This is a genomic window from Lysobacter sp. HA35 (assembly GCF_054061195.1).
Map to the genome: position 1 here is coordinate 2,927,163 of NZ_JBSSDY010000001.1, position 223,548 is coordinate 3,150,710.

Annotated in this window: 220 protein-coding genes, 1 tRNA gene, 8 pseudogenes and 1 riboswitch (1 of these 230 cut by a window edge); of the genes and pseudogenes, 109 read left to right on the forward strand and 120 right to left on the reverse strand. The window is 66.7% G+C overall.

The features are described 5' to 3' along the window. A protein-coding gene (locus tag ACVWZN_RS14240; protein ID WP_456954385.1) for an MFS transporter crosses the window boundary here: on the forward strand, nt 1–427 show its end. Its footprint begins 1,184 nt before the window's first position; only the last 427 of its 1,611 coding nucleotides appear in the window; the start codon falls outside the window, past its left edge; it ends in the stop codon at nt 425–427. Between the two features lie 9 nt (nt 428–436). On the opposite strand, the gene ACVWZN_RS14245 is transcribed toward ACVWZN_RS14240, so the two are convergent. Next, a complete protein-coding gene (locus tag ACVWZN_RS14245) occupies nt 437–979 on the reverse strand; it encodes a hypothetical protein (RefSeq protein WP_456954386.1) in 543 nt (180 codons plus the stop codon). A gap of 404 nt (nt 980–1,383) precedes the next feature. Here ACVWZN_RS14245 and ACVWZN_RS14250 point away from each other — a divergent pair, with 404 nt between their 5' ends. From ACVWZN_RS14250 to ACVWZN_RS14260, 3 genes are all read left to right on the forward strand, one after another. Next, on the forward strand, nt 1,384–1,710 hold the full coding sequence (locus ACVWZN_RS14250) for a YkgJ family cysteine cluster protein (protein ID WP_027084008.1): 327 nt from the start codon (nt 1,384–1,386) through the stop codon (nt 1,708–1,710). Beyond that, nucleotides 1,707–1,910, forward strand: a complete 204-nt coding sequence (locus tag ACVWZN_RS14255) for a hypothetical protein (protein ID WP_027084007.1) — start codon at nt 1,707–1,709, stop codon at nt 1,908–1,910. Before ACVWZN_RS14250 ends, ACVWZN_RS14255 begins: the two co-directional genes overlap by 4 nt. 61 nt (nt 1,911–1,971) lie before the next feature. Further along, entirely contained in the window at nt 1,972–2,130 is a 159-nt protein-coding gene (locus ACVWZN_RS14260; protein ID WP_196804430.1) for a hypothetical protein, read from the forward strand. A gap of 111 nt (nt 2,131–2,241) precedes the next feature. Here ACVWZN_RS14260 and ACVWZN_RS14265 read toward each other — a convergent pair whose 3' ends face one another. The 6 genes from ACVWZN_RS14265 to ACVWZN_RS14290 all read right to left on the reverse strand — a co-directional run bounded on the left by ACVWZN_RS14265 (nt 2,242) and on the right by ACVWZN_RS14290 (nt 6,367). Further along, nucleotides 2,242–2,784 carry a DUF6630 family protein gene (locus tag ACVWZN_RS14265; RefSeq protein ID WP_456954387.1) on the reverse strand — a complete coding sequence of 181 codons (543 nt, stop codon included), beginning with the start codon at nt 2,782–2,784 and terminating at the stop codon, nt 2,242–2,244. Between the two features lie 133 nt (nt 2,785–2,917). Then, complete coding sequence (locus tag ACVWZN_RS14270; protein ID WP_456954388.1) at nt 2,918–3,496, reverse strand: histone H1-like repetitive region-containing protein; 579 nt, start codon at nt 3,494–3,496, stop codon at nt 2,918–2,920. 213 nt (nt 3,497–3,709) lie between these two features. Next, nucleotides 3,710–4,861 carry a serine hydrolase domain-containing protein gene (locus tag ACVWZN_RS14275; RefSeq protein ID WP_456954389.1) on the reverse strand — a complete coding sequence of 384 codons (1,152 nt, stop codon included), beginning with the start codon at nt 4,859–4,861 and terminating at the stop codon, nt 3,710–3,712. A 71-nt stretch (nt 4,862–4,932) separates the two neighbouring features. Next, nucleotides 4,933–5,154, reverse strand: coding sequence for a hypothetical protein (locus ACVWZN_RS14280; RefSeq protein WP_027084004.1), 222 nt, complete (start codon nt 5,152–5,154; stop codon nt 4,933–4,935). 62 nt (nt 5,155–5,216) lie between these two features. After that, a complete protein-coding gene (locus tag ACVWZN_RS14285; RefSeq protein ID WP_456954780.1) occupies nt 5,217–5,657 on the reverse strand; it encodes a DMT family transporter in 441 nt (146 codons plus the stop codon). 125 nt (nt 5,658–5,782) lie between these two features. After that, the gene (locus ACVWZN_RS14290) at nt 5,783–6,367 is read right to left on the reverse strand and encodes a hypothetical protein (protein ID WP_456954390.1); all 585 of its coding nucleotides are present in this window, start codon (nt 6,365–6,367) and stop codon (nt 5,783–5,785) included. 431 nt (nt 6,368–6,798) lie between these two features. Between ACVWZN_RS14290 and ACVWZN_RS14295 the strand changes: the two genes are divergently transcribed. Both ACVWZN_RS14295 and ACVWZN_RS14300 read left to right on the forward strand, forming a co-directional pair. Continuing rightward, nucleotides 6,799–7,161, forward strand: coding sequence for a DUF1428 domain-containing protein (locus ACVWZN_RS14295; protein WP_456954391.1), 363 nt, complete (start codon nt 6,799–6,801; stop codon nt 7,159–7,161). 537 nt (nt 7,162–7,698) lie between these two features. After that, a complete protein-coding gene (locus ACVWZN_RS14300) occupies nt 7,699–9,036 on the forward strand; it encodes a dicarboxylate/amino acid:cation symporter (protein ID WP_456954781.1) in 1,338 nt (445 codons plus the stop codon). A gap of 6 nt (nt 9,037–9,042) precedes the next feature. Here ACVWZN_RS14300 and ACVWZN_RS14305 read toward each other — a convergent pair whose 3' ends face one another. After that, the gene (locus ACVWZN_RS14305) at nt 9,043–9,834 is read right to left on the reverse strand and encodes an SDR family NAD(P)-dependent oxidoreductase (RefSeq protein ID WP_456954392.1); all 792 of its coding nucleotides are present in this window, start codon (nt 9,832–9,834) and stop codon (nt 9,043–9,045) included. 197 nt (nt 9,835–10,031) lie between these two features. Here ACVWZN_RS14305 and ACVWZN_RS14310 point away from each other — a divergent pair, with 197 nt between their 5' ends. Continuing rightward, nucleotides 10,032–10,562: a type 1 glutamine amidotransferase domain-containing protein gene (locus tag ACVWZN_RS14310; protein WP_456954393.1), complete on the forward strand. Its 531-nt coding sequence runs from the start codon at nt 10,032–10,034 to the stop codon at nt 10,560–10,562. A 132-nt stretch (nt 10,563–10,694) separates the two neighbouring features. On the opposite strand, the gene ACVWZN_RS14315 is transcribed toward ACVWZN_RS14310, so the two are convergent. After that, nucleotides 10,695–11,612: a hypothetical protein gene (locus tag ACVWZN_RS14315; RefSeq protein ID WP_456954394.1), complete on the reverse strand. Its 918-nt coding sequence runs from the start codon at nt 11,610–11,612 to the stop codon at nt 10,695–10,697. A 135-nt stretch (nt 11,613–11,747) separates the two neighbouring features. Continuing rightward, nucleotides 11,748–12,140 (reverse strand): hypothetical protein, encoded by a 393-nt coding sequence (locus tag ACVWZN_RS14320; RefSeq protein WP_456954395.1) that lies wholly within the window; start codon nt 12,138–12,140, stop codon nt 11,748–11,750. A 288-nt stretch (nt 12,141–12,428) separates the two neighbouring features. Here ACVWZN_RS14320 and ACVWZN_RS14325 point away from each other — a divergent pair. Next, nucleotides 12,429–12,563, forward strand: a pseudogene (locus ACVWZN_RS14325) (DJ-1/PfpI family protein); the annotation flags it as partial. A 79-nt stretch (nt 12,564–12,642) separates the two neighbouring features. Here ACVWZN_RS14325 and ACVWZN_RS14330 read toward each other — a convergent pair. The 6 genes and pseudogenes from ACVWZN_RS14330 to ACVWZN_RS14355 form a co-directional block, all read right to left on the reverse strand. Then, the gene (locus ACVWZN_RS14330; RefSeq protein ID WP_456954396.1) at nt 12,643–13,053 is read right to left on the reverse strand and encodes a hypothetical protein; all 411 of its coding nucleotides are present in this window, start codon (nt 13,051–13,053) and stop codon (nt 12,643–12,645) included. Between the two features lie 107 nt (nt 13,054–13,160). Then, nucleotides 13,161–13,472 (reverse strand): hypothetical protein, encoded by a 312-nt coding sequence (locus ACVWZN_RS14335; RefSeq protein WP_027083994.1) that lies wholly within the window; start codon nt 13,470–13,472, stop codon nt 13,161–13,163. Between the two features lie 49 nt (nt 13,473–13,521). Continuing rightward, nucleotides 13,522–13,992 (reverse strand): DUF1456 family protein, encoded by a 471-nt coding sequence (locus ACVWZN_RS14340; RefSeq protein WP_456954397.1) that lies wholly within the window; start codon nt 13,990–13,992, stop codon nt 13,522–13,524. 105 nt (nt 13,993–14,097) lie between these two features. Further along, the gene (ppk2, locus tag ACVWZN_RS14345) at nt 14,098–14,880 is read right to left on the reverse strand and encodes a polyphosphate kinase 2 (RefSeq protein WP_456954398.1); all 783 of its coding nucleotides are present in this window, start codon (nt 14,878–14,880) and stop codon (nt 14,098–14,100) included. 472 nt (nt 14,881–15,352) lie between these two features. Continuing rightward, nucleotides 15,353–15,457: pseudogene (locus tag ACVWZN_RS14350) on the reverse strand (CPXCG motif-containing cysteine-rich protein); the annotation flags it as partial. A gap of 51 nt (nt 15,458–15,508) precedes the next feature. Continuing rightward, nucleotides 15,509–16,354, reverse strand: coding sequence for an N-acyl homoserine lactonase family protein (locus tag ACVWZN_RS14355; protein ID WP_456954399.1), 846 nt, complete (start codon nt 16,352–16,354; stop codon nt 15,509–15,511). Nucleotides 16,355–16,558: 204 nt separating this feature from the next. Between ACVWZN_RS14355 and ACVWZN_RS14360 the strand changes: the two genes are divergently transcribed. Continuing rightward, a complete protein-coding gene (locus ACVWZN_RS14360; RefSeq protein ID WP_456954400.1) occupies nt 16,559–16,831 on the forward strand; it encodes a hypothetical protein in 273 nt (90 codons plus the stop codon). Nucleotides 16,832–17,069: 238 nt separating this feature from the next. Here ACVWZN_RS14360 and ACVWZN_RS14365 read toward each other — a convergent pair whose 3' ends face one another. From ACVWZN_RS14365 to ACVWZN_RS14420, 12 genes and pseudogenes are all read right to left on the reverse strand, one after another. Further along, a complete protein-coding gene (locus ACVWZN_RS14365) occupies nt 17,070–17,837 on the reverse strand; it encodes a hypothetical protein (protein WP_456954401.1) in 768 nt (255 codons plus the stop codon). 155 nt (nt 17,838–17,992) lie between these two features. Then, entirely contained in the window at nt 17,993–18,523 is a 531-nt protein-coding gene (locus ACVWZN_RS14370) for an RDD family protein (protein ID WP_456954402.1), read from the reverse strand. Between the two features lie 118 nt (nt 18,524–18,641). Next, nucleotides 18,642–18,983, reverse strand: a complete 342-nt coding sequence (locus tag ACVWZN_RS14375; RefSeq protein ID WP_456954403.1) for a YciI family protein — start codon at nt 18,981–18,983, stop codon at nt 18,642–18,644. A gap of 297 nt (nt 18,984–19,280) precedes the next feature. After that, nucleotides 19,281–19,724: a DUF3833 family protein gene (locus tag ACVWZN_RS14380; protein WP_456954404.1), complete on the reverse strand. Its 444-nt coding sequence runs from the start codon at nt 19,722–19,724 to the stop codon at nt 19,281–19,283. 145 nt (nt 19,725–19,869) lie between these two features. Continuing rightward, nucleotides 19,870–20,592: a hypothetical protein gene (locus tag ACVWZN_RS14385; RefSeq protein ID WP_456954405.1), complete on the reverse strand. Its 723-nt coding sequence runs from the start codon at nt 20,590–20,592 to the stop codon at nt 19,870–19,872. Nucleotides 20,593–20,760: 168 nt separating this feature from the next. Then, nucleotides 20,761–21,114: an FKBP-type peptidyl-prolyl cis-trans isomerase gene (locus ACVWZN_RS14390; protein WP_456954406.1), complete on the reverse strand. Its 354-nt coding sequence runs from the start codon at nt 21,112–21,114 to the stop codon at nt 20,761–20,763. Nucleotides 21,115–21,485: 371 nt separating this feature from the next. Then, nucleotides 21,486–22,208 (reverse strand): ankyrin repeat domain-containing protein, encoded by a 723-nt coding sequence (locus ACVWZN_RS14395; protein WP_456954407.1) that lies wholly within the window; start codon nt 22,206–22,208, stop codon nt 21,486–21,488. A gap of 94 nt (nt 22,209–22,302) precedes the next feature. Beyond that, on the reverse strand, nt 22,303–23,436 hold the full coding sequence (locus ACVWZN_RS14400; RefSeq protein ID WP_456954408.1) for a DUF3800 domain-containing protein: 1,134 nt from the start codon (nt 23,434–23,436) through the stop codon (nt 22,303–22,305). A gap of 106 nt (nt 23,437–23,542) precedes the next feature. Next, nucleotides 23,543–24,268: a TSCPD domain-containing protein gene (locus ACVWZN_RS14405; protein ID WP_456954409.1), complete on the reverse strand. Its 726-nt coding sequence runs from the start codon at nt 24,266–24,268 to the stop codon at nt 23,543–23,545. A 114-nt stretch (nt 24,269–24,382) separates the two neighbouring features. Next, on the reverse strand, nt 24,383–24,691 hold the full coding sequence (locus ACVWZN_RS14410) for a hypothetical protein (protein ID WP_456954410.1): 309 nt from the start codon (nt 24,689–24,691) through the stop codon (nt 24,383–24,385). Nucleotides 24,692–24,884: 193 nt separating this feature from the next. Further along, a pseudogene (locus ACVWZN_RS14415) lies at nt 24,885–25,322 on the reverse strand (hypothetical protein); the annotation flags it as partial. A gap of 216 nt (nt 25,323–25,538) precedes the next feature. After that, nucleotides 25,539–27,702 (reverse strand): annotated as a pseudogene (locus tag ACVWZN_RS14420) (adenosylcobalamin-dependent ribonucleoside-diphosphate reductase). Between the two features lie 453 nt (nt 27,703–28,155). Between ACVWZN_RS14420 and ACVWZN_RS14425 the strand changes: the two are divergent. From ACVWZN_RS14425 to ACVWZN_RS14445, 5 genes are read left to right on the forward strand one after another with little or no spacing between them, the layout of a single operon-like run. Further along, on the forward strand, nt 28,156–29,577 hold the full coding sequence (locus tag ACVWZN_RS14425; RefSeq protein WP_456954411.1) for a trypsin-like peptidase domain-containing protein: 1,422 nt from the start codon (nt 28,156–28,158) through the stop codon (nt 29,575–29,577). Nucleotides 29,578–29,614: 37 nt separating this feature from the next. After that, the gene (locus tag ACVWZN_RS14430; RefSeq protein WP_051235578.1) at nt 29,615–30,010 is read left to right on the forward strand and encodes a hypothetical protein; all 396 of its coding nucleotides are present in this window, start codon (nt 29,615–29,617) and stop codon (nt 30,008–30,010) included. A gap of 8 nt (nt 30,011–30,018) precedes the next feature. Next, nucleotides 30,019–30,603, forward strand: a complete 585-nt coding sequence (locus tag ACVWZN_RS14435; protein WP_456954412.1) for a phage holin family protein — start codon at nt 30,019–30,021, stop codon at nt 30,601–30,603. Nucleotides 30,604–30,614: 11 nt separating this feature from the next. Beyond that, a complete protein-coding gene (locus tag ACVWZN_RS14440) occupies nt 30,615–30,980 on the forward strand; it encodes a hypothetical protein (RefSeq protein ID WP_456954413.1) in 366 nt (121 codons plus the stop codon). A 3-nt stretch (nt 30,981–30,983) separates the two neighbouring features. Continuing rightward, a complete protein-coding gene (locus tag ACVWZN_RS14445) occupies nt 30,984–32,117 on the forward strand; it encodes an AI-2E family transporter (protein WP_456954414.1) in 1,134 nt (377 codons plus the stop codon). Between the two features lie 3 nt (nt 32,118–32,120). Here ACVWZN_RS14445 and ACVWZN_RS14450 read toward each other — a convergent pair. Then, a pseudogene (locus ACVWZN_RS14450) lies at nt 32,121–32,919 on the reverse strand (M90 family metallopeptidase). A 369-nt stretch (nt 32,920–33,288) separates the two neighbouring features. Here ACVWZN_RS14450 and birA point away from each other — a divergent pair. The 4 genes from birA (at nt 33,289) to ACVWZN_RS14470 (ending at nt 35,781) form a co-directional block, all read left to right on the forward strand. Next, entirely contained in the window at nt 33,289–34,266 is a 978-nt protein-coding gene (gene birA, locus ACVWZN_RS14455; protein WP_456954415.1) for a bifunctional biotin--[acetyl-CoA-carboxylase] ligase/biotin operon repressor BirA, read from the forward strand. Beyond that, on the forward strand, nt 34,263–34,988 hold the full coding sequence (locus ACVWZN_RS14460; protein ID WP_456954416.1) for a type III pantothenate kinase: 726 nt from the start codon (nt 34,263–34,265) through the stop codon (nt 34,986–34,988). Before birA ends, ACVWZN_RS14460 begins: the two co-directional genes overlap by 4 nt. Nucleotides 34,989–35,043: 55 nt before the next feature. Beyond that, on the forward strand, nt 35,044–35,715 hold the full coding sequence (locus tag ACVWZN_RS14465; RefSeq protein WP_456954417.1) for a hypothetical protein: 672 nt from the start codon (nt 35,044–35,046) through the stop codon (nt 35,713–35,715). Next, nucleotides 35,706–35,781 (forward strand) — tRNA-Thr (locus ACVWZN_RS14470). Before ACVWZN_RS14465 ends, ACVWZN_RS14470 begins: the two co-directional genes overlap by 10 nt. Nucleotides 35,782–35,850: 69 nt before the next feature. Here the strand turns inward: ACVWZN_RS14470 and ACVWZN_RS14475 are convergent. Beyond that, nucleotides 35,851–36,282, reverse strand: a complete 432-nt coding sequence (locus ACVWZN_RS14475; protein ID WP_456954418.1) for a pilin — start codon at nt 36,280–36,282, stop codon at nt 35,851–35,853. 467 nt (nt 36,283–36,749) lie between these two features. Between ACVWZN_RS14475 and ACVWZN_RS14480 the strand changes: the two genes are divergently transcribed. The 4 genes from ACVWZN_RS14480 to ACVWZN_RS14495 all read left to right on the forward strand — a co-directional run bounded on the left by ACVWZN_RS14480 (nt 36,750) and on the right by ACVWZN_RS14495 (nt 41,642). Then, nucleotides 36,750–40,061 (forward strand): EAL domain-containing protein, encoded by a 3,312-nt coding sequence (locus tag ACVWZN_RS14480; protein WP_456954419.1) that lies wholly within the window; start codon nt 36,750–36,752, stop codon nt 40,059–40,061. A 13-nt stretch (nt 40,062–40,074) separates the two neighbouring features. Then, nucleotides 40,075–40,326, forward strand: coding sequence for a hypothetical protein (locus tag ACVWZN_RS14485; protein ID WP_456954420.1), 252 nt, complete (start codon nt 40,075–40,077; stop codon nt 40,324–40,326). Between the two features lie 94 nt (nt 40,327–40,420). After that, on the forward strand, nt 40,421–41,344 hold the full coding sequence (rocF, locus tag ACVWZN_RS14490) for an arginase (protein ID WP_027083974.1): 924 nt from the start codon (nt 40,421–40,423) through the stop codon (nt 41,342–41,344). 145 nt (nt 41,345–41,489) lie between these two features. Further along, nucleotides 41,490–41,642, forward strand: coding sequence for an entericidin A/B family lipoprotein (locus ACVWZN_RS14495; protein ID WP_027083973.1), 153 nt, complete (start codon nt 41,490–41,492; stop codon nt 41,640–41,642). Between the two features lie 83 nt (nt 41,643–41,725). On the opposite strand, the gene ACVWZN_RS14500 is transcribed toward ACVWZN_RS14495, so the two are convergent. Continuing rightward, on the reverse strand, nt 41,726–42,496 hold the full coding sequence (locus ACVWZN_RS14500) for a hypothetical protein (protein ID WP_456954421.1): 771 nt from the start codon (nt 42,494–42,496) through the stop codon (nt 41,726–41,728). A 145-nt stretch (nt 42,497–42,641) separates the two neighbouring features. On the opposite strand from ACVWZN_RS14500, the gene ACVWZN_RS14505 reads away from it, so the two are divergent. The 6 genes from ACVWZN_RS14505 (at nt 42,642) to pyrC (ending at nt 49,184) form a co-directional block, all read left to right on the forward strand. Further along, nucleotides 42,642–43,925 carry a tryptophan--tRNA ligase gene (locus tag ACVWZN_RS14505; protein ID WP_456954422.1) on the forward strand — a complete coding sequence of 428 codons (1,284 nt, stop codon included), beginning with the start codon at nt 42,642–42,644 and terminating at the stop codon, nt 43,923–43,925. After that, nucleotides 43,922–44,248 (forward strand): hypothetical protein, encoded by a 327-nt coding sequence (locus ACVWZN_RS14510; RefSeq protein WP_027083970.1) that lies wholly within the window; start codon nt 43,922–43,924, stop codon nt 44,246–44,248. Before ACVWZN_RS14505 ends, ACVWZN_RS14510 begins: the two co-directional genes overlap by 4 nt. Nucleotides 44,249–44,337: 89 nt before the next feature. Next, a complete protein-coding gene (locus ACVWZN_RS14515; protein ID WP_456954423.1) occupies nt 44,338–46,401 on the forward strand; it encodes a TonB-dependent receptor plug domain-containing protein in 2,064 nt (687 codons plus the stop codon). A 64-nt stretch (nt 46,402–46,465) separates the two neighbouring features. Next, nucleotides 46,466–47,152, forward strand: a complete 687-nt coding sequence (bioD, locus tag ACVWZN_RS14520; RefSeq protein ID WP_456954424.1) for a dethiobiotin synthase — start codon at nt 46,466–46,468, stop codon at nt 47,150–47,152. Next, nucleotides 47,149–48,150, forward strand: a complete 1,002-nt coding sequence (locus ACVWZN_RS14525; RefSeq protein WP_456954425.1) for an L-threonylcarbamoyladenylate synthase — start codon at nt 47,149–47,151, stop codon at nt 48,148–48,150. The genes bioD and ACVWZN_RS14525 overlap by 4 nt, the downstream gene beginning before the upstream one ends. Then, the gene (gene pyrC / locus ACVWZN_RS14530; RefSeq protein ID WP_456954426.1) at nt 48,147–49,184 is read left to right on the forward strand and encodes a dihydroorotase; all 1,038 of its coding nucleotides are present in this window, start codon (nt 48,147–48,149) and stop codon (nt 49,182–49,184) included. The genes ACVWZN_RS14525 and pyrC overlap by 4 nt, the downstream gene beginning before the upstream one ends. A gap of 3 nt (nt 49,185–49,187) precedes the next feature. On the opposite strand, the gene ACVWZN_RS14535 is transcribed toward pyrC, so the two are convergent. From ACVWZN_RS14535 to ACVWZN_RS14570, 8 genes are all read right to left on the reverse strand, one after another. Beyond that, nucleotides 49,188–49,862, reverse strand: coding sequence for a Dph6-related ATP pyrophosphatase (locus ACVWZN_RS14535; RefSeq protein ID WP_456954427.1), 675 nt, complete (start codon nt 49,860–49,862; stop codon nt 49,188–49,190). A gap of 20 nt (nt 49,863–49,882) precedes the next feature. Next, nucleotides 49,883–50,227 carry a hypothetical protein gene (locus tag ACVWZN_RS14540; RefSeq protein WP_456954428.1) on the reverse strand — a complete coding sequence of 115 codons (345 nt, stop codon included), beginning with the start codon at nt 50,225–50,227 and terminating at the stop codon, nt 49,883–49,885. Nucleotides 50,228–50,355: 128 nt separating this feature from the next. Beyond that, nucleotides 50,356–53,754: an amidohydrolase family protein gene (locus tag ACVWZN_RS14545; protein ID WP_456954429.1), complete on the reverse strand. Its 3,399-nt coding sequence runs from the start codon at nt 53,752–53,754 to the stop codon at nt 50,356–50,358. Nucleotides 53,755–53,846: 92 nt separating this feature from the next. Beyond that, nucleotides 53,847–54,791: a DegV family protein gene (locus ACVWZN_RS14550; protein ID WP_456954430.1), complete on the reverse strand. Its 945-nt coding sequence runs from the start codon at nt 54,789–54,791 to the stop codon at nt 53,847–53,849. Nucleotides 54,792–54,883: 92 nt separating this feature from the next. Then, a complete protein-coding gene (locus ACVWZN_RS14555; RefSeq protein ID WP_456954431.1) occupies nt 54,884–55,543 on the reverse strand; it encodes a hypothetical protein in 660 nt (219 codons plus the stop codon). After that, nucleotides 55,534–55,935 (reverse strand): DUF1761 domain-containing protein, encoded by a 402-nt coding sequence (locus ACVWZN_RS14560; protein WP_456954432.1) that lies wholly within the window; start codon nt 55,933–55,935, stop codon nt 55,534–55,536. The genes ACVWZN_RS14555 and ACVWZN_RS14560 overlap by 10 nt, the downstream gene beginning before the upstream one ends. Before the next feature lie 138 nt (nt 55,936–56,073). Next, nucleotides 56,074–57,369 (reverse strand): amidohydrolase family protein, encoded by a 1,296-nt coding sequence (locus ACVWZN_RS14565; RefSeq protein WP_456954433.1) that lies wholly within the window; start codon nt 57,367–57,369, stop codon nt 56,074–56,076. Further along, on the reverse strand, nt 57,366–58,790 hold the full coding sequence (locus tag ACVWZN_RS14570; RefSeq protein WP_456954434.1) for an amidohydrolase: 1,425 nt from the start codon (nt 58,788–58,790) through the stop codon (nt 57,366–57,368). Before ACVWZN_RS14570 ends, ACVWZN_RS14565 begins: the two co-directional genes overlap by 4 nt. 166 nt (nt 58,791–58,956) lie before the next feature. On the opposite strand from ACVWZN_RS14570, the gene ACVWZN_RS14575 reads away from it, so the two are divergent. From ACVWZN_RS14575 to ACVWZN_RS14585, 3 genes are all read left to right on the forward strand, one after another. Beyond that, nucleotides 58,957–59,733 carry an AMP nucleosidase gene (locus tag ACVWZN_RS14575; protein ID WP_027083959.1) on the forward strand — a complete coding sequence of 259 codons (777 nt, stop codon included), beginning with the start codon at nt 58,957–58,959 and terminating at the stop codon, nt 59,731–59,733. 85 nt (nt 59,734–59,818) lie between these two features. Beyond that, entirely contained in the window at nt 59,819–60,376 is a 558-nt protein-coding gene (locus tag ACVWZN_RS14580; protein WP_027083958.1) for a lysozyme inhibitor LprI family protein, read from the forward strand. After that, entirely contained in the window at nt 60,369–60,920 is a 552-nt protein-coding gene (locus ACVWZN_RS14585; RefSeq protein ID WP_456954435.1) for a DUF924 family protein, read from the forward strand. Before ACVWZN_RS14580 ends, ACVWZN_RS14585 begins: the two co-directional genes overlap by 8 nt. A 60-nt stretch (nt 60,921–60,980) precedes the next feature. Here ACVWZN_RS14585 and grxD read toward each other — a convergent pair whose 3' ends face one another. Then, nucleotides 60,981–61,907: a Grx4 family monothiol glutaredoxin gene (gene grxD, locus ACVWZN_RS14590; protein WP_456954436.1), complete on the reverse strand. Its 927-nt coding sequence runs from the start codon at nt 61,905–61,907 to the stop codon at nt 60,981–60,983. Nucleotides 61,908–62,079: 172 nt separating this feature from the next. On the opposite strand from grxD, the gene ACVWZN_RS14595 reads away from it, so the two are divergent. Then, on the forward strand, nt 62,080–65,088 hold the full coding sequence (locus ACVWZN_RS14595; protein WP_456954782.1) for a TonB-dependent receptor domain-containing protein: 3,009 nt from the start codon (nt 62,080–62,082) through the stop codon (nt 65,086–65,088). Between the two features lie 90 nt (nt 65,089–65,178). Next, the gene (locus ACVWZN_RS14600; protein ID WP_456954437.1) at nt 65,179–66,021 is read left to right on the forward strand and encodes a polysaccharide deacetylase family protein; all 843 of its coding nucleotides are present in this window, start codon (nt 65,179–65,181) and stop codon (nt 66,019–66,021) included. 12 nt (nt 66,022–66,033) lie between these two features. Here ACVWZN_RS14600 and ACVWZN_RS14605 read toward each other — a convergent pair whose 3' ends face one another. Genes ACVWZN_RS14605 through ACVWZN_RS14615 form a run of 3 tightly spaced genes read right to left on the reverse strand, consistent with a single transcriptional unit; the run spans nt 66,034 to nt 68,585 of the window. Next, the gene (locus ACVWZN_RS14605) at nt 66,034–66,732 is read right to left on the reverse strand and encodes a methyltransferase domain-containing protein (RefSeq protein ID WP_456954438.1); all 699 of its coding nucleotides are present in this window, start codon (nt 66,730–66,732) and stop codon (nt 66,034–66,036) included. Next, complete coding sequence (locus tag ACVWZN_RS14610; protein ID WP_456954439.1) at nt 66,729–67,340, reverse strand: SGNH/GDSL hydrolase family protein; 612 nt, start codon at nt 67,338–67,340, stop codon at nt 66,729–66,731. Before ACVWZN_RS14610 ends, ACVWZN_RS14605 begins: the two co-directional genes overlap by 4 nt. Then, nucleotides 67,341–68,585 (reverse strand): pyridoxal phosphate-dependent aminotransferase, encoded by a 1,245-nt coding sequence (locus ACVWZN_RS14615; protein ID WP_456954440.1) that lies wholly within the window; start codon nt 68,583–68,585, stop codon nt 67,341–67,343. 96 nt (nt 68,586–68,681) lie between these two features. Here ACVWZN_RS14615 and rsgA point away from each other — a divergent pair, with 96 nt between their 5' ends. The 4 genes from rsgA to ACVWZN_RS14635 all read left to right on the forward strand — a co-directional run bounded on the left by rsgA (nt 68,682) and on the right by ACVWZN_RS14635 (nt 74,472). Further along, nucleotides 68,682–69,827 carry a ribosome small subunit-dependent GTPase A gene (gene rsgA, locus ACVWZN_RS14620; RefSeq protein ID WP_456954441.1) on the forward strand — a complete coding sequence of 382 codons (1,146 nt, stop codon included), beginning with the start codon at nt 68,682–68,684 and terminating at the stop codon, nt 69,825–69,827. An 18-nt stretch (nt 69,828–69,845) separates the two neighbouring features. After that, nucleotides 69,846–71,102, forward strand: a complete 1,257-nt coding sequence (locus tag ACVWZN_RS14625) for a flavohemoglobin expression-modulating QEGLA motif protein (RefSeq protein ID WP_456954442.1) — start codon at nt 69,846–69,848, stop codon at nt 71,100–71,102. 84 nt (nt 71,103–71,186) lie between these two features. After that, nucleotides 71,187–73,484 (forward strand): NADP-dependent malic enzyme, encoded by a 2,298-nt coding sequence (locus ACVWZN_RS14630; RefSeq protein ID WP_456954443.1) that lies wholly within the window; start codon nt 71,187–71,189, stop codon nt 73,482–73,484. Nucleotides 73,485–73,488: 4 nt separating this feature from the next. Then, a complete protein-coding gene (locus ACVWZN_RS14635; protein WP_456954444.1) occupies nt 73,489–74,472 on the forward strand; it encodes a glycosyltransferase in 984 nt (327 codons plus the stop codon). Between the two features lie 3 nt (nt 74,473–74,475). Here the strand turns inward: ACVWZN_RS14635 and ACVWZN_RS14640 are convergent, their stop codons facing one another. Further along, complete coding sequence (locus ACVWZN_RS14640) at nt 74,476–75,309, reverse strand: glycosyltransferase family 2 protein (RefSeq protein ID WP_456954445.1); 834 nt, start codon at nt 75,307–75,309, stop codon at nt 74,476–74,478. Nucleotides 75,310–75,395: 86 nt separating this feature from the next. Between ACVWZN_RS14640 and ACVWZN_RS14645 the strand changes: the two genes are divergently transcribed. Then, nucleotides 75,396–76,160, forward strand: a complete 765-nt coding sequence (locus tag ACVWZN_RS14645; RefSeq protein WP_456954446.1) for a class I SAM-dependent methyltransferase — start codon at nt 75,396–75,398, stop codon at nt 76,158–76,160. 104 nt (nt 76,161–76,264) lie between these two features. On the opposite strand, the gene ACVWZN_RS14650 is transcribed toward ACVWZN_RS14645, so the two are convergent. The 3 genes from ACVWZN_RS14650 to ACVWZN_RS14660 all read right to left on the reverse strand — a co-directional run bounded on the left by ACVWZN_RS14650 (nt 76,265) and on the right by ACVWZN_RS14660 (nt 79,437). Next, the gene (locus ACVWZN_RS14650) at nt 76,265–77,359 is read right to left on the reverse strand and encodes a S41 family peptidase (RefSeq protein ID WP_456954447.1); all 1,095 of its coding nucleotides are present in this window, start codon (nt 77,357–77,359) and stop codon (nt 76,265–76,267) included. Between the two features lie 81 nt (nt 77,360–77,440). After that, nucleotides 77,441–79,051 (reverse strand): M56 family metallopeptidase, encoded by a 1,611-nt coding sequence (locus ACVWZN_RS14655; RefSeq protein ID WP_456954448.1) that lies wholly within the window; start codon nt 79,049–79,051, stop codon nt 77,441–77,443. Next, on the reverse strand, nt 79,051–79,437 hold the full coding sequence (locus ACVWZN_RS14660) for a BlaI/MecI/CopY family transcriptional regulator (RefSeq protein WP_027083945.1): 387 nt from the start codon (nt 79,435–79,437) through the stop codon (nt 79,051–79,053). The genes ACVWZN_RS14655 and ACVWZN_RS14660 overlap by 1 nt, the downstream gene beginning before the upstream one ends. Nucleotides 79,438–79,721: 284 nt before the next feature. On the opposite strand from ACVWZN_RS14660, the gene aceE reads away from it, so the two are divergent. Beyond that, nucleotides 79,722–82,391 (forward strand): pyruvate dehydrogenase (acetyl-transferring), homodimeric type, encoded by a 2,670-nt coding sequence (gene aceE, locus ACVWZN_RS14665; protein ID WP_456954783.1) that lies wholly within the window; start codon nt 79,722–79,724, stop codon nt 82,389–82,391. A 225-nt stretch (nt 82,392–82,616) separates the two neighbouring features. Next, a complete protein-coding gene (locus ACVWZN_RS14670; protein WP_456954449.1) occupies nt 82,617–83,837 on the forward strand; it encodes a phospholipase D family protein in 1,221 nt (406 codons plus the stop codon). On the opposite strand, the gene ACVWZN_RS14675 is transcribed toward ACVWZN_RS14670, so the two are convergent. After that, a complete protein-coding gene (locus ACVWZN_RS14675; RefSeq protein WP_456954450.1) occupies nt 83,834–85,483 on the reverse strand; it encodes an N-6 DNA methylase in 1,650 nt (549 codons plus the stop codon). The genes ACVWZN_RS14670 and ACVWZN_RS14675 overlap by 4 nt on opposite strands. Continuing rightward, entirely contained in the window at nt 85,480–85,677 is a 198-nt protein-coding gene (locus ACVWZN_RS14680) for a ribbon-helix-helix domain-containing protein (protein WP_456954451.1), read from the reverse strand. The genes ACVWZN_RS14675 and ACVWZN_RS14680 overlap by 4 nt, the downstream gene beginning before the upstream one ends. A gap of 302 nt (nt 85,678–85,979) precedes the next feature. On the opposite strand from ACVWZN_RS14680, the gene ACVWZN_RS14685 reads away from it, so the two are divergent. Further along, nucleotides 85,980–86,195, forward strand: coding sequence for a hypothetical protein (locus ACVWZN_RS14685; RefSeq protein ID WP_456954452.1), 216 nt, complete (start codon nt 85,980–85,982; stop codon nt 86,193–86,195). 124 nt (nt 86,196–86,319) lie between these two features. Beyond that, a complete protein-coding gene (locus ACVWZN_RS14690) occupies nt 86,320–87,114 on the forward strand; it encodes an ankyrin repeat domain-containing protein (RefSeq protein ID WP_456954453.1) in 795 nt (264 codons plus the stop codon). Nucleotides 87,115–87,269: 155 nt separating this feature from the next. Here ACVWZN_RS14690 and ACVWZN_RS14695 read toward each other — a convergent pair whose 3' ends face one another. Next, nucleotides 87,270–88,190 carry a hypothetical protein gene (locus ACVWZN_RS14695; protein ID WP_456954454.1) on the reverse strand — a complete coding sequence of 307 codons (921 nt, stop codon included), beginning with the start codon at nt 88,188–88,190 and terminating at the stop codon, nt 87,270–87,272. 308 nt (nt 88,191–88,498) lie between these two features. Between ACVWZN_RS14695 and ACVWZN_RS14700 the strand changes: the two genes are divergently transcribed. The 3 genes from ACVWZN_RS14700 (at nt 88,499) to ACVWZN_RS14710 (ending at nt 91,580) form a co-directional block, all read left to right on the forward strand. Next, nucleotides 88,499–89,500 (forward strand): LLM class flavin-dependent oxidoreductase, encoded by a 1,002-nt coding sequence (locus ACVWZN_RS14700; protein ID WP_456954455.1) that lies wholly within the window; start codon nt 88,499–88,501, stop codon nt 89,498–89,500. Nucleotides 89,501–89,682: 182 nt separating this feature from the next. Continuing rightward, nucleotides 89,683–90,144, forward strand: a complete 462-nt coding sequence (locus ACVWZN_RS14705) for a lysozyme inhibitor LprI family protein (protein ID WP_456954456.1) — start codon at nt 89,683–89,685, stop codon at nt 90,142–90,144. 29 nt (nt 90,145–90,173) lie between these two features. Next, a complete protein-coding gene (locus ACVWZN_RS14710; RefSeq protein ID WP_456954457.1) occupies nt 90,174–91,580 on the forward strand; it encodes a VgrG-related protein in 1,407 nt (468 codons plus the stop codon). A gap of 246 nt (nt 91,581–91,826) precedes the next feature. Here ACVWZN_RS14710 and ACVWZN_RS14715 read toward each other — a convergent pair whose 3' ends face one another. After that, the gene (locus ACVWZN_RS14715) at nt 91,827–93,740 is read right to left on the reverse strand and encodes a M14 family zinc carboxypeptidase (protein WP_456954458.1); all 1,914 of its coding nucleotides are present in this window, start codon (nt 93,738–93,740) and stop codon (nt 91,827–91,829) included. Between the two features lie 433 nt (nt 93,741–94,173). Next, on the reverse strand, nt 94,174–94,773 hold the full coding sequence (locus ACVWZN_RS14720; RefSeq protein WP_456954459.1) for a hypothetical protein: 600 nt from the start codon (nt 94,771–94,773) through the stop codon (nt 94,174–94,176). A gap of 332 nt (nt 94,774–95,105) precedes the next feature. Here ACVWZN_RS14720 and ACVWZN_RS14725 point away from each other — a divergent pair, with 332 nt between their 5' ends. The 5 genes from ACVWZN_RS14725 (at nt 95,106) to ACVWZN_RS14745 (ending at nt 99,433) form a co-directional block, all read left to right on the forward strand. Continuing rightward, entirely contained in the window at nt 95,106–95,891 is a 786-nt protein-coding gene (locus tag ACVWZN_RS14725; RefSeq protein WP_456954460.1) for a PhzF family phenazine biosynthesis protein, read from the forward strand. Beyond that, nucleotides 95,888–96,064, forward strand: coding sequence for a GFA family protein (locus tag ACVWZN_RS14730; RefSeq protein ID WP_456954461.1), 177 nt, complete (start codon nt 95,888–95,890; stop codon nt 96,062–96,064). The genes ACVWZN_RS14725 and ACVWZN_RS14730 overlap by 4 nt, the downstream gene beginning before the upstream one ends. A gap of 375 nt (nt 96,065–96,439) precedes the next feature. Continuing rightward, complete coding sequence (locus ACVWZN_RS14735; protein ID WP_456954462.1) at nt 96,440–97,099, forward strand: MAPEG family protein; 660 nt, start codon at nt 96,440–96,442, stop codon at nt 97,097–97,099. Nucleotides 97,100–97,219: 120 nt separating this feature from the next. After that, nucleotides 97,220–97,489, forward strand: coding sequence for a hypothetical protein (locus ACVWZN_RS14740; protein WP_456954463.1), 270 nt, complete (start codon nt 97,220–97,222; stop codon nt 97,487–97,489). Between the two features lie 255 nt (nt 97,490–97,744). Next, complete coding sequence (locus tag ACVWZN_RS14745; RefSeq protein ID WP_456954464.1) at nt 97,745–99,433, forward strand: diguanylate cyclase; 1,689 nt, start codon at nt 97,745–97,747, stop codon at nt 99,431–99,433. A 21-nt stretch (nt 99,434–99,454) separates the two neighbouring features. Here the strand turns inward: ACVWZN_RS14745 and ACVWZN_RS14750 are convergent, their stop codons facing one another. After that, nucleotides 99,455–100,699, reverse strand: a complete 1,245-nt coding sequence (locus tag ACVWZN_RS14750) for a hypothetical protein (RefSeq protein ID WP_456954465.1) — start codon at nt 100,697–100,699, stop codon at nt 99,455–99,457. A 168-nt stretch (nt 100,700–100,867) separates the two neighbouring features. Here ACVWZN_RS14750 and ACVWZN_RS14755 point away from each other — a divergent pair, with 168 nt between their 5' ends. The 6 genes from ACVWZN_RS14755 to ACVWZN_RS14780 all read left to right on the forward strand — a co-directional run bounded on the left by ACVWZN_RS14755 (nt 100,868) and on the right by ACVWZN_RS14780 (nt 107,364). Continuing rightward, a complete protein-coding gene (locus tag ACVWZN_RS14755; protein WP_456954466.1) occupies nt 100,868–101,158 on the forward strand; it encodes a hypothetical protein in 291 nt (96 codons plus the stop codon). A gap of 249 nt (nt 101,159–101,407) precedes the next feature. Further along, nucleotides 101,408–102,472 (forward strand): hypothetical protein, encoded by a 1,065-nt coding sequence (locus ACVWZN_RS14760; protein ID WP_456954467.1) that lies wholly within the window; start codon nt 101,408–101,410, stop codon nt 102,470–102,472. A 282-nt stretch (nt 102,473–102,754) separates the two neighbouring features. Continuing rightward, nucleotides 102,755–103,234: a prepilin-type N-terminal cleavage/methylation domain-containing protein gene (locus ACVWZN_RS14765; protein ID WP_456954468.1), complete on the forward strand. Its 480-nt coding sequence runs from the start codon at nt 102,755–102,757 to the stop codon at nt 103,232–103,234. A 7-nt stretch (nt 103,235–103,241) separates the two neighbouring features. Continuing rightward, entirely contained in the window at nt 103,242–105,872 is a 2,631-nt protein-coding gene (locus ACVWZN_RS14770) for a putative bifunctional diguanylate cyclase/phosphodiesterase (RefSeq protein WP_456954469.1), read from the forward strand. A 183-nt stretch (nt 105,873–106,055) separates the two neighbouring features. After that, nucleotides 106,056–106,730: a DsbA family oxidoreductase gene (locus ACVWZN_RS14775; RefSeq protein ID WP_456954470.1), complete on the forward strand. Its 675-nt coding sequence runs from the start codon at nt 106,056–106,058 to the stop codon at nt 106,728–106,730. Nucleotides 106,731–106,821: 91 nt separating this feature from the next. Then, complete coding sequence (locus ACVWZN_RS14780; protein WP_456954471.1) at nt 106,822–107,364, forward strand: DUF2058 domain-containing protein; 543 nt, start codon at nt 106,822–106,824, stop codon at nt 107,362–107,364. A 252-nt stretch (nt 107,365–107,616) separates the two neighbouring features. Here the strand turns inward: ACVWZN_RS14780 and ACVWZN_RS14785 are convergent, their stop codons facing one another. Beyond that, complete coding sequence (locus ACVWZN_RS14785) at nt 107,617–109,311, reverse strand: hypothetical protein (RefSeq protein WP_456954472.1); 1,695 nt, start codon at nt 109,309–109,311, stop codon at nt 107,617–107,619. A gap of 191 nt (nt 109,312–109,502) precedes the next feature. Here ACVWZN_RS14785 and ACVWZN_RS14790 point away from each other — a divergent pair, with 191 nt between their 5' ends. Next, nucleotides 109,503–110,060, forward strand: a complete 558-nt coding sequence (locus ACVWZN_RS14790; protein ID WP_456954473.1) for a YaeQ family protein — start codon at nt 109,503–109,505, stop codon at nt 110,058–110,060. Nucleotides 110,061–110,087: 27 nt separating this feature from the next. Here the strand turns inward: ACVWZN_RS14790 and ACVWZN_RS14795 are convergent, their stop codons facing one another. After that, on the reverse strand, nt 110,088–110,624 hold the full coding sequence (locus ACVWZN_RS14795; protein ID WP_456954474.1) for a DUF1579 family protein: 537 nt from the start codon (nt 110,622–110,624) through the stop codon (nt 110,088–110,090). Between the two features lie 168 nt (nt 110,625–110,792). Between ACVWZN_RS14795 and ACVWZN_RS14800 the strand changes: the two genes are divergently transcribed. Next, entirely contained in the window at nt 110,793–111,680 is an 888-nt protein-coding gene (locus ACVWZN_RS14800) for a helix-turn-helix domain-containing protein (protein WP_456954475.1), read from the forward strand. A gap of 104 nt (nt 111,681–111,784) precedes the next feature. Here the strand turns inward: ACVWZN_RS14800 and ACVWZN_RS14805 are convergent, their stop codons facing one another. After that, a complete protein-coding gene (locus ACVWZN_RS14805) occupies nt 111,785–113,047 on the reverse strand; it encodes an amidohydrolase family protein (protein ID WP_456954476.1) in 1,263 nt (420 codons plus the stop codon). Between the two features lie 149 nt (nt 113,048–113,196). After that, a complete protein-coding gene (locus tag ACVWZN_RS14810) occupies nt 113,197–114,126 on the reverse strand; it encodes a DUF72 domain-containing protein (protein ID WP_456954477.1) in 930 nt (309 codons plus the stop codon). Between the two features lie 201 nt (nt 114,127–114,327). On the opposite strand from ACVWZN_RS14810, the gene ACVWZN_RS14815 reads away from it, so the two are divergent. Continuing rightward, nucleotides 114,328–114,558, forward strand: a complete 231-nt coding sequence (locus tag ACVWZN_RS14815) for a hypothetical protein (protein WP_456954478.1) — start codon at nt 114,328–114,330, stop codon at nt 114,556–114,558. A gap of 142 nt (nt 114,559–114,700) precedes the next feature. On the opposite strand, the gene ACVWZN_RS14820 is transcribed toward ACVWZN_RS14815, so the two are convergent. Continuing rightward, a complete protein-coding gene (locus tag ACVWZN_RS14820) occupies nt 114,701–115,294 on the reverse strand; it encodes an acyl carrier protein phosphodiesterase (RefSeq protein ID WP_456954479.1) in 594 nt (197 codons plus the stop codon). A 139-nt stretch (nt 115,295–115,433) separates the two neighbouring features. Here ACVWZN_RS14820 and ACVWZN_RS14825 point away from each other — a divergent pair, with 139 nt between their 5' ends. Continuing rightward, complete coding sequence (locus ACVWZN_RS14825; protein ID WP_456954480.1) at nt 115,434–116,546, forward strand: alpha/beta fold hydrolase; 1,113 nt, start codon at nt 115,434–115,436, stop codon at nt 116,544–116,546. 120 nt (nt 116,547–116,666) lie between these two features. Beyond that, entirely contained in the window at nt 116,667–117,017 is a 351-nt protein-coding gene (locus ACVWZN_RS14830) for a J domain-containing protein (protein ID WP_456954481.1), read from the forward strand. A 15-nt stretch (nt 117,018–117,032) separates the two neighbouring features. On the opposite strand, the pseudogene prpF reads toward ACVWZN_RS14830, so the two are convergent. The 4 genes and pseudogenes from prpF to acnD form a co-directional block, all read right to left on the reverse strand. After that, nucleotides 117,033–118,227 (reverse strand): annotated as a pseudogene (prpF, locus tag ACVWZN_RS14835) (2-methylaconitate cis-trans isomerase PrpF). A 31-nt stretch (nt 118,228–118,258) separates the two neighbouring features. Beyond that, nucleotides 118,259–118,717 (reverse strand): SRPBCC family protein, encoded by a 459-nt coding sequence (locus ACVWZN_RS14840; protein WP_456954482.1) that lies wholly within the window; start codon nt 118,715–118,717, stop codon nt 118,259–118,261. A gap of 26 nt (nt 118,718–118,743) precedes the next feature. Next, nucleotides 118,744–119,283 (reverse strand): hypothetical protein, encoded by a 540-nt coding sequence (locus tag ACVWZN_RS14845; protein WP_456954483.1) that lies wholly within the window; start codon nt 119,281–119,283, stop codon nt 118,744–118,746. 3 nt (nt 119,284–119,286) lie between these two features. Next, nucleotides 119,287–121,900: pseudogene (gene acnD / locus ACVWZN_RS14850) on the reverse strand (Fe/S-dependent 2-methylisocitrate dehydratase AcnD). Between the two features lie 229 nt (nt 121,901–122,129). On the opposite strand from acnD, the gene ACVWZN_RS14855 reads away from it, so the two are divergent. Next, nucleotides 122,130–123,485, forward strand: a complete 1,356-nt coding sequence (locus ACVWZN_RS14855; protein ID WP_456954484.1) for a hypothetical protein — start codon at nt 122,130–122,132, stop codon at nt 123,483–123,485. Here ACVWZN_RS14855 and ACVWZN_RS14860 read toward each other — a convergent pair. Together ACVWZN_RS14860 and ACVWZN_RS14865 are read right to left on the reverse strand one after the other, a co-directional pair. Next, entirely contained in the window at nt 123,482–123,985 is a 504-nt protein-coding gene (locus ACVWZN_RS14860; protein WP_456954485.1) for a VOC family protein, read from the reverse strand. The two genes, ACVWZN_RS14855 and ACVWZN_RS14860, sit on opposite strands and share 4 nt — an antisense overlap. Before the next feature lie 159 nt (nt 123,986–124,144). Further along, on the reverse strand, nt 124,145–124,651 hold the full coding sequence (locus ACVWZN_RS14865) for a fasciclin domain-containing protein (protein WP_456954784.1): 507 nt from the start codon (nt 124,649–124,651) through the stop codon (nt 124,145–124,147). A 300-nt stretch (nt 124,652–124,951) separates the two neighbouring features. Here ACVWZN_RS14865 and ACVWZN_RS14870 point away from each other — a divergent pair, with 300 nt between their 5' ends. Continuing rightward, nucleotides 124,952–125,545, forward strand: coding sequence for a hypothetical protein (locus tag ACVWZN_RS14870; protein ID WP_456954486.1), 594 nt, complete (start codon nt 124,952–124,954; stop codon nt 125,543–125,545). Here the strand turns inward: ACVWZN_RS14870 and ACVWZN_RS14875 are convergent. The 3 genes from ACVWZN_RS14875 to ACVWZN_RS14885 are packed head-to-tail and all read right to left on the reverse strand — an operon-like array spanning nt 125,536 to nt 128,791. Continuing rightward, nucleotides 125,536–127,398: an ABC transporter ATP-binding protein gene (locus ACVWZN_RS14875; protein ID WP_456954487.1), complete on the reverse strand. Its 1,863-nt coding sequence runs from the start codon at nt 127,396–127,398 to the stop codon at nt 125,536–125,538. The two genes, ACVWZN_RS14870 and ACVWZN_RS14875, sit on opposite strands and share 10 nt — an antisense overlap. Nucleotides 127,399–127,438: 40 nt before the next feature. Further along, the gene (locus ACVWZN_RS14880; protein WP_456954488.1) at nt 127,439–127,951 is read right to left on the reverse strand and encodes a hypothetical protein; all 513 of its coding nucleotides are present in this window, start codon (nt 127,949–127,951) and stop codon (nt 127,439–127,441) included. A 42-nt stretch (nt 127,952–127,993) separates the two neighbouring features. Next, nucleotides 127,994–128,791, reverse strand: a complete 798-nt coding sequence (locus tag ACVWZN_RS14885) for a lytic transglycosylase domain-containing protein (protein WP_456954489.1) — start codon at nt 128,789–128,791, stop codon at nt 127,994–127,996. A 112-nt stretch (nt 128,792–128,903) separates the two neighbouring features. Between ACVWZN_RS14885 and ACVWZN_RS14890 the strand changes: the two genes are divergently transcribed. Continuing rightward, nucleotides 128,904–130,178 (forward strand): hypothetical protein, encoded by a 1,275-nt coding sequence (locus tag ACVWZN_RS14890; RefSeq protein WP_456954490.1) that lies wholly within the window; start codon nt 128,904–128,906, stop codon nt 130,176–130,178. A 66-nt stretch (nt 130,179–130,244) separates the two neighbouring features. Beyond that, the gene (locus tag ACVWZN_RS14895; protein ID WP_456954491.1) at nt 130,245–131,585 is read left to right on the forward strand and encodes an amidohydrolase family protein; all 1,341 of its coding nucleotides are present in this window, start codon (nt 130,245–130,247) and stop codon (nt 131,583–131,585) included. Between the two features lie 21 nt (nt 131,586–131,606). Here ACVWZN_RS14895 and ACVWZN_RS14900 read toward each other — a convergent pair whose 3' ends face one another. Then, the gene (locus ACVWZN_RS14900) at nt 131,607–131,855 is read right to left on the reverse strand and encodes a hypothetical protein (protein ID WP_456954492.1); all 249 of its coding nucleotides are present in this window, start codon (nt 131,853–131,855) and stop codon (nt 131,607–131,609) included. 208 nt (nt 131,856–132,063) lie between these two features. Between ACVWZN_RS14900 and ACVWZN_RS14905 the strand changes: the two genes are divergently transcribed. After that, on the forward strand, nt 132,064–132,459 hold the full coding sequence (locus tag ACVWZN_RS14905) for an RcnB family protein (RefSeq protein WP_456954493.1): 396 nt from the start codon (nt 132,064–132,066) through the stop codon (nt 132,457–132,459). A 72-nt stretch (nt 132,460–132,531) separates the two neighbouring features. Here ACVWZN_RS14905 and ACVWZN_RS14910 read toward each other — a convergent pair whose 3' ends face one another. From ACVWZN_RS14910 to ACVWZN_RS14935, 6 genes are all read right to left on the reverse strand, one after another. Continuing rightward, a complete protein-coding gene (locus tag ACVWZN_RS14910) occupies nt 132,532–132,888 on the reverse strand; it encodes a hypothetical protein (RefSeq protein ID WP_456954494.1) in 357 nt (118 codons plus the stop codon). A 14-nt stretch (nt 132,889–132,902) separates the two neighbouring features. Beyond that, a complete protein-coding gene (locus ACVWZN_RS14915) occupies nt 132,903–133,682 on the reverse strand; it encodes a LytR/AlgR family response regulator transcription factor (RefSeq protein WP_456954495.1) in 780 nt (259 codons plus the stop codon). After that, complete coding sequence (locus ACVWZN_RS14920) at nt 133,675–134,928, reverse strand: sensor histidine kinase (protein WP_456954496.1); 1,254 nt, start codon at nt 134,926–134,928, stop codon at nt 133,675–133,677. Before ACVWZN_RS14920 ends, ACVWZN_RS14915 begins: the two co-directional genes overlap by 8 nt. 131 nt (nt 134,929–135,059) lie before the next feature. After that, on the reverse strand, nt 135,060–135,596 hold the full coding sequence (locus tag ACVWZN_RS14925) for an N-acetyltransferase family protein (protein WP_456954497.1): 537 nt from the start codon (nt 135,594–135,596) through the stop codon (nt 135,060–135,062). A gap of 17 nt (nt 135,597–135,613) precedes the next feature. Next, nucleotides 135,614–135,916 (reverse strand): hypothetical protein, encoded by a 303-nt coding sequence (locus tag ACVWZN_RS14930; protein ID WP_456954498.1) that lies wholly within the window; start codon nt 135,914–135,916, stop codon nt 135,614–135,616. Nucleotides 135,917–136,131: 215 nt separating this feature from the next. Next, nucleotides 136,132–137,442 (reverse strand): PQQ-dependent sugar dehydrogenase, encoded by a 1,311-nt coding sequence (locus ACVWZN_RS14935; protein ID WP_456954499.1) that lies wholly within the window; start codon nt 137,440–137,442, stop codon nt 136,132–136,134. 129 nt (nt 137,443–137,571) lie between these two features. Between ACVWZN_RS14935 and ACVWZN_RS14940 the strand changes: the two genes are divergently transcribed. Further along, nucleotides 137,572–137,850 (forward strand): type II toxin-antitoxin system HicB family antitoxin, encoded by a 279-nt coding sequence (locus ACVWZN_RS14940; RefSeq protein ID WP_456954500.1) that lies wholly within the window; start codon nt 137,572–137,574, stop codon nt 137,848–137,850. Here ACVWZN_RS14940 and ACVWZN_RS14945 read toward each other — a convergent pair whose 3' ends face one another. The 5 genes from ACVWZN_RS14945 to ACVWZN_RS14965 all read right to left on the reverse strand — a co-directional run bounded on the left by ACVWZN_RS14945 (nt 137,851) and on the right by ACVWZN_RS14965 (nt 141,856). Next, the gene (locus tag ACVWZN_RS14945) at nt 137,851–138,594 is read right to left on the reverse strand and encodes a helix-turn-helix transcriptional regulator (RefSeq protein WP_456954501.1); all 744 of its coding nucleotides are present in this window, start codon (nt 138,592–138,594) and stop codon (nt 137,851–137,853) included. A 36-nt stretch (nt 138,595–138,630) separates the two neighbouring features. Beyond that, entirely contained in the window at nt 138,631–139,278 is a 648-nt protein-coding gene (locus tag ACVWZN_RS14950) for a glutathione S-transferase family protein (protein ID WP_456954502.1), read from the reverse strand. 101 nt (nt 139,279–139,379) lie between these two features. Continuing rightward, nucleotides 139,380–139,802 carry a response regulator gene (locus ACVWZN_RS14955; protein WP_456954503.1) on the reverse strand — a complete coding sequence of 141 codons (423 nt, stop codon included), beginning with the start codon at nt 139,800–139,802 and terminating at the stop codon, nt 139,380–139,382. Between the two features lie 69 nt (nt 139,803–139,871). Next, entirely contained in the window at nt 139,872–140,267 is a 396-nt protein-coding gene (locus ACVWZN_RS14960) for a GFA family protein (protein ID WP_456954504.1), read from the reverse strand. Beyond that, nucleotides 140,264–141,856 (reverse strand): sulfotransferase, encoded by a 1,593-nt coding sequence (locus ACVWZN_RS14965; RefSeq protein WP_456954505.1) that lies wholly within the window; start codon nt 141,854–141,856, stop codon nt 140,264–140,266. The genes ACVWZN_RS14960 and ACVWZN_RS14965 overlap by 4 nt, the downstream gene beginning before the upstream one ends. 128 nt (nt 141,857–141,984) lie before the next feature. Here ACVWZN_RS14965 and ACVWZN_RS14970 point away from each other — a divergent pair, with 128 nt between their 5' ends. From ACVWZN_RS14970 to ACVWZN_RS14980, 3 genes are all read left to right on the forward strand, one after another. Further along, a complete protein-coding gene (locus tag ACVWZN_RS14970; protein WP_456954506.1) occupies nt 141,985–142,386 on the forward strand; it encodes an ExbD/TolR family protein in 402 nt (133 codons plus the stop codon). Nucleotides 142,387–142,507: 121 nt separating this feature from the next. Continuing rightward, nucleotides 142,508–143,995, forward strand: a complete 1,488-nt coding sequence (locus ACVWZN_RS14975; RefSeq protein WP_456954507.1) for an ATPase domain-containing protein — start codon at nt 142,508–142,510, stop codon at nt 143,993–143,995. Next, a complete protein-coding gene (locus tag ACVWZN_RS14980; protein ID WP_456954508.1) occupies nt 143,992–145,620 on the forward strand; it encodes a hybrid sensor histidine kinase/response regulator in 1,629 nt (542 codons plus the stop codon). Before ACVWZN_RS14975 ends, ACVWZN_RS14980 begins: the two co-directional genes overlap by 4 nt. On the opposite strand, the gene ACVWZN_RS14985 is transcribed toward ACVWZN_RS14980, so the two are convergent. From ACVWZN_RS14985 to ACVWZN_RS15000, 4 genes are all read right to left on the reverse strand, one after another. Further along, a complete protein-coding gene (locus ACVWZN_RS14985; RefSeq protein ID WP_456954509.1) occupies nt 145,621–145,875 on the reverse strand; it encodes a hypothetical protein in 255 nt (84 codons plus the stop codon). Nucleotides 145,876–145,984: 109 nt separating this feature from the next. Continuing rightward, entirely contained in the window at nt 145,985–146,281 is a 297-nt protein-coding gene (locus ACVWZN_RS14990; RefSeq protein ID WP_456954510.1) for a hypothetical protein, read from the reverse strand. A gap of 178 nt (nt 146,282–146,459) precedes the next feature. After that, nucleotides 146,460–148,574: a M13 family metallopeptidase gene (locus tag ACVWZN_RS14995; RefSeq protein WP_456954511.1), complete on the reverse strand. Its 2,115-nt coding sequence runs from the start codon at nt 148,572–148,574 to the stop codon at nt 146,460–146,462. 74 nt (nt 148,575–148,648) lie between these two features. Beyond that, nucleotides 148,649–149,074, reverse strand: a complete 426-nt coding sequence (locus ACVWZN_RS15000; RefSeq protein ID WP_027083892.1) for a hypothetical protein — start codon at nt 149,072–149,074, stop codon at nt 148,649–148,651. A gap of 171 nt (nt 149,075–149,245) precedes the next feature. Between ACVWZN_RS15000 and ACVWZN_RS15005 the strand changes: the two genes are divergently transcribed. Further along, complete coding sequence (locus ACVWZN_RS15005; protein WP_456954512.1) at nt 149,246–151,168, forward strand: M61 family metallopeptidase; 1,923 nt, start codon at nt 149,246–149,248, stop codon at nt 151,166–151,168. 36 nt (nt 151,169–151,204) lie between these two features. Here the strand turns inward: ACVWZN_RS15005 and ACVWZN_RS15010 are convergent, their stop codons facing one another. Beyond that, the gene (locus ACVWZN_RS15010) at nt 151,205–151,549 is read right to left on the reverse strand and encodes a hypothetical protein (RefSeq protein WP_456954513.1); all 345 of its coding nucleotides are present in this window, start codon (nt 151,547–151,549) and stop codon (nt 151,205–151,207) included. A gap of 112 nt (nt 151,550–151,661) precedes the next feature. Between ACVWZN_RS15010 and ACVWZN_RS15015 the strand changes: the two genes are divergently transcribed. After that, complete coding sequence (locus tag ACVWZN_RS15015; RefSeq protein ID WP_456954514.1) at nt 151,662–152,528, forward strand: formate/nitrite transporter family protein; 867 nt, start codon at nt 151,662–151,664, stop codon at nt 152,526–152,528. A 38-nt stretch (nt 152,529–152,566) separates the two neighbouring features. Here the strand turns inward: ACVWZN_RS15015 and ACVWZN_RS15020 are convergent, their stop codons facing one another. Genes ACVWZN_RS15020 through ACVWZN_RS15030 form a run of 3 tightly spaced genes read right to left on the reverse strand, consistent with a single transcriptional unit; the run spans nt 152,567 to nt 154,393 of the window. Continuing rightward, complete coding sequence (locus ACVWZN_RS15020; RefSeq protein WP_456954515.1) at nt 152,567–153,001, reverse strand: VOC family protein; 435 nt, start codon at nt 152,999–153,001, stop codon at nt 152,567–152,569. Continuing rightward, nucleotides 152,998–153,405, reverse strand: a complete 408-nt coding sequence (locus ACVWZN_RS15025; RefSeq protein ID WP_456954516.1) for a hypothetical protein — start codon at nt 153,403–153,405, stop codon at nt 152,998–153,000. Before ACVWZN_RS15025 ends, ACVWZN_RS15020 begins: the two co-directional genes overlap by 4 nt. A 58-nt stretch (nt 153,406–153,463) precedes the next feature. Then, nucleotides 153,464–154,393 (reverse strand): GAF domain-containing protein, encoded by a 930-nt coding sequence (locus ACVWZN_RS15030; RefSeq protein ID WP_456954517.1) that lies wholly within the window; start codon nt 154,391–154,393, stop codon nt 153,464–153,466. Between the two features lie 162 nt (nt 154,394–154,555). On the opposite strand from ACVWZN_RS15030, the gene ACVWZN_RS15035 reads away from it, so the two are divergent. Continuing rightward, a complete protein-coding gene (locus tag ACVWZN_RS15035) occupies nt 154,556–155,833 on the forward strand; it encodes a L,D-transpeptidase family protein (RefSeq protein WP_456954518.1) in 1,278 nt (425 codons plus the stop codon). A 35-nt stretch (nt 155,834–155,868) separates the two neighbouring features. Here ACVWZN_RS15035 and ACVWZN_RS15040 read toward each other — a convergent pair whose 3' ends face one another. From ACVWZN_RS15040 to ACVWZN_RS15055, 4 genes are read right to left on the reverse strand one after another with little or no spacing between them, the layout of a single operon-like run. Next, complete coding sequence (locus ACVWZN_RS15040) at nt 155,869–156,165, reverse strand: hypothetical protein (RefSeq protein WP_456954519.1); 297 nt, start codon at nt 156,163–156,165, stop codon at nt 155,869–155,871. Beyond that, nucleotides 156,162–156,542, reverse strand: coding sequence for a hypothetical protein (locus ACVWZN_RS15045; RefSeq protein ID WP_456954520.1), 381 nt, complete (start codon nt 156,540–156,542; stop codon nt 156,162–156,164). The genes ACVWZN_RS15040 and ACVWZN_RS15045 overlap by 4 nt, the downstream gene beginning before the upstream one ends. After that, the gene (locus ACVWZN_RS15050) at nt 156,539–157,774 is read right to left on the reverse strand and encodes an NRAMP family divalent metal transporter (RefSeq protein WP_456954521.1); all 1,236 of its coding nucleotides are present in this window, start codon (nt 157,772–157,774) and stop codon (nt 156,539–156,541) included. The genes ACVWZN_RS15045 and ACVWZN_RS15050 overlap by 4 nt, the downstream gene beginning before the upstream one ends. Before the next feature lie 3 nt (nt 157,775–157,777). Then, nucleotides 157,778–158,233, reverse strand: coding sequence for a hypothetical protein (locus tag ACVWZN_RS15055; protein WP_456954522.1), 456 nt, complete (start codon nt 158,231–158,233; stop codon nt 157,778–157,780). 115 nt (nt 158,234–158,348) lie between these two features. On the opposite strand from ACVWZN_RS15055, the gene ACVWZN_RS15060 reads away from it, so the two are divergent. Beyond that, nucleotides 158,349–159,242 (forward strand): 5'-nucleotidase, lipoprotein e(P4) family, encoded by an 894-nt coding sequence (locus ACVWZN_RS15060; protein ID WP_456954523.1) that lies wholly within the window; start codon nt 158,349–158,351, stop codon nt 159,240–159,242. Nucleotides 159,243–159,356: 114 nt separating this feature from the next. Here the strand turns inward: ACVWZN_RS15060 and ACVWZN_RS15065 are convergent, their stop codons facing one another. Beyond that, entirely contained in the window at nt 159,357–159,626 is a 270-nt protein-coding gene (locus ACVWZN_RS15065) for a KGG domain-containing protein (RefSeq protein ID WP_456954524.1), read from the reverse strand. 207 nt (nt 159,627–159,833) lie between these two features. Here ACVWZN_RS15065 and ACVWZN_RS15070 point away from each other — a divergent pair, with 207 nt between their 5' ends. The 3 genes from ACVWZN_RS15070 to ACVWZN_RS15080 all read left to right on the forward strand — a co-directional run bounded on the left by ACVWZN_RS15070 (nt 159,834) and on the right by ACVWZN_RS15080 (nt 163,284). Then, nucleotides 159,834–160,430: a YdeI/OmpD-associated family protein gene (locus ACVWZN_RS15070; RefSeq protein ID WP_456954525.1), complete on the forward strand. Its 597-nt coding sequence runs from the start codon at nt 159,834–159,836 to the stop codon at nt 160,428–160,430. A 202-nt stretch (nt 160,431–160,632) separates the two neighbouring features. Next, on the forward strand, nt 160,633–162,243 hold the full coding sequence (locus tag ACVWZN_RS15075) for a diguanylate cyclase domain-containing protein (RefSeq protein ID WP_456954526.1): 1,611 nt from the start codon (nt 160,633–160,635) through the stop codon (nt 162,241–162,243). 60 nt (nt 162,244–162,303) lie between these two features. Further along, nucleotides 162,304–163,284 carry an NAD(P)H-quinone oxidoreductase gene (locus tag ACVWZN_RS15080; protein ID WP_456954527.1) on the forward strand — a complete coding sequence of 327 codons (981 nt, stop codon included), beginning with the start codon at nt 162,304–162,306 and terminating at the stop codon, nt 163,282–163,284. Nucleotides 163,285–163,314: 30 nt separating this feature from the next. On the opposite strand, the pseudogene ACVWZN_RS15085 reads toward ACVWZN_RS15080, so the two are convergent. From ACVWZN_RS15085 to ACVWZN_RS15095, 3 genes and pseudogenes are all read right to left on the reverse strand, one after another. Then, nucleotides 163,315–164,088: pseudogene (locus ACVWZN_RS15085) on the reverse strand (MOSC domain-containing protein); the annotation flags it as partial. A 43-nt stretch (nt 164,089–164,131) separates the two neighbouring features. Next, nucleotides 164,132–165,391: a PilT/PilU family type 4a pilus ATPase gene (locus ACVWZN_RS15090; RefSeq protein WP_456954528.1), complete on the reverse strand. Its 1,260-nt coding sequence runs from the start codon at nt 165,389–165,391 to the stop codon at nt 164,132–164,134. A gap of 110 nt (nt 165,392–165,501) precedes the next feature. Continuing rightward, nucleotides 165,502–165,768 (reverse strand): DUF3297 family protein, encoded by a 267-nt coding sequence (locus ACVWZN_RS15095; RefSeq protein WP_456954529.1) that lies wholly within the window; start codon nt 165,766–165,768, stop codon nt 165,502–165,504. A gap of 97 nt (nt 165,769–165,865) precedes the next feature. Here ACVWZN_RS15095 and ACVWZN_RS15100 point away from each other — a divergent pair, with 97 nt between their 5' ends. Further along, the gene (locus tag ACVWZN_RS15100) at nt 165,866–166,270 is read left to right on the forward strand and encodes a hypothetical protein (protein ID WP_456954530.1); all 405 of its coding nucleotides are present in this window, start codon (nt 165,866–165,868) and stop codon (nt 166,268–166,270) included. Nucleotides 166,271–166,485: 215 nt separating this feature from the next. Further along, entirely contained in the window at nt 166,486–166,692 is a 207-nt protein-coding gene (locus ACVWZN_RS15105) for a cold-shock protein (protein WP_027083876.1), read from the forward strand. A 78-nt stretch (nt 166,693–166,770) separates the two neighbouring features. On the opposite strand, the gene ACVWZN_RS15110 is transcribed toward ACVWZN_RS15105, so the two are convergent. The 4 genes from ACVWZN_RS15110 to ACVWZN_RS15125 form a co-directional block, all read right to left on the reverse strand. Further along, nucleotides 166,771–167,820: a GAF domain-containing protein gene (locus ACVWZN_RS15110; RefSeq protein ID WP_456954531.1), complete on the reverse strand. Its 1,050-nt coding sequence runs from the start codon at nt 167,818–167,820 to the stop codon at nt 166,771–166,773. 106 nt (nt 167,821–167,926) lie between these two features. Then, the gene (locus ACVWZN_RS15115; protein WP_456954532.1) at nt 167,927–170,041 is read right to left on the reverse strand and encodes a PAS domain S-box protein; all 2,115 of its coding nucleotides are present in this window, start codon (nt 170,039–170,041) and stop codon (nt 167,927–167,929) included. A 194-nt stretch (nt 170,042–170,235) separates the two neighbouring features. Then, nucleotides 170,236–170,850: a PAS domain-containing protein gene (locus ACVWZN_RS15120; protein WP_456954533.1), complete on the reverse strand. Its 615-nt coding sequence runs from the start codon at nt 170,848–170,850 to the stop codon at nt 170,236–170,238. Between the two features lie 73 nt (nt 170,851–170,923). Then, nucleotides 170,924–171,280 (reverse strand): DUF3247 family protein, encoded by a 357-nt coding sequence (locus tag ACVWZN_RS15125; RefSeq protein WP_051235540.1) that lies wholly within the window; start codon nt 171,278–171,280, stop codon nt 170,924–170,926. A 115-nt stretch (nt 171,281–171,395) separates the two neighbouring features. On the opposite strand from ACVWZN_RS15125, the gene ACVWZN_RS15130 reads away from it, so the two are divergent. Further along, entirely contained in the window at nt 171,396–172,055 is a 660-nt protein-coding gene (locus tag ACVWZN_RS15130; protein ID WP_456954534.1) for a M23 family metallopeptidase, read from the forward strand. Nucleotides 172,056–172,065: 10 nt separating this feature from the next. Here the strand turns inward: ACVWZN_RS15130 and ACVWZN_RS15135 are convergent, their stop codons facing one another. Then, nucleotides 172,066–172,323, reverse strand: a complete 258-nt coding sequence (locus tag ACVWZN_RS15135) for a hypothetical protein (protein WP_456954785.1) — start codon at nt 172,321–172,323, stop codon at nt 172,066–172,068. Nucleotides 172,324–172,408: 85 nt separating this feature from the next. Between ACVWZN_RS15135 and ACVWZN_RS15140 the strand changes: the two genes are divergently transcribed. Together ACVWZN_RS15140 and ACVWZN_RS15145 are read left to right on the forward strand one after the other, a co-directional pair. Continuing rightward, nucleotides 172,409–173,479 carry a class I SAM-dependent methyltransferase gene (locus tag ACVWZN_RS15140; protein WP_456954535.1) on the forward strand — a complete coding sequence of 357 codons (1,071 nt, stop codon included), beginning with the start codon at nt 172,409–172,411 and terminating at the stop codon, nt 173,477–173,479. Continuing rightward, complete coding sequence (locus ACVWZN_RS15145; RefSeq protein WP_456954536.1) at nt 173,476–174,177, forward strand: pseudouridine synthase; 702 nt, start codon at nt 173,476–173,478, stop codon at nt 174,175–174,177. The genes ACVWZN_RS15140 and ACVWZN_RS15145 overlap by 4 nt, the downstream gene beginning before the upstream one ends. A 13-nt stretch (nt 174,178–174,190) precedes the next feature. On the opposite strand, the gene ACVWZN_RS15150 is transcribed toward ACVWZN_RS15145, so the two are convergent. From ACVWZN_RS15150 to ACVWZN_RS15165, 4 genes are all read right to left on the reverse strand, one after another. Then, nucleotides 174,191–174,415 (reverse strand): helix-turn-helix transcriptional regulator, encoded by a 225-nt coding sequence (locus ACVWZN_RS15150; protein ID WP_456954537.1) that lies wholly within the window; start codon nt 174,413–174,415, stop codon nt 174,191–174,193. Then, nucleotides 174,415–174,843, reverse strand: a complete 429-nt coding sequence (locus ACVWZN_RS15155; protein WP_456954538.1) for a DUF2178 domain-containing protein — start codon at nt 174,841–174,843, stop codon at nt 174,415–174,417. Before ACVWZN_RS15155 ends, ACVWZN_RS15150 begins: the two co-directional genes overlap by 1 nt. A gap of 79 nt (nt 174,844–174,922) precedes the next feature. Then, nucleotides 174,923–175,465: a DUF1415 domain-containing protein gene (locus ACVWZN_RS15160; RefSeq protein WP_456954539.1), complete on the reverse strand. Its 543-nt coding sequence runs from the start codon at nt 175,463–175,465 to the stop codon at nt 174,923–174,925. Then, nucleotides 175,466–175,948: a YajQ family cyclic di-GMP-binding protein gene (locus ACVWZN_RS15165; protein ID WP_456954540.1), complete on the reverse strand. Its 483-nt coding sequence runs from the start codon at nt 175,946–175,948 to the stop codon at nt 175,466–175,468. Between the two features lie 122 nt (nt 175,949–176,070). Between ACVWZN_RS15165 and ACVWZN_RS15170 the strand changes: the two genes are divergently transcribed. From ACVWZN_RS15170 to ACVWZN_RS15180, 3 genes are all read left to right on the forward strand, one after another. Then, nucleotides 176,071–176,583, forward strand: a complete 513-nt coding sequence (locus ACVWZN_RS15170; protein WP_456954541.1) for a hypothetical protein — start codon at nt 176,071–176,073, stop codon at nt 176,581–176,583. 35 nt (nt 176,584–176,618) lie between these two features. Next, the gene (locus tag ACVWZN_RS15175) at nt 176,619–177,506 is read left to right on the forward strand and encodes a DMT family transporter (RefSeq protein WP_456954542.1); all 888 of its coding nucleotides are present in this window, start codon (nt 176,619–176,621) and stop codon (nt 177,504–177,506) included. A gap of 74 nt (nt 177,507–177,580) precedes the next feature. Further along, nucleotides 177,581–178,408: a hypothetical protein gene (locus ACVWZN_RS15180; protein WP_456954543.1), complete on the forward strand. Its 828-nt coding sequence runs from the start codon at nt 177,581–177,583 to the stop codon at nt 178,406–178,408. On the opposite strand, the gene ACVWZN_RS15185 is transcribed toward ACVWZN_RS15180, so the two are convergent. The 3 genes from ACVWZN_RS15185 to ACVWZN_RS15195 all read right to left on the reverse strand — a co-directional run bounded on the left by ACVWZN_RS15185 (nt 178,395) and on the right by ACVWZN_RS15195 (nt 180,189). After that, nucleotides 178,395–179,228, reverse strand: coding sequence for a DNA-formamidopyrimidine glycosylase family protein (locus tag ACVWZN_RS15185; protein ID WP_456954544.1), 834 nt, complete (start codon nt 179,226–179,228; stop codon nt 178,395–178,397). The genes ACVWZN_RS15180 and ACVWZN_RS15185 overlap by 14 nt on opposite strands. 3 nt (nt 179,229–179,231) lie before the next feature. Next, nucleotides 179,232–179,435, reverse strand: coding sequence for a hypothetical protein (locus tag ACVWZN_RS15190; RefSeq protein ID WP_027083861.1), 204 nt, complete (start codon nt 179,433–179,435; stop codon nt 179,232–179,234). 118 nt (nt 179,436–179,553) lie between these two features. Beyond that, on the reverse strand, nt 179,554–180,189 hold the full coding sequence (locus ACVWZN_RS15195; protein ID WP_456954545.1) for an OmpW/AlkL family protein: 636 nt from the start codon (nt 180,187–180,189) through the stop codon (nt 179,554–179,556). A 228-nt stretch (nt 180,190–180,417) separates the two neighbouring features. Here ACVWZN_RS15195 and ACVWZN_RS15200 point away from each other — a divergent pair, with 228 nt between their 5' ends. From ACVWZN_RS15200 to ACVWZN_RS15255, 12 genes are all read left to right on the forward strand, one after another. Then, complete coding sequence (locus ACVWZN_RS15200) at nt 180,418–181,860, forward strand: dihydrolipoyllysine-residue acetyltransferase (RefSeq protein ID WP_456954546.1); 1,443 nt, start codon at nt 180,418–180,420, stop codon at nt 181,858–181,860. Between the two features lie 2 nt (nt 181,861–181,862). Continuing rightward, on the forward strand, nt 181,863–182,990 hold the full coding sequence (locus ACVWZN_RS15205) for a mechanosensitive ion channel family protein (RefSeq protein ID WP_456954547.1): 1,128 nt from the start codon (nt 181,863–181,865) through the stop codon (nt 182,988–182,990). Continuing rightward, entirely contained in the window at nt 182,990–184,840 is a 1,851-nt protein-coding gene (gene lpdA, locus ACVWZN_RS15210; protein ID WP_456954548.1) for a dihydrolipoyl dehydrogenase, read from the forward strand. The genes ACVWZN_RS15205 and lpdA overlap by 1 nt, the downstream gene beginning before the upstream one ends. A gap of 424 nt (nt 184,841–185,264) precedes the next feature. Continuing rightward, nucleotides 185,265–185,633 (forward strand): hypothetical protein, encoded by a 369-nt coding sequence (locus tag ACVWZN_RS15215; protein WP_456954549.1) that lies wholly within the window; start codon nt 185,265–185,267, stop codon nt 185,631–185,633. Between the two features lie 9 nt (nt 185,634–185,642). Then, complete coding sequence (gene atpB / locus ACVWZN_RS15220; protein ID WP_456954550.1) at nt 185,643–186,476, forward strand: F0F1 ATP synthase subunit A; 834 nt, start codon at nt 185,643–185,645, stop codon at nt 186,474–186,476. Nucleotides 186,477–186,556: 80 nt separating this feature from the next. Next, nucleotides 186,557–186,838: a F0F1 ATP synthase subunit C gene (gene atpE, locus ACVWZN_RS15225; protein WP_027083855.1), complete on the forward strand. Its 282-nt coding sequence runs from the start codon at nt 186,557–186,559 to the stop codon at nt 186,836–186,838. Between the two features lie 86 nt (nt 186,839–186,924). Next, nucleotides 186,925–187,395: a F0F1 ATP synthase subunit B gene (locus ACVWZN_RS15230; RefSeq protein ID WP_027083854.1), complete on the forward strand. Its 471-nt coding sequence runs from the start codon at nt 186,925–186,927 to the stop codon at nt 187,393–187,395. A 13-nt stretch (nt 187,396–187,408) separates the two neighbouring features. After that, entirely contained in the window at nt 187,409–187,936 is a 528-nt protein-coding gene (locus ACVWZN_RS15235) for a F0F1 ATP synthase subunit delta (RefSeq protein WP_456954551.1), read from the forward strand. A 52-nt stretch (nt 187,937–187,988) separates the two neighbouring features. After that, nucleotides 187,989–189,536: a F0F1 ATP synthase subunit alpha gene (gene atpA, locus ACVWZN_RS15240; protein ID WP_027083852.1), complete on the forward strand. Its 1,548-nt coding sequence runs from the start codon at nt 187,989–187,991 to the stop codon at nt 189,534–189,536. A gap of 68 nt (nt 189,537–189,604) precedes the next feature. Continuing rightward, nucleotides 189,605–190,468, forward strand: a complete 864-nt coding sequence (gene atpG, locus ACVWZN_RS15245) for a F0F1 ATP synthase subunit gamma (protein WP_456954552.1) — start codon at nt 189,605–189,607, stop codon at nt 190,466–190,468. 68 nt (nt 190,469–190,536) lie between these two features. Continuing rightward, a complete protein-coding gene (gene atpD / locus ACVWZN_RS15250) occupies nt 190,537–191,958 on the forward strand; it encodes a F0F1 ATP synthase subunit beta (RefSeq protein ID WP_456954553.1) in 1,422 nt (473 codons plus the stop codon). Between the two features lie 66 nt (nt 191,959–192,024). Next, nucleotides 192,025–192,450 carry a F0F1 ATP synthase subunit epsilon gene (locus ACVWZN_RS15255; protein ID WP_456954554.1) on the forward strand — a complete coding sequence of 142 codons (426 nt, stop codon included), beginning with the start codon at nt 192,025–192,027 and terminating at the stop codon, nt 192,448–192,450. A gap of 81 nt (nt 192,451–192,531) precedes the next feature. Here the strand turns inward: ACVWZN_RS15255 and ACVWZN_RS15260 are convergent, their stop codons facing one another. The 3 genes from ACVWZN_RS15260 to imuA are packed head-to-tail and all read right to left on the reverse strand — an operon-like array spanning nt 192,532 to nt 197,722. After that, nucleotides 192,532–195,678, reverse strand: a complete 3,147-nt coding sequence (locus tag ACVWZN_RS15260) for an error-prone DNA polymerase (RefSeq protein WP_456954555.1) — start codon at nt 195,676–195,678, stop codon at nt 192,532–192,534. A 3-nt stretch (nt 195,679–195,681) separates the two neighbouring features. Next, nucleotides 195,682–197,091, reverse strand: coding sequence for a Y-family DNA polymerase (locus tag ACVWZN_RS15265; protein ID WP_456954556.1), 1,410 nt, complete (start codon nt 197,089–197,091; stop codon nt 195,682–195,684). Between the two features lies 1 nt (nt 197,092). Then, entirely contained in the window at nt 197,093–197,722 is a 630-nt protein-coding gene (imuA, locus tag ACVWZN_RS15270; protein ID WP_456954557.1) for a translesion DNA synthesis-associated protein ImuA, read from the reverse strand. A 239-nt stretch (nt 197,723–197,961) separates the two neighbouring features. Here imuA and ACVWZN_RS15275 point away from each other — a divergent pair, with 239 nt between their 5' ends. Then, on the forward strand, nt 197,962–198,378 hold the full coding sequence (locus ACVWZN_RS15275) for a VOC family protein (protein WP_456954558.1): 417 nt from the start codon (nt 197,962–197,964) through the stop codon (nt 198,376–198,378). Nucleotides 198,379–198,462: 84 nt separating this feature from the next. Here ACVWZN_RS15275 and ACVWZN_RS15280 read toward each other — a convergent pair whose 3' ends face one another. The 3 genes from ACVWZN_RS15280 to glmS form a co-directional block, all read right to left on the reverse strand. Beyond that, a complete protein-coding gene (locus ACVWZN_RS15280) occupies nt 198,463–199,458 on the reverse strand; it encodes an aldo/keto reductase (RefSeq protein ID WP_456954559.1) in 996 nt (331 codons plus the stop codon). Nucleotides 199,459–199,535: 77 nt separating this feature from the next. After that, complete coding sequence (locus ACVWZN_RS15285) at nt 199,536–200,306, reverse strand: MerR family transcriptional regulator (RefSeq protein ID WP_456954560.1); 771 nt, start codon at nt 200,304–200,306, stop codon at nt 199,536–199,538. 69 nt (nt 200,307–200,375) lie between these two features. After that, on the reverse strand, nt 200,376–202,208 hold the full coding sequence (glmS, locus tag ACVWZN_RS15290; protein ID WP_456954561.1) for a glutamine--fructose-6-phosphate transaminase (isomerizing): 1,833 nt from the start codon (nt 202,206–202,208) through the stop codon (nt 200,376–200,378). Nucleotides 202,209–202,384: 176 nt separating this feature from the next. Between glmS and ACVWZN_RS15295 the strand changes: the two genes are divergently transcribed. The 6 genes from ACVWZN_RS15295 to ACVWZN_RS15320 all read left to right on the forward strand — a co-directional run bounded on the left by ACVWZN_RS15295 (nt 202,385) and on the right by ACVWZN_RS15320 (nt 209,707). Next, nucleotides 202,385–203,659 carry an efflux RND transporter periplasmic adaptor subunit gene (locus ACVWZN_RS15295; RefSeq protein WP_456954562.1) on the forward strand — a complete coding sequence of 425 codons (1,275 nt, stop codon included), beginning with the start codon at nt 202,385–202,387 and terminating at the stop codon, nt 203,657–203,659. Nucleotides 203,660–203,692: 33 nt separating this feature from the next. Further along, nucleotides 203,693–204,412 (forward strand): ABC transporter ATP-binding protein, encoded by a 720-nt coding sequence (locus ACVWZN_RS15300; protein WP_027083838.1) that lies wholly within the window; start codon nt 203,693–203,695, stop codon nt 204,410–204,412. Nucleotides 204,413–204,422: 10 nt separating this feature from the next. Continuing rightward, entirely contained in the window at nt 204,423–205,733 is a 1,311-nt protein-coding gene (locus ACVWZN_RS15305) for an ABC transporter permease (protein WP_456954563.1), read from the forward strand. 12 nt (nt 205,734–205,745) lie between these two features. Beyond that, entirely contained in the window at nt 205,746–206,969 is a 1,224-nt protein-coding gene (locus tag ACVWZN_RS15310) for an ABC transporter permease (protein ID WP_456954564.1), read from the forward strand. A gap of 61 nt (nt 206,970–207,030) precedes the next feature. Next, nucleotides 207,031–208,362 carry a sigma-54-dependent transcriptional regulator gene (locus ACVWZN_RS15315; protein WP_456954565.1) on the forward strand — a complete coding sequence of 444 codons (1,332 nt, stop codon included), beginning with the start codon at nt 207,031–207,033 and terminating at the stop codon, nt 208,360–208,362. A 34-nt stretch (nt 208,363–208,396) separates the two neighbouring features. Then, complete coding sequence (locus ACVWZN_RS15320) at nt 208,397–209,707, forward strand: sensor histidine kinase (protein ID WP_456954566.1); 1,311 nt, start codon at nt 208,397–208,399, stop codon at nt 209,705–209,707. On the opposite strand, the gene ACVWZN_RS15325 is transcribed toward ACVWZN_RS15320, so the two are convergent. Next, on the reverse strand, nt 209,708–210,148 hold the full coding sequence (locus ACVWZN_RS15325) for a GNAT family N-acetyltransferase (protein WP_456954567.1): 441 nt from the start codon (nt 210,146–210,148) through the stop codon (nt 209,708–209,710). Then, entirely contained in the window at nt 210,145–211,515 is a 1,371-nt protein-coding gene (gene glmU / locus ACVWZN_RS15330) for a bifunctional UDP-N-acetylglucosamine diphosphorylase/glucosamine-1-phosphate N-acetyltransferase GlmU (RefSeq protein WP_456954568.1), read from the reverse strand. The genes ACVWZN_RS15325 and glmU overlap by 4 nt, the downstream gene beginning before the upstream one ends. 106 nt (nt 211,516–211,621) lie before the next feature. Here glmU and ACVWZN_RS15335 point away from each other — a divergent pair, with 106 nt between their 5' ends. The 3 genes from ACVWZN_RS15335 (at nt 211,622) to ACVWZN_RS15345 (ending at nt 214,611) form a co-directional block, all read left to right on the forward strand. Then, complete coding sequence (locus tag ACVWZN_RS15335) at nt 211,622–213,622, forward strand: hypothetical protein (RefSeq protein ID WP_456954569.1); 2,001 nt, start codon at nt 211,622–211,624, stop codon at nt 213,620–213,622. Beyond that, nucleotides 213,619–214,002 carry a GtrA family protein gene (locus tag ACVWZN_RS15340; protein WP_456954570.1) on the forward strand — a complete coding sequence of 128 codons (384 nt, stop codon included), beginning with the start codon at nt 213,619–213,621 and terminating at the stop codon, nt 214,000–214,002. The genes ACVWZN_RS15335 and ACVWZN_RS15340 overlap by 4 nt, the downstream gene beginning before the upstream one ends. A 111-nt stretch (nt 214,003–214,113) precedes the next feature. After that, a complete protein-coding gene (locus ACVWZN_RS15345) occupies nt 214,114–214,611 on the forward strand; it encodes a hypothetical protein (protein ID WP_456954571.1) in 498 nt (165 codons plus the stop codon). 36 nt (nt 214,612–214,647) lie between these two features. On the opposite strand, the gene btuB is transcribed toward ACVWZN_RS15345, so the two are convergent. The 3 genes from btuB to ACVWZN_RS15360 form a co-directional block, all read right to left on the reverse strand. Next, nucleotides 214,648–216,486: a TonB-dependent vitamin B12 receptor gene (gene btuB, locus ACVWZN_RS15350; RefSeq protein ID WP_456954572.1), complete on the reverse strand. Its 1,839-nt coding sequence runs from the start codon at nt 216,484–216,486 to the stop codon at nt 214,648–214,650. 123 nt (nt 216,487–216,609) lie between these two features. Further along, nucleotides 216,610–216,825, reverse strand: a riboswitch (cobalamin riboswitch). A gap of 33 nt (nt 216,826–216,858) precedes the next feature. Continuing rightward, nucleotides 216,859–217,224: a TfoX/Sxy family protein gene (locus tag ACVWZN_RS15355; protein ID WP_036143195.1), complete on the reverse strand. Its 366-nt coding sequence runs from the start codon at nt 217,222–217,224 to the stop codon at nt 216,859–216,861. A 3-nt stretch (nt 217,225–217,227) separates the two neighbouring features. Beyond that, nucleotides 217,228–217,716, reverse strand: a complete 489-nt coding sequence (locus ACVWZN_RS15360) for a GAF domain-containing protein (protein ID WP_456954573.1) — start codon at nt 217,714–217,716, stop codon at nt 217,228–217,230. Nucleotides 217,717–217,913: 197 nt separating this feature from the next. On the opposite strand from ACVWZN_RS15360, the gene ACVWZN_RS15365 reads away from it, so the two are divergent. Together ACVWZN_RS15365 and ACVWZN_RS15370 are read left to right on the forward strand one after the other, a co-directional pair. Continuing rightward, the gene (locus tag ACVWZN_RS15365; protein ID WP_456954574.1) at nt 217,914–219,098 is read left to right on the forward strand and encodes an efflux RND transporter periplasmic adaptor subunit; all 1,185 of its coding nucleotides are present in this window, start codon (nt 217,914–217,916) and stop codon (nt 219,096–219,098) included. Nucleotides 219,099–219,104: 6 nt separating this feature from the next. Continuing rightward, entirely contained in the window at nt 219,105–222,260 is a 3,156-nt protein-coding gene (locus ACVWZN_RS15370; RefSeq protein ID WP_027083827.1) for a multidrug efflux RND transporter permease subunit, read from the forward strand. Nucleotides 222,261–222,503: 243 nt separating this feature from the next. Here ACVWZN_RS15370 and ACVWZN_RS15375 read toward each other — a convergent pair whose 3' ends face one another. Beyond that, nucleotides 222,504–222,959, reverse strand: coding sequence for a phasin family protein (locus ACVWZN_RS15375; RefSeq protein ID WP_456954575.1), 456 nt, complete (start codon nt 222,957–222,959; stop codon nt 222,504–222,506). A 193-nt stretch (nt 222,960–223,152) separates the two neighbouring features. Further along, the gene (gene queD, locus ACVWZN_RS15380) at nt 223,153–223,515 is read right to left on the reverse strand and encodes a 6-carboxytetrahydropterin synthase QueD (protein WP_456954576.1); all 363 of its coding nucleotides are present in this window, start codon (nt 223,513–223,515) and stop codon (nt 223,153–223,155) included. Between the last annotated feature and the right edge of the window lie 33 nt (nt 223,516–223,548).

Genomic DNA, 223,548 nt, shown 5'->3' on the forward strand with positions numbered 1-223,548 from the left:
GGTGTGGCTGTATCACCGCTGGAGCAGTTACCGCGCGCTGGTGCTCTTCATCGGGCTCACGGTGCTGTCGCTGATCGCGCTCGGTGCGATCGGGCTGATGGCCCTGCGCTCGCAGGAGCTCGTCATCGCAGTGGTCGTCGCACTGCTGATCAGCGTGAGCGGCGTCATCGCGATGCTGATTCCTTACGCGGCGGAGATCTATCCGGTGCACCTGCGCGGCACGGGTTCCGGCGCGGTGGCGGCGAGTTCGAAACTCGGCGGCATCCTCGGCGCGGGCTTGGGCGTGTACGGTTTTTTCCAGAACTTCGCGATGTCCGCGTTCCTGATCGCCATCCCGATGGCGGTATCGATGGTGATGCTGCTGCTCAGCGGCATCGAGACGCGCGGCGTCCGCCTCGAGGACATCCAGGCGTCGCTGGAGCACTGACCCGGCGCATCACGCCCTTGCGCCATTCGACGCGCGCTTGAACAACCACGCCGATGCCAGCCACATCGGAACGAAGACGGCCGCCGCGTAGCCGCCCTTGCCGTCGTGGCCCGCGAACATCGCGAATGCCGCGGCGATCGACTGCGCAGCCGCGGCCGCGATCATCGCGCTCGCCATGCCCTGCGCGCGCAAGCGCGCCGACACCGCGCCGATCGCACCGACCAGCAGCACGCCGGGGAACACGAGGTTCGCGACATCGCGCTCGCTGTCGATGATGCCGACCGCCAGCGTCACCCACGTCAGCAGGAAGCCGGTCACCACCGCCATGCCTGCGCCGGCGCGATACCAGCGGTCGCGCGACATGCGCGTCGCGACTTCGTACACGCCGCACGCGCCGTAGAGCATCGCGCCCATCACCACGAAGTCGGGCAGGGTCCAGTCGACGCCGGTGTCGAAGCGCATCGCGACGGCGGGCAGCAACAGCAGCGCGGTCGCGGCGCCCCAGACGAAGGGACGCAGGCGGTTGCGTGGAGCAGGGTGGATCGCGGCCATTCGGGACTCTCCGGTCGATGGACTTGCGCGACATTGGCGTCGCGCCAGGGGGTCAGAATGCCGCCCGCCCGTGGCCTCACGATGGCCGCTGTGTGAAGCGAGGACGAAGCCGCAGCCGCAGCAGGCGAAAACCGCCTCGCCGACTCATGAACCGCGCCCGCGCCGCCCGGCGGAGCGGACGGTCCCGTCCGGGGAATGAGCGTAGGATGGGCCGGGTCTTTGCTTCATTCGCGCGCTGCGCCCGGCCGATCGGCCGCCCGTTTCGCTCCCTCCACGCGATACCGCCTCTGCGGACGCCCCTTCGGGAGCAGCGCCATGTCCTGTATTTCCCTTTTTACCTCGTTTGCCGCCTTCGACCCGCGTGTCGCCTGCGGCCCGCCGTCGTCCCCGCCCGGCCTCGTCACGTGAGCGCGCTGCCCGTCGTCGCGCCCGCCGATTGCGGTCGCTGCGATGCCGTGTGCTGCCGGCTCACCGTGGTCGTGCAACCGGAAGACGGCATCGCCGAACACCTGACGACCGATCTCGACGGCCTGCGGGTGATGGCACGCGATGCCGAAGGCTGGTGCGTCGCGGTTGACAGCGCACGCATGTGCTGCTCGATCTACGACGCCCGTCCCGAGGTCTGCCGCCGCTTCAGCATGGGCGGCCCGTACTGCGATGCGGTGCGCGAGGACTACGCGGTCCACGGCTCACGCCTCATCGAATCCATGCTCGTCGGAGAACCCACATGACCGTCAAACCCCCGATCCGCCCGCTCGTCACCGCCGTGCCGTATGCGCGCCGCGTCGACCTTTCGCGCCAGATCACCAGTGAGCACATCAACGAGCACCTGGCCGCGTTCGAAGCCGCCGGTGGTCACGTCGAAGTGCTCGGCAATACGCCCACGCGCAAGCGCAAGGACGATGCGCCGCCGGTCACGCCGTCGGAGTAACGTAGCGCTACCGCGATCCGTCGCGATCCATCGATCCACCCGTCCCACAGGAGCATTCCACTTGCCGAAGCCCAATTACGCGTTCGAAAAGCGCCAGCGCGAGCTCGCGAAGAAGAAGCAGAAAGACGAGAAGGACGCGCGCAAGCGCGACGCAAAGGGCGTGAAGCCCGACGGCACCGACGCGCCGAACGACGCTCCGCCGGCCGACGCGCCGCGCTAGTCGTGTGATGCGCCGACGGGCCCGCGCCCGTCCGGTGCAGTGTCATCCGCGACGCGCGATCTGCGCGCCGCACGCGAGCGACGCGTTCCGCGTCGCCTCCGCCCCATTCCCTTACGCCGCAGCAGGCCGGACGTTCATTCCGAGCGCCGCGGCGATCTCGCGCATGGCTTCGTCGTCGCGGCTGTGCGTCATCCAGCCCGCATGCATGTCCGGGCCGATGTCGCGCACCCACAGTGTGTAGTGATGCTCGCGCAGGCGATCGAACGCGGTGTCGAGCAGTTCCGGCACGTCGGTGCCGTCGAGGAACTCGTCGTCGGTCGGATCTTCCACGCCCCAGTCGATGTGCAGGTCGAAGCGCGCGGCGAGCTCGTCCAGGCTTTCGACCACGCCGCGCGTATCGCCCTCGGCGACATGGAAGCCCGACTTCCAGTCGATCGCCTCGCGTAGCGCTTCCACGCCCGCATCCACGTCCTGGGTGCCCCCCGTGGCTTCCTGCCAAGCGGCGAACTGCGCCTGCGCGGCGTCCACGTCGTCCGGATTGATGAGCAGCAGCAGCTGCCAGATCACTGCTTCCAGCGCGGCCTCGTCGTCGAGGTCGGCCTGCGTTTCGAATGAGTGCGCGAAGTTGTCGTCGGGGTCGAATTCGGAATGCATCGCGGTGGCCGGCTGGGGCGGGCCGCCATCATCGCGCCGAACGCGTGCAGGACAAACATCGAAGCGACTGTTGCCCTTGCTTTCGACAGGCCGGGCATCGCCGCGAACGACGACACCCGGCCCGGATGCCGCGTCAGCCGCGGCTTGCGCTCTTGCGTGCGGACGTCTTGCGCCCGCCGCTCTTCTTCGCCGCGCTCGCGCGTCCGGCCTTCCTGGCGGCGGACTTGCGCGCGGTCTTCTTGGCTGCCGTCGCGCGACCGCCCTTCTTCGCCGCCGCCTTGCGGGCGGTGGACGTCGACTTGCGGGCCGTCGACTTCTTGGACGCGCTCTTGCGTGCGCCGGCTTTCTTCGCGGCGGTCTTGCGTGCACCACCCTTCTTTGCAGCGGTCTTGCGCGCACCACCCTTCTTCGCGGCGGTCTTGCGTGCGGTGCTCTTCTTGGTTGCGCTCTTGCGTGCGCCGGCCTTCTTCGCAGTGCTGTTGCGCGCGCCGCCCTTCTTGGCGGCCGACTTCTTCGTAGCCTTCTTGGTCGCCTTCTTGGCCGACTTGCGACCGCCGGACTTCTTCGCACCGCCGTCCTGTTTGTTGACGGTGGCCCAGGCGATGCGCTCGGCCGTGCCTTCGGATGCGCCGCGTTCGCGCTCGCTGTCCTCGATGTGCTCGGCCTTGCGCTTCTGCTTGCTCGAATACGACGACTTGTCACCACGTGGCATGTCGATCTCCTTATGAGGCGCTCGGGGTTGCGCCGCGGCCGGAATAACAACGCGCTTGTCGAGACGATGACAAGACGCGCGATCGCGATGCATCGGTCGCGACATCGATGCACGTCGACACAGTCGGTTCGATGGCTTCGACGGACCACGCAGATCGAACTTCGAGATGGGCGTGCATGCGTCGAACGATGCACGACGGGCCGTGTCGAACCGCTACCGATTCACCGACGCCGCGACCCCACGCACCAAGCGATTCACTGCGATCGCCGTGGGATCTTCGTCGTACGCACCGGCCGTAGTAACCATCACGAGATCCAGCGCGGGCACGACGAAAACGCGCTGCCCTCCGTTGCCGAACCCCGCATGCCAGGGCAACGTGCGGCCGTGCCAGTCCAGCGTGCCGGCCCACCACTGGCCGCGATAGGTGAAGTCGGCGACGCCCGTCTCGCGACCGGGCGCCCATGCATCCTTGAGCCATGCCGCCGGCACGACGCGCGCGCCGTGCCATCGCCCATGGTCCTGCGCGAGACGCCCGATCTTCAGCAGGTCGCGTGGTCGAAGGCGCAGCCCGTTGAAGGGCATCGGCCTGCCGTGCAGGTCCTTCACCCACTCCCAGTGACGGATGCCGAGCGGCACGAACAGCCGGCGCGCCGCGTACTGCTCGACGTCCTCGCCGGTGCCGCGCGAGATCAGGTCGGCGAGCAACGCGGTGGCGCCGCCGTTGTAGTTGAACGTGTCGCCGGGCGCGGTGGCCATCGGACGTTTGAGCACGTAGACGGGGAGGTCCTTGCGCGAGAACAGGCGCAGCTCGTCGTTGATGCCGGGCGCGCCTTCGGTCCATTCGAGGCCGGTTGTCATGTCGAGCAGATCGCGCACGCGGATGTGGCTCGCGTTTTCGGCGGCGACGTCCTGCAGGCGCGGATACGCCGTCGACAGGTACGTATCGGGCGCCGGCACCTTACCGTCGGCGAGGGCGATGCCGTACAGCAGCGACGTCACGCTCTTTCCGATCGAGCGCACGTCGTGCAGCGTCGATGCATCGAAGCTGCGGCGCACCGAGACGAGCGCATACACCGAGCGGTCCCGACCGCCCTGGTAGTACTCGGCGACGAGTCGGCCATGCCGTTCGACCAGCACCGAATGCACGTTGTACGGGCCGTCGAGAACGTGCGTGATCGCGGCGGTCAGCGCCGCATCGTCGAAGCCTTCGGCGGCGGGCGTCGACACGGTCCAACCGTCATCGAGTTCGAGCGGTGCAGGGCCCGTGCGTGCATCGACCGGTCGCCACCAGACGAACCACGCGGCGACCGCCATCACGATGCAGAGCAACGCGAAGCGGTGCGCGCGGAACGACGAATGGGTCACGGGCCGCGCTCGGTTCGACGAAGCGGCGATTCTGCACGCGAACCGTTACCGCGGTCGCGTGCCGGCGTGCGTCAGCCGGGCCAGTACCCGTCCGGCCAGCGCTGCATCACCGCGCGATAGCTGTCGGGGTCCACGTACCACATCTGCGGCGCGCGCCAGCCGACGCATCGGCCGTCCAGACGCAGCGTGAGTTGCTTGGGGCTCTCGCCGAGCAGCTCGCAGAGCAGCGCCCAGTTCGGCGCGGTGATGGACACGAAGTCCTGCGGAGGGCGGGTCGATCGGATGGCGGGCATGCCGCCAGTCTCGCCCTGCGCATCTCACAGGCTGAGAAGCCTTTCGCGACGCGGGCTTGGCGTCAGCCCTTGCGCACCATCGCCACGCCCGCGATCACCAGGAACGCGCCGCCGACGCGCATCAGGCTGATCGGTGCGCGCGGCAGGCCGAGCGCGCCGTGGTGGTCGAGCCATAGCGCCATCGCGATTTGCCCGGCGATGCCGATGGTGATCAGCGACGCCAGCCCGATGCGCGGCGCGGCGTACGCGGCGATGGCGACATACGTCGCGCCGTAGACGCCACCGATCCACGCGTACCACGGCAGCGGGCCGAACGATGCGAGTGCAGGGCGGTTGCCGCTTGCCAGCCACGCGACGAACAAGGCCGTGGTGCCCACCGCGAACGAGATCAGCGCCGCGAGCAACGGCGAACCGCCGGCACGCGCGAGCATCACGTTGGTCGGCGCCTGCAACGCGATCATCGCGCCGGCGAATACGACGAGCAGGATCGGCAGCAGCATCATTGGATTCACGAAGGTTCCCCGGTCGAGATGGCGACCGCCCGCATCGCGGACGTGCCGCCATTCTCGCCGCAAACAGCGGCCGGGCCCATTCGGTCGAACAGGCCCGGCCGTCGTCGTCATGCCGGTCAGAAGCTGGCGCGCATGCCGACTGTGTAGACGTTCGTGTTGTCACCGACTTCGACGTCGCCGGTCACGCCCCATGTGTCGTTGAGCTTGTACTGCCCGCCGACTTCCGCGGAAAAACGGCTGTCGCCGTAGGCACGATCGGTGTAGTGCGCTTTCGCCCAGCCTTCGACGTGATCGCCCATCGCGCCGCGCACGCCTGCGCTTCCACGCCACGTTTCCGTGGTGATTCCACCCACGTAGTCACGCAGGTAACTGCCTTCGCCGATCAGCTCCACGTGCGGCGCGATGCGATAGCCGTATCCGAGGCCGAGCTGCGAAGTGGACGAGTCGTAGCTGTAAGACTGGTTGTGGGCGGCCGTGCCTTGGCGATACCCACCGAAGCCGTACACGCCGCTATCCCCGAGTGCAGCCGAGCCACGCAGATAGCCACCGTCGAAGTTTTCGTCGTGCCCCACCCACGACGGTAGATCCTGGTGTTGGCGGGCCACGCCGAACTCGACGTAGTTATGGGACAGCTCCTGCGCAAACGCCGCGCACGGCAGTACAGCCACCAGGACAGTGGCGAGGACAAGCACACTCTTCATGAGATTCCTTCGTGCAAGAAGCCCGCGATACGCGGGGCGATCCGCCGTGGACCGCGGATGACGGACACACGAAGTACACGGCCGGTTCCGGTCGTGTTGCCGCTTATTCAGTTAGCGACGAATGCCGCGCATCACGAATAACGGAATGCTGACGAACGACGTGTCGTAGCTCTCGAAATATCGTGATTCGCGTAAGAAATTCGTTCGTCGTGGTGCTCGTTGTCGCAGCGGGCGCACTCACGAAATGCGGTGCATCACAATGCGTTGCGGTGTCATGTCACGCCCACCGCGGTGATGGCCCGGAAATCGACACATCTCGCGGGCGTCGTCGGCACGTCGCTCGCTGCGATCGACACATTCGATCCGACCAACGGCCTGCACGCGCGCATCGATCACGCCCAACCTGCCTTCCCACCCGCAGGAGCTGCCGCATGTACATCGACGGATTCGTCGTCCCGCTGGACGAAAAGAACCTCGGCGCCTATACCACCATGGCCGAAACGTTCGCACGCAAGGCCAAGTCGCACGGTGCCATTGGTACCGTCGAGGCGGTCGGTGACGGGCTCGAGCACGGGCACACCACCGACTTCTATCGCGCCGTGCAGGCCAAGGACGGCGAGAACGTGCTGTTCTCGTTCGTTGTCTGGCCCGACAAGCCCACGCGTGACGCCGCATGGGAAAAGATCATGTCCGACCCCGACATGCAGCCGGGCCCAGAGCCGATGCCGTTCGACGGCAAGCGCATGTTCTGGGGCGGCTTCAAGCCGATCATCAACACGCTGGGCCTGCATTGACCGCGTAGGCGATCACGCGCAGCGACTTCCCGACAAAGCAAAGGCCGCACGATGGTGCGGCCTTTCATGCATGCAGATCGGGCGCGACGTTCGGTTGCACGTCGCAGGCGCGGGATCGCCGCGCCATCCGACACCGCATCTGGACGCACATCGGCTCGCATGGGCGATCGCCCGGCGCCGTGTGTACGTCCGCGGCGACTCAGGTCGGCGTAAACGGCTTGTTGGCCTTCTTCTCGTTCTTCGCGGCGCGCTTTTCCTCTGGCGTCTTCGCCGGCTTCTTCTTCGTTTCCTTCTTGCGGTCCATTCCCTTACTCATGACGCACTCCACGTCCGCAGGGCATTGCGGGGTCGGGTGAAGCATGGCACGGCGGCGGTGCGCACGACGCAAAGTCCGTCGGGCGGTCGAGCGTACGAACGGGCCCGCCGACGACGGACGGCCTGCCGAGCTCGCGGCATTGCACCGCCTGCGCACGCCGGCCGATATGCTCACTGCGTAGCCGCCGCCCGACGAATGCACACCTCCGGAGCACACGCGTGATCGATCCGCTCGCGAATTCCGACGCCGCCCCGCAGCATCCCGCGCCGCCCCGGCCGTTCTACCGGCACCTCTACTTCCAGGTGCTGGTCGCGATCGTCGCGGGCGTGCTGCTCGGGCATTTCGACCCGGCGCTCGGCGCATCGATGAAGCCGCTCGGCGATGCCTTCATCAAGCTGGTGAAGATGATCATCGGGCCGGTGATCTTCCTGACCATAGTTACCGGCATCACGGGCATGCAGCAGCTGCGCGGCGTCGGGCGCGTGTTCGCCAAGGCGATGGCGTACTTCCTGTTCTTCTCGACGCTCGCGCTCATCGTCGGGCTGGTGGTCGCGCACGTGGTGCAGCCGGGCGCCGGCCTGCACGTCAACATCGCGGCGCTCGATCCATCTGCGGTGAAGGATTACGTCGCGCGCTCGCACGAACTCACGCTTACCGGTTTCCTGCTCGAAATCATTCCGACCACGCTGATCAGCCCGCTCGTCGGCGACAACATCCTGCAGGTGCTGTTCGTCGCCGTGCTGTTCGGCATCGCACTGATGCTGACCGGCGAACGCGCGCGGCCGGTGGTCGCACTGCTCGACGCGCTGCTTGCGCCGGTATTCCGCATGGTGCACATGCTGATGCGGCTTGCGCCCATCGGCGCGTTCGGCGCAATGGCCTTCACCATCGGCAAATACGGGCTCGCGGTGCTAGCCAACCTCGCGTGGCTGGTCGGTTCGTTCTACCTGACGTCGCTGCTGTTCGTGCTGGTCATCCTCGGCATCGTCGCGCGGCTCTGCGGCTTCTCGATCCTCAAGCTGATCCGTTATCTCAAGGCCGAGCTGCTGCTGGTACTCGGCACGTCTTCATCCGAATCCGCATTGCCCTCGCTGATGGAGAAGATGCAGAACGCGGGCTGCGCGAAGTCGGTGGTCGGCCTGGTCGTGCCGACCGGCTATTCGTTCAATCTCGACGGCACCAACATCTACATGACGCTCGCCGCGTTGTTCATCGCGCAGGCGACCGACACGCCGCTCACGCTCGGTCACCAGATGGCGCTGCTGCTGGTCGCGATGCTCAGCTCGAAGGGCGCGGCGGGCGTCACCGGCGCCGGCTTCATCACGCTCGCCGCGACGCTCGCGGTCGTGCCGGAAGTTCCAGTGGCCGGCATGGCATTGATCCTCGGCGTCGATCGCTTCATGAGCGAATGCCGCTCGCTGACCAACTTCATCGGCAATGCGGTGGCGACGGTGGTGGTCGCGCGCTGGGAGAACGCGCTGGATCGCGATGCGCTGCGTGCCGCACTGGATGGCCGGCCACGTGTGATCGCTGCAGCCGGCGAGGCGGCGGTCGACTGAGCGTGGTTACGACGCGTGGTATCGCGCCGCCGGCCGATCGCGCGACACGTTCTGCACCAGCTTCTGTTCGGCGGCGACATACGCGTCCCAGTCCGCCACGTCGGGCAGCGACGGAATACAGATCGCTTCCTCCATCTCGAGCGCACGCAGCGATGCGACCACCAGATCGTCGGCCGACATCACGCGTTCGGGCGGGAAGTTCGAGATCGCATTGCCGGCGACTTCGTGGAAGTCCGTCGCGATCACACCGGGAATCAACAGTTGCACGTGCACGCCGGTGCCTGCGGCCTCGGCCTGCATGGTGCGGGTGAACGCCATTACGTAGTTCTTCGACGCGCCGTAGCCGGCGTTACCCGGCATCTGCATGAAGACCGTGCCCGACGCGACATTGATGATGCGCCCGCGACCGGCGGCGACCATGCGCGACATCGCCGCGATCGACAGCCGCGTGAGCGCGAGCACGTTGACGCGCAGCATCGCGGCGGTCGCATCGGCGTCGAGTTCGGCCACGCGGCCACGCGCTGCATAGCCCGCGTTGTTCACCAGCAGGTCGACGGCCGGCTCCGCAGCGAGCCGATCGACCACGCGCTGCACGCCGTCGTCCGATTCGAGATCTGCCGGCAGTACTTCGACGTCGATGCCGTGCGCCTGTCGCAATTCGTCCGCCAATGCGTTGAGCCGGTCGGCACGTCGCGCCACCAGCACCAGCGCATGGCCGGTGCGCGCGAGGTGTTGCGCATAGGACCGACCGATGCCGGCGGATGCGCCGGTGACGAGTGCGCGGGGAGAAGGATTCATCGACGGGCTCCGGGGTCGGGACTGCAGCTTCTAGGCGGTGGGCGGTTAAACGAATGTCGGCGACGCGAGCGTGCATCAACTCTCCGCGCGACGCCTGCGGCACGTCGCATCGACATCGTCGACATGCGAACAGCCGCTCGATCACGACGACGCCACCGCGCCACGCCTACGGTGCGCGTCTTTCAGGGAGATCGACCATGGCCACCAGCGGCAAACGCATCGCCATCCTCGCCACCGACGGGTTCGAGCAGTCCGAGCTGATGAAGCCGCGACAGCTGCTCAAGGACGCCGGTTTCCAGGTCGACGTGATTGCACCGAAGCCCGGCGAGATCCGCGGCTGGTCGGAAAAGAACTGGGGCGACACCGTGCCGGTCGATGTCGAGCTGTCGCAGGCGCGCGCCGACGACTACGACGCGCTGGTGCTTCCGGGTGGCGTCATCAATCCCGACCAGCTGCGCACGCAGGACGCGGCGGTCGAGTTCGTGCGCGCCTTCGATCGCGCCGGCAAGACGCTAGCCGCGATCTGCCACGGCCCATGGCTGTTGGTCGAGGCCGGTGTCGCGAAGGGCCGCAATGTCACGTCGTGGCCGTCGGTGCGCACCGACCTGCAGAACGCCGGCGCGACATGGAAGGACGAAGCCGTCGTGCGCGACGGGCACCTCATCACCAGTCGCAAGCCCGACGACATTCCGCAGTTCGCGGACGCGGTGATCGACGCATTGCGTTGATCGACCCGAGCGCGTCGCGCGTATCGACGTCTTCCGTGCGTGCACAAGCATCGGCTACCCGCGCGTGCGGACCGGATCGAAGCGGGCGAGTGCAGCACCGCCCGCTTCGATCGCTCGGTGTTGCAGCGAACTTTAGTCCGGCGATGCCATCTTGCGGCTGCTCGTGGACGTGCGTGCGTCCATGAAGACGCGGCCTGTCGCCTTGAACGACGAATAGCTCCAGCGCTGCTGCGGCTGCAGGCCGTAGGTCATGCCGCAGTTCCAGCCACCGTCGGTCATCAGGCAGACGCGCACGTCGACCGGTACCCCGCAGCCGTTCATGACGCTCGCGGCGGTGTTGCCCTTGAAGGTCGCGTCGGTCTTCACTTCCGGCGTGGTGACGCAGCGGTTCGCATCGGTGTCGGTCGACGCCTTCAGCTTCTCCGTCTGCTCGCGACGCTTGGCTTCCGCATCGCGCGTCGCCTTCGCTGCGGCATCGGCCTTGCGCTGCTGCTCTACCTTCGCGGCGTCGGCCACCTTGGCCTTGGCCTCGGCGTCGCGTCGCGTGCGCTCACGTGCCTGTGCTGCTTCCTGCGCGCGTGCGGCCTGTGCATCGTCATCGTTGGACGACGCAGCGTCGGATGCGTCGTTCGTGACCGGCTGCGCGACATTGGTGTCATCGCGCCGTGTCGCGGCGTTCTGTGCCGGTGTCGGCGCCGCCGTCGCGCCGCGCGGGCGCCAATCCGGTTCGTCGACCAGATACGCGCCGCTGTATTTGTAGATGAAGTTGTCGCGCCCGGTGGCGGCCTGCGCAGCGGAGTCCACGGACTCCGAGCACAGCGCGATGTGCTCGGACATGCCCAGGTATTTCTGCGCGATGTACGTGCGCCACTCGGTCAGGTAGTCGCCCGCGGCCGACACGGGAAATACCTGCGACACGGTGACGACACCGACCCCCGGATTGCCGTCGTGCGACAGCGCGGTACAGAGCGTCCACTGCTCGGCGTGCGCGCTCATCGCGCAGGAGAAGGCGAGTGCGAGTGCGGCTTTGGATAGGAAGCGTGATGCCATGGCGTGTCCCCTGGTAGTTGTCGTGGTGGGCGCTGCGGCGCTCGGCGGCCGGCATGGCGAAACATGCGCGCGCGCACGCGCGGCGCGTCGCGGGGTTTGTGCCTCGATGCTTGGACTGCACGGACTGCGCAGTCGTCAGTCGCGGCAGAGCCCCTTGGCCTTCAAGTGCACGTCGACAGAAACGATCCCGGTCTTGCAGACCTTCGGCTCGAGCTGCTTTGCGCGTGCCTGCTCCTGCGGACCGCCTTCGCCCAGTGCCAGCGCTTGGTAGAGGCCGACGCACGCCATCCGGTCGTCGAGTCCGCAGCCCTTCTCGAATGCTGCGCGGGCACGCACCGCGTCCTTCGGTACCACTGCGCCCAACATGAGCTGGCTGCCCAGCGTGCCGCAGTCGCCGCCATCACCCGCGTTGCAGCTTTGTTCCAGCTCGTCGATCCAGCCGGACGCGACTGCATTGCTGCCCGCAAGCGCAAGGCCGGCTGCAACGAGTGCCGCCGTTACGCGGCGTCGTGCGTGTTGGTTCTTCATTGTTTCCCCCCTGTTTGAAGTCGCTGTGGACCGGGTCGATTCTGTGGCGGGCCTCCTCGCGCGGCAAGGTCGCGACGCGGCGGGCGGGCGCACTGCAAGGAACGGGCACTGCCTGGCGTCCCGATGGACGCCGCGATTCATGCCCGGCTCGCGTGCGGTCGCGGGGACATCCAACGCACGGGACGCGCGAGCGGGGTTGCTCGGCCCCGAAGTGGAGCGCTTCGCGACGCATCCGGAGGGCTCTCGCATGGCTGCCGGTGCTTCCACAACTGTTCCGAGCGAAGCCCGGTCCGCACCGACCTGCAGAACGCCGGCGCGACGTGGAAGGACGAAGCCGTCGTGCGCGACGGCCACCTCATCACCAGCCGCAAGCCCGACGACATTCCGCAGTTCGCGGACGCGGTGATCGAGGCGTTGCGCTGACCTTGGTACGCGCAGCGACGGCGTTGTCACTGCAAGCGCATGTTGAGACCTCGCGTGTCTCTGCGGAGGCGGCTGCCGTCTAGTCGGCCGTGTAATCGTCGACGCGAACGATGGTCAGCCACGGGCTGTCGTCGGCTTCCTTGCGTTCGACATAGGCATCGAGTGCGGCAGCAGCTTCGTCGCGGCTGTCGTAGCTGCCCGTCGCGGCCATGTTCTGCGCGCTGATGCCGCCCGCGGCGCAGTAGTCGTCCGCGTACGCCGATTCGGCATGGTTGCCGAAGCCGAACCGCGCCGAGTCCTGGCTGTGCTGTGGCGCGTCGGCATCCTCGTCATCGGCGTCGACGCTCACCACGGCCGCGAACATGTAGACGTTTTCGTCGGCCTCGTCGCTGCACTGGGCGGTGGCCCAGTACCAGCGTTCGGACGCTGCGCAGTCGACGGCGAACAGCAGGAAGGCGGCAGCGAACGCCGCGCGAACGATCGATTTCATGACGACGGCTCCCCAGTCGGGTCATGCAGAGGTTGGACGCGGCCGTTGCGGCCACGCCATCAAAGTGCCGGGCGCCGGCGCGGCATGCAAGCCGGCGCAGCGCAGCTCTACGGCAGCGTGAACTTCCGCATCGGCCGCGTGGGCCACACCGAGGTGAACTGCGCGCCGCCGTTAAGGCGGTAGGCGGCGGACAGGCCGGCCTCAACGCCCAGCTTTTCCAGCACATCCTTCGCGCGCCGGAACGTGGGGCGCGGGTCGGCGGTGAGCATGAAGAAGTTGATCTCCTTCGCGCTCACGTCGTGCCCTTCCAGCTCGACGGCATTGCCCAGCGCCGCCTTCAGTTCGTTCTCGACCGTTGCCAGGAACGCTTCGTCCGTCAACGACTTGCGCCAGAGCTTGATGACCAGCTGATAGTCCATGGCGCGATTGTAGGCGTGGCGTGTGTAGCGAAAAGTCGAGACGCAGCGGTCAGCCGCCACGCACCCGCAATGTCAGACCCCGCAGGAAATACCGAAGCAGCTGGTCGCCGCACAGGCGGAAGTTCTTGTGGCCCGGCTGGCGGAACAGCGCGGACAGCTCCGGCTTCGAGATCGGATGCCCCGCGGCTGCGAACACCGCATGCATGTCGACGTCCTTCAGCTCGAACGCGACGCGCAACTTCTTGAGCACGGCGTTGTTATTGACGCGCTTCTCGGGCGGACGCGGCGTCGCATCCTCGCGCGGGCCGCGGCAATGGATCACCAGCCCGTCGAGGAACAGACCGAGCAGGCGGTCGTCGAAATCCTGGAAGCCGGGCTCGTCCTCCTTGCGCAGGTAGGCCTGCACATCGGCCTTGTCGAGCACCACGGCCGGGTCGGCCATCTGGACCAGGTTGGCGACGTGCGCGTCGCTCAGGTCCAGCATGTAGCGCACGCTGCGCAGGACGTCGTTATTGATCATGGGTTTGCGCGGCACGGCGGGAAGACCCGCGCAGGATAAAGGACTGGCGCGGTCAGGCCCGTAATCGCGCCGACGCACGACCGGGCGCGACCGTCCGCAGCGCGTTCAATCGTGCAGCGGGAACGACTTAATCGGCTTCACCACGCCGTAGCTTTCCTTCGACGGCTTGCCCTCCATCGGAGGCAGGTCCATCACCGGTTCCGTAAGCCGCGCATCCGGCATGCGATCGAGCAGGTCGCGGATCAACGTGAGCCGGCCGCGTTTCTGGTCGTTGAAATCGACCAGCGTCCACGGCGCCTGCTCGGTATGCGTCGCACACAGCATGGCCTCGCGCGCCTCGGTGTAGGCGTCGTAATGCGTGCGCGCCTGCAGGTCGATGGGCGACAGCTTCCAGCCTTTCAGCGGATCGGTGCGACGTTCCTGGAAGCGTTCTTCCTGCAGTTTCTGGTCGACGCAGAGCCAGTACTTGAACAGGTGGATGCCGTCGTCGACGAGCAGGCGCTCGAACAGCGGCGCCTGCCGCAGGAAGGCGTCGTATTGCTCATCGGTGCAGTAGCCCATCACCCGTTCGACGCCGGCGCGGTTGTACCAGCTGCGATCCATCAGCACGATCTCGCCGGCTGCGGGCAGGTGCGCGACGTGGCGTTCGAAGTACCACTGCGCGGCTTCGCGATCGGTGGGCTTGGGCAGCGCGACGACGCGGCACTGGCGCGGGTTGAGGTGCTCGGCGATGGCCTGGATCGCGCCGCCCTTGCCGGCGCTGTCGCGGCCTTCCATCAGCACGAGGACGCGGCCGCCGGTGTGCGCGAGGGATTGGGAGAGGGCGATGAGCTCGAGCTGCAGGGGCTCGAGGAGGGCGCGGTAGGCCTTCTTTTTCAGGTGGCTCATGGGGCTCTCGTGGCGGTGCGATGTCGGTGGTTGGACTGTCGCTCTCGTGGGGTGCACGGGCTGTTTGTGCTACGGGTAGAAGCGTTTCGTGCGCTGAAGCGCCCGAGTCACTTTCTTTGCTGGTGCAAAGAAAGTAACCAAAGAAAGCACCTTCCCCGAGGGATCTACAGCCTGCGACTGGCGGGACTGTCGAGATCGCCACACTCGGCATCCTTCGGCCCGCCGCAGCGCGGCGGGCGCTCAGCGGCGCGCGAACCTGCGGTTCGCAAGCAACGCCGGATCGCCAAGTGGCGACGGCGCGCGTCCTGCGCGCCGCCCGTTGGGTCTTGTGTGGCCGTGTTGCGGTCGTTGCGTCGGCGGACGTGTCGCGCCTTCGCGCTCGTCAGGTATCCGATTCCGACTGCACGTAGACCTGCACGTCGTCGTCGCTATCGCCGTCGACTTCGAGGATCACGGTGATCGGTCGGCATCAGACCTGGCAGTCTTCGATGTAGCGCTGCGATCCGCCGCTGCTGTCGACGACGAGGTCGATGGGTTCGCCGCAGTAGGGGCATTCGACTTCGCGGGTGGACAGCATGAGGTTCTCGATGCGCGGTAGTGGTGCCCGAGCGTGCGCCGTGTGGTGCGGTCAGCGCGCGAACGCCGGGAACGTCGGCAGCTTGGTGATGTCGCGCGGGTCGTGCTGGATGATCACGGTCGCGGACAGGTTCGTCGCCATCTTGCGCAAGCGGTCGAGTGACGCCAGCGATTGCGCGCGGTCGGTGTTCCAGGTGGGCACGCCGTCGCTGCGGTAGTTCTCGCGGAAGTGGGTCACGTCGCCGGTCAGCAGCACGTTGCCCATCTTTTCCAGGCGCACCAGCAGGCCGTGGTGGCCCGGCGTGTGGCCGGGCAGGTCGATCATCACCACCGTGCCGTCGCCGAACACGTCGTGGCGGTCGCCGGTGACGGGCTCGACCTTGCCGCCTGCGATCCACGGCGCGAAGCGTGCACGCCGCGCGGCGAAGTCCTTTGCGTTCATACCGGCCGGCGGGTTGGCCGCGCTCACCACCGCCCAGTCGCGTTGGCCGATCAGCAACTTCGCCTTCGGGAAGTCGGCGAGCTGCCCGGTGTGGTCGCCGTGGTAGTGGCTGATGCCGACGTTGGCGATGTCCTCGGGGCGCAGGCCGATGCGCGCGAGCTGCTGCACGATCGACACCTTCGGCGCTTCCGGCGCGCCATCGACCGCGTTGCCCGTGTCCCACAGCAGGTAGTCCTTGCCGTGGCGGATCAGGTAGCAGCTGTAGGTGAGCGGCAGCTTCAGCCGCTCATGCTCGAAGGTGTCGGAGAACGACGCGACGCTGACCGGCGCCGGCTCGTTGCCGCAGTCGAGACGCGCGAGCGCCACGTCGGCGGCGTTCGCGGCGAACGCGGCACTGCACAGGGCGACGACGGCGATCACGCGCGACGCGTGGGCGATGGGGCGGGGCATGCGCATCGTTCGCTCGGTAGTGGCCGATCGGGACTAGACGCGATTGTGGCCCGGCATCGCGACGACGGGCGCTGCTTCCCGCGCCACCTGTCGCTTCGCCGACGGCCGGCGCTGTGACGATGCCGACTCGCGATCGAGGTTTGCAGCGATCACGCGCTTCCCGCATCGTGACCGCTACAGCGTGACCTCACGCATGACCGGAATTTCGAGATGACCGACGCATCCGCCGAACCGCTGTACCGCCTCTACGGAGAGATGGCCGCACTGAAGGCCGTGGTGGGCGTGATGCTGCCCTTCAGTTCGCAGCCACAGGCGCTGCTGTCGGTCATCGAGTCGCTGGAGCAGGCGACGATGGAGACGCTCGGCGCGCTGCCTGAAAGTCATCCGATGCGCGACGGCTTCCAGGGGACGCTGGAGAACTACAAGCTGATCCTGCGCAAGTCACTGGAGGATGCGGCGCGGGCGGCGAACGACGGCGAGTAGTCGCGACCATCGCGTCCTGAGCGATTGATCGGCCGTCGAGACCTGATGCTCGTCAGTTGCGCGAACGCACGAGCGTGTATCGCTTCGGTGCATGCGTGACTTCGCACATAAGCCCCAACGCGGCGGCAAGTTCTTCACCAGGCGACGCATCGCGTCGAAGTCGTAAGGCAGATCGATTCGGTCAGCGAGTGTCGGGCGCATGGTGGTCACGCAGTCGGAAGATCGCGTTCGACGAGCGCTAATCGCGACAGCCGATCTTCCGGCGCGCCGCATCGCGATCGGCCACCGGAATGGCGTCTAGCGCCGTCCGCTCCAAGTCTCCCTGCTCGACACGGATGATTTCGTAGAGCTCCGGCGACAGTTGGCGCCAGCCCACATAGCCGCAGCTGACAGCGCCGTTCGGATAATCGACGATGTAATCAACGGCGACATAGCGCCCTGGCTCGGTGCCTTCCGGGTCGTCCTGCCAGTCGAGCTCGGACAGGCGTGGCGCGCCGGGACCTCCTGCTGCATCACGGAACGCGACGGATGCCTTGATCATCCCGTCGTTCAGAAGCGCCCGCTTCATTTCGCTGGAATAGATCGACGCCAACATCGCTCGATCGCCCGCGTCACGCGCCTTGAGGTAGTCGAGCATGTTCGACCGCACGCGCGCCTCGTCTCTCGCCGTCGGAGCAGGGCGTTCCGCCGAGTCGTGGACCAGCGGTGGCGAATCGCCGCACTGGACGTCCTGCGCCAGCATCAATTGCTTCGATCCTTTGCCGGTCAGCGGCTCGGATCCCTCGAACGTGTAATGGCCCAGTGTGACCCGAGCGCCCTGGCACAACTGCGCGAAGGCGGGCGCGAGCAGTGCCTGTGCGTGCTGCACATCCGTCGTGTCCGGTACCGTAGCGCGGACGCGGAAACGGCCCGCACCGTGGTCCTCCGCATTGATCTGCAATGGAGGTGCGGCGAGCGAAGGCGCCGCAACCAGCAGCGAAGCGAAGGCAATCAGTAGGCGGGACATAAGCGGAGCCTGGCGGATATGCCCGCCACGATAAGGCGTCGTCCTGACGCATTCAATTTCGTGGCGACGTGCATGCCATTGCTCGCTTGACCTTACGAGTTCGGCAGCGTTGCCGTCACGATCCTGCTGCGTATCAGCAGCATCGTGCTCCCACGTCAGGCAACACCTGGAAGCGGTGGCGGCTCCGCCGTGGCGTCGTTCGCGGTTGCGGTCGACGCGTGCCCGCGCAGGTCACGCGCCAAGATCACGTACGTATTGGCGACCATGTCGCCCAAGCGTTGCTTGTGTCGCGATGCAACCACCGCGATACCGGCCGGGATGCCGCCGGCGAGCAGCGGGTTCACTTCGATCAGGCGAAACAGCGTGCGCACGAGGCTCTGCCCCAGCGACGGACGTCCGCCCGCTGCATTGACGACGCGCGTGCCGGTGGCGAACTTCCCAACGGTCTTTCCGAACAGTATCTCCATCGCAGGGAAATACGCCACGAGCAGCGCGATCCACACCACGAGCGTCGCCTGGTATCGCTCGTTGCCGAGCACGTAGTCGGGGATGAGCAGGAACGACGCCAGCACGATGAAGTCGATCCACGCGCCGAGCCAGCGGCGCACGACGATGGAGGCGTCGTATCCGGCGGCGATCGCTGCGACCGGAAGCGGTGGGCTGCGGTCTGGTTCTTTGTTCGTCATGAGGTCCCCTGCTTTGGTTATGCGCCCCGAGCGCAAACGAACGATAACCAAAAGCAGGCGCTGCGCCTGTTGGACCTACGGCCGGCGATTGGACGCGCGTCGCTGCAGGGACCCTGTATTACGACGCCGGGTCGTAATGGAAGACGCGCAATTCCTGTGCGCAGCGGCACGCTTCGGCGAGGCGGGCGGCCCATTCGATGGCGGCGTCGCGCGTGGGCAGTTCGAGGATGGTGAAGCCACCATTGAGCTTCGGCCCATCGGGGTATCCGTTATCGACTGTCGTGCCGTCCGCGGAGACGAGCGCGACCAGCACGCCTTCGTCGATGCCGCCGCCGAATATGTAGACGCCCGCGGCCTTGGCCTGTTCGATCACGGCGTGCGAGTCGCGTACGACATCGTCCCATTCGCCGTCGGGGACGATCATTGCGGGGGCGGGGAAGGAGATCAGGTATTTGGACATTTCGCGTTCCGTGTCGCGCGATTGCTCGCGTGCAGAAGAGCGTTTCGTGCGCTGACGCGCCCGAGTTACTTTTCTTTGCTGGTGCAAAGAAAAGATAACCAAAAGAAAGCACCTTCCCCGATCAGATCTACAGCTCGCGCTTCACAGGTCCATACGATCCGCACACTCGCCATCCTGGCTCGGGTGCGGACGGCGCGCGTCCTGCGCGCCGCCCTTCGGGTCTTGCGTGCTGCGCAGCAGTCGATGGTCAGGACCTCGCGGAATCGGGTACGACACTACCGCGACTCGGGATCCGCCTTACGGCGTCGCTGACCCGCTCGTGCGGGCGATGGTTTCATCGAGATGCCCGACGGGAATGCCGAGGAACGTAATGCGCCCGTGGTTCGAGAGCGTCGTGCCGTCGGGCGATAAGTCGAGCACCTGATGCATGCGTAGGCCGTGGCGGGGCGCGTAGCGAACCGAGAGCCGCTCGCCTTCCACGGTGGCGACGCCGGGGCCAGTCGCATCGCTGAGGGTGAACGTGTAACGGCCGTCTCCGACCGGGCGCACCAGCCACTCGCGCGAACGATCGGGTTCGCCCTGCATGTGCACCCACTGCGCGACGTGGAGTGTCCCGTCGGCGTCGCGATGGCCGCGGTTGTCGACCGTGTATGGGGTGGCGCGTCCGAAGCCGATCTTCAACGTGCCTGTGCCTTGCGATTCGCCCTCGAACATGGACAGGGGATCGGCGGCAGCGGGCATCGCGTGGGCGATCAGTGCCGTCGCAAGGACAAGAGGGAGCAGGCGGTGCATGAAGTCGATTAGCGCCTGCGCTCCGTGAGCGGGGCGGGAACGTCCGTCGCGTTCCGCTTGAGACAATGCTGGCCCCTCCGTCTACTCCGCACGGCTACCGTTTGTGTGGCGCGCCATGTTCGTCGCCCACTTCGGCGAGGTGCGTCGCGGTGTCGCGCTTGCTGATCAGTTCGAGTTCCTGTTGCACGAGACGCCCGATTGGCATGCCCTGGACGCCCGGTGCCGTAAACAACGCGGTGAATCGCACGCGAGCCGCGTCGAAACGCCCGAGGCGGCGCTCCAGTTCGCCGGCGATCTGCTGATACGACGCGCGTTCGTCCTTACTCATGCTCGAGTCTCGGAGGAGCAATACGTCGATGGAGTCGAGAGCTGCCTGCGCATATCGCGGGTAGCGAGGATCTTTCTCGACTTCCCATGTCGCTCGAAGCAGCGCACTCGCGATCTCGTTCTGCGGCGCACCCAGCTTTTCCATCAGGCGCGACGCGAGGAAGTAGTTCGACTCGCTCTTCTGCAGCGCCTGATAGTCGGGAGAGAGAACGAATGGTTGGAGTGTCTTAATTTCGGCCGGAGTGAAGTCCTGCTTGAACAGGACAAATCCATTCTTGGGGCATCTGGCCATGGGCCACGGGGACGCAATCGCGCCCACCGGGCGGCGATCAAGGTTCTGCCCGAATTGCGTGCCCGACATGGCAAGCGTCGCGGTGAATGCCTCGCCGCCGATCGGGCATTTGAGCTGGACGGGCATCAGCGTCATGGCCGGGGCGCTGTTGGACAACAAGGCGAGGGCCATCGTCGCGAGGAGGGCGATTCGTATCATGGGTACGGACTCGGGTGGCGTGGCTATGCGAACGCGCGCCGGGATTGAATGGGGTCAATCGTTGAGGGCGGCATCGAGCCCCGGGCACGCGACGCTTAGGGTTTTCGCAATGCCGTGGCTGCCCGCGTCCGCACGAAGCGAAAGTGAACTCGACGCCGTTAGCGCGTACTACGCGCCCAGCAGCTCGACCTCGAACTTCAGCGTGGCGTTGGGCGGAATAACGCCACCGGCGCCGCGCGCACCGTAGCCAAGTGCGGGCGGGATGATCAGCGTGCGCTTGCCACCTTCCTTCATGCCTTGCACGCCTTCGTCCCAGCCCTTGATGACCATGCCGCCGCCCAGCGGAAAGATGAAGGGCTCGCCGTGGTCCTTGCTGGAATCGAACTTCTCGCCCTGCTGGCCGTTCTCGTAGAGCCAGCCGGTGTAGTGCACGACCACGTTACGACCGGGCTTGGCTTCTGGGCCGGTGCCGACGACGGTGTCTTCGAATTGCAGGCCGGAGGCGGTGGTGGTGAGAGGCATGGGGCGTTCCTTGTGTGTTGATGAAAGCGCGTCAGCGAGCATTTTGGCTCAAGCCGACATCAGTTGGGTCGGAGTTGGCTTCTTCGCGACGATGAGAGAAGCGGTGCCCTGACGCGTGTTTCTCGTCGGGTGAGTAAAGGCGTTTCGTGCGCTGCGCGCCCGAGTCACTTTTCTTTGCTGGTGCAAAGAAAAGGTAACCAAAAGAAAGCACCTTCCCCGACGGATCTACAGCTCGCGGTTTGTGGGCTGTGGCGATCGCCACACTCGGCTCCTGCCTCGGGTGGCGACGGCCGACTTCCTGTCGGCCGCCCGTCGGGTCTTGTGTGGGGCGCTAGTGTCCGCGGCGGACAAGGAGCGCTGACCCAAACCTCTCAATTCGCCTGCCCATTCGTGGTCATTGCATTGCATGCAAGAGCATGCAATGCGCGTTCTTTCTGTAGCTGGGGGTCGGCCGCGTCCACATCCTTGCACGACGGGTGCGGTCCAAAAGCGTGCGACAGAATCGCGATGATCCTCGCGTTGCGGTCGAGTTGTTCCGATGACTGATCGCGGTAAAGCCTGCGATGTCGAGCGGCATCTATGATCGGGTCTAACGCCGCATTGGACTCAAAAGTCGGGCGCATGTCGGCAATGGTTTGGACCATCGCGGGATCGTTCGAGCGAATGGCCTGGACAAGCGTCCAGCCGGTTGCGCGGGCGCCCTGAGCTTGCAATAGCCGGGCCATCGTCGGGTTCCTGTTGCGTGCCGCATAGTCGAGCGGCGACATGCCCTGAGAGTTTGTTGTATTGACGTAACGAGATTCAGAAGGGTTTTGGAGATTGGCTTGCACGCGCGCGAGGTCATTGTCGTCCGCGGCAGCTGCGATAAGCGTATTGGGCAGATGCTCGCTCGACTTGGACACAATCAGTAGTCCAATGAAGAGCACCGGCAGCGCACCGGTCGAGATGGTTGCAGCCTTGACGCCCGTCGAACCCGAGAACAAAGAAACGATGATGCACAGCAGGCTGATGATGGCGGAAAGCCAAAGGCCTTCCGCTCGCGGGCCGCCGCCGAGCATTCCCACCGCGCAAGACGAGAGGTTCAGCAGCAGCATGGCGGAGCTGATCAGTGGCACCAGCATCCACGGCAGAGCGGCGCGCTTTTGAGTAGATATCACTCTGACCTCTTTCCGTGCGGAGACGTCAATTTCAATCTTGCCAAACCGCGCTTTCGACTATGGATCTGAGCTGGCTAAGGTTAGTGTCGTCAAGAATGTCGACGTCTCCCTGCGTCGCTTCTCGGATGCCTTTTCGAGCGCGTTCCACGCAGGCGACCATGGGAGGAATGATTGAGTTGGCAAAGTTTGCGAACTCGCGGACGTCGCTCGCACTTGTCGGGAGTCGATAGCCCTTCGAGCAACTAGAAATGATCACGTCTGCGTCTCTCAGTTTCGCGACGATGGCCGATCGAAATCGGTGGTCACTGATCGGTTCGCCCAAAGTCATCGCGACTTCACGCTTGAGCGCCTGCGTCGACAGGAAAGTACCGGAGTCAGCCCACGTGTGGTGGGCGATGAGCGTGTCTAGAAACGTCGCCTGTGCACGGGCGTCTGGGTGATCCGGGAATTGCACTAACGATTGCAGGTGGGACTCTGCTCGCTTCAGGCAGTAGCGCCGTATCCGCTCGTCGCTTTCGCTCGTGTGCTCTCCCAAAGGCATGAATGTCTCTTCACGAGACCGCGGCCAGACCGTTATTGCTACCGGGTCACGAAGCGCGTTGCGTAGCTCGTCCGAACGTGCGGAGAGTTTTTTGGCGTCATAGATGCGCGCAAGACTGCCGGCGTAAAAATCGGCGGCCTGCAATAGCACGTCGTGCCTGCTATCTCCGAACGAAAATTTTGCTTTTGCGAATAGGTCAGCGCGATATGACTTTTCGAAGTGTGCCTGCAGCTCGGCCTGGAACTCCGCGGTACCGTGCTCATCAATTATGATGTTGAAGTCGTCAGCACAAACGACGATCCGGTCGTATAGGCGTTTGGCGAAGAACTTGATAAAGCTCTTCTTGTACGCAAGCCCTGTTCGCCTATCGATATCGCCCTTCTTTGCGCAATAGGCGGCAACGAAAACGGGCAATTTGGACAGTTCGTGCACGAGGCGAAGTCGTCGGTCGTCGTGATCGGCGACGGAACTCGACTTCATTTCACCTGTTTGGAAGTGACGCCTCCTGATGGACCTCGGCTGCCAATCGAGCGTCAGCCAAATTGGCTGCGCGAACGCACACAGCTGCGACGATGTAAACGGAGGACACACCTTCCTTAGCGACGTCCAAGTGCGTGTCGCCATACTCGTCGACAAACACGTGGAGGCGATCCATGAGGTCTCCCAAAGAAAAAAGGTCGGGCCATCTTTGATGACCCGACCCGTTTGGCCGCGTAGGCGACGGTTTAGGTCACCCGCACTTGCTATACCCACAATTCAAGCAAGTCGCGCATCCATCCATCAGCACCAGCGCCTTCGTGCTGCACTTGTGGCACATGGTGGCGCTGGGCGGGAAGCTGGTGCCGTCGCCGGTGACGGAGACGCTTTCGTTCGATGCGGGCTGGCTGGCGCGCTCATAGGCGGCGCGCTTTTCGGCGATGTGGGCGCGCTGGTGTTCGCTCATCTCGGGGTCGTGGATCATGCCGATCGACTTGAGGTGGTCTTCGACCACGGCGCCGATCTCGGCGACCAGGCTCGGCATGTAGACGCCGCCGGCCTTGAAGTAGCCGCCGCGCGGGTCGAACACGGCCTTCATTTCGTCGACCAGGAACGTCACGTCGCCGCCCTTGCGGAACACGGCGGACATGATGCGGGTGAGGCCGACGATCCACTGGAAGTGGTCCATCGACTTCGAGTTGATGAAGACCTCGAACGGGCGGCGCTGCTCGTGCTCGGTGCCGGCGTTGAGCACGATGTCGTTGATCGTCACGTACATGGCGTGCTCGACCAGCGGCGTCTTGATCTTGTACGTCGAGCCGATCAGCACTTCGGGGCGCTCGAGGCGCTCGTGCATCTGGATGACGTCGGCGGTCTTCGCTTCGACGGGGGCGTTGGCGGTGGCCTGGGCGTCGCGCGCGCGGTCTTCGGCGCTGATCACGGTGTAGCCCTTGATTTTCTTTTCGATCTTGACGGCCATCGGCCCGTTCCCCGTGCTGCTTTCTATTGTTGATTGATGGACGCGTCGCGCGATGCGCCGTGTCGCGGAATCGAAGGAGCCGGCGGCGGACCGCCGGCTCCGGGTTACTGCGTGTTACGCGTTGGCGCGGCTGTCGCTGGTGCCACGGCCGCGGGTGGAGCCACCGCGCGACGCGCCCTTGCGTGCGCCGCCCTTCTTGGCCGCGGTCTTGCGACCGGCCGTCTTGGCGCCGCGCGTGCCCGCCGACTTCTTGGTGGCGGACTTGCGCGCCGTCGACGTGCGACCCGACGACTTCTTCGCAGCAGTGCGCGTGCCGGCGGCCTTGCGGGCGCCCGTCTTGCGCGTTGCGGCGCCCTTCTTGGCGGCGGCCGAGCGACGTGCGCTGGTCGCAGCCTTCTTCACTGCGCGACCGGCGCGCGTCACGGCCTTCTTGGCGGCCTTCTTCGCAGCGCCTACCTTGCGGGTCGTCGCGGCCTTCTTGCCGGCGGCGACGCGCGTGCTCGACTTGCGACCCGTCGTGCTGCGCGAACCGGCGGCCTTGCGGGCGCCCGTCGCCTTCCTTCGCCGTGCCCTTGCGAGCGCCGGCCTTCTTCGCGGTGGCCTTGCGGGCGCCCGTCGCCTTCTTCGCCGTGCCCTTGCGAGCGCCGGCCTTCTTCGCGGTGGCCTTGCGGGCACCCGTCGCCTTCTTAGCGGCGGCCTTCTTCGCCGTCGACTTGCGCGCGCCTGCCTTCTTGGCGGTGCCGCTCGACGCGCCGGCGCTGGTGCCTGCGGACTTGCGTGCGCCGGCCTTCTTGGCAGCGGACTTGCGCGCACCGGTCTTCTTGGTGGCGGCGCGGGCTTCCTTGCGCGCGGCGGCGCTGGTGCGGGCGAGGCTCTTCTTTGCGGTCTTGACGGCACGACCGACAGCGCCGGCTGCGCTGCTGGCGGTCTCGGTGACGCGGTCGACTGCGGTGCTGGCGGTATCGGCGATCGCGCTGCCGATGTTGGTGGCGGTCTCGGCGACGGTGCTGGCCGCGTTCGACAGCGTGGCGGTCACTCCATTTCCATTGCTCATGGGAACGCCCTCCTCGGGGCTTTGTTATGCGGAATCGGGATAACGGGGATGTAGCGTTATCGCGGCGACCTATACCGGCGCTGCGCACAACACGGTGTGAAAACTACGCGTACTGCATCGGGGTTTTTGACGGGACCGATGCGTTCCTGACGAAGCGACGGAACGCTGCGCTCCTCGCGCGCCGGGTACGTGGCCCGGCGCGTCGCGGAATGCCGGTCAGAACTTGCCGTAATAGCCTTCCTTCAGCGCATCGAACAGGTTGGCGGCGGTGTGCTTCTCGCCGTCGTATTCGATCTCCTCGTTGCCGCGCACTTCCACCACCGAACCGTCTTCCAGCTCGAAGCGGTAGGTGGTGTTTTCCAGGTCCTTTTCCTTGACCAGCACGCCCTGGAAGGCGGCCGGGTTGAAGCGGAACGTGGTGCAGCCCTTGAGGCCCTGCTCGTGGGCGTAGCGGTAGATGTCCTTGAAGTCCTCGTACGGGTAATCCGTCGGGACGTTCGCGGTCTTGGAGATCGAGCTGTCCACCCACTTCTGCGCCGCGGCCTGCACGTCGACGTGCTCCTTCGGCGAGATGTCGTCGGCGGCGATGAAGTAGTCGGGCAGGGCGGCTTCGGGGTCTTCGGCGAACGGCATCGCCTTGTCGTTGATCAGCTCGCGGTAGGCGAGCAGCTCGAACGACCAGACGTCGACCTTTTCCTTCGACTTCTTGCCTTCGCGGATCACGTTGCGGCTGTAGTGGTGCGCGAAGGACGGCTCGATGCCGTTCGACGCGTTGTTCGCCAGCGACAGCGAGATGGTGCCGGTGGGCGCGATCGAGCTGTGGTGGGTGAAGCGCGAACCGACCTCGGCGAGCTCGGCGACCAGCTCCGGAGCGGCCTCGGCCACGCGCTGCATGTAGCGCGAGTACTTGGCGTGCAGCACCTTGCCGGTGATCGAATCGCCGACCTTGAAGCCGTCCTTCCCCATTTCCGGGCGCTTGCGCAGCATCTCGGCGGTGACGGCGAATGGTCTCGTCCATGATGGGGGCCGGGCCCTTCTCCTTGGCGAGCTCGAGGCCCATTTCCCAGCCGGCGACGGCCATTTCGCGCGCGATCTGCTCGGTGAATTCGCACGACTCCTTCGAGCCGTACTTCATGCGCAGCATGGTCACCGTGCTGCCCAGGCCGAGGAAGCCCATGCCGTGGCGACGCTTGCGCATGATCTCGTCGCGCTGCTGCTGCAACGGCAGGCCGTTCACTTCGACCACGTTGTCGAGCATGCGGGTGAACACGCGCACGACTTCGCGGTATTCGTCCCAGTCGAACGTGGCCTGGTCGGTGAATGCGTTGCGCACGAACTTGGTGAGGTTCACCGAGCCCAGCAGGCAGGCGCCGTACGGCGGCAGCGGCTGCTCACCGCAGGGGTTGGTCGCGCGAATGGTTTCGCACCACCAGTTGTTGTTCATCTCGTTGACGCGGTCGATCAGGATGAAACCCGGCTCGGCGTAGTCGTACGTCGAGACCATGATCATGTCCCACAGGTGCCGCGCACGGATGTGGCCGTAGATGCGGCAGGCGACCAGGCCGTCGTCGCGCGTGACGTAGTTGCGGTGCGTCGGCCATTCGCGCCAGACCACCTGCTCTTCGTTCGTCAGGTCGAGGTCGTTCTGTTCCTTGACGTGCACCGGGAACACCAGCGGCCAGTCGCTGTCGTCGGCCACGGCCTGCATGAAGCCGTCGGTGATCAGCAACGAGAGGTTGAACTGGCGCAGGCGACCGTCTTCGCGCTTGGCGCGGATGAAATCCTTCACGTCCGGATGCGAGACGTCGAACGTGCCCATCTGCGCGCCGCGGCGGCCGCCGGCCGAGGACACGGTGAAACACATCTTGTCGTAGATATCCATGAAGGACATCGGGCCCGACGTGTACGCGCCGGCGCCGGCGACGAACGCACCCTTCGGGCGCAGCGTCGAGAACTCGTAGCCGATGCCGCAGCCGGCCTTCAGCGTCAGGCCCGCTTCGTGGACCTTCTCGAGGATGCCGTCCATCGAGTCTTCGATCGTGCCCGACACGGTGCAGTTGATCGTCGACGTGGCGGGCTTGTGCTCAAGCGCGCCGGCGTTCGAGGTGATGCGGCCGGCGGGGATGGCACCGCGGCGCAGCGCCCACAGGAAACGCTCGTTCCAGTACTTCTGCTTCTCGCCGGTCGGCTCGGCTTCGGCCAGCGCCTTGGCGACGCGCTGGTAGGTGCCGTCGATGTCGGCGTCGATCGGCGCGCCGGTCTTGGCCTTGAGCCGGTACTTCTTGTCCCAGATGTCCAGCGAGGCCGGTTGAAGCGGGACGTCCCCATCGGATTTCGGGGTCTTGGCCATGCCAACTACCTCCAGGCGCACCGTGCTCATTCCTGCGTCATCTCCGGTCAAGGCCGCGCCGAGGCGGCCGAATAATTTGGGCTCGACCGCCGTCTTCGCGCCGGTCGTAATTGGGGTTGTGTTCCACGGGCGACAGTCCGTCGAAGCGGCCGTGAAACCACTCGAAAGGGCGTCGGGATCTGTGGGCCGGAGCCTCCGCTCCGACGCCTGCTACCTCAACCTATTCCCCGTCGAGCCGTCGTGAACCACTAAGTCTTGTGGTCCGCGCGAAGACGTCACGCTACGCTCACGGCCCCGCACACGTCAACGACTTGACGACATTCACATGTCACTTTTCGCGACGTTTCCATGCTGCGATGCGGCGGCCCGACGAGCGGTGGCGGGAACTGCGCCAAGCGGCAGCGGTCGGTGATGCACTTGAATCGAATCCGCGGCGCCGCGACATCCGTCACGCGACCGCCGCCCTGCCTGACGAGGACCGTGATGGCTTCCCCCCGCAGCACCTTGCTCACCCTTTCGCTGGCCGCCGCGTTCGGCGGTTTCGTCGCCACCGCCTGCCGCGAGGCGATCGACCACGAAGCGCAGGCCGCGCCCGCGCTCGCCATTCCCACCGCAGCCGCGCTTCCCGCCGCGGTCGGGTCGACACCGATGCCTTCGCTCGCGCCGATGCTGGCGCGCGTCACCCCCGCGGTGGTGAGCGTGCATTCCAAGCAACGCGTGCGTGTCAGCCCGTTCAACGACCCGGTGTTCGCGCAGATGTTTCCGGGCCTTACGCAGGAGCGCATCAGCGAATCACTGGGCTCGGGCGTGATCGTGGACGCCGCGCGCGGGCTGATTCTCACCAACCACCACGTCATCGAAGGCGCGGAGCAGGTGTCGATCACGCTCGCGGACGGACGCACGCTGCCCGCCGAATTCCTCGGCAGCGATCCGGACACCGACATCGCGGTGATGAAGGTCAAGGCTACCAACCTGCAGGCGATCAACTTCGCCAATTCGGACCAGTTGCGCGTCGGTGATTTCGTCGTCGCCGTCGGCAACCCGTTCGGCATCGGCCAGACGGTGACCAGCGGCATCGTGTCCGCGGTCGGCCGCAGCGGCCTGCCCGGGCTGGGCTACCAGAACTTCATCCAGACCGATGCGTCGATCAATCCGGGCAACTCCGGCGGCGCGCTGGTGAACCTCAACGGCGAACTGGTCGGCATCAATACCGCGAGCTTCAATCCGCGCGGCGCGATCGCCGGCAACATCGGCCTGGGCTTCGCGATTCCGGCGAATCTCGCGCACAGCATCGCCGAGCAATTGCTCACGAACAAAGTCATCCGGCGCGGCACGTTCGGGCTGGAAACGCAGGACCTCACCGACCCGATCGCACGCGGGCTCGGCATCAATGCCGACGGCGGCGCGGTGGTGACGCGCGTGTTCGCGGGCTCGGCGGCGGCGCAAGCGGGATTGCGAGCGGGCGACGTCATTACGTCGGCGAACGGCCAGCGCATTACCGGTCGCGACGCGCTGCGCAACTTCGAAGGCCTGCAGAGCCTGACCAGCCGCGTGACGCTGCAGGTGCTGCGCGCAGGCAAGCCGGTGCAGGTGCAGATCGGCCTGCAGGAACAGCCTCGCGCGGTGGCCGGTGCGGACATCGACCCGCGCCTGACGGGCGCATCGTTCGCGGAATTGCCCGCCAGTCTGCGCAATGCCGGCGTCTCGGGCGTGCTCGTCGAATCCGTCGCACGTGGCTCGCGCGCAGCGCAGAATGGCCTGCAAACCGGGGATGTGGTGCTCGCATCGTCCACCGGTTCCTTCGACGATCTACCGGCCTTCCGCGCCGGCTTCACGCAGCGACCGGCAGATTTGGCGCTGCGAGTGCTGCGCGGCAATCAGCAGGGCGTCCTGCCCATGCGGTGACCCGCCCGATTTCCACGGATCCCAGGAGACAGCGTCAATGGCCACCAACAACAACGGTTCGTCGAGCGAAGTGGCGACGACCGGTACCTTCCGCTCCAACATCGGCGAAGCCGGCACCAGCCTGAAGCAGGCGGCCGTCGATACCGGTGATGCACTCAAGAACGCGGCCGTCGCGGCCGGAGAGGAACTGCGCGTGGGCAAGGCCAACCTCAAGGCGGATCTCGCCGACACCGCCCTCGCGGGTATCGCTGCCGCAGAAGTCGCCGGTGGCGCCGCGCGCGAGCAGATGGACCAGTTGATGGACAAGGGTCGCGATCTCGTCGACAGCGCCGCGGAACTGATCCGCGAACGTCCGCTGGCGAGCTTCGGCGTCGCCTTCGCTGCGGGCTGGCTGATCGCGAAGCTGGCGCGCGGCGGCGGCAACGACCGCTGAGTCGATCCGTGACCGGCGCGGACAGCGCAAACGATACGCAGCGCCCGGATCCCAAGGATCCGGGCGTTTCGCATGACGGCGCCTCGTTGCCGCCGGATCTCGAGGAATCGCTGCGACAGGTGATGGCTGCCGGCCGGTCGAGCATGACCGCGGCGAACGATGCGTCCAAAGCCTTCCGCGCGCTGATCGCCGCCGACATCTCGCTGGCGCGCAGCGCGGCGGGGCGGTCGATGGCCTTCGTCGGCCTCGCCATCGCGTTCGGCGCGAGCGCGTGGCTGCTGTTGATGGCCGGCACGATCACGATGATGGTTGGTCGCGGCGGTATGTCGTGGACCACCGCCTCGCTCGTTTGCGCGGCGGTGAGCATCATCGCCTGCGCGCTCGCGTCGTGGCTGGCGATGCGCTACTTCGAACACACGCGCATGCAGGCCTCGCGTCGGCAGCTCGCGCGTCTGGGCTTCGGTGAGCTCGCCGACTTCACGCCGACGCCGGGTTCCGCGCGATCGGCGAAGGACGTCGCCGACGCGAATCTCGAAACCGCGTCGGGCGAGCCGGTCAAGGACAAGGTCGGCGTGCCCGTCACGCCGCCCTGAGAGACGAATCCATGGGCACGTCATTCAAGCAGCTCATCGAGAAGGTCGAGAGCGCCGAACTCGCGCTCGAAGCGCGGGAGCGCCAGGTCGCGGCCGACTGGCGCCAGCTCAAGTCGTCATGGAAGTCGGGATGGACGCCGGGGCGCATCGTGCTCGCGGGCCTGGTGTCGGGCTTCATCGTCGGCCGCATCGAGCCGGCGAAAAGCGTCGCCAAGGGCAGTTCCATCATGCAGATGATCACCGCGCTGTCCGGCCTCTTCGCCAGCGCGACCGCCCAGCACGCCGCCACCCACATGGACAACGTCGCCGACGATGTCGGTGACGTGGCCGACACCGTGCAGGCCGCGGTTCCCGACGCAGTGCCCCTCGACAACTGACGAATGACGAGCACGACCCCGCAGCACACCGTGGTTGAACCGGGCGACCCGATCGCCCCACCGCCCGACGACTCGACGCACGCCATGCATGCGCGCCCGCGCGCGTCGCTGCCGATTGTCGTGCTCGCCGTGCTCGCCACCGGATTCACGATGTGGGCCGCGCAGGGCCTGATCCTGCCGGTGCTGCTCGCGATGTTCTTCGCACTGGTCGGCAACCCGATCATCCGCGTACTCAAGCGCATCTACGTGCCGCGTTTTCTCAGCGCGTTGCTGGTGATCACGCTGGGCTTCGCGGGTGCGGTGGTACTGGTCGAACAACTGGTGCAGCCGGCGACGCAGTGGGTGCACGACGCGCCCAGCGGCATCCGCTCGCTGGCGCCGAAGGTGCGCGAGCTGATCAAGCCCGTGCACGAGGCGAACCAGGCGGCGCAGCGCATCGCTCGCGCGGCCACGGCGGGCGCGGGCGGTGAAACGCGCAACGTGCAGGTGGTGCGCACCGAAGCCAGCGACCCGTATCGCTGGCTGATGAGCACGCCGAAGATCGTGAGCTCGCTGCTCGCGGTCGTGCTGCTGACGTTCTTCTTCATGGTCTACGGCGAGAACCTGCAACAGCACGCACTCGCGCTGTTGCCGACACGCCAGCAGCAACGCATCACCGTCGAGATCCTGTCGTCGATCGAACGCGAGATCTCGCGTTACGTGCTGACGATCAGCGTCATCAACTTCGTGGTCGGCGTGGTGATCGCGGGCGCGCTCAACTGGATGGGCGTGCCGCCACAGGAAGCATTGCTGTGGGGCACGATGGCATTCCTGCTGAACTTCGCGCCCTATGTCGGCCCGCTGATCGGCATCCTGACGCTGCTGCTCATGGGCTTCCTGCGCTTCGAAGGCTGGATGGCGCTGGCACCCGCAGGCGTCTACCTGCTCGTGCACACGCTCGAAGGCCAGCTGCTCACGCCGATCCTGCTCGGACGCAGCATGCGTCTGTCGCCGCTGATCCTCATCCTCGCGCTGATGGTGTTCGGCTGGGTGTGGAGCATGATCGGCCTGCTGCTCGCGGTGCCGCTGCTCGTCTGCGTCAAGCTCGTGCTGTCGCGCATCGAAGGCATGGAAGGCTGGGCGCGGCTGCTGGAATAAGGCTCAACGCGCGAACGGCGACGGCCCGTAGAAGCGCGCGAGATGATCGGCCACCGCGGGATACGCGCGACGCAAAACGTCCGGCGCACTGAAGTGGTATTCGCTGACGACCGCGAAGAACTCGTCCGGCGCTTCGGCGGCGTATTCGTCGATCGGCGCGCGTCGGCCGCGCTCGAGCCGCGCGGTCAGTGCATCGAACGCCTGCTGGAAATCGCGACTCCACTGCGCGTGCCAATCCGATGGCAACGGCGGCGTGCCGTCGAGTTCGCCATCGAGTAGATCGATCTTGTGCGCGATCTCGTGCACCGCAACGCAGAAGCCTTCGTTCGGTGACGCGCAATCGGCCTGCACGTCGGCCCACGACAGGATCAGCGGGCCGGCTTCCCAGGCTTCGCCGATCAGTTCGTCCTCGCCTTCGTGCAGTACACCCGCGGCGTCGACATGACTTCGATTCACGCGGAACGCGTCGGGATATACGATGAGTTGCGACCAGCCGCGCAGGCCGGCGATGCCGATCTCCAGCACGGGCAGGCAACACACGGCGGCGAGCAGCGCCCGGTCGCGATCGTCGAGTTCGAGGTCGTCCACCGGCGTGATCGCGCGATTGCGCAGGAACCACGCGGCAAGGCACGACAGGCGTTCGCGACGCGGTGCATCGAGCGCAGCCGCCCACGGCAGATGCGCGACGACATGGGCGTCGAGTTCGTCGGGAAGCGGAGTGCCGGGTCGATCCGGCCGCGCGAGGCGACGAAGCCAGCCGATCACGCGTCAGCGGAACATGCCCGGCAGGAAGCTGTGCCAGCGCGCACGGGGCGCGTTGCCGACATCGCCGTGCACGCTCGGGCGCACATGCGACTGCGGCGGGGCGACGTCGCGGATGGGTGCGGCGGGCTTGCGGGGCTCGGCCTTGGCGGCCGGCATGGTGTCGCTGGCTGCACCGCTGTCCGGGCTGCTCAGGCGCACTTCGCGCGCCGCGACATCGGCGCAGGCGAGAAGCAACAGCAGGCACAGGACGGTACGGTGCATGGACAACCCCCGGTCCGGCCGTATGCCGGAACCCCGTGAGAATAACGCGAATCCCCGGGCCGGGCCCTGCCGGACGTCGGCACCCGTTCAGGGCCGCCATAATGGCTCGATGCCCCCCGCCAGCCCCGACCGAACGCCCCGACCGATGGACGACCGCGCCCTGCTGCGGGCGCTGGCCGATGGACCGGTCTCGGGCGATGCGCTGGCCCGTACGGCCGGCACGACCCGCGCCGCGGTGTGGAAACGCATCGAAGCCCTGCGCGAGGCCGGCGTGCCGGTCGAGGCCGCCGCGGGCAAGGGTTACCGGCTGGCGATGCCGCTGGATCTTCTCGACGTCGATACGATCCGCGCCGCGCTGCCGGCTGACGTCACCGCCGGGCTCGCCGCGCTCGACGTGGACTGGTCGATCGATTCCACCAACACCGCACTGCTGCGCGAGCCGGCACCGACGCATGGCGCACGCGTGCTGTTCGCCGAGCGCCAGACCGGCGGGCGCGGGCGGCGCGGCCGCACTTGGCAGTCGCCGCTGGGCGCAAGCCTGCTGGTATCGGTCTCGCGTGCGTTCGATGGCGGCCTTGCGCGCTTGGGCGGGCTGAGCCTCGTCGCGGGCATCGCGACGGCATCCGCGCTGCGAGCGGCTGGGTTGGACACGGTCGGCCTCAAGTGGCCGAACGACGTGGTGGTCGAACAGGGCGGCGCGCTGCGCAAGCTCGGCGGCCTACTCGTCGAAGGTGGCGGCGAGCACGGCGGCCCGGCGCGCGCGGTTATCGGCATCGGCCTCAACGTGCGTCTGCCGGCCACCGCGGCCGGTGCGATCGACCAGCCGTGGATCGACATCGCGACGCTCGGCGATGCGCCCTCGCGCAACGCGCTAGCGTCGATGCTGCTCGCGCATCTGCTGCCGGCGCTCGATGCGTTCGATCGCGACGGCTTCGCACCGTTCGCCGCGCGCTGGAACGAGTTCGACGTGCTGCGCGATCGCGACGTCGTGCTCCATCTGCCGGACCGCACCGAAGCCGCGCGCGTGCTCGGCCTTGCCGACGATGGCGCGCTGCGCGTGCGTACCGACGGCGGCGAACGCAGCGTGCATGCCGGCGAAGTCAGCCTGCGAGTCGCTGCATGAGCGCGTGGCTGTTCGACCTCGGCAATACGCGGCTCAAGTGCGCGCCGCTTGTCGACGGCGCGGTCGGCGATGTGCACGCAGTGCCGCATGCCGCGGGCGAGCTCGCGGCTGCGCTCGACGCGGTACTGCCGCCGCGCTTCGATGTCGCCTACGTAGCGAGTGTCGCCGGGGAAGCATTGCGGGTGGAGTTGCTCGATGCACTGGTCGCGCGCTGCCCCCGTATCGAACTCGTACGCACGCAGTCGCGGTTTGCCGGGCTCCGCATCGCATATCCGGTGCCCGCGCGCCTCGGTGTCGATCGCTTCCTCGCCATGCTCGGCGCGCGACGCCACATCGCCGGCGCGTCGCTGGTCTGCGGCGTCGGCACTGCGCTGACCATCGACCTGGTCGACGCGGACGGCGTGCATCGTGGCGGCCGCATCGCGCCGTCGCCCGAACTCATGCGCGAAGCGCTGCACCAGCGCGCATCGCAACTGCCGGTGATTGGCGGTGACTGGGTCGATTGGGCGGACGACACCACCGACGCGCTCGCGTCCGGCTGCAACGGCGCCGCGCTCGCGTTGATCCGCGATGCCTACGACTCCGCGACGTCGACGCTCGGCGCCGAACCGACCCTGCTGCTGCACGGCGGCGGCGCGCATGCACTGCACAAGCGGCTGCCAGGCTCGCGATTCGCGGCCGCGCTGGTGCTCGACGGCCTCGCGTGTTGGGCCACGACATGAGCCACGTCACGCCGCGTCGCCACGTTATGCAAACCGCGCTCGATAGAATCGGCCGATGCTGATGCGTGCGCTGCTCGTGCTGTTGCTGGTGCTCAACGCGGGCGTCGCCGCGTGGTGGGCGCTGCACGCGCCGACCGCCGAGAGGTCGCTGCCCATGCTGCCTGCGGACGTGCCGACGCTGCAGCTGGTCGGCGAGCCTGCCGCGCCGGTGCGTGTCACCGGCACCGCCGCGAGCGCGCCGGTCTCGCTGCGCTGCTATCGCTACGGCCCATTCTCGAACGCCACCGCCTTCGCCGCGGCGCGTACCGCGATCGCGAACCAGGTGGCATGGACCGCGACCGCCGAGCAGCTCGCCGGTACCCCGCGCGCCTGGCGCGTCGTTCTCCCGCAACCCGATCGCGCGACCGCCACGGCGACCGCCGCCCGCATCGGCGCCGCCGGTTTCAGCGATTTCCTGGTCATGCCGGAGACGGGCGCAGACGCGAACAGCATCGCGCTCGGCCGCTACCGCAACGAGGTGTCGGCTCGCGAGCGCGTCGCGGCGCTGGCGAAGGCCGATTTCCCCGCACAGGCCGAACCGGTCGGCGCACGCGTCGTGCAATGGCTGGACGTCGCGGCTTCGCCGGCGTTCGCCGCACATTCGGCGACGCTGGGCCTCGACGGCGCGCCCATCGATTGCGCCGGAGTCGTCCGCGACGGGCGCTACACTATCCCCGGGCCGGCTTAGCTCAGTCGGTAGAGCAACTGATTTGTAATCAGTAGGTCGTCGGTTCGATTCCGACAGCCGGCACCAATCGTGGTAGCGCCGCGGCCCGCATCGCTCAATGCCTTCGCTTATACGACCGCTCCGCAGCCTTCGGGGCTAGCGGCAGGAACTCGGTCGGTACTTGTTTGCAATCGCGCCGCCCGAGCAGTTCCAGGAAATCGAACCTGCTTGGTCGACCGGGCTGAGCGTGAGCCCGACGCCGCTCGCCTTGATCTTGCTGCTTGTGGCGGCTTCGTTGAACACGAGATTGATCTTGCCCGACAAGACAGTCGTGCTCGTAACGTACTTGCCCTTGATCGACGTGTTCGTCGCCAAGCCCGCGTTCGAGTTGCCACCAGGCCAAGCGCCGTAGTTCGCGAAGTACTCGGAAACGGCGGATTTCGCTTCTGCCGAGAGGCTCAAGCCTTCCGAGACCTGCGCACGCGCGACATAGTCTTGGTAGGCCGGCAGCGCGATGGCCGCCAGGATCGCGATGATCGCAACAACGATCATGACTTCGATCAGCGTAAAACCCTGCTGGGTCTTCATGACGTATCCCTAGATGGATTCTTGTGCATCGCAACCAGCGGTGGCGACGGTAAAAATCTAGCGGCGCCGACCAGCGCGTAGACGCCATTTCGTCGTTCTGGGATCGACATCGCGGATGGCAGTCTTGGTGAGCTGCCCCGCTATGTCAGCTTTGGACCGCCACTGTCGCTCAGCGACCCCTGACAGCCGTTCAGCACTCGGCCGCAGCACGCGCCTGCGCGAAACAAGCGCGACGCCGGGCCGGACGACTGCCGGGCTCGAGGACCGGGGCGGTTGGGAGCGGCCATGCACCTCGCGCTTGTCGACCAGGGCTCAGTGCCCGTTGGGTGTTCCAGGAGACGTCGATCCTTACCGGCGTATGCCTTTCGCGTCGGTCTGCCGGTTAGGTCCAGCCCGACGGACGAAGTGCGCGCGGTGCTGTAACGTGGCCCCGTCGCGGCCGGGGGGCATCGCGAGGGAGAACACCCGTGTCCGCACGGGCTGCATCGCGCTGGGAAGCACTCGAACTGCGCACGACGCTTCCGCAGGTGGTCGTCGGCTCGGTGCTGTTCGCGTTCGCCGCGATGCTCGCGCTTGCGCTGGGTCGCGTGACTGGCGGCACTGCCTCGTTGTGGATCGCGAACGCGCTGGTGGTCGGTTACTCAGTGCGTCGCCCGGACGCGCGCGTCGCGCCCATGGTCGCGATCACGTTCGTCGGCACGCTGCTGTCGGCAGGTTTCCCGTGGCAGTACTGGCAGGCGGTGATCGCGGCTGGCGTTGCCAATGCGATCGAAGTCGGCATCGTGCTCGCGTTGTTCCGCCGCATGCGCCTGGGTGTCGACGACCAACCCGACGGCGCACGCGTGCTCACTGGGCTCGCGATCGCCGTTGCTCTCGCACCTGCGGTCGGTGCGCTGCTGGGCGCGTCCGTGCCGGGCCCGACCACGTCCTGGACCGAGCTGTTCCTGCGCTGGTTCTTCGCCGATGCGTTCGGCATGTTCGTGGTGCTGCCGTTCGCATGGTCGTACTCGCATGCGGAGCGACGCGAGCTGACGCGGGGCCTTCGCGGCGCGGAACTCGCGGCCTGCATCGTGGCCGCGGCTGCGGTGTCGTTCGTCGCGGTCACGCAGCTGCGTCATCCCTACGCAATCATCGCGCTGCCGCTGCTCGCGGTGGCCACGCGCGGCGTACTCGCGACCGCGATCTGCAACGTCGTGGTGATCGCGACGGTGGTGACGGTGACGTCGCTGCAGCAGCACGGCGTGCTCACATCGCCAGCGTCGGCGGGCGATCCTGCGCTGCAATTCGCATGGTTCCAGGCCTGTGTCAGCGCGATCGGCCCGCTGTTCGTCGCCGTGCTCACCGCAGACCGCGACCGCGAACGCGAGCGCGCCGCGCAGACGGCCGAGCGCCTGCAGGTGATCGCCGACAACCTGCCCGCATACGTTGCCGAACTCGGCCCCGACCTGCGCTATCGCTTCGCCAACCAGAAGTACTTCACCTGGCAGGGCAAGACGCCCGCAACGCTGATCGGCAAGACGCCGGCCGATGCATTGGGCGAAGCGGCGGCGCGCGGCGTGCTTCCGTACATGGAACGCGTGCTCGCCGGCGAGCCACAGCGCTTCGAGTTCGAGCTCGCGGGCCAACGCCTCGATGTCTTCTACGAACCGCTGCCGCATTCCGGCGGTTTCGTGCTGCTGGCGCACGACGTGACCTGGCGCTACGAAGCCGAACGTCGCTTCCGTCATCTGCTGGAATCCGCGCCCGACGCGATGGTGCTGTTCGACCCCGCGACACGGCACATCCTGCTGGTGAACCACCAGGCGGAGCTGATGTTCGGCCGCCTACGTGCTGACCTGCTCGATCATCGCGTCGCCGACTTCGTCGAAGGCTTCGACCGCCTCGATCCCGATGCGATCCGCGGGCATCTCGACGCACGCGCATCGCGTACGCAGGGCGACGTTCTCGAGTTGCAGGCTTTTGACGCGAGCGGCGCGCAATTCCCGGTGGAAGTCGTGCTGAGTGAGCTGCGTGCCGGCGACAGCGTGCAGCTGGTCGCTGCGATCCGCGACGTTTCGGCGCGTCGCCGCACCGAGCGCGCGCTACACGAAGAGCGCGAACGCGCGCAGGTCACGCTCAATTCGATCGGCGATGCGGTGGTGACGTACGACACCGCGCGTGTCGTCACCTCGCTCAATCCGATCGCCGAAGCGATGACCGGGCTCACGCGCGAACGTGCGATCGGCCAGCCGCTGCACGAAGTCGTGCGCCTGCATCATGCGGACGGCCGACCGGAATCGCGCGAAGGCGCCGCGCTGCTGCATCGGCACGATGGACAGGAACTGCACGTCGAATACGCGCATTCGCCGATCAGTGATGGCGATGGTCAGGTCGTCGGTGGCGTAACCGTTTTGCGCGATGTCAGCGAAGTGCGCGCGATGGCCGAGCGCATGTCGCATCTCGCACAGCACGACTACCTCACCGGCCTGCCGAACCGCGTGCTGCTGCAGGATCGCCTGTCACAGGCGATCCACCAGATCGGCCACGGTGCGCACGGCGCGGTGTTGTTCGTCGACCTCGACTTCTTCAAGACCATCAACGATTCGCTTGGACACCAGGCCGGCGATCGCGTGCTGCAGGAAGTCGCGCGTCGCCTCGCGGGCGTCGTCGATACCGAAGACACGGTGAGCCGTCAGGGTGGCGACGAGTTCGTGCTGCTGCTCACGCGTTTGTCGGATCCGAGCGACGCCGCACGCGTCGCCGAACGGCTGATCGCCGCGATCGAAGCGCCGATCGACATCGACGGCCGCGCGCTGCATGTATCGGCGAGCGTCGGCATCGCGCTGTTCCCGGAAGATGGGCAGGACATCCGCACGCTCACCAAGCAAGCCGACACCGCGCTTTACCACGCCAAACAAAGCGGTCGCGGGCGTTACAGCTACTTCACCGCGGTGATGAGCGAGCGCGCCGACCAGCGCCTGCGCATGGAAAGCGAGTTGCGCACGGCCGTCGGCGACGACCAGTTGTTCCTCGTGTACCAGCCGAAGATCCGCCTGCCGGCTCGCACGATCTCCGGCATGGAGGCACTGGTGCGCTGGCGACATCGCGATGGCCATGTCGTGCCGCCCGGCGATTTCATTCCGGTCGCGGAAGAAACCGGATTGATCGTGTCGATCGACGAATGGGTGCTGCGCGAAGCCTGCCGACAGAACCGCGCGTGGATCGATGCAGGCCTACCGGAGTTGCCGGTCGCGGTGAACCTGTCGCTCGCGCGATTCGATCCCGAGCGCATCGTCGGCGGCATCGCGCGTGCATTGAGCGACAGTGGCTTGGCGCCGTGGCTGCTCGAAGTCGAGCTCACCGAAAGCCAGATGCTCGATCACAGCGAGCGTGCGTCGCAACTCATCCAGGGCATCCGGAAGCTCGGCGTCCGCGTGTCGGTCGACGATTTCGGTACCGGATATTCGAGCCTCGGCTATCTCACGCGGCATCGCTTCGACACCATCAAGATCGACCGCTCCTTCGTGCAGGGCCTGCCGGGCGAGGCCGGGCAGAAGGCGGTGGTCGAAGCGATTCTCGGCATGGCGCGTGCGCTGGATTACCGCGTCGTCGGCGAAGGGGTAGAGACTGACGAGCAGGCGAACGCGCTGCTCGCACTCGGCTGCCACGAGATGCAGGGCTTCCTGCTCGGTCGTCCGATTCCGGCGAACGAAATGGAACAGCGCCTGCGTACCGGCCCGATCGCGCCGCTTTCGCCGTCGCCTCACCCGGAGCGCGCCACCCTCGAACCGTCCCGATAACGAGGAGCACGACATGGCACGCAACTTCCCCGGTGGTGCGCCGGTCAGCGGCATCGAAGGCCAGAGTGGCGACGACCCGACCGCGCGCGGCGGTGACCGCATCGACACCCAGATCGACGATCGCCAGGCGATCGAAGGCCGCGAGGACGACGACCTCGCCGCAGACAGCGAAGCCGAAGCCTGGCGACAGGGCGCGCGCAGCACGCCGTCCGCCGCCGACGTTCGTAGCGACGACCAGGGCGTCCCGAACGGCGAGCCGCGCTGACGCAACGGAGCGCGCCGGGCCGGCCGATACAATGCGGCCACCGGCCGGGCCTGCTGGGGCGGGGTTGTCGCGGCGCCCGGGCGTGGAGACACGCATGTCCCGTTCCCTTCTCCCCGTCACCCTGATCGGGGCGCCGACCGACGTCGGCGCCGGCCACCGCGGTGCGCGGCTCGGCCCCGAAGCCCTGCGCATCGCCGGTCTCGGTGAAGCACTGCTCGCCCGCGGCGTCGATGTGCTGGACCGCGGCAACATCGACGGCCCGCGCAATCCGTGGCTCGACGCGGTCGACGGTTACCGCCACATCGCCGAGGTCACCGAGTGGAACCGCCTCGTGATGGAGGCCATGTACGCCGAACTGGCCGGCGGCCGCATGCCGATCCTGCTCGGTGGCGACCACTGCCTCGGCCTCGGCTCGATCACCGGCGTCGCCCGCTGGTGCCGCGAGCAGGGCAAGAAGCTGCGCGTGCTCTGGCTGGACGCGCATGCCGACTTCAATACGAGTGACGTCACGCCGTCCGGCAACATCCACGGCATGCCGGTCGCGTGCCTGTGCGGCATCGGTCCGATGCCGTTGACGCATCTCTCCGGCACGGCGCCCGCGGTGCGCGCCGAAGACATCCGCCAGATCGGCATCCGTTCGGTCGACGAAGGCGAGCGACGCCTGATCCGCCAGCACGGCCTCGACGTCTACGACATGCGCTACATCGACGAGATCGGCATGCGTGCGGCGATGCTCGAAGCACTCGATGGCCTCGACGACGACACGCATCTACACGTGAGTTTCGACGTCGACTTCCTCGACCCGTCGATCGCACCGGGCGTCGGCACCACGGTGCTCGGCGGGCCGACGTATCGCGAAGCATCGCTGGTCATGGAAATGATTTGCGACACCGGTCGACTCGGCTCGCTCGACATCATGGAACTCAATCCGCTGATCGATGATCACAACCGCACCGCGATCCTGGCGGTCGATCTCGTCGAGAGCCTGTTCGGCAAGTCGACGTTGCTACGTGATTGATGCGTGATCGCGTCGTCGGCATGAACGCATCATGACGACCAACGCCTTCACGAAGCGACGGTCGACGCCGGTTTCACACGCTTGCCTGTGTCATGCGGCCACGGATTTCCCATGCCGCGTTTGCGGCGACCCTGGAGATGACACCATGAAGCGTCTGACTGCCCTGCTGCTCCTTGCCATGTTCTCGATGAGCGCTCTCACCGCCTGCAACACGATGGCCGGCGCCGGTAAGGACGTCCAGAAGGTTGGCGAAAAGGTCGAAGACAAGGCCCAGGATTGCAAGGACGCGCATTGCTGATACGCGCGTCGTGAAATGAAAAAGGGCCGGAGCGATCCGGCCCTTTTCTTTTGCGCGATGTATTTGCGCAACGCGAGATCGCATTACCAGCCCGGCGGCGGATCCGGCACGAATCCGCTGCCCGGAAACGCGCGCGGCTCGCGCGGATCGCGGTCGCGATACGGAATGATCCCGCGCTGCGCGAGCGCGTAGCGGTCGTCGTAACGGATCTCGCTGACCTGCACGGGCGTGCGGCTCGCGCGTACGAAGCCGGTGCGCGAGACCGGCGAGTATTCGGCGTCGCCATGGCCGGTGCCGATCGACTGCGCCTTCGCGGCCGGCGCAGCATTGCGCGCGGCACTGGCGTCCTCGGCGCGACGCTCGGGCATGTAGACCGGCGGAGGCGGCGGCATCGGCCGCGCCTCATCGAACACCGCGATGCCGATGACGCCGACATTGCGCGCACGCCCGGTGCGCGCGGCATAGCTGTCGCGCAGGTCGGAGAAATAGAACTGCGCGACGTTGTCCAGCGACTTGCGCCAGCCGGTGATGTCGGTGGTCGCATACGGTTCGAGCACGTAGCCGGCTTGGCCCGCGCTCGCGGTCTGGCCGGTCACCACGTTGACGCCGTCGACGCTGAGCACCACCAGCACGCGCTCGCCGCTGTGGTTGGCCAGACGCACCGCATAGCGATGGCCCGTTGTGCCCGGCACCCAGGCCTGGCCGCGGTAGGCGTATTCAGGCAGCGCGCCGTAGGTGTCGCGGTCGACGATGGAGAGGTCGACGCGGCCGTCGTTCCAGCTGCGTGCGTGGGCGGCGCCGGCGAGGGCGAACAGGGCGGCGAAGGCGAGGGCGGCACGGGATCGGCGGGACATGGCGACGCTCGGCGGTGGAGTGCAGTCGTCAACGCGCGACCCGGGCGGACGGGGTTCCGCGCCACGCCTGCGTTCACGCGCAGTTGCGCCGGGCGACCCGACCGCGCGCGGTAAACTCGCCGGCCACACCGTTTCGCGCATCACGATGACCCGCACCCGCGTCCTTACCGGCATTACCACCTCGGGCACGCCGCACCTGGGCAATTACGCCGGCGCGATCCGCCCGGCGCTCGAGGCCAGCGGCGATCCGTCGGTCGAGAGCTTCTATTTCCTCGCCGACTACCACGCGCTGATCAAGGTGCAGGATCCCGCGCGCGTGCAGCGCTCGACGCTGGAGATCGCCGCCAGCTGGCTCGCCGCGGGTTTGGATCCGGCTACCGTCTGGTTCTATCGCCAGAGCGATATCCCCGAGATTCCGGAACTCACCTGGCTGCTCACTTGCGTCGCGGGCAAGGGCATCCTCAACCGCGCGCACGCCTACAAGGCGGCGGTCGACCGCAACCGCGAAGCGGGCGAGGACGACGATGCCGGCATCACCGCCGGCCTCTTCATGTACCCGGTGCTGATGGCCGCGGACATCCTGATCTTCAACGCGGATAAGGTGCCGGTCGGCCGCGACCAGATTCAGCACATCGAGATGGCGCGCGATTTCGGTCAGCGCTTCAATCATCTGTACGGCGAACACTTCACGCTGCCCGAAGTGACGATCGCCGAGAACGTGGCGACGCTGCCCGGGCTCGACGGCCGCAAGATGAGCAAGAGCTACGACAACGTGATCCCGCTGTTCGCCCCGCGCGAGCAGCTGAAGAAGCTGATCTATTCGATCGTCACCGATTCGCGTGCACCGGGCGAACCCAAGGACGCCGACGCGTCGAACGTGTTCCAGATTTACCAGGCGTTCTCGACTGCGGAACAAACCGGCGAGATGCGTCGCGCGTTCGAGAGCGGTATTGCGTGGGGCGAGGCGAAGCAGGCGCTGTTCGAGCGCATCGACGCCGAGATCTCGCCGATGCGCGAGAAGTACGAAGCACTGATCGCGAAGCCCGCGGACATCGAAGCAGTGCTGCGTGACGGCGCGTCGCGGCTGCGCGCACGTTACGCGACACCAGCGCTCGCCGCACTGCGCGATGCGGTCGGCCTGCGCGATCTCTCCAAGGTCAGCGTGACGACATCCGATGTCGACGAACGCCCGGCACCCGCAATGTTCAAGCAGTACCGCGAGAACGACGGCAAGTTCTACTTCAAGCTCGTGCGCGGTGATCGCGTGCTGCTGCAGAGCACCGGCTTCGACGCGCCGCGCGACGCAGGCCAGCGCGTGGCCGCGCTCAAGCAGGCGGCGAAGCTCGACGACGATGCACTGCTCGCCAACGGCGCGACCCGCGATGAAGTGGAGGCGGCGCTTGCGCAGATGGCGGAGGCCGCGGCATGAGCATGTCCGTGCAGCAGATGCTGGCGCTGATCCTGTTCCTGCCGTGGTTCGCGATCCTGGTCGGCCTGTTCTGGTTCTATCCGAAGCAGCCGCGCAATGCGGCGCGTCGCCTGTTCGACCTCGCATCGATTGCGGTCGCACTGGTCGCGTTCGTGCTGATGATCCGCTGGGCGCATGGCTATGCGGTGCCGACCGGCACGGCGGGCAACATCTGGCGACAGGTGCTCGCCACCACCGCGGGCTATGCGGTGTTCCTCGGTGTGATGGCGGTCGCATGGTTCCTGCGACGTCGCTGGCTGCGCGGCACGTCGTCGAACCGATAAACGGCGTTTAAACCTTCGCGATCCTTCGCGCATCGATAGAGCTGTCGACGACGCCACGTCCCGACGCCCCGCTCATCGAAGGCTCGTCCATGTCCGATCGTCTCAACCGCACGGCGCTGTGCGCTGCGCTGCTGCTCGCCGCTGCGTCGCTGCATGCGCAGGAATCCACCGCGCCGGCCGCCACCGCGCCCGCGGTGAATACTTATCTGCCTGCGGATTTCGCGCGCTATAACCCGCACAACGCGCTCGACATGCTCAAGCAGGTGCCGGGGTTCGTGATCCGCGAAGCCGAGCAGGAGCGTGGCCTCGGCGAGGCGACGGGCAACGTCGTCGTCAACGGCCAGCGCATCTCCGGCAAGTCGAACGACGTGCTGACCGAGCTCACGCGCGTGCCGGCGGCGAACGTCGTGCGCATCGAGATCGTCGACGGAGCGAAGCTCGCGATTCCGGGCCTCAGCGGTCTCGTTGCGAACGTCGTCACCAAAGCCGGCGGCATGAGCGGTCAGTGGTCGTGGAAGCCCGACATCCGCAAGTACTACACGCGGCCGCAGATCACGCGCGGCGACGTGTCGGTGAGCGGTTCGAAGGGCGCGCTGCAGTACAACGTCGGCCTCAGCAACAACGGTAACCACAGTGGCGCCGGTGGCGGCACCGTCATCTACAACGCCGACGGCAGCGTGCGCGACGTTCGCGACGACGCATGGACCGGCGAATCCGACAACCCGACGCTCAGCACGCGGCTCACCTACACCGCCGCCGATGGCGACATCGCCAACCTCAATGCGTCGCTGACGAAAGAGTTCTATCACTACCGCGAAGACGGCACGCGCAGCGGCCCGGGCCTGCCCGACCGCACGCGCGCGGTCCGCGAGAACGAGGGCGGGCACTCGTACGAAATCGGCGGCGATTACGAATTCGGGCTCGGCATCGGCAAGCTCAAGCTGATCGGCCTCGACCGCTACCAGCACCAGCCTTACGACCAGACGGTGGTGACGCACTTCGTCGATGGCTCGTCGCCCGACGACGGCAGCCGCTTCGCGCGCGACAGCGAGGAAGTCGAACACATCGCGCGCGCCGAATACCGCTGGGTGACAGGCAAGAGCGACTGGCGCATTTCCGCCGAGGGCGCGTTCAACTCGCTCGACAGCGCGTCGAGCATCGCGGTGCTCGATGGCAGCGGAAACTTTATCGGCGTGCCGCTTCCGGGCGCGAACGCGACGGTGACCGAGGACCGCTACGAAGTGATCGGCAGCTGGGGCCATCCGTTCGGCGACAGCGCGAAGTTCCAGATGTCGGCCGGCGGCGAATACTCGAAGCTGCAGCAGGCGGGCGATGGCGGCCTGACGCGCGAGTTCATCCGCCCCAAGGGCTCGATGTCGCTGGCGTGGAAGGCGAGCGACACGCTCGACGTGAACTTCAAACTGCAGCGCAAGGTCGGCCAGCTCAACTTCTACGACTTCCTCGCGTCGGTGAATCTCAACGACGGCAGCCAGAACGCGGGCAATCCCGACCTCGTTCCGCAGCAGAGCTGGGAGTTCGAGGTCGAAACCACGCGCACGCTCGGCCAATGGGGCACCACCACGCTGCGCGTGTATGACCACCGCATCGACGACCTGATCGACACCATTCCCATCGGCGACCACGGCGAGAGCCCCGGCAACATCGACAGCGCGCGCGAATACGGTTTCGAGTGGAAGGGCACGTGGAAGTTCGACCCGATCGGCTGGCACGGCGCGAAGCTCGATACGCGCTGGTGGGTGCAGCAGAGCGACGTCAAGGATCCGCTGACCGGCGAACAGCGTCGCACCAGCAACAGCCTCATCCATTTCTGGGACATCGCGCTGCGCGACGACGTGCCCGGCACGTCGTGGGCCTGGGGTTTCGAGGTCAACCACGAACTCGATTCGCGCGACGTGCGCCTGACCGAGATCAACCACACCTGGGAAGGCCCGGTCTGGGGCTCGGTGTTCATCGAGCGCAAGGCCTTCTTCGGCCTCACCGTGCACGCCACGCTGACCAACGTGTTCGGCGCCGGTAGCTACCGCGACCGCTACGTCTACGCCGACCGTCGCACCGGCCCGCTGGATTTCCACGAAGTCCGCGACCGCCGCATCGGCCCGATCCTATCGCTCGCGATCACAGGTACGTTCTGATCGGCGCACTCCGTGTTCCGCCCGCGCGGTCGACCTTGGCGTCGCCGGCGCGGACAATGCGCGCATGCACGGACTCTTCGTTACCGGCACCGACACCGGCGTAGGCAAGACCCGCGTCGCCACCGCGCTTGCCTATGCGCTGACGCGCGCTGGTGCGCACGTGCATGCACGCAAGCCGGTGGAATCCGGTGTCGATGCGCGCACCGGGCCCGCGGATGCACAGGCGCTGCGCGAAGCGGCTGGTGCGCACGAACCCATCGATGCGGTCTGCGCGCTGACGCTGCGTGCGGCGCTGTCGCCGGAACGTGCGGCGGAATTGCAGGATGTCGAACTGCCGCTTGCGATGTTGGTCGACGCGGCCAAGCGCGACATTCGTGACGACGGCTTCGTGCTGGTGGAAGGCGCAGGCGGCTTTTACTCGCCAATAGCCGACAACGCATTGAACGCGGATCTCGCCGTCGCGTTGGGACTGCCCGTGCTGATCGTCGCATCCGATCGTCTCGGTGCGCTCAACCACGTATTGCTGACGGTGGAAGCGGTGCAACGTCGCGGACTGGACGTCGCAGCGATCGTGCTCAATCGCATAAGCGCCGACGTCGATGCCGACATGGATAACGCCGCCGATCTGCGTCGTCGCGTCGACATTCCGGTCATTGCATTTCGACATGGTGATGCGCCCGGTCACAATGCCTGGTCGCACGAAGCCAATGCGCTCGTGCCGCTCGTTGACCTGCTGCGAGTGAAGCGATGAACCCGAACGTCCGCGAAGCGGATATCGAACGCGCCGTCGAGGTGCTGCGCGCGGGCGGGCTCGTCGCGTTCCCCACCGAAACCGTCTACGGCCTCGGTGCGAACGCGCGCGATGCCGAAGCGGTGTCGAAGATCTTCGCGGCGAAAGGTCGACCCGCGGACCATCCGTTGATCGTGCACATCGCGTCGGCGCAGGCGTTGCCGCGATGGGCGTCGCACGTGCCGGACAGCGCGATGAAACTCGCAGCCGCGTTCTGGCCCGGCCCGCTCGCGATGGTGCTTCCGCGCGCAGCGGGTGTTCCGGACGCGGTGACCGGTGGCCTCGACACCGTCGCGCTGCGCGTTCCTCGGCATCCGGTTGCGCTCGCGTTGCTGCGAGCGTTCGACGGCGGCCTCGCTGCGCCGTCGGCCAACCGGTACGGTCGTGTGAGCCCCACGCGAGCGGCGCACGTGCGCGAAGAGCTCGGCGATCGTGTCGACATGGTGCTCGACGGTGGCGCCTGCGAGGTCGGAATCGAATCGACCATCGTCGATCTCTCGGGCGACGAGCCCGTGTTGCTGCGCCCCGGTGCGGTCACGGTCGAGATGCTCGAGCGCGTCCTCGGCGTGCCGGTGCGTCACGCAGGCGAGGGCGCGACACCGTCGCCCGGCCGCAAGCCATCGCATTACGCACCGCGGGCGAAGGTGCTTCTCGCGAGCGATGCGGAAGCGGTGAGCCTGGCGCGCTGCTTCCACTCCGGCGGTGCGCGCGTCGGCCTGCTGTCGACCGTCGCACCGATGGAGGCGGGCATCGACTGGCTCGGCCTGCCGGCGGACCCCAATGCGCAGGCACGCGAGCTCTACCAGCGGCTGCGCGACGCCGACGCGCTGGGCCTCGACATCGTCGTCGCGGTGCTGCCGCCCTTGCGCGACGGCATCGGCGAGGCGCTGCACGACCGGCTGCGCCGTGCGGCCGGTCTCGGCGACGGCACGCCCGATGCGTCAGACTTGCACGCATGACCGACCGCCTCACGATCACCCGTCCCGACGACTGGCACGTGCACCTGCGCGACGGCGCGATGCTGCGCGACGTGCTGCCCGATACCGCGCGTCGCTTCGGCCGCGCGATCGTGATGCCGAACCTCGTGCCGCCGGTGGTGACCACCGCTGACGCCGCGGCATACCGCGAGCGCATCTTCGCAGCATTGCCGGCCGAGATGACCTTCGACCCGCTGATGACGCTGTATCTCACCGAAGGCACCACGCCCGACGAGATCGAGCGCGCGAAGGCAAGTGGTTTCGTGCACGGCGTGAAGTTGTACCCCGCGCATGCGACGACGAATTCGAGCCACGGCGTCACCGACCTGCGCCGTTGCGCGGCCACGCTCGAGGCGATGCAGCGCGTTGGCATGCCATTGCTGGTGCACGGCGAAGTCACCGATCCTGACGTCGATGTGTTCGATCGCGAAGCGGTGTTCATCGATCGTGTGCTGACGCCGCTGGTGCGCGACTTTCCGCAGCTCAGGATCGTGCTGGAACACATCACCACGGCGGCGGCCGCCGACTTTGTGCATGCAGCGCCCGACAACATCGGCGCGACGATCACGGTCCACCACCTGCTGCTCAATCGCAATGCGATCTTTGCCGGTGGCCTGCGTCCGCATCACTACTGCCTGCCGGTGCTCAAGCGCGAGCTGCATCGCCAGGCGTTGGTGATGGCCGCGATTTCCGGATCGCCGAAATTCTTCCTCGGCACCGACAGCGCGCCGCATCCGAAGCACGCGAAGGAATCTGGCTGCGGCTGTGCGGGTATCTACACCTCGCATGCGGCGATCGAGCTGTACGCGGAAGTGTTCCACGCCGCCGGCGCCCTCGACAGGCTCGAAGCATTCGCCAGCTTCAATGGCGCTGATTTCTACGGCCTGCCGCGCAATCCCGACCGCATCACGCTGGTTCGGGAAGACGTCGCGGTGCCGGACGCCGTGCAGGCGGGCGGGCAGGAACTCGTGCCGTTCCGTGCGGGCGCGACCGTGGGCTGGCGCCTCGAGGCGTAAGCCTTACGGCGCAGCTTCGGCGAGCGCGAAGTCGGTGTAGTAGAAGCGGTCGTCGCGCAGTACCTGCTCCCCGGAGCGCACGTCGATCGCGACGTCGAACATCGGTCCCCCGACGACCAGCGTGTGGAATTCGCCGTTCTCGCCGCAGGGGTCGCAGTCGCCGGGCAGCGCTGCGAGCAGCGTGTCGTCGAAGGCGCGGCCGGAGAATGTCGAATCGAGTTGCTGCGTATCGACGCAACACAGGTTTGCGCGCAGGCCGCCGGCGATCATTTCGCGCGCAAGGCGTGAGGTGTCGCTGCCGAACAGCGGGGTCTCGATGCTCCAGCCGAGCGCTGCGCATGAGGCTTCCCGCCAGCTGCGTACGTCTTCCAGGAACAGATCGCCGAACGCGACGGTGTCGAGCGTCGGCCAGCGCTGTTTTGCCTCGTTCAACGCGCTCGCGATCGCGGCTTCGTAGCGCGCGTTGTCGCACTGCGGTTCGATCGTGGCTTCAATCAGCGGAAGCCCGGTCGCGCGCGCCTGTGCATGCAGCACGTCGCGACGGATGCCGTGCATCGCGATGCGGTCGTAGCCGCTGTTGACGGTGGTGAGCAGCGCGACGACGTCGACGTCATCGCGCTGGCGCAGCGTGTGCAGCGTCCACGCGGCATCCTTGCCGCCACTCCACGAGAGCAGCACCGGACGTCTCACAGTTGTGCTCAGGCCGCGGTGACGTCGCGCAGCTGCCAGTGGGTTCCGGCCAGCAGGCGAAGGCGATGGCGCACCACGTCGCCGGGCAGGCGCGTGGTCAGGACGAGATCGATGTGCAGGTCGCGCTGTTCGCCGGTCGCTGTGGCGGCCGGATCGGTCGCGCCGAGAGCGGGATCGACGTCTTCAGGGTCGCCCTGCGCATCGCGCCAGCGGTCGAACACCTGCGACGTGCGCATCGCCTGCTCGAGCTGCTCGGCGAAACCGTCGGCCCCGTGCGCGGAGAACGACGTGGCGGCGTCTTCGCCGCGGGCGGCAGCGCCATCGGGCAGGCGGATGTAGTAGCGCGTCGGCATGGACAATTCCTCAACGGGTCCCGTTCAGTGTATTCAGCATGCCACGGTCGCTTTGTGAAAACGCGACAGGGCGCTGAACGACAGCGGCCCGCCGAAGCGGGCCGCGTCGTGGTGCGGATGTCGCGCGGTCAGTCGCGATCGGCGCCGGCAGTGGCCTCCTGCCCGAAGCTGCGGCCGTCCTGTCCGCGCTGCCAGAAGAACACGGGCGCCGGTGTATTGCGGCCGCCGATTTCCTTCATGTCGGCGTCGACATCGAACAGGCGGCCATCGACCATCACGTAACGCGTGTCGATCGTGCTGCGGATGTTCTCCAGCGGATTCGAATTGAGCACGACGAGGTCGGCCTTCTTGCCGACTTCCAGCGAACCGGTCTGCTTCGACAGGCCGAGGTAGTCGGCGCCGTCGATGGTCGCCGCACGCAGTGCATCGAAGTTGCCCATCGCCTGAGCGAGCATCCACGTTTCCCAGTTCGCCGACAGGCCCTGCAGCTGGCCGTGTCCACCGACCTGGATGTGGATGCCGGCGTCGCGCATCTTCTTCGCCGACTTCGCGATCTCGACGTGCCAGTAATCCCAGTCCGGTGCGATCGCGCGTCGGATGCTGCGCGCATCCAGCGTTTCGCGCGGGAAGAAGCGTGCGAGCTTCTTGTCTTCCCACACGTTGTCGTGCGCGTACCACCAGTATTCGCCGGACAGGCCGCCATAGGTGACCACCAGCGTCGGCGTATTGCGCACGTCGGTCTGCGACCATACGCCCAGCACGTCTTTGTACAGCGGCGCGACCGGGATGTTGTGCTCGATGCCGGTGACGCCGTCGAGCATCATCGGCATGTTGTGGTTGAACGTGGAGCCGCCTTCCTCGACCACCAGCATGCCTAGCTCGCGCGCGGCCTGGTTGATCTGCTGGTGCTGCTCGCGACGCGGCTGGTTGTAGCTCTTCACCGAGAACGCGCCCACCGCCTTCATGCGGCGCAGGTGGCTGCGCGCATCGTCGATGGAATTCACCACCGCCTTGAAGTCGCCATCGGCGCCGTAAAGGATCGTGCCGGTCGAGAACAGACGCGGGCCGACCATCTTTCCGGCCTTCAGCAGTTCCGACTGCGAGAACACGAACTCGGTGCTCGCCGACGGGTCGTGCATGGTGGTGATGCCGAACGCGAGGTTGGTGTAGTACGCCCAGTTCTGCTGCGGCACCACGCCGGAACCGAAGTTCGCCGAATGCGCATGCACGTCGATGTAGCCGGGCACGATGGTCTTGCCGTGCACATCGATCACGCGCGCACCGCCGGGCACCGCGACCTGCGAGGCGGGACCGACCGCGGTGATGTGATCGCCCTGCACGACGACGGTGCCGTCATCGATCACTTCCTGCGTGTGCTCGGCATCGCGCATAGTCACCACGCGCCCATGCGTGAAAGCGATGCTGCCTTCCGGCGCATACACCGTCTGCGTGAGGCCGACTTCGATGCCGCCATCGTTGCTCGGCTTCGGAATCTCCTTCGGCGCGCCCGGCACGAATGCGAACGTCTGGCGAAGATCGCGCGAGTAGTAGCGGTCGCCCATCATCCAGTGCAGCGACTTCGAATCCGCGGCCCAGTGCAGGTAACTGCCGACATCCGCGGTGACCTGCGTGACCGGCACGGCCTTGCTGTCCTTGGACAGTTCGACCGACTGGCCGATCTCCACCAGCGGCGTCACGTACGCATTGAACAGTTCGGTGAACGCGACCCACTTGCCGTCGGGGCTGATGCTCACCGTGTCCGGATACTTCAGCGAATACACCTCGCGCGGTTCTTCACTGTTCAAGCCGACGGACATCAGCTTCTTCTTCAGGCCGCCGCCGGTGAAGTAGTACACGCGCGTGCCATCGGCGCTGAACTGCGGCGTGTCGCCTTCGTCGGCGATGCGGTGCGCGCCGCTGCCGTCGGCGTTCATGACGTAGATGCCCTGGTCGCGCGTCCATGCCGAGCCGGTCAGGCCGCTGCCGCCGCTCTTTGCATAGACGATGCGGCGACCGTCCGGCGAGAAACGCGGTGCGTAGTAGTAGCCCTTCTCGGTCGTCAGCTTGCGGCCCGCGCCGCTGCCATTCGCATCGCGCAGCCAGATCGCCGACAGGTCGTTGTCGGACCACGTGGTGTAGAGCAGCTTGCTGCCGTTCGCGCTGAAGCTCGGCTGGTATTCGTAGACGCCGGTGTTGCTGGTGAGGCGTTCGGGCGTGCCGTTCGGCAGCGTCTTGCGCCAGAGCTGGCCGACCGCGTTGAAGATCAGCGTCTTGCCGTCCGCGCTGGTCGCGACGTCGCGGATCATCTTCGGCGCGAACGTGCCGGTCTCGATGTCGTGCGTGAAGCGCAGCGGTTCGGCGACGGTCTGTTCGATGTCGGCGGTAAACGGAATGTTCGACGGCTTGCCGCTCGCCATGTCGACGCGCCACAGCTTGCCCTGCGCCCAGATGACGACGTTCTTCGAGTCGGGCGTCCAGTCGAAATCGCTGTACGGGCCGAAGATCGCCCAGGCTTCCTGCTGGTCGTGCGACAGGCCGTCCCACACCGGGCGCACTTCGCCGCTCTTGAGATCCATCACGTGCAGCACGGACTTCTCGCGCACGCGCTTGACGAACGCGAGCGACTTGCCATCGGGCGACGGCTGCGGACGCACTGCACCGCCGGGTGTGTCGATGATCGTCTCGATCTTTCCGGTCTTCCGGTCGAGGCGCTTGATCGCGTAGATGACGCCGTGCGGATCCTTGTTGTACTGGAACGTCGGGCCGGGGCTGACGTCCTCGCTGAAGTAGACGTAGCGACCATCCGGGGATACCGCAGGCTCGCCGAGATCCTGCTGGTCGTTCTTCTGCTTGGTCAGCTGCAGGCCGGTGCCGCCGCCGGCGACGTGGTACATCCACAGCTCGCCCGCGCCCAGCGAACGCTCGCCGGTGAAATGCTTGCGGCCGATCAGGTACTGGCCGTCTGGCGTCCACGCGGGATTGTTGAGCAGGCGGAAGTCTTCCTTGGTCACCTGCACCGCGTTGCTGCCATCGGTGCGCATGCGCCAGAGGTTGTTGCCGCCGCCGCGATCGCTGGTGAACGCGACCTGCGTGCCGTCGGGCGAGAAGCGCGGCTGCACATCCCAAGCGGGGCCGCTGCTGATGCGCGTCGCCTTGCCGCCACCGATCGGCAGCACGTAGATGTCGCCCATCATCGAGAACGCGAGCTGGCGGCCGTCCGGCGAGACGTCGACGTCCAGCCACGTGCCTTCGTCGGTGCTGAAGCGGATCGTCTTGGTCGGGCCGTGCGGCGCGTTGACGTCCCACTTCTTGTCGTCGGTCGCCCCGGGCTTGCTCGGACCGCGTTGCGCCTGGCCGGGGTCCTGCGCTTTTGGCACGCCGGCAGGATTCAGCGCGTCCTGCTCGAGTTGCGTATCAGGCGGCGGGGGCGGCGTATCGCCCTTGTTCGCCTGCGCGAAGGTGGGAGCGGTGGCGAGCGAAAGCGCGCCGGCGAGTGCGGCGGAGAGCAGCGAACGATTGGGAGTCATGGCGTCGAAGGGCGTGATAACCCTTCGACGGTACCGGAGCAGCGCGGTCGAGGACCGGGCCGGAAGTCAGGTGCGCGTGACGCGCGTCGCCATCATTCCCAAGCGGCGGAGTCGGATGCGAACGCCAGCGTCAGCGAACCACGGCCGACGTTGACCATGCCGGTGAGGCTCATCAGGCTTTCGAACATCTCGACGCGATGCGTGCGGCAGGTTTCGACGAGTTCGGTGTAACCGGACAGGCGATGCAGTTCCTCGATCGGGCCGCCGTAGCTGATCGCCATGGTCGGCGTGAGCAGCTTGCCGTCGCGCACGCGTCGTGCGGCGAAGGTGAACAGCTTCTCGGCCGCGGTATCGAAGCCTTTGACCTTCGCGACCGGGCCGGTTTCGCCGCGGTTGCAGTGCAGGATCGGCTTGATATCGAGCGCGCTGCCCAGCGTCGCGCTGAGGAAGCTGACGCTGCGGTCGCCGCGATGGCGCGTACGCGCGCGCAGGTAGTTGAGGTCGCGCGGCACCATGTAGGCCTGCGTCGCGAGTGCGACCTGCTCGATACGAGCGCGCATCTTCGGCGCGCCTTCCTCGCTGTCGCGCAGGCGCACCGCTTCGACCGCGGCGATCGCCTGGCCGGAGAACACGCTCTGCGTATCGATCACGCGCAGCGAGAACGGCGTGGTGATGCCGGCCGCGGTGCGCGGGCCCTTGTATTCGTTGAGGATCGCGAAGCTCGCCTGCGACGTGTTGTCGTAGATCGGGCTGCGCGTCTTGGTGATCGTCATGCAGAAGACGTAGTCGTAATCGATCACGAGCTTGCGCAGGAACAGGTCCTGCACCTGCTGCACGGTGAAGGGCTGCGTTTCGGCTTCGGCGATGCGTTCGGCCGACTGCGCGTCGAGGAACTCGAGCGTCGCCTGCTCGTTGCGCTGGTCGGCGAGCACGGCATTGCCGATCTTCACGGTGATCGGAAGCAGCGTGATGTCGTGCTGCGAGAAATAGTCCAGCGGAAGATCGCAGGCCGAATCGACGACGAGTCCGATACGCATGGGTCAGGCCCCTTTGGCTTCTGATTGTTCTTTGGCAGACAGGATTATCGGTCCCGTCGTCGGAATCTTGATGAGGAAAGCGGAGTCGTCGTTCAGCAACCCGTGCTGCTGTGCGATGCGACTTTCCGTACGAGTGCGTGTGGTTCTGCGCCGGACGACAAGTACAGCGTCGGCTCGCTGACGTTGTAGTGATCGGTGGTGTCTAGGATGAGATCGAGGCGGCCGTCGTGATCGAGGTCGCCTGCGAACAGCAGTGAAGGCGTCGCGTCGTCACCGAGCATCACGCTGCCGTCGTCGTATCGGCCGGCCGGCAGTTCGAACAGCACCTGCCTCCCCGCGCCTCCCTGCAGTACGACGCTGCACGTGGTTGCGTTGGCGATGCAATCGAGCTGCAGGCGATACGTCGCACCGCGCAGCTTCAGCAGCAGCGGCCCGCTCGACAGCGGCGCCGGTGCGACGCCCGTCCAAGCGGTCGCCACCGGGCCCGCGTGCAGGCCGGGGCCGCGAACCAGCATCTGCGTGTCGTGCACACGAGTGCTGACGTCATGCGCGCTGCGGGTGCCGTCATCGTCGACCAGCTCATCGCGCACGCGCTGCACGCGCGCGTTGGTGGTGACGAGTGCGGAACGCGCGGGCGTGACCTGCAGCGCGAGCCATGGCTCGCCGTCGCGAACGAAGGATTCGCCGTCGTGCTGCACGCCGAGCGGATGCAGCGCGTACGCCGCGGCGAGTGCGACCGCGATCAGTGCCATGCGCCGAGGATCGCCCCGTAGAGAAGGAACTGGACCACGTGGTAGCCGCCGTCGATCAGCCACAGGGTCATCGGCTTGCGCGCGAACGCGTAGTTGATGCCGAAGCTGGTCGCGACGAACAGCAGGCCGATCACCGCACCGATGCCCGCACCATGCACGGCGCCGATGTCACGCGGCAGGGCAAGCGCCATCGCCGTGGCCGACACCAGGCTCAGGACGAACGCGGTGCCGAAGGTGCGGCCGGGATGTCCCGGCGATGCGGCGGGGTCGATACCGCTCGCGCGCGCCCAGGCCTTGAGGAACAACGGGCCGTACCAGAGCCCGCCGAGCATGAAGGCGGATACCGCCGCGACCAGCACGGCCCACGGGTTGATGGTGGCGAACACTGGCATGCGGATCCCCGGCCCCGCCGACGCCCCCGGCGCCGGTCCGTCGGGCAGGGTACGCCAGTGACGGGGTTCACGCTTGCCGCGTGTCGGCGGTCGCAACGCGGCACCGCCCGGCGGGGCGATGCCGCTTCGATGAAACGATCAACGCGCCCGGTCGGGCACCGAATACGCGCGCGGCAGCGGGCCCTGCGGCGCCATGTAGCGATCGCGCAGGTCGGTCTGACGGCTGCGCATGGTGATCGCGCGGCCGTCGAGCCAGACCTGCTTGGCGACGTTGGCGACGTCGAGCGGGTCGCCCGTCCACAGCACGAGGTCCGCACGCTGGCCGACCGCGATCTGGCCGACGTCGCGCAGCCCGAACACCTCGGCCGGCACGCGGGTCAGCGCGGCGAGGCCGTCGTCCCACGGCAGGCCGTTGGCGACGGCGTTGCCCGCTAGCTGACGCGTGTTGCGCGCGTTGTGGGTCGGGTTCTCGCCGCCCTGCACGATGCCGACGGTGACGCCGGCCTGGCGCAGGATCGCCGCGTTGTCCATGCGCGCGCCGATCTCGTCGAAGTTCGCCGGCAGGTCGGCCAGCGGGTCGACGAATACCGGCACCTTGGCCGCCGCGATCTCGCGCGCGACGCGCCAGGCCTCGACGCCGCCGACGATGCCGACGCGCAGGTGCTGGCGCTGGGCGAACTTCAGCAGCTGGTGGATATCGACGGCGCGGTCGACCTGGAACATCACTAGGCCCTCGCCACGCGCGAACTTCGCGAGCACGGCGCGGCCGGCGGGCGTCAGGCTGGCCGCGTTCGTGGTCGCCGGAATGCGGCCACGTGCTTCGTCCAGCCATTGCTCCAGCAGCATCCATTCGCCGGCGCGGGAATGGCCGGTGACATCCGCGCCTTCGTGACCGAGCGCGACGAACAGCACGCGCGCGCCGACCGGATCGGGCGAGCCGTCGAGCCGCACCATGCCGCCCTGGCCGAGAATGATCGAGCCGCCTTCGCCGAGCGACGGCATCAGCATGGTTTCGCCGATGCCTTCGATGCGGTTGACCGGCACCGCCGTCGCATCCGGATTGAAGGCGAGGGTGACGTCGAACTCGGGTCGCACGTTGATGTCGCGCGCGTTCTCGCCCATGCCGAGCGAGGCATCGACCGTCGAATCCTCGCCTGACACTTCCTCGACGCCCAGATGCGTGAGCCCGCCGAACAATGCGGGCGTCACCGGCGCGCCATTGGCATCGACGATCGGCACGTTGGCCGGCGCGGTGAGATGTTCACCGACCGCCGCGATGCGGCCCGCATGCACCAGCACGTCGGCATTGCGCAGCGTGCCGCGCGAACTCGCGGTGTGCACGGTGGCGTTGCGGATCAGCAATTCCTGCGCGGACGCGGATCCCGCGATCGCGAGCAGCAATGCACCCGCGAGAATCGAAACGCGGCGGCTCATCGCACGCCTCCCATCGGCGCGGCACGTTGGCCGAGCATGAAATCCGACACCGGCTGGCGCGACGGATCCTTGCGGTCGTAGATGCGCGCGCCGTCGATGTAGACCTGTTCGGCCTGTGCGTAGCTGCTGAACGGCGTGCCGTTCCAGACCACCACGTCCGCCATCTTTCCTGCCTCCAGCGTGCCGGTCTTGTCGAGGATGCCCAGCGCCTTCGCCGGGTTCTGCGTGATCCAGAGGATCGCGTGCTCCGGCGTGATGTCGATGCCGGCGAGCTTGGCGTGCGCGATCACTTTCGCGGCTTCCTGGTTGAGGCGCTGGATGCCTTCCTCGGAATCGGAATGCACGATCGCGCAACCGTTCTTCGCGCGGTCGACCAGCGCGATGTTTTCCTGGATGCCGTCGTAGGCCTCCATCTTGAAGCCCCACCAGTCGGCCCACATCGCGCCGCAGACGCCTTCGGCGCCGAGGCGGTCGGCGAGCTTGTACGCCTCCACCGCATGGTGGAACGCGGCGACCTTGAAGCCGAATTCCTTGGCGAGGTCGAGCATCGTCGCCATCTCGTCGGCGCGGTAGCAGTGGATGTGCACGCGGATGTCGCCGTTGATCGCGCCGGCGAGCGTGTCCATCTTCAGGTCGCGCTTGCCACCGGTCGCGTTCTCGCTGTCCGGCTTGGGATCGTTCGACCACCAGTGTTCTTTCTTCGCCGGCTGCGGGCGGTTCTTCTTCAGGTATTCCGACGCATCGATGAACGCGGCGCGGTACCCGGCCACGTTGCCCATTCGCGTCGACGGGCCGCCCTTCTTGCCGTACACGCGCTTGGGGTTTTCGCCGCAGGCCATCTTCAGGCCCCAGGGCGCGCCCGGAAATTTCATACCCTGGTAGGTCGTCGACGGCACGTTCTTGAGCGTGACGCCGCGTCCGCCGATCAGGTTCGCCGAACCCGGCAGCACCTGCAGCGAGGTGATGCCGCCCGCGAGTGCGGTGAGGAAGCCCGGATCCTGCGGCCAGATGGAATGCTCGGCCCACACGTTCGACGTCACCGGGCTCGTCGCCTCGTTGCCGTCGGCCTGCGCGCTGACTGCGGGGCTCGCGTAGACGCCGAGGTGCGAGTGCACGTCGATCAGGCCCGGCGTCACCCACTTGCCGGTGCCGTCGACGACGGTGGCGTCCGCCGGTGCCTCGAGGCCGCGCCCGACCGCGACGATCGCACCGTCGCGCATCAGCACGTCGGCGCCTTCGAGGCGCTCGCCGGTGCCGGTGAGCACGGTCGCGTTGCGGATCAGCACGGGCGAGGACCCGACCCGCGCGTACGTGCTCGGGTAGGGGTCCTGCACGAAGCGCGAGGGCGAATTCGCGGCTCCGGCGGCAAGCGGGACGGCCAGTGCGACCGTGCAGACGAACGAGGCGAGCAACCTGAGCATGGTGGTTCCGCGGGCAGGACAGCCGACGACCGTAGCGGGCGCAGGCCGATCGTCACCGTGCCCTTCGTCATGCCCGGGCCGACGCGCATGCAGGTTCGACCACGCGGTTCGATCCGGCTGCGGCTCGCGCCGTGCGAACATTCGAAAGAAAAAGGACAGCAATTCGATGAAAGACAAAGACCAGATCGTCGCCAACTGGCTGCCGCGCTACACCGGCGTCGCGTTGGAGGACTTCGGCCAGCACGTGCTGCTGACCAACTTCGGTGGCTACCTGCAGACCTTCGCCCGCCTGATGGGCGCGCAGATCGTCGGTCTCGACAAGCCGATGCCCAGCGCGACGGCCGACGGCATCACCATGATCAACTTCGGCATGGGCAGCCCGAACGCGGCGACGCTCATGGACCTGCTCTCGGCCATCGACCCCAAGGCCGTGCTGTTCCTCGGCAAGTGCGGCGGTTTGAAGCGCAAGACCGTTCTCGGCGACCTGGTGCTGCCGATCGCCGCGATCCGCGGCGAAGGTACGTCCAACGACTACATGCCGCCCGAGGTGCCTGCGTTGCCCGCGTTCGCCCTGCAGCGTGCGGTGTCGACCATGATCCGCGACCTCGGCCACGACTACTGGACCGGCACCGTCTACACGACCAACCGCCGCGTCTGGGAACACGATGAAGCGTTCAAGGAGTACCTGCGCAAGCTGCGCTGCATGGCGATCGACATGGAAACCGCGACGGTGTTCGCCGCCGGCTTCGCAAACCGTATTCCGTGCGGCGCGCTGCTTCTCGTCTCCGATGCACCGATGACGCCGGAAGGCGTGAAAACCGCCGAGTCCGACGCACGCGTCACCGCCGATTTCGTCGACAACCACATCCAGGTCGGCGTCGAAGCGCTGCGTCTCATCCGGCGACACGGAAAGTCCGTGAAACACCTGCGTTTCGATGAATAACCGCATGGCCGCGACGGACGGTTTTTTACGTCGCGACCCTTGAGATGTGCCGCTCGCAGACTGTCACACCAGACAGGAGCGGGACATGGAACAGGCCTTCCTGGTGGTCCTCGGCGCGGCGCTGACGTGGACTTTCTATTTCATCCAGCGCCACGTCGAACGCCGTCGCACGACCGAGGCGATCGAGCGCAGCCAGAAGCTGTTGACGCTCAAACAGGGGCTGGAAGGCGCGAAGACCAGCCTCGGCGATCTGCAGCGTTTCGAAGCGGGGCTCGTCGGCAAGGCGCAGAGCGCGGTGGAAATCGCCGACGGCTATCTCGCGCGTGCGGAGGAAGTCGTCGAGCGCGGCGCCGTCGAAGTGCTGCAGGACGACGAGTTCACCGCGCAGGCGCGCGAGCAGTTGCTGCTGGCCGACGCCAAGCTGCATCGCGTCGTCGCACGCCTGCGCGCGCAGCTCGACGCCGAAGGTCAGGCGGCGTTCGATCGCACGCACGCCGCATGGCTGCAGTTCCGCGAGCGACATGCGCTCTTCATCGCGCAGTCCTATGCTCGGGGTCCGATCCGCGCACTGATCCAGGCGGTGACGCTGGAAAGCCTCACCGCCGCATGGATCGCCGAACTGGAGACGCAACTCGGTGAATGACGAGATCAACAGCGCTGCCGACGTCGTCGCCTTCTGGCGCGACGCCGGCCCGTCGAAATGGTTCACGCGCGACGACAGCTTCGACGCGCACTGTCGCGGCCTGCTGCATCTGCATTTCGCCGCCGCGCGTCGCGAACTCGATGCGTGGCGTGCGGAAGCGGGCGGCGCGCTCGCGCTGGTGTTGCTGCTCGATCAGATCCCGCGCAATGCATTTCGCGAAAGTGCGCATTCGTACGCGACCGATCCGCTCGCGAAATCGATCGCGACGCAGGCCATCGATGCCGGCTTCGACCTCGCCACCGAGGAAGCGCTGCGCAGCTTCTTCTATCTGCCATTCGAGCATTCGGAATCGCTGGACGACCAGCATCGCGCCGTCGCACTGCATCGCGAACGTCTCAGCGCGCCCGATGCGGACCACTGGGCGAAGCTGCATCTCGACATCATTCAGCGCTTCGGCCGGTTCCCGCATCGCAATGCCGCGCTCGGCCGCGTCAGCACGCTCGAGGAACAGGCGTTCCTCGACAGCGGCGGTTTTGCCGGCTGACGCCACAAAAGAAAACGGCCGCGTCTGCGGCCGTTTTCACGAACGATCGATGCGTAGCAATCAGTAGCGCGGCACCGCGCCGTCGACCTGCTGCGACCACGCGTCGATCCCACCTTCCACGTTGTGCACGTTGGTGAAGCCGAGTCGGCGGAAATGTTCCGCAGCGGCCGCGCTGCGACGACCGTGATGGCACAGGAACGCAAGCGGCGTGTCCTTCGGCAGGCCTTCGACTTCGCTCGCCGCATCGCCGTCGAGCACCGAGAACGGCACGCGCACCGAGGCGATCGTGCGTTCTTCCGGCGGACGCACGTCCACCAGCGTCAGCGCGCCGTCCGCCAGCATGCGCGCCGCATCGGCCGCACTGATCGACTTCACCGTCTTCGCGTTCGGGTTCTCGACCACAAGGCCACGGCCACGTTCGTCGTCCACCCAATCGATGCGCAGGCCGTTCGCGCGCTGCGCACTCGCGACGTCGAACTGCGCGCGGATGCCGTCGACTTCCGCCGCGATCGCCTGCGGATCGATCGGACCGAGCTGCAACTGCGCGCGATGATCGGCGTCGACCGAAATCTGCAGCGCATATCCCGGGCCGGCATCGGCCACCGCACTGCGCAGCATCTCGGCCGCGGCCGGCGTGATCTCGATCGACGGCGGCGTGCGGTCCGGCGCCTCGACGCCGAGCAGCGTATGCAGCTCACCGGAGTTCGCCATCTGCACCACGATGTCGCTGCCACCGACCAGCTCGCCGTCGATGTAGAGCTGCGGAATCGTCGGCCAGTCCCCGTACGCCTTGATGCCCTCGCGGATCTCCGGATCGGCGAGCACGTTCACGTGCGCGTAGTCGATGCCCAGCCCGTCGAGCACGCCGACTGCCTTGGACGAGAAACCGCACTGCGGCGCGCGCGGATCGCCCTTCATGAAGAGGACGACGCGGCTGGACTGCAAGAGGGAGTCGATTCGGGAACGGAGGACAGGGTCGAGATTCATGCTGGGAATTGTCCGGCGCGTCGATCTCACCGATCACAGATACACCGTTCGTCGGTTTTTCTTAACAAGTCTTTAATTTGCCGGAGCGGCCGTCTACGATCGGAACGACACGGATAGGTTAAGCCCGTGTGACGACACCCACCTGCACCGCATTCATCGATTTGGGGAGATCCTGATGCAACAGCGTTCCAAGCTCCGCGACGCCATCTGCCTCGCGCTCGGCACCACCGCCGCGTTCGGCGCGGCGTCCGCCGTCGCCCAGACGGCGCCGGCCGCGGGCACCACCGCCACCCCGCAGACCCTTGATCGCGTCCAGGTCACCGGCTCGCGCATCCGTCAGGTCGATGTGGAGACGGCGCAGCCGGTCCTCACGATTAGCCGCAAGGAGATCGAGCAGCAGGGCTTCCAGTCGGTCGGCGACATCCTCCAGAACATCAGCGCCGTCGGCACGCCGCCGATCAGCCGCGCCGCGCCGCTATCGTCGGGCGAGAACGTCGGTGGCACCTACATCAGTCTGCGCAACCTCGGCGCGCAGCGCACATTGGTGCTCGTCAACGGCAAGCGCCTCGGCATCACGACTAGCGGCCTGTCGGACGTTTCGCAGATTCCCGCAGTCTCGATCGAACGCATCGAAGTCCTGAAGGACGGCGCCTCGTCGATCTACGGCTCCGACGCGATCGCGGGCGTCATCAACATCATTACGCGCTCGAACTACGAGGGTGCGGCCGGCTCGATCTACTACGGCCAGTACGACCAGGGCGATGGCGCCATCACCAAGGGCGACATGATCATGGGCTTCGGCGGCGACCGCGGCTCGCTGACCATGGGCGCCGAGTGGGGCAAGGAAGACGGCGTCAACGCCACCGACCGCGAGTTCAGCGCCTATCCGCGCGGCAACTGGCACCCGACCGATCAGTGGACCACCGTTGGCCAGTACGGCGGCTTCGTGACGACCGCGACGACGGCGGTGCCGGGTGTGCCAACCGGCACGCGCGTCATCCTCCGTCCGGGCGGCGATCCGCGTAACCGCAACGACTACGTCCGCCAGGACACGAACGTCGGCACCTGCACGGGCGCGACCGCAGCGACGGGCTGCACGCCCGGCTCGACCCTCGACAAGTCCAACACGCTTGAGCAGACCGACCTGCGCACGCCGCTGGAAACCAAGTCGATCTACCTCGACGGCGTGGTGAACATCACCGACAGCCTGCGTTTCCGCACCAACATCCTGTGGGGCGATCGCGAGAGCTCGCGTCATATCGCCGGCTACCCGATGCAGGCGACGTCCTTCGCTGCCCCGATGTCGGCGCAGAGCTACTGGAACCCCGAGGGCGCGACCATCAGCAACTGGTGGCGTCGCGGTTGGGAAGTGCCGCGCGTGACCACGGCGGACTCCACGAACTACCGCCTCTCCGCAGCTCTCGAAGGCAGCTTCGACATGGCTGGGCAGATGTTCGACTGGGATGTCGACTACGTTAACGTCGTCAACAAGCAGACGCAGGACACCTTCGGCAACTTCAACTTGGCGAACGTCCGCAATGCCGTGGGCCCGTCGTTCGTCCAGAACGGCCAGGTCGTCTGCGGTACCCCGGGCAACGTCATCGCCGGCTGCGTTACCTGGAACCCGTTCGTGCCGTACGGTGTCGTCGGCAACGGCGGCCTGACCGGCAACTCCGCGCTGCAGAATTACCTGTTCCAGAACGAGCACGCGACCGGTCGCACCGAAACGACCGTGATGTCGGCCAACCTCAGCGGCACGATCTTCGCGATGCCGGCGGGCGACCTCGGCTTCGCGGTCGGTTACGAGCACCGCAACGAGAAGGGTGCTTACGTGCCGGACGCGCTGGCGGTGACCGGTGGGTCGACCAACCTTTCGTCAGGCCCGACCCGCGGCGGTTACGACCTCGACGAGGTGTACCTCGAGCTGCAGGTACCGATCCTCGCTGACCTGCCGTTCGCGAAGGAACTCACGCTCAACGTCGCGTCGCGCTATTCGGACTACAACACCTTCGGCAACACGGTGAACAACAAGTTCGGCCTCAAGTGGCGCCCGATCGACCAGCTGCTGCTGCGCGCGACGTACGCCGACGGCTTCCGCGCACCGACGATCGCCGACCTCTACGGCGGTGGTTCGCAGACGTTCGATTCGTTCACCGATCCCTGCGATACGAACTTCGGCGACTCGCGCAGCAACCCGACCACGCGTGCGAACTGCAAGAACGGCGTCGGTGGCCAGAACGCGATGGGTGCCGTCGCCGACACGTATCGCCAGCTCGGCCAAGGCCTCGTGCCCGTCGGTTCGGCGAACTCGCAGACGCCGGTTGCCTTTACCCGCGGCTCGAACCCGACGCTGACACCGGAACTGTCGGCGTCGCAGACGATCGGCGGCGTGTGGAGCCCGTCGTTCCTCAGCGGCTTCAACATGTCGATCGACTGGTGGAAGATCCGAATCGCCGACACGATCGTGACCGACTCGCCGAGCACGATCCTCGACGACTGCTACGTCAAGGGCATCGCGAGCCGCTGCTCCTCGCAGCTGTTCACGCGTGATCCGGCGCTGGGCTATATCAACTTCATGTCCTACGGCAACCGCAACGCCGGTTTCCGCAAGGTGGAAGGCTACGACGTCGACTTCTCGTACCGTCTGGCGACGGACGCGTGGGGCACGTTCAACGCAAACCTCAACAGCACCTACACGGCGAAGGACTACTTCGTCAGCACCAACGATCCGACGTACCCGACCTCGGGCGTGGGCTTCACCAGCACCTTCCGCATCCGCTCCAACTTCAACCTGGGTTGGCAGAAGGGTCCGTGGGGCGCGACGTGGACCGCGCGCTACTACTCGCCGATGAAGGAAACCTGCACCTACGTGGTGCCGGGCTCCACAGAGCCGAACCTCGAGTGCGAGGAGATCACCTACGCGCCGACCGGTGCCTACGTCGGTACGACGACCACGCCGGCGAGCTCCATCTCGCGTCGTCACGTGGTGGGTTCGAACACGTTCCACGACGTCCAGCTGCGCTGGGAAGCGCCGTGGAAGGCCACCGTTGCGGTCGGCGCGAACAACGTGTTCAACCACATCGGCCCGGTCATGTACACGCAGCCGAGCGCGAACGTCTCGTACTACGGCGGCTTCGATATCGGCCGCTTCTGGTACATGCGCTACACGCAGCGCTTCTGATCGACATAAAAACAATATCCGTCATTCCACTTCTCTCACGGCCCCGCAAGGGGCCGTTTTTTATGGCCGGTTCGGGTAGGCTCACGCTCGATGACCGCGTCCGGCCCCGTTGCCCACCACCAACCGCCGCGCCACCCGCAGGTGTGGTGGATGACGCTGCTTGCGGCGCATGTGCTCGCATTCGCGCTGTGGTGGCACTACGGCTGGCACGTGGCGCTGCCGCTGCTGATCGCGTCGCACCTGGCGCTCGTTTGGGGGACGTTGCGGCCCGATTCGCGGCTGTTCGGCCCGGCGCTCACGCGGATGGACACCGATGACCGCCTGCTCTGGCTGACGATCGATGACGGCCCGTCCGAGGAGACGCCAGCCGTGCTCGACCTGCTCGATGCGCACCGCGCGCGCGCGACGTTTTTCCTGGTCGGCGAACGCGCGCGTCGTCATCCGGAGCTGGTGCGCGAGATCGTTCGGCGCGGGCATGACGTCGGCAATCACAGCGACTCGCATCCGACTGCACGCTTCTGGGCGCTCGGTCCGCGCGAGATGCGCAACGAAATCGAGCGCGCACAGGCGACGCTGACCGAGATCACCGGCACGACGCCCGTGTGGTTCCGCGCCGTCGTCGGCATGGCGAACCCTTTCGTGTTCGCACCGCTGCAGAAATTAGGACTCGCGCGCGTTGCGTGGACCGCGCGCGGCTTCGACGGCGCGGTGTCCGATCCGCAGCGCGTGGTGTCGCGCGTCGAACGCCAACTCGGCCCCGGCGTGATCGTGCTTGCACACGAAGGCGCGCCGCACGGTCGCAACGTCGAGACGCTGGCGCTGATGTTGCGTCGTTTCGACGAACTGGGTTATCGCTGCGTGCTGCCGGTGCCTGCGTTTCCGACGCGCGGCCCCAAGTTGCCGGCTGCCGAGTCGACGACCTTCGTCGACTGACGCGTTACTCGATCAGTCGCGCGATGCGACGATCTGCCAGTTGTTGAACGGCGTATTGCCGTTGAGTGGCGTGACCGCGTAACGAAGCCCTGCGGCATCGAGGCGATCGCGCAGCAGTGCTTCGCTCGGATAGCGTCGCGGCGCTGAATACATCCAGCCCGCGAATGCGGCGAACGTGTCGAACGCCTTGCTCGCACGAGCACGCCAGCCGGGTGTTTCCAGGCCGCTGCGAATGAACAGGCGCCCGCCCGGCGCGATCATCGACGACGCAGCATCGAGCACGCGGATCTGCGCGGGCGTATCGATGTACTGCAGCACGTCGAGCAACGCGACGCTGCCCGAATGCTCCGGCATGACGTTGGCGAGGTCGACCGCATCGAAGCTGACGTCGCGCAGGCCGACCCGTTCGGCGACGCGGCGCGCGTGCGCGATCTTGCCGGCATCGATATCGACGCCGCGATACGGAAGATGCACGAGGTCCTCGCGCAGCGTGTGTGCGAGCAGGCCGAGCCCGCAGCCGAGGTCGAGCAGCGGCGCGGTCGTGCCGCGCAGGGCGTTCGCCACCGCCGGATACAGCGGATCGCTGCCGAGCTTGGTGCGCGTGTAGTAATAATTCCAGCGATTGCCGAGCGCGTGCTCGGGCAGGAACGCCGTCGCGATCGAACGCGCGCGCGAGCCATCGAGCGGACGACCCTCGACTACCGCACTCATGCGGCGTCGCCGACTAGGCGATGCGCAACCGGCAATGCGGCCTCGACCCATCGCGCATACATCGCGCCGGATGGATGCAGCCCGTCGGCGACCAGCATGGCGTCGCTGTCGGCGCCATCACGGCCGATCGGCGTGATGTCGACGAAGGCGATGCCTCGGGATTCGCACATCGTTCGCGCGACGTCGTTGAACTCGTCGATCTCGCGCGCGACGGTCGCGCTGTCGCGGCCTTCGTTGCGCGCGAATCGCGTCGCGCCCCAATCGGGAATCGACAGCATCATCAGGCGATCGACGCGGCCGCCGGCGAGCGCGGTCGCGGTGTCGAGCAGGCCGCCGAGTTCGATCCGGTAGTCGCTCGCACTGCGGTTGCGGTACTGGTCGTTGACGCCGATGCCGAGCGTCACGAAGTCGAACGCGCCCAGCGGTTGTGCCGCGGCGATGCCGGCAGCGAGTTCATCGGTCGTCCAGCCGGTGGTGGCGATGACGCGGGGCTCGTCGAGGTCGATGCCACCGTCGCGAAGCGCGTTCGCGAGTTGCACCGGCCAGCGCTCGTTCGCGTCGACGCCTTCACCGCAGGTGTAGCTGTCGCCCAACGCGAGGTAGCGCACTCAGGCGACCTGCGCGCGCGACGCTACCGATTGCGCGCGGCGCTCGAGCACGCGGTCGACGCGCACGAACACTTCGCGCAGCTGGTCCGGTTCCGGCAGCAGCGTCACGCGGAAATGGTCGCGGTCGCGCATGTTGAAGCTCGTGCCCGGCACGATCAGCACGCCTTCGGTTTCGAGCATTTCGAGCGCGAACGCCTGGTCGTCGAAACCGATCGCGGCATCGCCGACGACCTGCGGAAAGCCGTACAGCGCGCCACCCGGCGTGCTCATGCGCAGGTGCGGACTCGTCGCGATCGTTTCGACCACGGCGCGTCGCGCCTCGTACAGGCGTCCGCCCGGTGCGGTGAGCGCGTGGATGGTCGACGCGCCCGACAGCGCGGCTTCGATCGCGAACTGGCCCGGCACGTTCGCGCACAGGCGCAGCGCACCAAGCAGGTCCATCGCGTGGTGGAAGTCGCCGACCGCGAGCGGGTCGCCGCTCAGCACCGCCCAGCCGATCCGCCAGCCACAAGCGCGATACACCTTCGACAGGCCGCCGAACGACAGGCAGGGCACGTCCCCGGCCAGCGGCGCGAGCGGTTGGAACGTCGCGCCGTCGTAAAGAATTTCGTCGTAGATCTCGTCCGACATCAGCAGCAGCTTGTGCTCGGCTGCGATCGCAACGATGCGTTCGAGCAGCTCGCGCGGATACACCGCGCCGGTCGGGTTGTTCGGGTTGATCACCACGATCGCGCGCGTGCGCGGGGTGACCAGGCGCTCGATCTCGTCGGGATCGGGCAGGAAGCCGTTTTCGGGCGCGCAGGTGTAGTGCACCGCGCAGCCGTCATTGAGGATGGTCGCCGCGGTCCACAGCGGGTAGTCGGGCGAGGGCACCAGCACTTCGTCGCCAGGGTTCAGCAACGCACGCAGCGACAGGTCGATCAGCTCGCTGACACCGTTGCCGATGAACACGCGCTCGGGCGACGCATTCGGCGTGCCGCGACGGCGATGGAAGTCGGCCAGCGCCTCGCGCGCGGCGGGCAGGCCCTGCTGGTGCGTGTACGGGTCGGTCTGGTCGATGCGGTCGGCGATCGCGCGCTGCAGGTGCTCGGGTGCCCGGAAACCGAAGGCGCCCGGGTTGCCGATGTTGAGCTTGATGAGCTTGCGGCCCTGGGCCTCCAGCTCGCGCGCTCGCCGTGCCAGTTCGCCCCGGATTTCGTAGCGGACTTCGGAAAGGCGGTCGCGGGTCTTGAGGACGTGGGACATGGAAGCGGCAGCAGGACGCGGAAAATGGCGGCCAGCCTACCGGAAAACCGGACGAGCCCGCCGGGTACGGGCGCCCGGTCTGGCTAGAATCGGCGCATGCCCGCATCCCCGACCGCCACACCGTTCGACACCGACGTCCTCGCGCGCATCGGCTGGCCCGGCGACGCCGATCGCCCGCCCGAGTGGACCGCGATGCTCGCCGAGCAGCCGCAGGCACGGCCGGTGCGGGTCGTCGAACAGCACCGCACCGGTTACGTGGTCGCCGCAGGGCCGGGCGAGGGCGAAGGCCACGGCGTCGAATCGCTGCCGGATTGGGCGCGCCCGGCTGGTTACCGCGCCGGCCGCACCGATCCCACCGACCGCCCCGGCGTCGGCGACTGGCTGCTGATCGAAGGCGAGGGCGCGTCGGCCAAGGCGGTCGCGCTGCTGCCGCGGCGGTCAGCCATCAAGCGTGCGGCGGCCGGCGAGCACTACAAGCAGCAGCTGATCGCGGCCAATGTCGACGTCGCCTTCGTGGTGTCCGGGCTCGATGGTGATTTCAATCCGCGCCGGATCGAGCGCTACCTGCTGCTGGTACATGGCGGCGGCGTCGAGCCGGTGATCGTGCTGACCAAGGCCGACGTGGCCGGCGCGGCGACGATCGCGGAGGCCCGCGAGGCGCTGGCGGACGTGGTCGAAGGCGAGGTCGAGATTGTCGTAGTGAACGCGCGCGACGCGGCGAGCGTGGCGCAGCTCGACCGCTGGGTCGGGCCCGGGCGCACCGCGGTTCTAGTGGGCAGCTCCGGCGCCGGCAAGTCGACGCTGACCAATTCGCTGCTCGGCATCGAGCGCATGAAGACCGCCAGCGTGCGCGAGAACGATTCGCGCGGCCGCCACACCACCACGCACCGCGCGCTGATCCCGCTGCCGCAGGGCGGCTGCCTGATCGATACGCCCGGCATGCGCGAGCTCAAGCCGACCGGCGAAGAAGCGGTCGCCGACACCTTCATCGACGTCGAAACTCTGGCCGCGCAATGCCGCTTCCGGGACTGCCTGCACGAAGCCGAGCCCGGTTGCGCCGTGCGTGCCGCGATCGCATCGGGCGAACTCGACGCACAGCGCCTCGCGCACTATCGAAAGCTGGCGGGCGAAGTCGCGGGCGCGGCAGAACGCCTCGCCACGCGGCAACAGCAGAAGACCGACTCCAAGCCCGGCGGCCGACCGTCCGGGCGGCGCCCGGACACGCGCGGCAGTCGCCGCTAGATGGGCGTCACTAAGCCGATGACACCCGACATCGCGCACCACGCGGCGCTGGACGCACGCATGGTGCGCGTCGCCCGCGACATCCGCGTGCTCGCGCTGGTCAGCTGGCCCGCAGACGAGGAAGCCAAATTCCTCGCTGCCTACGCCGCCGGCACCGCGAAGCCGCCGGTCATCGAGTATCCGAAAAGCGATTTCCGCGCGGGGCGTGCCGAACTCGAAGCGATCGTGCGCGAGGCCGATCCGCAGCATCCGCTGGGCCAGTACCTGATCGATTCGGCGCGCAGCTGGAAGATCGCCGCGCTGATGTGCGAGTCACTGGGCACTGCCGATGTACTCGCGCATTCCAAGGAGTTGTACGGCACGCCGAACGAGGCGCTGCCGGGCAATGGCCCGACCGCGCGCGAGGCCGCGCAGCACTTCATCTCGATCGCTGATGAACTCGACGCCGGCCTGCTGTCGCCGTCGGAGACGATCAGCATTTCGGCGACGGCGCTTCGGCTGCAGTTGCAGAACGACCTCGACGATTTCTTCAATCGCCGCGTCATCGAAGTCGAACTCGACCCCGACCTGATCGCGAAAGCCGCGGCCGGTGCCACGCGCATCCGCCTGCGTGCGAGCGCGAACTTCAGCCAGTACGACCGCGAGCAGCTGCTGAATCACGAAGCCTTCGTGCATTCGATCACCGCGCTCAACGGGCGCGAGCAACCGGTGCTGCCGAGCCTGTCGCTGTCGTCGCCGCGCACCACCGCGACGCAGGAAGGCCTCGCGACCTTCGCCGAGCAGATCACCGGCAGCATCGACATCGGCCGCATGAAGCGCATCTCGCTGCGCATCGAAGCCGTCGCACGGGCGCTCGACGGCGCCGACTTCATCGAGATCTTCCGGTTCTTCCTCGATTCCGGCCAGACGGAGCAGGAAAGCTTCGCGTCGGCGCAGCGCATCTTCCGTGGCGTGCCCACCACCGGCGGTCACGCATTCACCAAGGACACCGTCTACGTGCGCGGCCTGGTCGGCGTGCATACGTTCTTCCGCTGGGCGCTGCGCAACCGCAAGCTGCCGCTGTGCCGCTACCTGTTCGCGGGGAAGATGACGCTGGCCGACGTGCAGCGCTTCGAGCCGCTGTTCGAGTCCGGCGCGCTGCTGCCACCACACTGGATGCCGCCGTGGCTGACGCGCATCAATGGCCTGGCCGGCATGCTCGCGTTCTCGCTGTTCGCCAACCGCATCCGGCTCGACAGCATCGCCGACGAAGGCGGCTTCATGCTCGATTTCTGACGCCGGACGCGGCTGAACCGGGCTGTCTCCGAAGCGGCCGATCGTGGCGGGTAGAATCGAGGGCCCGTCCTGTCCCGCGACCCGATGACCCAGAGCACCAGCGACGATCTGAAGCAGGCCGCCCTCGAGTACCACCGCATCGACCCGCCCGGGAAGATCAAGGTCTCGCCGACCAAGCCGCTCGTCACCCAGCGCGACCTGGCGCTGGCGTACTCGCCCGGCGTGGCCTACGCCTGCGAGGCGATCGTTGCCGATCCGAATGCCGCCTCCGAGCTCACCGCGCGCGGGAACCTGGTCGCGGTCATCTCCAACGGCACTGCCGTGCTCGGCCTCGGCGACATCGGCCCGCTGGCCGGCAAGCCGGTGATGGAAGGCAAGGGCGTGCTTTTCCAGAAGTTCGCCGGCATCGACGTGTTCGACATCGAAGTCGACGAGCGCGATCCGGACAGGCTGGTCGACATCATCGCCTCGCTCGAACCGACCTTCGGCGGCATCAACCTCGAGGACATCAAGGCGCCGGAATGCTTCATCGTCGAGCGCAAGCTGCGCGAGCGGATGAACATCCCGGTCTTCCACGACGACCAGCACGGCACCGCGATCATCGTCGGCGCGGCCATCTACAACGCGCTCGAAGTCGTGGGCAAGAAGATCGAGGACGTGAAGCTCGCCACTGCGGGCGCGGGTGCTGCGGGCATCGCCTGCCTCGACATGCTGGTTGCGCTCGGCATGAAGCCCGAGAACATCCTGGCGGTCGATCGCGACGGCGTGCTGTACACCGGCCGCGATCATCTCGATCCCGACAAGGCGCGCTACGCACGCGACACCGACAAGCGCACGCTCGCCGACATCATGGTCGGCGCGGACATCTTCCTTGGCCTGTCGGCCGGCGGCGTGCTCAAGCCGGAGATGGTCGCGACGATGGCGGACAAGCCGATCATCCTCGCGCTCGCCAATCCGTATCCGGAAATCCTTCCGGAAGACGCGAAGAAGGTGCGGCCCGACTGCATCATCGCCACCGGTCGTTCTGACTATCCGAACCAGGTCAACAACGCGCTCTGCTTCCCGTACATCTTCCGCGGCGCGCTCGATGTCGGCGCCACCGAAATCAATGAGGCGATGAAGCTCGCCTGCGTGCGTGCGATCGCGAAACTCGCGCGCATGGAGTCGTCCGACCTCGGCAGCGCGTACGGCGGCGACGTGCCGAAGTTCGGCGCCGAATACCTGATCCCGCGTCCGTTCGATCCGCGCCTTCTGGTGATGCTCGCACCGGCCGTCGCGCAGGCCGCAATGGATTCGGGCATGGCCAAGCGCCCGATCACCGACATGCGCGCCTACGAGGAAAAGCTCGGCCAGTTCATCTACCGCACCGGCCTCATCATGAAGCCGGTGTACGACCGCGCGCGCAGCGACCTCAAGCGCGTCGTCTATGCGGAAGGCGAAGAAGAGAACGTGCTGCGCGCCGTGCAGACGGTGATCGACGAGGAGCTCGCCAAGCCGATCCTCATCGGCCGTCCCGACGTCATCCAGACGCGCATCGAACGCCTCGGCCTGCGCATGCGTCCGGGCGTCGATTTCGAACTGACCAACATCAATTCGGATCCGCGCTTCGACAGCTACTGGCAGCAGTACCACGCCCTCACCGAGCGTCGCGGCGTGACGCCGGCCGCGGCGAAGAACCTGCTGCGCTCGCGCCCGACGCTGATCTCCGCGCTGATGGTCGAGCGCGGCGAAGCGGACGCGATGATCTGCGGCGTCGTCGGCCGATTCCATAAGAAGCTCGGCTACCTGCGCAGCGTGTTCAACTTCGATCGCGGCGTGACCGGTACCGCGGCGATGACGGCAGTCATCAATAACCTCGGCACCTGGTTCTTCCTCGACACGCACGTGCAGCTCGACCCGTGCGCCGAGCAGATCGCCGAAGCCACGCTGCAGGCGACGTATCGCCTCAAGCTGTTCGGCATCGAGCCGAAGGTCGCGCTGCTGTCGCACAGCAACTTCGGCAGCCACGACAACGCCTCGGCGCACAAGATGGCGAAGGTGCGCGAGATCCTGCTCGAGCGCGCGCCCAAGCTCGAGATCGAAGGCGAGATGCAGGCCGACACCGCATGGGACGACGAACTGCGCGTGCGCATGTTCCCGAACTCCCGCCTGCGCGGCCGCGCCAACCTGTTCGTGATGCCCAATCTCGACGCCGCCAACATCGTCTACAACATGGTGCGCGTCATGACCGACGGCGTCGCCATCGGCCCGATCCTGATGGGCCTCGACAAACCCGCACACATCCTGACGCCCGCATCCACCCCGCGCCGCATCGTTAACATGACGGCGATCGCGGCGGTGGATGCGCAGATTCGAGCGGCTCAAGGTGTGAGACGCAGTTGACCGTATGGACGCTCGCGACCGCCCGCCGCGAGTAAGTGTCCTGTTGTTGACGTGGCGCGATCGCGACTACATCGACGACGCGCTTGATGGCGCACTCGCGCAGACCGTTCCATGCGAAATCGTCGTGTCCAACGATGCGTCCGACGACGGCACGTACGAACGCATTGTCGAGCGACTGGCCGGTTACGCTGGGCCGCATCGGATCAGGGTGCGCTGCAACGTCGACAACGTCGGTGTTGCAGCGCATGTCAACGCTGCAATGGAATGTACATCCGGCGAGATCATCGTGATGATGGCCGGCGACGACGTATCGAAGCGCGACCGTATCGCGCGGCTGTTGTCTCTATTTGATGCCGACCCGACCGTGGCAGCAATCGATTCCGATTACGAGGCGATCGATGCGGAGGGGCGCTCGATCGAGCACCGCATGCATGCTGGTCGCGACCGGTTCGGTCTCGACTACATCCGCGGCGCTGGGCGACTGGTGGGGCTGCTCGGCGCGTCGCTGGCCTTCCGACGGGAGGTCTTCGATCATTTCGGGCCGCTGCGTGGGCCGATCGAGGACAACGCCCTCGCCCTGCGCGCGGCTCTTCTCGGTGACTGCGTCCATATGCGCGAGCGTTTGATCCGCTATCGCCAGCACGCTGGTAGCGTCAGTAGCACCGTGTTCGCACGTGCGGAGTCCAAGCATGTCGCGCGGCGGAAACGTTACGAGCGGACGATCGCGTTCTATCGGGGCACGGCCGACGATTTCGAACACAGCATCGAATGCATGCCGGAGCTGCCGGCGGATCGCCGACGTATCGCCTTGTCCATCGTTGACGCCTACCGAATTGAAGCCGACGCGCGCGAAGCTTTGCTGCAGTCGCCTCGGCGTGCGTGGTTAGGACCGATCTGGCGCGGCTTGCGTCACCCCGGATTGCGTCGCAAGAGCGTCGAGCGCGCCTTAAAGCTCGTGCTGCCGCGGCGACTCATCGGCTTGCGGTGAAAATCAGTCGATCGCTGCGACTGCGCCTGTCGGAAGATGTGTATCCACGCCGCGTGTGCAGCGGATTCGACGTTCGCGACGTGCGGCCTCGAGGAGCGCGTCGTTAGGCGTCTCGATCCTCGCGCTCGACGGGTCGGCGGCGGTCGGGCGGCGCGTGTCATGCCACAGATGGATCGCCAGGCCTGCGTAACGCAGGTCGCGCTGTTCGACGCCTGCATGGCCGAGCCGTGTCGCAAGGTCGTCGTCCTCCCGACCCCACCCTTCGTACGCCTCGTCGAAACCGTTCACGTGCAATAGATCGTCACGCCAGACGCCCAGATTGCAGCTCATCACGACGCCACGGCCGCGTCCCCGTGCCCTTCGTCGCGCAACCCAGTTGGACCGGAACGCGTGCTCGCGCTTCAGTTCACCGTGCAGGTCTTCGGCGAAGGGCATGAATGGTGAAAAGCGCGGCGTGCCACCGCTCAGAAGCCGTCTTGACTCATCAGGCGATGCATTCAGCCGACCGCCTTGGAGGAACGTGCCACGTCGCGCGTGACGCAGGTGATCGGCGACGAAGTGTGGATGCAACACCATGTCGCCATCGACAAAAATCACGTAGTCGCCGGTGCTGCGTGCAATTCCTAGATTGCGCACGCGCGCCGCACGAAAGCCCGAGTCTTCCTGCCAGACATGCACGAGACTGATCGGGTAGTCGACTGCCAGTTCGCGGACGAGTTCACCGGTTTCGTTGCGAGAACCGTCGTCCGCGACGATCACCTCCCTCGGCAACTGTGACTGCCTCGCAATGCTGCGCAGTCCCGCGGCCAGCGCGTCCTTCCAGTTATAGGTCGTCATGACCAGGCTCGCGGTCGCCATTGCAGCTGTACCGACGGAACGGGAGGCCAGTCTATACACTGCAGCGGTCCCGCATAGGCACCCCTATGGCCCCGTCCGACGAGCTGACCGATGTCGCGCGCGAGCGTGCACGCAATTTCCGGGACATGTTCGGCGGCAGCGACGTGGGCGCCCACTATCGCGGGATTCCGATTTTCGCAGCACCGGGCTTGCACGAGGCGGCGGCCGAACGGCTGGCTTCGGTGCTGCCACCATCCGCGGCGCGCAGCGTGCTCGAGCTGGGGGCAGGCGGCGGCGCACTGAGCGAACGCTTGAGCGACGCCGGCTATCGGATGACGGCGAGCGACCTGTTTGCCGAGCGCTTCGCGCCCCACGATCGCGTAGCGTTCCACGTTCTGGATCTGAATCGCGACTTCGCGGCGGCGCTCGGGCATACCTTCGATGCGGTCATGGCTCTGGAGCTGATCGAACATCTGGAAAACCCGCATCACTTCCTTCGCCAGTGTTACGACCTGATCGCGCCTGGCGGATACCTCGTGCTCTCGACGCCGAACCTCGCCAATCCGGTATCGCAGGCGCTATTCCTGCGTACCGGCCAATTTCAATGGTTTGATGCCGACGACTATCGCGAACAGGGACACATCTCGCCTATTGCACCCATCGGCGTCCAGCGCTGTGCGGCGGAAGCAGGCTTCATGTGCGTGTATGAGGGCAGCGTGTCCGACCCGTTCCGCATGCTGCGTCGTCCCCGGCGCCGGCGTTGGAACGCGAGGCTCGTCAGCTTGCTGTCGCGAACGCCGCCTCATCTTCGCGGCGAGGTGTATCTGACCGTGCTTCGCCGAACGACGTAGAGCCTCGGTGTTGTAGCTTCGTACCCGCATCATTCGGCCCGACCAGATCGCTGTGCAGCGATCTGACCGCATGCTTTGCCTTAACGCCTTAACGCCTTAACGCCTTAACGCCCTAACGCGTGTGCCGGCGAGTCGATGTTCTGGCTCTTCACCGCAGCGAGCGCGTTCAGCAGTTCCGCCTTCCGCTCGGGATCCGTCGTTTTCGACGCCAGGTCGCTGAGGATCGTCGCGTGCGCGACCTTTTGCGCATCGGCCGCAGGCACGGCGATATCCGGCTTGACGCCGCCATGCTCCCAGTTCGTCTTGGTGACCGGATTGATCGATCGCCCGTTCGGGATGAATGCCGCGAACCCGTGCGTCAGTGAATACCCTTCGCCGGGATTCGCGCCACCGCCGGTGACCTCGCCGACGAGCGTCGCGCGTTTCTGCGTCTGCAGGTCGTACGCGGCTTCTTCGCCGCCGGAGAACGTGCGCTTGGACGTCAGCACGTAGATGGGCTTGTCGTAGCGAACGCTCACGGCGGGGTTCGTCCAGTACTGCCGCGTCGAATTCTCCGGGCGGTTGTAGATGTCGTTCAGGTGGCGAAGATCGCCTTCCGCAAAGAAATGGCTCAACAGGTGGGCGACGCCGTCGGGCTCGCCGCCGCCGTTGCGACGAAGGTCGAGGATGAGTGCGTCCGTGCCGGTCAACAGCTTCATTGCCGAGGTGACCGCGTCCCCCACGAACTCGGCGGGCGGAAAACCGCGCACGTCCATGTACCCGACGTTGCCCGGCAAGCGACGCACGGTCTCGATTCCGTAACCGAAGTTCGCCACGTCCTTGCGCATGCGCTCGGCGTCCTCGTGGCTTGGCACGGCGTGCGAGTCCCGCGCGTGTTCGCCGAACTCGGGTTCGTACTTGACCTGGAAGTGCAGGTCATGGCCCATCGTTCGCAGGTCATCGCCCAACGCTTTCGAAAACGCTTCGGCATCGGTCGCCTTCGCGTAGCCGCCGCCCGCGTCCTTGGCACGCAGCGACTTCGCGACCTTCGTCGCGACATCGGGAAACACATAGTTCGATTGCAACTGGCGTGCGAGTTCCGCGACGACGGCATGTTGCGTGCTGGCGTCGACGGGCACCGGTGGATGCTCCTGTGCGAACGCGGGCGCCTGCGCGACAACGAGCAGCACGGCGAGGCTCAAACGATTTCGGTGGTTCATCGGGATAACGTCCTGTTGTTGTGTTGCACTTGACTACTAGTTGGTTAATACGAACGATTTAGTACTTGCCGACAAAAAAACTCAGCGCGCAGGGCCCTGCAGTTCGATCGTCTTCGTCGACCAGGTGCCGCGCTTGAGTTCGGCGTCGACATGCACGGTGGCGCGACCCTTGGGCCCGGTCAGGTCGAAACGTACGTCGGCATCGCCATCGGCTTTTGGATCCGCGTGGACGAAGGTGCGGCCGTTCGACGACGACGTCGTTGCCTCATTGGCATCGATATCGATGCGTCCCTGCACGGCCTTCGATGCCATGGCTACAGGCGTGCCGAGCCGAGCGATCACGCCGGGGTCGGCGGCGACGAGGCGAACGAGCGACTGGAACTCGGCGCTGTCGGAAATCTCCGGCGGCGGAGGCGGCGGGGGCGGGAGCGGCGGCATCGCGGCCATGGGTGGCAGCGGCGGCGGCGGGGGCGGAGGCGGCACGCCCACTGCGACCATGTCATCGGCCCAGCGACGCACACCGGCGTCCACCGGCTGCGGCGTTCCATCGCGCTTGAACACTTCGGTCACGTATCCGTTCGCGTCGACGTCGACGCGGTAATAGCGGTCGCCATCGATGCCGTGCGCCGAGACCTCGCGCATGTCGCCGGGGCGCAGCGGGCCGTCGGTGGTGGAACGGATGCGCACGCCGGGGCGAGTGTTGCCGGCGATGCCGAGCTGCGCCACCAGCACGGTGCCGGTGATGAGCACGACGGCGATGCCGGCGCGGGTACCCCAGCGTCCGCGCGAGGGCGGGCCTGAGATCAGTCGGGTGATGCGTTGCATGAGCGAGCCTCCATGGGCTGCGAGTACCAGGCGCGGGGCGGGTTGCCGCTGGCGCTCGAGTTGCGCGAGCGCCTCGGCCAGGGCGATGGCGTCCCCGCACGCCGTCACCGCGAGATCGTCACAGGCGTGTTCGCGCTCGATCCGGATACGCCGGCCAAGCCACCACGCCGCGGGATGGAAGAACAGCAGCGATTCGACGACGCACTGCAGCCCGTTCCACAGCCAGTCCATGCGCGCGACATGCGCGAGTTCGTGCGCCAGCAGCGCTTCGACCTGTTCGCGCGGCAGCTGCGTGATCAGTGACAGCGGCAGCCAGATGACGGGACGGAACAGCCGCGCGGTGAACGGCCCGACCACATCCTTCGACAGGCGCACCGACACATCGCGACCGATGCGCATCGCCGCGCACAGACTGTCGACGCGACGCTGCCAGTCCGCGGGCAGTCGTTCGAAGGGCTGCTTCTCCAGCGACGCCACCAGGCGCCAGCCGCCGAGGTGTCGCAGCAACATCGCGGCCACGCCGGTGAGCCACAGCAGCGTCAGCACGATCGCGAGCGGGCTCGACTGATGTTCGATCACGCGCCCCGCCTGGATGACCTGCGGCGCGGCAACCGCCGTCAGCGATCCGCTATCGGTCACCGTCGCCGGCACGTGCCACAGTTGCGGAAAGCTCGACACCGGCGCGATCACCATCGCCAGCAGGAAACCCATCGCCGCCGCATGCCGCAGCGATGCGCTCGACCGCGACATCGCCGCCAGCACCGCCCAGGCGATCACACCCAGCAGCGCGTCCTGCCACAACGCGTGCAGCAGCGCCGATGCCAGCGCAGGTGCGATACCGAACTGCAGGGCGGCGAGCGATTGCATCAGCCTTTCCGCTTCGCCTTGGCCTGCGCGATGAGCCGCGAGATCTCGTCGAGCTCCTCGGGCGTGGCGACGTCGTCATCGATCGCGCGTTGCACCAGCGTCAGCGCGGAACCCGAGAACGCGCGACGCATCAGGTCCTTCAGCAGATTGGTCTGCACCACGGGCTCCGCCATCAGCGACAGATAGGTGTGGCTGCGCTCGGATTCGTCGCGGCGCACCAGGCCCTTGTCGGCCATGATCGTGAGCATCTTCAGCACCGTGGTGTAGGCGGTGTCCTTGCCTTTCGACAGCTCGGCATGCACCTCGCGCACGGTCATCGGCTCGCGGCGCGACCACAGCACGCGCAGGATCGCCAGCTCGCCTTCGGTGGGATTGGGTATCGACATCGGCGCCTCTCGGTGTGTACGCCGCTATTAGTACTACAGCGTTAGTAGACGTCAACCGCCACTCGTCGGGATGCCCGACGAACCCACGGAAGCGACAACGGCCGGCCCCGACGCCACGTCGAAACATGCGCCGCCGTACGTCCCAAGCATTCGATTTCAGTGCGAACTGCTGCTGAGAGCCGCATGAAACGCCACTGCTAGAATCGACCCTTCCCCTGTACACACTTGAGCGGCCAAGGGGCCGTGGACGAATGATCGGCAATCTTTCCAGCGCCATTTCCGAAATGCTGCACGACGATCCGGACCCGGCCGAGAGCCGCGAATGGCTCGAGTCGATTTCCGCCGTCATCGACCGCTCGGGCCCCGAGCGCGCCCACCAGCTGCTGGAAGGCATGGTCGAGGTCACGCGCCGCGCCGGTGCGCACCTGCCGTTCAACCCCACCACCGAATACATCAACACCATTCCGCCGCACCTCGAGGCCAAGAGCCCCGGCGACGCCGCGATGGAATGGCGCATCCGCTCGATCCTGCGCTGGAACGCGATGGCGATGGTCGTGCGCGCCAACCGCAAGCCGGGTGAGCTCGGCGGCCACATCGCATCGTTCGCGTCGAGCGCGACGCTGTACGACGTCGGCTTCAATCATTTCTGGCGCGCGCCAAGCGCCGATCACCCGGGCGACGTCATCGCCGTGCAGGGCCACAGCTCGCCGGGCATGTACGCGCGCAGCTTCCTCGAAGGCCGCATCACCGAAGACCAGATCGACAACTTCCGCATGGAAGTCGACGGCCGCGGCGTCAGCTCGTATCCGCATCCGTGGCTGATGCCCGACTACTGGCAGCTGCCCACCGTGTCGATGGGCCTCGGCCCCATCGCCGCCATCTACCAGGCACGCAACTGGAAGTACCTCGAAGGCCGCGGGCTGATCCCGAAGTCCGACCGCAAGGTCTGGTGCTTCCTCGGCGACGGTGAAACCGACGAGCCGGAAAGCCTGGGCGCGATCAGCGTCGCCGGCCGCGAAGGCCTCGACAACCTCGTCTTCGTCGTCAACTGCAACCTGCAGCGCCTCGACGGCCCCGTGCGCGGCAACGGCAAGATCATCCAGGAACTGGAAGGCCAGTTCCGCGGCGCCGGCTGGAACGTCGTCAAGCTCGTCTGGGGCAGCTACTGGGATCCGCTGCTCGCGCGCGACACCACCGGCAAGCTGCGCCAGCTGATGATGGAAACCGTCGACGGCGAATACCAGAACTGCAAGGCGTTCGGCGGCAAGTACACGCGCGACAACTTCTTCGGCAAGTATCCGGAAACCGCGCAGCTGGTCGCATCGATGTCCGACGACGATATCTGGCGCCTCAACCGCGGCGGCCACGATCCGCACAAGGTGTACGCCGCGTACGACCTCGCGGTGAAGACGAAGGGCATGCCCACCGTCATCCTCGCCAAGACGGTGAAGGGCTACGGCATGGGCGCGGCGGGCGAAGCGCTCAACCCCACGCACAACACCAAGAAGCTCGACGACGAATCGGTGCGCGCCTACCGCGACCGCTTCCAGGTGCCGATCACCGACAAGCAGCTCGAAGGCGGCACGGTGCCGTTCTACCACCCGGGCAAGGATTCGCCGGAAGTCGAGTACATGCTCGAGCGTCGCCGCGCGCTCGGCGGTTTCCTGCCGCAGCGTCGCACCAAGGCCACGCAGTCGCTCGAAGCGCCCAAGCTCGAAGTCTTCGACCGCCTGCTCAAGAGCACGGGCGATCGCGAGATCTCCACCACCATGTCGTTCGTGCAGGCGCTCAACATCATCCTGCGCGACAAGCAGGTCGGCCCGCGCTGCGTGCCCATCGTCGCCGACGAAGCGCGCACCTTCGGCATGGAAGGCCTGTTCCGACAGCTCGGCATCTACGCGCCGCAGGGCCAGAAGTACAAGCCGGTCGATCGCGACCAGCTCATGTACTACCGCGAAGACGCCGCCGGCCAGGTGCTGGAGGAAGGCATCACCGAAGCCGGTGCGTTCTCCAGCTGGATGGCCTCGGCCACCAGCTATTCCACGAACGACCTGCAGATGCTGCCGTTCTACATCTTCTATTCGATGTTCGGCTTCCAGCGCATCGGCGACAGTGCGTGGCAGGCGGCGGACATGCGTGCGCGTGGCTTCCTGCTCGGCGCAACGGCGGGACGCACCACGCTCAACGGCGAAGGCCTGCAGCACGAGGACGGCAACAGCCACCTCATCTCGTCGATGATCCCCAGCTGCCGCAGCTACGACCCCACGTTCGGCTACGAGGTCGCCGTCATCCTGCAGCACGGCATGCACCGCATGCTCAACGAGCAGCACGACGAGTACTACTACCTCACCCTGATGAACGAGAACTACGCCCACCCGGACATGCCGGAAGGCGCGGCCGACGGCATCATCAAGGGCATGTACCTGCTGCAGGGCGGCGCCAAGCCCAAGAAGGGCGAGAACCGCGTGCAGCTGATGGGTTCGGGCACCATCCTTCGCGAAGTCATCGCCGCCGCCGAGCTGCTCGACAAGGATTTCGGGGTCACCGCTGACATCTGGTCCTGCCCCAGCTTCACCGAGCTGGCACGCGATGGCGTCGATGCCGAACGCTGGAACCGCCTGCACCCCGAAGACACGCAGCGCGTTCCGTACATCACCTCGCTACTGCAGGGCCGCCCCGGCCCCGCGATTGCCGCGACCGACTACGTGCGCAACTTCGCCAACCAGGTCCGCGAATACGTACCGATGCGCTACACCGTGCTCGGCACCGACGGCTTCGGCCGCAGCGACACCCGCGACAACCTGCGTCGCCACTTCGAAGTCGATCGCTTCCACATCGCGCAGGCAGCGATCGCTGCGCTGGCGGCGGAGGGGAAGATGACGGGGAAGGATGTGGCGCGGGCGATCAAGCAGTACAAGCTGGATGTGGAAAAGCCAAATCCGTTAGTCATTTGAGCTCGGAGTAGGCGACGTGGATTTCGCACGGCCGGAGCTGCAGGTTCGCGCGCTGCGGCGCGGGTCGCCTATCCCCTTTTTCTTAATTGAGGCGTTGTGAACGTGGATGGCCACCCGGAGGGGTGGCTTTTTTAATGCCTAATTGCCTAGTCGAGCCCGCAGCGGCCGGTGAAGGCAAAAACCTGACGCAGCCAAGGCACGTCCCTAATCGGTTGGTGAGTAAACATGGCGAACAAGCGCTTCATCCTTCAGGGCTTCACTGCCCACACGTATAAAGCGGCAATCGGCGACCTCTTCAACGTGGAGGACGTTCAGCGCGTCATTGTCAGCGTGGCGTTTGCGAATCTCGGCGGTGTGGAGCTGCTGGAAGAGAGGCTGCGAGCGCATAAAGAAAAGACGACGGCGTTCGTTGGCATTCGCAACGACATTACGACCGTACAGGGCGCGAAGCGTCTTTTCGATTCAGGCGTGACGTTGTACACCGTTGACACGGGAACGCGACGCGTGATCTTTCACCCCAAGATCTACCTAGTACGCGGTGCGCAGCACGCGAGAATGATCGTGGGCAGCGCGAATCTGACTCCGGGAGGACTGAATAACAACATCGAGGCCGGCATCGTGGTTGAGTGCAACCTCAGTAACGAGGCTGATCGCACTCTTGTTGAAAGCATTGAAGCAAGTTTCGACGCAGCCCAAGCTGCGCATCCCAACAACATCACTCGGATCACGACGGCGGCCCAGCTCGATGCGCAGTATAAGACCGGCTTGCTGCTCGACGAGATGGCTGCGTCGCCTCCCCGGCCATCTAGTTCCGGAACGTCTCCGTCCAACGACACTACTCCCCGCATCAAGCTAGAAGTCTCGCCGATCTTCAGCTCGATATCTGCGGCTAAGCGTGCCGCCAAAAAGGCGGTGGCCAAGCCGGCGGCTAAACCGACGACCAAGCCAGCAGCGAAGGCCCAAGTTGCTTCGAGTAAGCCGGACGAAGAGCGGGCGCTGACAGAGGGCGTTGAGCTTGAGCTGGTCTGGCAGAGCAAAGAGCTAACGCGTCGGGATCTTGATGTTCCAGTTGAAGGGCGCAATACGAACCGAACCGGGTCTATAAATTTAGACAAAGGCCTGTTGCCGGAACAGGTTGATCACCGCCACTACTTCCGTGATGAGGTATTCGACGCGTTGAACTGGTCGTCTAGCTCGTCTACGGTCGATGAGGCCTTCGCGAGGTTCCAGCTTGTGGTGCGAGGCGTCGACTATGGCGCATTCGATTTGCGCATTGCGCATACCACGAGTATCAACACCCGCAGCTATGAACAGCGCAACGCCATGACGCGCCTGAGTTGGGGCCTCGCCCGCGACCACGTGGCCAACCAAACGTTAATCGGCGGCCACCTGGCGCTCTACCGGGATAAGGCCAACCCTAAACGGTTCGTGCTGGAACTCGACTAGACGCTTTGGCTCAGCACTTCGCTGGAAGTCCGATGCCGCCTGTTCCGGAGCCGCTTCCACCCATTTAAGACGATGTCTTGTTTAGCAATGGAAAGCCCCAGCCCGCCCAAAACGTCACGGGAGTTGGCCCGAAGCACGACGTCGGCCGACTCAGTCCGCACATTCGTGTCTAGATTCTTGATGCTGATTGTGACCTTGCTCGGCAGCGGGATCAGCAGCTTTTCGATTTCGCTCGGCACTAATTCCAGCACACCCCCGCCGTAGTGCCTCCCTTCTAGTTCGGCACTGAGCGCTGTCAGGCTGTTTATGAAACACGAAACGAGCTTGTTGGCGGGCGTGCCATTTAACGTACGGATACGATAGGCAGTGTCGGTGGTGTACGCGCCTACCTTGTTGAGGATCAGGCGCGGCAGGTCGTGAGAGCGCTTGAGCATGCCGATCTCGGTCGAATAGACCGAAGGAACGGCGAACCAAGGAGAGCGGATGCGGCACTTGAAGCGCGTGTGAAGCGCTTCCTCCTCGCCCGCTTCGATGTAGCTCCGCGATTTCTTATAGCGCAGCGGCTCCTCGTCGGGAAACCACAGGAAGTTGGTCGGCTTGCCCACCTCGGCGTTGGTCTGGTGCTGCTGCTTGTCATAGATAACGCCTGGGCAATGCTCGCTGCGCCCGAACATTGGGTGGGCCCAACGCTCAAGGCCGTGCGCCGCCACAACGTCGTCGGTGACCAAGAAAAACTTGTTGGCACCGGTCACTATGCCGACCTTTACATCTGCGACATCAGAGAAGCGGTGGACTTCGTGATGTTCAGCCAACTCGTCGAACAGGTCGCGAGTCCCCTTGTCTAGCAAGGCACGAGTCCACTTGCCAGCAACCGTCTTGCCATTGATAGATTGCGGGGTCGCGAAGACCGCGGAAGGCCCGACGCGAAGGAATTCTCGGTCCGTGACCTCGTAGATCCCTAGGCCTTCGGCTTTCCCATCCTTCCGCTTCTCGGCCATCAGTAGGACGGCACCTTGCAAAGTTCCGTCGAACCAAAGCTTCTCGGGATCGACAATAACGAGGCGGCTGCACTCCTCGCCCAAATACGAGCGCAATGATTGCGCATGCATCACATGGATGATCTCCGCCGGCACTACCATGGCCAACCGACCGCCGGGCCGCAACATCCGCATGCTGGCTAGGATGAAAGGCACCCAAGCGTTCGTGTGCTTAGTGAATGGCAGACTCAAGTTACGGAAAACCTGTTCCGCTTTCTGCTGGAACGGCTGCGGCAAATACTGATAACGCACGAAAGGCGGATTGCCAACCACGGCGTCGAAGGTACCCTCCTCCTTGCCGGTCATTTCCAGCGACCACGTCAAGAAGTCAGTCGAATGGATCTTGCTGGCCCGCAGACCGACTTGCTCAGCACGTCGCTTAGCCTTTGACGCCTCAACGTCGTCAAGTTCAATAGCGGTGACCGCCAAGCTTTCAGGAGCTCCTGCTTTTCGCAGCGCACCAAGGAACACGCCGTCGCCACAACTAGGCTCCAAGATCCGTTTTGGATCTATTTCCAAAACCCATTTGCACAGAAATGCGGCCAAATCGTCTGGCGTGTAGTAGCCACCCCGCAACTTCTGGGCGGACTCGTTCTCTATGAAGTTCATGGCAGTTCGCTACCGAGCAACGGCCATCGATCGGCGACATATTTTTCGGCCGCATCCCGAATGACCCAAGCGACCGAAACTTTCTTCTGTTTCGCGATGCCCCGCAGTGTTGCGCAAACATCGGGCGGAAGACTCGCCGTAATGCGTACCGCACGGGGCTTGCCAGCGGGTTTGCGTCCTCTCCTTGCAGGCATAGTTCGGAACCTGAATTAGGTGCATCACTCTACATCACTTCTCTGCGGCGTTTTGATCCGCCTGTGCTGAGTAGCCTGTCCGAGGGCGGAATCAATGGCTGAGATTCCTGCGAAATGAGGCAGGGTAGGCGCACATGACTGTCTGCTGCTTCCACATGGTTCTGCTCCGGAATAGGGGTCAGGTTCCATCCCGGTCGCGCTGAAGCCGCGGATTCCGGCTCACGACCTGGTGCCACGTCATTGATGGCGTCTTCGACCCCGCGCGCGATGTCTGAAGCGTCGTGGTTGGTGTCCCACGCGCCTTGCGCGACGTCGCCTACCTCATCCACGAGGTGATGAGCGCTTCCTGTGAGGTCAGGAACGTCAGCGATGACGTCGCCGACGTCGAGCCTGAGGTCGCCGACGTCACGCGTGACGCATCGGGCGCCGTGAATGACGTTCGGAACCTGACAGATGACGTTATTGACGTCATGGATGGAACGAGTGGCCTTGGTGGAGGTCGGCGTTCCATCGGCTGACGTCCACGACGCAGACAGGAGGAAATGGGGTCAGGTTCCATTTCCATCGTGGGTACCGAAGCAGCGGTCAGAGTGGACTTTCCGCAAATAGATGCAGTAACGAGTTCACAGAGGCACGAAACCAATGAGTACCAGAGACAACGAAGTTCCGAAGCGTCGCGAATCCGTGCCGACGCCCTGGCCTCCCCTTCTCGAGAAGGGTGACCCGAACGTGTGGGGTAGGGCGCACACGACGATCCTGCTGAAGGCCGTGGAGCGCAACGACGTGGAGCTCGTCACGCGGATTCTGGCGAGCGAGCTCTGGTCGTCGAAGGAAGGCGGGTTCGCGTACTTGCCTGCGGTCATCCCTCTCGCCCATTCGGGAGCCATGGTGCGCGTGCTGGCACAGCACGGCGCCGATATCGAGGCGGCCGACCGCGATGGTCAGACGTGCTTCGTCCGCATGACGGCCAATGACGGGCGCGCCAAGGACCGGGTAGGCACCGTTCGAGCCTTGCTCGAGTCAGGCTTGAAGGTGAGAACCACCGACAGCGCGGAACAGTGGCAGGGCTGGTCGCGCATCCGCGCACTGCGCAGCGATCTACCGGGCTGGCAGGAGCTGGGCGACATGTTCCTTGCTGCGGGTGAGGACATCAACGCAACCATTGGCGAGCCGAAGCGCTACGGGACGGCTTTGCACCAGGCGGTCAGGAACTGCGATAAGCCGTTGGTTGCGTGGCTTCTGAAGAATGGAGCGGATACGCAGAAGAAAGACAGCGAAGGGCGGATCCCCGCCAACATCATCCACGAGCGCCGCCGTAGCGGCCTGGCGACGAATCTCGTCGGATCGTTCAAGCAGGACACCGCAGACATCGAAGCGATGTTGAACAAGCACGAGTACGACAGGACACACGGGCCAAAAGGGAACGCACGTAGTTGATACGCCGACGAAAGATGGGTCTTCGACTGCTAGCAGGGGTCAGACTCAGGAGAAATGGGGTCAGGTTCCATTTCCTCCCTACGCGCTGTAAGTGGAGGGGCAACTCGGCAGTGGGCCAGATTCGGTTTGAACGGCTAGGTACCTCGTGCCCTCCTTCAGCGTGCGGTCCCAGCTTTCTCCTTTTCCTTTAGCGAGTCCCTGTACTCGTCTCTGTAGGCCGCAGGCAAATAGGTGTCGTTGATCCCGATTGCCGGATGCAAAACGCGGCGCACGAAATACGGCATCGGCTCGACGTCCTGCAGAGGGTGGCACTCACGCGCGGCGTACCAATTCGTATAGCCGGGGTTGCCGGGCACAAACGTCGAGTTGAAGGTGCGCCTGGCGCCTAGAACTTTGCCGGTTTCCTTGTCGACGATCAGGTATTCGCCACCGGCGATCCCGAATTCGCGATCGCGCAAGCGCCGCACTCCTCGCCAGGTGTACAGATAGCGTGCAGTGATACGTTCAATGTGCGTGTGCCGAACGACGTACGGAACTTCCAAGATTCCACCGTCACTGGGACGCCAATTTCCGGAGATGCCATGCTCGAATTCCGGATCAGGGGCCGGGCTGCGCTCGACACGGTAATACGCGTTGCTCGCGGGTTCCTGGTACTCAACAAACGCGTAGATGCCTGAGAGAGGCTGTACGTAGTCCTGAAGTCCGCCGCCGAACTCCTTTCGCAACTGATTGTCGTCGCTCAACCATCCATAACCGGTTGGTTCTTCCGCAGCGTACCTGTCTCGGTTGAAAGGCGAGCGCTCCATGTTGGGCCGCGGCCGCAACACTTGGAATCCTTCCACGCCTTCAGCGGCCTTCGCGATCACCTCCGCATCTTCGGTCCCGCAAAGATGTTCGAAGTACTGCTGTGCGACTGATTTTCCGCCGTAGCCTTCGACAAGGCGGGCGGCACGAAAATCGAACGGCGCCGGTCTCGGCATTCCTGCAGGCAGAGCCAGCGCGTACGAATACTCGTACGCAGCCCTTTCAATAGGGTTGGTAGGAACCTGCCATGCCTGTTCGGCCGGGAGCTCCATCAACGGATTGCATTCCGTGTGCGCGAGGCACCAAAGGTGGCCCCGCCAGACGTATGCCGACGCTGCAGCGCCAAGCGCGAGGAGCGTCAGTCCTAGAGCCCATCCCCACCGCTTCGGTCCATGTTTGCCGTGTCGTCCGTCGCGCAGATCGTTGCTATGCATCGCCCGCATTCTGCCTGAGCGGTCTGCCCGAACCGTGGCCCCAGATGTTTCGGCCGCGACCGGTTCAAACGCACCAATCCACAGCCGTTGACCCAAGCCTCCGCCCGCATGTGGACACTGTCCGCAGGTCACCTCATCGAGCGTCCATGATTCCTCTTTCCGTTCTCGACCTGGCGCCCGTGGGGGAGGGTCGCGACGTCGCGCAGGCGTTCGCGCACATGCGCGATCTGGCGCGACATGCCGAGCAGCTCGGGTACCGCCGCTACTGGCTCGCCGAACACCACAACATGCCGGGGATCGCCAGCGCGGCCACCGCGGTGCTGATCGGGCACGTGGCGGGCGCGACGTCGACGATCCGCGTGGGCGCGGGCGGCGTGATGCTGCCGAACCATGCGCCGCTGCAGGTCGCCGAGCAGTTCGGCACGCTTGCGACGCTCTACCCGGGCCGCATCGATCTCGGCCTGGGGCGCGCGCCGGGCACGGACCAGCCGGCGACGCGCGCGCTGCGCCGCTATTACGCGGGTGCGGACGAGTTCCCGACCGACGTCGCGGAGTTGCTGGGCTACTTCGAGCCGGTGCAGCCGGGGCAGCTCGTGCAGGCGGTGCCCGGAAGCGGCGTGGAGGTCGAGCCGTGGATCCTCGGGTCGAGCCTGTTCGGCGCGCAGCTCGCGGCACGCCTCGGCCTGCGCTACGCCTTCGCCTCGCACTTCGCGCCCGCCGCGCTTGAGGACGCGTTGCACGTCTACCGCGCGCGCTTCGAGCCATCGGCAACGCTCGCATCGCCGCACGTGATGCTGGCGATCAACATCGTCTGCGCCGATACCGACGCAGAAGCGCGACGCCTGTTCACCACGCAGCAGCAGGCGTTCGTGAACCTGCGTCGCGGACGACCGGGCCTCGTGCCACCGCCGCTGGCATCGGCCGAAGAACTCGACACGTTCTGCAGCCCAATGGAGAAGGCCGGCATCGCGCAGGCGCTCGCATGCTCGGCTGTCGGTTCACCCGCTACGGTCGCCGCGTGGGTGAACGCGTTCGTCGAACGCCATCAACCCGACGAACTGATCGTGACCGCGAACATCCATGACACCGATGCACGGCTGCGGTCGTATGCGTTGGCGATGGAGGCGTTGAGGGGGCTGACGTCCTGACGGCAGAGGCGGGCTGCCGGGGCACGCCATCCAATCGTCTCCGCGGCTGATGAGCGCGCTCGGATTGCCGAGTTAACCGGCGGTGGCGATACTGGAGGTCCGCACCAGGATGGCGCCGCGACGGATGAGGACGATTCCGTGGACTCGCCGACTGGCACTGCTTAGCCACTCGGAACGCCTTCATGAAGCGCACGCTATTTTTTCTTGGCCTCGCGATGCTCGCAGGCTGCAACGCCGCCACGCCGCCCGACCGCCAGCCTCCGGCGGCACCTGTCTCGTCAGAGGCTCCGCGAGCCACCGTCGAGCCGGCGCCGTCGCGGGAGTCAACAGCCGTGCTGGGGCTGCGCCCGCAGTACCAGAAATGTGTGGATGACGCCGCCGGCGTAGTGCCGGACACGCAAGCGTGCATCGGCACCGAATTCACCTATCAGGAACAGCGCTTGAAGTCCGCGCTAGAGCGGAAGCTTCACGGCGCGGATGCCGCTGATGCCATGGCAACCAGCGACGCGCAAGATGCATGGCGAAAAGCCATCGACGCGCGGTGTACTTGGAATGGCGCCGAAGAAGGCCAAGGTCAGCGAATCGAAGCGAACGCCTGTGAACTCGAAGCCATTGCGGCGCGAGCGGACGAACTTAGCCGGTAGTGCGGCCACACTCTGTCAGGGAATGACCTATGAACAAGGACGACGCTGAAAAGTTGATGCGCGGTTGGCATCTTGGCCAAACATCCGCTCGCTATGAATCGTCCGGCGGCGGCGCAGGGACCATCGCGCATGTGCCGGGAGATCACGGAGGGGCATCGTACGGCGAGTATCAGCTTTCAAGTCGTGCCGGCACGCTGCGCGAATATCTAGACCAGTCTCCCTACCGCGAAAAATTCGCTGGACTGGTGCCTGGGTCGCCACCGTTCGACAACAAGTGGCGCGAGGTCGCGCGTACCGACCCGAATTTTGGGGCCGACCAACACCGGTTCATCGGTCGAAGCCACTACGGCGATCAGATGCATCGCTTGCAGGCCCATGGCGTCGATCTCTCCCAGCGCGGACCCGCCGTGCAGGATTGCATCTGGAGCACGGCGGTCCAGATGCGGGCGCTCACCCCGCGAGTCGTCGAACGCGGATTGAAGGAGGCGTTCGGGCCGCAGGTGGATGTCCAGACACTGTCCGATCGGCAAATCGTAGAAGCGGTTCAGGACTACAAGATTCGCCATAACGCGGAGATCTTTTCGAAATCGCCGACGCTGTGGAACGGCCTACTCCGGCGCGCGCACGCCGAGCGCGAGGACCTCGTAAAGCTCGCTGACGCGGCGGCACTAGCGCCGCACGCGCGTGGGCAAGAGCCGACGCATGTGCCGGACGCGCACACTCCCAAGACGCATCCGTCGACCCATGGGCCACACGGTGCTCCGCAGCATCTGCCGCACGCGCATGACAATGCGCTGATGCACGCGCAGATCGCGCTATCGCATCTCGGCTACACCGGTGCCGATGGTCGCGCGCTCGACATCGATGGACGCCCGGGTCGAAACACGCACCATGCCCTTTCCCAATTCCAGCGCGATCAGGGGCTGCGCGTGACGGGCCAACTTGATCCTGCCTCCCGTGCATCGCTGCAGGCGGCCGACCTGACCATGGCCAGCTCAACGCACCCGGCACACGACCTTTTCCAACAGTCGATCACCGCCGTCCTGGCGGCTGAGCGGGAGCGGGGCACGGCGACAGGACGTCACTCCATCGCGTTGGCCGGTGTCGTGGCCGCCGAGGCCGCGCGGGCTGGCCTCACGCACATTGATCGCGTCGAAATCGGTTCCAACGGTCGGTTTGCGCGGGGGAGTGCAATTTGCCGCCGCAGGCGATATTCCGCTGTTCAACTCGACAACCGGCAGCATAGAAACGCGCGCTGCGGTCCAGAGATCCTTGGCCGCAAGCAGCAACGAAGCGGCGGGTTTGCAACAGCAACACGCGTCAATCGCAGAACATCAGCAACGCCATGCCGCTCCGATGCGCGCATCTGTGTTGTAGACGTCGCCAGGAAACGGGAACTGCATGCGGTCGCGGCTAGACGTGGCCAGGTGCGATAAGGGCGAGTTCCATCTTCCACTTCGTCGTGATGCGCGAACGTTACCGACGAGCGGCCGCGTCCGGCGGCCCCGGCCCGTTGAAGCAAGCGTCGTGTTCTTGCCGGTCGGTGAAGTGCCGACTAGCCTCACGTCCGGCATGGACGCGGCACCGACGCCGAAGACGTCTGCATCGCAATGTCCACGCACTAAACAAAAGGCCCCGGAGGAACGGGGCCTTTTGCTTTAGTGACACCGCACCCGATCACATCACGGCGGGCAAGTCTTCAACATCGCGATCGCGGCCTTGACGCCGGTGTCGGCTACTGCGTCGCGCAGGGCCGCGGTCTGCGGGTTGAAGTCGTTCTGGATCGGCCCGACGGGGCAACTGCCGCGCTCCGGTGACGAGAACTCCTCGATCAGCGTGCCGAACGTGTGGCCGTCCTTGTAGAACCAGTCGTTGGAATCGCCGTAGACCATGTAATGCGGTGTTGCGCAGCCGTCGACGACGCCGACCGTGGCGTAATCGTCCTGCACGTCGGTGTAGCTGGCGGCGGTGGCCATCGCCTTGGTCAGTTTGTCGAACGGCGCGACGTCGGGCGGGTTGAGGTTGGTCGAGGGCGGCACCGCGACGTGGCCCATCGGGTGCCCGACCACGCCGCCGTAGCTGTGCCACGACAGCATGCAGGCCAGGCCGTCGACCTCGCGCTTGTTGCGCGTCAGGAACTGGTTGTGCGCGAGGCCACGCACGGCCTGCGTTTCCACTTCGGAGAACGGTGAGGGGCCGGGGTAGGTGTCGTTGTCGGGTACCAGGTTGCCGGCGGCATCGACGCCGCTCATGCCCATGTCAGGTAGCGACATGCGCTGTGCCTGCGTGAACGTCGACGGATGTCCGAAAGCGTAGTTGCGGTTGAGGTCGATGCCGCAGCGCTTCTGCCCCTCGATCAGGCGCGTGTTCTTGCGCCAGTCGACCTGGTTGGCGACCGCGCGGTCGTAGCCGTTGGGGTTGACCACCGGGATCACCCAGATCTCGCGCGAGTCCACCAGCTTGGTGATCGTGCTGTTGCTGCCGTAGCCGTCGGTCAACGCGTGCAGCAGGCGCATCGTCTGGTAGGCGGTGATCAGCTCGCGCGCATGGTGCACGCCGAGAAACGCGACTTCGGGCTCGGGATCGTTCTGTTGTGGATTTTTCGACACCTTGACCGCGTAGATCGTGCGCCCGACACGTCGTTTGCCGTCGCAGCTGTCGATGGTCTGCCCGGTCCAGTGGAACAGCCGCACCAGCGACGGATACGCCGTCGCGAGTTTGGAAAGCTCCTGCTCGATCTCGGTGTAGGTCTTGTAGATACCGGGCGAGTTGTGCGGGTTGTACAGCGCACGCTGCATCAACGCGGCGGAGGGCCGGATGCGCGGCGTGGTCGCCGTCACCAGCGGCGCGGTGACATCGGGATACGGCAACTGCTTCGCCAGCGTGGCGGGGAAGTCAGCGCCCTTGCGGATGCGAAGCAGCGCCTCCCCCATCGCCGGGCTGTAGGTCGTGCCCATCAGGTCGGCGAGCGGGCCTTTCAGCGGCTTGCCGACGGGTGACTGGTCCGCCGAGTAGGCCTGGAAGTCGCTGATGCCATCGCCGTTACTGTCGACCTTGCGTGGAGACGAGCCGAGGCGTTTTTCTAGCGAATCGCCGAGCCCGTCGAAATCCGCATCGACGGTTTTCTCGCGCGGATCGAAGCCGAAGTAGGCATTGATGACTTCATCGAAATCGCTCCAGCCGTCGCCATCGGTGTCGGCGGATGCGGAATCGGTGCCCAGCTCCGCTTCGCGCGCGTCGGTGAGGCCGTCGTGGTCGCGATCGGTGTCGGGCTTCGTCGGATCGAAACCGAACTCGGCCAGGCGATCTTCTACGCCGTCGGCATAACCGTCTTGGTCCGTGTCCGCCTGTTCCGGGTTGCTGCCGAGCTCGCGTTCGCGATCGTCGGGCACGCCGTCCTTATCGCGGTCAGTACCGGGAAGCAGCTGTCCGTTGCCGATGGCGATCGCACCCCACGCGGTCGAGCCCGGTGTATCGGCCGAGCGCGTCGGCGCGGGCGTGCAACCGTTGATGGCGGCGAGCCCAAGCAACGTGCACGTGGCGATCACGAGGATGCGCAGCGGCGGCGCGGGCAATGCGGGTGTGTTCGGCTTCATCGTGCATCTCCATTTGCGGCGAACGAGCGAATCCAGCGCTACACGCAGTGTTGCCCCCAACGCGACGCGCCGACCGACCGCTCGGCGGCGAGGGAGCTCTGCAGTGATGTGCGGCAAGCGGCAGGCGCGTGGTTTCGCTGCAAGCGGGCACGGCCGTGCGGCGCGTCGAGTGGGCGCGACGCTGTCGGAGTTGGTTGGGGGTTGGAACGTGGTTGCGGCTTACGACGCTACAGCGCGTACGAATGGGCCAAGTCGCATTCGCGCGTTCGTCGAACGTCATTGGTTCGACGAACTGATCGCGACCGCGAGCATCTTCGGTGCCGATGCATGGCTGCGGTCGTGTGCGTTGGCGATGTGGGCCTGAGCGGCTGATGCCCTCGCGAAAGCAGTCAATTGCATTCGCCACGTTGAGGGGCTGGGCCTCGGTGCAGCCTCAGGGCGCGGTCTTCAATTCGGCGACGAATGCTTCGGGCGTTTCGGCATCGACGATCTCCAGTGCACGCACCGCGCTCTTGAATGCGCGCGCCTTCACTCGCACGACGCGCGCGTCGTACTCGCTCTCCAGTCCGAGCCGGCGATATACGAGCTTCTCCAGCGCGAACAGATGCACGTGCGAAAGCGTTACGCCGTCCTCGGCCGCGTACTTGCGCAATAACGGCGTCGTAGCACCCGGTTTCGCGTCGATGATGTCGTTGATGTAGCGATGCGTGCTTTCGTGCCAGACGAGGTAGTTGAAGCCGGACATCGGCCCGACCACGCCGGCCACGGCGCCGCCGGCACCGGTGCCATTGCGTTGCAGACCTTTGACGCCGACCGCGGGCAGCGACGCCGCCGCACGTGTGAACTGCGCGACCGAGATCAGCAGTGGCGCGGAGTACGACGGCATGTCGCGGCAACCGTGCAGGGTCGCCATCGTCTCGTGGAATCGATACGGCTGACCCGTCAGTTCGACGTTCGCGACCATCAGGCTCGGGCCGGATGCCGCCCACGCCTGCCGGAACTCGCCCAGCCGCGCATCGATCTCGGCCAGCACCGCATCGTCAGGCTTATCGGTGGCGGACGACGCGCAATACCGCTCGATCAGCCCCCGAGTGGTTGAACGACACGACCGGCACCTGTGGCGGCGGAGCGATGGCGGCGGCGGCCGCAAGCAGCACGTAGAGCATTGCGATCTCCCCAACGCCGACGTCGCGTCGGCCGACCGGAAGTAGAGCACGGCGCCTCGCGCGCACCGTGCCTTTCGTCGCCGGCCGGGCCTGCGAAAATCGGGTCGCGTTCCATGTCCGCCGGGACCGCGACGTTTGGCCAACCTGCCGACCGCAAACGCGGATGTCATGATTCCGCGCGCTACTCGCCGAGGCGTCCATGCAAATCCCCTTCTACCAACTCGACGCATTCACGACGCAGCGCCTGTCCGGCAATCCCGCGGCGGTCATGCTGCTGGACGACTTCCTCGACGACATGTCGATGCAGGCGATTGCCGCCGAGAACAACCTTTCGGAAACCGCGTTCCTCGTGCCGCATGGCGACGACTACCGCCTGCGCTGGTTCACGCCGACCGTCGAAGTGCCGCTGTGCGGGCACGCGACGCTCGCGAGCGCGGCGGTGGTGATGGAACGGCTGGAGCGCGGCCGTGACGCGGTCACCTTCCACACCGCGAGCGGCGCGTTGAACGTGGTGCGCAGTGCGGCCGGCTATCGAATGGACTTCCCCGCGCGCCATGCGGTGCCGGTCGACATACCGACGGGTCTGGTGGACGCACTGGGCGTCGAGCCGATGGAAGTGCATGCCGATCCCTTCAACTACCTCGTGCTGCTCGACAGCGCGCAACGTGTGCGTGACCTGGTGTCGGACATCGCCGCATTGATCGCGCTGGACCGCAGCGGCGTGGTCGTCACTGCGCAGGGCGACGCGCCGTACGACTTCACCAGTCGCTACTTCGCACCGCGCAAGGGCGTGCGGGAAGACCCGGTCACCGGCGGCGCGCACTGCGGCCTCGCGCCGTTCTGGGCGGCGCGACTCGGTAAGCACGAGTTCCGCGCTTGGCAGGCCTCGCGACGCGGCGGCGAGATCGTCTGTCGCGTAGCCGGCGATCGCGTTGAACTCGAAGGCAGCTGCGTGTTCTACCTCGAAGGCAGAGTCACGCTATGACCCGCCGCGACGGCACGTGCCACTGCGGCGAAGTGCGTTTCTACATCGACGCGGACATCACCGAACTCACAACCTGCGACTGCTCGCTGTGCAACAAGCGCGGCGCATTGATGGGGAAGGTGCCGGAAGCCGCGCTGGCGATTACCGCCGGCGAAGAACGGCTCACGCTCTAACAATGGAACACGCGCCGCGCGAAGCATTACTTCTGCGACCGATGCGGCGTCTAAGTGTTCCACCGCAAACGCGCCGCGCCGGACCATTTTGGCGTCAACGTGTTGTGCCTCGATGGGTTCGACGTGACATCGGTGCCAGTGCGCGCGACGGAGGGCACTGGTATGACGATCGAGGATCCGCTCGCGCGGGCCGAGTGGCCCGGGCCACGTGTTGGCTGACCCCGGCGCGGGTCGCTGCCCGGTAAGGCGTCGGTTCGTTCGCCGCAGTCGATGATCGAAGGCGGGTTGTGTACGCGAACTGGGCGGATGCGCGCCCGCCGACGGTTGGCAACGACCGTGCACGGCTCGTCGATGGCCGAGGGCTATGCTTGTCTCATGCAGACGCGCACTCCCGTTCCTGAAGTGACGACAGCTGGAGCCGACTGGCGAGCGCAACGCCGCGCGGGCATCCGCGCGATCGGCGCTGGGATGGTGGTGGCCGCGCTTATGTGGTCGGCGGTGCGGTGGGGCGCGCCCGTGATTGCAGGCATGGACTCGGTGCAGGCGCGGCTGCTCTTCGCCTTCAAGGGCTGGTGTCTCGCAGTGCTGTTCTGCCTGGTCACAGGCATCGAAGCCGTAGCCCACGAACGATTGCAGTCAGCCGCCTTCGACCCACTCGCGGGTGTGCAGACGCGGCGCCTGCAGGTGAATCAGCGCTACTTGCAGAACACGCTGGAGCAGCTTGCCGTGTTCACCGCCGGATTGTTCGGGCTGGCGTACTACAGCGACGGCGGTGACGCGATGCGTGCGGTCCTGGCGACGGTCGTGGTCTGGATTGCGGCACGGCTCGCGTTCTGGATCGGGTACCACCGCAGCGCGGCGCTTCGAGGCTTGGGTGCGCCCGGCATGTTCCTCGCCCTGCTCATGCTGCTGTACGTCGCCGCGCGCGTTGGACGCGACGTCGCTGGCGTACCTGGCGCAGTTGCGGTCGTCGCCGCTTTCTTGGCATTCGAAGCCGTGTTGTTTCGCACGACACGCGGAAACGGCGCGGCCTGAACATCGACACGGGCATTACGAGTGTTTGAAAGACCCGGTTGCGTCTGAGAACACCGCAGTTTCGGAGAAGAACGGGCGATCCGGCGTTGCTACAAAGAACGCCTACTTCAAGGAGTCGCCATGAATCAGCATCCGAACATCGAAACGGGCTTTTCGATGCGCCTGGCATCGCTCGCGCGAAAGAGCCATCGCTGGCTATCGATCGTTTTCACTGCGACGGTTGCGCTGAACTTCGTATACCGCGCGGTGGCAGCGGGCGAGCCACCGGCGCTCATCACGTATGCGCCGCTGCCGCCGTTGTTTCTGCAGTTGGTGTCGGGTCTCTATCTCTTCGCCGTGCCGTACATGGGCAAGCGCACGTTGCGACATGCGCAGGCCGAACAGGCATGAGCCTGGATACGGGCCCGGAGTGGTTGATCGGGCCATGTCAGCGCTCATGCCCGCTGCGTCGGTGATCAGTCCATGCTCGATCGGCGTTTAGTCGGTCGACCTCAACGACTAGCGCGACGCGTTCTACCGCGAGGCCGGCACCGCCATCGCCGGCCGGGCGACGGCACCCGATAGCGACCCTCCACCAGCATCGGCACACCTTTTGCAAGCCTCCCTTGGCCGGCGCGCGCACTGCCGGCATGACTCGGGGGAACCATGTCTGCTGCCGCACATCATCGCGCCCGTATCGCCCTGCAGGCCGTGCTTTGGGCGGCCCTGTACGTCGCGGGCATCTGGTATTCGGACGTCTTCGTCATCGGGCCGTCGTACGTCACCCTGTTCTGGCCGGCGGCCGGCGTGGCCTTCGCCGCGGTGGTCGGCCGTGGCGCGTATTGGGCCGGCATCATTCCCGTGGCTGTCGTGGTCGCGCACGCGACATTCGCGCACGTGCCCGTCGCATTTGTGCCGTTTTCAGTCGCCAGCAACCTGCTCGGTGCGCTGGCGGCCGCGTGGGTCTGCAACACGTCGAGAAATCGACACTTCGACAGCGCCAACGCGTTGTTCCGCTTCCTGTCGGCTGCGATCACGATGGCCGTCGTGGCGGCCGCGGTCGGCACATCTGGACTCGCATTTACCGGCATGGTGAACACCGCGGCGGTCGCCAGCGCGTACACCAAGTGGGCGTTGGGCGACCTGCTCGGCGTGCTCTGCATCGCGCCGACGGTGATGTTGGCGTCGCAGGGCCGTGCGCTTGCGGCGGACGCACCGGATCGTCGCGACTACGCGGCGTCGGGCGAGAAGGTCATCTGGACGGTGCTGTACGCGGCGTCTTACGCGTTCGTGTACTGGGTCGGGCTGCAGAACAGCAGCTATGCGCTCGGGATGGTCGCGCTGCCACTCGCGCTGCTGTTGTGGAGCGCGTTCCGTTTCGAACGGCTGTGGACTGCGGTTGCGACCCTCAGCTCCGTGTTCGTCATCACGTCACTCACCGGTCTCGGGCTCGCCGCGTTCCAGGCGCCGCGCACGCTGCTCGACGTCATCCTGCTACTCGGTTTCCTCAACCTTTTCGCGACGTTGCCGCTGCTGCTGATGGTGTCCATCCATGCCCAGCGCGTCGATGCGCGCCGCGCATTGTTGGCGGCGGCGGATGCTGCGGCGCGCCAACAGGTCGAACTTGAGCGCCTGGTGGCCGAGCGCACGCGTCAGCTGGACGAAGCGAACCGGCAACTCGAGCATGCGAGCCAGACGGACGCGCTCACCGGCCTGCGCAACCGGCGATACATCGCGCAGCAGTTGCCATCGGATCTTGGCTTCTACTCGCGCGAGGCGGCCGAAGCGCACACGCCGCCGCACGCGCTGTTCTTCGCGCTGGTCGACATCGACCACTTCAAGCACATCAATGACACGTTGGGTCATCGCGCCGGCGACGAGGTGCTGCAGCAGTTCTCGTCGTTGTTGTCGGGCCTGGTGCGCGGCAGCGATTACGCCATTCGTTGGGGCGGCGAAGAATTCCTTCTCGTGTTGCGCCCGATGCCGAGCGAGCACGTCTCGACGATCGGTGAACGCATCTGCCAGAGCGTCGCCACGCACGCCTTCCACGCCACCGGCAGCCCGCCCTTCAAGCTGACGTGCTCCGTCGGGTTCGCCGAACTCAATCTGCTGGAACAGCAGACGCCGGTGACGTGGGAGCAGATTGTCGAGGTCGCCGACGCGGCGCTGTACTGGGTGAAGCATCACGGTCGCAACAGTTGGGCGGTCCTGCGCCCCGGCATGAACCACGACCTCGCGTCGCTCGCGACTGCATGTGCGGATGGCGCGGAGACGCTCGTGCGAAACAACGTCGGCGTGCTGCTGTCGGGGCCGTCGCCCGATGCGCAAGTTCGATCGGCCGACTGCGCCGTTTGAGGTCAGGCGGACAAGGATCGGCTAGTTCCAATCCTTGTCCGGCTGCGTCTGGTAACGCTTCGCCGCATCGATCACGTCCTGCAGTTCCACCGGATCGCTGAAAGGGTCCTCGTCGAGTTCGGTGACGCGGTTGAGTTCGCGCTGCCAGCGACGCAGTTCGTCGACATAGGGCGGGTAGGGCACGCGACGCAGGCGACCGCCGTCGTCCTCCACATCGCAGATGCCGTTGTGCAGCCATTCGCCGGTATGCCAGTCCGGCATGTCCACGGCGGGATACAGGCAGATGCCGTGCAGGTCGATACCGCGGTTCACGGCGGCCATCGATTCTTCCATGACGTCCTTCAGCCACGCAGGGCGACCATCGCGCAGGCCGCTGGTTTCCGAGATCAGCATCGGACGGTGGTAGCGATGCCACACGCGTTCGAGCATCGTGCACAGCGGTTGCACGCGATCGTCGCGCGCATCCAGCGCCATGTGCGGGCCGTGTTCGCGGTATTCCATCTGCCCGAACGAATAGCAGTTGGCGCCGACGATATCGAGGGTTTCCGGCGTACCGCCGAGTTCGGGATGCTTGCGGCCCGACAGCACGTCCCACGCGTAACAGGCGTCGTCGACCATCTCGCGTTCGGCGTCGTCGGCAAGATCGGGGCGATCGCGTGGCGGCACCACCTGGATCACTGGCTCGACATGGATCATGCGCGCGTCGGGCACGACCTCGCGTATCGCGCGCACGCCGGCGATCGCAGCTTCGCAGAGCACGTGTCGAAAGCGCAGCCGCGTCGCACGATCACCACCGAACGGCGCCACCCAACCCCATTCGCCGCCGCAGAAGCCCCAGAACGTGATCTCGTTGATCGGCGTGAAGTAGTGCGGCCCATGCACGCGCGGAGCCACGTACGCGGCGGCTGCACGACAGTACGACGCGAAGCGCTCGGCGAAACCGTAGCGGAACGGGTCGACGTCGTCCGGATAGCCGTAGTGGCAGAGGTCCCAGATCGGTAGCACCTGCGCGGCGTTCATGGCCTCGATCATCGGATCGACGTGGCTGAAGTCGTACTCACCACCGCGATCCACGAGCGGCCACGCAATGCCCTCGCGTGCGACCGCAATGCCCAGGCTGCGCAGGAACTGGTAGTCCTCGTGCGCATGCTCGCGATGTTGCGTCTCGTCGACCAGGTCACGACGCCCGCGCCCGCGCCATTCGAACGTCGAGCACTCGAAACCCGAGAGAAAAAACGTGGGAAACAGGCCGGGTCGCTGCGTCATCGGCATTGCCTGGTGGGGGCTGGCAACGTTCTAACGCAGACGGGATTCGCATGCGGCGAACGCGGCGTCCGCCTTTCACTTGGCGTCGACATGATCGACGCCGTTCCGCGAAGAGACAGGACACATGGGTTACTCCTGTCGCGCCACCACCGAAGACAGGAGTCCGCCATGTCCACCGACGCCAAGACGCCATTCGATCATGTCAATGACACGCTGACGCAGCTCAAGGAGATGCGTCACTACTCCAAGAACAACGTCGAACGCCTGACCACGCAGTGGCTGCTGTTCGACAGCGAGCTCAAGAAGCTCAAGCAGGCCGACCGAATCGAAGACCTGATGGTGCGCGCCGGCGAACTGCACGAGGCCGTGGAAGCGGAGATCGCCGAGCTCGAGGAGCTGGCGGTAACGTTAAGGCCGGTTGCCGAGGGTGCCGATGTCGCGAAGGGCACGATCCACTGATCGTCCCGTGTTGACCGCATCACGCGAAAGGCGCCGGAGACGGCGCCTTTTGTTTTGTGGACGGCTTGCGCAGGCGCGATGTCGTCACGACCGACAGCGCGCAATGTGCAATGCAATATCAGCGCGTCGCGACGGATGCCCGCGAACGGCACATCACTTTAGGCATATGTCGACGCGCCACGTCGCGCGTGCAAGATGCGCGGCACCGACCGGCAATCGCGGGTCGTAGCCAGGACGACGAAGGTGCCCATGACGCTGCAGATCGACCATCGCATCACTCTGTTTTCGCCCGGTGCCCTCGTCGGAAGCAGTCGCGGCTATCTCGGCGCGGTGTACCCGCTCGGCGACGGGTCCGTGGTGGTCCACCTGGCGGAATGTGTCGACGACAACTGGAGCACGTTGCTGCTCCACGCCGGCCCGGACTTCCGTCGCGAACTGGCGGTGCCCTCGGCCGTGCGCGAACGCGTCGAGGACTTGAGGCGCGACCCTGTCACCGAAAGCGCGACGTGGGGCGCCCCGATCTCGTTCAAGGTCGGCGAGCGCATCGGACTGCTGGTGACCGATCGCTGCGCGTGGGTGTTCGATCCTGTCGGCGGCGAGGAGCCGGTCGAGATCGCGATCAAACCGCTGGCGCTCGCCAACTGCATCAATGCGCCGCGCAGTTTCATGCCCGTTCGCGCCGGCCTGAGCTGCGACCATCGCGTGCCGGTGATCTTTCGCCATCCCGACGGTCGCGACGACTATCCGTGCTACCTGTCGACACTCGAAATCGACCTGCAGCGCCGCACGGGGCACTGGACGCTGCGCGCCGCCGACGGTCAGCCGGTCACCGTGCCGTATCGCGTCGACCTCGACGATTTCAACGGCACCGACGCCTATGCCGGGACGACGCTCGGCGATGTCGTCTGGCTCGGCGATCGCTTCCGCATCTTCACGATGGGCAACCGCACGCATTACGGGCGGATGGGTATGTCGCACGCCGCGGTGGTCGACACCGACCCCGACGGCACGAACCCGCGTTGCGTTCGCGAGATGGACGAGAGCTGCCACGGCCTGTTCTCTGCCGACGGTCGCCGCATGCTGCTGCTCCCGTTCTTCAAGAGCGGTGCGCGCAAGGGCAAGCCGTCGATCCTCGATCTCGAGGACGGAACCGAAACCGGCATCGCCGTCCGCGGACTCGCGACCTACCGCCCGCTGGCGGATCGCGACGGCGTGGTCTGGCTGGCGGGCAAGGGCAGCTGGTCGGACTGGTCGGCGCTGGTGCTTGACGCAGGTGGCGCGGGCGAGATTGTCGGGTGCCGCGTCGGTAGATAGTCTTCGCGCCTCGGCGATCGGACCTCGCTTCGGAACAACTCGAGTTGTCTGCGCCGCTGCCCAGCTCGGCCGTTACTCGCGCGCAACACCAGCAGGCAGTAAGTGGCCGACGGCCACGCTCGCGCATCGCCCCGAACCGTGCGCCGGTTCGCGGATCGCCCGACGGACGCGTCGGAAGATGGGGTCGAACGGCCTCCGGGGGGAAGGTCCACGCCAGCGCGTTGACGGCGCAGGTACGGTGCTTGCTTACTCTCCAGCAGACCGGCCGTGGCGGAGGACGACATGAAGGTGGGTCAGTTGACCCGGGCACCGTGGCGGTCGAGCGGTGGGCTGACGCTTCTCGAGCTGATGCTCGCGCTGGCGGTGGCTGCCGTGCTCGCCGTGATCGCACAGATGGGCTACAGCTCCATCGTCGAGAAGGGACGCGTCGCACATGCCAAGGCCGACATCGCCGAGTTCGACGTGCTGATCGAGCGCTACCGCACCGGGCATCGCGAATACCCCGCCACGATCGACGACTTCAACTACGACGGTCGTCTCGACCCGTGGGGTAATCCGTATCAGTACACGCTGCTCGCCGGGATCAACGGCCACGGCAGTGCGCGCAAGGATCACAAGCTGAACCCGCTCAATTCCGACTACGACCTCTTCAGCGCCGGGCGCGACGGCGTGTTCAAGACGCAGATCACGCAGAAGGACAGCCTCGACGACGTCATCCGCGCACGCACGGGCGCTTACATCGGCCTGGCCGCGGATTACTGACCGCGCGATGGCACACCGGTCGGGTCTACGCATCGAAGGCACGTGGCTGCGCAGCCGGCTCGCGCGCCGCATCTTCATCATGTTCTGCGCGATGGCGTTCGTCCCGGCCGCGTTGGTGTTCTGGCTGACGTGGCGACAAGCCGATCACGCGATCGACGTGTCCGAACAGCGCAACGTGCGCGCCGAAACGCGCTTCGTCGCGTTTACTCTGTTGAGCCGCCTGCAGAGCGCCGAGGCATTGCTGGCGCGCGCGACGGAGTCGGATGCAACGTCGCCATCGGGCGACGCGCGCGTGTTCGATGCCATCGTTCGCCAACCGCTCGGGCCAGGTATCGACGCATCCGCGTTGCCGCGACTGCGTGTCGCGACGAACACGGTGTCGCACCATGCGCGCATTGTCCTGCTCGCACCGCGAGGGGAGCCGGACGGCTCCGTGGTGCTCTACGCGGGCGCGCTGTCGCCGCAGTACCTGTGGCGTGCGGACGACGACGTGGTGGACGGTACGCGCGTCTGCGTGCGCTCCGAGGCCCAACCGCTGGGTTGCGAAGGCACGGTGACGCGCGGCATCCCCACGCTGCATGACGCATGGGACCTCGACCTGCGCGGCGAGTTCGGCGCTGCGCCCTGGCGCTTCGACGTCGAACGCGAAGCCGTGTCCGGCCGCGGCGTGCAGCTGCACTGGTTCGCGTTGCTCGCCGCTGGCGTCCTGTTGATGGCCATGCTGATGAGCCTGGTGCAGATCCGGCGCACGCTGGTGCCGCTCGAAGCGCTGATGGACCGCATCCGGCTGTTCTCGGGCTCGCACAGGGCGGCACAGCAGCAAGCACCCGACGAGCTGGCTGCGCTGTCGTCCACCTTCGATGACATGCAACAGCGCATCGGCGGGCAGCTCGCGCGCCTGCATGGATTGTCGGCGGTGGACAGCGGCATCGTGTCGCGCGAATCGCTCGGCGGCATCCTCCGCCGTGTCGCGATGCAGTTGCGCGCCTTGCCGGGCGTTGCGGACGCAGCGATCGCAGTCGATTCATCCACGGACGACGAGCCCGACGTCCATCTCGCGGACGCCGCGGGTACGGTGCTGAATGAAGAAGCGGTGCTGCAGTTGATCGCGTCGAAGGCGAACGACACGCCGGATGCGCATTGGCAGCGCCTCGCACCGGCGCACGGCGACGCAAGCGCGGCCTCGTATCGACTGCGCATCGGTCAGCGCGGTGAGCCGGGCGCGTGGGCCGTCATCGTTGCGGAGCCCGAACAGCTCGACGGCGAAACACTCGAGGCCGCACGGCAACTCGCCGATCGCGTTGCGATCGCACTCGCGCTCGATGCGCGCGAACATTTGCTCGTGCACCAGTCGCGACATGATGCGTTGACCGGGCTGCCGAACCGCCTGGCGGCCATCGAAGCGCTTGATGCGGCCATCGCCCGCTCCGCCGAATCGTTCGCCGTCATCTTCATGGATCTCGATCGGTTCAAATCGGTCAACGATGGCCTCGGGCACGCGCTCGGCGACGGCCTGCTTGTCGAGGTGGCGGCGCGTCTCCGCGGTGTGCTTCCGCCGGCCGACTTCGTCGCCCGATTCGGTGGCGATGAGTTCGTATTGCTGCTGCACGCCGTCGAACACCCGGACCAGCTCGACGGTATCCGCAGCCGCATCGATCAGGCATTCGCGACGCCTGTCGTGCTGGACGGACACGTCATGGCCATCCGCTACAGCGCGGGCGTCGCATTCCATCCGGCTGACGGAACGAGTGCGCACGACCTCGTGCGAATGGCGGACGTCGCGATGTACCGCGCCAAGCAGGAAGGCGGCGGTCGGTTCGCGGTGTATTCGGCGGGAATGAACGAAGCGGCGCGTGAGGAAGTGGAGCTCGTCGCCGCGCTGCGCATCGCACTGGCGCATGACGCTCTCGACGTGCATTACCAACCGCGCATCGACGCCGGCACCGGCGCATGGGCCGGCATGGAAGCCTTGGTGCGGTGGAACGATCCGCAACATGGGTACGTCCCGCCGTCGCGATTCGTACCGTTGGCCGAGCGCCATGGACTCATCGATGCGCTCGGTGCGTTCGTACTTCGCACCACGTGCACGCGCATCGCGTGCTGGCGCGCACTGGGGCTTGACCCCGGTCGCGTGGCGATCAACGTATCGAGCGAGCAATTGCGGGCGGGCACGCTGGTCGACGACATCGCCCAGGTGCTGCGCGCTACCGGCACGCAGTGGTCGGATCTCGAAATCGAAATCACCGAATCGCTGCTGATCACCGATGCGGAGACCAGCGCGAGCCAGTTGCAGGAACTCCGCGAGCGCGGCGTGCTGGTGGCGATCGACGACTTCGGCACGGGCTACAGCTCGCTCGCTTACCTCGCGCGGCTGCCGCTGGACACCATCAAGATCGACCGTGCGTTCGTCGTCGCATTGGACGAGCCGGCGACTGCATCCGTGGTGCGGTCGATCCTCGCGCTGGCATCCACGCTCGGCAAGCACGTGGTGACCGAAGGCGTCGAAACCGAGGCGCAGCTCCACGTGCTGCAGTCCTGGGGCTGCGACGTGTTCCAGGGCTACCTGTTCCATCGCCCCATGCCGGCGGATGGCATCCAGCGCTTGCTCGAGGCGTCGAAGGCTGCGACACACGGCTAGCGCTGCGTATCCACGGCGACCGACAGTGCTGGCAGCTCGCCTTCATCGCGGGTGGGCAGACTGTCGGCGATCCTTGAATGCCGCCGCGACCATGCCCGGTGGACGCGCACGCCGACAGACCCGGAGAGTCGCGTGTCGCACGCAATGCATGTCCTATGTGCCTCTTGAGTTGGAGTTCAACCGATGAGTACGCCATCCAGTGCGATCCCCATCCGCATCGACTTCGTTTCCGACATCGTGTGTCCGTGGTGCGCGATCGGGTTGGTGTCGCTGGAGCAGGCGATCGCTCGCGTCGGTGAAGAGATCGCGGTCGAGCTGCATGTGCAGCCATTCGAGTTGAATCCGGACATGGCACCGGAGGGCGAAGACATCGACGAACACCTCGGCCGCAAGTACGGGATGACGTCGGCGCAGCTCGAGCAGAACCGCGAGCGCCTTCGCGAACGCGGCGCTACGGTTGGTGTCGATTTCCGGATGGGCGCGAGAACGCGCACGTACAACACGTTCGACGCGCATCGGCTGCTGCACTGGGCCGCCAGTGAGGGCCGGCAGCTGCCTCTGAAGCACGCATTGCTGCGCGCCTACTTCACCGACGGAGAAGATGTCAGCGACCACGGGACACTCGCGCACATCGCTGCCGAGGTCGGGCTATCGACCGAGCGCGCGAACGCCGTTCTGGCCTCGGACGAATATGCCGACGAGGTGCGGGCGGACGAGCAGACGTTCCTGCAGGCCGGCATCAATTCGGTCCCGGCGATCATTCTCGACCGCGAATACCTGATCTCGGGCGGGCAGCCGGTCGAGGTGTTCGAGCAGGCGCTGAGACAGGTCGCGACAGGGCGGCGCGGCGGGGCGTAATCCGCGTCGTATGACCAGCGCTTCTCCGTCGCGTTACTGGCGGCAACCGTCGAGGCCGCGGCGCCGTGCGTCGCTGATCTAGACTGCGCGCATGCGAAATCCCCTACAGGACCAACTGCTCAAGGCCGGCCTGGTCAAGAAGTCCCAGGTCGCGCAGGTCGCGCGTGAGCAGGCCAAGCAGCGGCACGGCAAAGCGCCGCCGCCCACCAACGAGCAGCAGCTCGAAGCCGAACGCGTGCGCGCCGAACGCGTCGAGCGCGACCGTGCACTCGCCGCCGAGCGCAATGCGCAGGCACGCGCGCATGAGCAGCGTGCGCAGGCGCGGCAGATCGTCGAGGCCCAGCGCGTTCGGGTCGTCGGCGAGATCGATTATCGATTTCCCGACGGTGACGTCATCCGCTCGCTGCAGGTCGACGCCGCAACGCGCGCACAACTCGCGAGTGGCGCGCTTGTCATCGCACGTCTCGACGACGGCTATGCGCTATTGCCGCGTGCAGCTGGGGAAAAGGTGCTGGCGCGCGATCCGTCGATGATCGTGCTCGACCATGCGGTGGCTGTCGCAAGCGCCGCACCGGCCAGCGATGACGATGCGTATTACGCGCAATTCAAGGTGCCAGACGATCTTATGTGGTGAACGCGCTCGGTCACGGCGCGTCGTGGCGCATGCTTTCCACGAGCGAGCGCGTGGGGTATGCCGGTTGCGCCGCGCCTGACGCCGACACCTGGATCGGTCAACGCCAACGGTCATGCTGTCGTCGTAGATCAACACGCTGGCGTGCGTCAGGGGTTACTCGAGCTGCACGCGGGCACGTGTTGACCATTCGGCGTCAGCTCCCGCAGTGACAGGCGACGGCAACTAGCGCCGTCGCCTGCACGTGCAGCCGCGTTAAAGCCCCCGAACGCGCTCACCCATGACCTGGCGCAGCGTAGGCTCGCCGACCTGCGACGCCGCAGCGCGCTCGCGCCTGCCCACGGATTCGGGCGACGCGCCGATCGATCCTTCGCCGCGATCGACCACCGCACCCGTCTTGGCGTCGTACACGCGCGTCATCAGCCGCGCACCGTCGGGAAGCCGATCGCGGCGTGCGTCCGTCTTCAACACCTGCACGCGCAGTGGCTGGTCGCGTCTTGCGACTGTGCGCTCGCGCGAGATCAGCTGCGGTCGCTGATCGGGCGCGGCCAACCAGGTGGCGACGATGACTTCGCGTTCGTCGACGATCCAAAGACGCCAGTCGTCCCAGATCGGGATGACCACGATGTCGCAGTCGAGAAAAGCCGGGCCTTCACCGCGCTTGACGCGCCAGAGCTCGCGACCGTGCGTGTCGTCGGCAGCGCTGAAGAACAGCATGTCGTCGACCTGCACGCCGCGCGTTGGGAACGAGCCCGGTTCGGGCAAGCCCGTCGCCGGCATGATGTCGCGCAGCAGCGACGTGGTGCTGCCGTTGAAGATGTAGGGCTCGCTGTTCTGCCAGTCGTCGTAGAAGCCACTGAGGTACAGGAAGCTGCCCGTGTACGGCGTCAGGCCGCCTGCGCCCCAGGGAGCGCCTCCGGCGGCACCGCCCAGCGACTGGAGCGTGCTGCCGTCGTAGCGCTGGAGTCCGCTGCCGGTCGTGAAGTACAGCTTGCCCTTGAAGACGGTGAACTCCAGCGGCTGGCTGAAGGACCACGCGTTGGCCTGCAGGAACGCGACCTTGGTCGGTGCGCCGCTCCCGCTGTACTTCCACAATTCGTCGGAGACGTAGAGAGGATCGGCGGGCACCAGAACGCCGAAATACAGGGCATCGCCGTACACGCCGAGGTCGAATCCGTACGTTGTGAAGTTGCCGGTCGGTACGAGCTGCTTCACCAGCGTCATCGTCGAGCCGTCGAAGGCCCAGAGCCGATAGTCGGCACCCGTCGCCTTGACGAAGTACAGGCGGTTCTTGAACACCACGAACGGATGCGCGATGAGGTCGCTGGTCTCGATCCTGCCCGGCACGGCGTTCACGGCCGTGACCGCTTGCGCGCTCGTGCCGTCGTATCGCCACAGGCTCGGCACGCCGTCGGCGTAGCGGACGAAATACAGCTTGCCGGCATACACCGTGAGTGCGGTGATCTCGACGTTCTGTGCCGCAGACATCGGGTCGACCGCGATCGCGATCGCGCTTCCGTTGCTCATGTACAGCGCATCGTGATTCGCACTGCTGTGCGCCGCGAAGAACAGGGCACCGTTGTACGGGGCGAACGAATGGGGCGCGGAGCCGAACGCGCCGGGCACGAGATCCACGACCATCGACGGCGCGCCGTTGCCGACGCGCCAGAGCTCGGAACCGTGCGTGCCGTCGTCGGCCTGGAAATACAGGGTGTTGTTGAACTCCGTCATCAGCGAGTTGATGGAGGAGAAGCCGAGGATGGGATGGCTTGAACCCGCCGGGCCCGGATTGATGTCGGCGACCATGTCGGTGGTGCCTTTCCACGTCGATGGCCGGGCGTGGCAGTCACGCATCCAGTAGGCCTGCACGGGCGAGGCGAGAAGCAGGCTGCCGACCAACAGCGACAGCGTGGAAAAAAGCGCGCTAGGGCGCATCGGTGACGGGCGCACGGTGGAGTCCTCGTCGAACGCCGCGAAGTGCGGCCCGGCAAGGCTGGGCGCATCGGAAGCGACCGGGTGTGGGCGTTTGCGCCGTCGCGCGGTAGGACTTTTCCGTAGCCGATGAACGGGAGCGCGATGCCGATCGCGCGACGACCTAGAATGCCTGCCCGTCTCCACCCGGCCTCGCAGCCAGGAATTCCATGGCACCCAAGGCCACCGTCGTCAAAGCCGAGTTGCAGGTCAGCGACATGGACCGGCACTACTACGCGTCGCACAACCTCACGCTGGCGCAGCATCCGTCGGAGACCGAAGAGCGCCTGATGGTGCGGCTGCTCGCGTTCGCGCTGTACGCGGACGAGCGCCTCGAATTCGGTCGCGGCCTGAGCGATGAAGACGAGCCTGCGCTGTGGCGTCGCGACTACACCGGCGAGATCGAGCAGTGGATCGAACTCGGCCAGCCGGACGAGTCGCGCATCCGCAAGGCCTGCGGCCGCGCGCAGCAGGTGATCGTCGTCAACTATGGTGGTCGCGCGGGCGATGTGTGGTGGACGAAGAACGCAGCGACGCTGACGCGATTGAAGAACCTCACCGTCGTCGACATCGATGCCGAGAGCGTCGAAGCCGTGACCGCGCTGTTCGATCGCGGCATGCGCCTGACCGCGATGATCCAGGACGGCGAACTGCAGTTGATGGATACGACGCGCACTGTCGCGCTGCGGCCGACCGTGCGCATGGGGAAGCCGTTCGGCGCGGAGTAACGCGTTCGGTCGGCTCTACGTCGAGGCTCAGTGCCGCGAATACGCAAGCTCGACCACCAGCGCTTCCTTGCCCTGTCGCGCCTCGTAGTAACGCACCACGAAATGATCGTTGTCCACGCGCTGCAGTTCTTCGCGCGTTGGAATTCGGTGTCCGGCGCCGTCCGACATGTCGCCGCCCAGTCGATAGGTGCGATCGCGCGCGTCGTAGCCGCCGCGCAGCACCATCACTTCGTCGAGGTTGAGATCGGTCCAGGTCGCGACGTACGTGCGCGTGGTCGGGTCGTAGCCGATGTACCCGAGTGCCTGGAACGGCACGCGCGAGCTGACGCGCAGGTCCTGCTGCAGCTGCCGTCCACCGAGCACCATGTTGAACATCGCGGTGCCGAGGTCGGTCTGCGGCGCGCCGGGATGCAGCCATAGCGACTGTCGCACGGTCCACAGGCCGACGAGTTCGGCCAGTTGCCGATGTTGGGCGTCGACGACGGCGCCGCTGGTCGATGCGGGAGGCGGCGCATTGTCGACGCCGCGCGCAACTGCGTAGGGTGCTGCGAGGGTCAGGAGCAATGCGGATACTGCGACAGGTCGGTGCGTCATCGTGCGCGGTTCCGTCGGGTGACGGCCGCCATGCTCCGCCGCCGAGGGCGGCGATGCGCGCACGATCGGCCGCTGGCGGGCACGGAAGGATGACTTGTGGGACTTCTCGCGCAGGCGCCGCGGTTCGAAGGTGGCGCCATGAGCGATACGGGCAGGCCTGCGTGTTACCCGGCCCCTGCGGTAGCGGCGCGCCTCGGTGCGCCGGGCGGAATGTTGCCGTCGCTCGACGTGCTGGCCTCGCCCGTGCCGAGCGGCCGCTTCGATTCGCCGGTCGACCATCGCCACGTGCTCTGCCTGCATCTGGGTGAGCCGGTGCCGGTGACGTATCGCGCAGGTAGCCATGAACGTCGCGGCACGCGCGTGCACGGACAGTTCTGCGTGGTGCCAGCGGGCTCGAGCACGCGGTGGACATTGTCCAACCCGGCGACGTCGCTGCTGCTGCGCCTTGCCCCGACGGTAATGCGCGAAGCCGCGCAGTCAGTCGGACACGCGACCGCGGACCTCGCGCCCGCCATCCACATCCGCGACCCGCAGATCGAGCGTATCGGCTGGCTGATGCAGGCCGAGAACGACGACGGCTATCCGGCGGGGCGGCTGTTCGCCGACGGTCTGGCGTGCGCGCTTGCGACGCGGTTGCTGGCGTTGCAGCGCGTCGTGTCGAAATCGTCCTCCGACGCGAACCGCGCGTTACCTGCTTGGCGCTTGCAGCGAGTGATCGAATACATCGAGGCGCATCTCGACCGCGACCTGTCGCTCGCCGAGCTCGCCACGGTCGCGGGCTTCAGCGTTTCGCACTTCAAGCCGCTGTTCAAGAATGCGACCGGCATGACGGCGCATCGCTTCGTTATGGAACGCCGCGTCGAACGTGCGCGCGTGCACCTGATGCAGCGCGACGCAAGCATTAGTGACGTCGCGGCGCTCACCGGATTCGCGCATGCGAGCCACCTGGCGCGATGCATGCGGCGCGTGCTGGGTGTCACGCCGGCGCAGATCGCGGCGGAGTCTGGGCGACTCGCGCGGAATTGATCGCTTGCGATAACGGCGCACGCGGCATCACGTATATGACGCCGCGCACACGGACTGTGTCGTCGAGATAGGCGTGTGAAACCCCTATCGGTGACGCAACGCGCCTAGCGCGAACCTGCATTAGTGCTTGCTGCAGCCGCGCGGTGGATCACACGCCCCGCCCGCACAGTCATCTCGACACGATCGAGCGCCGTGACATCCACCGCGGGGTCGCCGTTCAACACGACAAGATCCGCATCCATCCCTTTTTCGACACGACCCTTGTGCGCCGCCTGCCCGAAGCGCTTGCTCGGCTCGGTCGTCAGGCTTGCGAGAATGCCGCGCCAATCCATTCCTGCAGCAGCCATGAGCTCATATTCGCGCAGCGGGTCGTACACGTCGGTGTAGCCCGAATCGGTGCCGAACAGCACCTGCCCGCCGGCGTCAAGGAAGCTCTTCGTCTGCTGCGATGCGGCGGCGAGCATCGAATCCTGCGCCCCGGCCGGCGCGCCTTGGCGACCGACCTCCACTTCGATCAGCGTCAACGTCGGGATCAGCGCCATGCGGCGGTCGACGAGCGTCTTCGTGAGCGACGCAGGCCACGGCCCGATATTCGGCGTCGTATGCGCGAGCACGTCCACGCCACTGTCGATCGACACCTGCAGCCCGGCGATGTCCGACGGATGCGCGAACGCCGGTTTGCCGCGACGATGCGCTTCGTCAACCACCGCGCGCGCGATCGGCGTCTTCATCGGCAGCACGCCGACGGCACCACCGACCATCGCGCCCGCGAAAATCTTCACGCCGTCGGCGCCTGCGTCGAGTTCGCGCGCCGCGCGTTGCGACGCTTCCGCTGCGTCCTTGACCTCGAACGTCGGGACCTTGAGCTGTTCGAGTAGACCTTTAACGTAGATCGGCGTGCCGTTCTCCGGAAAGAACGGTGCGTCGACCGTCAGGATGTGCGGGCCGGTGACTTCGCCGTGTTCGATGCGTCGACGCAGAGCGATCGCATCGCCGGGCAACGAGGCGATGTCGAACACCGTGGTGAAACCCCACTGCGTGAAGTTCGACTCGAGCGCGCTGGACAGCCCCGCGGCCGGCAACGACGCAGCGCCGCGGTAGGGCTCCGCGAGCAGATGCACGTGGCTGTTCCAGAAGCCCGCCACGATGACCTTGCCGCGTGCGTCGATGACGGTCGTGCCCTTGGACACGGAAACCTTCTTGCCGACCGCAGTGATCACGCCATCGCGGACGAGGACGGTCGCGTGATCGATCGGCTTTGCATCCGGCGCCGGGTACACCCTGGCGTCGACGAAGGCGAGGGAGTCGGCGTGCGCCGTGGTCACGGAGACCAACAGCATCGACAGGGCAAGTAGCGTCAAGCGCATGGAAACTCCGAAAGCCGCGATGGTGGACCAAGGGTAGCGGCGGCACGCTGGCTCCGCAGGCGCAAAGTAGGCATCAGGCGTGACGCGTTCTCATGGGCCGGAAGTTGGAGTGACGATGCGTCGCCGCTGGGCGTGTCGCGCCAAGGTCGCTACGCGTCCACCGCCGCCGACCGTGCATCACCGCCCAGAACCTTCATCAACGACAACCCATTGCGCTGCCCCTGATCGCCCTGGTTATTGTTGAACACGACATGCAGCTCCGCGACGCGTTGCGCAAGCTCGCGGATCGGTGTCGCGACTTCGGTCAGTTCCTCATCCGAATAGTCGTAGTCGAACCGATCGCTGGCGACGGTCGCACCCTTGATGTCCCACGTGGCGTGGTTGCGGCCATGCATGCGGACGATGGCGAGTTTCTGTGATGCGACGTCCCACACCTGAGGAATCGACTTCGCGCCGACCTGTGGTTCGTCAACGACCACATGCGCGACACCCAAGTCGCGTTCCATCGCGAGCGTGACGTCGTCATGGCGCCCGTCGTACCAGGTTCGGTTGCGGAACTCGAACGCAAGCAGGTAATCGGGAAGGCGGCCGACGCATTCCTCGAGATGCCGCTTCCAGTCGGGCGACGGCGTGACCCACGGGGCGAACTGGAAGTGCAGAGCCGTGAGCTTGCCGGCGTCGCGCAGAGGGCGCACGGCACGTTCGAAACGACGCCAGAGTTCGTCGCGCAGGCTGTCGGGCACGTCCTTGTAGTAGACGTTGCGCTTCTGCGCGAACAGCGGCGCGAGTTCCGTCGCAATGTCGGGCGGAAGCGCCTTCGCCGGCGTCTGATGGCCCGTGAGCAGGCGGAACGCCTTGAGGTTGAACGTGAAATCGTCGGGCGTGCGTTCGACCCAGAGTTGCGCGTTGCGTTCGCTCGGCATCGCGTAGTAGCTGGAGTCGACCTCGACCATCGGGAAGCGACTCGCGTAGAAGCGCAGGCGATCCTCGGCGGAGTTGCAGCCGCGCGGGTAGAAAAGTTTCGACTGGATCAGCGTGGGATCCGTCCAACTCGCCGTGCCGACTCGAATATGGGCCATCGAGAAAGCGTACCGCGGGCGGCGTGTAGATGAACTGGGCAAGCGTGCTTTCAGACGGGTCGCGACGATAGCCGGCCGCTGAACGCTGCGGCCGCCTAACGCAACCCTAATGCCGAGGTCACCTGTGCCAACGGCATCGCCGCGTAGCATTCGAATCGTCCGCAGTGCGGGCGATGTCGAAATGTCGATCCGGGAAGTCGCATGAACCGTAACGATCAGAACACGTCGAATCGCAACAGCAATCAGAACCTCGAAAGCGGCTCGCAGTCACGCCAGGCGTCAGGGCGAGACGACAGTAGCGTTTCGCAGCAGGGTTCGTCGCGACAGGGTTCGCAGCAGGGAGTGAGCCAGCAAGGCTCGGGCAAGAACAGCATGGGATCGAGTAGCCAGAGCGGTAGCTCGTCGTCCCGCGACGGCGGTTCCAACCGTTGACGAAGTGAAGTTGTAGTGCTCGGCAACGAGCACCGGGAAGAGGGTCGAGTGAAGCTTGAAGGGACAGCAGCCGCTGTCCCTTTTTTTTGCGTGTTCGTCGCGTCGCGATACGATCGTCAGACACCAACCTGTCGGTCTGGCTTTACGCAATGCGGGTGCGTTCGTCGACGACGAAGCGCTGAAGCTCGGCATAGAAGTCGTCGAACATCGCCTCCGCCTGCGGCTCGACGTCAACGAAATCGTCGAGCGTCGCGACGAGTCGATCGCCGTTGCGCGAAAGCCGATGTGCGATACGGGTGATCGCGCGGTCGACGCTTGCACGCTCGCGGTAACTGCCGAGCCAGTCGTTCTCGGCCATGCGTGGCGCAATGGCCTGCAATCGGGGCGGCAGGTCGGCGAAGCGCTCGCGCAACATCGAATACGCGCGCGTCGTAAACGCATCGAGCGGAATGTCGCTCCATCTCGACCAGCCACGCGCGAGCAGGTGATCGAAGTACACGTCGAGCACGATACCGGCATAGCGTCGCCGCCCGTCGGGAAAGTGCGCGCGTAGCTCGGTCACCGCGGGGTGCGTGTCGGTAAAGCGATCGACGCGCCGATGCAGCAGGATCTCGCGGCGCTCGACGTCGCCGTACCGTTCCAGCCCGCTAGACCCGAACGCGAAGTCGCCCAGCAGCGCGCCGAGCATCGCGGCATCGCTGTAACGGGCGAGGTGCATGTGGGCGAGCCAGTTCATGGGCTGCATCCGGGTTCGCGAAAAACCAGTCTGCGCGCGGTTCGTGCCCCGCGGCAACGCATCGTCGACCCAGCGTTCGGCACAGCCAAGGACGCGCCAGTGCGGCTATCGTTATGGCAAATCTCCAGGGACATGCGTAATGACTCGTACGCTGCTCGTCTTCGCCAGCCTCGCCATTGCGACATCGGCCTTCGCACAGCAACCACCCGAAGACCGATACGCCCCGGCGCGCGAAGTCGTCGCCGACATCGGCCACATCGTCACGCCGCACGGTGTGCAGGACACGTTCGAGGTCACGCTCGGTGGCGCGCGGCAGGTGGTGAACGTGCGCGGTGCGGATCGCGACAATCCGATCCTGATCTACATCCACGGCGGGCCCGGCGCGGTGGAGATGCCGGTCGCGTGGTCGTTCCAGCGCCCGTGGGAAGACTTCTTCACCGTCGTGCAGTGGGACCAGCGCGGCGCGGGGCGGTCGTATCCGCTGAACGATCCGAACGCGCTCGCGTCCACGCTCAAGCCGGAGCGTTATCGCGACGATGCGATCGAACTGATCGACGAGCTGCGCAAGCGCTACGGCAAGCGCAAGGTGTTCGTGCTCGGCCACAGCTGGGGCTCGATCGTCGGGCTCAGCGTGGCGGTGAAGCGGCCGGACCTGCTGTATGCGTACATCGGCATGGGGCAGGTCATCGACTTCCGCGAGAACGAACGCCAAGGTTACGCATGGGCGCTGGAGCGCGCGCGTGCCGATGGCAATGCGGATGCGATCAAGGAACTCGAGGCGATCGCGCCGTATCCGGGCGACGGACCGTTCGACGTCGAGAAGACCGGCACCGAGCGCAAGTGGTCGATCCATTACGGTGGACTCGCCGCCGGCCGCGACAACGCCGACTTCTACTTCCACGCGCCTCGCCTGTCGCCCGAGTACACGCCGGCCGACATCAAGGCCTGGGACGAGGGCAGCGGTTTTACGATCACCACGATGTTTCCGAACCTCGCCGGCGTGACGTTCGCGAATGTGCATCGCGTCGACACACCGGTGGTGATGCTGCTCGGCCGGCAGGACTACACGACGCCCTCGTCGATCACCGCATCGTGGATGGACGCGCTGCAGGCGCCGTCCAAGCGCGTCGACTGGTTCGAGCACTCGGCGCACCTGCCGATGATCGAGGAGCCCGGCCGCGTGCTGAAGGCGCTGGTCGACGACGTGCGTCCGCTGGCCGGAGGCGATCTGCCGGCGTACGCACCGCGTTGAGCGGGCATCGGCGCGGGCACGACCGTTCGCCGGCTGCTGCCTGAATGCCGCCGGGCGGCGGTGCAGCGGCCATCACGCCGGGCGTATAAGACTCGCACTCCCGCCACTTCGACGACGCACGTGTCCACGCATTACGCCGCGCTCAATGTCGCCAACGACGCACCGATCGAGGTGATCCGCGCCGCGTATCGCGTGCTGGCGGCGCGCCATCATCCGGACCGTTGCGACGGTGATGACGACGCGCTGCGGCGCATGCAGGCCGTCACCCGGGCATGGCGCGTACTGTCGGATCCCGCATCGCGGAATCGCTACGACCGTGAGCTTCGCCGCGAATGGAAGCGGCGTGCTGCGGACGACGACGAGGTGATCACGCTTGCGCAGCCGCTTTACGCAGCGGCGGCACCGGTCACGCTGCGCCAGCGCGCAGCAGCAACGTATGCCGAGTTCGCAGGATTGGGACGCCGCCTGTAGGCGACGTCAGCGAGCTCAACCGGCGTAGGCCGGCTCGGCCGGTACGCGCACGGTGCCTTCCATCAGCACTCGCGCACTACGGCTCATGACCGCCTTGGTGACGATCCACTGGCCATCGACCTGCGACACCGCGGCGCCGACGCGCAACGTGCCCGACGGGTGCCCGAAGCGCACCACATCACGTGCGCCACCACCGGCGGCTTGGTTCACCAGTGTGCCGGGCACGGCCGCAGCGGTCGCGATCGCCACCGACGCCGTCCCCATCATCGCGTGATGCAGCTTGCCCATCGACATCGCACGTGCAAGTAGCGTCGACATCGCTACTGCGTACCGTCTTGCCGCTGGACGCCACGTAATCGTTCGGCGGCGCGACCCATGCCACCTTCGGCGTGTGCTGGCGCTTGGATGCATCGGCGACATCGGCGATCAGACCCATGCGCAGTGCGCCGTAGGCACGGATCGTTTCGAGCTTCGCAAGTAGTGCGCGGTCATCATTAACTGCCGACTGCAGTTCCGTGCCGTCGAAGCCGAGGTCCGCCGCGCGCATGAAGATGGTCGGGATGCCGGCGGTGATCATGGTGACGTCGAACGTACCGACGCCTGGTACGTCGAGCGTGTCAACGAGGTTGCCGGTCGGGAACATCGCGCCTGTATCGCCGTCGTCGGACGGGTCGACGAATTCCAGCGGGATTTCCGCGGCGGGGAACGTCACGCCGTCGAGTTCGAAGTCGCCGGTTTCCTGCACTTCGCCATTGGTGATCGGCACATGCGCGATGATGGTCTTGCCGATGTTGGCCTGCCAGATGCGCACGATGCAGTGGCCGTCGCGCGGAATGCGTGCGGCATCGATCAGCCCGTTGGCGATCGCGAACGGGCCGACGGCCGAAGACAGGTTGCCGCAGTTGCCACTCCAGTCGACGAAGGCGGTGTCGATCGACACCTGTCCATACAAATAGTCGACATCGTGATCCGGTACGTCGGACTTCGACAGGATCACGCACTTGCTGGTGCTCGACGTCGCGCCCCCCATGCCGTCGGTGTGCTTGCCGTACGGGTCGGGCGAGCCGATCACGCGCATCAGCAATGCATCGCGCGCCGCGCCGGGAACGCGCGCGGCGACGGGCAGATCGACGAGCCGGAAGAACACGCCCTTGCTGGTGCCGCCGCGCATGTAGGTGGCGGGAATGCGGAGTTGCGGGGCGTGCGTCATGTCGTGGACTCGATGAAGAAGTGGAAACGGATCAGGCGTCGGGAATGTTCGGCTCAACGAGTTTCGCGAGCTGCTCCAGCGATTCCTGCCAGCCGAGATAGCAGAACTCGACCGGAATCGCGGCGGGCAGGCCGCTCTGTTCGATCGACACATCGGTGCCGCACATCACCGGGCGCAGCACGACGGTGACGTGGATCGTGCCGGGCAGGCTCGGGTCGTCGAACCTGTCGGTGTAGCGGATCAACTGGTCGGGAACCAGTTCGAGGTATTCGCCGCCGAACGACTCGACCTTGCCCGTACCGAAGTTGGTGAACGACATGCGGAACGTGCCACCGACGCGCGCGTCCATCTGCTGCACTTCGGCAACAAAGCCGTAGGGTGGCAGCCATTTGGACATGGCGGCGGGTTCGAGGAACGCGCGATACACCTTCGACGGCGGCGCGCGCAGCACGCGATGGAGGCGGACGGTACCGGTGGTTTCAGTCGTCATGCGTGTGTCCTCGTAATGGCGGGAAATCAGAACGGCAATGCGGGTTGCGGGTCGATCGCGGGCACCAGCGTCCACGTGTCTAGCGTGCGATATCCGTAGGGATAGGTGACGACTTCGACCAGCTCGACGCTGTCGACGTTCCATTCGATCGGTTCGATTGACACCGAATCAAGCGATCCTGGTGCGCGATAGCTCAATGTGAGATGCGGTGCGTGACGTCCGCTCTTTTCGCCTTCGAGGTCGAGCGCTGCCTTTACGGTGCGCAACAGGCTGGAGAAGCCCGGGGACGCGGCCGACGGCTCGAGAAATGCCCGACCGCCCTTGAAGCGCACACAGTCGAAGCGAAGTACGAACGGGCTCGCCGCGATACGCGATCCGGCACGGCGATACACATCGAGCGAATCGCCGAGCAACAGGTCGGACAACGACTGGTGCCAGTTCTCCGGTGCGAATAGCCGGCTTCCGAGCCGATCAAGAACGCCGACACGTTCCAGCTCGGCCAGCACGGCGGCGCAGAACGCCACCGGTGGCCGAAGCATGAAGAACTTGTCCCCGGCGTTCGCCACCCGTCAGGCCGCGCTCGCGCCTTCCAGGAAGTCGTTCGCGAACCGCTGCAGCACGCCGCCCGCTTCGTAGATCGACACTTCCTCCGCCGTATCGAGTCGGCACTTCACCGGCACTTCCAGCGTGTTGCCGTCCTTGCGATGGATGACGAGCATCAACGTCGAGCCCGGCGTGCGGTCACCGGTGACGTCAAACGTTTCGGTGCCATCGATGCCCAGCGTCTTGCGATTGGTGCCCGCTTCGAACTCCAGCGGCAGCACGCCCATGCCGATCAGGTTGGTGCGGTGGATGCGCTCGAAGCCTTCGGCGGCGATCGCTTCGACGCCGGCAAGTCGCACGCCCTTCGCCGCCCAGTCGCGCGAGCTGCCCTGGCCGTAGTCGGCGCCGGCGATGATGATCAGCGGTTGGCGACGTTCCATGTAGGTCTCGATCGCTTCCCACATGCGAGTGACTGTGCCTTCCGGCTCGATGCGCGCGTACGAGCCCTGGCGCACGGCGCCGCTCTCGTCGACCACCATTTCGTTGAGCAACTTCGGGTTCGCGAACGTCGCGCGCTGCGCGGTGAGGTGGTCGCCGCGGTGCGTCGCGTACGAATTGAAGTCCTCTTCCGGCACGCCCATCTTCGCGAGGTATTCGCCGGCCGCGCTGTCGAGCATGATCGCGTTCGACGGCGACAAGTGATCCGTCGTGATGTTGTCGCCGAGCACTGCGAGCGGACGCATCGTGGTGAGCGAGCGTGCACCGGCCAGCGCGCCTTCCCAATACGGCGGGCGACGGATGTAGGTCGACATCGGGCGCCAGTCGTACAGCGCCTTCACCGGCGCGCCGTTCTCCACGCGCACGTTGAACATCGGGCCGTACACGCGACGGAACTGCTCCGGCTTCACGTGCTCGCGCACGATCGCATCGATCTCCTCGTCCGACGGCCACAGATCCTTCAGCGTGATCTCGTTGCCCGACGCATCGGTGCCCAGCACGTCCTTCTCGATGTCGAAGCGGATCGTGCCGGCGAGTGCATACGCAACAACGAGCGGCGGCGACGCCAGGAACGCCTGCTTCGCATACGGATGGATGCGGCCGTCGAAGTTGCGGTTGCCGCTGAGCACGGCGACGGCGTACAGATCGCGCTCAATGATTTCCTGCTGGATCTTCGGGTCGAGCGCACCGCTCATGCCGTTGCACGTGGTGCACGCGAACCCGACGATGCCGAAGCCGAGCTTCTCGAGTTCCGGCAGCAGGCCGGCTTCCTCGAGGTACAGCTGCACGGCTTTCGAGCCCGGCGCGAGCGATGTTTTGACCCACGGCTTGCGCACGAAGCCGAGCGCGTTCGCCTTCTTCGCGAGCAGTGCGGCAGCAATGACGTTGCGCGGGTTCGACGTGTTCGTGCAGCTGGTGATCGCGGCGATGATGACGGCGCCGTCGGGCATCAGGCCGGCGGCTTCCTGCGCGCGTGCGGCGTCGAGGTTGCCGGAGATGCCGCGCTCGGCGAGATCGCTCGTCGGCAGGCGACGATGCGGATTCGACGGCCCCGCCATGTTGCGCGTCACCGTCGACAGGTCGAACGTCAGCGTGCGCTCGTACTGCGCATCGACCAGCGCATCAGCCCACAGGCCCGCGGTCTTCGCGTAGTTCTCGACCAGCGCGACCTGCTGCTCTTCGCGGCCGGTCAGGCGCAGGTAGTCGAGCGTGTTGTCGTCGATGAAGAACATCGCCGCGGTCGCGCCGTATTCGGGCGCCATGTTGGAGATCGTCGCGCGGTCGCCGAGAGTGAGCGCAGCCGCGCCTTCACCGCGGAACTCGAGATACGCGCCGACGACCTTGGCCTGGCGCAGGAACTCGGTGAGCGCGAGCACGATGTCAGTGGCGGTGATGCCGGGCTGCGGACGACCGGTGAGCTCGACGCCGACGATCTCCGGCAGGCGCATCCACGACGCGCGGCCGAGCATCACGCTTTCGGCTTCGAGGCCACCGACGCCGACGGCGATCACGCCCAACGCATCGACATGCGGCGTGTGTGAATCGGTACCGACGCACGTATCCGGGAAACGCGACGCCGTCCTTGACGTAGATCACCGGCGACATCTTCTCCAGATTGATCTGATGCATGATCCCGTTGCCCGGTGGGATCACGTCGACGTTCTTGAACGCGTGCTTCGTCCACTCGATGAAGTGGAAACGATCCTCGTTGCGGCGCTCCTCGATCACACGGTTCTTGGTGAACGCATCGGGATCGAAACCGCCGCATTCGACGGCGAGCGAGTGGTCGACGATCAGCTGCGTCGGCACCACCGGATTGATCTGCGCCGGGTCGCCACCGCGTTCGGCGATCGCATCGCGCAAACCAGCGAGGTCGACCAGCGCGGTCTGGCCGAGGATGTCGTGGCAGACCACGCGCGCCGGGAACCACGGGAAGTCGAGGTCGCGACGCCGTTCGATGAACTGCTCGAGATACGCCGACAGCATCGACGGATCGGCGCGGCGCACGATGTTCTCGGCATGCACGCGCGACGTGTACGGCAGCGTCGCCCAGGCGCCGGGCTTGATCGCGTCGACCGCCTCGCGGGCGTCGAACCAGTGCAGCGGCGTGCCGGGAAGGGGCTTGCGGTAGGCGGTATTCATCGTGGCGTAGGCATCCTGGCTGCGCGGATGACCGCGCGCGGACCCGAGCGCGGCGGGCTCGCAGGCGGGCCGGGCGGTCGGGACGAGAGGCGCCGGAAAGGCTCTCGGCGTTGCGGCAATTATCCCGCAGATGAGGTCGTCGGGCTCGCCGTTGACTCACCTCGGGCCGGGCAGGATTCATGGCTGCGCGACGCCACTACGGCCGCTACGATGTGTCAGGGGGAACGTCATGACACACCGCTGGACGCGTCGCATCGCGGCGCTCGCATTCGCTTGCCTACCGCTGATGGCCGGCGCCGCGACGCCGTGGCCGCGCATGACCGGCGAGAGCCCGCTGCATCCCGATCTGTTACCGCCGGATCGCGTTGCAGCCATCGTCGCCGAAGCGCAGCGCGTGGCGGCCGTGCGCCATCCGGGCACGCCGGTCACGCCGCTGCCCGACGCGTGGGAGACGCTCGATCGCCAGACCCTGGCCGCATTGATCCGCATGCCGGTGTGGGCGCAGATCGAGAATCCGGTGCACGACGACACCCACGACAGCGCCGGCGTGCTGCTGGATCAGGCGGCGACGTGGGACCTGCTCGAATTCCGCCGGCCATCCGACGTCGCACGCCTGTGGGCGCACCTGTGGCCGGAGTCGGTGGAACGCCCGGTCGAGAACGATCGCCACTTCATCTTCGGCACCGGCTACATGCCCGATCCGACGTGGTCGGTGAGGTCGCGCGCGATGGCGTCGATCCTCGGTTGCTTGCCGAACGAAGCGTGGGAGCTCGATGCCGACGTGATGGTCGAGCGCAATCGGCGTCACTGGGCACAAAGTGATCGAGGCGACGATGCATTCCGCGGCTGCGTGGAGCGCACCGCGCGCTTTCTCGAAACCGACGAGGGCTACACGCCGCCGCACGATCCGCCGGGCATCGAAAACGCGGTGGTCGAGTTACTCAAGGATCGTTTCACCGCGGAGATCGCGGTCGACGGGTGCAGTCGCCCCGGTCCTGATGGTTGCCTGGTGCTGCTGGACGCTGTGCTTTCGCTCGACGGGAACGATCCGCGTCTGCCTGGTCTGTTCCGCAGGATCGAGCCCGGCTTCCAGCTGGACACGCCTATCGACGTGCCCGATATCACGCCGTCGAACGATGACGGCCCGTCCCCGAATGACGCGCGCCTCGAAGTTCCTGAGGGCGAAGCACTGCGTCGCATCGTGTATCTGCGACTGAAGACGCGACAGCTGCTGCGTCGCCCGGAGCACTGGCCTGCCGGCGAACTGGACCGCACGTTGGCGCAGGCCGCGCGTGCGGGCTTGGTTCTGAACGACGTGCGCTCGCGGATGTCACGCCAGCGCAACCGTGAGGTTTACGGCATCGACTACGACGCGTGGTTGCGCGACCTCGTCAAACCGGACGTTGCGCGACGTATCGCTGGGTCGCAGCGCGCGTTGGCCGTCGAGTTGGCGCGTGCAGCGCCGTGCCGTTACGCCGAGCAGGGACGCGACGAGTGGGACGTGTTTACCGGCACGGCCGATTTCTGGACCACGTACAACGCGCTTTCGAAGCAGTCCGGTACGACCTGCAACGCCGATCGCTAGGCCTCGCCGTCGTAGGCCGCCTGCAGCGGCGCGAGGTCGAGCTTGCGCATGGCCAGCATGGTGCGCATGACGCGCGCCGCACGGGACGGATCGGCGTCGGTCAGCCAGTCGGGCAGTTGAGCGGGCACCACTTGCCAGGACACGCCGAAGCGATCCTTTAGCCAGCCGCACTGCTGCGCCATCGGGTCGCCTCCCTGCGAGAGCGCGTCCCAGTAGTGGTCGATCTCGGCCTGCGAGTCGCAGCGCACGACGAAGGAGATCGATTCGTTGAAGCGGAACAGCGGGCCGCCGTTGAGCGCGGTGAAGCTCTGTCCGTCGAGATCGAATTCGACCGTGAGCACGCTGCCCTTCGGCCGGTTGGCGGCGCGTGCGGACGCGGCGTCGTAGCGCAGCACGCGGGTGACGCGAGAGTTCGGAAAGATGGCGGCGTACGCGGTCGCGGCGTCTTCGGCGGCGTCGGCAAACCAGAGGCAGGGCGTGATACGGCTGACGAGACCCATGCGGTCGTGCTCCTGACGGCCGGTGCAGTGTCGCATCCGGCTGTTAGGTCGTCGTTCGCTGCATGGGACAGCGGCCGCCGAAAAAGAACACGGGGACGGAGCGCGTGCTCCGTCCCGCGAGACCGCCGGCGACGAGGGGAAGCCGGCGGCGGAGCGCTGTTACGGCATCAGGACGGTGTCGACGACGTGGATCACGCCGTTCTTCTGCATCACGTCGGCGATGGTGACGTGCGAGGTGCCGCCCTTGGCGTCGGTCAGCACGATGCCGCCTGCGCCGTCGTCCTTCGCGGTGAGCTTCTCGCCCTGCACCGTGGTGAGCATGGCGCTGCCGTTGCCGGCGGCGATCTGCTGCTTGAGCGCGGCGGCGTCGAGCTTGCCGGACACCACGTGGTAGGTGAGCACCTTGGTGAGGTCGGCCTTCATGTTCGGCTTGAGCAGCGTGTCGACGGTGCCCTTGGGCAGCTTGTCGAACGCGGCGTTGGTCGGCGCGAACACGGTGAACGGGCCGGCGCCCTTCAGCGTGTCGACCAGGCCGGCGGCCTTGACCGCGGCGACGAGCGTGGTGTGGTCCTTCGAGTTGACGGCGTTGTCGACGATGTCCTTCTCGGCATACATCGGCGCGCCGCCGACCATCGGGTTCTGCATCGGCATGGCATTGGCGGACATATCGGCCGGCGCTGCGGCGGCAGGTGCGGTGTCGGCCGGCATGGCGGCGTTTTCGGCCGGCATCGGTGCGGCGGCGGTTTCGTCGGCGGGCTTGCTGCAGGCGGCGAGCGGCAGCGCGGCGATGAGGGCGAGGCTGAGGATGCGGTAATTCACGAGGCGCTCCTGGAAAAGGGGAAGGCGTGTCTAGCGGACACCTGGGCCTCTACGCGCCGAGACGGCGGCCGGATGCAGCCGGCCACAACATCCGTCGACGACCGCGGCCGCGCCCGCTAGGCTGGGGTCAACGGCACGGAGGCTCGGATGAACTGGCTCGAATTCATCGCGGCAATGACCCAGGCGCTGGCGTGGCCGATCGCGCTGATCGTCGTGTTCCTGCTGGTACGCCGGCAGTTGATCGCGCGGCTGCCCGACCTAGAGAGCTTGGAATGGAAGGACTTCCGCTTCCGCTTCGGCCGACGCGTGCACGAGCTCGCCACGCAGACGCGGCAGGCGCTGGTCGACACCGAAGCCGCGGGTGCAGCGCCCTTGGATGGCGAAAGCCATCGTCTGCAATTGGCGGAGATCTCGCCGCGCGCGGCCATTCTCGAAGCGTGGATCGAGCTCGAAGGCGCGGCCGCCGTCGCGCTCAAGCGTCGCGGCGCGAAGGTGACGCGTCAGGAACTGCAGCAACCGTCGCGACTGGCCGATGCGTTGATCACCAGCGGCCTGCTCGGTGCGAGCCAGGCCGGTCTGCTGTCGGAGTTGCGTCGACTGCGCAATGCCGCGGCGCATGCGGCTGATCCCAAGATCACCGCCGACACCGCACGCGAGTTCGTCGGCGTCGCTGGTGCGTTCGAGCGCCTGTTGCGCCTGCGCACGCCGGACGCAGTCGAGGCGGCGCCCGCTCAGCGGTAACCGGCGGCCTGCAGCTCGAACAGTTCCGCGTATCTACCGTGCTGCGCCATCAATTCGTCGTGCGTGCCCGAGGCTTCAACCTTGCCGCCACCGAGCACGAGGATGCGATCGGCCATGCGCACGCTCGAGAAGCGGTGCGAAATCAGGATCGCGGTGCGGCCTTCGCTCAGCTCCTTGAAGCGCTGGAACACTTCGAACTCCGCGCGTGCATCGAGCGCGGCCGTGGGTTCGTCGAGGATCATGACCTGCGCATCGCGCATGTAGGCGCGCGCGATCGCGATCTTCTGCCATTGACCGCCGGACAGATCCACGCCGGTATTGAATCGACGCCCGATCATCTGGTCGTACTGCAGCGGCAGCGCTTCGATGACTTCATCGGCGAGCGCACGGCGCGCGGCTTCGCGAATGCGCGTGTCGTCACCCATCGCATCGAGTCGGCCGACGCCGATGTTCTCGCGCGCGGTCAGGTGATAGCGCACGAAGTCCTGGAAGATCACGCCGACGTTGTTGCGCAGATCCTCGAGGTCGTAATCGCGCAGGTCGCGTCCGTCGAGCAGGATGCGGCCTTCGTCGGGGTCGTACAGGCGCGCGAGCAGCTTCACCAGCGTGGTCTTGCCGGCGCCGTTCTCGCCCACCAGCGCCAGCACTTCGCCCGCGCGCAGTTCGAACTCCAGCCCGCGCAATGCCCAGCGTTCCGCATCCGGATAGCGGAAGCCGACGTTCTCGAACACGAAGCCGCGATCGATCGGGCGCGGCACCGGTGAAGCGTCGGGCTTGGACGTGATTTCCGGCTGGATCTCGAAGAACGAGAACAGGTCGTCGAGATAAAGCGCCTGGCCCGCGACCTGCGAGAAACCGATCAGCAGGCCTTCCAGCAACTGGCGCAGGCGACGGAAGCTGCCGGCGAGGAACGTGAGGTCGCCGATCGTGAAATCGCCCTTGACCGTGCGCCAGATGATGTAGGCGTACGCGATGTAATAGCCGAGCGTGCCGAGCGCGGCGAGCACCGTGCCCCAGATCGCGCGACGCTGCGAAAGCGCGCGATTGGCGGCGTAGAACTTGTCGGCCAGCACGCGGAAGCGATCGATCAGGAAGCGGTGCAGCCCGAAGATCTTGATCTCCTTGGCCGTCTCCGCGCTCGCGCCGGTCTGGCGCAGGTATTCGAGCTGGCGACGCTCGGGCGTCCACTGGAAATTGAGCGAATAGCCGAGCGCGTTGAAGTGCGCTTCGCCGACGAAGGCGGGTACCAGCGCGATGCCGAGCAGCACGATCAGCCACGGCGCATACGCGATCAGGCCGATCGCGAAACTCACCACCGTGATCGTGTCCTGCGCCTGCCCGAACAACTGGCTGAGCAGGTTCATGCGGCCCATCGTCTGGCGGCGCGCGCGGTCGAGGCGATCCTGCAGGTCGGGGTCTTCGAAGTCCTCGAGGTCCAGCGTTGCCGCGTGTTCCATCAGGCGGATGCTGGTCGCGTTGGTGAAGAGCTCGGAGAGCAGGCCGTCGACGTAGCTCGCCGCGCGCGCCATCAGGTCCGACACCACGGCGAGTGCGAATTCGCCGATCACGAGCATCGCGAGCCGATGCAGCGCGCCTGTTGCCCATAGCGTCTGCAGGTCGGCACCGGGGCCGGCAACGGCGACGAGATGGATCGCCTCGTCGATGATCAGCTTGCCGATGTAGAGCAGCGCGACCGGCGTGAGCGCCTGCGTGAGGCGCAGCACGAGGCTGGCCAGCGTCAGCGAGCGGCTGGTTTCCCAGATCTGCCGCAGGAACGGGCGCAGGTTGCGCAGGGCATCGACGCGTTCGCGGAACGGCATCGACGCGCGACGGGGAGTGGTCGGCGACGGCATCGCGCCATTGTCGACAGGCGCCGTGAAGCGGGCGGCAGGTTCAGCCGAACAGGTGCACAGCGACGGCCGCGATCGCAAGGAACGCGAGCAGGCCGAGTGTCGGGGCGGCGATGCGCAGGTCCGCGCGCGAAGGCGTTGCGGCGGTCAGCAACGTGCCGGCGATCCATGCGTGCAGTGCGATCCACACGCCGTGTGCATCGGTGAGGAACACGATGATCCACACCAGCGCGGCGGGCACGAGCAGCAGCGGTGCAAGTGCGATCGGGCCGGCGCGCCACCACGTCGCACGGAACACCACCGCGCCGAGGCGCCAGCCCGTCGCGGTTCGCTCGGGCCATAAACGCGGAAGCTGCGGATGCGCGCCGAGCAGCAACGCGACGACGTAATGCGCGAGTTCGTGCGCGATCGTGCCGGGCAGTGCGAATGCCGCGTACAGCCACAGGCCGAAACGACGCGCGAAGCGCTGCAGCACGATCACCGCAGCCACCGCGCACCACGCCGTCAACGGCACGGAAGCGAGCGAGTCCTGCAGTGTGGGGATGTCGAGCGTCACCCGCGAAGTATGCGCATCGGGCGACGTCGCGAAGCAAACGCGTCAGTCCGCGGCGCGCAGGATGTCCTGTCCGCTCAGCGACTTCGGCGTCTTGCCGAGCGCGGCGCGATAACGCATGTACAGCGTTTCCACCTTCGCGAGGTACTGCTGCGTTTCGCGATACGGCGGCACGCCGCCATAGCGTGCAACCACACCGGAGCCCGCGTTGTACGCCGCGGCGACGAGGCGCAGGTCGCCGCGATAACGCGTCGCGAGCTGGCGGATCATGCGTGCGGCGGCATCGATGGACTGATCGGGCGACGTCGGGTCCGCGCCGAATTCGCGCGCGGTCTCCGGCATCAACTGCATTACGCCGACCGCGCCTTTCGGCGACACCGCGGCCGCATTGAAACCGCTCTCGGCATGTGCGATCGCACGCAGGTAAGCGTCGTCGACACCGGTCTTCTTCGACGCCGCCTTGAACTGTTTGGCGAAGCGATCGATCTGCGGCTTGCCGACCTGGCCAAGCCCCACGTGCGCAGGCTCGCCCGGCGGCGTTTCGACGGTGAACGACAGCACCTTGGTCGAGCCGGGCAGGTTGCGCGTGCTGTAGACCGTCTTGCCGTCCTGCTGGCGTTCGTAGAGGTTGCCCTTCACCACGCCGAGCGCGCCCCACAGGTTGGGGACTTTCACTGCGTCATCGGCGATGGTCTTCGCCTCGCACTTCGACCCGGGCTCCGGCGCGGTGGCGAGGCTGACCGTCGCATTGCGCACGCAGCGATACACGGTGCGCGCCTCGGCCTGCGGCGCGAGCAGCAGGGCGGGAAGCAGCAGGAGCAGGGCACGACGCATGGCGCGCATCGTAGGCGCCACGCATGAACGCCGGATGTGCCCGTGGTCAGGGGGCCTGATGGTGAGCGGCCGTGCGCGATACTGAGCCAGCAGCCGCGGCCGGGGAGGGCCCGTGCGATCCATGACGATTCGACACCTGATGCCGCTCGCATGCGCGGCGCTTCTGATGGCGTTCCAACCAGCGATGGCGGCCTCGCCCGCGCGCTTCAGCGGCGACAGCCCGGTGATCGTCGATGCGCTGCCGCCGGAGCGCGTCGCGGCGATCGTCGACGAAGCCTCGCACGCGCATGACGGCATCACCACGTGGGTCAAGCCCTTGCCCGCGCAGTGGAAGACACTCGACCGGGAATCGCTGCGCGCGCTGCTGCACATGCCGTCCTTCGCGGAGATTCCGCACGAGACGCGCGGCGTGCTGCTCAACCAGGCTGCCACGTGGGATCTGCTCGGTTGGCAGCGTCCATCGGACGCGGCGCGCCTCTGGGAGCGCGTATGGCCCCGCGGCGCAGGTGCGGATCCGGCGAACGCACCGAATGCATCCGATGGCATCGGCTACAGCCCCGACCCGACGTGGTCGACGCAGTCGCGCGCGATGTCGACGATGTTCTCCTGCTTCCCTCGCGACGTCTGGGCATCGAAAGGCGATCCGATGGTGGAAGCGCTGCGCACACCGGTCGCGTTCCAGTTCCAGAACTACATCGGCTGGGATGCCTTCGCACGCTGCGCACCCGAAGGCGCGTCCTTCGAGGAGACGCGCCCGACTGCGCCGGAGATCGTCGCGCTCAGGCGCTTCCTTGCAGACCGCCTCGCTGGCGAGCTGTACGTCGACGGCTGCACGCGAACGGGCCCGGAAAGCTGCCTCCTGCTCTTGCACGCATTGATGACGCTCGCGCCGCACGACGGGCGTTTGCCGTCGCTGGTCAAGCGACTCGAACCGCAGGTCCTCCGCGACACACCAGTCGCAGTGCCCGATGCCCGCCCGATCCACATCGACGATCCCGTCGATGCCAGCGTCGCGCAGATCGAAGCGGTGCGCGACGAAGCCGCGCGTCGTAGCGTGTTCCTTGCACACGAGATCCGGGTGATGGTCGATCGCCCCGCGGCGTGGCCGGCCGGTGCGCTGGATCGCGCGGTCGGGCAGGCCACCGACCTCGCCATCGTCCGTGCACGCATCCAGGCGTTGTACGGATGGCGATGGCAGAGCTTCGACCGCTATTACGACGATCCGTGGTCGCCGCTTGACGCGTCGACGCGCGAGCGCCTTGCCGCGGATCAACGTGCGCGCGGCGCCACGCTTGCGCGCGAAGCCGGGTGCAACGCCGTGACGTTGCAGGTCAACGCATTACCCGAGTTCGTCCATGCCGTGTACGCCGGTGTCGCCGCGCAGCACTGCAACTAGCCGCGGCACAGGCACGACACCGCCGCTTGTGCCTACACTCGGGCTTTCTGCCCGACAGGTCCTCGCATGAAGCTTCGTCTCGCGCCCTTGTCCGCCGGCCTGCTGTCCGCGGGCCTCCTCGTCACCGGCATGTTCGCCGCGTTCAACGGACGCGCGCAGGCGCCTGCTACAGGTGCAGCAGTCCGGCCCGTCGTGTTGAAGGCCGCGCATCTGTTCGACGGCCGCAGCGGGCGAATGGTCGAGCCGGGCATGCTGGTGGTGCAGGGCGAGCGCATCGTCGGCGTCGGCTCGAACGTCGCGGTGCCGGAAGGCGCGCGTGTGATCGACCTCGGCGACGCCACGCTGCTGCCGGGCTTCATCGACGCACATACGCACATCGCCGACGACCATGACGATGACTGGGCGGCCGGCATCTACAACGGGATGATGCGCTCGCCGGCGGAACAGGCTTTCCATGCGCAGCGCAATGCGAAGGTCACGCTGGATGCCGGCTTCACCACCATTCGCGTGCTCGGCGCCAGCGACTTCATCGACGTCGCCCTGCGCAATGCAATCAACGGCGGTTACGCGACGGGCCCGCGCATGATCGTCGCCGGCCATGCCATCGGTTCGACCGGCGGCCACTGCGACAGCGCGCCGTATCCGGTTTCGCGCGTCATTCCGTCGACGCCGATGGAAGGCGTGTGCAACGGCGCCGAGCAATGTCGCGAAGCCACGCGCCTGCAGATGAAGTACGGCGCGGACGTCATCAAGATCTGCGCGTCGGGCGGCGTACTCAGCGAATCCGATCCGGTCGACGTGCCGCAGCTCACGCCGGACGAACTCAAGGCGATCATCTCAGAAGCGCATAACTGGGGCCGCAAGGTCGCGGCGCATGCGCATGGCGATACCGCCGCGCGCCTCGCGATCGACGCCGGCGTCGACTCCATCGAGCACGGCAGCTTCCTCAAGCCTGAAACCCTGCAGCTGATGAAGCAGAAGGGTGTGTACCTGGTACCGACGCGCACCACGCTGCTGTGGACCGAATCCAAGCTCGCCGGTTATCCGCCCAAGATCGCCGGCAAGGCGCATGCGGCCTACACCTCGCACGAGGCGATGCTGCGCAACGCGATCCGCATCGGCACGCCGATCGCGCTGGGTACCGACGCCGCGGTATTCCCGCACGGCCTCAACGGCCGCGAGTTCGGTGACTACGTCGACGTGGGCATGTCGCCGGCCGCAGCGCTGATGACCAGCAGCATCGGCGCGGCCAAGCTTCTCGGTGTCGACAAGGACACCGGCACGCTGGAAACCGGCAAGTACGCCGATGTGGTCGCAGTGCCCGGCAACGTGCTCAACGATATCCGCGCGACCGAACACCCGTCCTTCGTCATGAAGAACGGGCAGGTGGTTCGCGGCGCGGAGTAACTCGGTGACGATCTCGCGCGGTCAGTCGCCGCGCGAGATGCCGAGCCGGTCGCGGTCGTCGTTGTGCTTGCGCGTGGCCAGCGAATCGTCGTGATCGGCGGTGCCGCGGCTGGAGCGGTCGCGCTGGTGGTCTTCCAGCGATTCGCCGCCATCGCGCGGGTCCATGTCGTGCAGGCGGTTCGCAGTGGTCTGGCCATCGCTGGGGCCGCTGTAGGGCTCGCGGCTTCCGCTGGCTTCGCCCTTGCGTGTGTCGTTCGATTGATTCGCCATCGTCGTTGCTCCCATTGGTCTAGCGACCTCGACGATTGCAGTGGCCTCGTAACCCATGCGCGAGCGCGGCGTCGTGCCAATGTTCAACCGACCGCGCATACACACCGCCCTCACGATGCTGAGCCCGCCGACGCGACATACGACGCGTTGCATGACCGGTTCAGGTGCAGGGCGCTAGCGTTCGCTGCAACCCATGAGGAGAACCACCATGACCTGTATCTCTCCGCTCGTGCTGATCGCTTCGCTGATGCTCGCTGGTCCCGCACTCGCCGATCCGGGTCATGGCAAGGGCCATGACAAGGGCCACGGCTCCGACAAGCATGAGCGCTACGAAGGCATCCGCATTGGCGAGCCGAATCCGCACGGCCCGATGCCGATGCATCACGACAACGGCCGCCACTTGGGCCAGTACAAGCAGTGGGCCCGTGGCGAACGCATGCCGGTGACGTACCTTGCGCCGCGTTACTACGTGCGCAACTACACGGTCTACCACCTCGCGCCGCCGCCGCGCGGCATGGTCTGGGTGCGCCCGTACGAGGATTCGCAGCAGGTCTACCTGGTGCAGGCCGCTACGGGCCTGATCCAGCGCATCCTCGGTATCTGATGCGAACGCGCTGACTGCAATGTTTGATCGAGCAGCCCCGCATCGCGGGGCTCTTCTTTTTGGCGAGACGGATCAGTTGCCGAGCGAGTCGCTGGCGCTGCACGCCGTACCGACGGTCGCGCCGCTCACGCACAACCGGAAGCTGTGCAGGCCGGTGACCTGTCGCGATTCGCCGGCTGCAACGTCATAACGACGCACTCGCGTCGTGCAGTCCTGTTCCGCCGTGCATCCGCTCGGCAGTACGAGGTAGTGACACGCGCCGCTTGCACTGCGCACGCAGTCGAAACGTGCGACGCCGTCCTGCACGCTGGCGCGACTGAACAACGCATCTGCACCGCTGCCGACGATGCGATGCACGACGGTATCGCGGCCACCGTTCCAACCCAGCAGCGACGCGACGAAAGCGAGCAGGGCGAAGAGCTTGTCCATGGCGATATCTCCAGTCAGGCCGGGCGGAACAGCGCCATGAACGGCGCGCTGACGCTGAGCGTTTCAGGGCGGCCGCGCAGGCGCAGCGTGCCGCGGCCGGTGTCGTCGCGGGTCACGCCGGCGACGGTTTTCAGGTTGACGACGGTCGAGCGGTGGATCTGCTTGAACGTGTTCGGATCGAGTCGTGCGAGCAGCTCACGCAGCGACGTGCGCAGCAGCGCTTCGCCGTCGGCGGTCACCACCGTCGTGTACTTGTGGTCGGCGCGGAAGTAGACGACCTCGTCGATCAGGATCAGTCGCGTTTCGCGGCCTTCGCTTGCCGTGAGCCAGGTCAGCGGTTCGGCGGAGCCCGCCTGGCGCGGCAGCACGGGGCCGAGTTTCGCCAGCAGCGCGATGAGCGCTTCATCGCGGTCCTGTCCGCGTCGCGACTGCAGGCGCTGCACGGTGGCGTCGAGGCGTTCGGCGGTCACCGGCTTGAGCAGGTAGTCGACCGCGCCGCGTTCGAACGCGGCGATCGCATGCTGGTCGTATGCGGTGACGAACACGATCTGCGTCTGCGGGCTGGCTTCCGTCGATGCCGCGGCGACTTCGAGTCCGGTGAGGCCGGGCATGCGGATGTCGAGGAAGGCGACATCCGGATGGTGTTCCGCGATCGCTTCGACCGCACTCGCGCCGTCCTCGCATTCGGCGACGATCTGCAACGTCGGCCACGCGGTCTTGAGTTGCGAGATCAGCGCCTCGCGCAGCAGCGTTTCGTCTTCCGCGACGACGCAGGTGGCGACCGGCTCAGCCATGACGCACCGCCTCGCGTTCGGCTGGCACGGTGAGCGTTGCGGCGACACCGGCGGGGAAGTTCGCGACGACTGCAAGCGATGCGGCACCGTCGTAAGCCAGCTTCAGGCGCTCGCGCACGTTCTTGAGGCCGATACCGGTACCACTGGTGCTGGTGCCGCCGAGGCCTTCGCCGTCGTCGGCGACGGTCACCGCGACATGGTCGTCGTTGCGACGCGCGCGGATCCAGACGGTGCCGCCGCCCGTACGTGGTTCCAGCCCGTGCTTGACCGCGTTTTCCACCAGCGTCTGCAGCATCATCGCGGGCAGCGGCGTGGTGCGCAGCGTTTGCGGCACGTCGATCTGCACGTCCAGGCGATTGCCCATGCGCACTTTCATGATTTCGAGATAGGCCAGCGCGCGTTCGAGTTCGGCGCCCAGCGTCGACGGCGTGTCTTCGGCGCGCGGCAGCGAATGGCGCAGGTACTGGATGAGGTGGCCGAGCATTTCCTCGGCACGCACGGGATCGCTTCGCGTCAGCAACTGCGCGCTGGCCAGCGTGTTGTAGAGGAAGTGCGGCTCGACCTGCGCATGCAGCAGGTTGAGCTTGGCGACGGTCAGCTCCTTCTCCGTCGCAGTGCGCACGGCAGCCATCTGCTCACCGCGACGCATGTCGGCGACGCGACGCGTGATCGCACGGGTGATCGCTTCGGCGTTCTCGAGGTTGGTGCCGTCATCGACGAGGAACCAGTCGCTCCACGCGCCGATCTGCGGTTCGCAGACGAAGGTGACGCTGCCGGTGTCGTGCGTCGGCGTCACCGTCGCGAGGATCTGGTTGTGCTGCGAGCCGAACGCCGTCAGCGGATTCCACCGTTCCAGAACGGTCTGCCCGTAAGTGTCGGGGCGACGCACATGCGCGCGGATCTGCAGGCTATCGCGCGTGCTCGACACAGTCAGGATGCCGGGAAGCTCACGCACCGCGGCGTCGAGCAGATCGAAGGCCTGGCCGGCTTCGAACGGAATCTCGACCTGACGACGATGACGATTGCCGAGCGCGCCTTCGCGGATGTGGCCGGCGATCAACCGCACGCGCCGCAGATGCGAGAACGCACCGGCAACGACGAAGGCCATCACGGTCATGCCGATCGCCACCATCGGGAACTCCCAACGCCCGATCAGCGGGATGCCGGAATACAGGCCCGTGCAGAGCGCCATGACGAGCGCCCAGGCGATGGTGATGCGCAGAACGAAGGCGATGCTCTTGAACACGGGGTCGGTCCGATCAGGCGTTGCGGCGAGCATAGTGAGGCCGATCGACGCGTCGACGGCCGTGCGACGAAGCACGGAATCGGCGGAACGAACCCTTCGATGGCCGCATCGGACCTGCGGCGATGGCGGACTCAGGCGGCGTCGATGCGCCGCTGCATGATCCAGTCGACCAGCGGATCGTCGCCCACGGGGAAGTGCGCCGTACCGACGATGCGGAAGCCCGCGCGCCGGTAGAACGCGATCGGCCCCGGCGCCTGCTGCCAGACGCTGAGCCAGATGCCGTCGGCGCCGCCATCGCGTGCGCTGTCGAGCGCGGTGTCGAGCAGGCGAACGCCGAGCCCGCGACCGATCGCCGCCTCGGCGAGATAGATGCGATGCAGCTGCGCCGGGCGTTCGAGGTCGACGATCGCCGGCGGGCTCGACGGCAGGCGCACCTGCAGGAAACCGAGCCACTCGTCGCCGTCCTCGGCGATCCAGGTGACATGCGTGGGATCAACGAGCTCGGCAGCCTGCTGCGCGGCGACGAAGGCATGGTCGAGATAGGTGTCGACGTTGGCCGGCGTGCTGCAGTCGGCGTAGGCCTCGAGGAACAGCTGTCGCATGAACGACGCGAGCCGCGCGGCTTCGTGCGGCGCGGCTCGGCGGATGGCGACGGGCGGAGCCGTCATATGGGGCGACGCCGGGATCAGGCGGCGCGCACTTCGCTGTCGATGTCGTCGGCTGGTTGCACGCCGTACGCCGGGTCGCTGCGATCTTCCGGACGCGCGGTCAGGCTGCGCACGCCCACCACGCGGCCTTCGCGCGAAATCATCGCGTAGCCCTTCTGGTCGTGCGCCACGAACACCGCGGACGACTCGCCGCGTACGAACAGCAGGCGCCAGCCCAGGTATTCCAGCCAGCTCAGTTTCGCGCGCTGCGCGAGCGGGAGCCGGCGTCGAACTTCGAGGCCCGGGACCGGGCGGCAACGTCGACGGTCGTAAATGAGCATGGCGGCTCCCTGCGCGGAGACGTAACGGTAGGTGGGGGATGTTTCGGCCACGTGAAGTCGGCCGTAGCGTTTATGCCAGACGGCCGGTTGCCGCGCACGCGCTTGCCGGCGACCGGCGGGCGCGGTGCTTCGGCGGTTACTGGCGGCGGATAGACGGTCGTCGCGGGCCCGCGCGAACGTCGGGTCGTGCTGCGGTTGCAACGCGCGTGCGCGGATCAGTGCGCGGCGGGTGCGACCCGCCAGATCACGTTGCCCACGTCGTCGGCCACGAGCAGCGCACCATCCTTGGCGATGGCGACGCCAGCCGGGCGGCCCTCCGCGTCGCCGTGTGCATCGACGAACCCGGTCAGCAGGTCGCGCGGCATACCGGCCGGGTGTCCATCCGCGAAGGGCACGAACGCGACGCGGTAGCCCGACAGCGGCGTGCGGTTCCACGAGCCGTGCATGCCGACGAAAGCGCCGTCGCCTAACACGGGCTGCAGCGTCGTCGATGTGTTGAACGCAAGACCCAGTGGCGCGACGTGGTTGCCGAGCCCGTAGTCCGGCACGCGCGCCGCGGCGACGCGCTCGGGGTTCTGCGGCGACACGCGCGGATCCGGATGCGCGCCCCAGTAGCTGTACGGCCAGCCGTAGAACGCGCCGCGCTCGACATGCGTGAGGTAGTCGGGCACTAGCTCGCCGCCGAGTTCGTCGCGTTCGTTGACCACCGCCCACAGCGTCGACGTGCCCGGCTGCCACGCGAGCCCGACCGGGTTGCGCAGGCCGTCCGCGAACACGACGGTCGTGCGCGCCTGCGGATCGATTTCGAGGATCGCCGCACGCGATGCTTCGACCGCCATCCCGTTCTCGCCCGCATTGCTGTTCGAACCGACACCCACGTAGAGCCGCGTTCCGTCCGCCGACGCGACCAGGCTCTTGGTCCAATGGTGGTTGAACTTGCCGGTGGCGCCGGGCAACGACACGACGGTTTCCGGCGTCGTGTCGATATGCGTCGCGCCATCCGTGTAACGCACGCGCACCAGCGCATCGGTGTTCGCGACATACAACGTGTCGCCGACCAGCGCCATGCCGAACGGCGAATACAGGCCGGTCATGAAGTCGCTGCGCATCTCCGCGATGCCGTCGCCGTCGGCGTCGCGCAACAGCACGATGCGATCGGGGCTCGGCACGCCGGCGCCGGCGCGCGCCATCACCAGCTTCATCGCCCAACCCTTGAGGCCGCGGATGCCGCTCTTGCCCGGCGGTGCATTGCTTTCTGCGACGAGCACGTCGCCATTGGGCAGCACGTAGAGCCAGCGCGGGTGGTCGAGCTGCGTCGCGAAAGGCACGACGGCGAGGCCCGGTGCGGGTGTGGGCATCACGCCGGCCGGCCAGCGCACCGCGGGCGCGATGTCGACGTGCGGAATCAGCGCGTGTTGCGGCGTGGGCAACGTGGGATACGGCCCGACGCCCTCGTACTGCGGCGCGGCGATGGCGATACCGCAGGACGCCGCGAGCGCGATTGCAACGAGTCGACGCAACGTCATGGCGGGGCGCTCCGAAGGCTGACGACAGCCTCACGTCGCGCATGTCGCGGTGTCGCGAACACGGTTTTGCGACCGCCGTCCGTCGTGTCGTCACAGCCGCTTCGCGATGGCCGCCGGATAGTGCGGCCCATGCAATATTTCGCCTTCGTCGAACGTGACGCGAACCGCCACTACTCGATCACGCTGCCCGACTTTCCCGGCTGCGTGACCGAGGCCAACAGCCTCGGCGCGATTACCGATGCGGCGCAGAAGGCCGTGTCGGTACACCTCGCGAGTTGCGTGACTCCGCTCGGCAAGCCGATGCGCGCGGAGATGCTGCCGCCGTCGTTCGAAACCCGCGAAGGCTATTGGATGCTGGTCGACATGGCCCCGGTGATCGCGTCGTATCCACCCGGCGTAGGCTGGTAATCAGGCCGGAACGTTTTCGCGCGACGCACGCGCCGCGGCGGCCGCAGCCAGCTCGGGACGCTCACGTACTTCGCGCAACAACGCATTGAGATCGCGCGACGGATTTTCGTCCGCGATTTCGCCGGTCGCGCTCATCGTCACGATGCGGTTGAGCCGGAACTGACGGAACGCGGCGCGCAATCGGCACCAGGCGCCGAGCGTCCACGAACCACCCCAGAACACGATGCACAGCGGCTCGACTTCGCGCGCGCTGGCGTCGCCGTTTTCGTTGCGATAGTCCAGGCGCAGCACGCGGCGTGCGCCGATCGCGTCGTTGAGCGTGTCGAGTAATGCGCCGAACTCCCGCGTGGACTCACCGCGGCAATCGGGCGCGAGGATCGCCGTGCGGTCGCCGAATGCGCGTATGCGGTCGGGAATCGCGGCTTCGATCTTCACCATCGCCCGTGCCGCGCTTTCGCTGATGCGGTTGCCGGCGAATGCACGGGCGAAGCGGATGCCGACGACGAGCGCTTCGATCTCGCCTTCGTCGAACATCAGCGGCGGAATGTCCGCGCCATGACGCAACACGTAGCCGACGCCGGCCTCGCCTTCGATCGGGACGCCGGACCGCTGCAGGTCGGCAACGTCGCGATACACGGTGCGCAGCGAGACGCCGAGTGTTTCGGCGAGATCGCGCGCCAGCACGGCGCGGCGTCGGCCGCGCATGGCGTTCACCAGCAGGAAGAGGCGGTCGGCGCGGCGCATCGCGGGATTGTAGCGATGCGCCGCCATGGCCCGGACTCAGGGCGCCGCGGTCTCGTGGCGCTCGGCCTGCTCGGTCGCGTAGCGCGCGTCGAGTTCGGTGGCGCGCTGCAGGCCGGGCAGCGACGTCACGCGCTCGACGTAGTCGCGGAACACCGCCTCGTCGGGCGCCAGCTTGAACGCGAGCGTCCAGCGCAGCGCGGTGCCCCACAGCACGTCGGCCGCGGTGAACCGTTCGCCGAGGATGTAGGGGCCCTTCGACAACTGCGTCGCGAGCGCGCGCATCACCGTCTCGTAGTCGCCGTAGGGCGAACTCATCGCCGCACCCGGGCTGCGTTCCTGCGAACGGTCGATGACCGCCGGCTCGAAGCTCGAGCCGTAGAACGCGACCCAGCGCAGGTACGGGCCGCGCAACGGATCATCGACCGCGGGCGCGAGGCCCTTGTCCGCATACAGGTCGGCCAGATAGATCAGGATCGCGACCTGTTCGGTCACCACCGCATCGCCGTGGCGGATCGCGGGCACCTTGCCGAGTGGATTGATCGCGAGGTATTCGGGCTGGCGCTGCGTGCCTTCGACGAGGTCGAGCATGTGCAGGTCGTAGTCCACGCCCAGCGTTTCCAGCAGGGCGAGCGTGCAGGACGCGCGCGAATGGGGGGCGTAATAGAACGTGATCCGTCGCGACATGGTGGGGCTCCTTGGTGGGATGGCGACGCCCGGCGGCGTCGTGATCCCAGTCTCGGGCCGGCCTACTGACAGCGTGGTGTCAGCAGTGTCGCGCGGCATGCTCAGGCCACGCGTCGCGACGGCGGCGGGTGGTGCAGGCGCAGCACGGCGTCGCGGAAAGCATCGACCTTGAACGGCTTGCGGCACACCGGAATGCGCGCGAAGCGTTCCGGCAATGCGGCGGGCTCGTTCGCGGTGGCGAACAGGAACGGGATGCCGCGCGCGGTCAGCGCGTCCGCCACCGGATAGACGACCTGCTGGCCCAGATTGACGTCGAGCACGGCGGCATCGATTTCCGGCACGCGCTCGACCAGCCCCAGCGCGTCTTCAACCGTCGTGACCGGTCCGAGGACCACCGCGCCCATGTCGCCGAGCGCATCCGCCAACCCGAGCGCGAGGACGTACTCATCCTCCACGAGTAGCAGCCGCAGGCCTTCGATACCGTCCATTCGTTTCGTCGTCTCCACCCCGCCCGGGCGCGACACGGAGCATGCGCCGCAGCGCGTTGCGCCGATGCGAAAACGCCGTCGCCTGGCGGCGCAATGACGAATCGTTCAGGGATCCCGACGGGCGAGCGCAGCCATCGCCGCGTCGCGGTCGGTGTCGTCGAACAGCGTGACTTGCAACGCGTCCAGCGACACGCCGTCGAGGCATCGCGCATTGACGCTGTAACCGTCGGGATGACTGCGGGGTACGTAGAAACTCTTGACGCCGCAGTGCCCGCAGAACAGGTGACGCGCCGTACCGGTATTGAAGCGGTAGTCGACGATCGCGTCCTCACCCTGCAGCAGGCGGAACTGCCCGGCGGTCACGATGAGATGCAGGAAGCCGGTCATGCGACAGATCGAGCAATTGCAATCAAGCACGTGCAAAGGCGACGGCGCATCGACTTCGAAACGCACGCGTCGGCAATGGCATCCGCCGGTGTAGGTGGTGAGTTGATCGGTCATGGAGATGAGTCGGGTGACGGGACGTCGACATCGAGGCCGCCTGCAACCAGCAATGCACGCAGCGGATCGAGCGCCGAACCGTAGCGCTTCCAGCGGTCGACCGATCTGCTGTTGAGCGACGAGCGCACCTGCACGGCGCTCGCGGTCGCCACGGGCGCGGCGTTGTCCGCGAAGTCCAGGCAGCGCGGCGTCCATAGCAGTCCGCAGAATGCGAGCAGGCGGCGCAGTACCGGCTCGGGCGACGCGACCAGTTCCTCGTAGGGCAACTCGAATACGCGGCCGGGCAGCGTCGTACGCCATGCAGCGACGAGCCGCTCGAACTCCAGCACGTAATGACCGGTGTCCATCAGGTCGAACGAGTACGCGTGGTACGGCGACTCCGGCGCGAACAGCTGACGGAAATTGCTGAGGCCGGTGTCCATCGCGTTGCGCCGCATGCACACGATCCGCGCGTTGGGCAGCGCGCGCGCGATAAGCCCGACGTACAGGAAGTTGTGCGGCAGCTTGTCGACGAAGCGTGGCGCGCCGTGTGCGAGATCGCGCGTCGAGGCGAGGTAGTCGCGACCGACCGCCGCCCAGTCGCGGATGTGCGATGCGTTACGCAGTAGCTCGTCCAGCGATCGTGCCGGTGCCGATGCGCGCTGCAACGCGGCGCCGAAATGGCCCAGCTCGCCGGCCGATGCGACGTCGGGATGTGACGAGAGCATGCGGTCCAGCAGCGTGGTGCCCGAGCGCGGCATGCCGAGCACGAAGATCGGGGCGTCGCCGGGATCGCCCGGCGCGTCGAGCGGGTCCGCCGCGAGATCCTCACGCGCCGCATCGAACGCGGCGCGATCGGCGGTGCGCGACGAGCCGCGTCGCGATGCGACCGCATGCTTGCCGCGAACCAGGTGTTCGAACGCCGGTGGGAAATTGCCGAGGTCCTCGAGTTCCTTCGCGAGCGCGAGGTTCACGTGCAGAATGGCGTCGGGCTCGCCCTCGTGGCCGACGAGCGCCGCGTGCAGCTGAGCCAGATGATTGCGCTCCCGCGTCTGCGTACGCAATTGCGCCAAGGCGAGCCAAGCGCGCCAATACGTGCGATCGGCCTCGATGCAGGCTTCGTATTGCGTTTCGGCTTCGTCGAGCCGGCCGAAATACATCAGCGACGTCGCGAAGTTAAAGCGCGCGTTGGCATCGCGAGGGCCAGCGTCGACCGCACGCCGGAACGCCTCTTCCGCGCGGTCGTGGATGTTCGCCTTGCTGTACACCGTGCCGAGCATCGACAGCGTTCCGGCGTCGGCGCCAACGCGCGACAGTGTCGCGTCCGCGACCTTCGCCGCGTCGTCCATGCGGTGGCTTTCGACCAGCGCGCGAGCCAGCTGCGCACGCAGGTCCAGGCGGTCCGGCCACGCGCGGCAACTCCGCTCGAGATGGGCGACGGCGAGCTTCGCGTGGCCGAGTTCGAGCGCGGCGATGCCGGCGATCATGTGCAGCGTCGGGTCTTCCGGCGCCGATTGCGCCGCCGTACCGGCAAGCCGATACGCCGCCGGCCAGTCACCCGATTCGAATGCACGGGCAAGGTTCTGCGCAAGGTCGGGCGAACGTGTCATCGTGGCTCCATCGGGCGATGAAGGCTACGCGAATCGTGACCGCATTCGTCGGCGACGAACGGTGATTGCGAAATCGCCGGACGCTGGCGTACGGTCGAGTCGGGCATGCCGCCCATGGAGGATCGACGATGGCCGCATCCACCTACGCTCCCCGCCTTTCCGATGGCGCGATGGCCGAAATGAACGTGACGCCGCTGGTCGACGTCATGCTCGTGTTGCTGGTGATCTTCATGATCACGGCGCCGGCGTTGACGCATACGTTGCCGATGAACCTTCCGATCTCGACGCCGCAACAGCCTTCGACGCCACCCCGCGCCGACCTGCGTGTCGATGCGTCCGGCGGCTACACGCTCGACGGTCGCGCGCTCGACGCGAAGTCGCTGCGCTCCGCGCTCGGCAGCCTGGCGCGCGTCTCGCCGGACACCGTGCTGCACGTCAGCGCGGCGGCCGACAGCGAGTACCAGGGCTTCGCGACCGCGCTCGCGGCGGCGCAGGACAGCGGCCTCGCGAACGTCGCGCTGGATAACTGAATCCGTTCGGCTTTCTCACGTCTGCCTGAAGCGGAGTTGACGCGGATTTAACCGTTTCATGCTCCCATGATGCCGGGCCGCGAATTATCTTTCGCGGCCTCGGCACTTGTGGGATTTGCGGATGGCATCCATTGAACCGGTCGCGCCCGACACGCTCCAGTCGGGAATCGCGGGGCTCGACATCGTTCTCGGCGGCGGCTTCACGCCCAGCCGCCTGTACCTCATCGAAGGTGTGCCCGGCTCGGGCAAGACCACGCTCGCCATGCAGTTCCTGCTGGAAGGCGTGCGACGTGGCGAGCGCGTGCTCTACGTCACGCTGTCGGAAACCGAGCAGGAGCTGCGCGAGATCGCGGCCTCGCACGGGTGGTCGCTGGAGGGCGTGACGATTCACGAACTCGCGCCCACGCACGACAACCTCGACCCCGACTCGCACTACACGATGTTCCACCCGTCCGAGGTGGAGCTCGGCGACACCACGCAGCGCATTCTCGACCGCGTCCGCGACGTGCGCCCGACGCGCATGGTGTTCGACTCGCTGGCCGAGTTGCGCCTGCTGGCGGGCTCGCCGTTGCGCTATCGACGCCAGGTGCTCGCGCTCAAGCAGTACTTCGTCGGCCAGAACTGCACGGTTCTGCTGCTGGATGACAGCGCAGTCGCGGAGCACGGCCTGCATGTGCATACGCTGGTGCACGGCACGATCTCGCTGGACCAGATGAATCCCGAATACGGCGGCGATCGCCGGCGCCTGCGCGTCACCAAGTTCCGCGGCCGGCGCTTCGCCAGCGGTTTTCACGACTACCAGATCACCACCGGCGGCCTGCGCGTGTATCCGCGCATCATCGCCGCCCAGCACCGGCGCGACATCGACCAGGATTCGGTGTCGACAGGTTCTGCCGAGCTCGACCTCTTGCTCGGCGACGGCCTGCATCGCGGCACCAGCACGCTGGTGATCGGCGCGGCCGGCACCGGCAAGTCGTCGCTGGCGACGGCATGCGCGCTCGCGGCGTCCCGGCGTGGCGAACGCGCGGCGGTGTTCACCTTCGACGAGACCGTGCGTTCCTTCCTCACGCGTTCGCGCGGCATCGGCCTCGACGTCGAAAGCGCCATGCATGACGGCAGCCTGATGATCGACTCGATCGACCCGGCGGAGTTGTCGCCGGGCGAGTTCGCGCACCGCATTCGCGACGCGGTAGTGCACGGTCAGGTCACCACGGTGATTATCGACAGCCTGAACGGTTACCTCAGCGCCATGCCGGAAGAGCGCTTCGTGCTCGTCCAGCTTCACGAGCTTCTCGCCTTCCTCGCGCACCATGGCGTCGTCACGCTGCTCATCAGCGCGCAGCAGGGACTGATTGGCCAGATGCAGAACGCACTCGACGTCAGCTACCTGGCCGACGCCGTCATCCTGCTGCGCTATTTCGAGACGCGCGGCGAAGTGCGACAGGCCATCTCCGTGCTCAAGAAGCGCACGGGCGGCCACGAACGAACCATAAGGCCCATGACCATCAGCAACGACGGCATTTCGATCGGCCCTCCGCTTCGGCAATTCCGCGGCGTGCTCACCGGCGTGCCCTACGAACGCGAAGACGAACCGGGACCGACGCGATGATGGCATCGGCCATCGACGACGAGCTGGCCGCCCGGCTGCTGTTGCTGCTGCCGACGCAGCGCGACTGCGTGCTGACGGCGGAAGTGCTCGCGCGCGATGGCATCGCGACGCATGCGTGTTCGTCCACGTCCGAGCTCGAGCGTGAGTTGCAGCGCGGCGCGGGTGGCGTGTTCGTCTGCGAGGAACTGCTCGCCGCGGGCGCGCACGCGGTGATCGCCCGCGCGGTCGAGCGTCAGCCCACGTGGTCCGATCTTCCGGTGCTGATCCTGGCGCGTGACGGCAGCGATTCGCGCCATGTTTCCGATGCGCTTGCAGAGCTGGGCAACGTGATGCTGCTCGAGCGCCCGCTGCGCCTGGCCGCGCTGTCGAGCAACGTGCGCACCGCGCTGCGCGCGCGCGAACGCCAGTACCAGATCCGCCGGCATCTCGAGGAAATCGGCGCCGCGCGCGACGCGCTGACCGAGAGCGCGCGTCGCAAGGACCAGTTCCTCGCGATGCTCGGCCACGAGCTGCGCAACCCGCTGGCGCCGGTGCGCAACGCGCTGCACCTGCTGATGGCCGACCAGCGCCTGCCCGACGACGACGTCGCGTTGTGCGGAATGATGAAGCGCCAGGTCGACCACATGGTGCGACTGGTGGACGACCTGATCGATGTTTCGCGCATCTCGCGCGGCACGATCGCACTCAAGCGCGAACGCGTCGACCTGGCGACGGTGCTGCAGCACGCGATCGACCAGAGCCGTCCGCTGGTGGAGTCCGGGCGCCATCGCCTGGAAGCATCGCTGGGCGACGACCGCGTCGAGATCGACGCCGACCCCGTGCGCGTCACCCAGGTGTTCGGCAACCTGCTCAACAACGCGGCGAAGTACGCGGAGCCGGGTGGGCACATCGCGGTGAGCGTCGAGCGCGACCAGGCCAACGTGCGTGTGCGCGTGCGTGATCGCGGCATCGGCATCGAACCGGAAATGCTGCCGCACGTGTTCGAACTGTTCACGCAGGGCCGTCGCGAACGCCATCGCGCGCACGACGGTCTGGGCATCGGCCTGACGCTGGTGCGCAATCTCGTCGAAATGCATGGGGGCACCGTCGAAGCGCACAGCGAAGGGCGCGGGCGCGGCGCGGAATTCGTGGTGACGTTGCCGGTCGCGACCGCCAAGGCCTCGCACGTGATCGCACCGGTGCTGCGTCGCGCACGCGATCAGGACCGCCCGGTCGCGCGCGTGCTTGTGGTCGACGACAACGTCGACGCGGCCGAATCGATGGGCATGGTGCTGGAGCTGCTCGGCCTCGAGCATCGCGTGGTATTCGACGGCCAGTCCGCGATCGATTCGATGGCGGAGTTCCATCCCGACGTGGTGCTGCTCGACATCGGCATGCCCGGCATGGACGGCTGCGAGGTGGCGCAGCGCATCCGCGCGCAGCGCGAGTTCGATGACGTGCAACTCGTCGCGCTCACCGGCTGGAGCCAGACGCAGGACCGCGAGCGCACGCGCGCCGCAGGCATCGATCATCACCTCAGCAAGCCGGTCGACATCGGTGCGCTGCAGGCGCTGCTCGATGCGGCGCCGGCCGCCTACACACATGCACCGCGAGTCGCCGCGGTGCATGCATCGCCGCGCGCCTGATCAGCCCGCGGATCGGGCGTCCCTCAGCGCGGACTGCACCGCTTCGCGAACGACATCGACCACGTTGCGCGCTGCGCCGTCGACATCCGGAAGATTGCCGAGCATGTCTTCGAACAGCCGTGCGCGGTCGATGCCGGTCTGCTTGGACACCGCATCCGTCGCCGCGAGGATGACCACCGCCACGCCGACCGACATTTCGCCGAGCGCCTGACCCACGGCCTGCGCGACAGCGCCGGCGAGTTCGTTCTGTTCCATCGTCGTCTCCTCGCGGCTCATCCGCGCTGTCCGGCGGTGATACACGACGATGCCGCGAGCGACCGTGACGGTGCCCGCGGCGGAGTTGGTCGGCGGTGGCGGGCGGCGATCAGCCGCCGCTGGAGTCGGCGAGCGCGGTCTTCGCGGAGGCGCGCGGCGGTGCCGGCAGGCTCGTGGCAGAGGTGCTCGCTTGCGCGGCCGTTGGCTTGTGGCTGTTCGCAGCCTGTTCCTGCGCGGCGCGGGTGAGTTCGGCCATTACCGCACCGAACGGGCTCTTGGGTTTCGACTTCGCGACGGACGCCGATGCATCCGCATTGCTCGAGGCGACAACGGCGGTCGTCGACTGCGCATGTACGCACATCGGGGCGATGAAGGCCACGAGGGCAACGGACAGGATGCGGCGCATGACGGACCTCGGGTACGGCGGCTTCGATGGCGGTGAGGGTAGGGGCCGCTTCCGGCGCCGCGCGTGAAATCGAACGTATCGTTTCGTGCATCGCGCGCGTCGTAACGGAACAAGTCAGCGACGTGCACGCCCGGTGACGCCGCAAAGAAAACGCCCGGCTTTCGCCGGGCGTTTTGTATCACCACACCTTGACGCGTTTTTCGGGCGCCAGGTAGAGCGCCTGCCCGGGTTTGACGTCGAACGCCGTGTACCAGTCGTCGTTGTTGCGCACGGTCTGCGCGCGGTAGCGGCCGGGCGAATGCACGTCGGTCAGCACCGCGTTGCGCATCGCTTCGTCGCGCGCCTTGCCACGCCAGGCCTGTGCGAAGCCCAGGAAGAAGCGCTGGTCGGCAGTGAAGCCTTCGAGCGTCTGCGGCTGCTTGCCCTGCAGCGACAGGTGGTACGCATCGAGCGCCGTCGCGAGGCCGGCTACGTCGGCGATGTTCTCGCCGAGGTTGAGCTTGCCGTTGATGGCGAGGTCGGGGAACGGCTTATACGCGCTGAACTGCGCGGCCAGCGCTTGGCCCGCGGCGTCGAACTTGGTGAAGTCCGCAGGCGTCCACCAGTTGTGCAGCTTGCCCTCGGCGTCGAACAGCGCGCCGGTGTTGTCGAACGAGTGGCTGATCTCGTGGCCGATGACCGAACCGATCGCGCCGTAGTTCACCGCATCGTCGGCATTCGGATCGAAGAACGGCGGCTGCAGGATGGCCGCCGGGAAGATCAGGCGATTTTCCAGCGGGATGTTCACCGCGTTGATCGTTTGCGGCGTCATGTACCACTCGTCGTGCGTGACCTTCGCGCTCAGCTTGGCGAGCTCACGCTGGTAGTCGAACGCTTCGGCGCGTTCGGCATTGCCGATCGCGTCATCGGGTTTCACGGTGAGCGCGCCGTAATCGCGCCACGTATCCGGATACGCCACCGCCACCTGCAGGCGATTGACCTTGTCCTTCGCCGCGGCTTTGGTTTCCGGGCTCATCCATGCGAGCGCGTCGATGCGCTTGCCGAATGCGGCGACGATGTTCTTGACCATCGTCTCGGCGCGTTCTTTCGTCTTCGGATCGACGTAGCGCTTGACGTATTCATGGCCGACCGCTTCGCCGAGCACGTTGCTGGTGGTCGACACCGCACGCTTCCAGCGATCGCGCTGCTGCGGCGTGCCGTTGAGCGTGTGGCCGTAGAACGCGAACGACTCGTCGGCGAAGGCCTTGGGCAGGTAGGACGAGGCGCGATCGATCGCGTGGAAGGTCAGGTAATCCTTCCAGGTGTCGATGGATTCACTGCCCGCGAGTTTGGCGATGCCGGTGATGGCTTCCGGCTGCCAGACGATGAAGTCCTTCTGGCTGCCGAGCTGCGCGGCCTGCATGAAGGTCGACCAGTCGATGCCCGGCGCCTTCTTCGCGAAGTCCTCCGGCGTCCAGACGTTCTGCGAGCCACGCTGCACGTCGTTAGTCTGCTCCTGCGTGGCCTGCACGCGCGCGATCGACGTTTCCAGAGCGACGATGCGCTGCGCCTTCGCCGCCGAATCCGCGATGCCGGCGAGGTCGAGCATCTTCTGCACGTGCGCCTGGTACGCCGTCTTCGTGGCTGCGCTCTTCGGGTCGAGGTAATAGCTGCGATCAGGCATGCCGAGGCCGCCCTGCAGGAAGTACGGCACGTTGCGCGACGGATCGTGGATGTCCTGGTTGATCCAGACGCCGAACGGGCGATCGGTGTAGTAGTCGGTGTTGTTGAGCAGGTCGACGTCCGCGCGCAGCAGCGAGCCGAACTCGCGCGACAGCGTGGTGCGGTCGTTGATCGCGGCGATCGCATCGAGCGCCGGCTTCAGCGGCGCGGTGCCCTTGGCCTCGATGCCGGCCTCGTCCATGAACGCGGTGTAGTAGTCGCCGATGCGACGCAGGTCGCCGCTGGCGGACTTGTCCTTGGCCGCGCCTTCGATGAGGTCGCGCACCTGCTTTTCGGTGTCGAGCGAGATTTGCGTGAAGCTGTTGAAGCTGGAGCGGTCCGCCGGGATCTCGACCGTCTTCATCCATCCGCCGTTGGCGTAGGCATAGAAGTCGTCACCGGGCGCGACCGAGCGGTCCATGCCCGCGGTGTCGAAACCGAAGGTGCCGAGAACGGGTTTCGTCGGCGCCGTGGCGGCCTTCGGTGCGGAGGCCGCGGGTGCGGGCGTCGCCTGCCTGTTGCAGGCGGCGAGGCCGGTGACGAGCGCGGCGGAGACGGTGACGGCGAGCAGGCTGCGGGGCAACGTTCGCATGGGGTGATCCGGTGGAGGGATCACCCGAGCGTACCCGCTTCCCGCGGACGGCTACATGTACCGGTCGTCCGGGTTCATCGCTGGCTGATGATGAAGCTGCCGAACGACACGCCGAGTTCGACGCCTTCGCCGGCGCCCGAAAGCGCGAGCGACACGGGGCCCTTGGTCACCACCTGCGCCTTGCCCGCCTTGCCGGCCGCGGCATTGGCTTCGGCCGTGGCGTAGCCGCCGAGCGTGTCGCGGATGTTGTTGACGCCGGCGAACTTGCCGGTGCCGGTGACCTTCGACTTGCCGAACGTCAGCCCGCCGCCCTTGGCTTCGATCTTCACCGGAATCGACTTGCCGTTGTTGCACGAGACCGTGCCCGAGCCTTCCGAGTGCTTGTAGATCGCACTCCATCCCGTCATCGAGAACTTCAGCTTGCACGAGAGTTCGCCGGCCGACGCAGGAAGTGCGGCCAGCGAGAGGACGGCGGCGACGATCAGGCTTCTTGCGTTCATGGCGGGAGTTCGCGATCGGAAGGAGCCCGGAGTATTGCGCGACGCCACTGAAGGCCGCGCATTCTTGCTGCACTGCACGATGTGACGCACTGCCGATCGTTGCGTCGGGCACACGCGCTGCAGCCGCTGGTGACCGTACGATCGGGGGCTTCACGCCACTGGATCGACCGAATGTCCCGACCCGCCCGTCGCCTGCTCCCCCTGATGTGCGCCGCCGTACTCGCCACGTCGCCCGCGTTCGCCCAGACCATTCCGCTGACCAGTCCGCAGGTGCCGATCCCGGCCGACACCGCGTATCCGGGCACCGTGTCGATCGCGGTCGATGCCACCGACCTCGCACGCCGCATCGTGCGCGTGCGCGAAACGATTCCCGCGCAGCCCGGCCCGCTCACGCTGCTGTATCCGCAGTGGTTGCCCGGCAACCACAGCCCGTCCGGCCCGATCGACAAGCTCGCCGGCATCAACTTCACCGCGAACGGGCAGAAGCTCACCTGGTCGCGTGATCCGCTCGACGTCTATGCGTTCCACATCGACGTGCCCGCGGGCGCAACGTCGGTCAACGCGGAATACCAGTACCTCACGCCGACCGACAACGCGCAGGGTCGGATCGTGATGACGCCGAACATGATGAACCTGCAGTGGAACGCGCTGGTGCTGTATCCGGCCGGCCACTACGCGAGCCGCATCGACACCTCGGCGACCGTGAAGTATCCGGCGGGCTTCACCGCGGCCACCGCGCTCGATGTCGCGAGCAGCAACGGCGACACCACCGTCTACCGCAACGTGCCGCTCGACATCCTGATCGACTCGCCGATCTACGCGGGCCGCTACTCGAAGGTGATCGACCTCGCACCGGGCGCGCATGTTCCGGTGCGCCTCAATGTGTTCGCGGACGCGCCGAAGTACCTCGAAGCCACGCCGGCGCAGCTCGACATGCATCGTCGCCTGGTCACGCAGGCGGTGAAGCTCTACGGCGCGCAGCACTACGACCATTACGACTTCCTGTTCTCGCTGTCGGACCAGATGGGCGGCAACGGTCTCGAGCATCACCGCTCCAGCGAGGACGGCGAGGACACCGGCTACTTCACCGACTACGACCCGAAGGCCGGCTTCAGCGATCTTCTGGCGCACGAGTACACGCATTCGTGGAACGGCAAGTACCGTCGTCCCGCCGACCTGTGGACGCCGAACTACAACGTGCCGATGCAGGACTCGCTGCTGTGGGTCTATGAAGGCCAGACGCAGTACTGGGGCAACGTGCTCACCGGTCGTGCCGGTCTTCGAAGCAAGCAGGCCGCGTTCGATGCACTCGCGCTCACGGCCGCGACGTACGCCGAAAACCGCCCCGGCCTGAGCTGGCGCGCGGTGCAGGACACGACCAACGATCCGATCATTTCGCAGCGTCGTCCGAAGTCGTATCGCAACTACCAGTTGTCCGAGGATTACTACTCCGCCGGCCAGATGGTGTGGCTGGAAGCCGACGCACGCATCCGCGCCAAGACCGGCGGCAAGAAGTCGCTCGACGATTTCGCGCGCGCGTTCTTCGGCGTCAAGGACGGCGAATGGAAGGTCGAGAACACCTACACCTTCGACGACGTGGTCAAGACGCTCGACGGCGTGGTGCACGACGACTGGGCGACCTTCCTGCGCGATCGCCTCGACGGCCGCGTGCCGCTCACCGGCGGCCTCGAAGCCGCGGGCTGGAAGCTGGTGTTCAAGGACGAACCGAACGACGTCGCCAAGTCGTACGCGAAGGACAAGAACGCCGGCGCCGACTTCGTCTATTCGCTGGGCCTGTCGATCGGCAAGGACGGCAAGGTGTCCGAGGTGCGCTGGGACAGCCCCGCCTTCAATGCCGGCATCGGCAGCGGCATGACCATCGTCGCCGTCAACGATCGCGAATACAGCAAGGACGCACTGAGCGAAGCGGTCAAGGCGGCGAAGGACGACAAGGCGCCGATCCGCCTGATGGTGAAGTCGTTCGACCGTTACCAGACGATTCCGGTCGACTACCACGGTGGCCTGCGCTATCCGCACCTCGAGCGCGTCGAGGGCAAGCCCGACCTGCTGTCCTCGATCTACGCCGCACGCTGACGCAAAACCTCGCCGCGTGCGGTTCGCCGCACGCGGTCAGAGGCGCTGGATCGATCCGTTCGCATCGCTGCAGGCGTCGACCGAACCGTCGTCGCCTGCGATGCCGGTAACCCGCACGCGGTCGCCCACCTTGAGTTCGCCCGCCGTGTCGAGCCCGCGGCCCTTGCACAGGTTCCAGCGCGCCGGAAGCATCACGCGCACGCTGCGCGTTCCCGCATCGACGGTGAGCGTGCCGCTGCCGTCGTAAGCCCATGGCGCCGTGTCGATCGCGGTGACGCGGCCTTCGATCGCATTCGGCGACGAAGCGGGCGTGGCGACATGCGCGCAGGCCGCAAGCGAAAGCACCGCGACCGCGGCGACTGCAATATTCAATCGAGACATCGGCGTTATCCAGGCGGCAATGTCGCAAGACTAGCGCGTGCGCGAAGGCCGCTGGATCGCTTGGAGTTCACGCTACATCCGTAGCCTGCATCGCGACCCGGGCGATCAGCGCATGAACGACACCAGCGAAGAACGCAAGAACGAAGGCGAGGCCGACACCGGCGAAGCGGCGTCGCAGCTCACCGAGAAGGAAGAGCGCGACGTCGAGGAGAAACAGTCGCCGACCGCGCATGTGCTGCACGAAACCATCCGCCGCGCTGGCGACCGCGAGCTCGAACGCAATGCATCCGCGCTGCTGTGGTCGTCGATCGCGGCCGGGCTGTCGATGGGGTTCTCGCTGCTCGCGCCGGCGCTGATGCACGCCCGCATCGGCGACACGCCGGCGACGCCGCTGCTGGTCGCCTTCGCCTATTCGATCGGCTTCATGCTCGTCATCCTCGGCAAGCAGCAGCTGTTCACCGAGAACACGCTCACCGCCGTGCTGCCGGTGATGACAAAGCCGGAGCTCGGCAACGTCGGCCGCCTGCTGCGGCTATGGGGGCTGGTGTTCGTCGGCAACATGATCGGTGTGGCCGTGTTCGCGTTCGCGCTGGCACGGCTGGACATCACCGATGTCGACACGCAGACCGCGATGGTGCGGATGGGCGCGAAGCTGATGGGCCTGGCGCCGGGGCAGATGTTCGCGCGCGGCATTTTCGCCGGCTGGCTGATCGCGATCCTGGTGTGGTTGCTGCCTGCGGCCGAGCATTCCAAGGTGGTGCTGATCGCGCTGATCACCGGCCTGATCAGCTTCGCCGACATGACCCACATCATCGCGGGCTCGGCCGAAGCGCTGTATCTCGTGTTCGCGCACATCACGCCGTTCACCGACGTGGCGATGCGCTTCATGCTGCCGACGCTCGCCGGCAACGTCGTCGGCGGCAGCCTGATCTTCGCGCTGATCAGCCACGCGCAGGTGCGGAGCGATACGAAGGAGTAGGGCGGCCGTGATTCGCCGCGGGTCGTGAAGCGAATTTCTTACGTCGCGAACAGCTGCCCTTCGATGTCAGCGAATGCCTTGAACTCGACCGCATTGCCGGACGGATCGAGGAAGAACATCGTCGCCTGTTCGCCGGGCTGGCCGACGAAGCGGATGTGCGGCTCGATCACGAAGTCGATGCCGGCACCGCGCAGGCGATCGGCGAGCGCGGTCCAGTCGTCCATCTCCAGCACCACGCCGAAGTGCGGCACCGGCACGTCGTGGCCGTCGACCGCATTGCCGCCGGCGACACGCGGCGCCATGCCGTCGACCTGATGGCAGACCAGCTGGTGGCCGTAGAGATCGAAGTCGACCCAGCGCTCGGCGCTGCGGCCTTCCGCGCAACCGAGCACGCCGCCGTAGAACGCGCGCGCGGCAGCGACGTCATGCACCGGGATCGCGAGATGGAAGGGCGTCAGGTGTCGCTGGGTCACATCACCACCGCAAGATTGAAGCGCGCACCGTCGGTGGCAAGCGGGCGCAGGAAGTCGAGCAGGCCCTGCAGTTCCTCGCGCACCGCGATGCGCGCTTTCGGGTCCAGCGTCGCCTCGCTGTCGAGCGCGGCGTCGAGGCCTTCGAACAGCAGTAATGCGCTCTCGGCCTCGCACCACACGCCGGACGCCAGCATCGCGGCGTTGGAATCGTCATCGGGCAGCTCGAGTTCGCCGAAGTTGAAGCGCAGGTCGGTGGTATCGACCATCCCGTCCAGACGCGGCAGCCCGAGCCGGTGCGCGAGCGCATCGAGTGCATGACGGTGGCGGTACAGCGCGAGACGGTCGGCGCCTTCGCAGTCCAGCGCGCCATCGCGCGCGACGTGCGCCCAGAACACCATGGCCATTGGCGGTCCCTCACCCTGCGGTCGACGGCGGATGCTCGCACGGCCGCGGGCGGGTCGGTCAGTCCGGTCGTCGGGCCGGCGCGGCGTCCTTGGCGGCGGTCAGCACCGCATCGGCGCGCATGTAGACGGCCTCCGGCGATTCGTCCGGCGAGGCGGCGCGCGCGAAGCCCAGCAGCACGCGCGTGCCCAGCTCGCGCTCGATCACCTCGAAGCGCGAGCGCAGCCCGTTGAGCGCGGCTTCCGGCGTGTCGCCGTGCAGCAGCGCGACGAATTCGCCGCTGCCGGTCACGCGGTCGATGCTGTCCTCCGGCGCCAGCACCGAATGCAGCACGCGATCGGCTTCCTGCAGCGTGCGTTCGACGGTGCGATCGCCCTGCAGTGCAACCACGTGCGCGAAGTCCTGCAGCTGGAAGATCGCGATGGAGTAGGGACGCAGCACGGTGTCCGACGCGGAGGCGGCGGCTGCGACACGTGCGGCGGGTTCCAATCGCACCGCGCGTTCGAGCTGGCGTTCGCGGCGCGTGCCTTCCATCAGGTTCATGGTCAGCCGCGCCAGCGATTCGAGCGCCGCACGCTGTGTATCGTCGAGCTCGCGAGGCTCGTGGTCGATCACGCAGACCGCGCCCACCGCGGCGCCGCCCGGCGTCACCAGCGGCATGCCGGCGTAGAAGCGCAGGCCGAGATCGCCGGTGACCAGCGGATTGTTCGCGAAGCGCGGATCGGCCTCGGCGTCGCGCACTTCCATCAGGCGGTCGGGCTGGCGTATCGCGTGGTCGCAGAACGCGATGTCGCGCGGCATCGCGATGGTGTCGAGGCCCTTGCGCGCCTTGAACCACTGGCGGTCGCGATCGATCAGCGAGATCAACGCGATCGGCGCATCGCACAGCATCGATGCGAGCCGCGCGATGTCGTCATATGCCGCGTCCGGCAGGCTGTCGACGATGCGATAGAGATCGACTTCGCGCTGGCGCTGGGCTTCGTTCGGCATGGAGGCGGTGGCTGCGGCGGGGCCTGCACGTTACGACAACGGCGCCGCTCCGTCTTCGCGAGCATGAACGAACGCCCGGGTCGTCCGTCTGGATTCACGTGCCAGCGACCGCCGCCGCGAAGGATGGAAATCCCCAAGCCGCAGCAGTCCCCCATGCGATCGATGCACGTCCTCCGCCCCCTCGTCTCCGCGCTGTCCGTTGCGTTGCTCGCCGCGTGTTCGGTGTCGCCCGCGCCGTCGACCGATGCACAACCCGCCGCCGCGCCGGCTGCACCGGCCACCACAACCGCGCCTGCCGCAGCACCCGGCACCGCCACGCCGCCGGGCATGCAGGACGCACAGTCCGGTGCGCCCACCACCGCGACCATGCCGGTCGCTCCCAGCACGGGCACCGACGCGACCACCGCACCCGCGGCGCCGCAGATCGTTCCCGCCGCGGCCGACGCGAAGCTCGCGAAGGACGACCCGCTGCGCGCGCAGGTGCTGCTGGAACGCGCGTTCTTCTCGCCCGGTGAAATCGACGGCGCGAAGGGCTCGAACATGCAGCGCGCGGTCAAGGCCTACCAGGGTGCGCACGACCTCAAGGCCAGCGGCACGCTCGACACGGCCACGTGGGATCTGCTCAACAAGGACACGGCGCCGATCCTCATCGACTACACGCTCACCGCCGACGATCTCGCCGGACCGTTCGCGAAGACGCCGAAGTCGCCGATGGATATGGCGAAGATGGACGGCATGCCATACGAGACGGCGCTGGAGAAGATCGCCGAAAAGTTCCACATGGCGCCGGCGCTGCTGAAGAAGCTCAACCCGAACGTCGACTTCGCAGCGCTGGACAATACGTTCGACACCACCGGCAAGACGGATACATCGTCCACCGCCAAGACCGATACCAAGAGCGACGCCAAGACCGACGCATCGAAGACGGCGTCGAACACGTCATCGACTGCGACCACCGGCAAGAGCGCACCCGCGGCAGGCACCGCGATCACCGTGTTGAACGTGTCCGCGGGCGAGCAGTTCCCGACGCCGGCGAAGATCGTCGTCGACAAGTCCGACTCCGCGCTTCTGCTCGTCGATGCCAGCGACAAGACGCTGGGCGAGTTCCCGGTCACCAGCGGTAGCGCGCAGTTCCCGTTGCCGATCGGCGACTGGAAGGTCACCAACGTGCAGCAGAACCCGGTCTGGCATTTCGACCCGAAGCTGATCGCGGGCAGCAAGAAGACGGACAAGGAAGCCGACGTGAAGCCGGGCCCGAACAATCCGGTCGGCATCGTCTGGGTGGGCCTGACCAAGGAGCACTATGGCATCCACGGCACGCCGCATCCGGATCGCATCGGCAAGACCGAATCGAACGGCTGCATCCGCATGACCAACTGGAGCGTGCAGGCGCTGTCGAAGGTCGTGTCGCAGGGCATGCAGGTCACGATGCGCGAGTGACGTTAGGCGCGGCCCGTCGTTCGCGACGGGCCGCGTCAGGCGCGTTTGTAATCCTTCTTCGATCCGCGCACGACGATGTGTCGTGCGCCGACTTCGACCACCGCATCCCAGGGCACGAACAGCGCGTCGGGCTCCTGCCAGCCCAGGCGCTCGAACAGGCCGAGCCGCCCGCACAGCAGGAAGTCGACGCCGCGCGTTTCGTACAGCGGCTCCGTTTCCGCCGCGCCGTTGCTGCGGATCTCGAACACGTGACCGAGGCGGCTGCCATCCTCGCCGCGCACCGCGATCCCTTCCAGGTGCGTGAGCTTCGTGAACTTGAACGACGTGCTCATGCCGCGCCCCGCTCGCTGCCCGGAATCTTGCCGATCTTGAGCCCGAGCTTGCGATCCATCGTCGCCAGCCCGTACTGCGCGCGTCGGCATTTCAGGCGAATGTGCTCGCCGACGCAGGACACCTCCGTCCACGGCACGCGCACGCAACGCGTGCCGAACACATGCGGCAGCAGGCGCGCGAACAGCGACGGCGTGCGCGGGATCCATGCGCCCGGCCCGATCAGCAGCGCGGTGATGCGCAGTGGTTCGCCGGGTCCGCCTTCCACTTCGATGTCGTCGACGATCCCGCACATCCAGTCGTCCGCATCGATCACCGCGTGGTCGAGAACCTGGCGGTAAACGTCGATGTAGGGCTCGCGTCCGAGGTGATGCTTCATCCCTGGCCTCCATGCGTCATGACCAGCAGTGGAATCGCCGCGACCGCCGCGATGCAGACGATCACGAAATACGCCCAGCCCAGCGCATTCGACAGCCAACCGTTGCGATACACGCCCATGGTGTCGGGATCGCGCGAGATCGCCATCATCGGGAAGTAGGTGAGCGGCAGGATCACCACCGAGAACACGATCGAATACTCGACCACCTGGATCGGGTCGACGCCGGTGAGCACGATCGCCGTCGCCACCGCGAACACGATGATCCATGCCAGCGCGAAGCGCGGCGCACCGCGCGGCGTGCGGTACTTGCCCCAGGTCCAGCCGAAGAACTGCGCGATGTTGTAGGCCGACGACATCGCCGTTTCGATGCCTGCGCCGGCGAACGCGAAGAACATGCCACCGACCGCAAGCCACAGCCCCGCGCGCCCGAACACGCTGGCCGCGCTCAGCGCGGCGGTGCCCGGCAACCCCGGTTCGACCTGCGCATGCGCGAGATAGAGCTTGCCGATGATCAGCAGCGACGCCGACAGCAGCGAGCCCAGCGCGAAGCCGACGATAACGATGAACCGGTTGAGCCGTATGTACTTCGGCGTCCAGTGATCCTCGACCACGCCGGATGCATAGAAATACGTTTCGTACGGCAGCATCACCGAGCTGAAGAGCGAGACGGCGTAGTAGGCGTAGAGCAGCTTGCGGTCGGGCGGCAGCGCCGGAATCGACGGCACCAGGCCCTGCGCGACCGCATGCCAGTCCGGATGCATCTTCCATGCGGCGACGAGGAACACTGTCATCATCAGCCCGAACAGGCCGAACACGCGCTCGATGGTTTCGAACTTCAGGAACCACACAACGAGCACGAGAAACGCGAACGCGACCAGCAGCATCGGCCGGTACGACCAGCCCGCGAGCAGGTTCCATACCAATGCGATGGCCCCGATTTCCGCGGCGGTGGTGAGCAGGCAGACCAATGTCGCCGACACCAGCGTGAGCAGGCCGAGGCGGATGCCCGCACGCTCGCGGATCACGTTGAACACGCCTTGGCCACGCACCGCCGCGATGCGCCCCGCGATCTCGCCGTAGACCATGATGCCGACGGTGCCAAGCGCGACGATCCACAGCAGCGAATAGCTGAATCGGCTGCCCGCATTGAGCATGAAAGTCAGCTCGCCGATTTCGACGAAGCCGCCCATCGCGGTGAGCACGCCGAGGAACAGCTCGAGGAACATCGCCATCGCTCAGTCCCCGGGCTTGATGCGGTGGTCGAGCGCGTCCAGCGAGTTCGCGACCGTCGCGAACGCCTGCCCATCGGCGTCGGGCGCGGCCGCATCGCGGGCGAGCGCGTCGAGCTTCGACGTCAGCAGCGTCGCCAGTCCGAGCGCTTCGTGTCGCTGCGGTTCGCGCAACGCGTCGCCGGGCTTGCCGTCGATCTCGTCACGCACGCGTTCGACATTCGTACGGATCTGCTGCGCGTGGCGACGGATGAATCCAGGCGCGAGGTGATCCTTCGACGCCTGTTCCATCAACAGCTCGGCTTCGGCGGCATTCGAGCGCAGGTCACCGACCTTGATCGACAGCGTGTCGGCGTCGAACGGCCGATGCAGCCGCACCGTGAGCACGGCCGCGATCGCCGCCGCGCTGCCGAGCAGAACGATCGCCTGCCACCACGCGGCGCGTCGGGATTTGGGCTGCACGGGCACCTCCGGCCGCCACCGTAGAAAAGCGGCAGTGAAGGGGCTGTCGGGCGGCGGCATCCCGCCATCGCGCCGACCCCCTAGACTGTCGGCCCGCGTATTTCCGACCGATCCCATGCGCCCATCGTTCGCACCGCTGTTCCTCGCCCTCGCTCTCGCCGGTTGCCAGCACGAGGCCGTCCGTGCCGATGCGCCCGTCGCGCCAGTGGCACCCGTGCCCGCCGCAGCGACGGGCGTGCCCGCCGACGACAACCTCAACGCCGTGCTGTGGATGCAGACATCGGACGAATACCGCGCGAACTCGCTGCAGACGTATCGCGCTGCCGCGCGCGAACTCGATCGCGCGCTGAAGGATCGCAACTGGGATGCGCTCGATCCCGCCGAACGTGGCAACCCCGCGCGCAGCCTGCCGCCGGCCGTGATCTTCGACGTCGACGAAACAGTGCTCGACAACTCGCCCTACCAGGCGCGACTCGTGCAGTCGGGCGGCGAATACAACGAAGCGCTCTGGGGCGAATGGGTGAACGAACGCAAGGCGACCGCGATCCCCGGAGTGCTCGAGTTCGCGAAGGCCGCGCAGGCCCGTGGCGTCACGCTGTTCTTCATCTCCAATCGCGCCGCAGACATGAAGGACGCGACGATCGCGAACCTGCGCAGCGCCGGGCTCGCGGTGAAGGACGACTCCTTCCTCGGTCTCGGCACCATCGTTCCCGACTGCGAGCAGGACGGAAGCGACAAGAACTGTCGTCGCCAGCTGATCGGTCGCAAGTACCGCGTGCTGATGCAGTTCGGCGACCAGCTCGGCGATTTCGCGCAGGTCGCGTCGAACACGCCGGCCAATCGCGACGCCATCTACGACGCGCATCGCGACTGGTTCGGCGAACGCTGGTGGGTGTTGTCGAACCCGACCTACGGCTCGTGGGAACCGGCGCTGTTCGACAACGACTACAAAGCGTCGCGCGAAGCCCGTCGCGCATCGAAGCGCGAGGCGTTGCGGCTCGCACGCTGATGCGCGCGAAGTAGCTCGAACGCGACGTCGCGTTCGAGCTGTCGTCCAACGCGGTCATGCATAAACAGACGGCGCGGAATGATCCGCGCCGTCCTGGTTGCACCGGTGTATCGATCAGCGGTTGTTGCCGCCGCGCCCGCCCTGATTTCCACCCTGGTTGCCGCCACCGCCGTGGCTGGCTTCGCCGCCCTTGCGTCCTGCTTCGCGTGCTTCTTCCGACGTGAATTCGTGTGCGTTGCCACTGCGATGCGCGGCGCGGCCGCCTTCGGATGCGATCTCGCGTTGCTCGTCGCGATCCATCGACGCGAAGCCGCGTCCGCTGCCCTGACCGCCCTGATTACCGCCCTGGTTGCCGCCCTGGTTACCACCCTGATTGTTCGCCATGTTCGATTCCTCTCGTAAGTAAGTGGATCGTGCGGGACGTGGTTGACGCCCGCGGCCAGTGTCGTGGCGGCGGCGTAAGTTCCACGCCATGCAGATGTCGAGAGTGGTTAACGGCGTTCACCGCGATGAGAAATGCACTCACGACGATGACTGCGCGATGCGGCTGCATTCGTGCACCATGAACGGGGCAAGCGACTGGAGAACACGATGACGACCCGCGATCCACGCGTCGACACCTACATCGAAAACGCGGCGCCGTTCGCGCGACCGCTGCTCGAACGCCTGCGTCGCGACATGCACGCGGCCTGTGCGGAGCTCGACGAATCGATCCGGTGGGCGCGTCCCGTGTTCATGCACAAGGGCCGCCTCATCGCAGGCATGGCCGCGTTCAAGCAGCACGCGAGTTTCGGCTACTGGCGTGGCGGCGAAGTGGTGGGCGAACCGCGCAACGACGGCATGGGCCAGTTCGGCCAGCTGCGTTCGCTCGACGACCTGCCGTCCAGCGCCGACATCGCCGAGCAGGTGCGCCGCGCGATCGCGCTGGTCGAAACCGACGTACCGAAACCGACGCGTGCGCGCACGCCGCGTCCCGCGCTGGAGATGCCCGATGTGATGCGCGACGCGCTCGATGCGCATCCGGTCGCGCGTCGCCATTTCGACGCGTTCTCGCCCAGCCAGCGACGCGACTACATCGAATGGATCGTCGAGGCCAAGCGCGACGACACCCGCGCCCGCCGGCTGGCGCAGGCGATCGAATGGCTGGCCGAGGGAAAACCCCGCCACTGGAAGCATCTGGGCGGCTGAAGGTTCGCCCCCGACCGCCGTTAAGGATTGAGGCGGACCGTCTGGCTCGCCACTGCGGGGACGTCCCGCTGCCGTCGTTTGCGGGGCCATCGATGCACGACCACCTGCCGTCGGCCGCGATCGCATCGCGTGCCGGCGCTCCAGCGGAGCCGCCGACGCGCCTGTGCGCGCCTCACGGGCGTGCGTGCCGCCGGAGTCGCGGATGAGTCGCGCGTCGCTGCGACGCCAGCTCGCCGCCGGCGTGATGCTGGTGCAGGCCGTCCTGATGACGGCGTTCGTCGCGCACGCCGTGCTGCGCCAGCAGTCGTCCCTGCGCGATGCCGAAGCCCGCCACGTGCACCAGCTGTCCACGCGTGCCGCCAGCCGGCTTGCGTCCGCGGTGGTGCGGGGCGACTTCGCGTCAGCGAACACCATCGCCGCAACACTGGCCGATGACGCCGGGCTCATCGCCGTCGACGTGGTCGATGCGAACGGTGGCGAGGTGGTGCGCCACGGAGATGCGCATGCCGGCGCCAGCATTCCGTTGCGCACGGGTGGCCGCAGCGTCGGCACGTTGCGCGTCGTCTCCGATCCGGCACCCATCGCGCGTGCGTTGAGCGACACGTTGCGCGACGGCCTGATCTTCGCGCTCGTCGCCGTTGCGCTCGGTGCGCTGCTCGCGGTCGGCCTCGCTCACATGGTCACGCGTCGCCTGTACCGCTTGCTCGACGTCGCCGACGCCGTGCGCGAAGGGCGCCATGATGTGCGCGCACCGCCGAGCCGCGTCCACGAGGTCGGCCGTCTCGTCGACTCGTTCAACGGCATGCTCGACGCGCTCGCCGAACGCGGCCAGGCGCTGGCGCGGCTCAACGAGGAACTCGAAGCGCGCGTCGAGGAACGCACCGCGGAACTCGTCGAAAGCGCGGCGAATCATCGCGCCATCCTCGAGCAGGCGAACGATGCGTTCCTGATGCTCGACGAGGACGGACGCGTCGTCGAATGGAATCGCGCCGCGCGCACGATCTTCGGCTGGTCGCGCAGCCAGGCCTACGGTCGACGCTTCTCCGAACTGCTGCTCCCCGAACTGCAGCGCGAGGATTTCGACGCCGACCTGCGTTCCTTCATCGCCGGCGGCGAGACGCAATGGATCGGGCGTCGCGCCGAGATGCAGGCGTTGACGCGCGATGGTCGCGAGATTCCCACCGAACTGTCGATCCGTTCGCGCTGGCGTGGCGACCGCCGCTACTTCGATGCATTCCTGCGCGACATCACCGAGCGCAAGCAGCTCGAAGTCTCGCTGGCGATGCAGGCGCTGCATGACCCGCTGACCGGCCTGCCGAACCGTCGCCTGCTGCTCGAATCGCTGCCGCGCGCGCTGCAGCGCGCCGACCGCAACGGCACCGCGCTCGGCGTCTATTTCATCGACCTCGACGGCTTCAAGCAGGTGAACGATACGTTCGGCCACGACGCCGGCGACGACGTGCTGCGCGAGTTCGCCTGCCGTATTCGCGATTCCGTGCGCGCGGTCGACATGGTCGCGCGGCTCGCAGGCGACGAGTTCGTCGTCGTCGCCGAAGCCTTTGCCGAACCGATGCCGACGGCCGACCTGGTTGCCGGCAAGCTGCTACGCGTCGCCGATGCGCCGTACGTCGTCGCCGACACGGAGCGTCATCTGTCGTCCAGCGTCGGCGTCGCCGTGTACAAGCCGCGCAGCGGCATCGATGCCACCACGCTGCTCGCCCGCGCCGACCAGGCCATGTACAACGCCAAGCGCAATGGCAAGGGCCGGGCGACGTTGTGGGCGCCGGAGCTCGCGACCGTCGCGTCGCACTGAGTCGACGCGGCGCAACGCCGCGATGCGTTACGGTGCCGCGTCCTTCGACGCGAGCCGACGATGAGCCTTCCCGCCACCATGACCGCGATTGCCGTGCGCGACGGTGCCGGCCCCGCCGACGCCCTGCATCCCGTGATCGCCGATCGTCCGGAACCCGCGCCCGGCCAGTTGCTGCTGCGCGTGCTCGCCGCGGGCGTGAATCGACCCGACCTGCTGCAGCGCGAAGGGCGCTATCCGCCGCCGCCGGGTGCGCCGGCCACGCTCGGGCTCGAGGTCGCGGGCGAAGTCGTGCGGGCGGCCGGTCGATGGCATGAAGGCGATCTCGTCTGCGCGCTGCTCGGCGGCGGTGGTTATGCGGAGTACGCCGTCGTCGACGCGCGTCACGCGCTGCCGATTCCCGCCGGCCTCGACGTGCTGCAGGCCGCTGCGATCCCGGAAACCGCGTTCACCGTCTATGCCAACGTGTTCGAGCACGGCGGACTGAAATCCGGCGAGACGTTGCTGGTGCACGGCGCGACGTCGGGCATCGGCGTGATGGCGATCCAGATGGCGAAGGCGCACGGCGCGCGCGTGATCGCGACCGCGCGCGGTGCGGAGAAGGCACAGGCGGCGCGCGATCTCGGCGCTGACATCGCGGTCGACACCACGCGCGAAGAGTTCGGCGCGATCGCGAAAGACGCCGGCGGCGTCGACGTCGCGCTCGACATGGTCGGTGCGCCGTACTTCGCGCAGACGATGGAGGCGCTAAACACCGGCGGTCGCGTGGTCTACATCGCCTCGCAGGGCGGCGACATGCTCGAAGTGCCGGTCTGGATGCTCATGCGCAAGCGCGCGGTGCTGACCGGCTCGACGCTGCGGCCGCGCGACGCTGCGGAAAAGGCGCGGCTCGCGGCCGAGGTCGAGCGGGTGGTGTGGCCGTGGATCGCGGAAGGTCGCATCCGCGTCGTCGTTGACCGCACGTTCCCGCTCGCCGAGGCGGCGCAGGCGCACGCGTGGCTCGAGTCCGGCCGGCACACCGGCAAGATCGTGCTGGTGCCCTGACGCGGCTCGGTCGATCGGCGTGACGGCGTCGCCGATGGCGATGCGGCCCGTGCCGCGCGGAATCAGGTTCATGCCGAACGCGACGCCTTTGGGCGTGCGTCGATACGTGAGCAGCGTGCGCAGGGGTTCGCCGTCGGGATCGCGTGTCATCGTCGCGGGATCAATCGTGGTGAACACGCAGCGTGTGCACAGCTTGACGGCGTCGAACTCGACGTCGCCAATGCGCACGCGTCGCCAGTCGTCTTCCGCATGCGGTGCGGTGCCGGCGACGACGATGTTGGGACGGAAGCGGACCATCGGAACGGGAGACGCAAGCCGCGCGTTGAGATCGTCGAGCGCCGCCTGCGAGATCACCAGCAGCGGATAGCCGTCGGCGAAGCTCACTTCATCGCCGTCGATCGCGTAATCGGGGTCGACCGGGCGATGCACGCTGTCGTCCATGTGCACGAGCCGCGCGGGCAGGCCGAGATAACTCGTCAGCCATGCGGCTGCGGCGTCGCCGGCGTCGATCGCTTCGACGCGATCGTCCCAGATCACCACGCTGCGTCGCGCTGCATCGTGCCGAGGAACGGGAACATGGATCGGCGCTTCGCCATTCGCCGACAGCACGACGCCCTGCGCGTCCGGCAACGCACGAATGCCGACCAACCGCGGATGCTTACGCGCGGTCAGGAAGTTGCCGTCCGCATCGACCGCCAGCCAGCGGCGATCACCGGCCGGACCGCGTGGCGTCACGTCGAGCGTGTCGACGTCGAGCTGCGCGCAGGATTTGAGCGGGTGGATGTGCAGCGAAGCGACGTGCATGGTGCGGCTCCGGTCGGGCCGCCATTATTGCCGCGACGGAACGTCAGGTGCGTGCGGCGGCTTTCTCGAGCTGCATGCGTTCCAGCTCGATCTGCTCGCGCTTTTCCTGTTGCTTGCGAAGCTCTTCGCGACGGATCGCTTCGGCTTCGTCCGCGCTCGGCGCCGCGTGCAGCGACAGCGAAAGTCCCGCCGCGTTCGCAGGTTCACCGCGTCGACTCTTGAGCTTGATGTTGAGCCGCAGCTCGTTGGCCGAATCGGCGTTGCGGATCGCTTCGTCGTACGAGATCAGGCCGTCGTTGTAGAGCTCGAACAACGCCCAGTCGAACGTGCGCATGCCGAGCTCGCGCGACTTGTTCATGATCCCCTTGAGCTCGTTGAACTCGCCCTTGAAGATCTTCTCGGCGATCGTCGGCGTGTTGATCAGGATCTCGATCGCCGCTGCGCGCCCCTTGCCGTCTTCCGTGCGCACCAGGCGCTGCGACACGATCGCGCGCAGGTTGGCCGACAGGTCCATCAGCAGCTGGGTGCGGCGCTCTTCCGGGAAGAAGTTGATGATGCGTTCCATCGTCTGCGACGCGCTGTTGGCGTGCAGGGTGGACAGGCAGAGATGTCCTGTTTCGGCAAATGCGATCGCATGCTCCATCGTCTCCGCATCGCGGATCTCCCCGATCAGGATCACGTCCGGCGCCTGTCGCAACGTGTTCTTCAGCGCGTGGTGCCAGCTGTGCGTGTCGACGCCGACTTCGCGATGCGTCACCAGCGACTTCTGCGACGAATGCGCGTACTCGACCGGATCCTCGACCGTGATGATGTGGCCGGCCGTGGTGCGGTTGCGGTGGTCGAGCATCGCCGCGAGCGAGGTCGATTTGCCCGACCCGGTGCCGCCCACGAGCAGGATCAGCCCGCGCTTGGCGAGCACGAGCTCTTTCAGCACCTCGGGCAGGCGCAGCTTCTCGAAGTTCGGGATCTCCGCGGCGATCGTGCGCAGCACCATGCCGACATGGCCCTGCTGCATGAACACGTTGACGCGGAAGCGCGACACGCCGGGCACGACGATCGCGAAGTTGCATTCGAACTGTTCGGCGAACTCCGCGCGCTGCTTGTCGTTCATCAGCGAACGCGCGAGCTGCTGCGTCACCGCGCCGGTGAGCTTCTGCGGGCTCAGCGGCGTCATCTGGCCGTTCGACTTCATGCTGGGCGGGAAGTCGTGCGCGATGAACAGGTCCGAGCCGCCGGCATTCGCCATGGCGGCCAGGAGCTTGTGCATGTAGTCGCGAGCCTGGTCGTCGGTGAGCTGGGTCATGCGCGGCGATCGGGGGAAGACCCCCGCGATATCGGCCGCGTTCGTCGACGGTGAACCGCGCGAAGCGTGCGCCGCGTGGCGATCCGGAGATCGCGCGCGGCACGGGTGCGTCAGCCGGCGTCGGCGTCCGAGGCGGCGTCGGGCAGCAGTGCGAACGGCTCGACGGCGCCGCGCAGCTTCAGCGTCATCGGCTGACCGCGGCGATCGCGCGCCTTGCCGGCGGCGATGCGGATCCAGCCTTCGCTCACGCAGTACTCCTCGACGTCATTGCGCTCCTTGCCGTTGAAGCGGATGCCGATGCCGCGCTCGAGCAGGGCGGCGTCGTGGAAGGGGCTGCGCGGGTCCGTGGCGAGGCGGTCGGGGAACGTGTCGGTCATGGTCGATCGGGTCGGGCGGAGCGGGGCGGCATTATCGCAGCCGACCGTGACCAACCGCCCGCGCGTGCGCAAATCGCCTGCCGGTAGGCTTGGGCGGATGAACGAGACGCCGCCCTTCACGCTCCGGTTCGAGCCACGCGAGCACTACCTGCTGGCCCGCGTCGACGGCCCGGAAGACACTTTCGAGGTGTCGATCGCGTACTGGATGCAGATCGAGGCCGAGTGCCGCGCGCGCGGCGTCCAGCGGCTGATGGTGGTCGAGGCGCTGCTCGGGAACGCGGTGCCGGCCGAGATGGCCGAGGTCGTGGAAGTCCTGATCGGCATGGGTTTCCGGGACATCCGGGTCGCTTATGTCGACGCCACCGAGAACGCAGGCCTGCTGGTCGCGGCCGAGGCGCGGGCCTTGGACGCCGGCCTCGTCGGCCGGGTATTTCGAAATGAACAGGAGGCCGAGTGCTGGCTGCTGCTCGACCCCGCGCTGGCGCAAGCGGCCACGTCATAGGCGATGCCGCTTCGCCCGCCCGACTGAAGAAGCGACAGACGGACGTTGCAATTGGTGGCTACACGCTCTACGGTAGCCCCGCTGCTCCAGGGGTCACCGTGACCTGTGACCCGATGCTGTTGATCGATGATCCGCTCCATCGTTGCTAGATCACTCCTTGTGAACAGCGCTACCGCCGCTCCCGCGGCACCATCCATTGTTCTAAGGAGTTACACATGTCCCGTGAAGTCGGCACTGTGAAGTGGTTCAACGACGCTAAGGGCTTCGGTTTCATCAGCCGCGAGAATGGCGAAGACGTGTTCGTGCATTTCCGCGCGATCCAGACCCAGGGCTTCAAGTCGCTGAAGGAAGGCCAGAAGGTCTCCTTCACCGTGACCCAGGGTCAGAAGGGCCTGCAGGCCGAAGCCGTCCAGCCGGAGTAATCCGCGCGGACCTTCAGGTCGCAAATTAAAAGCCCGGCTTCGGCCGGGCTTTTTTTTGCCTGTCGTTCGGGCGTTGGGTCAGCGCACCTCGACCCGCGCACCCCCCGCGCCACGTGCCTGCGCCAGCGCATGTTCGGCGCACTCGAGCGCATCGCTCGCGCGTTCGCCGGGTTCGACCGTCGCAAGCCCGATGCTCAGCGTGACCGGCACGCCGGAGGCGGGATTGCCGGCATGGTCCGACAACCGCACGCATTGCGCGACCGCCTGGGTCAGCGACATCGGCATCGCCAGCGCGAACCCGCGGCCGATGCGCGCGACGCGGCCTTCCGCGACGTCGCCACCGCTCAGCAGTCGGCCGAGTTCAAGCAGAACGCGCCGGGTTTCGTCGGCACCGTGGATTTCCTCGAAGCTGTCGAGGTCGTCGATCTCGATGCGCGCGACCTGCAGTTCGCCCTCGGTACGCGCGGCGATTTCGGCATCCAGCGCTTCGGCGAACGCGGTCGGGCCCGGTAGGCGCGTCAGCGGATCGACCACGCCGGACGGCGCGGCCTGCGGCGCATGAGACTGCAGCAGCGCTTCATGACGGACGAGTTGCAAGGCGAACCATTCACGCTCGCGCAGATACAGCTTCAGCAGGCGACTCGCGCGACGCAGTTCGATCATGCGCGCGACCTGCCGGGCGAGCGCCTGCAGCACTTCGATCTGTTGCTGCGTCAGGCTGCGCGGCTCGCGATCGAGCACGCAGACGGTGCCGATCGGCATGCCGCCCGCTTCGATCGGCGCGCCGGCATAGAAGCGGTAGCCGTTCTCGGTGACGAGTGGGTTGTCGGAGAAACGCGGGTCCGCCGCGGCGTCCTCGACGATCAGCGGATCGTCCGGATCGAGGATGGCGTGCGCGCAGAACGAGATCTCGCGCGGCGTTTCCGAATCGTCCATGCCGACGCGCGCCTTGAACCACTGGCGGTCGGCGTCGACCAGCGAAATGGTCGCGGTCGGCGCCCGGCAGACCGTCGCGGCGATGCGCACGATGTCGTCGTAGTCGTCTTCCGGTGCGGTGTCGAGGATGCCGAGCGCTTCCAGCAGCGACTGGCGGGACAGCTCATTGGCAGGCAGGGCGGCAGCGGACATGGCGCATCGCGAGGCGGAATTCGAGCCAGCTTAGCGATGCGTGCGTTACGCCACAGCGGGGGAAATCACCTGCGCCGGTGTGAATAAAGGTGACGCGCGTCGCGCTTCAGTGGGACGCGTCCTCGATACGCACCGCATTGCCGCCCGCATGCTTGGCCGCGTACATGCGGCGATCGGCGTGCGCGATCAGCTCGTCGGCGGTGATCGGCCCCGAGGTCTGCACCACCACGCCGACACTCGCCGACACCGCGATCTGTCCGACGCCCACATCGACCGGCAACGCCAGCGCATGGCGGATCTTCTCGGCGACGCGGCGTGCATGCGTTTCGGGATCGCGCACGTTCTCCAGCACGATCACGAACTCGTCGCCGCCGAGCCGCGCGACGATGTCCGTCTTGCGCACCGACGCCACCAGGCGTTGCGCGCATTCGCGCAGCAGCACGTCGCCCGCGTCGTGGCCGAGCGTGTCGTTGACATGCTTGAAGCGATCGAGGTCGACGAACATCGCAACGATCGCGCCCTCATGGCGTGCACTGCGGTCGATCGAGCGCGGCAGGCGCTCCATCAGGCCGCGACGATTGGGCAGGCCGGTCAGTGCATCCTGCCGGGCCTGGCCTTCCAGTACGGCCATCAGGCGTTCGAGTTCGACGGTGCGCTCGGCGACCTTCGCTTCGAGTTCCTCATGCGCGCGCTGCAACGCGGCCTCGGTTGCCTTGCGTGCGTCGATGTCCTCGACGACAAGGATGAGGTGCACCGGCGCGCCAGTCGCGTCGCGACGGATCGACACCTGGCGTCGCGTCCAGATCGTCTTGCCGCTTGCGCAGAGCAGGCGTGCTTCGACATCGAGCGAATCGATATGACCCGCGAGCAGGCGTGCCATGTCGGCGGCGTCCGCGTCGCGATCGTCGGGATGCACGATGTCGCGCAGCGTGGTGCCGACAAGTTCGTCGAGGTCGCGACCGAGCAGGTCGGCAAGTCGGCGGTTGATCCGCAGCCAGTGCCCATCGAGGGCGACGTGCGCCATGCCGACCGCGGTCTGCTCGAAGGCGAGGCGGAAACGTTCCTCGCTGTCGGCCAGGGCCGTCGCCGCGGCTTCGCGTTCCGTGACGTCCTGCACGAGCGAGAGAATCGACGTGACGCGTCCGCTCGCATCGAACAGCGCGGAATCGAACCATTCGCAGACGCGCGTGCGGCCGTCGCGCGCGACCATGCGCACGGTGTGCACGCTGCGCGAGGCCTCGCGCGTGGCGAGGCGCTGCATCGCCGCGTCGACGACCGCAACGTCATCGGGATGCAGCATCGGCGCGGTGGACGGTTCGCGGCCGACGATCTCGTCCTCGCGCCAGCCGAACATTTCGCGTGCGCGATGGGACCAGTGCGATACGCGCAGCTGGCGATCCCATTCGACCGTCGCCAGCGGCGAGTTGTCCGCATGCAGCTGCAGACGAGCGAGCGCGCGATCGAGTTCGTGCGTGCGCTGCGTGATGCGGCGTTCGAGTTCGTCGCGATGGCGAAGCAGCGAATCGCGCGCGCGCACCTGGTCGGTGACGTCGCGCGCGGTGCAATACAGACGCGCCACGTCGAACTCGCGCACCTGCCATTCGATCCAGCGGTAACCGCCGTAACGCGAACGCAGGCGCCCGCGGAACGTCGTATCGGCGAGGCCGCCGCGCACATCGGCGAGTTGTGCGAGCACGCGTTCGCGATCGTCCTCGTGCACGAACTCGTCGACGCGATGGCCGACGAGTTCGCGCGCGGGCCAACCGAGCGTCGTCTCCCAAGCGGGATTCACTTCGACGAGCCGATCGCGCGCGTCGACGAAGGCGAGAAGGTCGGGCGTCAGCGCGAAGAAGGCATCGCGCTCGGCGGCGGCACGGCGCTGCGCGGAGAGATCTTCGGCATGCACGATGAAACCGGCAACGCGGCCGTCGGCATCGAGCATGCGCAGCAGGTCGAGCACCGGCTGCGCTGCGGCGTGCGCGGGTTCGAGCCGCAGCCGTGCGCGGCGGCCGGCGAGCAGGTCGTCGAGCGCCGAGGCATGCATCGTCCCGGCCAGCTGGCGCAGCGACGGCAACGTGTCGCCGCCGAGGATGGCGCGCAGCGCGGTGTTGGCATGCAGCCACTGAGCGGCCGTGTCGACGCAGCCGATGCCGAACGGCGCGTCGGCGAATGTGCCCTCGAGGGCAGCATCGAGCGAACGGTCGAGGGTGGTGCTGTTCATGGCGCGAATTGGTGCGCGGCAACACGTGCGGGCGTCGCAGTTGCGCCTGATCCGCGCGCGCCGCGGGCGCGAGGCAGGACACGGACGCCGCGATGGGGTGTCGTTCGCATGGGTCGGCCGGAGTGGATCTCCGGGCGGGCGGCCCGGGCGGCGCCAAGGGTGGGCCGCGCCGGATGCAGAATCAAGCGCGACGCCTAGTCGGCGTCGACCTCGAGGTTGAGCACGCGATCGACCAGGCGGGTGATGTGGCGCAGCTGGTCGTCTAGCGCTGGCGTCGCGACCTCGCGATCGGAGCGACGCAGCGGCGTCAGGCTGGCGCGGATTTCGCAGGCCAGCGCGACGAGTTGCTCGCCCTGCGCCCGTACGCGCTCGCGTTCGGCCTGTGCGACGCGGTGCTGCTCGGTGACGTCGACCAGCAGGTCGAGCCCGCCCGTCACTTCACCGTTGTCGTCGATCAGCGGGCTCGCGTAGCTCAATGCGTGGCGACGCGTGCCATCGGGCCGCGCGAGCTGCACGCGGCGCCCGTGGTGCGGCACGCCGTCGTGCACCGCGCGCGCGAGCGGCGACGAGCAGTGCGACATGGGTCGGCCGTCTTCGTCGAACAGCTGCATGGCTCCGCTCCAGCGCGGTGCATCGTCTTCGAGGTCGGGTTGGCAGCCCCACAACGCGATCGCCTTCGCCGTGCAGTGGGTGATGCGGCCATGCGCGTCGCAGATGCACGCACCCGCCGGCAGTAGATCGAGCATCGTATGGAGATGGACGTGCGCGTTGTTGCGCGACGCCTGGGAGCCGTGGATCTGCATGAGCATCCCGCGCCTCTGGACCAACCGGGGGCGGCGAGGATTTGCGTCGTTCCGTGAAGCAGGCGTCAACGTTCCCTGTTCATTCCGTTCGCGACGAATGCACGCTGTCGCTTGCGCCAGCGGCCGGTCGCGCAGCGAGTTCGTGTCGATCGAGATGGCGCACTTCGACGATCTGGTCGAGGAACAGATCCACCCAGCGCGCCTGCTCGGGATGCTCGAGTGCGGGTTGCTCGAGGCGCACGGTGCCGTTCGTACCTTCGACGCCGTTCGGATCGAAGAACTGCATGGTCATCGGACGCCCCGCGATTACGCCACTGAGCACGCGGCCGTCGTCGAGCGTGAGCTGGACGTGCTCGTCGTTGGGCAGCTCGAAGATCATCGCCTGCAGGCGATCGATGTCGTATTGGGCGGTGTAGACGCGGGGTGCGATGCGCATGGCGGTCTCCTGAAGGTCGCCATGCTCGGCGGCGGCGCGCCAAACCGCGGTGAACGAAGCGGCTTCACACGGGTGCGAACAGCCGCTGTGCACGATAAGCGGCAGGAGGCTCCACATGCTTCGTTACCTGCTCGTGTTCGCCATCGGCGCGCTACTCGGCGCGAACGTTGCCTGGTACTACGCGCGTTCCAACGCTGCGCCGTGCCCGGTGACGCCTGTTGCTGTGTCGACGCCGGCAGGTACCGCGACGCCCGCGATGACCACGCCCGCAGCGCCGGTCGCATCGACGACGCCGGCGCCGCCAACGGTCGCACCGATCACGCCCGCCGCCGCACCCGTCGTCACCGGCAGCGGCCTGATCATTCCGGTCTCCGGCGTGGCGCGCACGCAACTGGTCGATACCTACACGCAGAGCCGCGCCGCGGGCCGCGTGCACGAGGCCATCGACATCATGGCGCCCGCCGGGACGCCGGTATTCGCCGCGATCGACGGCACCGTCGCCAAGCTGTTCACCAGCAAGCTCGGCGGCCTGACGATCTACGAGTTCGGCCCCGACGGACAGCGCGTCTACTACTACGCACACCTGCAGGGCTATGCCGCGGGTCTCGCCGAAGGTCAGGCGCTGAAGCAGGGCCAGGTGATCGGCTATGTCGGCAGCACGGGCGACGCCAGCCCCGAAGCGCCGCACCTGCACTTCAGTGTCGGCGACCTCGGCCCCGAGAAGCAGTGGTGGAAGTCGACGCCGATCAATCCGTATCCGCTGCTCGCGCAGTAACGCCGCAGAGTCAGTGCACCGTCTGCGCCCGCGCGGCGAAGCGCCGGGCGTAGTCGCGCTCATCGGCGACACGCTCGACGAAGCCATCGTCGACATCCGGTGCGCCGTACACCGCATAGACGACGCGGTCTTCGGTCGTTCCCACCTGCCGAAGGCTGTAACGCGACGCGCCCCCGCCCGTGTTCTCCGGGTAATGCTTCGGTGGCTGCGGACCGTCCAGGTCCATCTCGCTGTTGTCCACTACGCCGCCGACGAAGAGTGCACGGATCATGTCGCCTCCGGATGGATGGGTTGCGACCAGACTGGTCCGACTCGTGTTCGCATGCGATGAAGCGGGCGTTGCGGCCGCGGCAATGGGCGAGGCCCTAGACTGTCGCGCCCCCGCAATCCGACACGCCGTGCAGACCGATCCGGCCCTCGACGCCCTGTTCCTTCCCTTCGACGACGGCCAATTGCCGCCGCCGACCGGTGCCGCCTTCCTCGGCGCGCGACCGGGCCCGGCCTTGCAGCGCTGGGCGTACGCGGGCATCGCCTGCGAGCAGGACTACCGCCCGCCCGCCGCGGCGCTGGAGCGCAATGGTTTCGACATTGCTGCGGAAGACTTCATGCCGCCCGCCACGTTTCCATTGCTTCTCGTGCTGCCGCCGCGCCAGCGCGAACAGGCGCGCGCAATGCTGGCGCGCGCGATGAAGCTGGCCGGCGACACGGGGCGCGTCGTCGCGTGCGCCGCCAACAATGCCGGCGCGCGTTCGATGCAGGACGACCTCGCTGCGGTCGGCGGCGAGGTCAGCGTGCTCAGCAAGCACAAGTGTCGCGTCGTGTGGACAGAGCCCGGTCGCGCCGTGTCGTCCGTGATCGATGACTGGCTCGCGCTCGACGCGCCACGTCCGATCCTTGGCGGTGATGTTCTCAGTCGCCCCGGCCTGTTCGCATGGGATCGCGTGGATCCGGCGTCCGCTTTGCTGGCCGCGCATCTGCCGGCGGATCTTGCCGGACGCGCGGCGGATCTCGGCGCGGGCTGGGGTTATCTCGCGATCGAGCTGCTGTCGCGTAACCCCGGCGTCATCGCGCTCGATGCGTTCGAGGCACAACGTCGCGCGCTGCCGCTGCTCGCGCACAACCTCGCGCGCTTCGCACCGCGTGTCGCCATCGACACGCACTGGGCCGACGTCACCGCCGGCATCGACGGTCGCTTCCACGTGATCGTCAGCAATCCGCCGTTCCATGCCGACGACCGCATGGATCGCCCCGACCTGGGCCGACGCTTCATCGAAGTCGCCGCGGCCGCGCTGAATCCCGGTGGACGGTTCTTCATGGTCGCCAATCGCCACCTGCCCTACGAAGCCACGCTGACATCGCTGTTCCGCGAGGTGCGCGTGCTCGCCGACGCCCGCGGCTTCAAGGCGTTCGAGGCGCGTCGATGAAACTGCTGCGACTCATCGCCAACCTCGGCTACGGCTCGCGCCGACAGGTGCAGCAGATGTTCCGCGAGGGCCGCATCACCGATGCCGCCGGCGACGTGCTTTACGCCGATGACGTACGTGATCCGCGCGACGTGCGCTTCGACGGCGAACCGCTGGATCCGCCGCCCGGCCTCGCGCTGATGCTGCACAAGCCCGCCGGCTACACCTGTTCGACCAAGGACACCGGCCGCCTCGTCTACGACCTGCTGCCGCCGCGCTTCCGCGTGCGCGATCCGATCCTGTCCACCGTCGGCCGGCTCGATCGCGACACCAGCGGCCTGCTGTTGATGACCGACGACGGCGCGCTGCTGCACCGAATCATCTCGCCGAAGCACCACGTGCCGAAGGTGTACGAGGCCACACTCGCCAGCGATCTTCGCGGTGACGAAGCCGAGTTGTTCGCCAGCGGCACGATGATGCTGGAGAACGAAACCACGCCGCTGGCACCGGCCGCGCTCGAAGTGATCGATGCACGCCATGCGCGCCTGACCATCACCGAAGGCCGCTACCACCAGGTGCGCCGCATGTTCGCGGCGGTCGGCAATCATGTCGACGCGTTGCATCGCTCGCGCATCGGTGCGCTCGACCTCGGCGCGCTGCCATCCGGGCAATGGCGCGACATGACGACTGCCGACATCGACGCGATCTTCGCGCGTTGATGCGTCGATCCGCTTAGCCGGCGCGCGCCTGCAGCTGGAACACGTCGTCGATCGCGGCATTCAGCGCCTCCGCGATCAGGAACGCGACTTCCAGCGACGGCGAATACTTTTCGCCTTCGATGGCAATAACGGTTTGCCGCGTGATGCCCGCGGCGTCCGCGAGATCCTGCTGGGTGATCCCCGCGTCCAGCCGCAACTGCTTCAGGCGATTGGTCAGGCGTCGCGTCGATTTGCCCATCACACGCCCCGGCGATAGAGCGCGATTCGCGTCGTCAGTTCGATGGCCTGCGACAGCACCCAGAAGCCGAACAGCACGTGCACGACGACGAAGTTGCCGCGCACCAGCAGCGCGGCGCACAGCGTGGCGAACACGCCGACCGACAGCACATGCAGGGCGATGCGGCCGGCGCGCTGATCGATCAGCCGGTCGCGCTCGTCGCGCTGCACGCCGTGGGCGAGATCGCGACGGTTGGCGACGGCGAGCATGACGTGGCCAACAACCTGCAGAAGCACCATGACGATGACCGCGCCGACGAACCGCGCGACGTCAGACGGCGCCACGTCCGCGCCATGGCCCGGCAGAGCGCGCGCGAAGTAGGGTACGTAGACCAGCAGCAGCGCAATGAGCACGACCCACTGAGATTTCTCGCGGAACGACATCGGCATGGCGGCATCTCCTGATGTATGAAAAACCTTACATGTGGAGGTTGGGCGCGTCGCCGAGCGATGTCAAGAAAAATTTACATCAGGGTTCCAGCAGCCGACGAAATCCGTCGACGCCCAGTCGCCGCATCGTCGCGATGTTCCGCTCGACGATCACGTCCGGATCGGGATACGCGGCGACCGCGCGATCGATGCTTGCCTCGCGCAGCAGGTGCAGCGTGGGGTAGGGCGTGCGGTTGGTGCAGTTGGATGCGTCGTCGTCCGGCTCGCCGGCGAACACGTAGTCCGGATGGAAGCTCGCGACCTGAATCTCGCCTTCCAGCCCAAGCCTGCGCACCGCGCGATCGGCGACGGCGAGGAAGGCGTTGTAGTCGAGGAAATCCTGCAGCACGCGCGGATGTACGATCAGCGTGGTGTCGATCTCGTCGGCCGGCGTGGCGTGCAGGTGCTGAAGTTCGCGTTCGAGTTCGCCGCGCAGCGCGTCGGTATCGCGCGCGTCGCTGAGCACGAAGCGGATCTGCCGTTTGACGTGCACCGCCTTCGCGAACGGACAGAGATTCAGCCCGATCACCGCGCGCTCCAGCCAGCGGCGCGTCGCGGCGATCTCGACGGGCTCTGCGTCCACTCAGTCGCGGAAGTTGTCGAACTGCAGCGGGCGCTCGAACTCGGCGGCGCGCACCAGCGCCATCGCCGCCTGCAGGTCGTCGCGCTTCTTGCCGGTCACGCGCAGCTTCTCGCCGTTGATCTGGCTGTCGACCTTGAGCTTGGCGTCCTTGATGGTCGTCTGGATCTTCTTCGCGAGTTCGCGCTCGATGCCCTGCTTGACCGCCACCGTCTGCCGCGCGCCGGCGACGTTCACCAGCACGTCCTTGAACTCGAGGCAGCGCGCATCGATGCCGCGTGCGATCAGCCGTGCGCGCAGGATGTCGCTGAGCTGCTTGAGCTGGAAGTCGCTCGGCGCCGACATGTTGATGTTCTGGTCTTCGAGCTCGAACGTCGCATCGACGCCCTTGAAGTCGAAGCGCGTTGTCAGCTCGCGGTTGGCCTGGTCGACGGCATTGGTGAGCTCGTGGGCGTCGACTTCCGAAACGATATCGAACGAAGGCATGGCGGATTCCCGTGAAAACGGCGACAGGTTAGCGCAGCGGTCGCGTGGCGACGACGGCCGCTGCGCGATGCTCGTGCGATGACACGATCGATCGCCCCGTTTCCCGCCGTCACCGCGCCGCCGTGCCGCTGCTGATCGCACTCGCGGCGCTGGTCGCGGTGATGGCGCTGGGCGTCGTGCTAGGCGTCGTCGGTCTGGTGCGACGCCCGTTCCGTCGCCCGGTCTGGCAGCCGGTGTTCGGCCCGCCGCTGATGCTGCGGGCGGTGTTGCTCGTCGTCGCGCTGCTGGTCGCGTTCGCCGTCGCGGCGTGGCGTCATCCGGATTCGGTGACCGCGCTCGCGGCGGGGCTGGGCGTCGGACTCGTATTGGGCGCCGGCGCGGGTTTCACCACCGAGCTGCGCCGCGGTGGGCGCTTCGTCGAAGCACGTCCGCACCGGCTCTTCATGGCATTGCTCGCGACCGCGGTGCTCGCACGCGCGCTGCTGTCGGCCGCCGGCGGGCTGACGGTGCTGCCCGCATCGATGCACACCACGTTGCCGATGCTCGGCGGGCTGCTCGGCGGTTATCCGCTCGCGCATGCGCTGGTGCTGCGTGCGCGGCTGCGGCGCTTCGCGAGGTTGCGCGCCGGCGTCTAGCCACGCATCGTGCCGCTTCCGCTTCGGAGCCGTCGATGTCGAGCCGTCCGTCCCGCGCCGTGCTGATGATGCTTGCCGCCGTCGCCAGCTTTTCGCTGATGGACGCGGGCCTGAAGCATCTCAGCGCGCATTACCCGGCGTTCGAAGTCGCGGCCTTGCGTGGTGCGGCGTCGCTGCCGTTCGTGCTGGCGTGGGCGCTGCATCGCGGCGGCATCGCGCCCTTGCTGCGCGTGCGCTGGCCGCTGCACCTGCTGCGCGGCGCGATGGGCGTGGCGATGATGGCGTCATTCGTCTATGCGCTGAAAACGTTGCCGCTGTCGACGGCGTATTCGATCTTCTTCGTCGCGCCGTTGATCGTCACCGCGTTGTCCGTGCCGATCCTGCGCGAGAAGGTTGGGCCGCGACGCTGGACCGCGATCGCGATCGGCCTGCTCGGAACGCTGGTGCTGCTCCGACCGACCGGCGACGGCCTCGTCAGCACTGCGGCGCTCGCGGTATTGCTCGCCGCGACGATGTACGCCGTCAGCGCGATCAGCGTGCGCGTGCTGGCGCGCACCGACAGCACGCAGGCGATGATGGTCTGGCTGCTCATGTTGATGGCAGTCGGCGCAGGTGCGTTCGCATTGCCCGACTGGCATCCCGTGCGCGGCGCGGACGTCGCGGTGCTCGTTGGCATCGGGGTCGCCGGCAGCATCGGCCAGTACGCGGTCACCGAAGCATTCCGGCTCGGCGAGGCCTCGCTCATCGCGCCACTGGAATACACCGCACTCGTCTGGGGCGTACTGCTCGACGTCGCGATCTGGGGCGTGCTGCCCGATGCGATGACCTGGCTCGGCGCCGCCATCATCGTCGGCAGCGGGCTCTACCTGCTGCGACGCGAACGCGTGCGCGCCACTGAAGTCGAAATCGTTACGACCCCGTGAAGCCGACAGGCGGCCTCTTGTGCGCGCCGTCACAGGTTCATCCTCCGCGCACCACAACTCACGGAGGGGATGTAATGGCTCGCATCACGACAACGGTTTCGCTGGCACTCGTACTCGCGGGCGTGCTCGCCGCGCAGCAGGCGGGTGCCGCCACGCGTCGGTCGGTAGAACCGCGCGGGCTGGACCTGCTGCCCAGCAAGCAGGCACTGCGCATGACGCGCGGAAACAAGAGCGTCGCCACGCCGACCATGTCCGCTGCGGCGGTCAGCGTCGATGACGTCGGCGATGTCGATTCGTTCGGTCGCAACCTGACGTGGCTGGGCCTGACGCAGGGCGTGGTCACGCTCGATACCGCGTGCGATCCGGCCAGCACCGATCCGTGCACGCCCATCACCAGCACCACGGTCAACACGAATTTCGCACTCACCGACATTGCGCACATCGCGCTGCCCGGCAAGGCCACGAAGTCGCTGATGTGCTACTGGTTCTCGCCCTTCATCAACGTCACCTATACCAATCCGGGCGCGACGAATGCGGTGTCGCAGCTGCGCTACAACCCGACGCTCACCATCGAGAACCCGGTGCTCGCGGATCCGTCATTGATCGATCCGACCACGGGCCTGCCCTTCAACGGCCACCTGACCTCGAGCATGACGTCCTCGGAGATGTACCAGGTGCCGCTGCCGCCGGGAACCACGATCAGCGAGCGCTATCGCGATTCCGCGGTCTGCATCGCCGGCTTCATCAATCGCCGTACGCTGACCGACACGTTCGGCCTGACCGATGCGCAGGTGAACGAGTTCTTCAAGAAGCCGACGACCGTGCGCCTCAACGTCAGCGGCTCGGTGCGCGGCGTGCAGTCGGCTCAGCTGATCTTCGGTCTGCGCATCATCGGCGACTGACGCGTTTGGCCGGCTTCGGGGCGGACTTCGTCGACCGCTTCGAAGCCGGTTTCGTCGGTGGCGACGGCACGTACACCGTGTCGCCGTAGAGCTTCTGGCAGGTATCGCACCAGAACGCGCGGCGTTTTTTGACGCCGAGATGGCGCTCGAAGCTCAGCGGCGTGTCATCGCGCGGGCAGGTCTTCTTCGCGTGCACCTGCCAGTGCTTGCGTAGGGTGAACTCCTTCTTCCATTCGTAGAAGTCGAAGCTGTAGTCGCGCGCCTCGCGGATCATGTCGCCGAGCTTGCGCGGCGGCAGGTCGCCCACGCGCGTCGCGGGATGCACGCGGATGCGGTGCAGCACCTCGTTCTTGATGATGTTGCCGACGCCGGCGAATACGTCCTGCTCGAGCAGCGCATCCGCGCAGATCGTGTTCGGCATGTCCTTGAGCTTGCGACGCGCCGCCTTGGGGTCCCATTCGTCCGCCATGACATCGGCGGTGAAGTCGTAGGCCTCGTCCAGCGGTTCCTCGATGTAGCGCACCGAGCACGAATAGAAGTTCAGCTCGCGCTTGCGGGTGAAGCGCAACGACAGCCGCGGCGTCTTTTCTTCCTTGCGTTCGTCGATCGCATAGCTGCCGAACATCAGCATGTGGATGCGGATCGAGAAATCGCCGAAATCCAGCAGGAAATGCTTGCCCCAGGTACGAATCGCGCGCAGCCGCGAGCCGGGCAGGCGTTCGAGCGGTTGCTTGGTGTTGCCAGTGGCTTCGAGCACCTTGAGCCCGACCAGCGACTCGGTGGCTTCGCGCAGGATGACGAGTGAGGGGCCTTCGGGCATCGCTCAGTTCCTGAGGTTCGCGACGCTGCCCTGCAGCGCGGCGGCGAGCCCGGCGTCGCCGCTGAGCAGCGCCTTCCATTGCAGGTCGAGGCCTTTGCGACGGCCCTTCTGCACAAGCCGCAGCCCGTCCTTGTCGATGGTGAGCGTGTAGGCCTGCCCGCCGACGTCGAGTTCGCGACGCAACGGCCCGTCGAGTTTCGTCGTCATCGCGGCACTCCCGTGGTTGACCTGCAGGCTAGCGGCCGCGCGACGGACGACGCGTGAATCCATGCGCCAAACAGAACGGGCCCCGAAGGGCCCGCTCCGTTCCCGCTGTCGCGAGCTGTTACCAGCGCGTGCCGATACCGACGCCGACCACTACCGGATTCGCCTTCACTTCGCCGGCCTTGACGCCGTCGACCGAAAGATCCGAGTTGCCGTGCAGGTAGCGCACGTCACCGCGGGCGAACCAGTGCTCGCCGAGGTTGACGTCCGCGCCCACCGTGGCCATCGGGCCCTGCGCGGTGTCCACGCCGATGCGATGGCCCGACAGCGCCGCGCCGGCCTGTGCGGACTCGTCGTCGTAGTTCATCTGGTAGTAGCCCAGGCCCACGAACGGACGCACCGTCTTGTCCGGCGAGCCGAAGTGGTACTGGCCGCTCAGTGCATACGGCTGCGCATCGACGCTGCCGACCTTGCCGTTCGCCGTGGTCATGCGATAACCGGCCTTGCTGGCGCCCCAGCCTTCGATCGCGATGTTGTCGTTGATGAACCAGCTGGCGCCCAGCGTGCCGACGGCTTCGCCGTCCAGATTGGTTCGTGCCGCCCCGACATTGGCATCGCCCGTCGGATTGTTCAGAGCGACGCCACCGACGATGGCGACGTGCTTGCCGCTGGCGGAACCGGTGCCGGCGTCCTGGGCAAAGGCGCAGGGAGCGACGGCGAGAGTGCCCAGAAGGGCGAGGGTGAGATGCTTCTTCATGGAGTGGCCTCCTTGTAATCGTTTGCAGGGAACGGTCGGCGCCACCGACCGGTGCATGCAACCTAACCTCGTGCGACTGAACCCTCCTTGCCCCGCGGACGGTCGCTTCCACGCGCACGAAACATCGCGTTCGGTAGTCGCGCGTCGATGTAATGTCGAGGCGCGGTTGGCGCAATCGTCGCCAGAGGCGAGAATGGTGGTTTGGCAATATTCATTGCGGAGTCCTGCATGGCTGACCTGAAGGAAGCGCGCGTCCCCGACATCGGCAACTACGACGACGTCCCCGTCATCGAGGTGCTCGTGTCCGTGGGCGACACGGTGAAAGCCGACCAGGGCCTCGTCACGCTCGAGTCCGACAAGGCGACGATGGAAGTGCCCGCGCCGTTCGCCGGCGTGGTGCGCGAGCTCAAGGTCAAGGTCGGCGACAAGCTCGCCGAAGGCGCACTGGTCGCGATGATCGAGCCGGCCGACGCAGCCGCGCCCGCCGCAGCGACGTCCGGTCCGTCGTCGAACGGTGCGCAGCCGGGCGCCGATACCGCGCAGGTCGCGACGTCTTCGTCGCAGCCGCGTCCCGCCGAAACGCCGAACCGCGTCGAGCCTGTCGCCGTATCCGGTGAACCCGACAAGCTCACCCAGCGCGACATCGCCACGCACGGCGGTGCCGCGACCACCATGACCGCGCCGATGCCGCCCGCCGAACCGCGCACGCCGCCGGTGACCTTCGACGCCGGCGAGCTGATGCCCGATGCCGTGCCCTACGCGAGCCCCGCGGTGCGCCTGTTCGCGCGCGAACTCGGCGTCGACCTTGCGCGCGTCAGTGGCAGCGCGAAGGGTGGCCGCATCACCAAGGAGGACGTGCAGCAGCACGTCAAGCAGGTGATGTCGGGCGCGACCGCCGCGCCGTCGGCGGGCGGTGCATCGCTCGGTGGTGGCCTCAACCTGCTGCCGTGGCCGAAGGTGGACTTCGCGAAGTTCGGCGAGATCGAAGTGCGTGAACTCTCGCGCATCAGGAAGCTCTCCGGCGCGAACCTCGCACGCAACTGGGCGATGATCCCGCACGTCACGCAGCACGACGATGCGGACATCACGCAGCTCGAAGAACTGCGCGTCGCGCTCAACAAGGAAAACGAGAAGAGCGGCGTCAAGGTGACGATGCTCGCGTTCCTGATGAAGGCGGTGGTCGCCGCGCTCAAGAAATATCCGGACTTCAACGCATCGCTCGACGCGAGCGGTGAGAAGCTGGTGCTGAAGAAGTATTTCCACGTGGGCTTCGCGGCGGACACGCCGAACGGCCTCGTGGTGCCGGTGATCCGCGACGTCGACAAAAAGGGCGTGGTCGAACTCGCGCAGGAAACCAGCGAGCTCGCGAAGAAGGCCCGCGACGGCAAGCTCGGCCCGGCCGACATGACCGGTGGCTGCTTCTCGATCAGCTCGCTCGGCGGCATCGGCGGCACCAGCTTCACGCCGATCGTCAATGCGCCGGAAGTCGCGATCCTCGGAGTGTCGAAGTCGGCGATCAAACCGGTGTGGGACGGCGCGCAGTTCCAGCCGCGCCTGATCCTGCCGCTGTCGCTGAGCTATGACCACCGCGTGATCGACGGCGCATCGGCCGCGCGCTTCACCGCATATCTCGCGCAGCTCATGGCCGACATGCGGCGCGTGCTGCTCTGACGATGCCGCACGCGCAGACGGCGCGCGACCTGCACGCGGCCGGCGCGCGCGTGCGCGACGCCGCGCAGGACGGCTGGCAGGGCGTGCAGCCGTTCCTCGACTACGAACTCGTGCGCGTCGCGGGGCTCGACCTCACGGTCGGCGACCTCGCGTCGGCGATCGTGCTGCTCATCCTGTTCTTCGCGGCGTCGCGCTTCATCGGCCGCGCGCTCACACGCTACGGCGAACGCGAAGGTGCCAACGCCGCATCGATCTACACGATCAGTCGCGTCGTGCGTTACGCGCTGCTGTTCTTCGGCGTGCTCATCGCGCTGGAAGTCGCCGGTATCCCGGTGTCGAAATTCACCGTGTTCGCGGGCGCGATCGGCGTCGGCCTGGGCTTCGGCCTGCAGGCGATCTTCAACAACTTCCTGTCCGGCCTGATCCTGCTGTTCGATCGTTCGATCAAGATCGGCGACTTCGTCGAGCTCGAATCCGGCGTGCACGGCGTCGTGCGCGACATCAAGATCCGCGCGACGCGCATCAGCACCAACGACAACCTCAACATCCTCGTGCCCAACGCGGAGTTCGTGAGCGGCCGCGTGGTGAACTGGACGCTGCTGGAAGCGTCGCGCCGCATGCGCATTCCGTTCGGCGTCGCCTACGGCACCGACAAGGAAGTCGTGAAGAAGGCCGCGCTCGAAGCCGCGTGCGAGGTGCCCTTTACGCTCGCGAAAGAAGGCCCGCGCGGCCCGCAGGTGTGGTTGGTCGAGTTCGCTGAAAGCCGCCTCGAGTTCCAGCTGATCGTCTGGCTCAACGCCGAGGCCACGCGTCGGCCGTCGACGGTGAAGGCGGCCTACAACTGGGCGTTGCACACTGCGCTGCAGCGATACGGTATCGAGATTCCGTTCCCGCAGCGCGACCTGCACGTGCGCAGCCTGTTCGGACACGAAGGTGTCGAGGCGATGGCAATGATGAGCGGCCGCGTGATTCCGGAAACGGACGACGCAGTGCCGGCAGCGCCGCTGCCGACGGCGAACGAGCGCACGGCGCTCGCCGAGAACGACGCGCTACGCGACGTCGAACGCGAGATCCATGAAGATCCACCGGCCGCCCCCGCGGGCGCCGGACCGACCCCGGAGGAGAAGTGATGGCGACCCCGATCGAAGTGAAAGTGCCCGACATCGGCGGCTTCGATGACGTACCGGTGATCGAGGTACTCGTCGCCGTCGGCGATCGCGTAGCGAAGGACCAGGGCCTCGCGACCCTCGAATCCGACAAGGCGACCATGGAAGTGCCGTCGTCGGCGGAAGGCGTCGTGCGCGAGGTGCGCGTCAAGGTCGGCGACAAGGTGTCGGAAGGCGCGGTGATCGTCGTGCTGAATGCAGAAGGTGCGGGCGATGCAGCGCCCGCTGCGTCGTCGAGTGCGGCTACACCTGCGCCGCAAGCTGCGCCTTCAACACGCGATGCGGTGGCTGCATCACCATCGAGCGCGGAAGCGAAAGGCTACGGTGACGCCAAGCAAGTAGCGCCGGCGCCGCAGCCGTCAGCGCCCGCACCGAAAGCCGCGGCCGCAAGCGGTCGCAAGGCCGATGTCGAATGCCGCATGCTCGTGCTCGGCGCCGGCCCCGGCGGTTACACCGCTGCATTTCGCGCGGCCGACCTCGGCCTCGACACCGTGCTCGTCGAGCGTTACGCGTCGCTCGGCGGCGTCTGCCTCAACGTCGGCTGCATTCCGTCCAAGGCGCTGCTGCATGCGGCGGCGGTGATCGATGAGGCGCAGCATGCAAAGGACTACGGCATCGATTTCGGCGCGCCGAAGATCCAGCTCGATGCGCTGCGCACGTACAAGGACAAGGTCGTCGGCCAGCTCACCAAGGGCCTGTCCGGCATGGCCAAGCAGCGCAAGGTGCGCGTGGTGCAGGGCACCGGTCGTTTCGTGTCGGCGAATGAAGTCGAAGTGCAGGGCGACGCCGGCACGCAGCTGATCCGCTTCGAGCAATGCATCATCGCCGCGGGCTCGCAGGCGGTGAAGCTGCCGAACTTCCCGTGGGACGACAAGCGCGTCATGGACTCGACCGACGCGCTCGATCTCGCGGATATTCCGAAGTCGTTGCTGGTCGTCGGTGGCGGCATCATCGGTCTGGAAATGGCGACGGTGTACCGCGCGCTGGGTTCGCAGGTCACGGTGGTCGAACTCGGCGCCCAGCTGATGCCGGGCGCGGACATCGATCTCGTCAAGCCGCTTGCCGATCGCCTGAAAAAGCAGGGCGTCACCGTGCACCTCAACGTCAAGGCGTCGGGTGTCGAAGCGTCGAAGTCGGGGATCAAGGTGACGTTCGAAGGCGAAGGCGCACCGTCGCCAACGTCGTTCGATCGCGTGCTCGTTGCGGTCGGTCGCGTGCCGAACGGCGCGAAGATCGGCGCCGAAGCCGCGGGCGTGCAGGTCAGCGATCGCGGCTTCATTCCGGTCGACCGGCAGATGCGCACGAACGTGCCGCACATCTTCGCGATCGGTGACGTCGTCGGTAACCCGATGCTCGCGCACAAGGCCACGCACGAAGGCAAGCTCGCCGCTGAAGTCGCGTCGGGCGAAAAGCGGGAATGGGTGGCGCGCGTGATTCCGTCGGTGGCGTACACCGATCCGGAGATCGCGTGGGTCGGCGTCACCGAAACCGAAGCGAAGGCGAAGGGCCTGAAGGTCGGCGTCGGCAAGTTCCCGTGGGCGGCGAGCGGTCGCGCGATCGGCATCGGTCGCACCGAAGGGTTCACCAAACTCGTGTTCGACGAAGCCACGCATCGCGTCATCGGCGGCGGCATCGTCGGCGTGCATGCGGGTGATCTGATCGCCGAAGTGGGGCTGGCGATCGAGATGGGGTGCGAGGTCGCCGACATCGGCATGACGATCCATCCGCATCCGACGCTCAGCGAGTCGGTGGGCATGGCGGCCGAAGTGTTCGAAGGCACGATCACCGACCTCTACATTCCGAAGAAGAAGTGAGGTCGTCGCGCATGCGCGGTTGCATGCGCCGGCTGCACAAATAAAAAGCCCCGGCCGGAGCCGGGGCGTTCGCGAAGCCACCGTCGACGAGGAGAGGCGTCATGGCCGGCGCGGACATGGAGTACGACCGGGCCTTTTTCGAAAGGTTCCGCCGCGTCGCGCGATGGCGATGAGCGGTCGCAGGCGGCGGTAGTTCGCTGCTTGGGCGCGCCCAAGCGGGCGTAGACCGTGAGGTGGCACGCGATCTGTCGTCGACCGACGCGGACCTAGAGCGAGGCCAGTCCCGGACCGTCAGGGTCGGCTAGCTGAAGCGGCCGACCGACCCGGCGTGGCTTCCGCCGGTTGCCCGGAAAACTCACGCCCTTTATACTTTTGGGGCTCCACAGGGCGCTTTCGCGCCGTCCTCCAGACCGACGATCCCCGCGTGCACGATCCATTGTCCGCAGGCCGCCGGCTGGCGTCGCGTGCGATCGTCTGGCAAGCCGGCGCGACGGCGTTGGCCACGCTGGCCTTCCTCCCCCTCGGTGTGCGCGATGCGCTCGCGACGGCGGTGGGTGGCGGCGCGGTCGTCGCGGCGGCGCTGGTGTCGATGCTGATCGCCCTTGGCGGCGGGATCGGCACCGCCGGTCTCGCGATGGCGCGACTCCTGTTGGGCATGGCGGCCAAGTGGGCCACGGTCGCCATTGTGATCATCCTCGGCCTCGCCGTCTGGCGCCTGCCTCCGCTCGCACTTCTGGTGGGCGTACTGGTGGCGACAGTGGCGGCCGTCCCGGCCCAACTTCTGAATCGATAGGTGTCTTCAGTGAGCGAGCAGACCGGTTCCGGCGGCGGCCTGAACGAGTACATCCAGCATCACCTGACCCAGAACACCATCCAGCTGGGCGGTGGCGGCTTCCACATCGATACGTGGGTGGTCTCGCTGGTGCTGGGACTGATCTTCATCCTGTGGTTCGGCATGGCCGCGCGCCGCGCGACCGCCGGCATCCCGTCCAAGGGTCAGGCGTTCGTCGAGCTCATCCTCGAATTCGTCGACGGCCAGGTGAAGGACACGTTCCACGGCGACCGTCGTTCGATCACGCCGCTCGCGCTCACGATCTTCGTGTGGGTCGTGATGATGAACTGCATGGACCTGCTGCCGCTCGACGCACCGGGCTTTGCAGTCAAGACCGTCTCCGGCGCCGAAGCCGCGCACCACACCTTCTTCCGCTGGGTGCCGACCGCCGACCTCAACACCACGTTCGGTCTGTCGGTGCCGGTGTTCTTCATCATCCTTTACCACTCGATGAAGGCGAAGGGCATCGGCGGTTTCGGCAAGGAGTTGCTGACCGCGCCGTTCCACGCGCACGGCGCCGTCGCCAAGATCGTCCTCGCGCCGGCGAACCTCGGCCTCAATCTGATCGAGTACTGCGTCAAGCCGGTCAGCCTCGCGATGCGACTGTTCGGCAACATGTACGGCGGCGAGCTCGTCTTCATGCTGATCGCCGGCCTGCTTGGCGGCAGCCTCTACACCTTCCTGCCGGGCGTGGCGTTCAACGTCGCCTGGGCACTGTTCCACATCCTGATCGTGCTGCTGCAGGCCTTCATTTTCATGATTCTCACCGTCGTCTACATCGCCGGCGCGTACGAGAGCCACTGATCCCGATTCCGCTGTCGCGGTACCGCTCCACCCTTTCGTTCCACCCTTCAAACTTCACTTAAATCCGCAGGAGAAACACCATGGAATTCATCGCTCATCTGCAGGGCATGACCGCGATCGCGATCGGCATGATGGTCGGCCTGGGCGCGATCGGCGCCTGCCTCGGCATCGCGCTGATGGGCTCGAAGTTCCTCGAGTCGGCCGCGCGTCAGCCGGAGCTGGTCCCGATGCTGCAGGGCCGTATGTTCCTGCTCGCCGGCCTGATCGACGCCGCGTTCATCATCGCGCTCGCCGTCGGCCTGTTGTTCGCGTTCGGCAACCCGCTCCTCGGCGCCGTCCAGGCCGCCGCGAACGCTGGCTGATCGCCCGCTGTCCTGCTTCAAGGCCGCCCGCACTCGCGGGCGGCTGACCGGGCCCAAACGCCCGACTCGCGATCACCGGAGCTGTCATGAATATCAACATGACCTTCTTTGGCCAGATGCTCACCTTCGCGGTGCTGATCTGGGTCACCATGAAGTTCATCTGGCCGCCGTTGAACGCGGCCATCGAGGAGCGTCAGCGCAAGATCGCTGAAGGCCTCGCCGCGGCCGACAACAGTCAGAAGAAGCTGGAAGAAGCGCAGCAGAACGCCGACGTGGCGATCCGCGAAGCGCGCAGCAAGGCCAACGAGATCATCGAGCAGGCGCACCAGCGCGCGAGCCAGATCCTCGAGCAGGCGCAGTCCGAAGCGGTGGCCACGGCCAATCGCCAGAAGGATGCCGCGCAGGCCGAGATCGACGCCGCCGCGAATCGTGCCCGCGAGGAACTGCGTTCGCAGGTCGCGTCGCTCGCCGTCGCCGGTGCCGAGAAGGTACTGCGTCGCGAGATCGATCCGAATGCCCACCGCGCGCTGCTCGACGAGCTGGCCGCCCAGCTCTGACGGAGATGCATTGATGAGCCAGGCACTGACCCTTGCCCGTCCCTACGCCCGCGCCGCGTTCAACGCCGCGCGGGACGAAGGCCGTGTCACCGCGTGGTCGCAGGCGCTGGCCTTCGCTGCGCGCGTCGCCGCCGACCCGCAGGCGCAGGCGGTGCTGAAGCATCCGCAGCTGACCTCCGACAACGCGTCGAGCCTGCTCGCGATCGACGGCGCCGATGCATCGGTGCAGCGTTTCGTGACGATGCTCGCCGACAACCGCCGACTCGAGCTGCTGCCCGAGATCGCCGGCCTGTTCGAACAGCTGCGCGCCGAGGCCGAGCGCGTCGTCAAGGCGCGCGTGACCTCCGCATCGCAGCTCAGCGACGCCGAGCTCGCCGCGATCCGCGACGGCCTCAAGCGCCGTTTCGGCCGCGAGGTCGAACTGGAACCGGCGATCGACACGTCGCTGATCGGCGGCGCGGTGATCGATGCCGGCGACGTCGTGATCGACGGCTCGGTCAAGGGCAAGCTCGAGCGCCTGCAGTCGGCGCTCGCCGCGTAAGCCCACGAATTCATCTACTCCCGGCGTCCGCGTCGGAACCAGGGAAACTCCCATGCAGAACACGCTCAACCCGTCCGAAATCAGCGAACTGATCAAGACCCGCATCGAGCAGGTCGGTCTGGCCGCCGAAGCCCGCAACGAAGGCACGGTCACGTCGGTCTCCGACGGCATCGTCCGCATCTTCGGCCTGGCCGACGTGATGCAGGGCGAAATGATCGAGCTGCCGGGCAATACCTTCGCGCTCGCGCTGAACCTCGAGCGCGACTCCGTCGGCGCCGTCGTCCTCGGTGACTACGAGCACCTGCGCGAAGGCGCCGTGGCCAAGACCACCGGCCGCATCCTCGAAGTGCCGATCGGCGACCAGCTGCTCGGTCGCGTGCTCAATGCACTCGGCGAGCCGATCGATGGCAAGGGCCCGCTGGGTCACAGCCTGTCGGCACCGGTCGAGCGGGTTGCCCCGGGCGTGATCTGGCGCAAATCGGTCGATCAGCCCGTGCAGACCGGCTACAAGTCGGTCGACGCCATGATCCCGATCGGCCGCGGCCAGCGCGAACTGATCATCGGCGACCGCCAGACCGGCAAGACCGCGATGGCCGTCGACGCGATCATCGCGCAGAAGGGCACCGGTATTAAGTGCATCTACGTCGCGATCGGCCAGAAGAACTCGACCGTCGCGAACGTTGTGCGCCGCCTGGAAGAGCAGGGCGCGCTCGCGCACACGATCGTCGTCGCCGCGACCGCTTCGGAATCGGCCGCGATGCAGTACATCGCGCCGTACGCCGGCTGCGCCATGGGCGAGTACTTCCTCGACCGCGGCCAGGACGCGCTGATCATTTACGACGACCTGTCCAAGCACGCCGTCGCGTACCGCCAGATCTCGCTGCTGCTGCGCCGTCCGCCGGGCCGCGAAGCGTATCCGGGCGACGTGTTCTACCTGCACTCCCGCCTGCTCGAGCGCGCCTCGCGCGTGTCCGAGGAGTACGTCGAGAAGTTCACCAACGGTAGCGTCAAGGGCCAGACCGGTTCGCTGACCGCGCTGCCGATCATCGAGACGCAGGCGGGCGACGTGTCCGCGTTCGTCCCGACGAACGTCATCTCGATCACCGACGGCCAGATCTTCCTCGAGACCGACCTGTTCAACGCCGGCATCCGCCCGGCCGTGAACGCGGGTATCTCGGTGTCGCGCGTCGGTGGCGCTGCGCAGACCAAGATCATCAAGAAGCTGTCGGGCGGCATCCGCATCGCGCTCGCCCAGTACCGTGAACTCGCGGCGTTCGCGCAGTTCGCGTCGGACCTCGACGAAGCGACCCGCAAGCAGCTCGAGCGCGGCCAGCGCGTCACCGAGCTGATGAAGCAGAAGCAGTACGCACCGCTGTCGATCTCCCTGCAGGCACTGTCGATCTACGCGGTCGACAAGGGCTACATGGACGACGTGCCGGTGTCGAAGATCGGCGCGTTCGAAGCCGGCCTGCATTCGCACTTCACCAACACGCAGGGCGAGCTTGCCGACCGCATCACGCAGACCGGCGCGTGGGACGACTCGATCGAGAACACCTTCAAGCAGGTGATCGCCGAGTTCAAGCAGACGGGCAGCTGGTAAATCCAGCCGTCATCCGGGCGCGGTGAATCGCGCCCGATCCCGGTTAGCAGCACACAAGCGAGCGAGAGATGGCAGGCGGACGCGAAATCAAATCGAAGATCAAGAGCGTGCAGAACACCCGCAAGGTGACGCGCGCGCTTGAAATGGTCTCCGCCTCGAAGATCCGCAAGGCGCAGGACCGCATGAAGACCTCGCGCCCATACGCGCGGGTCATGAAGCAGGTGATCGGCCATCTCGCGCAGGCGAGCGGCGACTACCAGCATCCGTACATGGTCGAGCGTGCGAACGTGAAGCGCGTCGCGTACGTGATCGTGTCGAGCGATCGCGGCCTCGCTGGCGGCCTCAACAACAACATGTTCCGCAAGCTGGTCGGCGAGTTCCGCCGCTGGCACGAGCAGGGCGTTGAGATCGACGTGGTCACGATCGGTCAGAAGGCGTCGGTGTTCTTCCGTCGCCTGAAGGTCAACCTGATCGGCTCGGTCACCCACATGGGCGACATCCCGAAGCTCGAGCAGGTCGTGGGCGTGGTGAAGGTGGTGCTGGACGCGTACGAGGCCGGCTCGGTCGACCGCGTGTTCGTCTGCTACAACCACTTCGTCAACACGATGACGCAGCAGGCCACGTTCGACCAGTTGCTTCCGCTGCCGGCCGCGACCACGAAGGTGGCGCAGCACGACTGGGACTACATCTACGAACCCGATGCACCGACGGTGCTCGAGCACGTGCTCTCGCGCTACATCGAGTCGCTGGTCTACCAGGCCGTGCTCGAGAACGTGGCGTCGGAACATGCGGCGCGCATGGTCGCGATGAAGGCCGCATCGGACAACGCCAGCAAGCTGATCGGCACGCTGCAGCTCGTCTACAACAAGGCCCGCCAGGCCGCGATCACCCAGGAAATCTCGGAGATCGTCGGCGGCGCGGCGGCGGTCTAAACGCCGCAACCCGCTGAGCGCGTCACCCGCGCTCGCATCCAACGAATCGATTTGCCAAGGAAACAACCATGAACGCTCAGGTCACTCCCAGCACCACGGGCACCATCGTCCAGATCATCGGCGCGGTCGTCGACGTCGAGTTCCCGCGCGATGCAGTGCCGCGCGTGTACGACGCGCTGAAGGTCGAAGGCACCGCGATCACGCTCGAAGTCCAGCAGCAGCTCGGCGACGGCGTGGTGCGCACGATCGCACTCGGCTCGACCGACGGCCTGAAGCGCAACCTGGTCGCAACGAACACCGGCAGCGCGATCTCGGTGCCGGTCGGCGCCGGTACGCTCGGCCGCATCATGGACGTGCTCGGTCGTCCGATCGACGAGGCCGGCCCGGTCGAAGCTTCGGCGCATTGGGAAATCCACCGCGCTGCGCCGTCGTACGAGGATCAGTCCTCGGGCAACGACCTGCTCGAAACCGGCATCAAGGTCATCGACCTGATGTGCCCGTTCGCGAAGGGCGGCAAGGTCGGCCTGTTCGGCGGCGCCGGCGTCGGCAAGACCGTCAACATGATGGAACTCATTAACAACATCGCGAAGGCGCATGCGGGTCTGTCCGTGTTCGCCGGCGTGGGCGAGCGTACCCGCGAGGGCAACGACTTCTACCACGAGATGAAGGACTCGAACGTCCTCGACAAGGTCGCGATGGTCTACGGCCAGATGAACGAGCCGCCGGGCAACCGCCTGCGCGTCGCGCTGACCGGCCTGACCATGGCCGAGTACTTCCGCGACGAGAAGGACGAGTCGGGCAAGGGCAAGGACGTTCTGCTGTTCGTCGACAACATCTACCGCTACACGCTGGCCGGTACCGAAGTGTCCGCGCTGCTCGGCCGTATGCCGTCGGCCGTCGGTTACCAGCCGACGCTCGCTGAAGAGATGGGCGTGCTGCAGGAACGCATCACCTCGACCAAGACCGGTTCGATCACCTCGATCCAGGCCGTGTACGTGCCCGCGGACGACCTGACCGATCCGTCGCCGGCGACGACGTTCGCCCACCTCGACGCCACCGTCGTGCTGTCGCGAAACATCGCTTCGCTGGGTATCTACCCGGCGGTCGACCCGCTCGACTCGACGTCGCGCCAGCTCGATCCGAACGTCATCGGTAACGAGCACTACGACGTTGCGCGCAAGGTGCAGTCGACGCTCCAGAAGTACAAGGAGCTCAAGGACATCATCGCGATCCTCGGCATGGACGAGCTGTCGGAAGAAGACAAGCAGGCCGTGTCGCGCGCGCGCAAGATCGAGCGCTTCTTCTCGCAGCCGTTCCACGTGGCGGAAGTCTTCACCGGTTCGCCGGGCAAGTACGTCTCGCTGAAGGACACGATCCGCGGCTTCAAGATGATCGTCGAAGGTGAAGCGGACCACCTGCCGGAGCAGGCGTTCTACATGGTCGGCGGCATCGAGGAAGCCTTCGAGAAGGCCAAGAAGATCGTCGGCTGAGCCGACTGATCGACACGGCGCCGATGCGAGTCGGCGCCGACGCCCTCCGAAACAAACGAGAAGACCATGGCATCCACCATCCGTTGCGACATCGTCAGCGCCGAGCAGGAGATCTTCCACGGCGACGCCGAACTGGTCGTCGCGACCGGCGAACTCGGTGAGCTCGGCATCGCGCCGAAGCACGCGCCGCTGATCACCCGCCTGAAGCCGGGCAAGGTTGTCGTCACCCTGCCGGGTGGCGAGCGCCTGGACTTCGCGATCTCCGGCGGCATTCTCGAAGTGCAGCCGAACGTCGTGACCGTGCTGGCCGACACCGCGGTGCGCGCCGAGGACATCGACGAGGCGGCGGTTCGCGCGGCGAAGGAAGAAGCCGAGCGCATCCTCGCGCAGAAGGACACGAAGATGTCGCTCGAGGAAGCGCAGAACCAGCTCGCGATGTCGATCGCGCAGCTGTCGGCGCTGGAGCGTCTGCGCAAGAACCTCAAGCACTGAGGTCGCGCGTGACGCATGCGGAAACGCCGGCCCTTGGGCCGGCGTTTTTGTTTGTGGGATCGACGCGAACGAATTCGCGCATCACTGGAAGTCGCGCGAGCGCACCAGAAGCGAGCCGAGCAATTCGTTGAGGTTTTCCAGTCGCGTCGCGATGAGATGTCGCACGCCGTCCTTCGATTCGAGACGGCCACGTACCCGCATCAGCTTCGACTCCATCAGTGCCCGGCGATCGCGCTCGGCGATACGGCGCTGTACGACGACGTTGACCATTCCATCCTCATCTTCGAGCGTGAGGAACGTGATGCCGCTCGCCGTCTGCGGACGCTGGCGAAGCGTAACGAGGCCGGCGAAGGCGACCGCCGATTCATTCGGCAGCGTGGCGAGGTCACGAGAGCGCGGGCACCCCTTTCGCATCAGCACGCTGCGAAGTCGCGACAGGGGATGCCGGTTGAGCGTGAGTCCGATCGTTTCGTAGTCGGTGCGGATCTCGTCGTCGATATGTGGCATGGCAAGCGCGACACTCGGTTCGGCCGTCGGCATATCGAAGAGCGGACGCTGTGCTTCGACACCCATCACCTGCCAGCGCGCCTTGTGTCGATGGCCGAGCAGGCCGCGGAGTGCGCCGGCGTCGGCGAGCAGATCGCGTTCGCGTCCATCGAGCGACGCACGCAGACAGAGGTCGGTGGCATCGGTGAACATTCTTTCGCTACGCGCCGCTTCGATGCGACGGGCGCATTTTTCGTCGAAGCCTTTGATCAGGCACAGGCCGAGGCGCAGCGAGGGTTGGTGTGAAAGATCATCCGGCGCGCCACGGAATTCGAGCGAACAGTCCCAGTCGCTGTATCGGATGTCGACGGGGCGAATCTCCACGCCATGACGTCGCAGGTCCTGCACGATCTGGCTCGGCGAATAGAAGCCCATCGGCTGCGAGTTGAGCAGCGCGGCAGCGAAGGCGACGGGCTCGTGGCATTTGAGCCATGCGCTCTGCCAACAGAGGATGGCGAAGCTGGCTGCGTGTGATTCAGGGAAACCGTAGCTGCCGAAGCCTTCGATCTGTTTGAAGATGCGCTCGGCAAAATCCGGTGGATAACCATTCTTCAACATGCCACCGATCAGCCGGTTTCGATGAGTCAGCACCGAGCCATTGCGTTTCCAGGCGGCCATCGAGCGTCTTAATGCATCGGCATCTTCGCCGGAGTAGCTGGCGGCGGTCATCGCTATCTGCATAACCTGTTCCTGGAAAAGCGGGACACCCATCGTGCGGCCCAGCACGGTGTCGAGCTCGGGCTTGGGACTTTTTGCAGGGGTGCCTGTGCGCCGGCATTCCAGATAGGGCTGGACCATGTCGCCCTGGATCGGCCCGGGTCGCACGATCGCGATCTGGATGACCAAGTCATAGAAACAGGCCGGCTTCATGCGCGGCGCCATCGACATCTGCGCACGTGATTCGATCTGGAACACGCCGATGCTGTCAGCGCGTTGGATCATCTCGAAGACCTTCTGCCCTTGATCGGTGCGTTCGTCGTCGAGCATGAGGTCGGCCGGCGTGATTTTTCGACGGCCGGTATCGGCAAGCAGGTTCAGTGTCTTGCGGATACAGGTGAGCATGCCGAGCGCGAGGCAGTCGACCTTGAGCATGCCCATGTATTCGATGTCGTCCTTGTCCCACTGCACGACGGTACGGTCGTCCATCGCGGCGTTTTCGACCGGCACGAGCGTGGACAGCGGTTGCTCCGAGATGAGGAAGCCGCCGGGATGCTGTGACAGATGGCGAGGAAAACCGATGAGCTGTTCGGAAAGACGCACCAGTCGACGCATCAATGGCGCATCGGGGTCGAAGCCGCGCTCACGCAGATACTGTGCTGCCGGCGCTTCGCCTCCCCAGCGGTCGAGGCTGCGTGCGAGTTCGGAGATCTGGTCCTCCGGCATGCCGAGCGCACGTCCGACGTCGCGTACCGCACTGCGACCGCGATAGGCGATGACGACAGTTGCCAGTGCGGCGCGTTCGCGCCCATAGCGTTGGAAGACGTATTGCAGAACCTCCTCGCGTCGCTCGTGTTCGAAGTCGACGTCGATGTCCGGCGGTTCGTTTTTTCGATTTCTTGAGATGAAACGCTCGAGCAGAAGATTGGCGTGGCCCGGCCGCAGCTCGGTGATGCCAAGCGCATAGCAGACCGCGGAATTGGCGGCCGAGCCACGGCCCTGGCAGAGGATTCCGCGTTCGCGCGCGAAGCGGACGACGTCGTGGACAGTAAGGAAGAATTTCTCGAATCCGAGTTCTTCGATCAGCTCGAGTTCCTTTTCGAGAAGCCGGCGCGCTTTGGCTTTCTGAAGATCAGTGGCCGGGAGTGCATTCCAGCGGGCTTCGATGCCGTCATCGACAAGCTTGCGCAACCAGCTCGATGCGGTGTGGCCATCACCGATCACCTCGTGCGGGTACTCGTAAGTGAGTTCGTGCTTGAGGTCGAACGTACAGCGCGATGCGATGCGGACGGTCTCGTCGAGAAGCTCGCGTGGATAAAGCGACGCCAGCGTCGTCCGGTCGCGAAGGTGGCGCTCGCTGTTGGGAAACAACGCGTAGCCGGCTTCGCGCAGCGAAGTGCGCAGACGTATTGCGGTCATTACGTTCTGCAACGTGCGACGGCCGCGGATATGCATGTGTACATCGCCGCTCGCCACACAGGGCAGGCCGAGTTTTATGCCGAGCTCCTGCAGTTGTCGTGTTCGTGCGGCATCGTCGGGGCCGCGATGAAGCTCGACCGCGATCCAGCACCGCGACGGGAACCGCTCGGCGAGCCAGCGTCCTTGCGCGACATTGGGCTCGGCGCCGGGCAGCCACAGTGCAAGCAGGCCATCGAGCGGACGATCGAAGTCGCTGGCGAGCAGGCGGTAGTGCCCCTTCTCGGCACGTCGACGGGCCGCGGTGATGAGCGAACACAGCGCGACGTAACCTGCTTTCGATTCGACGAGAAGCACACAACGCGGCCCATCTTCGATCGACATCTCACTGCCAACGATCAACGGCAGGTCGACATCCTTTGATGCCTGCAGGGCACGCACGATGCCGGCGAGCGTGCACTCATCGGTAATGGCGAGCGCTGCATAACCTTGGCGTTTCGCGCGTTGGAACAGCTCACGCGCGTTGGAGGCGCCGCGCTGGAAGCTGAAGTCGGAGAGGCAGTGCAACTCGGCGTAAGCCGGTAGCGTGTCGAGCGTCGGCAGTGCCATGGCTCAACCGAACAGGCCATGCAGGATGAAGTCCGTATCGGCGCAGGCATCGCGGAACGCCCAGAGCCGTTGCCCGGCAAAGGTATCGACGACGAAATAGTCGCGACGGATGTCGTTGTCGTCCCACCAGCCTGTTTCGATGCGCTCGGGCCCCGAATGCACGGTGTCGATGTGCTCACGGCAGGCCACAGGCATAGGCAGCAACCAGCCGGGACGCAACGGCATCGACTGCGGTAGCGAGCGTGCAAGACCTTCGTCGAGAACGACACATTCGGGGCGATGATCCGCACGCCAGCTTGGCGGCCGCACAGCAGTGTCGCCAAGGCGGGCACGCAGCCGTTCGCGCAACTGCGGCCATGGCAGGTGCTGATGTGTGCGGGCATCGAACAGGTCACCGGCTTCCGGCACGAATGGCGGAAGTTCGGCCGTACACAACCGCAGTCCGCGTACCGGTGCCGGGACGTGTATCTGTTCCAGCCGGCCGCGCGAGAGTTCGAATAGCGCCGCGGCTTCACGTTCGGGTGTCAGCAGGCCGATGACGACTTCACTGTCGGGTTTGCGCTCGTGTTCGAGCCACAGGCTGAAACGCTGCACGCCGCCGTCGCGGCTACGCAGGAACGTCGAGAGATCCGCAGTCAGGCGACGCAACGGAAACAGGAGTGCCTGGCTGGATTCGACGTCGTACTCGAACTCGATACGCGCTTCGAAGCGATCGGCTGGGCGATGCCAGGTCAACGACGACGGTGTACCCGTTTCGAGCCGGTCGATGTGATCGAGCACGGCAGTCGAAAAACGTCGCGCGATCGACGATCGCGGCACGCCTTTCAGTTCGCGCCATCGACGCAGGCCCATGCGGGCGAGCGCGGTGCATACGTCATGCGGCAAGCCCGTGCGCGCAATCGGTAATTCACCCAGTCGTGCACGCAAGTCGCCCTCATCGACGATCAATTCGTCCTGCACGTTTGCGAGCGCACGCGCCGCCCAGGGATTCGGTGCGACCACAACACGATGCCGGAAACCCATCGTCCGCAACTCCTCGCGCATGCGGGGGACGAGCTGGGTCCATGCACCGAACAGGCGTCGGCTGCGGCCGATCTCGAGCACGACGGAATGCGGCAGGTCGAGGCTGACCAGCGAGCTGTAGCTGTATGCCCAGGCGGCGAGAAGGCGACGGCATCGATCGGCCGCATCGGCGTCGAAATCGATCGCCCGGTAGGCGATGCCGAACGCCTGCGCGGCAGCGAGCGTCATGCCCGGGCGCAGGCCGAGCGTACGCGCGGCCGGATTGACCGAATGCAGGACGCGACGCTGCCGCGGCCCGTGCACGAGCGCGGTGGGCGCACTGGGGTCCTCCATGCGACGCAGCACGTCGTCGAGCGCGAGCTGCGGCAGGAACAGGCAGGCCCATTGCATCTCAGGCGCTCCCGTCGCGCGGGAACGCGATCGGCCACGGCGGCGGATTCGCGCCCCGGCACTTGAGCACGCGCAGGCGTCGCGTCGGTGCAGTCTCGATCGCGATGCGCAGCGGAGCAGGGGATGGATTGCGCGCCACACGGATCGGCCGGAATGCGAAGCCCGTGCAACGCCCGGTTTCGGCCGCGACCTGCAGGCGACGCACCAGGCGATCGTCGTCCGTCGCAGTCCAGCACAGCACCGCCGCGCAGGCGCCCGAACGCAGGCATTGCTCGGTCGCCCAGAGCGCATCCCGCGAATTGGCTTGCACGATGTAGAGCGAATCGAGCCGTACGCCCGCTGCATGCCAGGCCGGTGGATACGGGATGTAGGGCGGGGCGACCAGCACGACGGGCGCGCGTGGCTGCGCCAGGCGCGCGAGCGCCGGCCAGACCAGCTCCAGCTCGCCGACGCCGTCAGCGGGCAGCAGCACTTCATTGAGGCCGGAAGGCAGCCAGCCGCCGGCCGGAAGCACGGAATCGAGCGCGGCAAGGCCGGTTGAAACGCCGTCCTGCGTAGGTGGCGACCCCGTTCGCCCGCGCCAGATCGGGCGTTCGCGAAGCAGGCGATCGAGCGCATGCACCTCACCCATCACGGTATCTCCGATCGAGATGCAGGCGGGATGAGGCTGAAAAGTTCATGCTGTTAGTAATATTACTAACGACGTGACGGGGCAGCTAGCCCGCCGGTCGTCTCACTAGCGCTCTGAGACGGCCGCAGTGTCCGGCCGTGGGTTCGCATCCGATGCGACCGCGCAACACGCCAGCCCACACGCACGCGCTTTCCAGGGAACGCATCGAGCGAAGCTCATGCTCCGCAACGGAGACCGCCATGCGTCCTTTCGATATCCAACGCATCGACCACGTGGTGCTCCGCGTTACCGACCTCGAACGCAGTCGACGCTTCTACGTCGACGTGCTCGGTTGCACGATCGCGCGCGAACGCACCGATCTCGGGCTCGTGCATCTGCGAACAGGTGCGTCGATGATCGATCTGGTCGACATCGCGGGCCGGCTTGGACGTCGTGGTGGCAATGCCGCCGGCACGACCGGTCGCAATGTCGATCACATCTGTCTGCGCGTCGAACCGTTCGACGAAGCAGCGATCCGCGCACACCTTGCAGCGCACGGCGTCGACGTACCGGAGGCCATGTCAACGAATTTCGGTGCGGAAGGCGATGGGCCTTCGCTTTACCTGAGTGATCCCGACGGCAATTCGATCGAGCTCAAGGGCGCTGCGACGTCCTGAGCGTCGAAGCACGTCCGATGTGGAACGCGCTTCGATCGGAGTCGAGGATCGAGCTGCCATGACGCGGCAGCTCGCGCCCGATACTCAGATATTCACCTTCGTCATCCCATCCGCCGGATAACGCGTACCCGCCACGGGATGCGCATCCAGCACCGCGTCGATGCGTGCGACCTCGTTCGCGTCCAGCGTGATGTATGCGGCCTGCGCGTTTTCGTCGAGGCGCTCGATCTTGCGCGTGCCGGGAATCGGCACGATGTCCTCGCCCTGCGCGAGCAGCCAGGCGAGAGCGAGTTGCGCGGGCGTGCAGCCACGCGTCTGCGCGAGATCTTTCACCGCATCGACCAGCGCCTGGTTGCGCGCGGCGTTCGCATCCTGGAAACGCGGATGGTTGCGGCGCGCGTCGTTGGCCGCGAGTTCCTGCGCATTCGGCAGCACGCCGGTGAGGAAGCCACGGCCGAGCGGGCTGTAGGGCACGACGCCGATACCGAGCTCGCGGCAGGTGGGCAGGATGTCGGTCTCGATGTCGCGCGTCCACAGCGAGTATTCGCTCTGCAGCGCGCTGATCGGATGCACGGCATGCGCGCGACGGATCGTCGCGGCCGACGCTTCCGACAGGCCGAGATGCCGCACCTTGCCGGCTTCGACCAATCGCTTCATCGCCCCGACGGTGTCTTCGATCGGTACGTTTGGATCAACGCGATGCTGGTAGTACAGGTCGATCGTCTCGACGCCGAGCCGCTCGAGGCTCGCATCGCACGCGCTTGCGACGTACTCCGGCCGGCCGTTGACGCCGAGGTGCGCACCGTCGGGCGCCCGCATGTTGCCGAACTTGGTCGCCAGCACTACGTCGTCGCGCCGCGTATTCAGCACCTTCGACAGCAGCCGCTCGTTTTCGCCGACGCCGTACATGTCCGCGGTGTCGAGGAAGCAGATGCCGCGATCGAGTGCGTGGTTCAACACGGCGAGGTTGGTCGCTTCCTCGCTCGGGCCATAGAAGTCGGACATGCCCATGCAGCCGAGGCCGATCGCCGAAACGGTCAGGCCCTGGCCGAGGGTGCGGCGGGGATACGATGCAGTCATAGCGGGGCTCCCGGCAAAGCGCGAACGGTACGATCCGGCATGTTAGGCGCGCGCGGAGGCCGCGCGCACCCATGCGCTCACGCCAGCCGCGCCGCCGCGAACGCGCGCATCGCCGTCGCCAGCCATTGGGCGAAACCGGGCGCGATGGCTTCGTACCGCGCGACGAAGTCAGGATGACCGACGTAGAAGTCGGCGAGCCCGGCATAGGCCGCTGCATCGGGCGGACGCGGCCAGCTGCGGCCGACCCAGTCGCGATGGCGCGCGATCAGCTGTTGCACGCGCGGCGTGTCGACCGCATAGCCTTCGGCCATCGCTGCCGCAAGTGCGCCTTCGATATCGCGCAGGTCGGCGATGAAGCCGGCCTTCTGGTCGGCCGACCACGTCGACATCGTACGACGGGCGTGCTCGATGCCGCGCTCGCCGTCCTCGCCGTATTTCGCTTTGACCTCCGCCTCGTAGGCGGCCTGCTTTTCCGCGTCGAAACCGTCGAACAGCGTCTGTCCGTTCATCGTCGTGTCCTCATCCAGGGTGGCGACCGTGTGGTCGATGGTGCGGATGAGGCGATGCAACTGCCCGAGGCGTTCTTCGAAGCGCGCGCGATGTTCGAGCAGCGCGGCCTTCAGGTCGAAGGCCGGGTCGTCGAGTACCGCCGCGATGCGCGCGAGCTCGAAGCCGAGCTCGCGGAAGAACAGCACCTGCTGCAGGCGCAGCAGTTCAGTACGGCCGTAATAGCGGTAGCCGTTGCCGCCGACTTCGGCCGGCACCAGCAGCCCGATCGCGTGGTAGTGGTGCAGCGTGCGAACGCTGACGCCCGAAACCTTCGCGAGTTGCCTGACCGTGTAACGCATCGCATCACCTCATCCGTCCCGCACAGCCTGCGGCCTGACGCGACGTGAGGGTCAAGCGCCGTGCGTCGATTATTCGACCGTCACCGACTTGGCGAGGTTGCGCGGCTTGTCGACGTCCGTGCCGCGTGCGAGCGCCGCGTGGTACGCGAGCAACTGCACCGGAATTGCGTGCACGATCGGCGACAGCACGCCGGCATTGCGCGGCGTGCGAATCACGTGCACCTGCTCGGACTCGCCGAAGTGGCTGTCGGCATCGGCGAACACGAACATCTCGCCGCCGCGCGCGCGCACTTCCTGGATGTTCGACTTCACCTTCTCCAGCAGCGAATCGTTCGGTGCGATCACCACCACCGGCATCGCCTCGTCGACCAGCGCAAGCGGACCGTGCTTGAGCTCGCCAGCCGGATACGCCTCCGCGTGGATGTACGAGATTTCCTTGAGCTTGAGCGCGCCTTCCAGGGCGATCGGGTAATGCATGCCGCGGCCAAGGAACAGCGCATGCTGCTTCGGTGCGAAACGCTCCGACCACACCGCGACCTGCGGCTCGAGGTTGAGCGCGTGCTGCACGGTGCCCGGCAGCTGGCGCAGCGCGTCGATGTACGCCGCTTCCTGCGTCGCATCGAGTCGGCCCTGCAGCTTCGCAAGCGTGCAGGTCAGCGTGAACAGCGCGACCAGCTGCGTGGTGAACGCCTTGGTCGACGCCACGCCGATCTCCGCACCGGCGCGCGTGTAGTACACGAGGCGGCTCGCACGCGGGATCGCGCTCTCGGGCACGTTGCAGATCGACAGCGTCTTCGCGTGGCCGAGGCTCTTCGCGTACTTCAGCGCTTCCATCGTGTCGAGCGTTTCGCCCGACTGCGAAATGGTGACGATCAGGTTCTTCGGGTTCGCATGCGCGTTGCGATAGCGGTATTCGCTCGCAATTTCCACTGTGCACGGCACCTTGGCGATCGCTTCGATCCAGTAACGCGCGGTCAGGCCGGCGTAATAGCTCGTGCCGCAGGCGAGGATCTGCACGCCTTCGACGTCGCGCAGCACTTCGGCGGCGTCGCTACCGAACAGTTCGGCAGTGAATGCACCGTTGTCCATCAATGCTTCGATGGTGTCGGCGACCGCGCGCGGCTGCTCGTGGATTTCCTTCTGCATGAAGTGGCGGTACGGCCCCAGCTCCAGCGACGCCAGCGAAACGTCGGACACATGCACGCCACGATCGACCGGTGCGCCTTCGGCATCGAACACATGCACGAATTCGCGGGTGACGTCGGCGGTATCGCCTTCTTCCAGGAAGATCACGCGGCGCGTGGCCTGGATGATCGCCGACACATCGCTGGCGACGAAGTTCTCGCCGTCGCCCAGGCCGACCAGCAGCGGGCAGCCCATGCGCGCGGCGACCAGCCGACCCGGATCGCGCTTGCTCACCACGGCGATCGCGTACGCGCCTTCGAGTTCGCGCACAGCGGTCTGCGTGGCCGCCAGCAGGTCAAGGCCGCTCTGCTGGTGGAAATGGATCAGGTGCGCGATGACTTCGGTATCGGTCTGCGACTCGAACACGTAGCCGGCCGCGCGCAGGCGATCACGCTGCTGCTCGTGGTTCTCGATGATGCCGTTGTGCACCACCGCCAGCTCACCGAACGAGATGTGCGGATGCGCATTGGTTTCGGTGACGCCGCCATGAGTGGCCCAGCGCGTGTGCCCGATGCCGAGGCGCGCGTGGAAGTTCTCCTGCGCGGCGGCGTTCTCCATTTCGGCGACGCGACCGGTGCGGCGCACGCGGCGCACGTCGTCGCCGTCGATCACCGCGATGCCGGCGGAGTCATAACCGCGGTATTCGAGCCGCTTCAGGCCGTCGATCAGGACCGGAACCACATCGCGATCCGCGATCGCGCCGACGATGCCGCACATGGGGAAGCTCCTCGAAGAAGGCGCCTAGTGTAGCGGCCGGGTGTCCGTCCGGCGGAGGCGGACGCTGTCCGCGGACGGCGTGCGTTCGGAATCCAGCGTTTCGGATCAAGGGCTTACGGTTGGCACGATGCCTGCTTAAAGCCGCTGGCAAAGCCCTTCCTTTTTTTGTCGATCCCATGGCCATTCGCGACACCTCCGCACAGGACGTGCAGGTTTCAACCACCGAACCCGGCCGCGGCCGGCGCCGCCTCTACCTCGTCGGCGGCGTCGCCGTGGTCGCGCTGGTGCTCGCTTTCGGCGTCGCCGCGCGCTTCACCGGCTCGCGGTCGATCGACGTGCAGCGCCTGCGCATCGCCGAGGTCACCCGCGGCACGCTGGTGCGCGACGCGCAGGTCAACGGCCGCGTGGTCGCCGCGGTCAGCCCGACCTTGTACGCGCCAGTCGCGTCCACGGTGGTGTTCGAGAAGCACGCCGGCGACAAGGTGAAGAAGGGCGACGTGCTGGCCCGGCTGGTGTCGCCCGAACTCGAAAGCGAGCTGGCGCGTGAGCGTTCGACGCTGCAGCAGCTCGAATCCCAGACCGGCACCGCGCGCATCGCGGCCTCGCGTTCGCGGCTGGACGCGCGCAAGGAAGCCGACGAAGCGCAGATCGCGCTGCAGTCCGCCGAGCGCGACCTGCAGCGCATCGAACGCGGCTTCAAGGGCGGCGCGCTGGCCGAGATCGACTACCTTCGCGCGCAGGACGCACTCAAGACCGCGCAGATCCGCTCGCGCAACGCGATCCAGGCCGCGCAGCTCACCGGCACCAGCGCCGGCTTCAGCGTGCAGACCAGCGCACAGGAAGCGCAACGCCAGCGACTGGTCGTGATCGAAGCGCAGCGTCGCGTCGACGAGCTCGAAGTGCGCGCTCCGATCGATGGCGTCATCGGCACGACGCTGGTTGCTGATCGCGCGGTGGTGCCGGCGAACGCTGCGCTGCTCACGGTCGTCGATCTGTCGCGCCTCGAAGTCGAACTCGAAGTGCCGGAAACCTATGCCGAAGACCTCGGCCTCGGCATGACCGCGCAGGTACAGGTCGGCGCGAACACCGCGAACGCGACGATCTCGTCGATCTCGCCGGAAGTCGTGAACCGCGAAGTGCTCGCACGTGTCCGCTTCGTCGACGGCAAGCAGCCGCCGGGCCTGCGCCAGAACCAGCGCGTCAACGCGCGCGTGTTGATCGAGGAGCGCCCGAACGTGGTGATGGTCGAGCGTGGCCCGTTCGTCGATGCCGCGGGCGGTCGCTATGCGTACTTCGTCGACGGCAACAGCGCGACCAAGCGCCCGATCCGCGTCGGCGCGACCAGCATTTCGGCCGTCGAACTGCTCGACGGCGCCAAGCCGGGCGACCGCATCGTGGTCGCAGGCAGCGACCTGTTCGGCGACGCCGAAAAAATCTCCATCTCCAACTAATTCCCCTTCGAATCCGCAGTCGAGGACGTCCCGATGCTCCACATGAGCCAGCTCAGCAAGGTCTACCGCACCCACATGATCGAGACGCATGCGCTGCGCGGGCTCGACATCCACGTGCGCGAAGGGGAGTTCGTCGCAGTGACCGGCCCGTCGGGTTCGGGCAAGACGACCTTCCTCAACATCGCGGGCCTGCTCGAGGATTTCACCGGCGGCGACTACAAGCTCGACGGCGTCGACACGCGCGGCCTCAACGACGGCCAGCGCAGCAAGCTGCGCAACGAGAAGATCGGTTTCATCTTCCAGGGCTTCAACCTGATTCCCGACCTCAACCTGTTCGACAACGTCGACGTGCCGCTGCGTTATCGCAAGCTGTCGTCGGCCGATCGCAAGAAGCGCATCGAAGAAGCGCTGGGGCAGGTTGGGCTGTCGTCGCGCATGAAGCATTTCCCGGCCGAACTCTCCGGTGGTCAGCAGCAGCGTGTTGCGATCGCGCGTGCGCTCGCCGGCAGCCCGCGTCTTCTTCTGGCCGACGAGCCGACGGGCAACCTCGATTCGCAGATGGCGCGCGGTGTCATGGAACTGCTCGAGGAGATCAACGCGAAGGGCACGACGATCGTGATGGTCACGCACGATCCGGAACTCGCCGCGCGTGCGCAGCGCAACATCCACATCATGGACGGACTGGTGACCGACATCAGCGCGGCGTCCGCGCTGCACGCGGTCACGCATCCGGACATGCAGGCTTCCGCCTGAGGACATCGCCATGTTCAGTTACTACCTGAAGCTCGGCGTCCGCAACCTGCGGCGCAACCCCGTGCTCACCGCATTGATGGTGCTGACGCTCGCCGTCGGCGTCGCGGCGAGCATGTCGTCGCTCACGCTGCTGTATGCGATGAGCGGTGATCCGATTCCGCAGAAGTCCTCGCGCCTGATCGTGCCGCTGCTCGACAACGCACCGCTGCAGCAGCCCAACCCCAGCAAGGATCCGCCCACGCAGCTCACCTATCGCGATGCGATGGCGCTGCGCGCATCGGGCAAGACGCCGCATTCGACTGCGGTGCTCGGTATCGGCGGCGCGGTCGCCAGTGACAAGCCGGACGCACGCCCCGAACTCGTCGAAGGCGTGGCGGTGAACAACGACTTCTTCGGCATGTTCGACGTGCCGTTCGCCGCCGGCGGTGCATGGAGCGCGAGCGACGACAGCCGCGGCGGCGACGTCGCGGTGATCTCCAAATCGCTCGCCGGTCGTGTGTTCGGCGAGGCGAATGCCATCGGCCGCACCATCCATTTCGACAACCGCGACTACCGCGTCACCGGCGTCATCGACCGCTGGGAGCCGCTGCCGAAGTTCTACCGGCTCGTAGGTGGCAACACGCTGGCGTTCGAGGACGTGTTCATCCCGTTCAACAACGCGATCGGCAAGGAGATGGATCCGAACGGAAGCGTCGAATGCAATTCCAACGGCGAGATCAAGCCCGGCTACCAGGGTCTGATGGATTCGGAATGCGTGTGGGTGCAGTTCTGGGCCGAACTCGCGAGCCCCGGTGATCGCGCCAGCTACAAGCAGTACCTCGACGACTACGCACGCGAGCAGAAGAAGCTCGGCCGTTTCGAGCGCCCGCTCAACAATCGCATTTACAACGTGACCGAATGGCTGGACAAGCAGGAAGTCGTCAGCGACGACAGCCGCCTGCAGACCTGGCTCGCGTTCGGCTTCCTGCTGGTCTGCCTGGTCAACGTGATCGGCCTGCTGCTCGCCAAGTTCACCGCACGCAGCGGCGAGATCGGCGTGCGTCGCGCCCTAGGTGCGCCGCGCATCGAAGTCTTCAAGCAGTACCTCACCGAGTCGGGCGTGGTCGGACTGGTCGGTGGTGGACTTGGCGTCGCGCTGACCTTCGCGATCCTCGCGCTGATGTCGCGGCAGTCCACGCAGATCAAGGCCATGGCGCACATGGACTGGGTGATGTTCGGCACGGCGATCGGCCTGTCGCTGGCCGCCAGCCTGCTCGCCGGCCTGCTGCCCACCTGGCGTGCCTGCCAGGTGCGTCCCGCCGTCCAGCTCAAGTCGCAGTAAGCGGAGAACATCATGGAAATCCGTCCCATTCTGTCCGCGCTCCTGCGCAGCAAGACCGGCGCCGTGCTCATCGCCGCGCAGATCGCACTCACGCTCGCGATCATCGCCAACGCGCTGTACATCGTGAACGACCGCGTCGCGCGTTCGAACCGGCCCACCGGGCTCGACGAAGCGAACACGTTCTATATCGACTTCCAGACGATCGGTAAGCCCACCGACAAGGAAGCGATGCAGAAGCGCGACGTCGAAACGCTGCGCGCGATTCCGGGCGTAGTCGACGCCGCGTGGATCAACCAGTTCCCGATGACGCAGAGCGGCTGGGGCCTGGGCCTCACCACCACGCCGCAGGACGACGCGTCGGGCACCGCGGGCGCCGCGTACTTCACGCCCGATTCGCTGACCAAGACGCTCGGCGTCAAGATCATCGAAGGCCGTGATTTCACGCCGGACGACGTGCGCACCGTGGACCCGGACACCGGCCAGCTCGCCGCCGACAGCGTGATCGTCACCAAGACGATGGCTAAGAAGCTGTGGCCTGACGCGACGTCGTACGTCGGCCGCCCGGTGTCGCTGGGCGCGGGGGGTGAAGCGGTGCCGCTGCGCGTGGTCGGTGTCATCGACCAGCTGATGTCGCCGTTCGCGCAGCGCACCGATAACGCCTACAGCGGTTTCGTGTTGCCCGTGCGCTACCTCGTCAGCGAGGGCAGCTACGCAGTGCGCACCGCGCCCGGTCAACGGGATCGCGTGATGCGTGCTGCCGAAGATGCGCTTGGCAAGCTGCGCAACGACCGCGTCATGACCAGCAACCGGTCGACCGACGAATATCGCGCGCGTCGCTACCAGAGCGAGCACGCCGTGGCCGGCATGCTGATCGCGGTGACGATCGGCCTGTTGCTGGTCACGGGCAGCGGCATCGTCGGCCTCGCCAGTCTGTGGGTGACGCAGCGTCGCAAGCAGATCGGCGTGCGCCGCGCGCTGGGCGCAACGAAGCTCGACATCCTGCGTTACTTCCTCGTCGAGAACGCGATGATCACCACCGTCGGCGTGGTCATCGGTGTCGCATTGGCGCTCGCGTTGAACCAGGTGTTGGTCAGCAAGCTCGAACTGCCGCGCCTGCCACTGCCGTATCTCGGCTACGGCATGCTGACGCTGTGGGGCTTGGGCATACTGGCGGTGTACGGGCCGGCGTCGCGCGCGGCCGCGGTTCCGCCGGCCATCGCCACGCGCAGCGCCTGATGCCTGCAGGGGAAATCATGTCCGACCACGATCGATTCGAGCACCGGGAAGCGATGCACTGATGGCCCGCGTGCTCGTCATCGACGACAACCCCGCGGTGGCGACCGCGCTCGAGGTGCTGTTCTCGCTGCACGACATCGAGACGGTGCCGGCGTCGTCGCCGCAGGAAGGCCTCGCGCTGCTGGATCGCGAGATGGTCGACCTGGTCGTGCAGGACATGAATTTCCATGCGGACACCACGTCGGGCGAGGAGGGCCGCGCGCTGTTCGCCGAAATCCGCGCGCGGCATCCGGACCTGCCGGTGATCCTGCTCACGGCGTGGACGCATCTCGACGCCGCGGTGGATCTGGTGCGCGCGGGTGCAGCGGATTACCTCGGAAAGCCGTGGGACGACCGGCGCCTGATGGCGTCGGTCAACAACCTTTTGGAGCTGTCGCAGGCGCGGCAGGAGATCGGGCGTCGACTGTCGTCCGAACGCCGTCGTCGCGAAGCACTCACGCGCGAGTTCGACCTGCGTGACGTCGTGTTCGCCGATGCGATGACCGAAGCCGCGTTGTCGCTCGCGTGCCAGGTCGCACGCTCCGAGTTGCCCGTGCTGATCACGGGCCCGAATGGCGCGGGCAAGGAAAAATTCGCGGAGATCGTGCATGCGAACTCGGCAGTGAAGGACGGCCCGTTCGTCGCGCTCAACTGCGGCGCGCTGCCGGGCGAATTGATCGAAGCCGAACTGTTCGGCGCCGAAGCGGGCGCGTACACCGGCGCCACGCGAGCACGCGAAGGCAAGTTCGAAGCCGCCGACGGCGGCACGCTGTTCCTCGACGAGATCGGCACGCTGCCGCCCGCCGGGCAAGTGAAACTGTTGCGCGTGCTGGAAACCGGGCGCTTCGAACGACTTGGCGGAAATCGCGAGCGCACGGTCAAGGTACGCGTAGTCAGCGCCACCAATGCGGACCTGCCGTCGATGATCGCTTCGGGCCAGTTCCGGCAGGACCTGTTCTATCGACTCAACGCGGTCGAAGTGCGTGTGCCCGCGCTCGCCGAGCGCACCGACGACATCATTCCGCTCGCGCGCCATTTCCTGCCGCGCGGCAGGCGTTTTGCGGCCGATGCCGAGCGCGCCCTGCTCGCGCATGCATGGCCTGGCAACGTGCGCGAGCTGCGCAACGTGGTGCAGCGTGCGGCACTGCTGTCACGCGGTGATGCCATCGAAGCGCGTGATCTCGGTCTTCCGACGCCGGTCGTCGCCGTCACCAATGACGAACCGGACCGCGCGGGTATCGAAGCGGCACTCACCCGCCATGCCGGCGTGGTCGCGCAGGCTGCGTCTGACCTCGGCCTGAGCCGTCAGGCGCTCTATCGCCGCATGGAGCGGCTGGGAATCGCGCGGCCATGAGCCGCCATTGCCACGACTTGTTGGAGCGCGCGAAGTGCGCCGGCGCCGCCTCCCGCTGACCGCAGCATTCACGCTGGTCGCAGCGCTGCATGCGCTGGTCGCGTCGACCCTCGCGCTGGCGCTGTACCGCTACGTGTTTCATGCGTTCGGCGTGTCGATGCTGCTCGGCGTGCTGGTGGACCTGCCGTTACTCGCCTACCACGTGCGTCGCGTGCTCGCGCCCATGCGTTCGCTGTTCCGCGCGCTTGCCGGCACAGTGGCCAGCTATCGCGACGGCGACTTCAGCTTCGGCATCACCTGGAACGGCGATGGCGAGCTGCAGGAGCTCGTCGACAGCCACAATGCACTCGGTGACGTTTTGCGCGAGCAACGCGTCGCGCTCGTGCAGCGCGAGTTGCTGCTCGACACGATGGTGCAGAACACCCCGGTGTCGATGGTGCTGGTCGGGCCATCCGGCCATGTCGTGCATGCGAACCTCGCCGCGCGTCGCATGCTCGGCGAAGGCCGTCGCCTCGAAGGCCGCACGTTCGACGACCTGCTTGCCGAATCACCCGAAGCGCTGCGCGATGCCTTCGAGCGCGGCGGCGACGCGATGTTCACCGTCGGCGATGACGACGACGAGGACATCTACCACCTCTCGCGTCGTCACTTCCGCCTCAACGGTGGTCGACACGAACTCGTGCTGCTCCGCCAGCTCACCGCCGAGCTGCGCCGGCAGGAAGTGCAGACCTGGAAGAAGGTGATTCGCGTGATCTCGCACGAGCTCAACAACTCGCTCGCACCGATTGCATCGCTCGCGCATTCGGGCGCGGAGCTGGTGCGTCGCGGACAGTACGAGCGGCTGCCGATCGCGTTGTCCACCATCGAGGAACGCGCACGTCACCTGGAAGGCTTCATCCGCGAATACGCACGCTTCGCCAAGCTGCCGGCGCCGCGGCTGGAGACGGTCGAGTGGTCGCGCTTTCTCGCGCAGTTGCAGGCGCAGGTGCCGTTCAAGGGCGAGACGACCATCGACGGCGTTGCCCGCATCGACATCGCGCAGATGGAGCAGGCGCTGCTCAACCTGCTCAAGAACGCGCATGAATCCGGTTCGACACATGACGGCGTCGAGCTGATGCTGCGACGCCTGCCCGATGCATGGCGCATCGACGTCCTCGATCGCGGACACGGCATGAACGAGGCGGTGCTCGCGAATGCGCTGCTGCCGTTCTATTCGACCAAGCGTAACGGCACGGGCCTGGGGCTGGCGTTGGTTCGCGAGATCGCCGAGGCGCACGGCGGGCGCGTGTCGCTCGCCAATCGTCAGGATGGCGGGCTGTGCGTATCGATGACGCTTCCGGCCTGATCAGCCTGGCTGCGTCGCCGTGTAGATGTCGGGCGAGTAGCGCTCCATGAGCGATGCCGGCTTAACTGGCGGCGTGAATCCGTAGCGCGCGTACAGCGCATGCGCATCGCGGGTCGCGAGCATGAACCGGCGCAGGGCCTGCAACTGCGGATGCGCGAACACCGCATCCATCAGCTGCGTGCCATAGCCGCGGCCACGTACCTCGTCGAGCACGAATACGTCGGCAAGATAGGCGAACGTCGCGAAGTCGGTGACCACGCGCGCGAACGCGACTTGCCGACCATCGAGCAGACCGGAAAAGCAGAGCGAATTGTCGACCGATCGCTGAACGGTCTCGCGCGGAATGCCGGGCGCCCAGTACGACTGCGTCGACAGCCAGCGATGCACCAGGTCGACATCGACCTGTGCCCGATCGGTGCTGACGATGAACCCGTCGCTCACTTCGGCGTCTTGGTCGGGCGCTGCCAGCCTTCCAGCGTGGCCTGGCGCGCGCGGCCGACGGTGAGCTCACCCGCCGGTGCGTCCTTGGTGATCACCGAGCCCGCGCCTACGGTCGCGTTCGCGCCGATCACGACGGGCGCCACGAGCGACGAGTTCGAGCCGATGAATGCGCCGTCCTCGATCGTCGTGCGGTGCTTGTTCGCGCCGTCGTAATTGCAGGTGATGGTGCCCGCGCCGATGTTGACCTTGCTGCCGACCACCGAGTCGCCGACGTAGGCGAGGTGGTTGGCCTTGCTACCGATGCCCATGGTCGTCGCCTTCGTTTCGACGAAGTTGCCGATGTGCACGCCGTCGGCCAACACGGTGCCAGGGCGAAGTCGCGCGTACGGGCCGATTTGTGCGGCGCCATCGACGACCACGCCTTCGAGATCGCAGTGCGCGCGCACTACCGTTCCCGCGCCGAGCTTGACGTCCTTCAGCCGGGTGAACGGTCCGATGCGCACACCGTCGCCGAGTTCGACTTCGCCTTCGAGGATGACGTCGACATCGATCGACACATCCATACCGACGCGCACCGTGCCGCGCTGGTCGAAACGATTCGGATCCGCGAGCGTCGCGCCGGCCACGCACAGGGCATGTGCGCAACGGCGCTGCAGGGCGCGCTCGAGTTGCGCCAGCTGCCAGCGATCGTTCGCGCCTTCGACTTCGATCGGATCGTCGACGAGAACGATCTCCGCCGGGCCGAACTCGTCCGCGGCAGCGGCGAACACGTCGGTGAGGTAGTACTCGCCCTGCGCGTTGTCGTTGGTCAGGTGCGTCAGCCAGCGATGCAGCGGCGCGGCGTCGGCAACGAGGATGCCGGTGTTGATCGTCGTGATCTGGCGCTCGTCATCGGTCGCGTCCTTCTGCTCGACGATGCGCGCCACCTTGCCTGCGGCGTCACGGATCACGCGGCCGTAGCCGTTCGGGTCGTCGACTTCGGCGGCCAGCATCGCGATGCGGCCTTCGGCTTCGAGCAACGTCTGCAGCGTATGCGTGCGGATCAGCGGGACGTCGCCGTACAGCACGAGCACGCGCGCGTCCTGATCGATTTCGGGGATCGCCTGCAGCACGGCGTGGCCGGTGCCGAGGCGCTCGGTCTGCTCGACCCAGTCGAGGTCGGACTGGCCGTCGAATGCGGCGCGCACCTGCTCGCCGTGATGGCCGTAGACCACGTGGATGCCGGCCGGCTCGAGCACGCGGGCGGTGTCGACGACGTGCTGCAGCATCGGAATGCCCGCCACCGGCTGCAGCACTTTCGGGCGCGCGGATTTCATGCGCTTGCCTTCACCGGCGGCGAGGATGACGACGTGCAGGGGCGCGGACATGGCGGTCACAGGCGGCAGGGTGGACGGAGGATTCTAACGGTCGCGCCGGTGACGGCCGGCAGGCGCGGCTGCCCAAGCAGCGGGCGAGCCTCTACCATCCCCGCCCGTGTCCGTATCGCCTCTGCCCCCGACGCCCGGCGTCCTTCTCCACCGACGCCTCGTCGAAGCGGGCGCGCTCGCGTGCGTGGCGGGTTTCGTCGGTCACCGCATGTGGGCCGCACTGCCGGCCGCGCGGTTCGGCGAATCGCTGGTGCTCGCGCTGCTGTGGCTGGCGATCGCGTGGGGCGTGGCGCGCGTGGCGAGGCGCCGCATTGCGGATGGCATCGCGCTGGTCGGGTTCATCGCGCTGCTGGTGATGGCCGGGCCGGTGCCGGTACTGGCGACGATGTTGCTGGCGGCCGGTGCGGTCGCGATCGGTACGTGGTTCGTCGACGACATCGCGACGGCGTTCTGCGTCGGCGCGGCGGTGATTGCCGGGGTCGTCGGCTGGTTGCTGCCGGCGCCGATGCATTCGCCTTGGTTGTATGTCGTGGTGTTCGTCGCGTTAATCGCTGTTCGTCGGCACGCGCTGTTCGGCGTGCTGCGCCAAACGCGCGACGCATGGCGTTCGACCATCGACGAGTCACCACGCGCATGGAGCGGCGCCGCACTCGCCGTCGGCCTCGCTTCTGCGGGCGCGTGGCTGCCGACGCTGCAGTACGACGATCTCGCCTACCACCTCGGGCTGCCGTGGCAATTGATGGAGCACGGGCGCTATGCGCTCGACGCATCGCAGCAGGTCTGGGCGCTCGCGCCGTGGGCAGGCGATGTCGTGCAGGGCATCGTGCAGGTGATCGCGCGGCAGGAAGCGCGCGGCGCCGTCGATGCGATGTGGTTGCTGGCAATCGTCATCGGTGCATCGAGGCTTGCGGCGTCGCTCGGTGCGACCGCGACAACGCGCGCATTGACCGTTGCACTCGTTGCCACGCTGCCGCCCATCGCGGCACTCGCCGGCAGCATGCAGACCGAGCTGCCGGCGATGGCGGTGATGCTCGCGCTGGCATGTCTTGCGACAAAACCGCGAAGCGGTGCGTGCGGACTGATCGCGATCGCCGTGCTCGCGGGCCTGCTCGCGGGCCTCAAGTCCATCCATCTGCTCGCCGCGGCGCCGCTGGTGCTGATCGCCGCATGGCGGCGTCGAAAGGACATGCGCCTCGGTAGAGCGCTCGTCGCAACGCTCGCCTTCCTCGCGGTCGCCGGATCGAGCTACGCCTACGCGACGCTGACCTGCGGCAACCCGGTGCTGCCGCTACTGAACGGTTTCTTCCACTCACCCTGTTTCGCGCCGGTCGACTTCAACGATCCACGCTGGCACACGTTGCCTGGCGTGCCGTTGCCGTGGTCGATGACCTTCATGACGCGCGCGCACCTCGAAGGCTGGAACGGCGGCATCGGTTTCGCGCTCATCGCACTGTCGGGCGCCGCGATCGCTGCATTGATCGACCGTCGCACCCGCGTGCTCGCCGTCTGCGCGCTCTTCGCGATCGCCGCGCCAATGATGCTGATCGCTTACGCGCGGTACGTTGTGCCCGGGATCGTGTTGATGATTCCGATCGCGGTCGTCGCGATGCAGCACGTCATCCCGCCGCGTCGCGTCGCGGTCTTGGGCATCGCACTGTGCGTGCTCGATCTCGCGTTCCAAGCCAACTCGCAATGGATCCTGCACACGGGCGGCATCAAGCACGCGCTCGTCGCAGGCGGCCGTGATGCGCCGCTGTTTGCGCGCTACGCGCCCGAGCGAGTCGCCAACGCGCAACTGCGCACACTCGCGCCGGACGCCACGGTGCTGGACCTCGGCGGCGCAGCGCATGCCGAGCTCGCCGGCCGCGGGCGCACGACGCTCTGGTATTCGCCGCGCCTGAATACGGCGGCGATGCAGGCGGACGCCGACCCGACCGGCGCCGCGTGGGCCCAGCTGCTGCGCGCGAACCGCATCGACATCGTGCTTCTGCGTGAACAAGACGCAACCCCCGCGCGCCGTGCAGGCCTGGCCCGCACCGCCGCCCACCCGATCCTGACCGTCGGCCCGGTAAAGTGCTGGCGCCTTCCCGCACCCGGTCCACGATGAGCCTCAGCCGACAAAGCCGCGCCTACCTCACCATCGGCCTGATCCAGTGGCTGGTCGACTGGGCCGTCGTGGTCGCGCTGAGCCATGCCGGCATGAGCATCGAGATCGCGAACGTGATCGGCCGCATCGCCGGCGCGATGCTCGGTTTCCGCATGAACGGGCGTTTCACCTTCGGCGATGGCGACACCGCGCCGGGCGGTCCGCAATTCACGCGCTACATGGTGATGTGGGTGTCGACCACCATCGTCAGCACATGGTCGCTGGGCGCGATCGATCGCGGCGTCGGCCTGCACTGGGCGTGGCTCGCCAAGCCGGGCGTCGAGTTCATCCTCGGCGTGATCGGCTTCCTGCTGTCGCGGCACTGGGTCTATCGCCGCTGACGCACGTCGCGGTTTCGAAGCGTTCACCGGACGCCAGTTAATTCTTGTCTCCAGTCGGCCCCGCGCGGGCCGATAGCCAGGTTGTGGGTCTTTGGCGACGGAGGTCCGGGGATGGTCGAATTGCGTCGGGGCGCGCCTGCCGAGTTGTGGCAGACGCTGGTGCATGAAGCGGGCGAGCGCGCCGGTTGCGCGCTGGACGAATCGCGCGAGAGCTACCTCGTCTTCGTGCTGCTCAGGCACCAGGGCGACGGCCACCTGCTCGCGCGCACGCAGGCGATCGAATGGCTGCACGCGCAGTCGCTCACCGGTCGCGCACGCGACGATTCATTGCGCGATGTCGGCGACCGCTGCCTGTTGATCGCGGGCCTGTATCCCGCGCTTGCGGAGCGACGACGCGTCGACGTCCGCTACTTCATCGACATCGGCCGCAGTGCGTACGCCGGTATCGCCGATGGCGGACGTAATGCATACGCCACTTTGTTCGCACAACTCGCCGACAGTTACGGCGAGCTGGTGTGCACATTGCGCGCGGTGCGCCCGGACATGACCGGCCTGTCGATCGACTACGAACGCCTCGCGCGACTGGTGCCTGCACCCGGGCGACACTGACGCGACCGCCGGCATCTGCCGACGGTCGCGATGCGGTTACGGCGTGGGCGCGTAGCGCAGGGTGACGAACAGACCGCGGCCCGGCTGGCGGTAGTACTCGACGGTTTCGTACGTGCGATCGAACACGTTCTCCACGCGCGCCTGCAGGCGCAGCGCGGGCGTGAACGCGTATTCCGCGCGAAGGTCGAACGTGGCGAACGCGCCGAGGCGACGCGTATTGCCGAGATCGTCGTAACGCGCGCCTTCGCCAGCACCTGTGATGCCGAAGCGGAACGCGCCGAAGTCGTGGTCCAGATCCAGGCGCGCGCTTTCGCGTGCGCGGCGCGGCAGCAGGAAGCCGGACAGGCCGTCGCTTCGGTTCTTCGCATCCACCCAACTGATGCTGCCGGATGCCGTCCAGCCCGCGAGCGTCGTATTGCCGCTCAGCTCGGCGCCACGCAGGCGTGAGCGGGAAATGTTCTCGGGACGTAGCGAGGCCGCGCTGTACGAGATCAGATCGTCGACGGTGGTCTGGTACAGGTCGAGACGCGCGCCGGAGACCGCACCGCTCCATGCGACGCCCGCTTCGATCGTGCGTGAGCTTTCCGGCTGCAGCGCAGAGTTACTGCAGCACGGGTAGTAGAGCTCGTTAAACGTCGGCGCCTTAAACGCAGTGCCCGCTCCAAGCGTGACGCGCCACTGCGACGCGAACGCGACGCCGAACGCCAGATTGCCCGTCGAATGGCCGCCGAACTGCTGGTTGTCGTCGTGGCGCACGCTCGCTTGCAGGTCGAGCGCACCGAAATCGCCTTGGTATTGCACGAAGCCCGCTCGATCGATGCGTTGCTTCAGCGCGTAGGGCGTGGTGCCGTCGATGCGGTCGCGTTGCCACTCGGCACCTGCGCTGAGACGCTGCCCTTCGGCGACGGTGAAGTCGCCCTGCAGCGACGCGGTGTCGCGATTGCTCGCGAAGTCGCCTTGGAACGTGGCGCCGGAGAAGTTGTCCGACGCATCGCGGTTGCGACCGGCCTGCAGTCGCAGCGACGCATTGCTCGACGGCGTCCATGTCACGCCGCCGCCGATCACCTGCTGCACGACCTTCGAGCGGTTGTAGAAGCCGTCGTATTCGTTGTCGCCTTCGGCGCGTAGCGCGTTCGCGTCGGCCTTCCAGCCGTCGGCGATGTCGATACCGCCGCGCAGCGACAGCGCATCGCGCGTGTAGCCGTCGCGATCGGGTTCGTTCGTGAAGCAACCGGCACCGTCGAACGTCACCGGATCGAAGAAACCACGGCACGAATCGAACCCACGCGTCTCCTGATGCGAATAATCCGCGCCCAACCAACCACGTCCCACACGACCACCAAACCCCGCGCTCGCCTCATACGTATCGCGGCTGCCCGCGCCGATCGACATGCGCGGCGTCAGCGCGCCGGTATCGCGCTTGGTGAAGATCTGGATGACGCCGCCGATCGCCTCGCTGCCGTACAGGCTCGAACGCGGGCCGCGCACGATCTCGATGCGATCGATCAGCTCGACCGGAATGTCCTGGAACGCGACGAGGCCGGACGTCGCCGAACCCATGCGAACGCCGTCGACCAGCACCAGCACGTGGTCGGATTCGGACCCGCGCATGAAGAGGGTGGTGAGCTTGCCGAGCCCGCCTTGGTTGCCGATCGAAATGCCGGCGCGGCCGCGCAGCAGGTCGGGCAGCGAACGCGCCTGGCTGCGTTCGATCTCGGCGCGGTCGATGACTTCGACCGGCGCAAGCACGTCGCGCACGGCGACCGGCGCGCGGTTCGCGGTGACCACGACAGTGTCGAGCTTGGTCGCGTCGTCCGCGAAAGCGGGCGTCGCCATCGACGCGGCGATGGCGAGGGTGATGAGGCGATACGTCATTGCGGTACTTCTCCGGCGTGCACGACCCCACGTCGTGCGGTCATAAGGAATCGCGAGGAGAAGGCGGAAGCGGGACGACGGCGCAGCAAGGCGACGCGAGCCGCCGCAATGCCCTCCGCATCGCAACCAGTCGACAATCGGGCCGGTCTCCGGACTCGCGAGTGGATGCCGACTTCGCATCCCTCCTTGGCGCCTTCCCGTGACATGACGTCACAGTGGCCGATGCCGCGGATTGACTCGCTTACCGTTGCGGGGGCAGTGCCGGGCTGGCGCAGTGCGCGTCACCGGCTTCCCGTTTCAACCTGCGAATCGCAGGTCACCCGAAAGCGGCGCGAAGTCTACGGGAAAGCACGGTGCCGCGCGCGGCGTCGCTCAGAACGAAAGCGCATCAGGCGCTTCGACATCCGGTTCGGGCTGGTGGGCGTCGCCCATCGTGGTCGTGACTTCCGACGCCGGCGGGCCGCGTCGCGACGACGGCAGCAGCGCGACGCCGGCCTGCGCGAGCGCGGTGAGTTCCGCGCGGCGCTCGATGTCGACCTGCTGCCAGTGGCAACCGGTCAGCGCGCCTTCGAGTGCATACAGAAGATTGAGGCTGGGCTTGAAGCCCGCACGCTTGACGCGCAGGTACGCATCGACCGCGCCGATCGCGTTGACGTCGTCCCAGGTGCGCAGGCCCACCTGTCGTAGCCACGCCGCCGACTTGCCGCCGATGTTGAGCATTTTCGGCGCGTCGGTCATGGCTCAGCCCAGGGATTCGACGAAGGCGTGCGCGATCGCTTCGAGGCCGCGCTGGTCGTCGGCGTCGAAACGATCGGGTTCCGGGCTGTCGAGATCGAACACGCCGATCAGCGAACCGTCGCGCGCGATCAGCGGGACGACGACTTCCGAACGCGACGCCGAATCGCAGGCGATATGTCCGGGGAATGCGTGGACGTCGGGCACGCGCTGTGTTTCGCGCGTCGACGCCGCGGCGCCGCAGACGCCCTTGTCCAGCGGAATGCGCACGCAGGCGGGCAGCCCCTGGAACGGGCCGACGACGAGTTCGGTGCCGTCGAAGAAATAGAACCCGACCCAGTTGAGCGAAGGCAACGCGTTGTAGACGAGCGCCGACAGGTTGGCCGCATTGGCGATGCGATCGCGCTCGCCGTGCAGCAGGCCATGCGCCTGCTCGAGCAATTGCGCGTACTGCTCGGGCTTGGTGCCGTCGAGCGTGGAGGCGGTGAAGGTCATGCGCGAAGTCTAGCGCGCAGCCCTGCGGCCGGATGCGCCGCTTTCGTGCGTTGACTGTGTCATGCCCATGCAACGACCGATGTCGACCGTGCGTCGTCGCGGTGGTCGCGCATGACTTTCCGCCCGGGCAGCCGCTTCGGGCATAGCTATACTCCGCAGTGCACAAATTGGCCTGCAGCCTCGTTCGGAGCCCCCGCATGATTTCCAACACGCGCCTCATCGTCGCGGCCGGCGTCCTGTCGCTCGGCCTCGCTGCCTGCAAGGGTGGCGACGCACAGCAGCAGGGCATGGGCCCCGGAGGCGCGATGCCGCCGGCCGAAGTCGGTGTCGTCGAAGTCGCGCCGCAGGCCCTGCCGCTGAGCAAGGATCTGGTCGGTCGACTCGCGCCGTTCCGCAGCGCCGACGTGCGCGCACGCGTGCCGGGCATCGTGCAGCGTCGCCTGTACGAGGAAGGCGCGGACGTGAGCGAAGGCCAGGCACTGTTCGAGATCGACCCGGCGGAACTGCGCGCGGCGACCGGCCAGTCGCAGGCCGCGGTCGCGCAGGCCGAGGCGAGCTACACGAACGCGCATGCGACGGCCGAACGCGCGCGTCGCCTCGCACCGACGCAGTACATCGCGAAGTCCGATGTCGACAACGCGCTCGCGGCCGAACGTTCCGCCGCGGCGGCCGTGCAGCAGGCGCGCGCCGCGTTGTCGAGCACGCGCATCAATCTCGGCTATTCGACGGTGCGTGCTCCGATCTCCGGCCGCGCCGGTCGCGCGCAGGTAACGGAAGGCGCGCTGGTCGGGCAGGGCACGGCGACGCTGCTCACCACGGTCGACCAGATCGATCCGCTGTACGCGAACTTCTCCATCTCGGTCGCGGAACTCGACCAGCTGCGTCGCGCGCAGACCAGCGGCGAGCCGGCCGATCGCGACGTGCAGATCGTGCTGCCCGATGGTTCGATGAATACCGAACGCGGCACGCTCGACTTCGAAGGCAGCGTGGTCGATCCCGCCACGGGCGCGGTGTCGCTGCGCGCACGCATCCCGAACCACGACCGTCGCCTGCTGCCGGGCACCTACGTCGGCGTGCGCGCGACGCTGGGCCTGCAGAACGGCGTGTACCTCGTGCCGCAGGCCGGCGTGCTGCGTGATGCGCAGGGCGCGTACGTCTACGTCGTCGGCGCGGACAACAAGGTCACTCGCAAGGACGTCGGTGCGGATCGCCAGCAGGACGGCAAGTGGATCGTCGATCGAGGCCTCGCGCCGGGCGATCGCGTGATCGTCTCCGGCCTGCAGAAGGCGCAGCCCGGTGCCGCGGTCAAGCCGGTGCCGTGGACGGAAACGCCCGCTGCGGGCGCCGCGCCGCCAGCCGCGCCCGTCGCGCGCAAGGGCTGATCCGCCATGTCCCGCTATTTCATCAACCACCCCGTGTTCGCGTGGGTGATCGCGATCATGGTCGTGCTCGCGGGCCTGCTCTCAATCCGCGGCCTCGGCGTGGAGTCGTACCCGAACATCGCACCGCCGCAGGTCGGCGTGTCGGCGAGCTATCCGGGCGCGGACGCGCAGACCGTCGAACGCGCCGTCACGCAGATCATCGAACAGCAGCTCACCGGCATCGACGGGCTGGACTACTTCAGCGCGTCGTCGAGCCAGGGTTCGGCGTCGGTGAACCTGACGTTCAAGCCCGGCGTCGATCCCGACATCGCGCAGATGCAGGTGCAGAACAAGGTCGCGCAGGCGACCCCGCGTCTGCCGGCGGACGTCACGCGTAACGGCATCACGGTGGCGAAGGCGAACTCCGGCTTCCTGTCGGTCGTCGCGCTGCGTTCCACCGATCCCGCGATCGGCAAGGACCAGCTGTCCGACCTGCTCGCATCCAACGTGCTCGACCAGATCTCGCGCGTTCCGGGCGTCGGCGGCACGCAGCTGTTCGGCGGCGAATACGCGATGCACATCTGGCTCAACCCCGACAAGCTGCAGGCCTATGGCCTGTCCGCGAGCGAGGTGCTGGCCGCGGTGCGCGCGCAGAACGTGCAGTTCTCCGCGGGCCAGGTCGGTGGCGAGCCGTCGCCGGCGTCGCAGATGTTCACCGCGACGGTCGCGGCGGAAGGACGTTTCTCCACGCCGCAGGAGTTCGAGAACATCCTGCTGCGCGCGGATCCGAACGGCGCCAGCGTGCGGCTTCGCGACGTGGCGCGCGTCGAGGTCACCGGTTCGGCGCACAGCTTCGACCTGAAGTGGGACGGCCAGCCGGCCGCCGGCTTCGCCGTGCAGCTTGGACCGGGCGAGAACGCGCTCGCCGTCGCCGCGGCGGTCAAGAAGCGCATGGACGAGTTGCAGCCGAGCTTCCCGAAGGGCGTGCAGTGGTTCTCGCCTTACGACAGCTCGGACTTCGTGCAGGTGTCGGTCGACGAAGTCGTGCAGACGCTGCTCGAGGCGATGGTGCTGGTCTTCCTGGTGATGCTGCTGTTCCTGCAGAACATCCGCGCGACGCTGATCCCGACGCTGGTCATCCCGGTCGCGCTGCTCGGCACGTTCCTGGGCATGAAGATCCTCGGCTTCACCATCAACCAGCTGTCGCTGTTCGGCATGGTGCTGGCGATCGGCATCGTGGTCGACGACGCGATCGTGGTGATCGAGAACGTCGAACGCATCATGACGGAGGAAGGCCTGCCGCCGCGCGAGGCCACCTACAAGGCCATGCAGCAGATCACCGGCGCGGTCATCGCGATCACGCTGGTGCTCGCCGCGGTGTTCGTCCCCAGCGCGTTGCAGGCCGGTTCGGCGGGCGCGGTGTATCGACAGTTCGCGCTGACGATCGCGATGGCGATGCTGTTCTCGGCATTCCTCGCACTCGGTTTCACGCCGGCACTGTGCGCGAACCTGCTCAAGCCCAGCGCGCATCACGACGCACGTAACCCGATCTTCCGCGGCTTCAACCGCATCTACGACCGCATGGCGACGACGTACGTCGGCCACATCCGCAGCGCGGTGCAGCACACGCCGCGATGGATGGGCGTGTTCGCGCTGCTGGCGGTGCTCACGGGCTTCCTGTTCTGGCGCATGCCGGGTTCGTTCCTGCCGGAAGAAGACCAGGGCTACGCGCTCGCGATCGTGCAGCTGCCGCCGGGCGCGACGCTGCGTCGTACCGAAGCGGTGTTCGAGCAGGTGCGTCAGTCGGTCAACAAGATCGACGGCTACGCGGGAATGATGCAGGTCGCCGGTTTCAGCTTCATCGGCCAGGGCGAGAACGTCGGCATGGCGTTCATCAAGCTCAAGCCGTGGGACGAACGCAAGACGACGGCGACGGAGTTCATCCAGCAGGCGAACATGCACCTGTTCCCGATCCGCGACGCGCAGATCTTCGTGATCAACCTGCCGACCGTGAACGGCCTCGGTGCGTTCGGCGGCTTCGACATGTACCTGCAGGATCGCAGCGGCCAGGGCCGTGAAGCGCTGCAGCAGGCGATGGGCACGTTGCTGGCGAAGGCGGGGCAGGACAAGACGCTGGTCGGCGTGCGTCCGAATACGCTCGAGCCGTCACCGCAGCTCAAGCTCGACGTCGATCGTGTGCAGGCGCAGGCGATGGGCCTGTCGGTCGGTGACATCTACAGCGCGATCCAGATCATGCTCGCGCCGGTGTACGTCAACGACTTCGTGCAGGGTGGCCGCGTCAAGCACGTGACCATGCAGGCCGATGCGCCGTATCGCACCGGGCCCGAATCGCTCGCGCACTTCTACACGCCGGCACCGGGCATGACGTCCGCCGATGGCACCGCGGCCATGGTGCCGCTGTCGAACGTCGTGCATTCGAAGTGGACCGTAGCCGCGCCGTCGCTCACGCGATACAACGGCTTCGCCGCGGTGGAGATCGTGGGTTCGCAGGCGCCAGGCAAGAGTTCGGGTGAGGCGATGACGTCGATGGAGCGCATCGTCAACAACGACCTGCCGCCGGGCTTCGGCTACGACTGGGCCGGGCAGTCGCACCAGGAAATCCTGTCGGGCAGCCAGACCACGATGCTGATGCTGCTATCGATCGTCGTGGTGTTCCTGTGCCTCGCGGCGCTGTACGAGAGCTGGTCGGTGCCGGTGTCGGTGCTGCTGGTGGTGCCGCTCGGCGTGCTGGGCGCGATCGTCTTGTCGATGATGCGCGGCCTGCCGAACGACATCTATTTCAAGATCGGCCTGATCACCGTCATCGGCCTCGCCGCGAAGAACGCCATCCTGATCATCGAGTTCGCGATCGCGGAGCGTCAGCTCGGCAAGCCGCTGCGCCAGGCGGTGGTGGAAGCGGCGAAGCTGCGACTGCGCCCGATCCTGATGACGTCGTTCGCGTTCATCATGGGCGTGATGCCGCTCGCGATCTCGACCGGTGCCGGCGCGAACTCGCGTCACGCCATCGGCACCGGCGTCATCGGCGGCATGCTGTTCGCGACGTTCCTCGGCCTGCTTCTGATCCCGGTGTTCTACGTCGCAGTGCGCCGTCTGCTGGGCGACAAGCTGGACGAGCCGCCGAAGCTCGACCCGAACGAGATCCATCGACAGATTCCGCTCTGAGTCGAGTCGACCCGCTGCAAATCGAAGCCTCCGCATTGCGGGGGCTTCTTTTTTGGCGCCGTGACAACGGTGGTCCAGCAGGGTTGCGATGTTGCTATCGCGCGAGCCCGTCTGCGTCGATCACGGCACTTCGCGCGATGCAGCCCGGACGTCTGGAGCGCACATCACCCAACACGCAGACATAAAAAAACCCGGCAGCGTGAGCTGCCGGGTTCGGTTCCAGTGGGAACTGGAGAGAGAAACTTACTTCGCGGACTTGCCGGCAGCGGCGTTGACCGTCTGCTCGGTCGCCTTGGCGGCGCCGTTGGCGGCCTGCGAGAACTGGTCCTGCGCCTGACGAACGGTGTCGTTCGCGGTGCGGGTCGCCGCCTCGAACTGGCCCTTGGCGATCTGAGCGACCGACTCGTTGACCTTGGCGACGCGGCCGAGGACGTCCTGACCGGTAGTCAGCGCGCGCTCGACGTTCTCGCGGGCGATCTGCGCGCCCTTCGGCCACAGGTTCTTGGCGCTGTCGAGGTCACGGACCTGGGCGGCTTCGCCGAGGAACGCGAAGGTCGCGGTGCTGCGCTCTTCGATGGCGGCGAGCTGCAGGCCGAAGATGGCCTCGGCGTTCTCGAGGGTCAGGCGGTTGATGCGGGCGGCCGTGTCGGCGAACTGACGGGTGGCCGCGGCGAACTGCTCGTTGAACTGTGCGTACATGGGCGGGCTCCTGGCCTTGAAGGCCGATACAGCGTTGATGGTGCGTTGCAGCATAGGCGCATCCGTTGTGCAGTGCAACAACCGCTCATCGGTCGTTGTCACGGTTTCAGGGACGTGAGCGTGCCGTGGCGGCCGGCCACTGCCGCTTGGGTACGGAAACAACATGAGATGCGGCGTGGAAACGCCGCGGCCGTCAGCCAGCCGGGCCCCGGTAGCGGCAGCCGGACGTGCAGGTCTCGTGGACCACGACTTCCGACAACAACGGCAGCGCGGGCTTCAGCCGGTCCCAGATCCAGGACGCGAGCCGCTCGCTGGTCGGGTTCTCCAGCCCCTCGATCTCGTTGAGGTACTGGTGGTCGAGCTGGTCGTACAAGGGACGGAACGCCGACTTCAGATCGGCGAAGTCCATCACCCAGCCGGTGTCCGCGCCGGGCTCGCCGGAGACGTGGATCTCCACCCGGAACGAATGGCCGTGCAGGCGCGCGCACTTGTGCCCGTCGGGCACGTTCGGGAGACGGTGCGCGGCCTCGAGCGTGAAGGCTTTGAAGATGTCCATCACAGTCATTGTAAGGGCCAGCCTCGCGCTCGC

Bases quoted from the DNA above. Each gene is read 5' to 3' on its own strand.
- ppk2 (WP_456954398.1), bottom strand. From the start codon at position 14,880: ATGAGCCACCTGAAAAAGAAGGCCTACCGCGCCCTCCTCGAGCCCCTG.
- ACVWZN_RS15130 (WP_456954534.1), top strand. From the start codon at position 171,396: ATGCTTCGTTACCTGCTCGTGTTCGCCATCGGCGCGCTACTCGGCGCG.
- ACVWZN_RS14930 (WP_456954498.1), bottom strand. From the start codon at position 135,916: ATGCTCATTTACGACCGTCGACGTTGCCGCCCGGTCCCGGGCCTCGAA.
- ACVWZN_RS14690 (WP_456954453.1), top strand. From the start codon at position 86,320: ATGAGTACCAGAGACAACGAAGTTCCGAAGCGTCGCGAATCCGTGCCG.
- ACVWZN_RS14905 (WP_456954493.1), top strand. From the start codon at position 132,064: ATGACCTGTATCTCTCCGCTCGTGCTGATCGCTTCGCTGATGCTCGCT.
- ACVWZN_RS14810 (WP_456954477.1), bottom strand. From the start codon at position 114,126: ATGGCCCATATTCGAGTCGGCACGGCGAGTTGGACGGATCCCACGCTG.
- ACVWZN_RS15180 (WP_456954543.1), top strand. From the start codon at position 177,581: ATGGCTCGCATCACGACAACGGTTTCGCTGGCACTCGTACTCGCGGGC.
- ACVWZN_RS14895 (WP_456954491.1), top strand. From the start codon at position 130,245: ATGAAGCTTCGTCTCGCGCCCTTGTCCGCCGGCCTGCTGTCCGCGGGC.
- ACVWZN_RS14525 (WP_456954425.1), top strand. From the start codon at position 47,149: ATGAACCCGAACGTCCGCGAAGCGGATATCGAACGCGCCGTCGAGGTG.
- ACVWZN_RS14495 (WP_027083973.1), top strand. From the start codon at position 41,490: ATGAAGCGTCTGACTGCCCTGCTGCTCCTTGCCATGTTCTCGATGAGC.
- ACVWZN_RS14635 (WP_456954444.1), top strand. From the start codon at position 73,489: ATGGACGCTCGCGACCGCCCGCCGCGAGTAAGTGTCCTGTTGTTGACG.
- ACVWZN_RS15010 (WP_456954513.1), bottom strand. From the start codon at position 151,549: ATGTCTCGATTGAATATTGCAGTCGCCGCGGTCGCGGTGCTTTCGCTT.
- ACVWZN_RS15070 (WP_456954525.1), top strand. From the start codon at position 159,834: ATGACGACCCGCGATCCACGCGTCGACACCTACATCGAAAACGCGGCG.
- ACVWZN_RS15125 (WP_051235540.1), bottom strand. From the start codon at position 171,280: ATGCGCATCGCACCCCGCGTCTACACCGCCCAATACGACATCGATCGC.
- ACVWZN_RS14940 (WP_456954500.1), top strand. From the start codon at position 137,572: ATGCAATATTTCGCCTTCGTCGAACGTGACGCGAACCGCCACTACTCG.
- ACVWZN_RS14730 (WP_456954461.1), top strand. From the start codon at position 95,888: ATGACCCGCCGCGACGGCACGTGCCACTGCGGCGAAGTGCGTTTCTAC.
- ACVWZN_RS15145 (WP_456954536.1), top strand. From the start codon at position 173,476: ATGAAACTGCTGCGACTCATCGCCAACCTCGGCTACGGCTCGCGCCGA.
- ACVWZN_RS15030 (WP_456954517.1), bottom strand. From the start codon at position 154,393: ATGCCGAACGAAGCCCAGCGCCAGCGCGAAGTCGATCTCTATCGCATC.
- ACVWZN_RS14440 (WP_456954413.1), top strand. From the start codon at position 30,615: ATGGGCACGTCATTCAAGCAGCTCATCGAGAAGGTCGAGAGCGCCGAA.
- ACVWZN_RS14265 (WP_456954387.1), bottom strand. From the start codon at position 2,784: ATGCATTCCGAATTCGACCCCGACGACAACTTCGCGCACTCATTCGAA.
- ACVWZN_RS14860 (WP_456954485.1), bottom strand. From the start codon at position 123,985: ATGGGTCTCGTCAGCCGTATCACGCCCTGCCTCTGGTTTGCCGACGCC.
- ACVWZN_RS14505 (WP_456954422.1), top strand. From the start codon at position 42,642: ATGACCCGCACCCGCGTCCTTACCGGCATTACCACCTCGGGCACGCCG.
- ACVWZN_RS15095 (WP_456954529.1), bottom strand. From the start codon at position 165,768: ATGACCGACACGTTCCCCGACCGCCTCGCCACGGACCCGCGCAGCCCC.
- ACVWZN_RS14945 (WP_456954501.1), bottom strand. From the start codon at position 138,594: ATGCGCCGCGCCGACCGCCTCTTCCTGCTGGTGAACGCCATGCGCGGC.
- ACVWZN_RS14580 (WP_027083958.1), top strand. From the start codon at position 59,819: ATGGAACAGGCCTTCCTGGTGGTCCTCGGCGCGGCGCTGACGTGGACT.
- ACVWZN_RS14990 (WP_456954510.1), bottom strand. From the start codon at position 146,281: ATGCGCCGCATCCTGTCCGTTGCCCTCGTGGCCTTCATCGCCCCGATG.
- ACVWZN_RS14515 (WP_456954423.1), top strand. From the start codon at position 44,338: ATGTCCGATCGTCTCAACCGCACGGCGCTGTGCGCTGCGCTGCTGCTC.
- ACVWZN_RS14970 (WP_456954506.1), top strand. From the start codon at position 141,985: ATGGCCGCATCCACCTACGCTCCCCGCCTTTCCGATGGCGCGATGGCC.
- glmS (WP_456954561.1), bottom strand. From the start codon at position 202,208: ATGTGCGGCATCGTCGGCGCGATCGCGGATCGCGATGTGGTTCCGGTC.
- bioD (WP_456954424.1), top strand. From the start codon at position 46,466: ATGCACGGACTCTTCGTTACCGGCACCGACACCGGCGTAGGCAAGACC.
- ACVWZN_RS14630 (WP_456954443.1), top strand. From the start codon at position 71,187: ATGACCCAGAGCACCAGCGACGATCTGAAGCAGGCCGCCCTCGAGTAC.
- ACVWZN_RS14640 (WP_456954445.1), bottom strand. From the start codon at position 75,309: ATGACGACCTATAACTGGAAGGACGCGCTGGCCGCGGGACTGCGCAGC.
- ACVWZN_RS14485 (WP_456954420.1), top strand. From the start codon at position 40,075: ATGGCACGCAACTTCCCCGGTGGTGCGCCGGTCAGCGGCATCGAAGGC.
- ACVWZN_RS14575 (WP_027083959.1), top strand. From the start codon at position 58,957: ATGAAAGACAAAGACCAGATCGTCGCCAACTGGCTGCCGCGCTACACC.
- ACVWZN_RS15165 (WP_456954540.1), bottom strand. From the start codon at position 175,948: ATGCCTTCGTTCGATATCGTTTCGGAAGTCGACGCCCACGAGCTCACC.
- ACVWZN_RS15300 (WP_027083838.1), top strand. From the start codon at position 203,693: ATGCTCCACATGAGCCAGCTCAGCAAGGTCTACCGCACCCACATGATC.
- ACVWZN_RS14360 (WP_456954400.1), top strand. From the start codon at position 16,559: ATGACCGACGCATCCGCCGAACCGCTGTACCGCCTCTACGGAGAGATG.
- ACVWZN_RS15345 (WP_456954571.1), top strand. From the start codon at position 214,114: ATGGTCGAATTGCGTCGGGGCGCGCCTGCCGAGTTGTGGCAGACGCTG.
- ACVWZN_RS14755 (WP_456954466.1), top strand. From the start codon at position 100,868: ATGTCCACCGACGCCAAGACGCCATTCGATCATGTCAATGACACGCTG.
- ACVWZN_RS14705 (WP_456954456.1), top strand. From the start codon at position 89,683: ATGAAGCGCACGCTATTTTTTCTTGGCCTCGCGATGCTCGCAGGCTGC.
- ACVWZN_RS15190 (WP_027083861.1), bottom strand. From the start codon at position 179,435: ATGACGACGAAACTCGACGGGCCGTTGCGTCGCGAACTCGACGTCGGC.
- ACVWZN_RS14365 (WP_456954401.1), bottom strand. From the start codon at position 17,837: ATGTCCCGCCTACTGATTGCCTTCGCTTCGCTGCTGGTTGCGGCGCCT.
- ACVWZN_RS14750 (WP_456954465.1), bottom strand. From the start codon at position 100,699: ATGACGCAGCGACCCGGCCTGTTTCCCACGTTTTTTCTCTCGGGTTTC.
- ACVWZN_RS14570 (WP_456954434.1), bottom strand. From the start codon at position 58,790: ATGCTCAGGTTGCTCGCCTCGTTCGTCTGCACGGTCGCACTGGCCGTC.
- ACVWZN_RS14855 (WP_456954484.1), top strand. From the start codon at position 122,130: ATGACACACCGCTGGACGCGTCGCATCGCGGCGCTCGCATTCGCTTGC.
- ACVWZN_RS14900 (WP_456954492.1), bottom strand. From the start codon at position 131,855: ATGGCGAATCAATCGAACGACACACGCAAGGGCGAAGCCAGCGGAAGC.
- ACVWZN_RS14385 (WP_456954405.1), bottom strand. From the start codon at position 20,592: ATGATACGAATCGCCCTCCTCGCGACGATGGCCCTCGCCTTGTTGTCC.
- ACVWZN_RS14460 (WP_456954416.1), top strand. From the start codon at position 34,263: ATGAGCGCGTGGCTGTTCGACCTCGGCAATACGCGGCTCAAGTGCGCG.
- ACVWZN_RS14840 (WP_456954482.1), bottom strand. From the start codon at position 118,717: ATGACGACTGAAACCACCGGTACCGTCCGCCTCCATCGCGTGCTGCGC.
- ACVWZN_RS15045 (WP_456954520.1), bottom strand. From the start codon at position 156,542: ATGAAGCATCACCTCGGACGCGAGCCCTACATCGACGTTTACCGCCAG.
- ACVWZN_RS15310 (WP_456954564.1), top strand. From the start codon at position 205,746: ATGGAAATCCGTCCCATTCTGTCCGCGCTCCTGCGCAGCAAGACCGGC.
- ACVWZN_RS14925 (WP_456954497.1), bottom strand. From the start codon at position 135,596: ATGACGGCTCCGCCCGTCGCCATCCGCCGAGCCGCGCCGCACGAAGCC.
- ACVWZN_RS15065 (WP_456954524.1), bottom strand. From the start codon at position 159,626: ATGGCGAACAATCAGGGTGGTAACCAGGGCGGCAACCAGGGCGGTAAT.
- ACVWZN_RS15195 (WP_456954545.1), bottom strand. From the start codon at position 180,189: ATGAAGAAGCATCTCACCCTCGCCCTTCTGGGCACTCTCGCCGTCGCT.
- ACVWZN_RS14390 (WP_456954406.1), bottom strand. From the start codon at position 21,114: ATGCCTCTCACCACCACCGCCTCCGGCCTGCAATTCGAAGACACCGTC.
- ACVWZN_RS15315 (WP_456954565.1), top strand. From the start codon at position 207,031: ATGGCCCGCGTGCTCGTCATCGACGACAACCCCGCGGTGGCGACCGCG.
- ACVWZN_RS14935 (WP_456954499.1), bottom strand. From the start codon at position 137,442: ATGACGTTGCGTCGACTCGTTGCAATCGCGCTCGCGGCGTCCTGCGGT.
- ACVWZN_RS15025 (WP_456954516.1), bottom strand. From the start codon at position 153,405: ATGGCCATGGTGTTCTGGGCGCACGTCGCGCGCGATGGCGCGCTGGAC.
- ACVWZN_RS14675 (WP_456954450.1), bottom strand. From the start codon at position 85,483: ATGAACTTCATAGAGAACGAGTCCGCCCAGAAGTTGCGGGGTGGCTAC.
- ACVWZN_RS14745 (WP_456954464.1), top strand. From the start codon at position 97,745: ATGTCTGCTGCCGCACATCATCGCGCCCGTATCGCCCTGCAGGCCGTG.
- ACVWZN_RS14650 (WP_456954447.1), bottom strand. From the start codon at position 77,359: ATGAACCACCGAAATCGTTTGAGCCTCGCCGTGCTGCTCGTTGTCGCG.
- grxD (WP_456954436.1), bottom strand. From the start codon at position 61,907: ATGAATCTCGACCCTGTCCTCCGTTCCCGAATCGACTCCCTCTTGCAG.
- ACVWZN_RS14875 (WP_456954487.1), bottom strand. From the start codon at position 127,398: ATGCCGTCGCCGACCACTCCCCGTCGCGCGTCGATGCCGTTCCGCGAA.
- ACVWZN_RS14710 (WP_456954457.1), top strand. From the start codon at position 90,174: ATGAACAAGGACGACGCTGAAAAGTTGATGCGCGGTTGGCATCTTGGC.
- lpdA (WP_456954548.1), top strand. From the start codon at position 182,990: ATGGCGACCCCGATCGAAGTGAAAGTGCCCGACATCGGCGGCTTCGAT.
- rsgA (WP_456954441.1), top strand. From the start codon at position 68,682: ATGCCCGCATCCCCGACCGCCACACCGTTCGACACCGACGTCCTCGCG.
- ACVWZN_RS15090 (WP_456954528.1), bottom strand. From the start codon at position 165,391: ATGACCCAGCTCACCGACGACCAGGCTCGCGACTACATGCACAAGCTC.
- ACVWZN_RS14375 (WP_456954403.1), bottom strand. From the start codon at position 18,983: ATGTCCAAATACCTGATCTCCTTCCCCGCCCCCGCAATGATCGTCCCC.
- ACVWZN_RS14735 (WP_456954462.1), top strand. From the start codon at position 96,440: ATGCAGACGCGCACTCCCGTTCCTGAAGTGACGACAGCTGGAGCCGAC.
- ACVWZN_RS15340 (WP_456954570.1), top strand. From the start codon at position 213,619: ATGAGCCTCAGCCGACAAAGCCGCGCCTACCTCACCATCGGCCTGATC.
- ACVWZN_RS14395 (WP_456954407.1), bottom strand. From the start codon at position 22,208: ATGCTGCTGCTGAACCTCTCGTCTTGCGCGGTGGGAATGCTCGGCGGC.
- ACVWZN_RS14625 (WP_456954442.1), top strand. From the start codon at position 69,846: ATGACACCCGACATCGCGCACCACGCGGCGCTGGACGCACGCATGGTG.
- glmU (WP_456954568.1), bottom strand. From the start codon at position 211,515: ATGTCCGCGCCCCTGCACGTCGTCATCCTCGCCGCCGGTGAAGGCAAG.
- ACVWZN_RS14815 (WP_456954478.1), top strand. From the start codon at position 114,328: ATGAACCGTAACGATCAGAACACGTCGAATCGCAACAGCAATCAGAAC.
- ACVWZN_RS14725 (WP_456954460.1), top strand. From the start codon at position 95,106: ATGCAAATCCCCTTCTACCAACTCGACGCATTCACGACGCAGCGCCTG.
- ACVWZN_RS14695 (WP_456954454.1), bottom strand. From the start codon at position 88,190: ATGGAGCTCCCGGCCGAACAGGCATGGCAGGTTCCTACCAACCCTATT.
- ACVWZN_RS14805 (WP_456954476.1), bottom strand. From the start codon at position 113,047: ATGCGCTTGACGCTACTTGCCCTGTCGATGCTGTTGGTCTCCGTGACC.
- ACVWZN_RS14510 (WP_027083970.1), top strand. From the start codon at position 43,922: ATGAGCATGTCCGTGCAGCAGATGCTGGCGCTGATCCTGTTCCTGCCG.
- ACVWZN_RS14400 (WP_456954408.1), bottom strand. From the start codon at position 23,436: ATGGCGACACGCACTTGGACGTCGCTAAGGAAGGTGTGTCCTCCGTTT.
- ACVWZN_RS15200 (WP_456954546.1), top strand. From the start codon at position 180,418: ATGGCTGACCTGAAGGAAGCGCGCGTCCCCGACATCGGCAACTACGAC.
- ACVWZN_RS14340 (WP_456954397.1), bottom strand. From the start codon at position 13,992: ATGATCAATAACGACGTCCTGCGCAGCGTGCGCTACATGCTGGACCTG.
- ACVWZN_RS15375 (WP_456954575.1), bottom strand. From the start codon at position 222,959: ATGTACGCACAGTTCAACGAGCAGTTCGCCGCGGCCACCCGTCAGTTC.
- ACVWZN_RS14995 (WP_456954511.1), bottom strand. From the start codon at position 148,574: ATGCGAACGTTGCCCCGCAGCCTGCTCGCCGTCACCGTCTCCGCCGCG.
- ACVWZN_RS14285 (WP_456954780.1), bottom strand. From the start codon at position 5,657: ATGATGCTGCTGCCGATCCTGCTCGTCGTATTCGCCGGCGCGATGATC.
- ACVWZN_RS14600 (WP_456954437.1), top strand. From the start codon at position 65,179: ATGACCGCGTCCGGCCCCGTTGCCCACCACCAACCGCCGCGCCACCCG.
- atpD (WP_456954553.1), top strand. From the start codon at position 190,537: ATGAACGCTCAGGTCACTCCCAGCACCACGGGCACCATCGTCCAGATC.
- ACVWZN_RS14370 (WP_456954402.1), bottom strand. From the start codon at position 18,523: ATGACGAACAAAGAACCAGACCGCAGCCCACCGCTTCCGGTCGCAGCG.
- ACVWZN_RS14280 (WP_027084004.1), bottom strand. From the start codon at position 5,154: ATGCCCGCCATCCGATCGACCCGCCCTCCGCAGGACTTCGTGTCCATC.
- ACVWZN_RS14445 (WP_456954414.1), top strand. From the start codon at position 30,984: ATGACGAGCACGACCCCGCAGCACACCGTGGTTGAACCGGGCGACCCG.
- ACVWZN_RS15235 (WP_456954551.1), top strand. From the start codon at position 187,409: ATGAGCCAGGCACTGACCCTTGCCCGTCCCTACGCCCGCGCCGCGTTC.
- atpG (WP_456954552.1), top strand. From the start codon at position 189,605: ATGGCAGGCGGACGCGAAATCAAATCGAAGATCAAGAGCGTGCAGAAC.
- ACVWZN_RS15035 (WP_456954518.1), top strand. From the start codon at position 154,556: ATGCACGTCCTCCGCCCCCTCGTCTCCGCGCTGTCCGTTGCGTTGCTC.
- ACVWZN_RS14910 (WP_456954494.1), bottom strand. From the start codon at position 132,888: ATGGACAAGCTCTTCGCCCTGCTCGCTTTCGTCGCGTCGCTGCTGGGT.
- ACVWZN_RS14645 (WP_456954446.1), top strand. From the start codon at position 75,396: ATGGCCCCGTCCGACGAGCTGACCGATGTCGCGCGCGAGCGTGCACGC.
- ACVWZN_RS15105 (WP_027083876.1), top strand. From the start codon at position 166,486: ATGTCCCGTGAAGTCGGCACTGTGAAGTGGTTCAACGACGCTAAGGGC.
- ACVWZN_RS14775 (WP_456954470.1), top strand. From the start codon at position 106,056: ATGAGTACGCCATCCAGTGCGATCCCCATCCGCATCGACTTCGTTTCC.
- ACVWZN_RS15265 (WP_456954556.1), bottom strand. From the start codon at position 197,091: ATGCAATGGGCCTGCCTGTTCCTGCCGCAGCTCGCGCTCGACGACGTG.
- ACVWZN_RS14870 (WP_456954486.1), top strand. From the start codon at position 124,952: ATGAACTGGCTCGAATTCATCGCGGCAATGACCCAGGCGCTGGCGTGG.
- ACVWZN_RS15370 (WP_027083827.1), top strand. From the start codon at position 219,105: ATGTCCCGCTATTTCATCAACCACCCCGTGTTCGCGTGGGTGATCGCG.
- ACVWZN_RS14780 (WP_456954471.1), top strand. From the start codon at position 106,822: ATGCGAAATCCCCTACAGGACCAACTGCTCAAGGCCGGCCTGGTCAAG.
- ACVWZN_RS14965 (WP_456954505.1), bottom strand. From the start codon at position 141,856: ATGACACGTTCGCCCGACCTTGCGCAGAACCTTGCCCGTGCATTCGAA.
- ACVWZN_RS15155 (WP_456954538.1), bottom strand. From the start codon at position 174,843: ATGCCGATGTCGTTCCGCGAGAAATCTCAGTGGGTCGTGCTCATTGCG.
- ACVWZN_RS14680 (WP_456954451.1), bottom strand. From the start codon at position 85,677: ATGCCTGCAAGGAGAGGACGCAAACCCGCTGGCAAGCCCCGTGCGGTA.
- ACVWZN_RS14475 (WP_456954418.1), bottom strand. From the start codon at position 36,282: ATGAAGACCCAGCAGGGTTTTACGCTGATCGAAGTCATGATCGTTGTT.
- ACVWZN_RS14330 (WP_456954396.1), bottom strand. From the start codon at position 13,053: ATGAAATCGATCGTTCGCGCGGCGTTCGCTGCCGCCTTCCTGCTGTTC.
- ACVWZN_RS14985 (WP_456954509.1), bottom strand. From the start codon at position 145,875: ATGGAACAGAACGAACTCGCCGGCGCTGTCGCGCAGGCCGTGGGTCAG.
- ACVWZN_RS15060 (WP_456954523.1), top strand. From the start codon at position 158,349: ATGCGCCCATCGTTCGCACCGCTGTTCCTCGCCCTCGCTCTCGCCGGT.
- ACVWZN_RS14315 (WP_456954394.1), bottom strand. From the start codon at position 11,612: ATGGCATCACGCTTCCTATCCAAAGCCGCACTCGCACTCGCCTTCTCC.
- ACVWZN_RS14800 (WP_456954475.1), top strand. From the start codon at position 110,793: ATGAGCGATACGGGCAGGCCTGCGTGTTACCCGGCCCCTGCGGTAGCG.
- ACVWZN_RS15285 (WP_456954560.1), bottom strand. From the start codon at position 200,306: ATGCGTTACACGGTCAGGCAACTCGCGAAGGTTTCGGGCGTCAGCGTT.
- ACVWZN_RS14290 (WP_456954390.1), bottom strand. From the start codon at position 6,367: ATGAAGAGTGTGCTTGTCCTCGCCACTGTCCTGGTGGCTGTACTGCCG.
- ACVWZN_RS15115 (WP_456954532.1), bottom strand. From the start codon at position 170,041: ATGAACAGCACCACCCTCGACCGTTCGCTCGATGCTGCCCTCGAGGGC.
- ACVWZN_RS14310 (WP_456954393.1), top strand. From the start codon at position 10,032: ATGGCCACCAGCGGCAAACGCATCGCCATCCTCGCCACCGACGGGTTC.
- ACVWZN_RS14670 (WP_456954449.1), top strand. From the start codon at position 82,617: ATGGCGAACAAGCGCTTCATCCTTCAGGGCTTCACTGCCCACACGTAT.
- ACVWZN_RS15185 (WP_456954544.1), bottom strand. From the start codon at position 179,228: ATGCCCGAAGGCCCCTCACTCGTCATCCTGCGCGAAGCCACCGAGTCG.
- ACVWZN_RS14560 (WP_456954432.1), bottom strand. From the start codon at position 55,935: ATGCCAGTGTTCGCCACCATCAACCCGTGGGCCGTGCTGGTCGCGGCG.
- ACVWZN_RS14355 (WP_456954399.1), bottom strand. From the start codon at position 16,354: ATGCGCATGCCCCGCCCCATCGCCCACGCGTCGCGCGTGATCGCCGTC.
- atpA (WP_027083852.1), top strand. From the start codon at position 187,989: ATGCAGAACACGCTCAACCCGTCCGAAATCAGCGAACTGATCAAGACC.
- ACVWZN_RS15040 (WP_456954519.1), bottom strand. From the start codon at position 156,165: ATGAGCACGTCGTTCAAGTTCACGAAGCTCACGCACCTGGAAGGGATC.
- ACVWZN_RS14655 (WP_456954448.1), bottom strand. From the start codon at position 79,051: ATGCAATCGCTCGCCGCCCTGCAGTTCGGTATCGCACCTGCGCTGGCA.
- ACVWZN_RS14295 (WP_456954391.1), top strand. From the start codon at position 6,799: ATGTACATCGACGGATTCGTCGTCCCGCTGGACGAAAAGAACCTCGGC.
- ACVWZN_RS14885 (WP_456954489.1), bottom strand. From the start codon at position 128,791: ATGCGCGCCATGCGTCGTGCCCTGCTCCTGCTGCTTCCCGCCCTGCTG.
- imuA (WP_456954557.1), bottom strand. From the start codon at position 197,722: ATGGGTGAGGTGCATGCGCTCGATCGCCTGCTTCGCGAACGCCCGATC.
- ACVWZN_RS14605 (WP_456954438.1), bottom strand. From the start codon at position 66,732: ATGAGTGCGGTAGTCGAGGGTCGTCCGCTCGATGGCTCGCGCGCGCGT.
- ACVWZN_RS15015 (WP_456954514.1), top strand. From the start codon at position 151,662: ATGAACGACACCAGCGAAGAACGCAAGAACGAAGGCGAGGCCGACACC.
- ACVWZN_RS14245 (WP_456954386.1), bottom strand. From the start codon at position 979: ATGGCCGCGATCCACCCTGCTCCACGCAACCGCCTGCGTCCCTTCGTC.
- ACVWZN_RS15140 (WP_456954535.1), top strand. From the start codon at position 172,409: ATGGGCGAGGCCCTAGACTGTCGCGCCCCCGCAATCCGACACGCCGTG.
- ACVWZN_RS15355 (WP_036143195.1), bottom strand. From the start codon at position 217,224: ATGACCGACGCGCCGAAAATGCTCAACATCGGCGGCAAGTCGGCGGCG.
- ACVWZN_RS14465 (WP_456954417.1), top strand. From the start codon at position 35,044: ATGCTGATGCGTGCGCTGCTCGTGCTGTTGCTGGTGCTCAACGCGGGC.
- ACVWZN_RS14865 (WP_456954784.1), bottom strand. From the start codon at position 124,651: ATGTCCGCCAATGCCATGCCGATGCAGAACCCGATGGTCGGCGGCGCG.
- ACVWZN_RS14915 (WP_456954495.1), bottom strand. From the start codon at position 133,682: ATGGCTGAGCCGGTCGCCACCTGCGTCGTCGCGGAAGACGAAACGCTG.
- ACVWZN_RS14765 (WP_456954468.1), top strand. From the start codon at position 102,755: ATGAAGGTGGGTCAGTTGACCCGGGCACCGTGGCGGTCGAGCGGTGGG.
- ACVWZN_RS15295 (WP_456954562.1), top strand. From the start codon at position 202,385: ATGGCCATTCGCGACACCTCCGCACAGGACGTGCAGGTTTCAACCACC.
- ACVWZN_RS14790 (WP_456954473.1), top strand. From the start codon at position 109,503: ATGGCACCCAAGGCCACCGTCGTCAAAGCCGAGTTGCAGGTCAGCGAC.
- ACVWZN_RS15275 (WP_456954558.1), top strand. From the start codon at position 197,962: ATGCGTCCTTTCGATATCCAACGCATCGACCACGTGGTGCTCCGCGTT.
- ACVWZN_RS14380 (WP_456954404.1), bottom strand. From the start codon at position 19,724: ATGCCCGCTGCCGCCGATCCCCTGTCCATGTTCGAGGGCGAATCGCAA.
- ACVWZN_RS15100 (WP_456954530.1), top strand. From the start codon at position 165,866: ATGAACGAGACGCCGCCCTTCACGCTCCGGTTCGAGCCACGCGAGCAC.
- ACVWZN_RS15150 (WP_456954537.1), bottom strand. From the start codon at position 174,415: ATGGGCAAATCGACGCGACGCCTGACCAATCGCCTGAAGCAGTTGCGG.
- ACVWZN_RS14820 (WP_456954479.1), bottom strand. From the start codon at position 115,294: ATGAACTGGCTCGCCCACATGCACCTCGCCCGTTACAGCGATGCCGCG.
- ACVWZN_RS15075 (WP_456954526.1), top strand. From the start codon at position 160,633: ATGAGTCGCGCGTCGCTGCGACGCCAGCTCGCCGCCGGCGTGATGCTG.
- ACVWZN_RS14950 (WP_456954502.1), bottom strand. From the start codon at position 139,278: ATGTCGCGACGGATCACGTTCTATTACGCCCCCCATTCGCGCGCGTCC.
- ACVWZN_RS15205 (WP_456954547.1), top strand. From the start codon at position 181,863: ATGCCGCACGCGCAGACGGCGCGCGACCTGCACGCGGCCGGCGCGCGC.
- ACVWZN_RS14890 (WP_456954490.1), top strand. From the start codon at position 128,904: ATGACGATTCGACACCTGATGCCGCTCGCATGCGCGGCGCTTCTGATG.
- ACVWZN_RS14770 (WP_456954469.1), top strand. From the start codon at position 103,242: ATGGCACACCGGTCGGGTCTACGCATCGAAGGCACGTGGCTGCGCAGC.
- ACVWZN_RS15360 (WP_456954573.1), bottom strand. From the start codon at position 217,716: ATGACCTTCACCGCCTCCACGCTCGACGGCACCAAGCCCGAGCAGTAC.
- ACVWZN_RS15280 (WP_456954559.1), bottom strand. From the start codon at position 199,458: ATGACTGCATCGTATCCCCGCCGCACCCTCGGCCAGGGCCTGACCGTT.
- rocF (WP_027083974.1), top strand. From the start codon at position 40,421: ATGTCCCGTTCCCTTCTCCCCGTCACCCTGATCGGGGCGCCGACCGAC.
- ACVWZN_RS14540 (WP_456954428.1), bottom strand. From the start codon at position 50,227: ATGCCGACGCGCTACTACATCCGCCTGCCCGATGGCGCTGCCGCCCGC.
- ACVWZN_RS14500 (WP_456954421.1), bottom strand. From the start codon at position 42,496: ATGTCCCGCCGATCCCGTGCCGCCCTCGCCTTCGCCGCCCTGTTCGCC.
- ACVWZN_RS14305 (WP_456954392.1), bottom strand. From the start codon at position 9,834: ATGAATCCTTCTCCCCGCGCACTCGTCACCGGCGCATCCGCCGGCATC.
- ACVWZN_RS15365 (WP_456954574.1), top strand. From the start codon at position 217,914: ATGATTTCCAACACGCGCCTCATCGTCGCGGCCGGCGTCCTGTCGCTC.
- ACVWZN_RS14255 (WP_027084007.1), top strand. From the start codon at position 1,707: ATGACCGTCAAACCCCCGATCCGCCCGCTCGTCACCGCCGTGCCGTAT.
- ACVWZN_RS14320 (WP_456954395.1), bottom strand. From the start codon at position 12,140: ATGAAGAACCAACACGCACGACGCCGCGTAACGGCGGCACTCGTTGCA.
- ACVWZN_RS15000 (WP_027083892.1), bottom strand. From the start codon at position 149,074: ATGAACGCAAGAAGCCTGATCGTCGCCGCCGTCCTCTCGCTGGCCGCA.
- btuB (WP_456954572.1), bottom strand. From the start codon at position 216,486: ATGACGTATCGCCTCATCACCCTCGCCATCGCCGCGTCGATGGCGACG.
- ACVWZN_RS14700 (WP_456954455.1), top strand. From the start codon at position 88,499: ATGATTCCTCTTTCCGTTCTCGACCTGGCGCCCGTGGGGGAGGGTCGC.
- ACVWZN_RS14270 (WP_456954388.1), bottom strand. From the start codon at position 3,496: ATGCCACGTGGTGACAAGTCGTCGTATTCGAGCAAGCAGAAGCGCAAG.
- ACVWZN_RS14425 (WP_456954411.1), top strand. From the start codon at position 28,156: ATGGCTTCCCCCCGCAGCACCTTGCTCACCCTTTCGCTGGCCGCCGCG.
- ACVWZN_RS15110 (WP_456954531.1), bottom strand. From the start codon at position 167,820: ATGTCCGCTGCCGCCCTGCCTGCCAATGAGCTGTCCCGCCAGTCGCTG.
- ACVWZN_RS15230 (WP_027083854.1), top strand. From the start codon at position 186,925: ATGAATATCAACATGACCTTCTTTGGCCAGATGCTCACCTTCGCGGTG.
- ACVWZN_RS14740 (WP_456954463.1), top strand. From the start codon at position 97,220: ATGAATCAGCATCCGAACATCGAAACGGGCTTTTCGATGCGCCTGGCA.
- ACVWZN_RS14760 (WP_456954467.1), top strand. From the start codon at position 101,408: ATGACGCTGCAGATCGACCATCGCATCACTCTGTTTTCGCCCGGTGCC.
- ACVWZN_RS15050 (WP_456954521.1), bottom strand. From the start codon at position 157,774: ATGGCGATGTTCCTCGAGCTGTTCCTCGGCGTGCTCACCGCGATGGGC.
- queD (WP_456954576.1), bottom strand. From the start codon at position 223,515: ATGGACATCTTCAAAGCCTTCACGCTCGAGGCCGCGCACCGTCTCCCG.
- ACVWZN_RS14825 (WP_456954480.1), top strand. From the start codon at position 115,434: ATGACTCGTACGCTGCTCGTCTTCGCCAGCCTCGCCATTGCGACATCG.
- ACVWZN_RS14565 (WP_456954433.1), bottom strand. From the start codon at position 57,369: ATGAGCCGCCGCGTTTCGATTCTCGCGGGTGCATTGCTGCTCGCGATC.
- ACVWZN_RS14615 (WP_456954440.1), bottom strand. From the start codon at position 68,585: ATGTCCCACGTCCTCAAGACCCGCGACCGCCTTTCCGAAGTCCGCTAC.
- ACVWZN_RS14545 (WP_456954429.1), bottom strand. From the start codon at position 53,754: ATGACTCCCAATCGTTCGCTGCTCTCCGCCGCACTCGCCGGCGCGCTT.
- ACVWZN_RS15175 (WP_456954542.1), top strand. From the start codon at position 176,619: ATGTCGAGCCGTCCGTCCCGCGCCGTGCTGATGATGCTTGCCGCCGTC.
- ACVWZN_RS15305 (WP_456954563.1), top strand. From the start codon at position 204,423: ATGTTCAGTTACTACCTGAAGCTCGGCGTCCGCAACCTGCGGCGCAAC.
- atpE (WP_027083855.1), top strand. From the start codon at position 186,557: ATGGAATTCATCGCTCATCTGCAGGGCATGACCGCGATCGCGATCGGC.
- ACVWZN_RS15080 (WP_456954527.1), top strand. From the start codon at position 162,304: ATGAGCCTTCCCGCCACCATGACCGCGATTGCCGTGCGCGACGGTGCC.
- ACVWZN_RS15255 (WP_456954554.1), top strand. From the start codon at position 192,025: ATGGCATCCACCATCCGTTGCGACATCGTCAGCGCCGAGCAGGAGATC.
- ACVWZN_RS14980 (WP_456954508.1), top strand. From the start codon at position 143,992: ATGATGGCATCGGCCATCGACGACGAGCTGGCCGCCCGGCTGCTGTTG.
- ACVWZN_RS15120 (WP_456954533.1), bottom strand. From the start codon at position 170,850: ATGCTCATGCAGATCCACGGCTCCCAGGCGTCGCGCAACAACGCGCAC.
- ACVWZN_RS14660 (WP_027083945.1), bottom strand. From the start codon at position 79,437: ATGTCGATACCCAATCCCACCGAAGGCGAGCTGGCGATCCTGCGCGTG.
- ACVWZN_RS14405 (WP_456954409.1), bottom strand. From the start codon at position 24,268: ATGGCCGTCAAGATCGAAAAGAAAATCAAGGGCTACACCGTGATCAGC.
- birA (WP_456954415.1), top strand. From the start codon at position 33,289: ATGGACGACCGCGCCCTGCTGCGGGCGCTGGCCGATGGACCGGTCTCG.
- ACVWZN_RS14555 (WP_456954431.1), bottom strand. From the start codon at position 55,543: ATGGCACTGATCGCGGTCGCACTCGCCGCGGCGTACGCGCTGCATCCG.
- ACVWZN_RS14335 (WP_027083994.1), bottom strand. From the start codon at position 13,472: ATGGACTATCAGCTGGTCATCAAGCTCTGGCGCAAGTCGTTGACGGAC.
- ACVWZN_RS15005 (WP_456954512.1), top strand. From the start codon at position 149,246: ATGTCCCGACCCGCCCGTCGCCTGCTCCCCCTGATGTGCGCCGCCGTA.
- ACVWZN_RS15260 (WP_456954555.1), bottom strand. From the start codon at position 195,678: ATGGCACTGCCGACGCTCGACACGCTACCGGCTTACGCCGAGTTGCAC.
- ACVWZN_RS14975 (WP_456954507.1), top strand. From the start codon at position 142,508: ATGGCATCCATTGAACCGGTCGCGCCCGACACGCTCCAGTCGGGAATC.
- aceE (WP_456954783.1), top strand. From the start codon at position 79,722: ATGCTGCACGACGATCCGGACCCGGCCGAGAGCCGCGAATGGCTCGAG.
- pyrC (WP_456954426.1), top strand. From the start codon at position 48,147: ATGACCGACCGCCTCACGATCACCCGTCCCGACGACTGGCACGTGCAC.
- ACVWZN_RS14550 (WP_456954430.1), bottom strand. From the start codon at position 54,791: ATGCGTATCGGACTCGTCGTCGATTCGGCCTGCGATCTTCCGCTGGAC.
- ACVWZN_RS14430 (WP_051235578.1), top strand. From the start codon at position 29,615: ATGGCCACCAACAACAACGGTTCGTCGAGCGAAGTGGCGACGACCGGT.
- ACVWZN_RS14715 (WP_456954458.1), bottom strand. From the start codon at position 93,740: ATGAAGCCGAACACACCCGCATTGCCCGCGCCGCCGCTGCGCATCCTC.
- ACVWZN_RS14960 (WP_456954504.1), bottom strand. From the start codon at position 140,267: ATGACCGATCAACTCACCACCTACACCGGCGGATGCCATTGCCGACGC.